This is a genomic window from Serratia sp. JUb9 (assembly GCF_014298095.1).
GTDB classification, from domain to species: Bacteria; Pseudomonadota; Gammaproteobacteria; order Enterobacterales; family Enterobacteriaceae; genus Serratia_B; species Serratia_B rhizosphaerae.
The window spans coordinates 288,358-516,139 of the sequence record NZ_CP060416.1 but is presented as its reverse complement, the minus strand read 5'-3'; the positions used below and the strand labels follow the sequence as shown (position 1 = coordinate 516,139).

The 227,782-nt window shown below is 57.7% G+C and carries 233 protein-coding genes, 2 tRNA genes, 4 rRNA genes, 1 pseudogene and 1 riboswitch (2 of these 241 running past the window's edge); of the genes and pseudogenes, 87 read left to right on the top strand and 153 right to left on the bottom strand.

Translation table 11 applies throughout. The features are described 5' to 3' along the window. Positions 1-203, bottom strand: the start of a protein-coding gene (zapE, locus tag HF675_RS02485) for a cell division protein ZapE (RefSeq protein ID WP_187043985.1). It extends 928 nt beyond the left edge of the window; the window shows 203 of its 1,131 coding nt (coding positions 1-203); it begins with the start codon at positions 201-203; its stop codon lies off the left edge, out of view. A gap of 265 nt (positions 204-468) precedes the next feature. Here zapE and zapG point away from each other — a divergent pair, with 265 nt between their 5' ends. The 4 genes from zapG (at position 469) to HF675_RS02465 (ending at position 4,199) form a co-directional block, all read left to right on the top strand. Further along, the gene (gene zapG / locus HF675_RS02480) at positions 469-867 is read left to right on the top strand and encodes a Z-ring associated protein ZapG (RefSeq protein ID WP_015961991.1); all 399 of its coding nucleotides are present in this window, start codon (positions 469-471) and stop codon (positions 865-867) included. 190 nt (positions 868-1,057) lie between these two features. Beyond that, complete coding sequence (gene degQ / locus HF675_RS02475; protein WP_105232746.1) at positions 1,058-2,425, top strand: serine endoprotease DegQ; 1,368 nt, start codon at positions 1,058-1,060, stop codon at positions 2,423-2,425. Between the two features lie 89 nt (positions 2,426-2,514). Continuing rightward, complete coding sequence (gene degS, locus HF675_RS02470; RefSeq protein ID WP_105232747.1) at positions 2,515-3,573, top strand: outer membrane-stress sensor serine endopeptidase DegS; 1,059 nt, start codon at positions 2,515-2,517, stop codon at positions 3,571-3,573. Positions 3,574-3,926: 353 nt separating this feature from the next. Further along, positions 3,927-4,199 carry a bacteriocin gene (locus HF675_RS02465; RefSeq protein WP_105232748.1) on the top strand — a complete coding sequence of 91 codons (273 nt, stop codon included), beginning with the start codon at positions 3,927-3,929 and terminating at the stop codon, positions 4,197-4,199. A gap of 110 nt (positions 4,200-4,309) precedes the next feature. Here the strand turns inward: HF675_RS02465 and murA are convergent, their stop codons facing one another. The 7 genes from murA to mlaF form a co-directional block, all read right to left on the bottom strand. Then, a complete protein-coding gene (gene murA / locus HF675_RS02460) occupies positions 4,310-5,569 on the bottom strand; it encodes a UDP-N-acetylglucosamine 1-carboxyvinyltransferase (RefSeq protein WP_105232749.1) in 1,260 nt (419 codons plus the stop codon). 145 nt (positions 5,570-5,714) lie between these two features. Next, positions 5,715-5,969, bottom strand: a complete 255-nt coding sequence (ibaG, locus tag HF675_RS02455) for a BolA family iron metabolism protein IbaG (RefSeq protein WP_015961996.1) — start codon at positions 5,967-5,969, stop codon at positions 5,715-5,717. A 138-nt stretch (positions 5,970-6,107) separates the two neighbouring features. Next, positions 6,108-6,410 carry a lipid asymmetry maintenance protein MlaB gene (gene mlaB / locus HF675_RS02450; RefSeq protein WP_105232750.1) on the bottom strand — a complete coding sequence of 101 codons (303 nt, stop codon included), beginning with the start codon at positions 6,408-6,410 and terminating at the stop codon, positions 6,108-6,110. Continuing rightward, the gene (mlaC, locus tag HF675_RS02445) at positions 6,410-7,039 is read right to left on the bottom strand and encodes a phospholipid-binding protein MlaC (RefSeq protein ID WP_111736306.1); all 630 of its coding nucleotides are present in this window, start codon (positions 7,037-7,039) and stop codon (positions 6,410-6,412) included. The genes mlaB and mlaC overlap by 1 nt, the downstream gene beginning before the upstream one ends. 14 nt (positions 7,040-7,053) lie before the next feature. Next, positions 7,054-7,581 carry an outer membrane lipid asymmetry maintenance protein MlaD gene (gene mlaD, locus HF675_RS02440; RefSeq protein ID WP_187043984.1) on the bottom strand — a complete coding sequence of 176 codons (528 nt, stop codon included), beginning with the start codon at positions 7,579-7,581 and terminating at the stop codon, positions 7,054-7,056. Positions 7,582-7,585: 4 nt separating this feature from the next. Then, positions 7,586-8,368: a lipid asymmetry maintenance ABC transporter permease subunit MlaE gene (mlaE, locus tag HF675_RS02435; protein ID WP_105232753.1), complete on the bottom strand. Its 783-nt coding sequence runs from the start codon at positions 8,366-8,368 to the stop codon at positions 7,586-7,588. 16 nt (positions 8,369-8,384) lie between these two features. Beyond that, positions 8,385-9,188, bottom strand: a complete 804-nt coding sequence (mlaF, locus tag HF675_RS02430; RefSeq protein WP_105232754.1) for a phospholipid ABC transporter ATP-binding protein MlaF — start codon at positions 9,186-9,188, stop codon at positions 8,385-8,387. Positions 9,189-9,562: 374 nt separating this feature from the next. Between mlaF and HF675_RS02425 the strand changes: the two genes are divergently transcribed. The 11 genes from HF675_RS02425 (at position 9,563) to npr (ending at position 17,696) form a co-directional block, all read left to right on the top strand. Continuing rightward, positions 9,563-10,540, top strand: a complete 978-nt coding sequence (locus HF675_RS02425) for a calcium/sodium antiporter (protein ID WP_111736304.1) — start codon at positions 9,563-9,565, stop codon at positions 10,538-10,540. Positions 10,541-10,556: 16 nt separating this feature from the next. Continuing rightward, entirely contained in the window at positions 10,557-11,543 is a 987-nt protein-coding gene (kdsD, locus tag HF675_RS02420; protein WP_105232757.1) for an arabinose-5-phosphate isomerase KdsD, read from the top strand. 61 nt (positions 11,544-11,604) lie between these two features. Further along, the gene (kdsC, locus tag HF675_RS02415; protein ID WP_054307545.1) at positions 11,605-12,159 is read left to right on the top strand and encodes a 3-deoxy-manno-octulosonate-8-phosphatase KdsC; all 555 of its coding nucleotides are present in this window, start codon (positions 11,605-11,607) and stop codon (positions 12,157-12,159) included. Continuing rightward, positions 12,156-12,734: an LPS export ABC transporter periplasmic protein LptC gene (gene lptC / locus HF675_RS02410; RefSeq protein ID WP_105232758.1), complete on the top strand. Its 579-nt coding sequence runs from the start codon at positions 12,156-12,158 to the stop codon at positions 12,732-12,734. The genes kdsC and lptC overlap by 4 nt, the downstream gene beginning before the upstream one ends. Next, the gene (lptA, locus tag HF675_RS02405; RefSeq protein ID WP_105232759.1) at positions 12,703-13,239 is read left to right on the top strand and encodes a lipopolysaccharide ABC transporter substrate-binding protein LptA; all 537 of its coding nucleotides are present in this window, start codon (positions 12,703-12,705) and stop codon (positions 13,237-13,239) included. Before lptC ends, lptA begins: the two co-directional genes overlap by 32 nt. Positions 13,240-13,245: 6 nt before the next feature. After that, entirely contained in the window at positions 13,246-13,971 is a 726-nt protein-coding gene (gene lptB / locus HF675_RS02400) for an LPS export ABC transporter ATP-binding protein (protein WP_105232760.1), read from the top strand. Between the two features lie 51 nt (positions 13,972-14,022). After that, positions 14,023-15,456: an RNA polymerase factor sigma-54 gene (gene rpoN, locus HF675_RS02395; RefSeq protein WP_105232761.1), complete on the top strand. Its 1,434-nt coding sequence runs from the start codon at positions 14,023-14,025 to the stop codon at positions 15,454-15,456. Positions 15,457-15,479: 23 nt separating this feature from the next. Then, a complete protein-coding gene (hpf, locus tag HF675_RS02390; protein ID WP_015962009.1) occupies positions 15,480-15,767 on the top strand; it encodes a ribosome hibernation promoting factor in 288 nt (95 codons plus the stop codon). Between the two features lie 216 nt (positions 15,768-15,983). Beyond that, the gene (ptsN, locus tag HF675_RS02385) at positions 15,984-16,445 is read left to right on the top strand and encodes a PTS IIA-like nitrogen regulatory protein PtsN (protein WP_105232762.1); all 462 of its coding nucleotides are present in this window, start codon (positions 15,984-15,986) and stop codon (positions 16,443-16,445) included. Between the two features lie 127 nt (positions 16,446-16,572). After that, the gene (gene rapZ, locus HF675_RS02380; protein ID WP_015962011.1) at positions 16,573-17,427 is read left to right on the top strand and encodes an RNase adapter RapZ; all 855 of its coding nucleotides are present in this window, start codon (positions 16,573-16,575) and stop codon (positions 17,425-17,427) included. Continuing rightward, positions 17,424-17,696 (top strand): PTS phosphocarrier protein NPr, encoded by a 273-nt coding sequence (gene npr, locus HF675_RS02375; RefSeq protein WP_015962012.1) that lies wholly within the window; start codon positions 17,424-17,426, stop codon positions 17,694-17,696. The genes rapZ and npr overlap by 4 nt, the downstream gene beginning before the upstream one ends. Before the next feature lie 32 nt (positions 17,697-17,728). Here npr and HF675_RS02370 read toward each other — a convergent pair whose 3' ends face one another. The 12 genes from HF675_RS02370 to HF675_RS02315 form a co-directional block, all read right to left on the bottom strand. Continuing rightward, positions 17,729-18,169 carry a hypothetical protein gene (locus HF675_RS02370; protein ID WP_105232763.1) on the bottom strand — a complete coding sequence of 147 codons (441 nt, stop codon included), beginning with the start codon at positions 18,167-18,169 and terminating at the stop codon, positions 17,729-17,731. A 16-nt stretch (positions 18,170-18,185) separates the two neighbouring features. Continuing rightward, positions 18,186-19,223, bottom strand: a complete 1,038-nt coding sequence (locus HF675_RS02365) for a hypothetical protein (protein WP_105232764.1) — start codon at positions 19,221-19,223, stop codon at positions 18,186-18,188. Between the two features lie 108 nt (positions 19,224-19,331). Further along, on the bottom strand, positions 19,332-21,248 hold the full coding sequence (locus HF675_RS02360; protein WP_187043983.1) for a transcription antiterminator: 1,917 nt from the start codon (positions 21,246-21,248) through the stop codon (positions 19,332-19,334). A 63-nt stretch (positions 21,249-21,311) separates the two neighbouring features. Next, entirely contained in the window at positions 21,312-22,535 is a 1,224-nt protein-coding gene (locus HF675_RS02355; protein ID WP_187043982.1) for a lactonase family protein, read from the bottom strand. Between the two features lie 89 nt (positions 22,536-22,624). Further along, positions 22,625-23,365 carry a KDGP aldolase family protein gene (locus tag HF675_RS02350; protein ID WP_105232767.1) on the bottom strand — a complete coding sequence of 247 codons (741 nt, stop codon included), beginning with the start codon at positions 23,363-23,365 and terminating at the stop codon, positions 22,625-22,627. Then, on the bottom strand, positions 23,362-24,477 hold the full coding sequence (locus HF675_RS02345; RefSeq protein WP_111736300.1) for a DgaE family pyridoxal phosphate-dependent ammonia lyase: 1,116 nt from the start codon (positions 24,475-24,477) through the stop codon (positions 23,362-23,364). The genes HF675_RS02350 and HF675_RS02345 overlap by 4 nt, the downstream gene beginning before the upstream one ends. Continuing rightward, a complete protein-coding gene (locus HF675_RS02340; protein ID WP_111736299.1) occupies positions 24,461-25,600 on the bottom strand; it encodes an amidohydrolase/deacetylase family metallohydrolase in 1,140 nt (379 codons plus the stop codon). Before HF675_RS02340 ends, HF675_RS02345 begins: the two co-directional genes overlap by 17 nt. Before the next feature lie 97 nt (positions 25,601-25,697). Further along, positions 25,698-26,351, bottom strand: a complete 654-nt coding sequence (locus HF675_RS02335) for a DUF4310 family protein (RefSeq protein ID WP_187044682.1) — start codon at positions 26,349-26,351, stop codon at positions 25,698-25,700. A gap of 11 nt (positions 26,352-26,362) precedes the next feature. Further along, entirely contained in the window at positions 26,363-27,139 is a 777-nt protein-coding gene (locus tag HF675_RS02330) for a DUF4311 domain-containing protein (RefSeq protein ID WP_105232771.1), read from the bottom strand. An 88-nt stretch (positions 27,140-27,227) separates the two neighbouring features. Continuing rightward, the gene (locus tag HF675_RS02325; protein ID WP_105232772.1) at positions 27,228-27,524 is read right to left on the bottom strand and encodes a DUF4312 family protein; all 297 of its coding nucleotides are present in this window, start codon (positions 27,522-27,524) and stop codon (positions 27,228-27,230) included. Next, positions 27,524-27,889, bottom strand: a complete 366-nt coding sequence (locus tag HF675_RS02320) for an SFCGS family glycine-rich protein (RefSeq protein WP_105232773.1) — start codon at positions 27,887-27,889, stop codon at positions 27,524-27,526. The genes HF675_RS02325 and HF675_RS02320 overlap by 1 nt, the downstream gene beginning before the upstream one ends. A gap of 36 nt (positions 27,890-27,925) precedes the next feature. Further along, the gene (locus HF675_RS02315; RefSeq protein WP_370569837.1) at positions 27,926-28,228 is read right to left on the bottom strand and encodes a glycine dehydrogenase; all 303 of its coding nucleotides are present in this window, start codon (positions 28,226-28,228) and stop codon (positions 27,926-27,928) included. A 495-nt stretch (positions 28,229-28,723) separates the two neighbouring features. Here HF675_RS02315 and rnk point away from each other — a divergent pair, with 495 nt between their 5' ends. Then, positions 28,724-29,134, top strand: a complete 411-nt coding sequence (gene rnk, locus HF675_RS02310) for a nucleoside diphosphate kinase regulator (protein WP_105232775.1) — start codon at positions 28,724-28,726, stop codon at positions 29,132-29,134. A 35-nt stretch (positions 29,135-29,169) separates the two neighbouring features. On the opposite strand, the gene HF675_RS02305 is transcribed toward rnk, so the two are convergent. Continuing rightward, complete coding sequence (locus HF675_RS02305) at positions 29,170-29,952, bottom strand: sulfite exporter TauE/SafE family protein (RefSeq protein ID WP_105232776.1); 783 nt, start codon at positions 29,950-29,952, stop codon at positions 29,170-29,172. A 114-nt stretch (positions 29,953-30,066) separates the two neighbouring features. On the opposite strand from HF675_RS02305, the gene HF675_RS02300 reads away from it, so the two are divergent. Continuing rightward, positions 30,067-30,852: a helix-turn-helix domain-containing protein gene (locus HF675_RS02300; protein ID WP_187043981.1), complete on the top strand. Its 786-nt coding sequence runs from the start codon at positions 30,067-30,069 to the stop codon at positions 30,850-30,852. Between the two features lie 27 nt (positions 30,853-30,879). Here HF675_RS02300 and cybC read toward each other — a convergent pair whose 3' ends face one another. Beyond that, positions 30,880-31,266 (bottom strand): cytochrome b562, encoded by a 387-nt coding sequence (gene cybC / locus HF675_RS02295; protein WP_111736296.1) that lies wholly within the window; start codon positions 31,264-31,266, stop codon positions 30,880-30,882. 143 nt (positions 31,267-31,409) lie between these two features. Further along, positions 31,410-32,750 carry a metalloprotease PmbA gene (gene pmbA / locus HF675_RS02290; protein ID WP_105232779.1) on the bottom strand — a complete coding sequence of 447 codons (1,341 nt, stop codon included), beginning with the start codon at positions 32,748-32,750 and terminating at the stop codon, positions 31,410-31,412. A gap of 177 nt (positions 32,751-32,927) precedes the next feature. Between pmbA and yjgA the strand changes: the two genes are divergently transcribed. Beyond that, positions 32,928-33,476, top strand: a complete 549-nt coding sequence (yjgA, locus tag HF675_RS02285) for a ribosome biogenesis factor YjgA (protein WP_105232780.1) — start codon at positions 32,928-32,930, stop codon at positions 33,474-33,476. A 41-nt stretch (positions 33,477-33,517) separates the two neighbouring features. On the opposite strand, the gene HF675_RS02280 is transcribed toward yjgA, so the two are convergent. The 5 genes from HF675_RS02280 to aaeX form a co-directional block, all read right to left on the bottom strand. Further along, positions 33,518-33,820, bottom strand: coding sequence for a barstar family protein (locus tag HF675_RS02280; protein WP_105232781.1), 303 nt, complete (start codon positions 33,818-33,820; stop codon positions 33,518-33,520). A 5-nt stretch (positions 33,821-33,825) separates the two neighbouring features. Further along, complete coding sequence (locus HF675_RS02275) at positions 33,826-34,284, bottom strand: ribonuclease domain-containing protein (RefSeq protein WP_105232782.1); 459 nt, start codon at positions 34,282-34,284, stop codon at positions 33,826-33,828. A 317-nt stretch (positions 34,285-34,601) separates the two neighbouring features. Next, complete coding sequence (gene aaeB / locus HF675_RS02270; RefSeq protein ID WP_105232783.1) at positions 34,602-36,569, bottom strand: p-hydroxybenzoic acid efflux pump subunit AaeB; 1,968 nt, start codon at positions 36,567-36,569, stop codon at positions 34,602-34,604. Next, positions 36,569-37,504, bottom strand: a complete 936-nt coding sequence (gene aaeA, locus HF675_RS02265) for a p-hydroxybenzoic acid efflux pump subunit AaeA (protein WP_105232784.1) — start codon at positions 37,502-37,504, stop codon at positions 36,569-36,571. The genes aaeB and aaeA overlap by 1 nt, the downstream gene beginning before the upstream one ends. Positions 37,505-37,511: 7 nt before the next feature. Beyond that, positions 37,512-37,715, bottom strand: coding sequence for a p-hydroxybenzoic acid efflux pump operon protein AaeX (gene aaeX / locus HF675_RS02260; RefSeq protein WP_004958078.1), 204 nt, complete (start codon positions 37,713-37,715; stop codon positions 37,512-37,514). Positions 37,716-38,046: 331 nt separating this feature from the next. Here aaeX and aaeR point away from each other — a divergent pair, with 331 nt between their 5' ends. Beyond that, positions 38,047-38,958, top strand: a complete 912-nt coding sequence (aaeR, locus tag HF675_RS02255; protein ID WP_105232785.1) for an HTH-type transcriptional activator AaeR — start codon at positions 38,047-38,049, stop codon at positions 38,956-38,958. Between the two features lie 83 nt (positions 38,959-39,041). Here aaeR and tldD read toward each other — a convergent pair whose 3' ends face one another. The 9 genes from tldD to csrD all read right to left on the bottom strand — a co-directional run bounded on the left by tldD (position 39,042) and on the right by csrD (position 52,243). Continuing rightward, positions 39,042-40,487, bottom strand: coding sequence for a metalloprotease TldD (tldD, locus tag HF675_RS02250; RefSeq protein ID WP_111736294.1), 1,446 nt, complete (start codon positions 40,485-40,487; stop codon positions 39,042-39,044). 7 nt (positions 40,488-40,494) lie between these two features. Continuing rightward, a complete protein-coding gene (nit1, locus tag HF675_RS02245) occupies positions 40,495-41,355 on the bottom strand; it encodes a deaminated glutathione amidase (RefSeq protein WP_105232787.1) in 861 nt (286 codons plus the stop codon). After that, positions 41,352-45,164 (bottom strand): AsmA2 domain-containing protein YhdP, encoded by a 3,813-nt coding sequence (gene yhdP, locus HF675_RS02240; protein ID WP_187043980.1) that lies wholly within the window; start codon positions 45,162-45,164, stop codon positions 41,352-41,354. The genes nit1 and yhdP overlap by 4 nt, the downstream gene beginning before the upstream one ends. A gap of 76 nt (positions 45,165-45,240) precedes the next feature. Next, complete coding sequence (gene rng, locus HF675_RS02235; RefSeq protein ID WP_105232789.1) at positions 45,241-46,710, bottom strand: ribonuclease G; 1,470 nt, start codon at positions 46,708-46,710, stop codon at positions 45,241-45,243. A 41-nt stretch (positions 46,711-46,751) separates the two neighbouring features. Continuing rightward, a complete protein-coding gene (locus HF675_RS02230) occupies positions 46,752-47,336 on the bottom strand; it encodes a nucleoside triphosphate pyrophosphatase (protein ID WP_105232790.1) in 585 nt (194 codons plus the stop codon). Positions 47,337-47,357: 21 nt separating this feature from the next. Continuing rightward, complete coding sequence (gene mreD / locus HF675_RS02225; RefSeq protein ID WP_105232791.1) at positions 47,358-47,846, bottom strand: rod shape-determining protein MreD; 489 nt, start codon at positions 47,844-47,846, stop codon at positions 47,358-47,360. After that, positions 47,846-48,859, bottom strand: a complete 1,014-nt coding sequence (gene mreC, locus HF675_RS02220) for a rod shape-determining protein MreC (RefSeq protein ID WP_105232792.1) — start codon at positions 48,857-48,859, stop codon at positions 47,846-47,848. The genes mreD and mreC overlap by 1 nt, the downstream gene beginning before the upstream one ends. Before the next feature lie 83 nt (positions 48,860-48,942). After that, entirely contained in the window at positions 48,943-49,986 is a 1,044-nt protein-coding gene (mreB, locus tag HF675_RS02215; RefSeq protein WP_003855260.1) for a rod shape-determining protein MreB, read from the bottom strand. A 322-nt stretch (positions 49,987-50,308) separates the two neighbouring features. Next, on the bottom strand, positions 50,309-52,243 hold the full coding sequence (gene csrD, locus HF675_RS02210) for an RNase E specificity factor CsrD (protein ID WP_105232793.1): 1,935 nt from the start codon (positions 52,241-52,243) through the stop codon (positions 50,309-50,311). Between the two features lie 362 nt (positions 52,244-52,605). Between csrD and HF675_RS02205 the strand changes: the two genes are divergently transcribed. The 11 genes from HF675_RS02205 to fis all read left to right on the top strand — a co-directional run bounded on the left by HF675_RS02205 (position 52,606) and on the right by fis (position 62,406). After that, positions 52,606-53,583, top strand: coding sequence for an MDR family oxidoreductase (locus HF675_RS02205; RefSeq protein ID WP_187043979.1), 978 nt, complete (start codon positions 52,606-52,608; stop codon positions 53,581-53,583). A gap of 127 nt (positions 53,584-53,710) precedes the next feature. Next, positions 53,711-54,712, top strand: a complete 1,002-nt coding sequence (gene msrP, locus HF675_RS02200; protein WP_187043978.1) for a protein-methionine-sulfoxide reductase catalytic subunit MsrP — start codon at positions 53,711-53,713, stop codon at positions 54,710-54,712. After that, a complete protein-coding gene (gene msrQ / locus HF675_RS02195) occupies positions 54,713-55,312 on the top strand; it encodes a protein-methionine-sulfoxide reductase heme-binding subunit MsrQ (protein ID WP_105232796.1) in 600 nt (199 codons plus the stop codon). It begins immediately after the preceding gene. Positions 55,313-55,545: 233 nt separating this feature from the next. Next, on the top strand, positions 55,546-55,998 hold the full coding sequence (aroQ, locus tag HF675_RS02190; protein ID WP_105233533.1) for a type II 3-dehydroquinate dehydratase: 453 nt from the start codon (positions 55,546-55,548) through the stop codon (positions 55,996-55,998). A 32-nt stretch (positions 55,999-56,030) separates the two neighbouring features. Continuing rightward, complete coding sequence (gene accB / locus HF675_RS02185; RefSeq protein WP_015962048.1) at positions 56,031-56,495, top strand: acetyl-CoA carboxylase biotin carboxyl carrier protein; 465 nt, start codon at positions 56,031-56,033, stop codon at positions 56,493-56,495. Between the two features lie 11 nt (positions 56,496-56,506). Then, positions 56,507-57,850 (top strand): acetyl-CoA carboxylase biotin carboxylase subunit, encoded by a 1,344-nt coding sequence (accC, locus tag HF675_RS02180; protein WP_105232797.1) that lies wholly within the window; start codon positions 56,507-56,509, stop codon positions 57,848-57,850. 200 nt (positions 57,851-58,050) lie between these two features. Beyond that, positions 58,051-58,293 carry a YhdT family protein gene (locus HF675_RS02175; protein ID WP_105232798.1) on the top strand — a complete coding sequence of 81 codons (243 nt, stop codon included), beginning with the start codon at positions 58,051-58,053 and terminating at the stop codon, positions 58,291-58,293. Further along, positions 58,283-59,728, top strand: a complete 1,446-nt coding sequence (gene panF / locus HF675_RS02170; protein WP_105232799.1) for a sodium/pantothenate symporter — start codon at positions 58,283-58,285, stop codon at positions 59,726-59,728. The genes HF675_RS02175 and panF overlap by 11 nt, the downstream gene beginning before the upstream one ends. Positions 59,729-59,739: 11 nt before the next feature. Beyond that, the gene (gene prmA / locus HF675_RS02165) at positions 59,740-60,621 is read left to right on the top strand and encodes a 50S ribosomal protein L11 methyltransferase (protein WP_187043977.1); all 882 of its coding nucleotides are present in this window, start codon (positions 59,740-59,742) and stop codon (positions 60,619-60,621) included. Between the two features lie 503 nt (positions 60,622-61,124). Then, a complete protein-coding gene (dusB, locus tag HF675_RS02160; protein WP_099050014.1) occupies positions 61,125-62,090 on the top strand; it encodes a tRNA dihydrouridine synthase DusB in 966 nt (321 codons plus the stop codon). Positions 62,091-62,109: 19 nt separating this feature from the next. Further along, positions 62,110-62,406 carry a DNA-binding transcriptional regulator Fis gene (fis, locus tag HF675_RS02155; protein WP_000462905.1) on the top strand — a complete coding sequence of 99 codons (297 nt, stop codon included), beginning with the start codon at positions 62,110-62,112 and terminating at the stop codon, positions 62,404-62,406. A 38-nt stretch (positions 62,407-62,444) separates the two neighbouring features. On the opposite strand, the gene HF675_RS23730 is transcribed toward fis, so the two are convergent. Then, the gene (locus HF675_RS23730; RefSeq protein ID WP_232251597.1) at positions 62,445-62,642 is read right to left on the bottom strand and encodes a hypothetical protein; all 198 of its coding nucleotides are present in this window, start codon (positions 62,640-62,642) and stop codon (positions 62,445-62,447) included. A 409-nt stretch (positions 62,643-63,051) separates the two neighbouring features. Here HF675_RS23730 and lpxP point away from each other — a divergent pair, with 409 nt between their 5' ends. Both lpxP and HF675_RS02140 read left to right on the top strand, forming a co-directional pair. Further along, positions 63,052-63,972 carry a kdo(2)-lipid IV(A) palmitoleoyltransferase gene (gene lpxP / locus HF675_RS02145; protein WP_105232801.1) on the top strand — a complete coding sequence of 307 codons (921 nt, stop codon included), beginning with the start codon at positions 63,052-63,054 and terminating at the stop codon, positions 63,970-63,972. Between the two features lie 117 nt (positions 63,973-64,089). After that, a complete protein-coding gene (locus HF675_RS02140; RefSeq protein ID WP_105232802.1) occupies positions 64,090-64,782 on the top strand; it encodes a CTP synthase in 693 nt (230 codons plus the stop codon). Between the two features lie 41 nt (positions 64,783-64,823). Here HF675_RS02140 and HF675_RS02135 read toward each other — a convergent pair whose 3' ends face one another. Then, a complete protein-coding gene (locus tag HF675_RS02135) occupies positions 64,824-65,513 on the bottom strand; it encodes an LrgB family protein (protein WP_187043976.1) in 690 nt (229 codons plus the stop codon). Next, positions 65,506-65,925, bottom strand: a complete 420-nt coding sequence (locus HF675_RS02130) for a CidA/LrgA family protein (RefSeq protein ID WP_105232804.1) — start codon at positions 65,923-65,925, stop codon at positions 65,506-65,508. The genes HF675_RS02135 and HF675_RS02130 overlap by 8 nt, the downstream gene beginning before the upstream one ends. A gap of 138 nt (positions 65,926-66,063) precedes the next feature. Between HF675_RS02130 and HF675_RS02125 the strand changes: the two genes are divergently transcribed. Next, positions 66,064-66,951, top strand: coding sequence for a LysR family transcriptional regulator (locus HF675_RS02125; RefSeq protein ID WP_105232805.1), 888 nt, complete (start codon positions 66,064-66,066; stop codon positions 66,949-66,951). A gap of 208 nt (positions 66,952-67,159) precedes the next feature. Here HF675_RS02125 and HF675_RS02120 read toward each other — a convergent pair whose 3' ends face one another. The 5 genes from HF675_RS02120 to HF675_RS02100 form a co-directional block, all read right to left on the bottom strand. Beyond that, positions 67,160-68,809 (bottom strand): Na+/H+ antiporter, encoded by a 1,650-nt coding sequence (locus tag HF675_RS02120; protein WP_015962058.1) that lies wholly within the window; start codon positions 68,807-68,809, stop codon positions 67,160-67,162. A gap of 174 nt (positions 68,810-68,983) precedes the next feature. Then, positions 68,984-70,345: an NCS2 family permease gene (locus HF675_RS02115; RefSeq protein ID WP_105232806.1), complete on the bottom strand. Its 1,362-nt coding sequence runs from the start codon at positions 70,343-70,345 to the stop codon at positions 68,984-68,986. A gap of 332 nt (positions 70,346-70,677) precedes the next feature. Beyond that, the gene (locus HF675_RS02110; RefSeq protein ID WP_105232807.1) at positions 70,678-71,082 is read right to left on the bottom strand and encodes a VOC family protein; all 405 of its coding nucleotides are present in this window, start codon (positions 71,080-71,082) and stop codon (positions 70,678-70,680) included. Positions 71,083-71,128: 46 nt separating this feature from the next. Next, positions 71,129-71,797, bottom strand: coding sequence for a glutathione S-transferase family protein (locus HF675_RS02105; protein ID WP_105232808.1), 669 nt, complete (start codon positions 71,795-71,797; stop codon positions 71,129-71,131). Then, positions 71,794-72,237, bottom strand: a complete 444-nt coding sequence (locus tag HF675_RS02100; protein WP_105232809.1) for a lipocalin-like domain-containing protein — start codon at positions 72,235-72,237, stop codon at positions 71,794-71,796. The genes HF675_RS02105 and HF675_RS02100 overlap by 4 nt, the downstream gene beginning before the upstream one ends. A gap of 201 nt (positions 72,238-72,438) precedes the next feature. Between HF675_RS02100 and HF675_RS02095 the strand changes: the two genes are divergently transcribed. The 3 genes from HF675_RS02095 (at position 72,439) to HF675_RS02085 (ending at position 75,976) form a co-directional block, all read left to right on the top strand. After that, entirely contained in the window at positions 72,439-72,699 is a 261-nt protein-coding gene (locus tag HF675_RS02095; RefSeq protein WP_105232810.1) for a YdgH/BhsA/McbA-like domain containing protein, read from the top strand. 725 nt (positions 72,700-73,424) lie between these two features. After that, positions 73,425-74,528 (top strand): hypothetical protein, encoded by a 1,104-nt coding sequence (locus tag HF675_RS02090; protein ID WP_187043975.1) that lies wholly within the window; start codon positions 73,425-73,427, stop codon positions 74,526-74,528. 71 nt (positions 74,529-74,599) lie between these two features. Next, positions 74,600-75,976 carry an MFS transporter gene (locus HF675_RS02085; RefSeq protein ID WP_187043974.1) on the top strand — a complete coding sequence of 459 codons (1,377 nt, stop codon included), beginning with the start codon at positions 74,600-74,602 and terminating at the stop codon, positions 75,974-75,976. Between the two features lie 223 nt (positions 75,977-76,199). Here the strand turns inward: HF675_RS02085 and HF675_RS02080 are convergent, their stop codons facing one another. After that, entirely contained in the window at positions 76,200-76,826 is a 627-nt protein-coding gene (locus tag HF675_RS02080) for a TetR/AcrR family transcriptional regulator (RefSeq protein ID WP_187043973.1), read from the bottom strand. Continuing rightward, entirely contained in the window at positions 76,823-77,218 is a 396-nt protein-coding gene (locus HF675_RS02075; protein ID WP_111738007.1) for a DoxX family protein, read from the bottom strand. The genes HF675_RS02080 and HF675_RS02075 overlap by 4 nt, the downstream gene beginning before the upstream one ends. A gap of 525 nt (positions 77,219-77,743) precedes the next feature. Between HF675_RS02075 and HF675_RS23725 the strand changes: the two genes are divergently transcribed. Together HF675_RS23725 and HF675_RS02065 are read left to right on the top strand one after the other, a co-directional pair. Beyond that, a complete protein-coding gene (locus tag HF675_RS23725; RefSeq protein WP_238404485.1) occupies positions 77,744-78,895 on the top strand; it encodes an HNH endonuclease signature motif containing protein in 1,152 nt (383 codons plus the stop codon). A gap of 9 nt (positions 78,896-78,904) precedes the next feature. Further along, positions 78,905-79,369: a YrhA family protein gene (locus HF675_RS02065; RefSeq protein WP_187043972.1), complete on the top strand. Its 465-nt coding sequence runs from the start codon at positions 78,905-78,907 to the stop codon at positions 79,367-79,369. A 54-nt stretch (positions 79,370-79,423) separates the two neighbouring features. On the opposite strand, the pseudogene HF675_RS02060 reads toward HF675_RS02065, so the two are convergent. Together HF675_RS02060 and ssb1 are read right to left on the bottom strand one after the other, a co-directional pair. After that, positions 79,424-79,726: pseudogene (locus HF675_RS02060) on the bottom strand (Presumed portal vertex protein); the annotation flags it as partial. Between the two features lie 172 nt (positions 79,727-79,898). Next, positions 79,899-80,438 carry a single-stranded DNA-binding protein SSB1 gene (gene ssb1, locus HF675_RS02055; protein WP_015962066.1) on the bottom strand — a complete coding sequence of 180 codons (540 nt, stop codon included), beginning with the start codon at positions 80,436-80,438 and terminating at the stop codon, positions 79,899-79,901. Positions 80,439-80,706: 268 nt separating this feature from the next. On the opposite strand from ssb1, the gene uvrA reads away from it, so the two are divergent. Both uvrA and HF675_RS02045 read left to right on the top strand, forming a co-directional pair. Then, positions 80,707-83,535 carry an excinuclease ABC subunit UvrA gene (uvrA, locus tag HF675_RS02050; RefSeq protein WP_105232817.1) on the top strand — a complete coding sequence of 943 codons (2,829 nt, stop codon included), beginning with the start codon at positions 80,707-80,709 and terminating at the stop codon, positions 83,533-83,535. Positions 83,536-83,753: 218 nt separating this feature from the next. Further along, positions 83,754-84,806, top strand: coding sequence for an NAD(P)-dependent alcohol dehydrogenase (locus HF675_RS02045; RefSeq protein ID WP_105232818.1), 1,053 nt, complete (start codon positions 83,754-83,756; stop codon positions 84,804-84,806). Positions 84,807-84,840: 34 nt separating this feature from the next. Here HF675_RS02045 and maa read toward each other — a convergent pair whose 3' ends face one another. From maa to HF675_RS02025, 4 genes are all read right to left on the bottom strand, one after another. Then, positions 84,841-85,398: a maltose O-acetyltransferase gene (gene maa, locus HF675_RS02040; RefSeq protein ID WP_105232819.1), complete on the bottom strand. Its 558-nt coding sequence runs from the start codon at positions 85,396-85,398 to the stop codon at positions 84,841-84,843. Positions 85,399-85,545: 147 nt separating this feature from the next. Next, positions 85,546-85,899 carry an MmcQ/YjbR family DNA-binding protein gene (locus HF675_RS02035; protein WP_015962070.1) on the bottom strand — a complete coding sequence of 118 codons (354 nt, stop codon included), beginning with the start codon at positions 85,897-85,899 and terminating at the stop codon, positions 85,546-85,548. Between the two features lie 154 nt (positions 85,900-86,053). Further along, positions 86,054-87,073, bottom strand: coding sequence for a LacI family DNA-binding transcriptional regulator (locus tag HF675_RS02030; protein ID WP_105232820.1), 1,020 nt, complete (start codon positions 87,071-87,073; stop codon positions 86,054-86,056). Positions 87,074-87,094: 21 nt separating this feature from the next. Continuing rightward, the gene (locus tag HF675_RS02025; RefSeq protein ID WP_187043971.1) at positions 87,095-88,147 is read right to left on the bottom strand and encodes a Gfo/Idh/MocA family protein; all 1,053 of its coding nucleotides are present in this window, start codon (positions 88,145-88,147) and stop codon (positions 87,095-87,097) included. A 290-nt stretch (positions 88,148-88,437) separates the two neighbouring features. Between HF675_RS02025 and HF675_RS02020 the strand changes: the two genes are divergently transcribed. The 3 genes from HF675_RS02020 to HF675_RS02010 are packed head-to-tail and all read left to right on the top strand — an operon-like array spanning position 88,438 to position 92,291. Beyond that, a complete protein-coding gene (locus tag HF675_RS02020) occupies positions 88,438-89,154 on the top strand; it encodes a gluconate 2-dehydrogenase subunit 3 family protein (RefSeq protein WP_105232822.1) in 717 nt (238 codons plus the stop codon). Between the two features lie 40 nt (positions 89,155-89,194). Continuing rightward, positions 89,195-90,967 carry a GMC family oxidoreductase gene (locus HF675_RS02015; RefSeq protein WP_187043970.1) on the top strand — a complete coding sequence of 591 codons (1,773 nt, stop codon included), beginning with the start codon at positions 89,195-89,197 and terminating at the stop codon, positions 90,965-90,967. A gap of 1 nt (position 90,968) precedes the next feature. Beyond that, on the top strand, positions 90,969-92,291 hold the full coding sequence (locus HF675_RS02010; RefSeq protein ID WP_187043969.1) for a c-type cytochrome: 1,323 nt from the start codon (positions 90,969-90,971) through the stop codon (positions 92,289-92,291). Positions 92,292-92,347: 56 nt separating this feature from the next. Here HF675_RS02010 and HF675_RS02005 read toward each other — a convergent pair whose 3' ends face one another. Then, entirely contained in the window at positions 92,348-93,541 is a 1,194-nt protein-coding gene (locus tag HF675_RS02005; protein ID WP_187043968.1) for an amino acid aminotransferase, read from the bottom strand. 173 nt (positions 93,542-93,714) lie between these two features. Next, the gene (locus HF675_RS02000) at positions 93,715-94,182 is read right to left on the bottom strand and encodes an Lrp/AsnC family transcriptional regulator (protein WP_015962077.1); all 468 of its coding nucleotides are present in this window, start codon (positions 94,180-94,182) and stop codon (positions 93,715-93,717) included. A gap of 215 nt (positions 94,183-94,397) precedes the next feature. On the opposite strand from HF675_RS02000, the gene HF675_RS01995 reads away from it, so the two are divergent. Beyond that, positions 94,398-95,165 carry a transporter substrate-binding domain-containing protein gene (locus HF675_RS01995; RefSeq protein ID WP_105233535.1) on the top strand — a complete coding sequence of 256 codons (768 nt, stop codon included), beginning with the start codon at positions 94,398-94,400 and terminating at the stop codon, positions 95,163-95,165. A gap of 31 nt (positions 95,166-95,196) precedes the next feature. On the opposite strand, the gene HF675_RS01990 is transcribed toward HF675_RS01995, so the two are convergent. Together HF675_RS01990 and HF675_RS01985 are read right to left on the bottom strand one after the other, a co-directional pair. Continuing rightward, positions 95,197-96,813 (bottom strand): FGGY-family carbohydrate kinase, encoded by a 1,617-nt coding sequence (locus tag HF675_RS01990; RefSeq protein WP_187043967.1) that lies wholly within the window; start codon positions 96,811-96,813, stop codon positions 95,197-95,199. A 28-nt stretch (positions 96,814-96,841) separates the two neighbouring features. After that, entirely contained in the window at positions 96,842-97,591 is a 750-nt protein-coding gene (locus HF675_RS01985) for an SDR family oxidoreductase (protein WP_172606245.1), read from the bottom strand. Between the two features lie 246 nt (positions 97,592-97,837). Between HF675_RS01985 and HF675_RS01980 the strand changes: the two genes are divergently transcribed. Continuing rightward, positions 97,838-98,842: a substrate-binding domain-containing protein gene (locus tag HF675_RS01980; protein ID WP_187043966.1), complete on the top strand. Its 1,005-nt coding sequence runs from the start codon at positions 97,838-97,840 to the stop codon at positions 98,840-98,842. 44 nt (positions 98,843-98,886) lie between these two features. Here the strand turns inward: HF675_RS01980 and alr are convergent, their stop codons facing one another. Together alr and dnaB are read right to left on the bottom strand one after the other, a co-directional pair. Then, positions 98,887-99,966, bottom strand: a complete 1,080-nt coding sequence (gene alr, locus HF675_RS01975) for an alanine racemase (protein ID WP_105232829.1) — start codon at positions 99,964-99,966, stop codon at positions 98,887-98,889. A 24-nt stretch (positions 99,967-99,990) separates the two neighbouring features. Then, complete coding sequence (dnaB, locus tag HF675_RS01970) at positions 99,991-101,406, bottom strand: replicative DNA helicase (protein ID WP_105232830.1); 1,416 nt, start codon at positions 101,404-101,406, stop codon at positions 99,991-99,993. 237 nt (positions 101,407-101,643) lie between these two features. Between dnaB and HF675_RS01965 the strand changes: the two genes are divergently transcribed. Then, a complete protein-coding gene (locus HF675_RS01965; RefSeq protein ID WP_187043965.1) occupies positions 101,644-102,630 on the top strand; it encodes a quinone oxidoreductase in 987 nt (328 codons plus the stop codon). A 300-nt stretch (positions 102,631-102,930) separates the two neighbouring features. Here HF675_RS01965 and pspG read toward each other — a convergent pair whose 3' ends face one another. After that, positions 102,931-103,149: an envelope stress response protein PspG gene (gene pspG, locus HF675_RS01960; RefSeq protein WP_111736270.1), complete on the bottom strand. Its 219-nt coding sequence runs from the start codon at positions 103,147-103,149 to the stop codon at positions 102,931-102,933. Positions 103,150-103,311: 162 nt separating this feature from the next. Next, positions 103,312-104,358 carry a tRNA dihydrouridine(20/20a) synthase DusA gene (gene dusA, locus HF675_RS01955; RefSeq protein ID WP_187043964.1) on the bottom strand — a complete coding sequence of 349 codons (1,047 nt, stop codon included), beginning with the start codon at positions 104,356-104,358 and terminating at the stop codon, positions 103,312-103,314. A gap of 209 nt (positions 104,359-104,567) precedes the next feature. On the opposite strand from dusA, the gene zur reads away from it, so the two are divergent. Further along, positions 104,568-105,077, top strand: coding sequence for a zinc uptake transcriptional repressor Zur (gene zur, locus HF675_RS01950; RefSeq protein WP_105232834.1), 510 nt, complete (start codon positions 104,568-104,570; stop codon positions 105,075-105,077). Between the two features lie 28 nt (positions 105,078-105,105). Here the strand turns inward: zur and dinF are convergent, their stop codons facing one another. The 3 genes from dinF to HF675_RS01935 form a co-directional block, all read right to left on the bottom strand. Further along, positions 105,106-106,452, bottom strand: a complete 1,347-nt coding sequence (gene dinF / locus HF675_RS01945; protein ID WP_187043963.1) for an MATE family efflux transporter DinF — start codon at positions 106,450-106,452, stop codon at positions 105,106-105,108. Positions 106,453-106,545: 93 nt separating this feature from the next. Then, the gene (lexA, locus tag HF675_RS01940; RefSeq protein WP_105232836.1) at positions 106,546-107,154 is read right to left on the bottom strand and encodes a transcriptional repressor LexA; all 609 of its coding nucleotides are present in this window, start codon (positions 107,152-107,154) and stop codon (positions 106,546-106,548) included. 108 nt (positions 107,155-107,262) lie between these two features. After that, entirely contained in the window at positions 107,263-107,631 is a 369-nt protein-coding gene (locus HF675_RS01935; RefSeq protein WP_105232837.1) for a diacylglycerol kinase, read from the bottom strand. 128 nt (positions 107,632-107,759) lie between these two features. Between HF675_RS01935 and plsB the strand changes: the two genes are divergently transcribed. Continuing rightward, positions 107,760-110,222 (top strand): glycerol-3-phosphate 1-O-acyltransferase PlsB, encoded by a 2,463-nt coding sequence (gene plsB / locus HF675_RS01930; RefSeq protein WP_187043962.1) that lies wholly within the window; start codon positions 107,760-107,762, stop codon positions 110,220-110,222. A gap of 74 nt (positions 110,223-110,296) precedes the next feature. Here the strand turns inward: plsB and ubiA are convergent, their stop codons facing one another. The 5 genes from ubiA to malK form a co-directional block, all read right to left on the bottom strand. Further along, positions 110,297-111,163, bottom strand: a complete 867-nt coding sequence (ubiA, locus tag HF675_RS01925) for a 4-hydroxybenzoate octaprenyltransferase (protein ID WP_105232839.1) — start codon at positions 111,161-111,163, stop codon at positions 110,297-110,299. A 14-nt stretch (positions 111,164-111,177) separates the two neighbouring features. After that, the gene (ubiC, locus tag HF675_RS01920; protein ID WP_111736267.1) at positions 111,178-111,702 is read right to left on the bottom strand and encodes a chorismate lyase; all 525 of its coding nucleotides are present in this window, start codon (positions 111,700-111,702) and stop codon (positions 111,178-111,180) included. A 205-nt stretch (positions 111,703-111,907) separates the two neighbouring features. After that, the gene (malM, locus tag HF675_RS01915) at positions 111,908-112,801 is read right to left on the bottom strand and encodes a maltose operon protein MalM (RefSeq protein WP_187043961.1); all 894 of its coding nucleotides are present in this window, start codon (positions 112,799-112,801) and stop codon (positions 111,908-111,910) included. 99 nt (positions 112,802-112,900) lie between these two features. Continuing rightward, a complete protein-coding gene (locus HF675_RS01910) occupies positions 112,901-114,193 on the bottom strand; it encodes a maltoporin (protein ID WP_105232842.1) in 1,293 nt (430 codons plus the stop codon). An 82-nt stretch (positions 114,194-114,275) separates the two neighbouring features. Next, complete coding sequence (gene malK, locus HF675_RS01905) at positions 114,276-115,385, bottom strand: maltose/maltodextrin ABC transporter ATP-binding protein MalK (RefSeq protein WP_187043960.1); 1,110 nt, start codon at positions 115,383-115,385, stop codon at positions 114,276-114,278. Positions 115,386-115,790: 405 nt separating this feature from the next. Between malK and malE the strand changes: the two genes are divergently transcribed. From malE to malG, 3 genes are all read left to right on the top strand, one after another. Then, the gene (gene malE / locus HF675_RS01900; protein ID WP_187043959.1) at positions 115,791-116,987 is read left to right on the top strand and encodes a maltose/maltodextrin ABC transporter substrate-binding protein MalE; all 1,197 of its coding nucleotides are present in this window, start codon (positions 115,791-115,793) and stop codon (positions 116,985-116,987) included. Positions 116,988-117,051: 64 nt separating this feature from the next. Beyond that, complete coding sequence (malF, locus tag HF675_RS01895; RefSeq protein WP_187043958.1) at positions 117,052-118,632, top strand: maltose ABC transporter permease MalF; 1,581 nt, start codon at positions 117,052-117,054, stop codon at positions 118,630-118,632. A gap of 11 nt (positions 118,633-118,643) precedes the next feature. Next, positions 118,644-119,534 (top strand): maltose ABC transporter permease MalG, encoded by an 891-nt coding sequence (gene malG, locus HF675_RS01890; protein ID WP_111736264.1) that lies wholly within the window; start codon positions 118,644-118,646, stop codon positions 119,532-119,534. Positions 119,535-119,609: 75 nt separating this feature from the next. Here malG and psiE read toward each other — a convergent pair whose 3' ends face one another. Further along, the gene (gene psiE / locus HF675_RS01885) at positions 119,610-120,017 is read right to left on the bottom strand and encodes a phosphate-starvation-inducible protein PsiE (RefSeq protein ID WP_105232847.1); all 408 of its coding nucleotides are present in this window, start codon (positions 120,015-120,017) and stop codon (positions 119,610-119,612) included. A 225-nt stretch (positions 120,018-120,242) separates the two neighbouring features. On the opposite strand from psiE, the gene HF675_RS01880 reads away from it, so the two are divergent. Both HF675_RS01880 and adhP read left to right on the top strand, forming a co-directional pair. Then, on the top strand, positions 120,243-121,679 hold the full coding sequence (locus tag HF675_RS01880; protein WP_187043957.1) for a capsule assembly Wzi family protein: 1,437 nt from the start codon (positions 120,243-120,245) through the stop codon (positions 121,677-121,679). Positions 121,680-121,823: 144 nt separating this feature from the next. Next, on the top strand, positions 121,824-122,837 hold the full coding sequence (gene adhP, locus HF675_RS01875; RefSeq protein WP_187043956.1) for an alcohol dehydrogenase AdhP: 1,014 nt from the start codon (positions 121,824-121,826) through the stop codon (positions 122,835-122,837). 74 nt (positions 122,838-122,911) lie between these two features. Here adhP and pgi read toward each other — a convergent pair whose 3' ends face one another. Then, the gene (gene pgi, locus HF675_RS01870; protein WP_105232850.1) at positions 122,912-124,558 is read right to left on the bottom strand and encodes a glucose-6-phosphate isomerase; all 1,647 of its coding nucleotides are present in this window, start codon (positions 124,556-124,558) and stop codon (positions 122,912-122,914) included. A 227-nt stretch (positions 124,559-124,785) separates the two neighbouring features. Between pgi and HF675_RS01865 the strand changes: the two genes are divergently transcribed. From HF675_RS01865 to panS, 3 genes are all read left to right on the top strand, one after another. Next, on the top strand, positions 124,786-126,594 hold the full coding sequence (locus tag HF675_RS01865; protein ID WP_105232851.1) for a sodium:proton antiporter: 1,809 nt from the start codon (positions 124,786-124,788) through the stop codon (positions 126,592-126,594). Between the two features lie 51 nt (positions 126,595-126,645). Then, a riboswitch (Lysine riboswitch) is annotated at positions 126,646-126,841 on the top strand. Positions 126,842-126,949: 108 nt separating this feature from the next. Beyond that, complete coding sequence (lysC, locus tag HF675_RS01860) at positions 126,950-128,317, top strand: lysine-sensitive aspartokinase 3 (RefSeq protein WP_105232852.1); 1,368 nt, start codon at positions 126,950-126,952, stop codon at positions 128,315-128,317. A 169-nt stretch (positions 128,318-128,486) separates the two neighbouring features. Then, positions 128,487-129,410, top strand: coding sequence for a ketopantoate/pantoate/pantothenate transporter PanS (gene panS / locus HF675_RS01855; protein ID WP_105232853.1), 924 nt, complete (start codon positions 128,487-128,489; stop codon positions 129,408-129,410). 68 nt (positions 129,411-129,478) lie between these two features. Here panS and HF675_RS01850 read toward each other — a convergent pair whose 3' ends face one another. Continuing rightward, entirely contained in the window at positions 129,479-131,128 is a 1,650-nt protein-coding gene (locus tag HF675_RS01850) for a Na/Pi cotransporter family protein (protein ID WP_105232854.1), read from the bottom strand. A gap of 300 nt (positions 131,129-131,428) precedes the next feature. Between HF675_RS01850 and HF675_RS01845 the strand changes: the two genes are divergently transcribed. Next, a complete protein-coding gene (locus HF675_RS01845) occupies positions 131,429-132,175 on the top strand; it encodes an SDR family oxidoreductase (protein ID WP_187043955.1) in 747 nt (248 codons plus the stop codon). 10 nt (positions 132,176-132,185) lie between these two features. On the opposite strand, the gene metH is transcribed toward HF675_RS01845, so the two are convergent. After that, entirely contained in the window at positions 132,186-135,866 is a 3,681-nt protein-coding gene (gene metH, locus HF675_RS01840) for a methionine synthase (protein ID WP_187043954.1), read from the bottom strand. Positions 135,867-136,120: 254 nt separating this feature from the next. On the opposite strand from metH, the gene iclR reads away from it, so the two are divergent. The 5 genes from iclR to HF675_RS01815 all read left to right on the top strand — a co-directional run bounded on the left by iclR (position 136,121) and on the right by HF675_RS01815 (position 141,740). After that, the gene (iclR, locus tag HF675_RS01835; RefSeq protein ID WP_105232857.1) at positions 136,121-136,951 is read left to right on the top strand and encodes a glyoxylate bypass operon transcriptional repressor IclR; all 831 of its coding nucleotides are present in this window, start codon (positions 136,121-136,123) and stop codon (positions 136,949-136,951) included. A gap of 261 nt (positions 136,952-137,212) precedes the next feature. After that, positions 137,213-137,752 carry a gluconokinase gene (gntK, locus tag HF675_RS01830; RefSeq protein ID WP_105232858.1) on the top strand — a complete coding sequence of 180 codons (540 nt, stop codon included), beginning with the start codon at positions 137,213-137,215 and terminating at the stop codon, positions 137,750-137,752. Then, positions 137,749-139,086 (top strand): gluconate transporter, encoded by a 1,338-nt coding sequence (gene gntU, locus HF675_RS01825; protein ID WP_105232859.1) that lies wholly within the window; start codon positions 137,749-137,751, stop codon positions 139,084-139,086. Before gntK ends, gntU begins: the two co-directional genes overlap by 4 nt. Before the next feature lie 120 nt (positions 139,087-139,206). Continuing rightward, positions 139,207-141,021, top strand: a complete 1,815-nt coding sequence (gene edd, locus HF675_RS01820; protein WP_187043953.1) for a phosphogluconate dehydratase — start codon at positions 139,207-139,209, stop codon at positions 141,019-141,021. 77 nt (positions 141,022-141,098) lie between these two features. Further along, positions 141,099-141,740 carry a bifunctional 4-hydroxy-2-oxoglutarate aldolase/2-dehydro-3-deoxy-phosphogluconate aldolase gene (locus tag HF675_RS01815; RefSeq protein ID WP_105232861.1) on the top strand — a complete coding sequence of 214 codons (642 nt, stop codon included), beginning with the start codon at positions 141,099-141,101 and terminating at the stop codon, positions 141,738-141,740. 27 nt (positions 141,741-141,767) lie between these two features. Here HF675_RS01815 and aceK read toward each other — a convergent pair whose 3' ends face one another. From aceK to HF675_RS01760, 11 genes are all read right to left on the bottom strand, one after another. Further along, positions 141,768-143,513, bottom strand: coding sequence for a bifunctional isocitrate dehydrogenase kinase/phosphatase (gene aceK, locus HF675_RS01810; protein ID WP_105232862.1), 1,746 nt, complete (start codon positions 143,511-143,513; stop codon positions 141,768-141,770). Positions 143,514-143,582: 69 nt separating this feature from the next. Next, positions 143,583-144,890 (bottom strand): isocitrate lyase, encoded by a 1,308-nt coding sequence (gene aceA / locus HF675_RS01805; protein ID WP_105232863.1) that lies wholly within the window; start codon positions 144,888-144,890, stop codon positions 143,583-143,585. A gap of 35 nt (positions 144,891-144,925) precedes the next feature. After that, a complete protein-coding gene (gene aceB / locus HF675_RS01800) occupies positions 144,926-146,524 on the bottom strand; it encodes a malate synthase A (protein ID WP_105232864.1) in 1,599 nt (532 codons plus the stop codon). A gap of 386 nt (positions 146,525-146,910) precedes the next feature. After that, positions 146,911-147,840: a homoserine O-succinyltransferase gene (metA, locus tag HF675_RS01795; protein ID WP_105232865.1), complete on the bottom strand. Its 930-nt coding sequence runs from the start codon at positions 147,838-147,840 to the stop codon at positions 146,911-146,913. 134 nt (positions 147,841-147,974) lie between these two features. Beyond that, positions 147,975-148,643, bottom strand: coding sequence for a hypothetical protein (locus HF675_RS01790; RefSeq protein WP_187043952.1), 669 nt, complete (start codon positions 148,641-148,643; stop codon positions 147,975-147,977). A 157-nt stretch (positions 148,644-148,800) separates the two neighbouring features. Further along, positions 148,801-148,916, bottom strand: a 5S ribosomal RNA gene (gene rrf / locus HF675_RS01785). Positions 148,917-148,960: 44 nt separating this feature from the next. Further along, positions 148,961-149,036, bottom strand: a tRNA-Thr gene (locus HF675_RS01780). Between the two features lie 13 nt (positions 149,037-149,049). Continuing rightward, a 5S ribosomal RNA gene (rrf, locus tag HF675_RS01775) occupies positions 149,050-149,165 on the bottom strand. Positions 149,166-149,344: 179 nt separating this feature from the next. Next, a 23S ribosomal RNA gene (locus HF675_RS01770) occupies positions 149,345-152,252 on the bottom strand. A 221-nt stretch (positions 152,253-152,473) separates the two neighbouring features. After that, positions 152,474-152,549: transfer RNA gene (locus HF675_RS01765), tRNA-Glu, on the bottom strand. A gap of 173 nt (positions 152,550-152,722) precedes the next feature. Further along, positions 152,723-154,263 (bottom strand): 16S ribosomal RNA (locus HF675_RS01760). The 16S, 23S and 5S rRNA genes sit together here with 2 tRNA genes alongside, the layout of an rRNA operon. Positions 154,264-154,766: 503 nt before the next feature. Here HF675_RS01760 and HF675_RS01755 point away from each other — a divergent pair. Continuing rightward, entirely contained in the window at positions 154,767-155,309 is a 543-nt protein-coding gene (locus HF675_RS01755) for a gamma carbonic anhydrase family protein (RefSeq protein WP_105232867.1), read from the top strand. Between the two features lie 36 nt (positions 155,310-155,345). Here the strand turns inward: HF675_RS01755 and aroE are convergent, their stop codons facing one another. The 5 genes from aroE to dprA form a co-directional block, all read right to left on the bottom strand. After that, positions 155,346-156,164 (bottom strand): shikimate dehydrogenase, encoded by an 819-nt coding sequence (aroE, locus tag HF675_RS01750; protein ID WP_105232868.1) that lies wholly within the window; start codon positions 156,162-156,164, stop codon positions 155,346-155,348. A gap of 9 nt (positions 156,165-156,173) precedes the next feature. Next, entirely contained in the window at positions 156,174-156,731 is a 558-nt protein-coding gene (gene tsaC / locus HF675_RS01745; protein WP_105232869.1) for an L-threonylcarbamoyladenylate synthase type 1 TsaC, read from the bottom strand. Between the two features lie 7 nt (positions 156,732-156,738). Beyond that, the gene (locus HF675_RS01740; protein WP_105232870.1) at positions 156,739-157,284 is read right to left on the bottom strand and encodes a type I DNA topoisomerase; all 546 of its coding nucleotides are present in this window, start codon (positions 157,282-157,284) and stop codon (positions 156,739-156,741) included. Between the two features lie 141 nt (positions 157,285-157,425). Beyond that, a complete protein-coding gene (gene smg / locus HF675_RS01735) occupies positions 157,426-157,899 on the bottom strand; it encodes a DUF494 family protein Smg (protein WP_015962123.1) in 474 nt (157 codons plus the stop codon). After that, positions 157,871-158,992: a DNA-protecting protein DprA gene (gene dprA, locus HF675_RS01730; protein WP_187043951.1), complete on the bottom strand. Its 1,122-nt coding sequence runs from the start codon at positions 158,990-158,992 to the stop codon at positions 157,871-157,873. Before dprA ends, smg begins: the two co-directional genes overlap by 29 nt. Before the next feature lie 133 nt (positions 158,993-159,125). On the opposite strand from dprA, the gene def reads away from it, so the two are divergent. The 5 genes from def (at position 159,126) to mscL (ending at position 163,912) form a co-directional block, all read left to right on the top strand. Beyond that, positions 159,126-159,644, top strand: coding sequence for a peptide deformylase (gene def / locus HF675_RS01725; protein WP_105232872.1), 519 nt, complete (start codon positions 159,126-159,128; stop codon positions 159,642-159,644). Between the two features lie 17 nt (positions 159,645-159,661). Next, positions 159,662-160,606, top strand: coding sequence for a methionyl-tRNA formyltransferase (gene fmt, locus HF675_RS01720; RefSeq protein ID WP_105232873.1), 945 nt, complete (start codon positions 159,662-159,664; stop codon positions 160,604-160,606). Between the two features lie 72 nt (positions 160,607-160,678). Then, a complete protein-coding gene (gene rsmB / locus HF675_RS01715) occupies positions 160,679-161,950 on the top strand; it encodes a 16S rRNA (cytosine(967)-C(5))-methyltransferase RsmB (protein ID WP_111737885.1) in 1,272 nt (423 codons plus the stop codon). A 54-nt stretch (positions 161,951-162,004) separates the two neighbouring features. Beyond that, positions 162,005-163,381, top strand: a complete 1,377-nt coding sequence (gene trkA, locus HF675_RS01710; protein WP_105232875.1) for a Trk system potassium transporter TrkA — start codon at positions 162,005-162,007, stop codon at positions 163,379-163,381. 117 nt (positions 163,382-163,498) lie between these two features. Continuing rightward, positions 163,499-163,912, top strand: a complete 414-nt coding sequence (mscL, locus tag HF675_RS01705) for a large-conductance mechanosensitive channel protein MscL (RefSeq protein WP_105232876.1) — start codon at positions 163,499-163,501, stop codon at positions 163,910-163,912. A gap of 54 nt (positions 163,913-163,966) precedes the next feature. Here mscL and HF675_RS01700 read toward each other — a convergent pair whose 3' ends face one another. From HF675_RS01700 to fkpA, 42 genes are all read right to left on the bottom strand, one after another. Further along, on the bottom strand, positions 163,967-164,173 hold the full coding sequence (locus HF675_RS01700; protein WP_111737886.1) for an alternative ribosome-rescue factor A: 207 nt from the start codon (positions 164,171-164,173) through the stop codon (positions 163,967-163,969). A 74-nt stretch (positions 164,174-164,247) separates the two neighbouring features. Then, positions 164,248-164,688 (bottom strand): Zn(2+)-responsive transcriptional regulator, encoded by a 441-nt coding sequence (gene zntR / locus HF675_RS01695; protein ID WP_111737887.1) that lies wholly within the window; start codon positions 164,686-164,688, stop codon positions 164,248-164,250. After that, positions 164,688-165,062 (bottom strand): DUF1992 domain-containing protein, encoded by a 375-nt coding sequence (locus tag HF675_RS01690; RefSeq protein ID WP_111737888.1) that lies wholly within the window; start codon positions 165,060-165,062, stop codon positions 164,688-164,690. The genes zntR and HF675_RS01690 overlap by 1 nt, the downstream gene beginning before the upstream one ends. Before the next feature lie 145 nt (positions 165,063-165,207). Continuing rightward, positions 165,208-165,597, bottom strand: coding sequence for a 50S ribosomal protein L17 (gene rplQ / locus HF675_RS01685; RefSeq protein ID WP_015962133.1), 390 nt, complete (start codon positions 165,595-165,597; stop codon positions 165,208-165,210). Between the two features lie 40 nt (positions 165,598-165,637). Then, positions 165,638-166,627, bottom strand: a complete 990-nt coding sequence (gene rpoA, locus HF675_RS01680) for a DNA-directed RNA polymerase subunit alpha (RefSeq protein ID WP_002919219.1) — start codon at positions 166,625-166,627, stop codon at positions 165,638-165,640. Between the two features lie 25 nt (positions 166,628-166,652). Further along, positions 166,653-167,273 (bottom strand): 30S ribosomal protein S4, encoded by a 621-nt coding sequence (gene rpsD / locus HF675_RS01675; protein WP_015962134.1) that lies wholly within the window; start codon positions 167,271-167,273, stop codon positions 166,653-166,655. Positions 167,274-167,303: 30 nt separating this feature from the next. Beyond that, positions 167,304-167,693 (bottom strand): 30S ribosomal protein S11, encoded by a 390-nt coding sequence (gene rpsK / locus HF675_RS01670; RefSeq protein ID WP_004929731.1) that lies wholly within the window; start codon positions 167,691-167,693, stop codon positions 167,304-167,306. A gap of 16 nt (positions 167,694-167,709) precedes the next feature. After that, positions 167,710-168,066 carry a 30S ribosomal protein S13 gene (gene rpsM, locus HF675_RS01665; protein ID WP_105232880.1) on the bottom strand — a complete coding sequence of 119 codons (357 nt, stop codon included), beginning with the start codon at positions 168,064-168,066 and terminating at the stop codon, positions 167,710-167,712. Between the two features lie 146 nt (positions 168,067-168,212). Then, positions 168,213-168,329 carry a 50S ribosomal protein L36 gene (gene rpmJ / locus HF675_RS01660; protein WP_002227352.1) on the bottom strand — a complete coding sequence of 39 codons (117 nt, stop codon included), beginning with the start codon at positions 168,327-168,329 and terminating at the stop codon, positions 168,213-168,215. Between the two features lie 34 nt (positions 168,330-168,363). Next, complete coding sequence (secY, locus tag HF675_RS01655) at positions 168,364-169,695, bottom strand: preprotein translocase subunit SecY (RefSeq protein ID WP_015962137.1); 1,332 nt, start codon at positions 169,693-169,695, stop codon at positions 168,364-168,366. 8 nt (positions 169,696-169,703) lie between these two features. Continuing rightward, complete coding sequence (gene rplO, locus HF675_RS01650) at positions 169,704-170,138, bottom strand: 50S ribosomal protein L15 (protein WP_015962138.1); 435 nt, start codon at positions 170,136-170,138, stop codon at positions 169,704-169,706. A gap of 3 nt (positions 170,139-170,141) precedes the next feature. Continuing rightward, positions 170,142-170,321: a 50S ribosomal protein L30 gene (gene rpmD, locus HF675_RS01645; protein ID WP_105232881.1), complete on the bottom strand. Its 180-nt coding sequence runs from the start codon at positions 170,319-170,321 to the stop codon at positions 170,142-170,144. 6 nt (positions 170,322-170,327) lie between these two features. Next, complete coding sequence (gene rpsE, locus HF675_RS01640) at positions 170,328-170,828, bottom strand: 30S ribosomal protein S5 (RefSeq protein ID WP_015962139.1); 501 nt, start codon at positions 170,826-170,828, stop codon at positions 170,328-170,330. A 14-nt stretch (positions 170,829-170,842) separates the two neighbouring features. Beyond that, on the bottom strand, positions 170,843-171,196 hold the full coding sequence (gene rplR / locus HF675_RS01635) for a 50S ribosomal protein L18 (RefSeq protein WP_095846806.1): 354 nt from the start codon (positions 171,194-171,196) through the stop codon (positions 170,843-170,845). A gap of 9 nt (positions 171,197-171,205) precedes the next feature. Further along, on the bottom strand, positions 171,206-171,739 hold the full coding sequence (gene rplF, locus HF675_RS01630; protein ID WP_105232882.1) for a 50S ribosomal protein L6: 534 nt from the start codon (positions 171,737-171,739) through the stop codon (positions 171,206-171,208). 14 nt (positions 171,740-171,753) lie between these two features. Beyond that, complete coding sequence (gene rpsH / locus HF675_RS01625) at positions 171,754-172,146, bottom strand: 30S ribosomal protein S8 (protein WP_004929753.1); 393 nt, start codon at positions 172,144-172,146, stop codon at positions 171,754-171,756. A gap of 33 nt (positions 172,147-172,179) precedes the next feature. After that, positions 172,180-172,485 carry a 30S ribosomal protein S14 gene (gene rpsN, locus HF675_RS01620; RefSeq protein ID WP_004956173.1) on the bottom strand — a complete coding sequence of 102 codons (306 nt, stop codon included), beginning with the start codon at positions 172,483-172,485 and terminating at the stop codon, positions 172,180-172,182. Between the two features lie 14 nt (positions 172,486-172,499). Beyond that, positions 172,500-173,039: a 50S ribosomal protein L5 gene (rplE, locus tag HF675_RS01615; protein WP_105232883.1), complete on the bottom strand. Its 540-nt coding sequence runs from the start codon at positions 173,037-173,039 to the stop codon at positions 172,500-172,502. Positions 173,040-173,053: 14 nt separating this feature from the next. Then, a complete protein-coding gene (rplX, locus tag HF675_RS01610) occupies positions 173,054-173,368 on the bottom strand; it encodes a 50S ribosomal protein L24 (protein ID WP_015962142.1) in 315 nt (104 codons plus the stop codon). 10 nt (positions 173,369-173,378) lie between these two features. Next, positions 173,379-173,750 carry a 50S ribosomal protein L14 gene (gene rplN / locus HF675_RS01605; protein ID WP_000613954.1) on the bottom strand — a complete coding sequence of 124 codons (372 nt, stop codon included), beginning with the start codon at positions 173,748-173,750 and terminating at the stop codon, positions 173,379-173,381. A 170-nt stretch (positions 173,751-173,920) separates the two neighbouring features. After that, complete coding sequence (gene rpsQ / locus HF675_RS01600; protein ID WP_015962143.1) at positions 173,921-174,175, bottom strand: 30S ribosomal protein S17; 255 nt, start codon at positions 174,173-174,175, stop codon at positions 173,921-173,923. Further along, the gene (rpmC, locus tag HF675_RS01595; protein ID WP_015962144.1) at positions 174,175-174,366 is read right to left on the bottom strand and encodes a 50S ribosomal protein L29; all 192 of its coding nucleotides are present in this window, start codon (positions 174,364-174,366) and stop codon (positions 174,175-174,177) included. The genes rpsQ and rpmC overlap by 1 nt, the downstream gene beginning before the upstream one ends. Further along, complete coding sequence (gene rplP / locus HF675_RS01590; protein WP_002438716.1) at positions 174,366-174,776, bottom strand: 50S ribosomal protein L16; 411 nt, start codon at positions 174,774-174,776, stop codon at positions 174,366-174,368. The genes rpmC and rplP overlap by 1 nt, the downstream gene beginning before the upstream one ends. A gap of 12 nt (positions 174,777-174,788) precedes the next feature. Beyond that, positions 174,789-175,487 (bottom strand): 30S ribosomal protein S3, encoded by a 699-nt coding sequence (rpsC, locus tag HF675_RS01585; RefSeq protein ID WP_004956187.1) that lies wholly within the window; start codon positions 175,485-175,487, stop codon positions 174,789-174,791. A gap of 17 nt (positions 175,488-175,504) precedes the next feature. Beyond that, entirely contained in the window at positions 175,505-175,837 is a 333-nt protein-coding gene (rplV, locus tag HF675_RS01580) for a 50S ribosomal protein L22 (RefSeq protein WP_002223844.1), read from the bottom strand. Positions 175,838-175,851: 14 nt separating this feature from the next. After that, the gene (gene rpsS / locus HF675_RS01575; RefSeq protein WP_004929772.1) at positions 175,852-176,130 is read right to left on the bottom strand and encodes a 30S ribosomal protein S19; all 279 of its coding nucleotides are present in this window, start codon (positions 176,128-176,130) and stop codon (positions 175,852-175,854) included. Between the two features lie 14 nt (positions 176,131-176,144). Continuing rightward, the gene (gene rplB / locus HF675_RS01570) at positions 176,145-176,969 is read right to left on the bottom strand and encodes a 50S ribosomal protein L2 (RefSeq protein ID WP_015962147.1); all 825 of its coding nucleotides are present in this window, start codon (positions 176,967-176,969) and stop codon (positions 176,145-176,147) included. 18 nt (positions 176,970-176,987) lie between these two features. Beyond that, positions 176,988-177,290, bottom strand: coding sequence for a 50S ribosomal protein L23 (gene rplW, locus HF675_RS01565; RefSeq protein WP_015962148.1), 303 nt, complete (start codon positions 177,288-177,290; stop codon positions 176,988-176,990). Further along, complete coding sequence (gene rplD, locus HF675_RS01560; protein WP_004956192.1) at positions 177,287-177,892, bottom strand: 50S ribosomal protein L4; 606 nt, start codon at positions 177,890-177,892, stop codon at positions 177,287-177,289. The genes rplW and rplD overlap by 4 nt, the downstream gene beginning before the upstream one ends. A 10-nt stretch (positions 177,893-177,902) precedes the next feature. Then, entirely contained in the window at positions 177,903-178,532 is a 630-nt protein-coding gene (rplC, locus tag HF675_RS01555; protein ID WP_015962149.1) for a 50S ribosomal protein L3, read from the bottom strand. Between the two features lie 32 nt (positions 178,533-178,564). Further along, entirely contained in the window at positions 178,565-178,876 is a 312-nt protein-coding gene (gene rpsJ, locus HF675_RS01550; RefSeq protein ID WP_001181005.1) for a 30S ribosomal protein S10, read from the bottom strand. 355 nt (positions 178,877-179,231) lie between these two features. Continuing rightward, positions 179,232-179,711, bottom strand: coding sequence for a bacterioferritin (bfr, locus tag HF675_RS01545; RefSeq protein ID WP_105232884.1), 480 nt, complete (start codon positions 179,709-179,711; stop codon positions 179,232-179,234). Positions 179,712-179,785: 74 nt separating this feature from the next. After that, positions 179,786-179,980 carry a bacterioferritin-associated ferredoxin gene (bfd, locus tag HF675_RS01540; RefSeq protein ID WP_015962151.1) on the bottom strand — a complete coding sequence of 65 codons (195 nt, stop codon included), beginning with the start codon at positions 179,978-179,980 and terminating at the stop codon, positions 179,786-179,788. Between the two features lie 131 nt (positions 179,981-180,111). Further along, complete coding sequence (gene tuf / locus HF675_RS01535) at positions 180,112-181,296, bottom strand: elongation factor Tu (RefSeq protein ID WP_105229426.1); 1,185 nt, start codon at positions 181,294-181,296, stop codon at positions 180,112-180,114. A 71-nt stretch (positions 181,297-181,367) separates the two neighbouring features. After that, a complete protein-coding gene (fusA, locus tag HF675_RS01530) occupies positions 181,368-183,482 on the bottom strand; it encodes an elongation factor G (protein WP_105232885.1) in 2,115 nt (704 codons plus the stop codon). 97 nt (positions 183,483-183,579) lie between these two features. After that, complete coding sequence (gene rpsG / locus HF675_RS01525) at positions 183,580-184,050, bottom strand: 30S ribosomal protein S7 (protein ID WP_004956203.1); 471 nt, start codon at positions 184,048-184,050, stop codon at positions 183,580-183,582. A gap of 96 nt (positions 184,051-184,146) precedes the next feature. After that, positions 184,147-184,521, bottom strand: coding sequence for a 30S ribosomal protein S12 (rpsL, locus tag HF675_RS01520; RefSeq protein WP_004930426.1), 375 nt, complete (start codon positions 184,519-184,521; stop codon positions 184,147-184,149). 143 nt (positions 184,522-184,664) lie between these two features. Next, positions 184,665-184,949, bottom strand: coding sequence for a sulfurtransferase complex subunit TusB (tusB, locus tag HF675_RS01515; protein ID WP_105232886.1), 285 nt, complete (start codon positions 184,947-184,949; stop codon positions 184,665-184,667). A 10-nt stretch (positions 184,950-184,959) separates the two neighbouring features. Next, positions 184,960-185,325 carry a sulfurtransferase complex subunit TusC gene (tusC, locus tag HF675_RS01510; RefSeq protein ID WP_172606321.1) on the bottom strand — a complete coding sequence of 122 codons (366 nt, stop codon included), beginning with the start codon at positions 185,323-185,325 and terminating at the stop codon, positions 184,960-184,962. A gap of 3 nt (positions 185,326-185,328) precedes the next feature. Then, positions 185,329-185,718, bottom strand: coding sequence for a sulfurtransferase complex subunit TusD (gene tusD / locus HF675_RS01505; RefSeq protein WP_105232888.1), 390 nt, complete (start codon positions 185,716-185,718; stop codon positions 185,329-185,331). Beyond that, a complete protein-coding gene (locus HF675_RS01500; RefSeq protein ID WP_172606322.1) occupies positions 185,718-186,440 on the bottom strand; it encodes a transcriptional regulator in 723 nt (240 codons plus the stop codon). Before HF675_RS01500 ends, tusD begins: the two co-directional genes overlap by 1 nt. Before the next feature lie 313 nt (positions 186,441-186,753). Continuing rightward, positions 186,754-187,575: an FKBP-type peptidyl-prolyl cis-trans isomerase gene (gene fkpA, locus HF675_RS01495; protein WP_015962157.1), complete on the bottom strand. Its 822-nt coding sequence runs from the start codon at positions 187,573-187,575 to the stop codon at positions 186,754-186,756. Positions 187,576-187,901: 326 nt separating this feature from the next. Between fkpA and HF675_RS01490 the strand changes: the two genes are divergently transcribed. Then, positions 187,902-188,129 (top strand): SlyX family protein, encoded by a 228-nt coding sequence (locus HF675_RS01490; RefSeq protein WP_015962158.1) that lies wholly within the window; start codon positions 187,902-187,904, stop codon positions 188,127-188,129. Between the two features lie 64 nt (positions 188,130-188,193). Here HF675_RS01490 and slyD read toward each other — a convergent pair whose 3' ends face one another. From slyD to kefG, 4 genes are all read right to left on the bottom strand, one after another. Continuing rightward, on the bottom strand, positions 188,194-188,778 hold the full coding sequence (gene slyD / locus HF675_RS01485) for a peptidylprolyl isomerase (RefSeq protein WP_160029634.1): 585 nt from the start codon (positions 188,776-188,778) through the stop codon (positions 188,194-188,196). 125 nt (positions 188,779-188,903) lie between these two features. Continuing rightward, complete coding sequence (locus tag HF675_RS01480; RefSeq protein ID WP_105232890.1) at positions 188,904-189,107, bottom strand: YheV family putative zinc ribbon protein; 204 nt, start codon at positions 189,105-189,107, stop codon at positions 188,904-188,906. Positions 189,108-189,122: 15 nt separating this feature from the next. Continuing rightward, positions 189,123-190,928 carry a glutathione-regulated potassium-efflux system protein KefB gene (gene kefB, locus HF675_RS01475; protein ID WP_105232891.1) on the bottom strand — a complete coding sequence of 602 codons (1,806 nt, stop codon included), beginning with the start codon at positions 190,926-190,928 and terminating at the stop codon, positions 189,123-189,125. Between the two features lie 2 nt (positions 190,929-190,930). Next, positions 190,931-191,482, bottom strand: coding sequence for a glutathione-regulated potassium-efflux system ancillary protein KefG (gene kefG, locus HF675_RS01470; protein ID WP_187043950.1), 552 nt, complete (start codon positions 191,480-191,482; stop codon positions 190,931-190,933). Between the two features lie 184 nt (positions 191,483-191,666). Between kefG and HF675_RS01465 the strand changes: the two genes are divergently transcribed. After that, on the top strand, positions 191,667-193,586 hold the full coding sequence (locus tag HF675_RS01465; RefSeq protein ID WP_105232893.1) for an ABC transporter ATP-binding protein: 1,920 nt from the start codon (positions 191,667-191,669) through the stop codon (positions 193,584-193,586). Between the two features lie 34 nt (positions 193,587-193,620). Here HF675_RS01465 and HF675_RS01460 read toward each other — a convergent pair whose 3' ends face one another. Together HF675_RS01460 and prs are read right to left on the bottom strand one after the other, a co-directional pair. After that, positions 193,621-195,117 carry a nicotinate phosphoribosyltransferase gene (locus HF675_RS01460; RefSeq protein ID WP_187043949.1) on the bottom strand — a complete coding sequence of 499 codons (1,497 nt, stop codon included), beginning with the start codon at positions 195,115-195,117 and terminating at the stop codon, positions 193,621-193,623. Between the two features lie 10 nt (positions 195,118-195,127). Continuing rightward, a complete protein-coding gene (gene prs / locus HF675_RS01455) occupies positions 195,128-195,988 on the bottom strand; it encodes a ribose-phosphate diphosphokinase (protein WP_187043948.1) in 861 nt (286 codons plus the stop codon). Positions 195,989-196,194: 206 nt separating this feature from the next. Here prs and HF675_RS01450 point away from each other — a divergent pair, with 206 nt between their 5' ends. Continuing rightward, positions 196,195-196,914 (top strand): NUDIX domain-containing protein, encoded by a 720-nt coding sequence (locus tag HF675_RS01450; protein ID WP_105232896.1) that lies wholly within the window; start codon positions 196,195-196,197, stop codon positions 196,912-196,914. A 3-nt stretch (positions 196,915-196,917) separates the two neighbouring features. Here HF675_RS01450 and tauD read toward each other — a convergent pair whose 3' ends face one another. The 6 genes from tauD to HF675_RS01420 all read right to left on the bottom strand — a co-directional run bounded on the left by tauD (position 196,918) and on the right by HF675_RS01420 (position 201,874). Continuing rightward, positions 196,918-197,766 (bottom strand): taurine dioxygenase, encoded by an 849-nt coding sequence (tauD, locus tag HF675_RS01445; RefSeq protein ID WP_105232897.1) that lies wholly within the window; start codon positions 197,764-197,766, stop codon positions 196,918-196,920. After that, entirely contained in the window at positions 197,763-198,593 is an 831-nt protein-coding gene (tauC, locus tag HF675_RS01440; RefSeq protein WP_111737894.1) for a taurine ABC transporter permease TauC, read from the bottom strand. The genes tauD and tauC overlap by 4 nt, the downstream gene beginning before the upstream one ends. Next, positions 198,590-199,357, bottom strand: a complete 768-nt coding sequence (gene tauB / locus HF675_RS01435; protein WP_105232899.1) for a taurine ABC transporter ATP-binding subunit — start codon at positions 199,355-199,357, stop codon at positions 198,590-198,592. Before tauB ends, tauC begins: the two co-directional genes overlap by 4 nt. A 9-nt stretch (positions 199,358-199,366) precedes the next feature. Beyond that, positions 199,367-200,362, bottom strand: a complete 996-nt coding sequence (gene tauA / locus HF675_RS01430) for a taurine ABC transporter substrate-binding protein (protein ID WP_105232900.1) — start codon at positions 200,360-200,362, stop codon at positions 199,367-199,369. Positions 200,363-200,478: 116 nt separating this feature from the next. Then, positions 200,479-201,261 (bottom strand): PhzF family phenazine biosynthesis protein, encoded by a 783-nt coding sequence (locus HF675_RS01425; protein WP_105232901.1) that lies wholly within the window; start codon positions 201,259-201,261, stop codon positions 200,479-200,481. Between the two features lie 10 nt (positions 201,262-201,271). Further along, positions 201,272-201,874 carry a LysE family translocator gene (locus HF675_RS01420; RefSeq protein WP_105232902.1) on the bottom strand — a complete coding sequence of 201 codons (603 nt, stop codon included), beginning with the start codon at positions 201,872-201,874 and terminating at the stop codon, positions 201,272-201,274. 119 nt (positions 201,875-201,993) lie between these two features. Here HF675_RS01420 and HF675_RS01415 point away from each other — a divergent pair, with 119 nt between their 5' ends. The 3 genes from HF675_RS01415 to HF675_RS01405 all read left to right on the top strand — a co-directional run bounded on the left by HF675_RS01415 (position 201,994) and on the right by HF675_RS01405 (position 204,225). Beyond that, complete coding sequence (locus tag HF675_RS01415; protein WP_105232903.1) at positions 201,994-202,968, top strand: hydrolase; 975 nt, start codon at positions 201,994-201,996, stop codon at positions 202,966-202,968. Position 202,969: 1 nt separating this feature from the next. Then, positions 202,970-203,203: a YheU family protein gene (locus HF675_RS01410; protein WP_105232904.1), complete on the top strand. Its 234-nt coding sequence runs from the start codon at positions 202,970-202,972 to the stop codon at positions 203,201-203,203. Positions 203,204-203,355: 152 nt separating this feature from the next. After that, entirely contained in the window at positions 203,356-204,225 is an 870-nt protein-coding gene (locus HF675_RS01405) for a phosphoribulokinase (protein WP_105232905.1), read from the top strand. 6 nt (positions 204,226-204,231) lie between these two features. On the opposite strand, the gene HF675_RS01400 is transcribed toward HF675_RS01405, so the two are convergent. Together HF675_RS01400 and HF675_RS01395 are read right to left on the bottom strand one after the other, a co-directional pair. Then, positions 204,232-205,404, bottom strand: coding sequence for an amidohydrolase (locus HF675_RS01400; RefSeq protein ID WP_187044680.1), 1,173 nt, complete (start codon positions 205,402-205,404; stop codon positions 204,232-204,234). Further along, on the bottom strand, positions 205,404-206,588 hold the full coding sequence (locus HF675_RS01395; protein ID WP_255427322.1) for an MFS transporter: 1,185 nt from the start codon (positions 206,586-206,588) through the stop codon (positions 205,404-205,406). The genes HF675_RS01400 and HF675_RS01395 overlap by 1 nt, the downstream gene beginning before the upstream one ends. 200 nt (positions 206,589-206,788) lie before the next feature. Between HF675_RS01395 and HF675_RS01390 the strand changes: the two genes are divergently transcribed. After that, on the top strand, positions 206,789-207,697 hold the full coding sequence (locus HF675_RS01390; protein WP_160029623.1) for a LysR substrate-binding domain-containing protein: 909 nt from the start codon (positions 206,789-206,791) through the stop codon (positions 207,695-207,697). A gap of 2 nt (positions 207,698-207,699) precedes the next feature. On the opposite strand, the gene HF675_RS01385 is transcribed toward HF675_RS01390, so the two are convergent. Then, positions 207,700-208,107, bottom strand: a complete 408-nt coding sequence (locus HF675_RS01385) for an OsmC family protein (RefSeq protein WP_105232906.1) — start codon at positions 208,105-208,107, stop codon at positions 207,700-207,702. Positions 208,108-208,484: 377 nt separating this feature from the next. On the opposite strand from HF675_RS01385, the gene crp reads away from it, so the two are divergent. From crp to HF675_RS01370, 3 genes are all read left to right on the top strand, one after another. Beyond that, positions 208,485-209,117, top strand: coding sequence for a cAMP-activated global transcriptional regulator CRP (gene crp / locus HF675_RS01380; RefSeq protein ID WP_004090925.1), 633 nt, complete (start codon positions 208,485-208,487; stop codon positions 209,115-209,117). A gap of 179 nt (positions 209,118-209,296) precedes the next feature. Then, positions 209,297-209,722: a type IV secretion protein Rhs gene (locus tag HF675_RS01375; RefSeq protein WP_232251595.1), complete on the top strand. Its 426-nt coding sequence runs from the start codon at positions 209,297-209,299 to the stop codon at positions 209,720-209,722. Positions 209,723-209,856: 134 nt separating this feature from the next. Continuing rightward, complete coding sequence (locus tag HF675_RS01370; protein ID WP_187043947.1) at positions 209,857-210,264, top strand: putative T6SS immunity periplasmic lipoprotein; 408 nt, start codon at positions 209,857-209,859, stop codon at positions 210,262-210,264. Between the two features lie 108 nt (positions 210,265-210,372). Here the strand turns inward: HF675_RS01370 and HF675_RS01365 are convergent, their stop codons facing one another. The 6 genes from HF675_RS01365 to ppiA form a co-directional block, all read right to left on the bottom strand. Continuing rightward, a complete protein-coding gene (locus HF675_RS01365) occupies positions 210,373-211,593 on the bottom strand; it encodes an aspartate aminotransferase family protein (protein WP_187043946.1) in 1,221 nt (406 codons plus the stop codon). Positions 211,594-211,725: 132 nt separating this feature from the next. Next, positions 211,726-212,301 (bottom strand): aminodeoxychorismate synthase component II, encoded by a 576-nt coding sequence (locus HF675_RS01360; protein ID WP_105232909.1) that lies wholly within the window; start codon positions 212,299-212,301, stop codon positions 211,726-211,728. Between the two features lie 132 nt (positions 212,302-212,433). Further along, positions 212,434-213,963, bottom strand: coding sequence for a helicase HerA-like domain-containing protein (locus HF675_RS01355; protein WP_105232910.1), 1,530 nt, complete (start codon positions 213,961-213,963; stop codon positions 212,434-212,436). An 86-nt stretch (positions 213,964-214,049) separates the two neighbouring features. Continuing rightward, on the bottom strand, positions 214,050-214,775 hold the full coding sequence (gene btsR / locus HF675_RS01350; RefSeq protein WP_105232911.1) for a two-component system response regulator BtsR: 726 nt from the start codon (positions 214,773-214,775) through the stop codon (positions 214,050-214,052). After that, positions 214,775-216,460 carry a sensor histidine kinase gene (locus tag HF675_RS01345; protein WP_187043945.1) on the bottom strand — a complete coding sequence of 562 codons (1,686 nt, stop codon included), beginning with the start codon at positions 216,458-216,460 and terminating at the stop codon, positions 214,775-214,777. Before HF675_RS01345 ends, btsR begins: the two co-directional genes overlap by 1 nt. A gap of 162 nt (positions 216,461-216,622) precedes the next feature. Beyond that, positions 216,623-217,192, bottom strand: coding sequence for a peptidylprolyl isomerase A (ppiA, locus tag HF675_RS01340; protein ID WP_187043944.1), 570 nt, complete (start codon positions 217,190-217,192; stop codon positions 216,623-216,625). Between the two features lie 63 nt (positions 217,193-217,255). On the opposite strand from ppiA, the gene HF675_RS01335 reads away from it, so the two are divergent. The 7 genes from HF675_RS01335 (at position 217,256) to tsgA (ending at position 223,307) form a co-directional block, all read left to right on the top strand. Beyond that, on the top strand, positions 217,256-217,489 hold the full coding sequence (locus tag HF675_RS01335; protein WP_187043943.1) for a hypothetical protein: 234 nt from the start codon (positions 217,256-217,258) through the stop codon (positions 217,487-217,489). A gap of 128 nt (positions 217,490-217,617) precedes the next feature. Further along, positions 217,618-217,923, top strand: a complete 306-nt coding sequence (locus HF675_RS01330; protein WP_105232914.1) for a PTS sugar transporter subunit IIB — start codon at positions 217,618-217,620, stop codon at positions 217,921-217,923. 16 nt (positions 217,924-217,939) lie between these two features. Continuing rightward, entirely contained in the window at positions 217,940-219,262 is a 1,323-nt protein-coding gene (locus tag HF675_RS01325; protein WP_187043942.1) for a PTS sugar transporter subunit IIC, read from the top strand. 50 nt (positions 219,263-219,312) lie between these two features. Further along, complete coding sequence (locus HF675_RS01320) at positions 219,313-219,615, top strand: PTS lactose/cellobiose transporter subunit IIA (RefSeq protein WP_187044679.1); 303 nt, start codon at positions 219,313-219,315, stop codon at positions 219,613-219,615. Then, positions 219,612-220,922 carry a 6-phospho-beta-glucosidase gene (locus HF675_RS01315; RefSeq protein ID WP_111737898.1) on the top strand — a complete coding sequence of 437 codons (1,311 nt, stop codon included), beginning with the start codon at positions 219,612-219,614 and terminating at the stop codon, positions 220,920-220,922. Before HF675_RS01320 ends, HF675_RS01315 begins: the two co-directional genes overlap by 4 nt. A 38-nt stretch (positions 220,923-220,960) precedes the next feature. Beyond that, on the top strand, positions 220,961-221,947 hold the full coding sequence (locus tag HF675_RS01310) for a LacI family DNA-binding transcriptional regulator (protein ID WP_187044678.1): 987 nt from the start codon (positions 220,961-220,963) through the stop codon (positions 221,945-221,947). Between the two features lie 175 nt (positions 221,948-222,122). Further along, a complete protein-coding gene (tsgA, locus tag HF675_RS01305; RefSeq protein WP_187043941.1) occupies positions 222,123-223,307 on the top strand; it encodes an MFS transporter TsgA in 1,185 nt (394 codons plus the stop codon). Between the two features lie 68 nt (positions 223,308-223,375). On the opposite strand, the gene HF675_RS01300 is transcribed toward tsgA, so the two are convergent. Beyond that, the gene (locus tag HF675_RS01300; protein ID WP_370569836.1) at positions 223,376-224,644 is read right to left on the bottom strand and encodes a cytosine deaminase; all 1,269 of its coding nucleotides are present in this window, start codon (positions 224,642-224,644) and stop codon (positions 223,376-223,378) included. 302 nt (positions 224,645-224,946) lie between these two features. Between HF675_RS01300 and nirB the strand changes: the two genes are divergently transcribed. Continuing rightward, on the top strand, positions 224,947-227,496 hold the full coding sequence (gene nirB / locus HF675_RS01295) for a nitrite reductase large subunit NirB (protein WP_187043939.1): 2,550 nt from the start codon (positions 224,947-224,949) through the stop codon (positions 227,494-227,496). After that, a protein-coding gene (gene nirD, locus HF675_RS01290; RefSeq protein ID WP_105232920.1) for a nitrite reductase small subunit NirD crosses the window boundary here: on the top strand, positions 227,493-227,782 show its 5' portion. 40 nt of this gene lie beyond the right edge of the window; only the first 290 of its 330 coding nucleotides appear in the window; it begins with the start codon at positions 227,493-227,495; its stop codon lies beyond the right edge, outside the window. The genes nirB and nirD overlap by 4 nt, the downstream gene beginning before the upstream one ends.

Sequence of the window (227,782 nt, the reverse complement as noted above, 5' to 3'; positions counted from 1 at the left end):
GCCGGACGGCCGCCTTTTCCCAGCCAGCGGCTGAGCTTGCCGCGCAGACCGCCGGCCTCTGCCGGCGCGTCGGGCGTTTGTTGTATCAACTGCTGATAAATGGAATCTAACTGGCTGACCGCCCGGCGCTGCACCTCATCGGCCTGATAGTCGCCGGCGTCCAGCGCCTGCTGGTAGCGTGTTAACGGTGATGGTGAATACATGTTGCCTAATGTTCCCTGCAATCGCTCCGCCCGCGCCCGCTGGCGCACAGCGCGGATAAAGAATTTATTTAGCCCATTTTAGCCGCGCGTTACCGGTCATATTTCCGGTTATCGCCACATTTCCCCGCATTGCGGCCCACTCAAAAACCCGGAAAAGCCAAGGTAACAGCGCTTCAGGATTCCACTCGGACAAGGTTAACGGTTATAGTGGATATTATTAAGTGAAAAATCCCTGCGGAACAACGAAGTCACAATAGGAGTCATCATGACCTGGGAGTATGCGCTGATTGGTTTGGTGGTCGGTATCGTCATCGGTGCGGTAGCGATGCGCTTTGGTAACCGTAAACTACGTCAACAACAGGTTTTGCAAAACGAACTGGATAAAAGCAAAACCGAGCTGGAAGAGTACCGTCAGGAACTGGTCGGCCATTTTGCCCGCAGTGCGGAACTGCTGGACAACATGGCGCGCGACTATCGCCAGCTCTATCAACATATGGCGAAAAGCTCCAATAACCTGCTGCCGGACCTGCCGATGCAGGAAAACCCGTTCCGTTATCGCCTGAGCGAATCCGAAGCGGATAACGATCAGGCGCCGGTTGAAATGCCGCGCGACTACTCCGAAGGCGCTTCCGGCCTGCTGCGTGGTGCGCCGCGTCGCGACTGACCGCCGTTTTCAGCCCGCGTAAATTTTGCGCGGGCTTTTGTACTTTCCCCCTCCCCCCGATGCGATTCCTGCGCTATCCTAAAGCCTTAAATGGATGTTGGCGGTGAACTTATGACGCAAATTCACGGTCTTAACCTTACCTTTAGTGGTTAATTAATTTCACCGGCAGGTAATGAGAGAGTTATTATCAATGAAAAAAAAGTCGTTAATTCTTAGTGCATTAGCAATGAGTATTGGCCTGACGCTTACCTCCGTACCGGTGGCCAATGCGGCCTTGCCACTCGCCGTCCAGGGGCAGCAGTTGCCAAGCCTGGCGCCGATGCTGGAAAAAGTCTTACCCGCCGTGGTCAGTGTGCATATTGAAGGGACTCAGGTGCAGCGCCAACGTTTGCCGGAAGAGTTCAAATATTTCTTCGGCCCTAATTTCCCTACACAGAAGCAAAGTTCTCGTCCGTTTGAAGGCCTCGGTTCAGGCGTGATTATTGACGCAGCCAAAGGCTATATTCTTACCAACAACCACGTCATCGCCAACGCTGACAAAATCAAAGTGCAGCTGAATGACGGCCGCGAGTTCGACGCCAAGCTGCTTGGCCGCGACGAACAGACCGACATCGCGCTGCTGCAGATCACCGCCAAGAACCTGACCGCGGTGAAAATGGCCGATTCCGATAAACTGCGCGTCGGTGACTTTGCCGTCGCCGTCGGCAACCCGTTCGGCCTGGGGCAAACCGCCACCTCCGGCATTATCTCCGCGCTGGGGCGCAGCGGCCTCAACCTGGAGGGCCTGGAGAACTTTATCCAGACCGATGCCTCAATTAACCGCGGCAACTCCGGCGGCGCGCTGGTGAATCTGAACGGCGAACTGATCGGTATCAACACCGCTATTCTGGCGCCGGGCGGCGGCAATATCGGCATCGGCTTCGCCATCCCCAGCAATATGGCGCAGAACCTGAGCCAGCAGCTGATCGAGTTCGGCGAAGTGAAACGCGGCCTGCTGGGCATCAAAGGCAGCGAGATGACCGCCGATATCGCCAAGGCCTTTAATACCGACGCGCAGCGTGGCGCCTTTGTCAGCGAAGTGCTGCCAAAATCCGCTGCGGCCAAGGCCGGTATCAAAGCCGGCGATATTCTGGTTTCCGTCGACGGCAAGCCAATCGGCAGCTTCGCTGAACTGCGCGCCAAGGTCGGCACCACCGCGCCGGGCAAAACCATCAAGATCGGCCTGTTGCGCGACGGTAAGCAGCAAGAGGTCTCCGTCACGCTGGATAACAGCGAAACCGCTTCCACCAGCGCGGAAACCCTGTCCCCGGCCTTGCAGGGCGCTTCGCTGAGCAACGGCGCGCTGCCGGGCGGCGAGAAAGGCGTGAAGATCGACAACGTCGGCAAAGGTACGCCGGCGGCGCAGATGGGCCTGCAAAAAGGCGATGTGATTATCGGCATCAACCGTCAGCGCGTTGAAAGCATCACCACGCTGCGCAAAGTCCTGGCGGCGAAACCGCCAGTGATGGCGCTGAATATCGTCCGTGGCGGCGAAACCATTTACCTGTTAATGCGTTAATTTGTACAAAAACCGGGTGCGGTAGCATACTGCACCCGGTTAACTCGTGTTATTCTCCGTTCATCCTTTATTTTATCTGTTAAAACTCCATGTTTGCTAAGCTCTTGCGTTCCACTGTTATTGGTTTAATCGTTGCCGGCCTGCTATTGGCAGCGCTTCCCGTGCTGCGTTATTCCAATCAACTGTTTGCAGAGAAAATGGAGAGTACCGCCGACGAAACCCCGGCCGGTTATAACAAAGCGGTGCGCCGCGCCGCGCCCGCAGTGGTAAATATCTACAACCGCAACATGAGCGGCGCCCCCAACGTGCTGTCGCTCGGTTCCGGCGTCATCATGAACGATCACGGCTATATCCTGACCAACCGCCACGTCATCAAGGATGCGCAGCAGATTACCGTGGTGCTGCAGGACGGCCGCCGCTACGAAGCGCTGCTGGTCGGTTCCGACAGCCTGACCGATCTGGCGGTGCTCAAGATCGATCCGGGCAATCTGCCGGTTATTCCCATCAATACCAAACGTATGGCACATATCGGCGACGTGGTTCTGGCGATCGGCAACCCCTATAACCTTGGTCAGACCGTTACCCAGGGGATTATCAGCGCCACCGGACGCATCAGTCTGAGCACCACCGGCCGCCAAACCTTCCTGCAGACCGATGCGTCAATCAACCGCGGCAACTCCGGCGGCGCGCTGGTGAACTCGCTGGGCGAGCTGATGGGGATCAATACGCTGACTTATGACAAAGTCACCAACGGCGAAACCCCGGAGGGGCTGGGCTTTGCCATTCCTACCGAGCTGGCCAGCAAGATTATGGAAAAGCTGATTCGTGATGGTCGCGTTATTCGCGGCTACTTCGGCATCCAGGGCAAAGAGATTATCCCGCTGCGCACCTCCAACAGCGGCATCGATCGCCTGCAGGGGATTATCGTGACCGAAATTACGCCGAACGGCCCGGCGGCTAACGCCAATTTCCATATCAACGATATTATCATCAACGTCAACCATAAACCGGCGATCTCCGTACTGGAAACCATGGACCAAGTTGCGGAAATCCGCCCTGGCACCACAATTCCGGTGATAGTACTGCGCGACGGCAAACGCATCACGCTGCAAATGACGGTGGGTGAGTTCCCGGAAGATAACAACTAGCGTCATACGAGACGTATCGGCGAAGGCATCTCCGTATGCGTTTGTTGATACGTCAGCCACCCCCCTCTTTTCTTCGCCCCATATTCTACCGACAAGCCACGCCAAAATAATAATCATGCATTAAACATATAATTAAATTTAATAAATAAAATAGATATTAAAATATACACCCATTCATTTAGTTTGTAGTTATAAAAAATAAATCATCATTTCCATATTAAACTGTTTATTTAATTCTTAATCTCTTGTACTTTTAACCACGCGATTTCCAGAGCAATATTATTTTATTTCTCTTGAAAATCTGCATTCATATAAAAAATATATTTATTTTAATTTATATATAAGGACATTACATGCGTGAATTAAACAATAAAGAACTGACCACCGTTAGCGGCGGTACTTTCGATGGTATGCTTTGGGGTATCATGGATGGCATCGCCAGCGGCGCCGGCATGGCGAAATTCGCTACCGGCGGCAGCATCATGTTTGGTGCCTTTGCCCAGCTGGTTGGCGTCGTCATTGCTCCAATCATCGGCGGTTTCGTCGGTGGTGTTATTGGCCTGATGACCGATCGCGATACCGTCGCCGAATATGCTCAGCGCTATCGCGAAACGATGGGTAAATAATTCAGTTATCCATGCTGATGAATAAAAAATGCACCTAATCAGATGCATTTTTACAGAGTGATTCAATAACTATGCATTACGTCCTGCGGGGGACGTAATGCATTTTTTATTTACTCGCCTTTTACGCGCTCGATATTCGCGCCCAACGCACGCAGCTTATCTTCGATACGCTCATAGCCGCGATCGATATGATAAATACGGTCAACGATGGTCACGCCATCGGCGATACAGCCGGCCAGCACCAGGCTGGCGGAAGCGCGCAGATCGGTCGCCATCACCTGCGCACCGGACAGTTGCTCAACGCCATGGCAGATTACCGTGTTGCTTTCGATTTCCGCATGTGCGCCCATGCGGATCAGCTCCGGTACGTGCATGAAGCGGTTTTCGAAGATGGTTTCGGTGATAACGCCGGTACCTTCAGCCACCAGGTTCAACAGGCTGAACTGCGCCTGCATATCGGTCGGGAAGCCCGGGTGCGGCGCGGTGCGAATGGTAATGGCCTTTGGCCGCTGACCGTGCATATCCAGACTGATCCAGTCCTCACCGACTTCAATATCCGCACCGGCTTCACGCAGCTTGGCCAGCACCGCATCCAACGTGTCAGGACGAGTATCACGACACAGCACCTTGCCGCCGGAGATCGCCGCCGCCACCAGGAAGGTGCCGGTTTCAATACGGTCAGGCAGAACACGGTACACGCCGCCGCCCAGACGCTCAACGCCTTCAATGGTGATCTTGTCGCTGCCGGCGCCGCTGATTTTTGCACCCAGCGTATTCAGGAATTCGGCGGTATCGACAATTTCCGGCTCGCGTGCGGCGTTTTCAATCACGGTGGTGCCCGTCGCCAGCGTCGCGGCGCTCATAATGGTGACGGTAGCGCCCACGCTCACTTTGTCCATCACGATATGCGCGCCCTTCAGACGGCCATCGACGGATGCCTTCACATAGCCTTCTTCCAGTTTGATCTCGGCACCCAGCTGTTCCAGACCGGTGATATGCAGATCGACCGGACGCGCGCCGATGGCGCAGCCGCCCGGCAGAGAAACCTGGCCATAGCCGAAACGGGCGACCAGCGGACCCAGCGCCCAGATGGAAGCGCGCATGGTTTTCACCAGATCGTAAGGCGCGCAGAGTTCGTTCACACCGCTGGCGTCCATAAACACCGAACCATTACGTTCAACTTTCGCACCCAGCTGGCTCAACAGCTTGATGGTGGTATCGATGTCTTTCAGTTTGGGAACATTCTGTAACTCGACCGGCTCTTCTGCCAACAACGCGGCAAACAGAATCGGCAGGGCGGCGTTTTTCGCCCCGGAAATAGCCACTTCCCCGCTCAGGCGGGTACGGCCCTGCACTCGAAATTTATCCATCTAATGACTCTCTGTTGTCTCGTCCACAATACCCGCCAACCCACGCCGCCGCACACTGGCCGCCCGCAAGCGCGCCGCTGTGCTCCCTTGCCTGCGCCGTCGGTCAACCGGGTATCAACGCTGCCGGCCCGAAAGGCCCGCAGCCTTAAAATCCGTTGAGTTTGCGATCCCGCTTCCACTCTTCAGGGGTGTATGCCTTGATCGACAGGGCATGAATGCGGTTGTCGGCAATGTATTCCATCAGCGGCGCATAGATCGCCTGCTGCTGTTTGACGCGGCTCATGGCGCCAAACAGTTCACCGACCGCAATCACCTGAAAGTGGCTGCCGTCGCCCGTCACCTGCACTTCTTCCAGCGCCAATGCGTTCATCAGCACGTCTTTAATTTCGCTATTTTCCATGGTATCCCGTTCTGCTACAAAGGATCATAATCAGCCTGATATCTTAGAGGAATACGGCGCTTTCTTAAACTAAAGAAAAAGCCCCTGCATAACAGGGGCTTTCGAGCATGTACTTACCGCCGCGCCGATAAACCGCGCCTAACTCCGTGTCTCGACAGGCATTATCTCCTGCAGATTGTACAAAGCGATCAGCGTTCTCAAACGGTCGGTGGCGCCGGAAATTTTCAATTCCACGCCGTTGCGCAGCTGTTCGGCACGCAGATGCACCAGCAGCGCCAAACCGGAAGAGTCCACGCGGCGCAGCTGCGCCACGTCAATCGCCGTTTTGCCTTTCAGCAGCTCGGCGCGCTGCCGCCACAGCGGCAGCAGCGTTTCCCGGTCCAGGTCGCCGTGCAGCACCAGCGTCTGCTGCTGGTCATCGAAACGCAGAGACTCAGCCATTACTTTTTCTGGTCCAGCGTGATCGGCTGCTTGGCCGCCGCCTGCAGTTGCTGAGTCAGGCCGTCGATACCTTTGGTACGCAGCGTTGACGCCCACTCATTCTGCTTGGTGGTGATCATGCTGACGCCTTCGGCGATCATGTCATATGCCTGCCAGTGGCCGGTCTTGCTGTTTTTACGCCATTGGAAATCAAGACGCACCGGCGGACGGCCGTTGGTGTCGATAATGGTGACGCGAATCGCCACGATATTGGCGTCCCCCAGCGGCTGCTGCGGCGCAATCTGATAGGTCTGGCCGTGATACAGCGCCAGCGCCTGGCCGTATGCCTGCTCCAGATAGGCCTGGAACGCGGTGAAGTACGCTTCACGCTGCGCCGGCGTTGCTTCTTTGTAATAACGGCCCAGCACCAGCGCGCCGGCGTATTTCACCTGAACGTACGGCATCAGCTCTTCATGCACGATGGTACGCAGCGAGTTCGGATCCTGCTTGATTTTCGGCTGCTCGGTTTTGAGGCGGGTAAAGGTCTTCTCCGCCGCTTCTTGCATCATGCTGTATGGGTTGGTTTGGTCCGCCGCGCTTGCCAGCGGTGCAACCACCAACAGGGCAACCATCAATAAACGTTTAAACATGCAGGTTTCCTCTTTTAATGACTCGGGGCGGCTGCCGGCGCTGCACCCGCAGCATCCGGCTTGGCTTCATCCTGACCGCCGCTTTTATACAGGAACTGGCCGATCAAATCTTCCAGCACCATTGCTGATTTCGTGTCCTGAATGGTGCCGCCATCCTTGAGAATAGCAGTCCCCATTTCCGGGTCTTCAAAGCCGACGTTCAGGGCAAGAAACTGTTCCCCCAGCAGGCCCGACGTGCGGATTGCCAGGGAACTGGTATCCGGGATCTGGTTGTACTTATCCTGAATATCCAGCGCAACGCGCGGCGAATACGTTTTCGGATCCAGTTCAATATCCGCCACGCGGCCGATCACCACCCCGCCAATCTTCACCGGCGAACGCGCTTTCAGGCCACCAATGTTATCGAAGGTGGCATAGATACGGTAGGTCGGTTCGTTGCCGATGGATTTCACATTGGCAACCTGCAGGCAGATAAAGATGATGGCGACCAGCGCGATCAGCATAAATACCCCAACCCAGATTTCACTCTTCTTCGTTTGCATCGACTCAATTCCCAAACATCAGTGCTGTCAGCACAAAATCCAATCCCAACACCGCCAGAGACGAATGTACCACCGTTCTGGTCGTTGCCCGGCTAATCCCTTCAGAGGTCGGCACCGCATCATAACCGTTAAAGATAGCAATCCAGGTCACGGTTATCGCGAATACCACGCTCTTGATCACGCAGTTCAGCAGATCCTGACGCCATTCGACGGCGCCCTGCATCGCCGACCAGAAGAAGCCGCTGTCGATGCCTTTCCAATCCACGCCTACTATCGAGCCGCCCCAGATACCCACGGCAACGAAGATCAGGGTCAGCAACGGCATGCTGATCATCCCGGCCCAGAAACGCGGCGCTACGATGCGCCGCAGCGGATCGACCGCCATCATCTCCAGGCTGGAAATCTGTTCGGTGGCTTTCATCAGGCCGATTTCTGCGGTCAGTGCGGAGCCTGCACGGCCGGCAAACAGCAGCGCGGTCACCACCGGCCCCAGTTCGCGCAGCAGCGACAGCGCCACCATCATGCCCAGACTCGCCTCGGCGCTGTAGGTGGTCAGCACCAGATACCCCTGCAGCCCCAGCACCATGCCGATAAACAGCCCGGAAACCATAATAATCAACAGCGACTGTACGCCGACGCTGTGCAGCTGCTTGATCAGCAGCGGCCATTGCCTGCGCGGTTCAGGCCGCCCGATCAGCGCGCCCCACAGCATCAGACCGGCGCGCCCGAAGGCGGTGCTGATATTGATGCCACGGCGTCCAAGAGACGCTAACGCCTGTAATAACATGAGGATATCTACTCCCTTACCCTAACAATTCGGCCTGATAATCACCGGCCGGATAACGGAACGGCACCGGCCCGTCGGCAATACCATCCAGGAACTGGCGCACGCGTGCATCAGGATTGTTCTGTAACTGCTGTGCGGTTCCTTCGGCTATCACATGGTGTTCCGCTACGATATAAGCGTAGTCGGCAATGCTCAGCACTTCCGGCACGTCGTGTGACACCACGATACAGGTAATCCCCAGCGCATGGTTCAGTTCATCAATCAATTTAACCAGTACGCCCATGGTGATCGGATCCTGACCGACAAACGGCTCATCAAACATGATCAGCTGCGGATCAAGCGCAATGGCCCGCGCCAGCGCCGCACGCCGCGCCATGCCGCCGGACAGCTCGTTCGGCATCAGATCCGCCGCGCCGCGCAGCCCCACCGCCTCAAGCTTCATCAGCACCGTGGTGCGAATCAGCGCCTCCGGCAGTTGGCTGTGTTCGCGCAGCGGGAAAGCCACGTTCTCAAATACGGTTAAATCGGTGAACAGCGCCCCTGACTGGAACAGCATGCTCATCTTTTTGCGCGCGTCGTACAGTTTATGCCGCGACAGCGCGGGAATATTGTCCCCGTCGAACCAGATTTCACCGCTATCCGGCGCCAGTTGCCCGCCGATCAGGCGCAGCAAGGTGGTCTTGCCGATGCCGGACGGCCCCATAATCGCCGTCACTTTACCACGGGGAACCGTCAGGTTGATGTCTTCAAATATCAGCCGATCGCCGCGGGAGAACGTCATACCGCGCACTTCGACCAGATTATCTGCCTGCTGGTACATGTTTTTGGATCCTTGTACGGCTTCAGTTGGCTATATCACCCGCTGATAATAATCTACCGGGCGCAATACGGCGCATTTTTACAAAAACTTACCGCCATTTCGCTACCAATGATGCCATTAGTTTTACTTTTACGCTGCGCAGGGTCAAAATTAGTCACATCACGAAAAATAACGACACAGATGGCGATGGCGCCCATCCCCCGGCGCAAGCCGGTAATGGTAGGCAGAAAATAGCCGCCGGGCTATGTTTGACCAACGAATCGGGTTCCCTGTCGGTTTCACGTCATCGCCATACGCCCCGCGCGCCCAACAGCGCCGAAGGCCGGCGATCGGCAGTGGCAAATCCCAGGGAATAATGCCCGCAAAGGACACGCATGTTTCTCGCAATAGCATTATTTATCGTTGGCTTGTTTTTACTGGTATATGGCGCCGACCGCCTGGTTTATGGCGCGGCGGTGATTTCCCGTTCGCTGGGCATGCCGCCGCTGATCATTGGCATGACGATCGTCAGCATCGGCACCTCGCTGCCGGAGCTGTTCGTGTCCGTCACCGCAGCGCTGAACGGCCAGAGCGATATGGCGGTCGGCAACGTTCTCGGCTCCAATATTACCAATATCCTGTTGATTTTAGGCGTTGCCGCGGTGATTCACCCGCTGGCGGTCCGCTCAGAGATACTGCGGCGCGAACTGCCGCTGATGTTGGCGGTCACAGTATTATGCGGCCTGGTGTTGATGAACAGCCAGCTCAGCCGGCTGGACGGTGCGCTGCTGTTGGTCGCCGCAGCTGGCTTTATCACTCTGATGCTGAAGATCGCGCGGCTGGCCCAGCGCGAAGGCAATGACAGCCTGACCAGGGAGCAGATGGCCGAGCTGCCGCAAAGCGGCAGCGCCACCGTCGCCACGCTGTGGCTGGTGCTGGCGTTTATTATCCTGCCGCTCGCTTCGCGGATGGTGGTCGATAACGCCACGGTTATCGCTCACTATTTCGGCATGAGCGAGCTGGCGGTCGGTCTGACGATGATCGCCGTCGGCACCAGCCTGCCCGAGCTCGCCACGTCGATAGCCGGCGCGCTGAAAGGCGAAGGCGATATGGCGATCGGCAATATTATCGGCTCGAATATTTTCAATATGGCGATCGTACTCGGCGTGCCCGCCCTGCTGTCGCCCAGCCGGCTCGACCCGGCCGCCTTCCAGCGCGACTACTGGGTGATGCTGGCGGCCATCATCGCGCTCAGCGCGCTGTGCATCGGGCGTAAACATCGCATCGGCCATCTGGCGGGCGCTCTGTTATTATGTGGTTTTATTGCGTATCTTGCGCTGCTGTTTTTCAACCCATTCGTTACCTTTGGCTAAGAATACGAGAAAAAGCATGTCGAATATTGAGTTGCAACCTGGCTTCGATTTTCAGCAGGCCGGTAAAGAAGTGCTCCAGATCGAACGCGACGGGCTGGCGCAGCTCGACAGTTACATCAATGACGACTTTACCCGCGCCTGCGAAAAAATCGCCGCCTGCAGCGGTAAAGTGGTGGTGATGGGGATGGGTAAATCCGGCCATATCGGCTGTAAGATTGCTGCCACCTTCGCCAGCACCGGCACCCCTTCATTCTTCGTGCATCCGGCAGAGGCCAGCCATGGCGATCTTGGCATGGTCACGCCGCAGGACATTGTGCTTGCCATTTCCAACTCCGGCGAATCCAGTGAAATTCAGGCGCTGATTCCGGTGCTGAAACGTCAGCAAATCCCGATGATCTGCATGACCAATAACCCGGAAAGCTCAATGGGCAAGGCGGCGGATATCCACCTGTGTATTAAAGTGCCGCAGGAAGCCTGTCCGCTGGGCCTGGCGCCGACCACCAGCACCACGGCAACATTGGTGATGGGCGACGCGCTGGCGGTGGCGCTGCTGAAGGCGCGCGGTTTTACGCCGGAAGATTTCGCGCTGTCCCACCCCGGCGGCGCACTGGGGCGCCGCCTGCTGCTGCGCGTCAGCGACATCATGCACGGCGGCGACGAGATTCCGCACGTCGGCACCGACGCCACGCTGCGCGACGCGCTGCTGGAGATCACCCGCAAAAACCTGGGGATGACGGTCATCTGCGACGACCAGATGAACATTGCCGGCATTTTCACCGATGGCGACCTACGCCGCATCTTCGATCTGGGCATCGACCTGAACAGCGCCAAAATTGCCGATGTCATGACGCGCGGCGGCGTACGCGTGCGGCCGCACACGCTGGCGGTGGACGCGCTGAACCTGATGCAGCAGCGCCATATTACCGCGCTGCTGGTTGCCGATGGCGACCGGCTGCTGGGTGTGGTACATATGCATGACATGCTGCGCGCCGGCGTTGTTTAAGTTTTTACAGGCGACGGGGCGCCTAAACGCGGCCCCATTGATAGAATAACTAGGAAAATCAATGAGTATGGTTGAAACCTGCTACGGGCCGGTAACGCAAGACGTGATGGCGCGAGCCGGGAAAATCCGTCTGCTGATCTGCGATGTCGACGGCGTCCTGTCGGACGGCCTGATTTATATGGGCAACAACGGTGAAGAACTGAAGGCGTTCAACGTGCGCGACGGTTACGGCATCCGATGTCTGAAAACCTCAGACATCGAAGTCGGCATCATCACCGGGCGTTCTGCCAAGCTCCTGGAAGACCGGGCAAAAACGCTGGGCATCAGCTATCTGTACCAGGGGCAGTCCGATAAGCTTTTGGCCTTCCGGGAACTGTTGGATACACTGTCGCTGTCGGCGGATCAGGTAGCCTATATCGGCGACGATCTGATCGACTGGCCGGTGATGGCGCAGGTAGGCCTGGCCGTGGCGGTGGCAGACGCCCACCCGCTGCTGACGCCGCGCGCCCACTACGTCACCCGCATCGCCGGCGGACGCGGCGCGGTGCGTGAACTGTGCGACATTATTCTTTTGGCTCAGAACAAGCTGGAGGACGCCAAAGGGCTGTCGATATGAGCAAAACCAAACGCTGGATCACCATTATACTGGCGCTGATCGTTCTGGCCCTGATCGGCTGGAATATGGCGGATTACGATGACGAACCCACGGCCGGGCCGGTAAACTCGGAAGATCCGACCTACCAGAGCCAGCAAACGGTCACCGTCGTCTACAACCCGGCCGGTAAATTAAATTATAAGCTGGTGGCGGAGAGCGCCAAGTACTATACCGCCGAAGAGCTGAGCTGGTTCACCCAGCCGGTGATGACGCTGTTTGACGAAAACGCCGTCGCCACCTGGTCGGTACGCGCCGACCGCGCCAAACTGACCAAAGACCGTATGCTGTACTTGTACGGCCATGTCGAGGTAAACAGCCTGACCACCACCTCGCAGCTGGAAAAAATTAAAACGGACAATGCTCAGGTAAATCTGGTGACCCAGGATGTGTCCTCCGATGACGAAGTTACGCTTTACGGCGCGAATTTTAATTCCAATGGCATGAAAATGCGCGGAAATCTGCGGGACAAAACCGCTGAGCTGATTGATAAGGTTAAGACCAACTATGAAATTCAAACTCAAAAAACCACTCCGTAGTCTGTTGATCGGCAGCTTAGTTTTGGCCGCCAGCGCCCCTGCTCTGGCGCTGAAGTCCGACGCCAACCAGCCGGTGAGCATTGACTCGCTGAACCAGTCTCTGGATATGCAGAGCAACGTCAGCACCTTTACCGGCAACGTGGTGATCAAGCAGGGCACCATTGAGATTAAGGCCGATAAAGTGGTGGTCACCCGTCCGGGCGGCGATCAGAACAAAACCTATATCGAAGCCTTCGGCAAGCCGGTAACCTTCTACCAGATGCAGGACAACGGCAAACCGGTGAAAGGACACTCGCTGAAAGTGCGCTACGACGTGGCGCCGCAGCTGGTGACCCTGACCGGCAATGCCTATCTGGAGCAGCTCGACAGCAACGTGAAGGGCGAGCGCATCACCTATCTGGTGCAGCAGCAGCAAATGCAGGCATACGGCGACAAGGGCAAACGCGTGAAGACCGTGCTGGTGCCGTCGCAGTTGCAGGATAAAAACGGTCAGAAGAGTAACTAATCACTTATGGCAACACTCATCGCAGAAAATCTGGCGAAAGCCTACAAGGGCCGCAAAGTCGTTGAAGACGTCAGCCTGAAAGTGAACTCCGGCGAAATCGTCGGGTTGCTGGGGCCGAACGGCGCGGGTAAAACCACCACCTTTTACATGGTGGTCGGCATCGTACAGCGCGACGCCGGACGCATCATCATTGATGATGAAGACATCAGCATCCTGCCGCTGCACGCCCGTGCGCGTCGCGGCATCGGCTATCTGCCGCAGGAAGCCTCGATCTTCCGCCGCCTGAGCGTCTATGACAACCTGATGGCGGTGCTGGAAATCCGTGACGATCTGAGCAGCGAGCAGCGCGCCGATCGGGCCAACGAGCTGATGGAGGAGTTTCATATCACCCATCTGCGCGACAGCCTGGGGCAGGCGCTGTCCGGCGGTGAACGCCGCCGTGTCGAAATCGCCCGCGCGCTGGCCGCCAACCCGAAATTCATCCTGCTGGACGAACCGTTTGCCGGGGTAGACCCGATTTCCGTTATCGATATTAAAAAAATCATCGAACACCTGCGCGACAGCGGGCTGGGCGTGCTGATCACCGACCATAACGTGCGTGAGACGCTGGACGTCTGCGAACGCGCCTATATCGTCAGCCAGGGCCAGCTGATCGCCCACGGCACGCCGGAAGCGATTCTGAGCGATGAGCAGGTGAAACGCGTTTATCTGGGCGAAGAATTCCGCCTGTAATGCCTTGCGTCAGCGATACGCGACGGTTAACGGAAAAATAGAAAGAACATTATGAAGCAAGGTTTGCAACTCAGGCTCAGCCAACAATTGGCGATGACTCCCCAGCTGCAACAGGCCATTCGTCTGCTGCAGCTGTCTACGCTTGAGCTCCAGCAAGAGATCCAACTGGCGTTAGAGAGCAACCCGCTGCTTGAGCAAACCGACCCGCACGATGAGATCGACGCGGAAGAGGGCAACGACACCGAAGGTCTGGATACCCGCGAGGCGCTGGAGCAAAAGGAGATGCCGGACGAGCTGCCGCTGGACGCCACCTGGGACGAAATCTATACCGCCGGCACGCCATCGGGCACCGGCACCGATTACCGCGACGATGAGCTGCCGGTCTATCAGGGGGAAACCACCCAGACGCTGCAGGACTACCTGATGTGGCAGGTGGATCTGACCCCGTTCTCCGATACCGACGCCGCTATCGCCACCTCGATCGTCGACGCCGTCGACGATACCGGCTATCTCACCGTCTCGCTGGAAGAGATTCTGGAAAGCGTCGGCGCGGAAGACGTCACGCTTGATGAGGTGGAAGCGGTGCTCAAACGGGTGCAGCGTTTCGACCCGATCGGCGTCGCGGCGCGCGACCTGCGCGACTGTCTGCTGGTTCAGCTTTCTCAATACGCCAAAGAGACGCCTTTCCTCACCGAAGCCCGGCTGATCATCAGCGAACACCTGGATCTGCTGGCCAATCACGACTTTCGCAGCCTGATGCGATCAACCCGGCTAAAAGAAGATACACTGAAAGAAGCGATGCTGCTGATTCAGTCGCTCGACCCGCGCCCGGGGCAATCGATCAATACCGGCGAGTCGGAATATGTCATTCCCGACGTGCTGGTACGCAAGGTGCACAACCGCTGGACGGTCGAGCTGAATGCCGACAGCATTCCGCGTCTGAAGATCAACCAACACTACGCCGCACTGGGCAACAGCTCGCGTAATGAAGCCGATGGCCAGTTTATCCGCAGTAACCTGCAGGAAGCGAAATGGCTGATCAAAAGCCTGGAAAGCCGTAACGATACGCTGCTGAAGGTGACGCGCTGTATCGTCGAGCAGCAGGAGGCGTTCTTTGAACAAGGCGAGGAGTTTATGAAGCCCATGGTGCTGGCGGATATCGCCCAGGCCGTGGAGATGCATGAATCGACGATTTCACGCGTGACCACGCAGAAGTTCCTGCACAGCCCGCGCGGAATCTTCGAACTGAAATATTTCTTCTCCAGCCACGTCAACACCGACAGCGGCGGCGAGGCATCCTCCACGGCGATCCGCGCGCTGGTGAAGAAATTGATCGCGGCGGAAAACCCCGCCAAACCGCTTAGCGACAGTAAACTGGCCACCCTGCTTGCCGATCAGGGCATCATGGTGGCGCGGCGCACCGTCGCCAAGTACCGAGAGTCTTTGTCCATCCCGCCGTCGAACCAACGTAAACAGTTGGTTTGACCTCAATAGAGAAGGAAGACATTATGCAGCTCAACATTACCGGACACCACATCGACATCACCGAGCCGTTACGCGAGTTCGTGAATACCAAGTTCGCCAAGCTCGAACAGTATTTCGACCGCATTAATCAGGTTTATGTCGTGCTCACCGTGGAAAAAGTGCAGCAGATTGCGGAAGCAACGGTGCACGTGAATGGAGGCGAGTTGCACGCCACCTCGGAAAAAGAAGATATGTATGCTGCAATTGACTGCCTGATTGATAAACTGGCGCGGCAATTGAACAAACATAAAGACAAATTGAAGCAACACTGACAATCTGGGCCGCTACCGTCCGCGGCAGCGGCCTGAACGTAGCCTTCGTGCTACCGGGCTGCCATCGGCGCGTTATTCAGCAGAATAACGCGCCGATAAGCCATCAGGGTTTAACAGACGAAAAATCGCCTCGTTAAGCAACGACGTCGCAGAGCGTTTGGCACCGCCAAACCAGCGCTAAGCAAGCTTAAGCGTGTGATTTTAAGTGAAGATGAGATGAACGACGAAATAATGCAATTAAGCTCGGTGCTCAACATCGAGTGCACCAGAAGCTCGGTACACTGCAACAGCAAGAAACGCGCTCTGGAAATTATCAGCGAACTGGCAGCCAAACAGCTCAACCTGTCGCCACAGGTGGTGTTTGACGCGGTTCTCACCCGTGAACGCATGGGAAGTACCGGTATCGGCAATGGTATCGCTATCCCTCATGGCAAGCTGGAAGAGGACACACTGCGGGCCGTTGGCGTGTTTATCCGTCTCGACCAACCTATCGCCTTCGACGCCATCGACAACCAGCCGGTCGATCTGCTGTTCGCCCTGCTGGTGCCGGCCGATCAGTGCAAGACCCATTTGCATACGCTGTCGCTGGTCGCCAAGCGTCTGGCCGATAAAACCGTCTGCCGCCGCCTGCGCGCCGCGCAGAGCGACGAAGAGCTTTATCAGATCATTACGGAATAACCGGTTGCCGGCGTGACTTCCGCCGGCGATAACGATACTGTTTGTCTGTCACGGATCCCGGCCGTCGCCGGGCTCATATTTCCAACGGCGGCAGAAGCGCCGCCGAGATGCCAGGGGGAGTTGCCACATGGTGCTGATGATTGTCAGCGGCCGTTCCGGTTCAGGGAAATCCGTCGCCTTGCGGGCGCTGGAAGATATGGGTTTTTACTGCGTTGATAACCTGCCCGTGGTGCTGCTGCCGGAGCTGGCCAAAACGCTGGCGGAACGCAACAGCTCCGCTGCGGTCAGCATCGACGTGCGTAATATGCCGGAGTCACCGGAAGTGTTCGAATATGCGATGACGCAACTGCCGGACAGCTTCTCCCCGCAACTGCTGTTCCTGGACGCCGACCGCAATACGCTGATCCGTCGTTACAGCGACACCCGCCGCCTGCATCCGCTGTCGAGCAAAAACCTGTCGCTGGAAAGCGCCATCGATGAAGAGAGCGATCTGCTGGAGCCGCTGCGCTCGCGCGCCGATCTGATCATCGACACCTCTGAAATGTCAGTGCATGAACTGGCGGAGATGCTGCGCACCCGCCTGCTGGGCAAACGCGAACGCGAACTGACCATGGTGTTCGAGTCCTTCGGCTTCAAACACGGCATCCCCATCGATGCCGACTACGTGTTTGACGTCCGCTTCCTGCCGAACCCGCACTGGGATCCTAAGCTGCGGCCGATGACCGGCCTGGACAAGCCGGTGGCGTCGTTCCTCGACCGCCATACCGAAGTGCATAACTTTATCTACCAGACGCGCAGCTACCTGGAACAATGGCTGCCGATGCTGGAAACCAACAACCGCAGCTATCTGACGGTCGCCATCGGCTGTACCGGCGGTAAACACCGTTCGGTGTACGTGGCCGAACAGCTGGCGGATTACTTCCGCTCGCGCGGCAAGAACGTGCAATCGCGCCACCGTACGCTGGAAAAACGCAAGCAATGACCATCAAACAAACGGTCGAAATCAAGAACCGGCTGGGCATGCATGCCCGCCCGGCGATGAAGCTGTTTGAACTGGTGCAGAGTTTTGATGCCGAGGTGATTCTGCGTAACGACAGCGGTACCGAAGCCGAAGCCAGCAGCGTGATTGCGCTGCTGATGCTGGATTCCGCCCAAGGCCGGCATATTGAGGTCGAGGCCAGCGGCCCGCAGGCGCAGCAAGCACTGGACGCGGTGATAGCGCTGTTTAATTCCGGCTTCGATGAAGATTAAGCGCCGGACGCGCCTTTTGGAGTATGGCGTATTTACCCTGAATATGCGGCATATCCGGGTACAACGGCCCCTAACAGGCGGTCTAACAAAATGAAGATAGCTCCGGGAATGATGATCGATAACTCTATGATATGCAGCATGTAATATCTCTTTATCCAGGCAATCAACTCATTCGGCAGCGTGTTGAAATAATCATATGACTCGGCGGATAGTTGGTAGTGCCTCTTACCCGTCCCAACCTTTTTCCCCCGTAATGCCTTTCTCATAAATCTCACCAGTAAAAAGCTGGTGAAAAAACCACCATGATAAAAAACGGTATAAACGTCTGGCATAGGTAAACCGCGAGACAAGTAGCCCGATACAATTCTTTCGTATTTCTTTTTCGTTACGCCAAAGTACAGCATGATAAATATAAAAAAACCCACGCCCAGAAATATCAGCACCGAGCCAGCCAGCATCAAATAAAAACTCATCACGCCCTACCCTCTGCTACTTTAAAAGCACATCTGCAACAAATGCCCCGCCTTGCCCACCGATATATTCTCCTGCGACACCACCTGCCAAGCCGCCTGCCGTACCGCCGATAATTGCACAGGCCAGCCCTGCCGTTCCTCCTGCTGGTGCGCTGATAATACCCAATGCAGTACAAACTCCAACACCGGCCAAGCTTCCCATGGTTCCGCCATATATTCCTCCGACGGTACCCGCACCAAAAGCACCATACCCTTTTAACGCCACCCGCGTACATTCCTTCTCTCGGCCAAGGGTGCAGGCATGATAAATATCATTGGTCGCGCTGGCCCCGGCGGTCGCAATACCAATCCAGCCCGCGCCTTTCATAAACTTCACCGCCTTGCCGGCGCCCTCCAGGTAGCTCGCATAGCCCTTTATCGCCCCGACGCCCGCCGTTGACCACTCATGCACAATGGAACGGCTGGAGAGGTTCAACGCTCGTTTGATGCTCTCATAAGGGTGCAGGTTAAGGATGTTGCGCGTGAGCCGGCTAAAAATCGGTTTATCCAGCAGGATTTTCAACTCATTAAATAACCGCTGCCTTTCAACAAAAAACTGCTGGCCAATCAGCGTCCCCTGAGTCCGGAACTGATTTTGGTAGCTGGCCTCAATCTGCTTAAGAATCGTGTCAATGCGCATAAAGTACTGCTTGCCGGCATCGCTGGCCATCCCCAGCCCTCGGCTGGTGCCGTTAAGTATGGTCGCAATAGTGGCATAGTGGCGCTGGAGGAAGTTCGCCTGCTCAACGTTAACCGGCTCCATAGCCCGGTTAACCGTCCGCTTCGCCTGGTATAACTGCCGTAGCAACGCATCCTGACGTGAATGTTCGGGATCGGCAACAATCACTATCTGCCCGGGCTTCAGCCACGGCGTATCCGCATTGATCTGCATAAAATAGCGGGCCGCAGTACTGCGTGGATTGGCGAACAGCGTACTTCCTTGAAAGGCTAAAGAACCCGGCGTTTCAACAACGCAGTAGCCGGGTTCTACGGGTCGGCGGGGAAACGTGGCCATCTTGTGACTCCTGTCAGCAAAGAGAGCCTTTGATTTTTAAGACCATAGGGCCGCCGGTCAATGTGCAAACGGCACGTTCGTGAAGCCGGACACTCAGAAATAACCGATTTATATCCGGCTCAGGCAATCCAGCGCCACCGCTTTAAAACTGGCAAAATCATTGCTGCCCAGCAGCCGGCTCATCGAGCGTTCACGGACAAAGGTCACAAACAGTTCGTAAATTGCCATCGCCTCTTCATAGTCGCTTTTACTGATCGCCAACAGGAAGATTACGTGCGCCATTTCGCCGTCGCCCCAGTCGATGCCCTGCGGAGCCAGCAGCGTCACCACCACGGTTTTCTTCGCCAGCAGCCCCAGCGAGTGCGGCAAGGCGATGCCTTCCCCGAGCAGGGTGGAAACGATGGCTTCGCGCTCCACCACCGAAGGATAAAAATCCTCGCCGACATAGCCTTCCTGCTCCAGCTGCGCACACACCTTGCGGAATAGCTGCTCCTGGGTCAGCGGCTCATTGACCACCATAAAGTGGTTGGCGTCGAAGAACTTTTCCAGCATATACGGCTTGGTGCGGTCCACCAGCACCAGCTTACCCAACTGCTCCAGCTGATATTCGGTCGGGAACGGTGACATCACCACCACCGGCTTGTTCTTCTCGCTGACGCGGGCGTTGGAAATCACAAAGTCTTCGTCGATATGCGTCAGCACTTCGTAATCACGCAGTGAAACGGTGCGCGTCATCACCAGCTGCGGATATTTGCGGGCGATTTGCGCCTGGATCATGCGCACCGTCGAGTTGCCGGTGTCGCATACCAGCATCACCTGCGGATGGCGCTCATAGCCGATGTTGTAATGTCGCTCCAGCCCGACGCCGATATGCAGCACCAGATAGCCGATTTCGTTCTCGCTCAGCGTGTAAGGGGTATATTTGCCCCAGCTGGAAACCGCCGCCAGCGTAACGTCATAGGCCATCGGGTAGTGCTGTTTGATATTGGTCAGCAGCGGGTTGGGAATATTGATCTGGTATTTCACCCGGGTAATCATGGTTTTGATGTGGGTGAGCAGGTCGGCGCGCAGCTGCTTGTCGCCCTGCAGATTGTAGTTATAGTGGGTATTGATATAGGAAAGGATGTAATCCACCAGCGCTTCTTCATCGTCGGCGTTGATTTCGGTCGGACGCACCTCCTGCACCCGCCGTGCGGCGATATTCACCCGCAGATAGGCCTCTTCGGCCGCCGATACCTCTTTGCCGGCGGCTTTGCTCAGCTCACCCGCCAGCCAGGTCGACGCCTTGCGCACCGCCTCGTCGCCGTCTTCCACATCAAATTCCGGCAGCGGGTAGCCGTCGCTGATGCGCTTGAGCGCCACGGCGCAGTAAAAGATCAGATACTGCTCGCCTTCATCGGTCAGACGAATATTGTATTGCGACAGTAGCGGATGCAGCAGGCCGGCAAACGTCGCCACCTGCGGCTGCAGCAGGATATCGTTATTCAGCAGCGGATTTTCCGCATTCGCCAGGTGCAGCTGGAACAGTAAATCGGTCAGGCAGGCGCGAATCGCCATTTCGGCGCCGAACAGCTTCATGCCGTAACGCGGTTTGGTTTCAATGGTCAGCTGGTAGCCCGCCAGCCGCTCCCTCACCTCAGCCATATCGTTCTGCAAGGTCCCGCGGCTGACAAACCATTCATCGGCCAGATCTTCCAGCTTCAGAGAAAACGCTGAGGTCAGAAAACGCACCAGTAAGGCGTGCACGCGCTCCTGCGCGCTGCGCGGCGTGGCATGCTTTCTGCGTTCCTGCAGCTGCAGCGCATTGAACAACTTGGCGTCATCCACCTGCAGCCGATAGCCTGCGCCACGGCTATGAACAAAACGCGCCCCGTATTTTTCCAAAATATCATTCAGTGCGGTGATATCCGCACGCACTGTACGGGTGGAAACCGCCAGGCGTTTCGCCAGTTCATCCTGTGGCAGGGTTTCCGATTGCAACGCATCAAACAGATAAGCTAAACGAGGATAAGGAAATCTCACCATTGTCATTCCAATGTTAAGCGCCCGCCTCAGCGCGAGGCGGGCTGCGCTAAACCGACCAGAGAGTTACTGCCTCGCCGGCGCAAAGACCATCTGCGATGGGCTGCCCACCGGCGTATATCCTGCAATAAAACTGAGCTTGCCGCTGTGTGGATCCACGGCGAAACGCGTCACGTTGTCGCTGCGCTGATTGAGCGCATACAGATAGCGCCCGCTGGGATCCAGAGTGATAGTGCGCGGGTAATCACCCCGCGTCCAGGTTTCCGCCACCGGCGTCAGCTCACCCGCCTTGCCGACGCTAAATTGTGCGATGCTGTTGTGCAACCGATTGGCGACGTACAGGTTGTTACCATCCCGGCTCAGCGCCAGCCCGGCAGCGAAGCTGGTGCCCTGATAGTCCGCCGGCAGCGTCGATGCCGCGTGCAGCTGGCTCAGCGTGCCCCGCTGCGTGTCAAAACGGTAGCTGGTGAGCGTGGACGCCTCTTCATTCACCAGCAGCAGCGTTTTACCGTCAGGATGGAAGACGAAATGACGCGGCCCCGCACCCGCCGAAGACGCGGCGATCCACGGCGGATCGTTCGGCGTCAGCTGGCCGCTGGCATCGTCAAAACGCCACTGATAGATCCGATCCAGTCCCAGATCGGTCGAGAACACGAACTTACCGCTCGGATCGCTGGCGATCATATGCGCATGCGGTCCGTTATGATCGCTGACGGCAAAGCTGCCGGCTACCGCCGCCGCCGGCCTTGCCGCGCCGGCCGGGCCTTGCTGCTGCTGCACCGAGCTGGCCGCCGCCAGTTTGCCTTCCGCATCCACCGGGAAGACAGCCACGCTGCCGCTCTGGTAGTTGGCTACCAGCAGATGGCGGCCGTTCGGCGTCAGCGAAAGATATACCGGGCCTGCGCCCTGTGAATCCACCTGATTGAGCGGCGTCAGGCTGCCGTCCTCGCCATTGATACGCAGCGCGGCAATCGTGCCGTGCTTACCGTCATCCGCCGTACCGACTTCGCTGGCGACGTACAGCGTTCTGCCGCGGGCATCGACCGTCAGTTGGGCGGGATTGGCCAGCGTGCTGACCAGCGTTTTATCGCTCAGCGCGCCGCTGGCGGCGTCAACGCGTAATCGGTACACGCCTTCGCCGTTGGGATTGTAGGTGCCGATGTAGGCAAAACGGGATGAGGTGGTCGTCATGGCGTCCTCAGCTTGCAGCGCCGGGCTGGCCATCGCCAGCAGCGCCAGGGATACTGCGCCCAATAACGGAGCGCTTCGCAGGGTAACCCAGTTTCGCATATTTATCCTTGATAGAGGTAGGGGCACAACCGACCACGCCCATTAAAACGGGGCGCCGCACTGCGCGGCGCCGTCTTTTACGCCGGGGTTCAGCCCACCAGCTTTTTGGTCATTGCCAGCAGCGTTTTCACATCCTGCGGACGGGTATTGCCGGTGGCGGAGTCAATGATCGAACTGTAAATGTGCGGGATCACCTGCTTCACGCCGGCGCGCAGCGCAATCTCGACGATCTCTTCGAAGTTCTGCAGATCGATACCGCCGGTCGGCTCCAGCATGAAGTCATGCTCGGCACAGGCCTGCGCTACATACTGATACTCGTCCTTGCACTTCAGGCCGCCCATCGGGAAATACTTGATGGAGCTGCCGCCCATGTCTTTCAGCAGCGCAATGGCGGTCTCCACCGGCACGATGCCGTCCGGTGCGTCGGCGCTCAACGGCCCGGTAGAGATCTTCACCTGGCCGACGCGGCCGGTCGGCGACACCAGGCCGTTCACCACGCTGTCATTTTGCCCCAGCAGCGCCCGGCTGGCGCCGACGCCGGTAAACACCTGGTTGACGTGCTGCGGCTGCACCTGCTGCGCAATCAGGCTGACCATCGCCGACTGTTTAGGATCGCCCGCCCCCAGCCCCACCGACAGCGCATTGTCGATCAGGCGCGCATAGCGCTGCATATCCGCCACCGCGCTGGCGACGTCCGGATAGTTCTTGGAGAGCACGCCGACCAGCACGTGACCTTCCGCCGCGTCGTAAATCTCCTGCGCGTTGTCTTTCGACCCCGCCAATACGTTGAGACAAACGCGGTCACGGTAATAGTTTGGCTTCAGCTTCATGCTTGTTTCTCCAATAAATGTTTAATACAGGTAAATACGGTCATCAGCTGCGCTTCATCAACGCTGCGCACGTCCACTTCAATCTTGCCTTCGTTGGCCTTGTAACCGCGGAAATAAATGGCGATTTCGCCGTTCTTCAGCGCCTGCACCAGTTCCGAGGTCGAGATGCCGATCGCGGCTTCGTCAAAGGTAATTTCCGCACGGGCGATATCCCGCCCAGCGCTGTCCCAGACGGTCTGCGCGCTGACGCCGTGCAGCGTATTCAGATTGGCGATAAACGCCGACATACGCTCGACCATCTGCGCACCGCTGGTTTTTTCCTGCGTCAGGTAGCTTTCAATCGCCTGCGTCAGGCCCAGGATGCCCTCTTTGCCGACCTTCATCGCGCGACCGATACCGCCGGACTGCTGTTTCACCCAGGAAACGTACTGTTTCTTGCCAAGCACCAGCCCGCTGGTCGGCCCTTCGATCGCCTTCGCGCCGCTGTAGATCACCAGGTCCGCGCCCATCTGGTAGTAACTCGTCAGATCTTCTTCGGCGGCGGCGTCGACGATCAGCGGCAGATTATGCTGACGCGCCACCTCGGCGGCCTGCTCGACCGACAGCATGCTTTTCTGCACGCAGTGGTGTGATTTGACGTACAGGATTGCCGCCGTCTGCGGCGTAATGCAGGCCGCAAGCTGCTGCGGCGAGCACTCATTGGCGTAACCGGCTTCCACCACCTTGCCGCCGCCCAGGGCGACCATGGTGTCGACCGGTGCGCCGAAATTAACGTTGTGGCCGCGCGGCAGAACGATCTCACGCGGTTCATTGACCGGCGCCGAATGCAGGTTCACCAGCAGGTTGGCGTTGTCGCGCACGATCACCGCCGCCACCGACTGGGCAATGCCCGCCGAAGCGCAGGACACCACCACCGCGTCTTCCGCATTCAGCAGCCTGGCGATGTACGCGCCGGTTTTATCCACCAGATCTTTGATTTCAAAGTAATGGTTCAGGCCGTAATCCACCGCATCAATCACCGTCTGGCTCGGCGTGGAAACGCCGAGAATCGTCATGCGGCCGGAGGTGTTAATCACCTGTTTTAAATTATATTTTTCATAGATCGAAGACATGATCGGCCTTCCCTTCATCGGTTAATAAGACTTCCCCGGCCACCACTGCGGCCAGCGGAACCAGCAGTTGCTCGCCCGTGGCGGACTGCCCTTCGGAATCGGCAAACACCTGCGGCCCCTGACGCACCTCAAACAGGGTTAAATCGGCATCGAAACCCGGCTTGAGTTGCCCCTTGCTCGGCAGACGCAGCGCCGAGGCGGCGTTTTCCGTCACGCAATTAATCACCTGCGGCAGCGTCATGCCCAGAGTGAAGAATTTGGACATCACCGTCGCCAGGCTGTGTACCGGGCCGGAGATGCGGTTGCGGCAATAGATATCCGAACTGATGGTATGCGGCAGCACGCCCAGCGCGATCGCCTGGCGCGCCACCTCAAAGCTGAAGCTGGCGGTGCCGTGGCCGACATCCAGCAGCACGCCGCGCTTCAGCGCACGCTGAACCGACTCACGCAGCGTGCCCGCAGGCGTCAGAATGCGGTTCGGCTTGCCGTTATAACAGTGGGTAATGATGTCGCCGCGCGTCAGCAAATCAGCAATCTCATCCAGATCCGGCGGGTTGTTGCCAACGTGCACCATCAACGGCAGCTGCTGATTTTCCTGCTGAATCTCTTTCGCCAGCACCAACGGCTTAATGCCGTTTGGCCCTACCACGCTGCTGCTCATCCGCGCCTTAATGCCGATCACAAAGCCGCTGTGACGCTCGATGGCGCTCTTCACCCCTTGCTTGTTGATATCGCTCAGATCGGCCAGTTCGTTCTGCCGCAGCAGACCGATGCGCGAAATATTCAGGAAGGCGAAAACGTTGGTTTTGGTGTTACGCGTCAGCGTATAGAACTCATCAATGTCGTCGCTGCCGGTGCTGCCGGCGTCCACCACCGAGGTGACGCCGCTATGGATGCCGACGCGATCCGGTTCATCGTGATAAATAGGCGAAGAGGGGTAGCAGTGCACATGGGCGTCGATCCAGCCGGCGCTCAGACGATAGTTGCCCGCCAAATCCCACTGGCGCCTGGCGGACATTTCCGCCGACAGCTGGCCGACCGCGGCGATTTTACCGTCGGCGATCGCCACGTCCGTCAGGGTATCGTCCGCCAGTCGGGCGCGGCGGATTATCAAGTCATACATACTTCATTACTCCTTATACCCCGCCGGCTTCACGCCGCTGTACGCAGCGTGAAGCCTGGGTATACATTAGTTGTCTTGCTGCGGGAACAGCCGGACGTCAAGCAATGGCGACCGGGAAAATCGCCCCCAGCACCATGGCGCCCAGGATCGCGCCGCCGGTGATTGGTTTACCCCAGATGTAGAACAGTAAAGCGCCAAGCAGAGAACCGATGCCGATAGGAATCGACGCGGTCATGGCGGACAGAATAATCAACGGCCCGAGGAAACGGCCGGAGGAGTTGCCCGCCCCCATCATCACGTCAGCGCCGTAGGTGGAGTTGCTCTGATTGATGGTGAATTTACGCGCCAGAATGATCAGATAACCAATCGCCAGGCCAATCACCAGGCCGGTCGCCAGCGATGCGGCGAAGTTGGCCACCGGGAAGACGAACCCGGCCCCCAACAGCAGCGCCGGCACGCCCAGCCCTACCCCGGTCTGAATGGCGCCGCCGATATCGAGGATCCCCACCAGAGAGCCTTCGATCATGCGCGCAAACAGGAAGCTGGCGCCGAACGCCGCCACCGCGCCATAGACGCCGGTATCCATGCCGGCGCGCAGCATTGAGACAAACGCCACTTCGTTAAACGCGCCGATGCCGTACAGGTAATACATATGCGTCCCGGCAAACACGCCGGCGGACAGCAGGCCGACAAAAATCGGGAACGACCAGTCGGCATACCAGAAGCCTTTTTGTTGGACTTGTTCTTCCATCATCGCTCTCCTTATTTACCGCTCAGGCCGTTGTGAATCGCATCCAGCCAGCCGGGTACGCCCAGGCTGAAAGATTTGAGCAGTTCCATATCGAAACCGCGGAAGAAGCCGCTCAGCACGAACAGCAGCACGATGGTCGCCATCATGATTTTGGTGACTTTGTTCCAGCCGCTCTCTTCCACGCCCTTGCCGATCAGGATCCCCAGCACCAGGCCCGGTACGGCGTTGCCCATGATCAGCTGCGCCAAGCCGCCGAAAATGGTGCCCCAGAAGCCGGAACGTTTACCCGCGTCGATCGCCGCCAGCCAGAAGATCACCGGCATCACGGTGTTGACCAGCAGGTTGGCCGCCGGCACCAGCACCTTGATCGCCGTCACCTGCAGTGCCGCCGGCACCGCAGAGGCGGTAGAGTTAAGGAAGGCCACCACGATCATGCCGATGATGCCGCAGGCGATCGCCATTTTCTTCGGATCGTGCAGCGTTTGCGCCACGTTGCGGTTTTTGATCATCAGCGCCGCAGCGCCCCAGTTGGGAATAATGCGGTGGTCGACATCCTGCGTGAAGGCGCCGGCCGCTACGGAGGAAGCCCAGGCGTTAAAGAAGAAGCCCAGACCAAATGAGAAGTGCGAAGCCGGGTCGCCCTCGCAAGAGTTCAGCTCGCCTAACGTACGGAAAGCCCCCATTCCCTGAGTCGTCGGGGCATGGAACATACGCGCGGCGCCAGCACCGACGCCAACGCCTACCAGCCCGCCGATAATAATCGACTTAAATAAGATTATGAGAAACATCTGTTTATCTCTCCACGTATACCCGATTAATTGCAAATTAAAGCCAACAACGCCGTAACATGAATAATTCCGGGTATCTGTCAGTTTTTTATCTTGTAGTGAAGACCACCTTTTCAGTGTTGATGACCGTCACATTTATGGTTACTTCCAATGAAACTGCATAGCTTTTTCTTTCCCGCGGCAGGAAGAAAAAGAGAAACCTTTCTTTTGTTATTTTTTCTTCCGCACTTAATACGCTGACGTCCTGCGGTTCGATACGCAGCAGAATATTACTGGTGGACTTTAATACCGCGCCCTGTACGCTTGCCAATGCGGAGGCAAAGGCTTTGGCCTTCGTATCGCCTTTGCCCGCAACGGTGACTGAGGTGGTATATTGTTCCTTCATTATGCCGCGCCGTGTTTTTTGATATAGGCTTCCACCAATTTCTGACCCAGTTCTTCTTTATCCATAAAGCCGAAGCCTAATACGTTGCAGCCTTCATTAATCGCCGTAACGCCTTCGTCAATGGAACGCATGCCGTATTTCGCTTTATAACCATGCTTGGTCTGCGCCGTAATTGCACCGGCGCCGCCGCTGCCGCAAAACGAGATGCCCAGCTGTGCATTTTCCGCCTTCATCACATCGCCAAGCTTCATATCCGCCGCCACGCCGGGGATGACCACTGCTTTTCCGCCGGCATTTTCAACGCCCTGGCCCACTTTCTGCCCTTTTCCCAGACGATCGCCGATAACTACGGTAATTTGACTCATGAAATATTCTCCTGATTTATAATAATTGATAATTAATTATTGGTTATTATCTTTTGCCACTTCGAAATGCACAGAAAGCAAATAGGCTTCCTCGATGGGCAAGGTTTTTAATTGATCGACCACCCGCTGCGCCAGCTGCATCGAGTGCTGCGAAATTTCATCAAACAGAGATTTATCCACTTCCGGCAGCGGTTCGCCGGTAATAGAGCGTAATACCATCGCGCGTACGTGTGATTCCAGCATTTGCTGTTGCACCTCGTTGGTATAAATATTCTCTGCGTTTAACATTTCAGTAATATCCGCCAGCAGCTGGGTGGTTATTTCCGCCGCCTGCGCAATATCAGCCTGTTCAGTTTTTACCGAAGTTGCTCCTGCATTCACTTTTCAGTCACCCCATGGATACAGACGTTAATTATTGAGTGACAAAGCGGCGCTGAATAAACCGCTTTATCTGATGGCTTTACCCTAACCCCGACGACATGGCTTGTGTAGCGCGTTTTTTTCCAGTTCAAAGTGGAAATTAGGTGACGGATGGGGATCGGTTTCTCAAAATGCATTATTTAGCGATAAGTTAATGTAAATACAATGGGATAACGCACCGCTCGCACACGCCTGGGCGAAAATGCGGAAGAAAAGTTCGTGATCGAGATCTCTTTCTTTTCTGCGGCCAAGCGCCTACTATCGGCAAGACACATCGACATTGCCAACACCCCGCACCTTCAGGCGCGGGGTGTTGCTTTATGCCGCCTTTTTACTATTTGGAAAAAACGCCCCCACGGCGTGTTTTGATGTAGCTCCGGCGCTTGCAGGCACCGGGGACAACGGGAGAGTGGAATGACCAAACCAATCATTACGATTAATGAGCTGGATGCGGAACGCCTGGATGCGTTATTGGAACAGCCGGCTTTCGCCCATACCGACATTGCCGCCGCACTCAACGATGAGCTGGATCGCGCCGAGATCTTGCCGCCGGCGCAAATCCCGGCCAATGTGGTGACGATGAACAGCATCGTTCGTTTTCGCGATCTGCACACCAACGAGGAGCACGTGCGCACCCTGGTGTACCCCGCCTCGCTCAAGGACAGCAACGAACAGCTGTCCGTGATGGCGCCGCTGGGTGCGGCACTGCTGGGTATGCACGTCGGCAAGCAGATTACCTGGACGCTGCCGAACGGCGAGCAGGCGGATATTGAAGTGTTGGAACTGCTGTACCAACCGGAAGCCGCTGGCGAATATCACCGCTAAGCGGCACGACGGGCGGCCCTCCGCCGCCCGTACAGTTACAACAGCATCGATACCAGCACCAGAACCAGCAGCCATACATATACCCGCGCATGCAGCCCATCGTGCATTTTCGGCAGCGCATAACGGGCAAATACCATCCCCAGCATGCCGGACAGCGCCAGCCAGGCCAACATCCCCAGATTGACATAGCCCAGATAGCCCACGCCGGCGACCTTGCCGTATCCCAGCCAGCCGTACATGCCGGCGCCCATCACCGCGATGGCGATAGACAGCGGATTGGCCGCGCTGACGCAGTATTTCATCTCATAACCATGCCGCCGCAGCAGCGGTACCGTCATCACGCTGCCGCCAACGCCGAGCATGGCGGCAATCACGCCGATAGCCGGCCCGCCCAGCCATAACGTCGCGGCGGACAACGGACGTCGCGCGGTTTTCTGCAGGAAACCTTTACGCCATACGCAATCGATGATGGTCACCAGCATATAAAGGATAAACAGCAGGCGGATCAGGCCGTCCGTCAGCCGCGTGGCGATCAACGCGCCGATCAGCGCACCGCCCGCCAGCGCGTAAAACAGCGGTATTACCGTTTCCCGCCGTAAAGCCCCGCGACGCCATTGGCTATAGCTGGCGTAGCCGGCGTTGAGAATCATCAGCGTGGTCGAAGTCGCGACGGCGATATGCATCGCCAGTGCGTGCTGCTCGCCGGCGATCAGATGGTAGACCAGCGGTACCACCACAAATCCACCGCCGAAGCCAAACAAAATGGTGCTGATGCCGGTCAGAAAACCGGCGGCCAGCAGAATAACAGCGTCCGTCATAACCCATGTCCTGCCCAGAAAAGAATGCGACAGGATAAAAGCGATCGTCTCTGGCTTGCATACGCCGTTATGCCATCTATCATTGCATTTCGGTCAACTTTCCCGGCAACTCCGATGCACAATGTCCCGATCGACGAAGTCGATCACCTGGCGCGTCCGGTTATCGCCCTCGCCAGAAATTATCCGTCCGGCTATCTGCTGCCGATGCACAGCCACCGCCGCGCCCAGCTGCTGTACGGCGCCACCGGCGTCATGCACGTCACGACGCGGCAGGGCAACTGGCTGGTGCCGCCGCAGCGGGCGGTATGGCTGCCGCCGGGCATGCCGCATCAGGTGACGATGATCGGCGTGACGACCCACAGTCTGTATCTCGAGCCGGCAGCCCTGCCGGAGACGGTGCGTGCGGCGCCCTGTCGGGTGGTCAGCATCTCACCGCTGATGCGCCAGTTGCTGATGGCCGCCGTGGAGATGCCGCTTGAATACGCGCAGCACGGTCGCGACGGCGCGCTGATCGTCCTGCTGCTGCATGAAATCGCGCTCATGCCGGCATTGCCGCTGCACATTCCGCTACCGGCCGATGCGCGGCTGCGTGCGCTGTGCCACGCGTTTTTACAACGGCCGGATATTCATCTGCCGCCGCAGCAGTGGGCCGAACGGCTATATATGAGCCTGCGCAGCTTCAGCCGTTTCTTTCAGCGGCAAACCGGCATGTCATTTTCACAATGGCGGCAGCGGGCGGCGGTGGTGCTGGCACTGGCGCGGCTGGCCGCCGGCGACAGCGTGACGCAGATAGCGCTGGATCTGGGTTATGAGAATAGCGCGGCGTTTTCCGCCATGTTCCGCCGGGTGCTGGGGCAGACGCCCTCCAGCTTTCTGCAGGGCGGCACGGCGGAGCGATAAGCGGCGGGAAGACCGCCGCCACGGCGCTTAGCGATATTTTTGATGATAGGTGTCGCGGGTGGTTTTAAAGGCTTCCGCCTGCTTTTTCGCCTCGGCCAATTTGCCCTGATTCGCCAGCGCCAGCGAGGCGTCAATCTGGCCGATCAGCGTATCCAGACCGTGACGGAAGCCCTTCATTTCCGGGCTGTCCGGCGCTTTATCCTCCAGCTTGGGCGGCGTGCCCTGCTTGGCGTCCTGCGCGGCCGCGCGCATATTTTGCAGGCTTTGTTTGAAACTGTCGGCGGAATCGGTTTTTAACGCGGTTTTATAGTTGCCGGCGATGATATCCATATTTTCATCAAGATCGGCCGCCGTTGCCAGAGAACTGACGCCCAGCAGTGCCAACGCCGCCAGCGCTTTCAGTGTATTGTTCATGCTCACCTTCCGTTATTGTTTTAATTAACCGCTGGTTAACATAGGCGGCATACGGAAAAAGCGAAACCAGAGATTTGTAAGGAAGGTTAAAGGCTGGGGAGAGAGTAATTCTGGCCGGCGCAGCGCCGGCCATCGCGCCGTGATTACTGACCGGCGATTTTCATTTCCGGCAGCAGCACCGAGCCGCACTGGATATTGCTGCGGGTTTCGATATCACTGCCGACGCTGACGATATTACGCAGCATATCTTTCAGGTTGCCGGCAATGGTGATCTCGCTGACCGGATACTGGATTTCGCCGTTCTCCACCCAGAAGCCCGCCGCGCCGCGCGAATAGTCGCCGGTCACGCCGCTGACGCCCTGGCCCATCAGTTCGGTTACCACCAGGCCGGTGCCCAGTTGCTTGAGCATGCCGGCAAAGTCATTACCCTGGCCGGCAATACGCCAGTTATGGATGCCGCCCGCGTGGCCGGTGCTGTGCAGACCCAGCTTGCGCGCCGCGTAGCTGGTCAGCAGCCAGGTTTGCAGCACGCCATCCTTCACGATATCGCGACGCTGGGTGCGCACGCCTTCGCTGTCGAACGGCGTCGAGGCCAGCCCCTTCAGCAGATGCGGATGCTCTTCAATGGTCAGCCACTCCGGCAGAATTTGCGTGCCGAGCGCGTCCAGCAGGAAGGTGGATTTACGGTAGACGCTGCTGCCGCTGATGGCGCCGACCAGATGGCCGAACAGCCCGGTCGCCACTTCCGAGGCAAACAGCACCGGCGCCTTCATGGTTGCCAGCTTGCGCGGCGCCAGACGCGACAGGGTGCGGCGTGCGCACTCCTCGCCCACCCACTCCGGGCTGGCCAGATCGTTCAGATCGCGGCCGATGGTATAAGCGTAATCCCGCTCCATATCGCCCTGATGCTCGGCGATCACGCAGCTGGACAGCGAATGGCGGCTGGAACAGTAGCTTTGCAGCATGCCGTGGCTGTTGCCGAACACCTTAATGCCGTAGTGGCTGTTAAAGCTGCCGCCTTCGGTATTGGTGATGCGCGAATCGGCACCAAGCGACGCCTGTTCGGCACGCGCCGCCAGTTCAATGCCGCGTTCCGCATCCAGTTCCGCCGGGTGGAAGAGATCGAGATCCGGCGCTTCAAACGCCAGCAGATCCTTTTCCGCCGGGCCGGCATAAGGATCTGGTGAGGTGTAGCGGGCAATATCCAGCGCTGCCTGTACGGTGCGCGCAATAGCGTCCGGGCTGAGATCCGTCGACGACGCGCTGCCTTTGCGCTGCTGATAATAGACGGTAATACCCAGCGCGCCGTCGCTGTTGAACTCGACGTTTTCAACCTCGCCAAAGCGGGTGCTGACGCTGATGCCGGTGGTTTTCGTCACGGCGACCTCTGCCGCATCGCAACCGACCGCCGCCAGATCCAGCGCCTGGGAAACCGCGTTTTCCAGCGTCTTGCGCTGCTGTGCAACCTGAGTGACTACTTTCATCAATCTGCCATAATTTAGAAATCCATAGCCTTGAGTCTAACAGGAAGCGCGTAGAATTTCGCATCTCCGGCGGCAGTATTTCGCACGCTAATCTGCGCGCGATCGCCGCCATGCCAATTATTTTGGGGTTCGCCGCGGCAACCTGTTAGGATTAGCCTCTTTTTAACGGAGCCTACCATGAAAAAACAACCTGAAGACTGGCTCGACGATGTCCCGGACAATGAAAACGAGGACGATGACGAGATTATCTGGGTCAGCAAAAGTGAAATTAAACGTGACGCCGAAGCGTTAAAAGACCTGGGCAGCGAGCTGGTTGATTTAGGGAAAAACGCGCTGGAACGCATCCCGCTGGATGACGATCTGCGCGCCGCCGTCGAACTGGCGCAGAAGATCAAGAAAGAAGGCCGCCGCCGCCAGATCCAGCTGATCGGCAAACTGCTGCGCGCCCGTGACGTCGAGCCGATTCAGACCGCGCTGGACAAGCTGAAAAACCGCCATAACCAGCAGGTTTCACTGTTCCATAAGCTGGAGTCGCTGCGCGATCGTCTGGTAGAGGAAGGGGATGAGGCGATCCCGGCGGTGCTGGAGCTGTATCCGCAAGCCGATCGCCAGCAGCTGCGCTCGCTGGTGCGCAACGCGCAGAAAGAGAAAGCCGCCAACAAAACGCCCAAGGCTGCCCGTCAGATCTTTCAGTATCTGCGCGACCTGGCTGAAGCCGCCGAGTAATGCATTACGGCGTCGCCGGCATCATGGGATGAATCACACGTTCATCCCCGATGATGCGCGGCGGCGACGCCGTCGGCTTCACGCATATTGAAATACAGACTGCCTTCCAGCTCTTCTTCCGCCTCCTCAAACAGCAGAATGATCGCGCCAAAACGACGTTTGCGACGGTTATCAAGATTGGTGAACTCAATCTCGACCGGCAGACCGATCTCCCCGGTCACCACGTCCCACAACGCATCCAGATTGGCGCCGAAACCGTCCCCCAGCGCAAACTTATCGGCAAAATCGCGATAAAACGCCGGCAGGTCAGGGATCTGGCTGAAATCAAACTCTACTTTCCCCATCAAACTCACTCCACCCGAATGAAGTTTTTGTAGTGATCGCGCGTAACGAATATCAGGCCGTCGCTGGAATACAACAGCCGATCGGCGCCGCGGCGACCGCAGCGGTAATTGATATCCGCTTCACGCCATACCCGTTTGTGGGCGCTCGGCAGCCGTCCTTCCCGGTTCGAGAAGCGATCGCCGCCAATCGCCTTGCCCGGCAGCACGCTGCACAGATTGCCGCTGCGTGCGTCCCAGCCCTGCTCCCGCGCCTGTCTCTTGCTGATGTAATAGTCCGGCAAACGCTGATGCCGCTGCAAATAACTGACTACCCGCTGCTGCTGCGTCAGCTGGTCGATACTTGCCGACGCCTTCTCGGCCACCGCCGGTACGTTGGAAATCGCCCGATCGCCGGTATCGCGCAGCATGTTAAACCCGGCCACCGCCACGGCGATCGCTATCGCCACGAGAATCCGCTTGTTCATGACTTTCCCTGACATCCGGGCCTGTACGCCCCTGTGTTATATAAATGAATATTATGAATGAAAGATGAACGTCGCGTAACCTTTCCCATCGGGAGTCATTACGCGCCGAACCGGCGCCTGATGCAGCACAACCACCGCGCCGCAACGCCCGACGCCGCCTGTTATCATGCCATTTTACGGCGTCGCTGACACGCGTAACCGCCCCGCCAGCGGCAGCCACGACAGAAAAACGCATCTTTTTTCAGTATAGTCTTAGAGGAACGGCAAGACAGCACGCCCCGGCCCGATTACCGCCGGCGGCGTGCTAAAGCGCAGGATTAATCAATTAACGCGTGGCGATAACGATGCAGCATATCCGCCAGACGACGTACCGGACCGGTAACGCTGAGCGGCGCATGGTTATCCACCAGCTTCTGCTGATATTCATTCATTTCGCTGAGCAGACGATCGTAGTAATACGCCCGCTTCACCTCGTTTTTGGCGCTCACCACGCGGTCGGCGGTGCGGCGAATCTGGCGGTGGAACACCGACAGCTCTTCGCTGGCGGGGATCTCGGCGCGCTGCATCCGCTGGTGCGCAATAATCAGGTTCAGCGCCAGACGGTATTTGGCAATATCGTTGGGGAACATCATCAACAGCTGGTTCAGCTGCTGATACAGCGCCGGCAGGTGGTTCTCCCGCCGCTTGGCCGCCTTGGTGGTCAGGGCCGATACCGCGCTGCTGACGAAGCTGTTCAGCAACGTACGGCCGGTGCGCTCACGCGAGTTATCGCGAATCAGCAGCAGCACCATCAAACCGACGCAGCTGCCGAGGAACTGGCCGATAGAGGCATCAAGGAACTGCGTAACGTTGAACTCCATCGGGTTGCTGAGCACCAGAATATTGATGGTGCCGGCCAGCGTCCCCAGAGAGCCAAGCCGCCGCTTCTGTACCTCAATGCCGATAATAAACGCCAGTAATCCCAGGCTGAGACAGAGCAGCAGAATGCTTTGCTGCGTCGCCGGGATGATCACCATAAAGTACAGCGCCCCCAGCGGTATCGCCACCAGCATGCCCAGTACAAAGTCCATCGCCACCATGCGCGGGTTCGGCGTGCGCATCGCCAGCGAGGTGATAACGGCGATAATCACCATAAAGCCGCTGCCGGAGGTCCAGCCGGTCCACAGCCACAGCAGGCAGCCCAGCGCGGTGGCGGTAAAGGTGCGCAGGCCGTTAATCATCGCGTGGTGTCCCTCTGCTGAAGCCGGTTTGATTTCGACTTCTGCGCTGAGGATATCCTCCTCCACACCGCTGATGCTGCTGTTGGTGTGCACGCCTTTTGCCAACAGCAGGTAACGGGTCGCCGCGCCGACCCAGCTGGATACCGTCAACAGCGTGTCATCGGTGCGATGCACCGTCAGCACCTGACGCATCACTTTCATGCGGCGGTGAATATCCTGCGGCGTCTCCGCCGGCTCCATCAGCAGTTCGCGCAGATTTTCGCTCAGCGCGTCCGGATGGTTGAGCAGAATCAGGTAGGTTTCGCAGGCCTGGGTAATCAGCGTCAGCGACAGCGTATGCAACGCACGCGCGCGGCGGTTGACCTTCTGCCAGTGCGAGGACTCCATCATCAGGTTGGCGCGCATGCCGTTCAGCGCGGTGGTGCCTTTCACCAGGTTGCCCCAGGCGCGGTCGATCTCTTCCTTGTCCGCATTACTGATACACATCTGCAGCAGTTTATACTGCTGCACCAGCAGGTTATCCACCGCCCGGTCGATATCCTGTTTGATCGAGCGCGGGGAGAACAAGAGATCCGCCAGCACCGCGCTGACGATCCCCAGCACGATCTCGCTGCAGCGCTCCACGGCGAACTGCGGCGCCTCCAGCAGGTGCGACTCGCTGGTGGCCACCGTCACGATAATGATCAGCGCGGTATAGCCTGCCAGCCCCCAGGCGTAAGAGTTTTCCACCTTGATCAGCGATGAGATCCAGGTGCAGACGCCGGCCCAGATGCAGCACAGCAGCAGCATCACCACCGGCGCACGCGCGGTGGTGACGATAATCAACAGGCCGACAAAGCAGCCGATAAACGTACCGATAATACGCAGCCAGCCGCGGTAGCGGATAGCGCCGGAAAACGGCTCGCCGCCGGCGGCAAAGGCCGGTCCGGCGGCGACGATGGCGGCGGTCATTGCCGACCAGCGCGGCGTTTCCAGGTTGAGATGAAAGCCGACAAACAGTGCGAAGACGATCGCAAAACTCAGTTTGAACGCAAATCTCAAGCGGATAAAGGTTGGGTTATTCATTAACCGAACTCACGCAGCCGGTGCATCAGCTTGACGAACGGCGACTCGCGGTCGCTATCGCGGTCGTTCTGGCCGGTGATCACCACGGTGGCCGTCGTGCCGGCAGGGTATGGATGCTGCTGGTCTTTCGCATCCAGCATGATTTTTACCGGCACGCGCTGCGCCAGACGCACCCACTCCAGGTTGCTGTCGATGGCAGCCAGGCCTTTGCTGTCATTGCTGCTGCTGCTGTTGTTCACCGCCGCCGCCACGCTGTCCACCGTACCGTGCATAATACGGTTGCTGCCGAGCGGAGTAATCTCTGCGCGATCGCCGCGGTTCAGGCCGTGCAGCTTGGTCTCTTCCATATAGGCCAGAATATAGAAGGTGTTCTTTTTCACCAGCGCCACCGCGGTGGAACCGCGGGTGATAAAATCGCCGGCGTGCACGGTCAGGTTGGTTATCCAACCGTCCGCCGGCGCACGCACCGTGGTACGCTCCAGATCGAGCTTGGCCTGATCGCGCACCGCGATCGCCTTCGCCAGCTGGTGCTGTACGGTTTCCAGCGCGTTGCTGGCCTGTTCAATCTCTTCGCGCGACATGGCGTCAACGCCCAGACGCACGCGGCGGCTCGCCTCACGCTTTTTCTCTGCGGCCAGCGCCTGGTAATACGCCACGTCGGCGCCGGCTTCCGCCAACGCCTGCTGATAGCGCGGCTGATCGACCACAAACAGCACCTGGCCCTTTTTCACCAGTTGGTTATCTGTCACCAACACATCGCTCAGCAGACCGCTGACGTCCGGCGCGATCGCCACCACATCGGCGGTAAATTTGGCGTCACGCGTCCACGGCGATTCGGTATAAAACACCCAGGCCTTGAAGACGGCGATAATCCCCAGCAGGACAAGGATCAGAGTGATCGCGATTCTGGCTATTTTTATTGAAAATGTTTTCACAGCGACCTCAAACAAAAAGACACGAAATCAGATAAAACAGGCAGCAATACAGCGCAGTATTGAACAGCGCCGGATGCCAGACAAAATCATAAATACCGGTCGGCTGTAGCAGTCGACGCAGCACAAAAAACAGCGCCAGCGACACGATCAGCTCGAAAAATACCGGGGGAAACGACAGTCCGAAGATAACCATCACCGGAAGCAAACTCATCATTTTTTCCTTATTGTTTACTACGCCGGGGAAGACACGTCTTACTCATATTAATTCACATTATATTTACATTTTAGCGAATGCGCGCCACACCCTATGCCCAGACAGGTTGTCCAGGCTATAAACCTGAAAAAAGGTTAAACTCAAGGCATACATCCGCGATAAGAAAGTGCGAGGGCAACCGGGTCGCGCTGCAACGGGCACATCGCGCAGCATCTGAATACCGCGCTTCTGCGCACAAGTTTTACACCCGGCACTGGTTATATTAGCCTGCTTACTATCAAGTCATCAACAATCTGTGATCTAAATCACTTTTAAGCCAGAGTGAATAATGGAAAGACTAAAACGGATGTCGGTATACGCCAAAGTGGTTGAGTGCGGTTCATTTACCGCCGCCGCGCGCCAGTTAGGCATGAGCGTATCCTCCATCAGCCAGACCGTGTCCAAACTGGAAAATGATTTGCAGGTCAAGCTGCTCAACCGCAGCACGCGCAGCATCGGCCTGACAGAAGCGGGTAAAATCTATTATCAGGGCTGCCGCCGCATGCTGCTGGAAGCCAACGAAGTCCACGAGCAGCTGTACGCCTTTAATAATACCCCGACCGGCAACTTACGCATCGGCAGCTCTTCAACCATGGCGCAAAACGTACTGGCCACCATGACCGCCGATATGCTGAAAGAGTATCCCGGCCTGAAGGTGAATCTGGTCACCGGCATTCCGGCGCCCGATCTGATCGCCGACGGGCTGGACGTGGTGATCCGCGTCGGCGCGCTGCAGGATTCCAGCCTGTTCTCCAAGCGGCTGGGCTCGATGCCGATGGTGGTATGCGCCGCCAAAAGTTACCTGGCCGCGCACGGCACGCCGCGCACTCCCAGCGATATGGTGAATTTTTCCTGGCTGGAGTACAGCGTGCGGCCGGACAGCGAGTTTGAACTGATTGCCCCGGAGGGCATCAGCACGCGCATTTCGCCGCAGGGGCGCTTTGTCACCAACGATTCACAAACCATGATCCGCTGGCTGAAAGCCGGCGCCGGCATCGCCTATGCGCCGTTGATGTGGGTGATCGACGAAATCAAACGCGGCGAAGTGGAGATTCTGTTCAAACGCTACCATTCCGATCCGCGCCCGGTGTATGCGCTGTATACCGAAAAGGACAAACTGCCGCTGAAAGTGCAGGTCTGTATCAACTACCTGACCGAATACTTCCAAAAGGTCGGCGAGCTTTATCAGGGCTACCGCTGACACGCCGGTAATAAAAGACAAAAAAATACCGGTCGGGGTGAGCCGACCGGCATATCTGACGGACCAAACGGCGGTCTGAGCGCTTACGCCGTGCCGCCCACCGTCAGGTTATCCAGCTTCAGCGTCGGCTGGCCGACGCCCACCGGCACGCTCTGCCCCTCTTTACCGCAGACGCCGACGCCTTTATCCAGCGCCAGATCGTTGCCAACCATCGAGATCTGCTGCATCGCCTCAATGCCGGAGCCGATCAGCGTCGCGCCTTTCACCGGTTTGGTGATGCGCCCTTTCTCGATCAGGTAGGCCTCGGAGGTGGAGAAGACGAACTTGCCGGAGGTGATGTCCACCTGTCCGCCGCCAAAGTTCGGCGCATACAGGCCGTACTCTACGCTGGCGATAATCTCTTCCGGCGTCGACTGGCCCGCCAGCATGTAGGTGTTGGTCATGCGCGGCATCGGCAGGTGCGCATAAGATTCGCGGCGGCCGTTGCCGGTCGGCGCTACGCCCATCAGGCGCGCATTCAGTTTGTCCTGCATATAGCCCTTCAGCACGCCGTTTTCGATCAGCACGTTATACTGGCCGGGCACGCCTTCGTCATCGATAGCCAGCGAACCGCGACGTCCCTGCATGGTGCCGTCATCCACCACGGTGCAAAGCTCCGACGCCACCAACTGCCCCATCTGTCCGCTGAAGACCGACGAGCCGCGGCGGTTGAAGTCCCCCTCCAGGCCGTGGCCGACCGCTTCATGCAGCAGCACGCCCGGCCAGCCTGCGCCCAGCACCACCGGCATACCGCCCGCCGGCGCGGCAACCGCCGACAGGTTAACCAGCGCCATGCGCACCGCCTCTTTGGCGAAGGCGTCGGCGCGCACTTCACCGTCCACCGCTTCCAGGAAATAGTCATAGCCGAAACGGCCGCCACCGCCGCTGGAACCCCGCTCACGCTTGCCGTCTTCTTCCACCAGCACGCTGACGGAAAGACGCACCAGCGGACGCACATCCGCCGCCAGCGTGCCGTCGGTAGCCGCCACCAGTACCTGCTCATAAACGCCGGTCACGCTGGCCGTCACTTCCTGCACGCGCTTATCGGCGGCGCGGGCAACCTTGTCCACCCGGTGCAGCAGGGCGATTTTCTCTTCACGCGGCAGGCTTTGCAGCGGATCGAGCAGCGGATACAGTGCCTGGTGACGAATTTCGCCCAGCGTATGCGCCTTGCCGTCTCCCTGTTCGCGCACGATGCTGCGCGCGGCCTGGGCGCTCTGGTTCAGCGCGTTAAGGGTAATCTGGTCGGCATAGGCGAAACCGGTTTTCTCGCCGCTGACGGCGCGCACGCCGACGCCCTGATCGATATTGTAAGAGCCGTCTTTAATGATGCCGTCTTCAATCACCCAGGCTTCGTGGTAGCTGGACTGGAAATAGAGATCGGCATAGTCGAGTCGGCGTTCGGACAGTTGCCCCAATACCGAATGCAGGTCTTGATGACTCAGCTTATTGGCAGTAAGTAACTGCTCACTGACAAGCGTCAGGCTCATAATTTTTTCACTCTTGATTGGAGGATTTATGTTCAGACGGCGCCTGCAGCGACGTCTGGAATCTGTTGTGCTGCCGCACCGGCATCTGGGCGCGCATGGTCTTCAGCACCTCGGTGTCGACGCGCACTTTAATGGCGGACACGGCGTCGGGGTTCTCTTTCATAATATTCCCCCAGCCGTCCACCGCCATGGTATGTCCCCAGGTACGGCGCGTCTGGCCATGGCGGCCAACCTGCGCGGGCGCCAGGATCACGCACTGGTTCTCAATCGCCCGGGCACGCAGCAGAATCTCCCAGTGCGCCTCGCCGGTAACGCGGGTAAAGGCGGAAGGTACGGAAATCAGCTCTGCCCCCTGATCGCGCAGCGCCTGATACAGCCCGGGAAAACGCAGATCATAACAGATAGTCATCCCGAGGCGGCCGACCGGCGTATCCACCACCGTCAGTTGCCGGCCATGCTGATAGGTATCTGATTCGCGATAGTGCGCATGTACGTCGTTGATATCGACATCGAACATATGCAGCTTATCGTAACGCCCGCGCAGCTCGCCCTGTTCGTCGAACAGCAGGCTGCTGGTAGTGATGCGCTGCGGATCTTCACGGCTGATTAACGGCATCGAGCCGATCAGCAGCCAGACGCCGTAGCGGCGCGCCAGATCGCGCACCGCCTGCTGCAGCGGACCGTCGCCTTCCTGCTCGGCATGCTGACGATACGCCTCGGCGTCGGCGAACAGCAAGGCATTTTCCGGCGTCATCACCAGTTTCACACCGGTATTGAGCTGCTTGATCTGCTGCTCAATCTGCGCCAGGTTATCCCGGACGCGATCGCCGCTGCACAGTTGTAACAACGCAATATTGGCATTTTTCATGACGCCTTATCCTCTTTTGGCTTACGCAACACCTCATTGATGGTCGGCTGATCCAGGCTGCCGCCGATATGGTAGCGAATCAGCGAAATCTTGTTCCACAGCGGCCCCAGCGCCTTCGACGCGGCGAATACCGCGGCGCCGACGATTGGGTTGATGACAAACGCTGTCGCCACCCCGACCGTCGCTGAAATCTCCGGCGCCACCACCGCCTGCATATCAAGCCGGCGCTGCACCAGATCGACCTGGCCGCTCATGGCGATATCCGCCGCCAGCCCGTCAACCAGCAGGTTGTCGGTATGCATTATGCCATCTTTCATCCAGATGGTGCTGCGGATGGAATCAAAGTAGAACCCGTTGCCGAACGTGTCGCTGAAATCAAACTGTAGCTTACGCAGCAGCGCATCGAAACTTACCAGGCGCAATAGCTGCCCGGCCCGGCCGCCGCCGATGCTGTCGATCTCCCCCTTGCCCATCGCCAGCTTCATGGTGCCGTTGAAGGTGTTCAGCTTCGGCTTCCACGGCTGCCCGCGCCAGTGCAGGTCGAAGTCCACATCATAGGGCGCGTCTTTCAGCGGCGTGGTGATGCCGAGGAAACTGGCGGTATCGTCAATTTTGCGCCCCAGCAGTTTCCCCTTCAGCGCGGTGCGCTCTTCCTGCGCATTCTGCTTCCACAGGCCGGTGGCGCTGACCCGTCCCTTACCGGTATCGATCAGCCCGTGCTCCAGCGTCAGCGTATCGCCGGCGTTTTTCACATCGGCCTCGACCTTGCCCAGCTTCTGTCCGAGGAGCCAACAGCTCTGGCAGCGCAGCATCACGGACGGCCAGCCGCGGAAGGAGACGCGCTGCGCCGGCGCTGACGGCTGCGCCGCGAGCGGTGCCGGCTTGTCGTCGGCAAACTGCGGGTTGTAATACAGGTAATTGATATCGGCGCGCCACGGGCCTTTATCGGCGATCAATACGCTGCCGTCGATCTCCTTACCTTTGGCACTGACGCTGACGCCGCCAAACTGCTGGCGCGCCGCCAGCTCCAGCTGATGCCAGGCCTGGCCGCCCAGCAGCAGCTGCGGGGTGCTCAACGCCACCGTGGTCGGGAAGCGGAAGCTGCCGACCTTGCCCTGAGCGCCGCCGGACTGCTTCAGCGCAGGCGACAGCAGCGCCAGCCATTTTTCACCGTCCAGTGGCGGCAGGTTAAGCGTCAGCGACGGGCTTTGCGGCAGCGGCGGCACGCCGCCGCCGGTGCGCCACGCGGCGCGGTCCAGCGAAACCTGCTGCCGGCCGAAGGACCAGGCGCTGTTGAAGTAGTTTTGTTTACCGGCGCTGCCGTTCAGTTTGAAACCGTTAAGGCCGCCCTGTACCTTGACGTTCACCGGCAACGGTTCACCCGCCGGTTTATCTAGCGGTGGAGGTAAGTGACTGCTCACACTCTTCAGGTCAGCGTTAAGACCGATATCGTAACTGGCCGCCCCGCCGTGCGGCAGGGTAATCGCCACCTTGCCGTTCCACGGCGCGCTGCCGGACAGCGCTTTCGCCACCTCCGGCGGCACCTCCGGGATCTTGCCCGGCTGCCAGTCGCCCTTCAGGCCGACATTGACCTTATAATCCTTTGCCCCTTCTTCGGTGGTGAAGTTCACCGCCATCGGCTGACCAAACCAGTTCGCCGTCAGGGTGTTACTGGCCAGGTTGCCGTTATCGAAGGTAAATTTGCCGCTGACCTTTTCCAACGTGCTGTCCAGCGGTTTCACCAACAGCGAGTTATTGTTCAGCGTGACCTCACCTTTAGCCGCCACCAGCTTGCCGTTCAACGGGATATCAAGATGTAAGCGCCCACTGACATCCCCACCGACCTGCAGCTGTTCCAGCGCGCCGCCGATGGAATCATGCAGCGGCGTTTGCATAAAGTAGTCCCGCACATCCGGCCCGGCGCCCGCCACGTCGGCGTCAATCAGCAGACGCTGTTTACTGTAGTCCGGGATGACCGCGCGGACGTTTTTGCCGTCCACCTTGCCCAGCCTGGTGGCCGGCGCCTGCATCCACAGGCCGTCGTTGCGGAAATCCAGATCGATGGCCAGATCTTTCAGCGCCGGCCAGCCCGGCTGGAACTGGAAGGTTGAGTGGCGCAGCGGCACATACACCTCAAAGTGCCCCTCATTATGCTTATAGGGGAACTGATGCGGGTTGCCGGCATAGATCAGCGAGGCGTTATCCACCTGCCCGCCCTGAATGGCGCCGCTCAGGTAATCGACCAGGTGAGTGCCCATCAGCGGCTCCGGGAAGTAGCGCCAGGCGTCGGCGCCGTCGGACAGACGAATGCCCGCCAGAATACTCAGCCAAGGCTCGCCCTTGGCCGGCTGCCGATAGCGGAAGTCACCATTCGCCCACAGCGATTTGGCTTTCACATCCAGGTTCTGGCTGGAAAGCTCCCAGCCCTGCGCGCCATAGCGCCAGTTCAGCGCCCCGCTGGCGCTGCTGATTTCCAGCGGCGCCCGGAACATATCGCCATACGGCAACGTGCTGTTTTTCAGGTCGAGATCCAGCCTGCCGTTTTCCACCCCGCCGCTGAGCGCGCCGCTGAAGTGGTTTACCCCCGGCAACAGCTGCCAGTGCTGCCAGCTCAGGTCGCGCCAGCGCGCCTGAAACCGGCTTCTCTCCGGCTGTTTCAGCGGAATATCCAGCGCCAGCGCGTCCACCCGCCCCTGCGGCCGGATATCTTGCCAGCGCTCCAGCATATCCGGGCTGAGGAACGAGAACGTCGGCAGCAGCGACGACAGCCGCTCCAGCTGGATGTCGGTAGCGCGGATACGCAGCTCTTCCTGCTGTTCCGGCCCGATAAACCGGCTGTTTTCCGGTAGCCACAGCCCGGACAACATCCCCTGCGGCCAGGCCTGACCGTCGGTTTTAATATTCAGCTGCGGCACATCCAGCTGCCAGCCGCCGCCCTGACGTTTTACCGCCAGCGCTAAATTATCGACCTCCAGCCGGTGCGCGTCGCCGCCGACCGTCCAGCGGGCTGCGCCCTGTTTCAGCAAAGCGTTGCCGCCATAAATTTCACCCTGCTGCACCTGCAGCCAGGCGGCCAGGCTGAAGTCAGCGCTTTCCAGACCGGTATTGGACTTGAGCCAGCGGCTGAACCACGGCTTCATATCGATATCATCGGCCTGCAGGTACACCGTGCCGGTATTCAGCAGCCCTTTGTTATCATGCAGATCCATCCGCACCTGCACCGCGCCGTGCTGGCCGTTAAACGTCGACAGGCTGATTTGCCCCTCGGCACGGTGACGCTGATCGCTGTTCAGCCAGGTCAGCTGCGGAATGGCAACCTCGGCGCGCGGGCCGGACGGCGTCAGGAAAGAGACGCGGCTGTCGCGCAGGTCGAAGTGGTCAAACTGATACAGCAGCAGATCGCTGACGGTGCCGGGCTGAACGGTGCTGCCCTTGTTTTTATCGCCACCCAGCGTGGTATTGATATCCAGCTGCAGCTGATAAAAGGTGAGATCGCGGAATTGCCAGCGCCAGTGTAATAGCGACTGCCAGACGTCGAGCGCCAGCGTAACCCGATCGATATGCAGGTCACTTTTGGTCATCGCGGCGCGCAGATTGCGCACCTCCAGCCGCGGGCCGAAGCTCTCCCAACTGCCCTGAATAAAATCGGCCTGCACCGGCACGCCGGAGAGCGCCGAAACTTTCGCCAGCAACTGTGGGCGATAGCTGTTCAGTTCCGGCAGCGCCAGGCGCAGCCCACTGACCAGCAACGCCACGGCGACAATTAACGTGGCGCCTGTTGCCAACAAAATCCCAGGCAGTCGCTTCACTCTATCTCCTTGCTTCCGCTGCCCGGCAACGGGAATGAATGGGTTCCGCATGCGGACCCTGCCAATCACAGCTGACTTACATCATAACGACGTCAAACTGCTCCTGGCTGTATAACGGTTCAATCTGTACTTTAACCTGCTTGCCGACGAAGATTTCCACCTCCGCCAGCGCGTGCGACTCCTCGCTTTTCAGCGCTTCGCCTACCGCGGCCGAGGCGTAAACCAGAAAACGGTCGGTATCATAAGCATGGTGCACGCGGACGATTTCGCGCAAGATTTCATAGCATACCGTCTCAACCGTCTTGACCGTGCCGCGCCCGTTACAGGTAGGACAGTCGTTGCACAGCACATGTTCAATACTTTCACGCGTGCGTTTACGCGTCATTTCCACCAGCCCAAGCTGTGAAAAACCGTTGATGGTGGTTTTGACCCGATCCTTGCTCAGCGCCTGCTCCAGCGAGTGCAGCACCCGCCGGCGGTGTTCATCATTATTCATATCAATAAAATCGATGATAATAATGCCGCCAAGATTACGCAGCCGCAGCTGGCGGGCGATAGCCTGCGTCGCTTCAATATTGGTATTGAAAATGGTTTCGTCGAGGTTACGGTGGCCAACAAAGGCGCCGGTGTTGATATCGATGGTGGTCATCGCCTCGGTCTGATCGATGATCAGATAACCGCCGGACTTCAGCTCCACCTTACGCTCCAGCGCACGCTGGATTTCGTTCTCCACGTCGTACAGATCGAAGATCGGCTGGCTGCCGGTATATAACTCCAGCTTGCCGCTGATGTCCGGGATATATTCGCCGGTGAACTCCACCAGCAAATCGTGCGTCAGGCGCGAGTCCACGCGGATGCGATCGAGCGCCGCGCCGGCGAAATCACGCAGGATACGCTGCGCCAGCGCCAGTTCGCCGTACAGCATATATTTGGTCTGGTTGCGTTTTTTACGCTCCATTACCTTGGTCCACAGGCGCTTGAGGAACGCGGCGTCCTGCGCCAGTTCCTCATCACCAATGCCTTCTGCCGCGGTGCGGATGATAAAGCCGCCCAGCTCGTCGCAGTAATCGGCGACGATTTTTTTCAGCCGTTCGCGCTCGGCCTCGCTTTCAATACGCTGCGAAACGCCGACGTGCGCCGCGCCAGGCATAAATACCAGGTAGCGGGAAGGCAGCGTGATGTCGGTGGTCAGGCGCGCACCTTTGGTGCCCAGCGGATCTTTCACCACCTGCACCACCAGATCCTGCCCCTGGCGCACCAGTTCGGCGATATCGCGCACGTGGAAGTTTTTCCGTTCGTCGCCCGCCACGCACTCGGTGTGCGGCATAATATCGGAGGCGTGCAGAAACGCCGCCTTCTCCAGGCCGATATCGACAAAGGCCGCCTGCATGCCCGGCAGCACCCGGCTCACCCGGCCTTTGTAGATATTGCCGACGATGCCGCGCTTGGATTCGCGTTCGATGTGGATCTCTTGCAGGATGCCGCCGTCAATATAGGCAACCCGCGTTTCAGACGGTGTGATATTTACCAGTAGCTCAGCTGTCATGTCTTCTCCTCAGAGCCGGTCGCGAGCGCATGCCGCCGCCCTCAACCGGTTCTTACATCTCGTAATGCGACAAAATTACTGAGCAGCTCATGTGTTTCGACCAACGGTAATCCCATCACGGCGTGATAACTGCCGGTGAGGGTTCTGACGAAACAACCACCCTTTCCCTGAATCCCATAGGCGCCCGCTTTATCCATCGGTTCGCCCGTTGCAATATAATCGGCGATATCCTGCTGCGACAGCGTGCGGAAGGTCACATCGGTGACCACCTGCTGACACAGCAGGTCCTGACGGTCGGCAATCGCCACCGCGGTGATCACCTGATGCTGTTTACCGGACAGCAGGCTCAGCATCTCTGCGGCATGCGCCGCGTCGCGCGGCTTTTCCAGCACTCTTCCGTTCAGCACCACGATGGTGTCGGCGCCGAGCACCGGCCGATCTTCCTCAGCCAATGCCACGCCCGCCCGCGCTTTATCCTGCGCCAGCCGGCGTACATAGGCCTCCGCGCTTTCCCCCGGCTGCCGCAGTTCTTCGGTATGGGTCAGAATAATGTCGAACTGTACGCCAAGCAGCGTCAGCAATTCACGCCGACGGGGGGAACCTGAAGCCAAATAGAGCGAAGTCATTAAACTCCCCTTGTTACGTCGTTATTGTACGGCGAACTGACGGCGAATCTTACGCATCAGCAGGAATAGCCACGGCCATAAAATACCGTTAACCACACTACTCCAGAACACTTCCGGGCGGAAAGAGACGTTGATCACTAAAAACTCCACCCAGAACACCACCACATCCATCGCCAGCGACAGCAGCATCACGATCAACGCCTGCTGCCACAGCGCCATATTACGGAACAGCTGGAATTTGAACGCCACCAGATAGGCGATAATCCCCAACGCCAGCGCGCGCACGCCCAGGGTCGAGCCCAGGATCAGATCCACGATCAACCCCAGCACAAAGCCGGTGCCGACGTTGACCCGATGCGGCAGCGCCATCACCCAATAGATCAGAATCAGCGCGACCCACGAAGGGCGGAACATATAAATCTGCTCCGGCCACGGCATAATCTGCAGCACCAGCGCAATCAGGAAAGAGAGCCAAATGATCCAGCGTCCGTGGCTACGGTAACGGTTCATCAGCGCGCTCCTGCCGCGGCGGGCGGCGTCGCGGCGGCCGACGGCTGCGTCACGGCGCCGGTAGCGGGCGCAGGCAACGGCGCCGGCGGCCCCATCGAGTCAGCCGACGGCAACACCTGCGGCATCATCTGCATCAGACGTTCGTTGGCAACGCGGTGCACTTCCTCCGGCTGACGCGGCATATCGCCGTTGCGGTCAGCACCCCACAGCAACAGCAGGTAACGCAGACGCTGCAGGCCGGCGGTCGGACGCGCCTGAATCACCGTATAGGCGCGCTGATTATCCACTTTCACCGAGGAGACCACCGCCACCGGATAGCCTTCCGGGAAACGCCCGCCCAGGCCCGAGGTCACCAGCACGTCGCCCACGCGGATATCGGTGTTGCCCGGCAGATGCTCCAGCTGCAGATCGTCGGCGCAGCCGCTGCCGGCGGCGATCACGCGAATATCGTTGCGCAGTACCTGAATCGGCAGCGCGTGGGAGGCATCGCAAATCAGCAGCACGCGGCTGGTGTATTTGGCCACCGCCACCACCTGACCGACCACCCCTTTATCGCTGATCACCGGCTGGCCCTCGTAGACGCCGTTATCGGAGCCTTTGTCGATCACCACCTGATCGCTGTACGGATCGGAGCCGGCCGAGATCACCTGCGTGACCATTTTTTGTTCGTCTTGGCGCAGCGGCGAGCCGAGCAGTTCACGCAAGCGGGCATTTTCCTGCTTGAATTGGCCGAGAAGAAGGGTATCGCTGCCTTTCAGCAGCAGTTCCTGCCGCAAAGCGCGATTTTCGAGTTCCAACTGTTGGCGAGTAGCCAGCGTATCCGAGACGCTGTCCAAAACCTTACGCGGCCCGTTGGCCAAAAAGTAGAAAGGGCTGACTGCGGTATCCATGTAGTTTCGTATTTTTACGAACGTACCGAGCCGGCTGTCGGCAACGATCAGGCCAATCGCCACGATCACCGCCAAAAAAAGTCGCAGTTGCAGGGAAGGTCCCCTGCTAAAAATCGGCTTCATAAATTATGCGAGTTCCTCGACAACAGAAGGAGGCAACGTACAAGATGCATTGATCTTAGACGATACCTCCTTCTTGGGGCTGACTATTCTTCGCTGAACAAATCGCCGCCGTGCATGTCGATCATTTCCAACGCTTTGCCGCCGCCACGCGCCACGCAGGTCAGCGGATCTTCAGCCACAACGACCGGAATCCCGGTTTCTTCCATCAGCAGGCGGTCCAGATTGCGCAGCAACGCACCGCCGCCGGTCAGCACCATGCCGCGTTCCGAAATATCGGAAGCCAGCTCCGGCGGACACTGCTCCAGCGCCACCATCACCGCGCTGACGATGCCGGTCAGAGGCTCTTGCAGGGCTTCGAGGATTTCATTGGAGTTCAGGGTAAAGCCGCGCGGTACGCCTTCGGCCAGGTTACGGCCACGTACTTCGATCTCACGCACTTCATCACCCGGATAGGCCGAGCCGATCTCATGCTTGATGCGTTCTGCGGTAGCTTCACCGATCAGCGAGCCGTAGTTGCGGCGCACGTAGTTAATGATCGCTTCATCGAAGCGGTCGCCGCCGATGCGTACCGACGAGGAGTACACCACGCCGTTCAGTGAGATCACCGCCACTTCCGTGGTGCCGCCGCCGATATCCACCACCATGGAACCGGTTGCTTCGGAAACCGGCAGGCCGGCGCCGATGGCGGCCGCCATCGGCTCTTCAATCAGGAACACTTCACGCGCGCCGGCGCCCTGCGCCGATTCGCGGATGGCGCGACGTTCAACCTGCGTGGCGCCGACCGGCACACACACCAGCACGCGCGGGCTTGGGCGCATAAAGCTGTTGCTGTGCACCTGCTTGATAAAGTGTTGCAGCATTTTCTCGGTCACGAAGAAGTCGGCGATAACGCCGTCTTTCATCGGACGAATGGCTGCGATATTGCCGGGAGTACGTCCCAGCATCTGTTTAGCGTCATGGCCCACAGCCGCTACGCTCTTGGGTGAGCCGGCACGATCCTGGCGAATGGCAACCACCGACGGTTCATTCAGTACAATGCCTTGCCCTTTAACATAAATAAGGGTATTGGCGGTACCCAAATCGATGGACAAGTCATTGGAAAACATGCCACGAAATTTCTTAAACATAACTAAAGGATAATCCTGCAAGCTGGGGGCGAAAAATAAAATCCGCCTACTTTACCAACCACACGAAGCAGCGACAAGGCGCAAAAACGTTCTACTTCGGTGAAAATAATCTGCATTATTACTGCTCGAATGCACGGAAATTGGATGAGGCCTGAATTCCCTGAACCAAGGTTCAGTTTACCACCCCTGTCAACGCGCAAATCGGCGTAACACAGCTCATAAAAACTAACATTTTCCCTGATTATCACTGGTGGTAAGCACCTACCAACGTCCGACGGGAAAAGACGGGTTATTCTACGTGAAAAATGCGCAAATATTCAGGTTAAACGCGATAACGATGCGAATATTTTTTGCGCCCGACGTCAATAGGCTCCGGCGGGGCAAAAAAGTCGCCCTGCCCGCCGTGGATCCCACGCTCTTTTAACGTCTGCCATTCGCCGCGCGTGCGTACGCTGGCAGCAAACAGCTGCGCGCTGGTGCCTTCGCACGCGCTGGACAGGCTCTGAACAAACAGCTGATTCTCGTCGCGTTTATCAATACTGCGCACCAAACCGGGATGCAGTTTAACGATCTCCACCTGCAGCGATTTGATATACGCGGTACTGACCACGGTTAACCCCGCCTGCGACACCGCCAGGCGGCAGCCCAGCCCGGCAATCAGACGCAGCACCGGACGTAAACGGTCGATATGTTGACACACATCCGCCTCTGCAAGTTCAATCAGAATACGTCGCCGGTGACTTTTTTCACACTGTAATAACGTATCGCGCAGCCAGTATTGAAACGAGCGCTGTAATAATGAGTCAACGCACAGCGGAAACGCCAGCGTCTCCTCCGGCCACAGCGCCAGCAGCGGTATGATTCGGCTCACCTGCAGACGATCGTAGCGCTCCGCCAGCCCGAACTGTTTTACCAGCGGAATATATTCAGCTGGAAGCAGCTCTTGAGAGCCATCATAAACACGACTCATTATTTCCCGATGGTGTACCTCGCCTTTCACCGTCACCGCCGGCTTCTGATACAGCCGCGGGCCGCCGCGCTCCAGCATTTGTTCCAGCAAGGTACGCCATTTCACGCTGCCGCGCCCCTTCTCCGGTACCTGACTGTCGTACACATACCAGCCGTTTTCGCCCTGCAGCGTGGCGTGACGCGTCGCCTGTTCGGCACGATCGATCACCTGCTCGGTCGTCTGGCCGCTGCGGTAGGCGACAATGCCGATATGCAAAAAGGCTTCCCGTTCAATCATCGGCGTCGCAGGCAACGCATCGATAGCATTCACTAACTGCGCGGCGATGCCGTCCGCCTCTTTCAGCGTGCGGTGCGGCAGCAGCACGGTAAAATCGCTGTGGAAATAGCGCGCCAGCAGCGCCGAAGGATAGCGCAGCACAAAAGTAGACAGCAGATTGACCAGCGAATACATCAGCTCCTGCACCATCGCGGCGCCATGGGTTTCGCGCAGCGTTTCAAAATCCGGCAGGCGCACCATCATCACAATGCCGTGCGACCCTTCTTCTTCCAGTTGCGTGGTCAGTTGGTTGTCGAAAAACAGGCGGTTATTCAGCCCGGTTTTCGCATCCTGAGCGGCAAAAGCGCGGATCAGCGTATCCACCCGCGTCCGCTCCTCACGCGCCTCGGCCAGATCCGCCAGCAGGCGATCCAGCGCGCTGCTGACGCTCGGCGGCCACTCCCGCATATCACCCTGCATCACCTCTTCACGCTCGCCGTTTAGAATGCGTCGCGCCCGCCAGGCCAGACGATCCTCGCCGGCGGCCTGCTCACGCAGCCAGCGCAGGCTGAACAGCAGCACCACCAGCATGACGACAATCGCCAGCGTGACGGCCAGGGTCGAACGCAGCGAATAGCCATCGCTGGCGAATGGATCGAGATAGGTGATATTCAGCGTACTGCCGGGGTGTTGCATCAGCGGCAAAGAGGTATAGCGATGGCTGCTGGGCGCGGCTCTTGGCTCGCCCGTTAACACGGGCAGTTCATAGTTGAACAGAATGCCGCTGGCGCTTTCAACGCGCAGTTCCACAATGCCGAGCGGCCTCATCACCAGCGGCAGCCACTGCGTCTGCGCCTGCAGCGAGCTATGCAGCATCGACTGGTCAAGCGAAGTGACCAGCGCATCGAAGCGGCGCTCCATGCGCTCCTGAGTGACATAAAAAAAACTGTATGAGCACCCCATCAGCATAAAAAACATGGCCAGCGCAACGAGCAGGGTGATTAGTGCAGAGAGTTTGGTGGTAAATCGCATCCCTGTGCCTTGTCCGCTATGGTTAAGTGAGTATGCACCCATTGAAATAAAAAGGTGCCAGCCAACTGATAAAGGTGCAACAGCATAACCCGACTTTATGGTTAACTGTCTGTTTTTTCAGAATACCGCCAGGAACATTACGGCCGGGTTAAAGCGCATCCAAGCTAACAAGCCTCGCCGCGGAAAGGAACCTTTAAACGGTAATTTTTTGTTCTTTATCAGAGCATCACTTACCTATTATGCATATAGTCAAATGAGTTGGATTAAAGCATCATTTTAATGAATTATTCTCGCGATCTTTATGACTGAGGTCATGACTCGGCAACATGCCAGCAAACCGAGATAAACAAGAGGACAGTGACATGCGCGCATTATTACTGGAACAACACGGCGAGCAAATCATCAGCCAGGTGCAGGATATCGACGACGACCGTTTGCCGGAAGGCGACGTAACGGTCGATGTGAACTGGTCCAGCCTCAACTATAAAGATGCGCTGGCCATCACCGGCAAAGGCAAAATCGTCCGCCACTTTCCTATGGTGCCGGGGATTGATTTCGCCGGTACGGTACGCAGCAGCAAAGATCCGCGCTTTAGCGAGGGAGACAGCGTGGTGCTGACCGGTTGGGGCGTCGGGGAAAACCATTGGGGCGGCCTGGCAGAGCAGGCCCGCGTCGCCGGCGAATGGCTGGTGCCCCTGCCGAAAGGGCTGGATGAACGCCAGGCGATGATTATCGGCACCGCCGGCCTGACCGCCATGCTGTGCGTGATGGCGCTGGAGGACGGCGGCGTGCGCCCGGATGACGGCGAGGTGCTGGTGACCGGCGCCAGCGGCGGCGTCGGCAGCACCGCCATCGCCGTGCTGTCGGCGCTCGGTTACCGGGTGACCGCCATCAGCGGCCGCGACAGCAATACCGACTACCTGAAGGCGCTGGGCGCCAAAGAGGTGCTGCCGCGCAGCGACTACATCGAAACACCGCGTCCGCTGGAGAAACAGCGCTGGGCCGGCGCCGTCGATACCGTCGGCGATAAATTGCTGGCCGGCGTGCTGGCGCAGATGAACTATAACGGCACCGTCGCCGCCTGCGGGCTGGCCGGCGGTTACCAGCTGCCGACCACCGTAATGCCGTTTATCCTGCGCAACGTACGCCTGCAGGGGATAGACTCCGTACATACGCCGCTGCATCAGCGCCAGACCGCCTGGGAACGCCTGGCCGGCATCCTGCCGGACAGCTTTTACCAGCAGGCCACGCAGGAGATCGCCCTGGAGCAGGCGCCCGCCGCCGCCCGCGACCTGCTCGACAATAAAGTCACCGGGCGCACGCTGGTAAAAATCCGCTGATGCCGTCTGCGGGTGCGGGCTGACGTCCCCGCACCCTGCTTCTACGAAATTTCATATTTTCCCGCCGCATCTCGCCTCCGGCCCGCTTTCGCGCCATGCTTAAGGCATCACCGTGGAGGACGGGCTAATGAAAAAGGTACATCAATTAACCGAGGCTGACGTCACGCCGGAAAGCGTGTTCCATCAGCGCAGAAAAGTGCTGCAGGCATTGGGGATCGGCGCCGCGTCGCTGACGCTGCCGCTCAGCGCCCAGGCCGATCTGCTGTCCTGGTTTAAAGGTAACGATCGCCCCAAAGCGCCGCCGGGCAAAACGCTGGCGTTCAGCCGGCCGCCGCAATGGCAGGACAAGCTGGCAATGACGCCGGAAGATAAAGTCACCGGTTACAACAATTTCTACGAGTTCGGGCTGGATAAAGCCGACCCGGCCGCCAACGCCGGCGGCTTGAAGACCGAAGGCTGGAAAGTGCGTATCGACGGCGAGGTGGCCAAACCGCTGACGCTCGATATCGACGATCTGATGAAACGCTTCCCGCTGGAGCAACGGATCTACCGGATGCGCTGTGTGGAAGCCTGGTCGATGGTGGTGCCGTGGATCGGCTTTGAGCTGGGCAAACTGCTGAAGCTGGCCGAGCCGAACAGCAACGCGCGCTTCGTCGCCTTTCAGACGCTCTACGATCCGGAGCAGATGCCGGGGCAGAAAGACCGCTTTATCGGCGGCGGCCTGCAGTATCCGTACGTGGAAGGCCTGCGGCTGGACGAAGCCATGCACCCGCTGGCGCTGCTGACGGTGGGCGTGTACGGCAAAACGCTGCCGCCGCAGAACGGCGCGCCGCTGCGGCTGATTACCCCCTGGAAATACGGCTTCAAGGGCATCAAGTCCATCGTGCATATCCGTCTGACCCGCGACCAGCCACCGACCACCTGGAACCTGTCGGCGCCGAATGAGTACGGTTTTTACGCCAACGTCAATCCTCAGGTCAGTCACCCGCGCTGGTCGCAGGCCAGCGAGCGCTTTATCGGCGCTGGCGGCATTCTGGATGTGAAACGTCAGCCTACGCTGCTGTTTAACGGCTATGGCGATCGGGTCGCTTCGCTGTATCGCGGCATGAACCTGCGGGAGAATTTTTGAGTGCGTTTAAAACCTGTGCATATCAAATGGCTGAAAGCCGCGATTCATCTGGCCGCCTTCCTGCCGCTGGCGTGGCTGGTGCTGGCGGTCGATCAGGGCTGGCTGAGCGCCGATCCGGCCAAGGACATCCAGCATTTTACCGGGCGTATGGCGCTGAAACTGCTGCTGGTCACCCTGCTGGTCGCCCCGCTGGCGCGCTACAGCCGCCAGGCGATGCTGATGCGCTGCCGCCGGCTGCTGGGGCTGTGGTGTTTTGCCTGGGCGACGCTGCACCTGTTAAGCTACGCCACGCTGGAACTGGGGCTGAATAATATTGCGCTGCTCGGACAGGAGCTGATAGAACGCCCCTACCTGACGCTCGGCATCGTCAGCTGGCTGCTGTTGCTGGCGCTGGCGGCGACCTCGACCCAACGGGCGATGCGCAGCCTGGGCAAAAACTGGCAGCGGCTGCACAATTTCGTCTATCTGGTGGCGATTCTGACGCCGATACACTACCTTTGGTCGGTAAAAATCATTTCCCCTCAGCCGCTGATCTACGCGCTGCTGGCATTGCTGTTGTTAGCGTGGCGTTACCCGAAATTCCGCGCCTGGTGGCGTTAGAAAGCGTCATCTTCCACGACGCGCGATCTCACATAACCGGGTAACCCCGGCCAATTAGGGGTTGAATATCTTCGCTGATAAGACCAGTATTTAGCTGCGAATTGCTACGATATCGTTATAATGCCCGACCTTGTCCAGAAGGACAGCGTGATTTTTCCCCGAAAAAGGTGACAAATCGGTAACATCGGGTTATGTTGAACGATGATGGTTTTATTGCCGGAGATACCAGCACAATGGCGGACAAGTCTCACATTTTGCTTCTGAATGGCCCTAATCTGAACCTGCTGGGCACCCGTGAGCCGGAAAAGTACGGCAGCACGACGCTGGCAGAGATCGTTAACGGATTAGAGAATCAGGCCTCCGCACTGGGCGTTGCCCTAAGCCATCTGCAGTCCAATGCCGAACACGCGCTGATCGACCGCATTCATCAGGCGCGCGGCAATACAGATTTCATTCTGATTAACCCGGCGGCGTTCACCCACACCAGCGTGGCGCTGCGCGATGCGCTGTTGGCGGTGCAAATCCCGTTTATTGAGATCCACCTGTCCAACGTGCATGCCCGCGAGCCTTTCCGCCATCACTCCTACCTGTCTGATATAGCCGTGGGCGTGATTTGCGGGCTCGGCGCGGAAGGTTACACATTTGCTTTACAGGCAGCGGTTAACCGTCTGTCAAAAACCCACTAATTGCTCCACAAAAAGAGTACGGAATCACACTCATGGATATTCGTAAAATCAAGAAACTGATCGAACTGGTTGAAGAATCAGGTATTTCTGAACTGGAAATCGCTGAGGGCGAAGAGTCAGTTCGCATCAGTCGCGCCGCGCCGGCGCAGGCTTACCCAGTCATGCAGCAGGCCTATGCCGCACCGGCACAGCCGGCTCCAGCGCTGGCCACCGCCGTCGCTGCCGCCGAAGCCGAAGCGCCTGCCGCTGCCGCAGCCGTGAGTGGCCATGTCGTTCGTTCCCCAATGGTAGGCACCTTCTACCGCACCCCAAGCCCGGACGCGAAAGCCTTCGTGGAAGTGGGCCAGAAAGTCAACGCCGGCGACACGCTGTGCATCGTTGAAGCGATGAAAATGATGAACCAGATCGAAGCCGACAAATCTGGCGTGGTGAAAGCCATTCTGGTGGAAAACGGTCAACCGGTTGAATATGACGAGCCACTGGTCGTCATCGAATAACGAGGCGCACCATGCTTGATAAAATTGTTATCGCCAACCGCGGCGAGATCGCGCTTCGTATCCTGCGTGCCTGTAAAGAGCTGGGCATCAAGACCGTCGCCGTACACTCGGCGGCGGATCGCGATCTGAAACACGTACTGCTGGCCGACGAGACCGTGTGCATCGGTCCTGCGCCATCAGTCAAAAGCTACCTGAACATCCCGGCGATCGTCTCTGCGGCGGAAATCACCGGCGCGGTAGCCATCCACCCTGGTTACGGCTTCCTGTCGGAAAACGCCGACTTCGCCGAGCAGGTTGAGCGCTCCGGCTTTATCTTCATCGGCCCGAAAGCAGACACCATTCGCCTGATGGGCGACAAAGTCTCCGCCATCAACGCCATGAAGAAAGCCGGCGTACCTTGCGTACCCGGCTCTGACGGCCCGCTGACCGACGATATGGATAAGAACCGCGCCTTTGCCAAACGCATCGGCTACCCGGTTATTATCAAGGCGTCCGGCGGCGGCGGCGGTCGCGGCATGCGCGTTGTGCGCAGCGACAAAGAGCTCGAACAGTCCATCAACATGACGAAAGCGGAAGCCAAAGCGGCTTTCAACAACGACATGGTGTACATGGAAAAATACCTGGAAAATCCACGCCATATCGAGATCCAGGTATTGGCCGACGGCCAGGGCAATGCCATCTATCTGGCGGAACGCGACTGCTCCATGCAGCGCCGTCACCAGAAAGTAGTGGAAGAAGCGCCAGCACCGGGCATCACGCCGGAACTGCGTCGCTATATCGGCGAACGCTGCTCCAAAGCCTGTGTGGATATCGGCTACCGCGGCGCAGGTACGTTCGAGTTCCTGTTCGAAAACGGCGAGTTCTATTTCATTGAAATGAACACCCGTATTCAGGTGGAACACCCGGTTACCGAAATGATCACCGGTGTGGATCTGATCAAAGAGCAGCTGCGCATCGCTGCCGGTCAGCCGCTGTCGATCAAACAGGAAGAGGTGAAGGTCCAGGGCCACGCGGTGGAATGCCGTATCAACGCCGAAGATCCAAACACCTTCCTGCCAAGCCCGGGCAAGATCACCCGTTTCCACGCGCCGGGCGGTTTCGGCGTACGTTGGGAGTCACACATTTACGCCGGCTATACCGTGCCACCGTACTATGACTCCATGATTGGCAAACTGATCACCTACGGTGAAAACCGTGACGTGGCGATTGCCCGCATGAAAAATGCGCTGGCTGAACTGATCATCGACGGGATTAAAACCAACGTTGAACTGCAGCAAAAAATCATGAATGACGAAAACTTCCAGCACGGTGGCACCAACATCCACTATCTGGAGAAGAAGCTCGGCCTGCAGTAACGCACGCTGTAGCCTCTTGCGTCACCTGACCAGGGCCGGTGTTCCACCGGCCCTTTTCTTTACGACTGAAGCGCTTGGCAAACGCCGTGCTTGTCGTACAATCCCCTTCCTCTGGTAAATCCATAGCCATAAGCCTCTGCCCGATGCATTTCACGCCGGCGTTACACGCTGCAATTCATGGGTAAGAGGGGGAGAAACGGATGGAAAAACGCTTTATTCAGGCTCACCGCGAAGCGCGCTGGGCGCTGGGTCTGACCCTCTTCTACGTGCTGGCCTGGGCGCTGGCCGCCTATCTGCCGGACAGCCAAATCGGCGTCACCGGCCTGCCGCACTGGTTCGAAATGGCCTGTCTGCTGGTTCCGCTGCTGTTCATTATCCTGTGCTGGCTGATGGTGCGCGTCATCTTCCGCGATATTCCGCTGGAGGACCGCGATGAAAACTGAAGTGATCGTGCCGCTGGTCGCCTACCTGCTGCTGGTATTCGGCCTGTCGATATACGCCTATCGCCGCCGGCAGAGCGGTAACTTCCTCAGCGAATATTTTCTCGGCAACCGTTCGATGGGCGGCTTTGTGCTGGCGATGACCCTGACCGCCACCTACATCAGCGCCAGCTCGTTTATCGGCGGCCCCGGCGCCGCCTACAAATACGGCCTCGGCTGGGTGCTGCTGGCGATGATCCAGCTGCCGGCGGTATGGCTGTCGCTCGGCGTGCTCGGTAAAAAATTCGCCATTCTGGCACGGCGCTACAACGCCATCACCCTCAACGATATGCTGTTCGCCCGCTACCAAAGCCGCCTGCTGGTGTGGCTGGCCAGCCTGAGCCTGCTGGTCGCCTTCCTCGGCGCCATGACGGTACAGTTTATCGGCGGCGCCCGCCTGCTGGAAACCGCGGCGGGCATTCCGTACGACAGCGGACTGCTGATCTTCGGCGTCAGCATCGCGCTGTATACCGCCTTCGGCGGTTTCCGCGCCAGCGTGCTGAATGACGCCATGCAAGGGCTGGTGATGCTGCTGGGCACCGCGCTGCTGCTGGTCGGCGTGATCCATGCCGCCGGTGGCCTGCACGGCGCCGTCGATACGCTGCAGCGAATCGATCCGGCACTGGTATCGCCGCAGGGCGGCGAGCAGATCCTCAGCCTGCCCTTTATGGCCTCGTTCTGGATCCTGGTCTGCTTCGGCGTCATCGGCCTGCCGCACACCGCCGTGCGCTGCATCTCCTATAAGGACAGCAAAGCGGTGCACCGCGGCATCGTGCTCGGCACCATCGTCGTGGCGCTGCTGATGTTCGGCATGCACCTGGCCGGTGCGCTGGGGCGCGCCGTGCTGCCGGATCTCCAGGTGCCCGATCAGGTGATCCCGACGCTGATGGTTACCGTCTTGCCGCCGTACGCCGCCGGCATCTTCCTGGCCGCGCCGATGGCGGCCATTATGTCGACCATCAACGCGCAGCTGTTGCAGTCGTCCGCCACCATCATCAAGGACCTGTATCTTGGCGTCCGCCCGCAACAGCAGCAGAACGAGAAGCTGATCAAGCGCTTCTCCAGCCTGACCACGCTGGTGCTTGGGCTGCTGGTGCTGCTGGCCGCCTGGCGGCCGCCGGAAATGATCATCTGGCTGAACCTGCTGGCCTTTGGCGGTCTGGAGGCGGTATTCCTGTGGCCGCTGGTGCTGGGCCTCTACTGGCAGCGCGCTAATGCGCAGGGCGCCCTTAGCTCAATGGCGGCAGGTGCGGTATGCTATACGCTATTAGCCAGCTTCAATCTGCAGCTCGCGGGGCTGCATCCTATCGTGCCCGCGCTGCTGGTCAGCCTGCTGGCGTTTTACATCGGTAACCTGGTCGGCGAAAAACGCCGCCCGGCGTCATCTTTATCTTCTTAAAGAGAATTGTTATGCCTTGGATCCAACTAAAACTGAACACCACCGGCAACCAGGCGGAAGCGCTGAGCGATGCGCTGGTTGAAAGCGGTGCGGTCTCGGTGACCTTTCAGGACACCCACGACAACCCGGTGTTCGAGCCGCTGCCCGGTGAAACCCTGCTGTGGGGCGATACCGACGTTATCGGCCTGTACGATGCGGAAACCGATATGGCCGAGGTAGTGGCCATGCTGGAACAGCATCCGCTGCTGGGCGCCGGTTTTCATCACAAAATCGAACAGTTGGAAGATAAAGACTGGGAACGCGAATGGATGGATAACTTCCACCCGATGCGTTTCGGCGAACGCCTGTGGATCTGCCCGAGCTGGCGCGACGTGCCCGACCCGGACGCGGTCAACGTGATGCTGGACCCGGGCCTGGCCTTCGGTACCGGCACGCACCCGACCACTTCACTGTGTCTGCAATGGCTCGACGGCCTCGATCTGGCCGGCAAAACCGTGATTGATTTCGGCTGCGGCTCCGGCATTCTGGCGATTGCCGCATTAAAACTCGGCGCGGCGCGCGCCATCGGCATCGATATCGACCCGCAGGCGATCCAGGCCAGCCGCGACAACGCGGAGCGCAACGGCGTCTCTGAGCGTCTGGAACTGTATCTGCCGCAGGACCAGCCGGCCGGGCTGCAGGCCGACGTGGTGGTCGCCAATATTCTGGCCGGCCCGCTGCGCGAACTGGCGCCGTTGATTAGCTGCCTGCCGAAATCCGGCGGTGACCTCGGCCTGTCCGGCGTGCTGGCTACCCAGGCGGAGAGCGTGGCGGAAGCCTATCAGGAGCTCTTCGTGCTGGATCCGGTCGCCGAACGGGAAGAGTGGTGCCGCATTACCGGCCGCCGCCGCTAGCCCTCTCTGAAAGCCCGCCGGCCACCGGCGGGTTTTTTATTGCCACCGGGCATCGGCACGACGCTGTCGCTATCAGCGCCTCACACCGCCGTCAGCGAGCGCTAAAGCGTTTGGGCAGCATCCCCTTAACATTCTCCTTATCGGCGCAAAATAAGCCGCGCAGGCGCGTTATACACGCCCGTGCATCCTATTGGTCTGCTGATGATTTTTCAGCCGAAAATCGCGATAATGCGCGTACAGGGCGCGGTAACGCCAGCCGATCGCGGTAAAAATACGTCTCATTTAGAGATAATATCCTGTCACCCGCTGATTATTTGCCTGAACACAAAAGCAGCACAATCAGTCAAGTTATTGTTAATTATATATAATATTTTCATCCGTCGTCGGGGTGCGCATTTTCAGCTATCGATTGCCGCAAATTGGTCAAAGTTTGGCCTTTCATCTCGGCGAAAAAATGCGTAATATACGCGCCCTTGCGGACACAGTACGGTCATTCTTTGTCTATGCGCATTGGACACCACCAGTTAACAAATTGCCTGATTGCGGCCCCGATGGCCGGCATTACAGATCGCCCATTCAGAACCTTGTGTCATGCAATGGGGGCTGGGATGGCTGTATCCGAAATGCTTTCCTCCAATCCGGAGGTGTGGCGGACGGATAAGTCGCGTCTGCGCATGGTTCATAGCGATGAACCTGGGATTCGCTCCGTGCAAATCGCCGGCAGCGTTCCGGATGATATGGCTGCCGCCGCGCAGATTAACGTCGCCGGCGGTGCACAGATCATCGACATCAATATGGGTTGCCCGGCTAAAAAGGTGAACCGGAAACTTGCAGGGTCTGCCTTGTTGCAGCACCCGGATCTGGTGAAACAGATCCTCCTGGCGGTGGTTAACGCCGTGGATGTGCCGGTAACGCTGAAAATCCGTACCGGCTGGGCGCCGGAACACCGTAACTGTGTAGAGATTGCCCAATTGGCCGAAGACTGTGGTATTCAGGCCCTGACGATTCATGGCCGAACCCGCGCCTGCCTGTTTAACGGCGACGCGGAATACGACAGCATTCGGGCAGTTAAGCAGAACGTTTCCATTCCGATTATTGCGAATGGGGATATTACTGACCCGCATAAAGCCAGAGCAGTGCTTGACTACACCGGGGCCGACGCCCTGATGATAGGCCGCGCTGCTCAGGGGAGACCCTGGATCTTCCGGGAAATCCAGCATTATCTGGACACAGGGGAGCTGCTGCCGCCGTTGCCGCTTGGCGAGGTGAAGCGCTTGTTGATCGGGCATATTCGGGAATTGCACGGCTTTTACGGCCAAGGCAAGGGATTCCGGATTGCTCGTAAGCACGTATCCTGGTATCTCCAGGAGCATGCCCCGAATGACCAGTTTCGGCGCACATTCAACGCCATAGAGGATGCCAGCGAACAGCTGGAGGCGTTGGAGGCATATTTCGAAAATCTAGCGTAAAAAAAGAGCTGACAGAACTATGTTCGAACAACGCGTAAATTCTGACGTACTGACCGTTTCTACCGTAAACTCACAGGATCAAGTGACTCAAAAGCCTCTGCGTGACTCGGTTAAACAAGCACTGAAGAACTATTTTGCTCAACTGAACGGTCAAGATGTGAATGACCTGTATGAGCTGGTACTGGCTGAAGTTGAACAGCCACTGTTGGACATGGTGATGCAATACACCCGTGGCAACCAGACCCGCGCAGCCCTGATGATGGGCATCAACCGCGGTACGCTGCGCAAGAAACTGAAAAAATACGGCATGAACTGATACTAGTCAGTTAACGTGTTGAAAAAAGGCGCTTTATCTCATTTGATAAGCGCCTTTTTCTTTTCTGGCGATACGCGGATCAATGATTCGACCTCCTGCCTCAGATGGTTTGTCGCTAATAGCCCGGTCTGCGCCAAAAAATCCTTTGTTGGCGTTCCCCATTCTTCCAACGTAATGTCATCCCCCCGACGAGCGCCAAATTCCGCATTGAGCGTATCCGGATAATCCGCTTCCAACTCAACGATATCTGCGGTCGGGTTATCTATCTGCGATCAAGGGTTGTCTGGAAAGTTGCCCCTCATTTTCATGGTTCCGCCTCTAAAATGCGGGTGGCTAGCGGGGATATAATCTCGGTCAAGATGCGCACGCAGAACGCCGGCTAAATAAGATTTTTCGCATCCTCCTTCTCTGTTTACTGTCGTAGGGTATGGTACAATAAACGTTCCTAGAGCCCCTCAGATTGCCGCGGTCGCGCCTTTCCCGACCGATGCGCAGCGCGATTTGCCCTTCGAATGTAAAGTTTTAGTCAATTTCACGATCCGACTAAACGATAACCACGACCCAGTGTCTGAGTCATTGTATCGCTATTGAGTGGCTTCTTTATGCGTTACAGGTTTTTTACCCTTAATGCATAAATGAGTGACTATGAAACGTCCGCAAGAATTCCAACGTGCCCTGCTGCACCCCCGCTACTGGCTGACCTGGTTTGGCCTGGCAGTGCTGTTTCTGCTGGTACAGCTGCCCTACCCGCTGCTGCATAAGCTCGGCGTGTGGATGGGCCGCACCTCGATGCGCTTTTTGAAGCGCCGCGTCACCATCACCCGCCGCAACCTGGAACTGTGCTTCCCGGATATGGATGCCGCCCAACGCGAGCGCAAGGTGGTCAGCAATTTTGAATCCCTCGGTATGGGGCTGCTGGAAACCGGCATCGCCTGGTTCTGGTCGGATAAACGCGTCAAGCGCTGGTTTAACGTCTCCGGCATCAATCACCTGAAGATGGCGCAGCAGAACGGCCGCGGCGTGCTGGTGATTGGCGTGCACTTTATGTCGCTGGAACTGGGCGGCCGGGCGATGGGCCTGTGCCAGCCGATGATGGCGATGTACCGCCCGCACAACAACAAGGCGATGGAGTGGGCGCAGACCAAAGGCCGTATGCGCTCCAATAAGGCGATGCTCGACCGTAAGAACCTGCGCGGTATGGTGCAGGCGCTGAAAGGCGGCGAAGCGGTGTGGTTCGCGCCCGATCAGGATTACGGCCCGCGCGGCAGCGTGTTTGCGCCGCTGTTCGCCGTCGATCAGGCGGCAACCACCAGCGGCACCTTTATGCTGGCGCGTATGGCACAGCCGGCGTTGGTGCCGGTGGTGCTGATTCGCCGTGAAAACGGCGCCGGTTACGATCTGCTGATCCAGCCGGCGCTGGAAAACTACCCGCTTACCGACGAAATGGCCGCTGCCGCCTATATGAACAAGGTGGTGGAAAAAGAGATTATGCGCGCGCCGGAGCAGTATATGTGGCTGCACCGCCGCTTTAAGACCCGCCCGGCCGGCGCGCCTTCGCTGTACTAACATGCTGTATCAGGGGGCAAATGCCCCCGCCGGCAAAACGTGCGCATCTCCTTTAACGCAGCAGACGAATTGTTAACTTTGCTCTAACATCTCTTTTTACCCACGCAGGAGAAAGTGATGAAATCTCAGGTTCGCATTGCACTGGTCGGCGACTATCGCCCCGAAGCCGTCGCCCACCAGGCGATTCCCACCGCGCTCACGCTTGCCGCTTCCCACCTTGATATTGACGTTCAGTCCCGCTGGATCCCCACCGAGACCATTACCGACAGCGCCGTGTTGCAAGACTATGATGCGATCTGGGTGGTGCCCGGCAGCCCGTACCGTCATGATGCCGGAGCGTTTACCGCCATCCGCTACGCCCGTGAGCATGATGTTCCTTTCCTCGGCTCCTGCGGCGGTTTTCAGTACGCGGTGGTGGAGTATGCCCGCAACGTTATGGGCTGGCATGATGCGACCCACGCAGAGACCGACAGCACGGGGCGGTTGGTTATCACCCCGCTGAGCTGCTCACTGGTGGAAAAAACCGGCACCGTGCTGCTGCAGCCGAACACCCGCATTGCGCAAGCGTACGGCGCTCTTGAGACCCATGAAGGCTATCACTGCAACTTCGGCGTCAACCCGGACTTTGTCGGCCAGCTGCAACAGTTCCCGCTGATCGTCAGCGCACACGACAGCGAAGGCGACGTGCGCGCCATCGAGCTGCCGACGCACCGCTTTTACGTTGCCACGCTGTTCCAGTCTGAACGCGCTGCCCTGCGTGGTGCGCACTCGCCGTTGGTGGTCGAGCTGATCGATACAGCCCGCCGCTAAACGTTCAACGCCGGATTATCCCGGCGTTTATCTGATGCGTATTACCACATCCACAGGCCAATCAGCGGCGCGGCCAGCACGGTGATAATGCCGGCCAGCATCATCACCAGACTGGACACCACGCCCTCTTCCTGCCCCATTTCATAGGCGCGCGCGGTGCCAGCGCCGTGCGACGACGCCCCCAGGCCGGCCCCCTTCGCCAGACGGCTGCGCACCGACAGCCGCAAAAACAGAATATCCCCCACCGTCATGCCGAACACCCCGGTGATCACCACAAACAGCGCCACCAGATCCGGCTGGCCGCCCATCTGCTTCGCCGCCTCCAGCGCGAATGGCGTGGTGATTGAACGCACCGCCAGGCTGCGCTGCACCTCTTCAGGCAGCGTCAGCAGCCGCGCCAGCCAGACCGAGCTGTACACCGCCACACATACTGCAGTGGCCACTCCGGCGCTGAGCGACAGCCAGTGACGGCGGATAATATGCAGGTTCTCATACACCGGCACCGCAAAGGCAATGGTTGCTGGCCCGAGCAGCCACAGCAGCCAGTGGGTCTCCCCCATATAGTCCCGATAGGAGATATGCGTCACCACCAGCAACAGCACCAGAATCATCGGTGTCAGCACCAGCGGCATCAGCAGCAGACTGCGGCGACGACGATAGAGCCGCTTATTGGCAAAATAGAGCGCCAGCGTAGCGGCCAGACAGAGCAGGCTGAGGATAAAATCATTCATGACGTTTGCGCCGCTGCAGCCAGAGTTCGAAGCGATAGACGCGGTCCACCACCAGCCCGGTGGCCCCCAGCGTCAGCATAGTGCTGACGGCGATCACCAGAAAAATCTTCCAGCCTTCCACCATCAGCAGTTGCGCGTAGTTAACCACTGCCACCACCGCCGGGACGAAAAACAGCAGCATCTCCGCCAGCAGCCAGCGCGCGCCGGCCTGTACCCAACGCAGCGGCAGCACGCGCAGCACGATCAACGCCAGCAGCATCAGCATGCCGACAATATTGGCAGGCAACGGTAGATGGAAATGCGCCACCAACTGCTCGGCAAGCAAAAACAGCAGCGCATACAAAACAACCTGAACGGGAACCTGCAGGCGAGCCAGCAGGGATGGCGCAGCACGACGTAACGCCAGGGACATGGAGAGCGGCCTCAAGCAAAAAAATGACGGATTACAGTATACGCAGCCGGGAAACCCGTACTGAAATGAATTAAAATTATCCACTTCATGCCTTAAGGGAATAGTTTCCCGCCGGTATTGCCCATCGGAGAACGAATTGTGGATGTTCGTACCCTACGCTACTTTGTCGAAGTCGTGCGTCAGCAAAGCTTTACCCGCGCGGCGGAAAAACTGTTCGTCACCCAGCCGACCATCAGCAAGATGCTGCGCCATCTGGAGGATGAACTGGAGTGCACCCTGCTGATCCGCGAGGGGCGCAAGCTGCACCTGACGGACAGCGGCCAGGCGGTCTATCAGCGCGGCGTGGCGATCCTCGACGAATTCCGCCAGTTGGAGGCCGAGCTGGAAGACATCAGCGCGGTAAGAAAAGGCGTGCTGCGGCTGGGCATCCCGCCGATGGTCGGCCGGCAAATCGCCGATCTCATCCGCCACTTTCGCCACGCCTATCCCGGCATTGAACTGCGCATCTCCGAGCTGGGCGGCCTGTCCGGTGAACAGCGGGTGCTGGCGGGCGAACTGGACTTGGCAATGACGGTCTACTCGCCCGATACCGACCGGCAGTTGACCTTTCTGCCGCTGCTGACCCACCCGATGTCCGTTGTGGTGCCGCGCAATACGCACTGGCAACAGCGGAGCCACATCAGCATTCATGAGCTGGCCGAATGGCCGATACTGATTTATAACGAAGATTTTGCGCTGTATAAGATGCTGATGGCGGCCTTTCGTCGCGCCGAACTGGAGCCGCGCATCGCGGTGCGCAGCGGCCAGTGGGATTTTCTGGCCTCAATGGTGCAGGCCGGCGTCGGTATCGCCGCCCTGCCGGAGCCGGTCTGTCAGTGGCTGGATGAGGAAAGCCTGATCTGGCTGCCGCTGGAACCGCTGATGGAGTGGAAGGTCGGGCTGATCTGGCGTCAGGACAGTTACCTGTCCCACAGCGCTCAGGCCTGGATCGCCTGCTGCCGCGACCACCTGTCGATGATGAAATAAAAAAGGGCTGAATATCTTCAGCCCCTTGAGGTTGATGACAAAGTCGTCTGATGGCCCGAGATACCCGGGCCTAGCGTAACGAGGGGCGCTCCGGCGGCTTACGCCGCTACGACCCCATCGCCACGCTCTCCCTAATAACTAACTTTGTCAGCACTCTGAAGGGGCTGAATCTCTTCAGCCCCTTCTGCTTAGTCCGGCACGCGCCGGTTTACCCCTCGCGCTCCACCAGCAGCGCCTCCAGCAGGTCGAGATCGTGCAGCAGCTTTTGCAGCGTCTCATTGCTGATTTTCTGCGTCGCGCGCAGATGGTACAGCTCACCGCGTTCGGCGCGCAGCGCGGTCAGGCGGAAGCGTCGCTCCAGGTTTTCCAGCTCCAGCGCGTTTTCAATATCGTCTTTGCTGGCAACCCGGCGGCGCAGCATGCCGACCACGCGCGAGCTGACCTCTTTCAGCACCTGCGGATCGATATTTTCCTCGGTATCCGCCGTCAGCCGCTCTTCCATTTTGTTGATGCTCTCGATCGCCACTTCCGCCGCCATCGCAATCGCCATCCGCTCTTCGCCCTTACTGACGCTCGGGTCCGCCACCTGTACGCCGCGCAGCAACAGCGGCAGGGCAATAACGCCGACAATCAACGACAACAGGATCACCCCGGCGGCGATAAACACCAACTGATAACGCGCCGGGAAGGCGCTGCCGTCGCTGAGCAGCAGCGGAATCGACAGCACACCGGCCAGCGTAATTGCCCCGCGCACCCCGGCGAACGACGCCACCCACAGCTCACGCGTGGTGTAGTTGCCAAACTGCAGCGGACGCTTTTTCAGCAGCCGTTTGCTGGCGCCCTTCATCAGCCACAGCCAGGTAAAGCGCAGCAGCAGCAGCGCGGCATAGATAATCGCCACGTCGGCGAACAGGTACCAGGTCTGAATCGTCGGATCCAGCTCCGCCTGTAGAATCGAGGTTTCCAGAATTCCCGGCAGTTGCAGACCCAACATGATAAACACCATGCCGTTAAACACGAATTCCAACATCGCCCAGACGCTGTTGGCGCGCAGACGCATCGCCAGCGGCGCATTGCGGATCACGCCGGACTGGCTGATGGTCATCCCCGCGGCGACCGCCGCCAGAATCCCCGATACGCCGATATGTTCGGCAATCAGATAGGAGGCGAACGGCAGCAGCAGTAAAAAGACGATTTGCGTCGCCGGGTCGTCGCCGCTCCAGCGGCTCATCACGCGCAGCGACTTACTGTAGGTCCAGGTGACCGCCACGCCGGCCAGCAGGCCGCCGATCGCCACTTTGAGGAACTCCAGCGTCGCGCCGCCCACGGTGAACACCATGGTGCCCATCGCCACCGCGATGGCAAACTTAAGCGACACCAGGCCTGAGGCGTCGTTCATCAGCGCCTCGCCCTCCAGCACGCCCATAATCGGTTTAGGGATGCGCCCTTTGCCGACGATGCCGGACAGCGCCACGGCATCGGTCGGCGATAGCACCGCCGCCAGCGCGAACGCCGCCACCAGCGGAATACCCGGCACCATCAGGTAGATCAGATAGCCGACGCCGACCACGGTGATCAGCACCAGCACCAGCGCCAGCCCGAGCACCTCGCGGCCGTGGTGAATAAACTCGCGCATCGGCGTTTTCCAGCCGTCGGCAAACAGCAGCGGCGGGATAAACAACACTAAAAACAGTTCCGGATCGAAGTCCACGTGCAGCCCGAAATGCGGCCAGGCCAACAGCGCACCGATGGCGATTTGCATTAAGGGGAGCGGCACCTGGAACGGCAACATACGCGTCACCACCCCGGACAGGGAGACCACCAGGATCAAAATGAGGATTGTAAAAAAGATTTCCATGCTTTCCTTAGACTCTACGGTTTCGACCTCAAAGGCGTATTGCCAGAGTATGTGCCAAATAGTAGATCACTTTTTTTACGTCGGTGAAAGCTTGTTGTGCCTTTCAAAACGGCGAAATAGATTAAGGAGAGTAATCTGAAACCGGGGCGCGCCAACCGCGCCCCGGCTGAGGATTTAGATGGCCCAGCCACCGGCGTAAAACACCACCAGCGCTACGGCAATGACGACGGTGCCGATATTCAGCTTACGCCATTCACCGGAGAAAACGCGGCCGATAACCAGCGCGCTGAAACCCAGCATAATGCCGGTCACGATGTTGCAGGTCAGCACGATAAACACCGCGCACAGCAGGCCGGACATCGCGTCGACAAAGTCGTCAAAATCCAGCTTGGTGACGTTGCTGAGCATCAGCAGGCCGACGTACATCAGCGCCGGCGCCGTCGCATACACCGGCACCAGATAGGAGAGCGGCGACAGGAACAGAATCAGCAGGAACAGCAGGCCCACCACGGTAGCGGTCAGGCCGGTTTTACCGCCGGCTGCGGTGCCCGCCGCCGATTCGATATACACCGCCGCCGGCGCCGCGCCCACCAGCGCCGAGAAAATGCTGCTGACCGAGTCAGAGGTCAGCGCCTTGCCGCCATTGACGATCTGGCCGTCTTTATCCAGCAGGTTCGCCTGCCCGGCCACCGCGCGGATGGTGCCGGTAGCGTCAAATACCGCGGTCATTACCAACGCCAACACGCTCGGCAGCACCACCGGCTGCAGCGCCCCCATGATATCCAGGCTGAAAATCAGCGAGTTGCCCTGATCGTCGGCCAGACTCGGCATGGCGAACAGCCCCTGATACTTCACCGCCGGGTCGAAAATCAGGCCGATAACGGAGATGGCGATAATCACCAGCAGAATGCCGCCCGGCACCCGCAACTTCTCCAGACCGAAAATCACCGCCAGCCCGAGCAGCGTCATTACCACCGGGAAGGAGGTAAAGGCACCCAGCGCCACCGGCAGCCCGTCCAGCGGATTTTTCACCACCAGGCCGACGCCGTTGGCGGCGATCAGCAGCAGGAACAGGCCGATACCGATGCCGGTGCCGTGCGCCACGCCCATCGGCAGGTTACGCAGGATCCAGGAGCGGATGCCGGTCACCGAGATCACGGTAAACAGCAGCCCCATCAGGCATACCGCTCCCAACGCCACCGGAATGCTGATCTGCTGGCCCAGCACCAGGCTGAAGGCGGTAAACGCCGTCAAAGAGATAGCGCAGCCGATCGCCATCGGCAGGTTCGCCCACAGCCCCATCAGCAGCGACCCGAAGCCGGCAACCAGACAGGTGGCGACGAACACCGCGGTCGGCGGGAAACCGGCCTTGCCCAGCATGCTCGGCACCACAATCACCGAATAGACCATCGCCAAAAAGGTGGTCAGGCCCGCCACCACTTCCTGCCGCACGCTGCTGCCGCGCTGCGAAATTTTAAAATAACCATCAAGCCCGCCTTTTGCTGTTGCGGCGTTATTCGCTTGAGAATTCGACATGTTGCTGTCCCCTGTAATCACTGCTCGTCTGTTGCAGAAGGTGTTTTTAACGTCCGCAGCCGACAGGACGGAATCGTTTCCGTCACGTTTGCTCCCAATTCCTTGCACCGCGCGGCAGATAGCGGCCGCGCACAAGGCAAACGATTAACTCTCGGCATGAGGTACGGGTGAATTTATAGTGTTTTTACTGAAGCAAACGATTATCCAGCCTTCTATACCGTCCGATCAACTAAAGATCGCGACAAGCAAAGCAGAAAGTCGTCGATCCGGCGATTTTAACGTCTGGCGCAGAGCGCGGCGGACTCGGCCGCCGCATGATGAGACTCCCGTGTTCAGGACGGCATGGCCTGCGGATCCATAAACATCAGCTCCCAAATATGGCCGTCCAGATCCTGAAAGCCGTGGCCGTACATAAAACCATGGTCCTGCGGCTGGTTATAGGTGTTGCCGCCGGCGGCGATTGCCTTGCGAACCAGATCGTCCACCGCCGCACGGCTGGGCCGCGACAGACAAAGCAGCACCTCCGTGGCCCGTTTGGCATCGCCGATCGGGTTGGGGGTAAACATTTTGAATTTATCGTGGGTTAACAGCATCACATAAATGGTGTCGCTCACCACCATGCAGGCGGCGCTGTCGTCGGTGAACTGCTGATTGAATGCAAAACCCAGCTGACCAAAGAAATCCATCGAGGCGGGCAAATCGCTGACCGGCAAATTCACAAAGATTTGAGTCGTCATGGGCCATCTCCGAGAAGCAGTGACCTATCGAGTATAGTCCAGACGGTTAAAGCAGCAGATGATAAGGGCCGCCCTGCTCCAGCGCCCGCTGATAAGCCGGGCGCTGATGAATGCGCCGCAGAAAATCACGCAGCTGCGGGCAGCCGTCCAACCCGCCGCGCGCGGCCATTGCCTCCAGCGGAAAACTCATTTTGATATCAGCGGCGCTGAAGTCATGGCCGGCAAACCAGGTGTTAGCGCGCAGGTGCCGTTCCAGATAGTCGCGGTGCACGGCGATCTGCCTATCGAGATAGTTGCGCTGCACCCCTTTACCGATGGCACCGGCCAACTTGCGCAGCAGCAGCGGCACCGGCGGCTGACCGAGGCGGCCAAACACCAGTTTCATCACCAGCAGCGGCATCAGCGACCCTTCCGCATAGTGCAGCCAATAGCGGTACTGCTGACGCGCATGAAAGTCGGTGGGCATAAACTGCCCCTGCGCATCGTAGGCTTCCTGCAGATATTCGATGATTGCGCCGGACTCGGCCAGCGTCAGATCGCCGTCGACAATCACCGGCGACTTACCCAGCGGATGGATTTTCTTTAACGCCGGCGGCGCCAGCAGGCTTCCCGCCTCACGCTGGTAGCGCTGCACCTGATAGGGCTGCGCCAGCTCTTCTAAAAACCACAAAATAGGCTGCGAGCGTGAGTTATTCAGGTGGTGAACGGTAATCATCCGGCGTCCCCGATGCGTTGCCAGACCAGCTCGCCAATCTGCACGCCATTACCGATCTGCAGCGGCGCGGTGCGCAGCGTCAGCTTATCACCGGCAAAGGTATAAAAGCGCACCTGACGGCTGCCCACCCAGTTGGGAAACGAACAACCTTCGACCTGGTGGATCACCCGCTGATCCGGCTCATCAATCTGGTAGCGGCCAAAGTAGCAAATCATATTGATAAACGCCGCCCGCAGCTCCTGGTCGCTGCCCTGCGCCAGATCTTCCGAGGCAAAACGCGGACGCACCGCGCTATACAGCTGCGCCGCCATGGCGCCGTTGGCTTCGTAGTTGATGCGGCCCACCACCTGCGCGCCGAGCGGATAGCTTAGCGTGCCTGCTTCACTCTTAAATACCGAAGACACCAGTGACCAACTGCCAACAAATGCATTTGTCGTCATCACTCACCCTCCACCAACCCACTTTATTTAAAGGTAGTGGTGAATGATTTGCTCCGCCAGCCAGCCTCCTCGTATAGAAATCAATTTTTTTGACAGAGATACTCAAAACTCTCTGATTTTAACTTCGCCACCACCTGGTTAATATTTAACACATCGAGACGCAACGGCGACTCACATAAAAAATACTCTGAGGATTGCATCATGAAAAACATCAAAAAATTTGCTACTGCTTTACTGCTGACCGGCGCAGCCTTTACCGCAACGGCTGCCGAACAACCTGCTGCACAGCCTGCCGCTAACGCGCAGAAAATGGGCGTGATTTCCGTCAGCGGCGCCGCCAGCCTGAGCGCGCTGGAAGACGCACTGGCCAGTAAAGCCGCCGCGGCAGGCGCCAGCAGCTATCGCATCACCTCCGCCGGCGGTCAGAATAAATTGCACGGCACCGCAGAGATCTTTAACTAAGCCGTCTGCACAGCGACAAGAAGCCAGAAGCCCCTGCCGGGGCTTTTGTGATTTTAGAGGCTATGCAACGTGTGGCGATAACAATTCTTTTAGAACATTAATATGCACGCCTAAAACTTCCTATTGAGGATTCAGTACACCACCAGACAGAACAATCAACATAACATACTAAAAAATATAAATATTAATTAAAAAACTGCCCACCGAAACCTATATCAAAACGTTTCAAAAATTGTGAAAGTGCGAACCAAAAGACATCAATACAATAGTTTTTTACTGCTATAGAGATATGACGAGTAAAAAATCAGAATAAAAAAGAATTTTCCGACAGAACCACGGCCATACCTGCATTTTGATTTTTCTCAGAATAAAATAAGCAAAAAAAAATAGGCTATCCATCCGTAACCGTAATAATATTTTACTAAAAGCCTATAAAACAATATGGCAGTATAAAGCCCTCAATACGTCATCATTATCAACCGTTCATCCTAGATAAGCAGCCATCATTGATTGAAACATCTAATAGATATTTCAACCTGTGATTATTAATCATATATCCATCCAGGCACAAACATGAGATTAATTCAAGTTCGCAATGAATTAATGTCAATGCTCGACCATAAATAAACAAAAATTTATTTACACATTGGAAGGGCGGAAAAATAAAAACACAACTAAAAAATATGTGCCGTTCTCAAATCACATAAATATAAGGGATGTATGTTATGAGTAATATTGAATATGAGATTTTAAAGCCGACCTTCACCCGCCGTGTCATTACTCAATCCAGCGTGGTGATTTCCCCTTCAATACTCTCGCAGGCCGTTGATGTAAGTTCGCATGTCGATAAAAATGCACAAAAACCAGCAAAAGGCCTCCCGGGATATTTCACGTATGGCTGGAAGAGAGCAGCAGAGGAAATTATAAAAACACATGCTATGGGGGTGAAAAACATTTCACTTCGCTTTGTCTCTAACGCATCAAAACATGATAGTATTAATGCCGGGTTATCGGAGTTCGAAACGCTGATTTCTCTTATTCTACGCGAACTGGTGGGGTTGGACATAAACCTGATCGTTGATCCTTTTGGTCTTGCGTTAACGCAGGACGGCCAATGGGGCGTTCAAAATTCACAGGGAGAGTTTGATAAAGAGAGAACGTATGAGCTTCTGGAAAAAATCGGATACATCCTTTCCATCAATAAGATTCATGGTGTCGTTACACTTGGACGGATTCCTGAAGAAGTCAAGATGACAAAAAAAGGAATTATTTCAGGAGGCGGAAACACGAAAATTTACTCATTCTCACAAAATAGTGAGACGAGTACAGCCTATGTATACCTTGATAGCGTCGGTCATAATACGGGACAAAAGATTCTACCTGGAAACATCATCGAAATGGACTTATGGGCCCTGATGGATATATGGCATGGTGCTGATGTTTCGGTCATAAAACCCATGGAGAGCTATCACTTGATGAGTTCATTAAAGCACTTCATCAGTGATGAAACGGCACGCTCACTTTTCCTTAATTCTGAACAAGTTAGCGCCATCGCATCTCGCCATCGGTTCATTCAAGAAACGATAAAAGAAATGACAGCCAACCCTGCCATATTATCTGAAAAATGTGAACGATTGCAGCTTGCCGGATACACAGTTTCAGGAACAACATATATGCTGTCATTACTGGCACATGAAAAAGGCCCTGATATGGCAAGAGCCAGACTGGAGGAGATGTGGTTGACGGCATTAGGCGTAATGGGGGATCGTTGCGCCTGTCTGATTGACAGAAATGTCTCTCGCTTCCTTGATGGCAGTATTCTTTGCTGATTACCGGCTAAACGCCATGAGCAAAGAGAGCCTCTTTGCTCTTTATTGTTATGCATAATAAAGAAGGTCGCATGTTACGAAAAAAGGAAGATCTATTTTTTTTATCCGTCATGATTGTGACATTCATGATCGGTTTCGATACCACCGGTTTAGGCGTCGCCATTCCTGATATTGCCGTCAGATTAGGTTTTGGCATAAAGGAAGGCACCTGGTTAAGCATTTCATACACGGCAGGTTTTGCCGCCTTTCTATTGCCAGCAGGAATTATTACCGATAAAACTGGCTACCGTTTAACCTTGTTATCTTCATTATCTGTTTTTGTGCTTTCATCCGTTTATTCAACGTATTGTGAAACCCTCACGGAATTCACCACCATAAGATTGATTCAAGGAATTTCTGCAGCATTCCTGAATACTTCAGCAATGGCACTACTTAACGTACTGTATCCCGTTGGCGGCCCCCGTAACCGGGCAGGTGCATTTAAAAAATGGTCAATGTTTCTTGGCTTAAGTTTTGCTCTTGGGCCTATTTTAGGCAGCCTGATTGTCTCCTACCTTTCATGGGGATGGATTATGCTTATCAACATCCCGCTGAGCTTGGTAGTACTGTTCCCATTTGTTGGCAGTACTGCCATGGAGACGTTAAAAAAAGGGGCTCTTGGTCAGGTATCGTTAACGAGCACGCTTCCTGCGACAATTATCCTTCTGTTCATCACCATGAATCCGTATTTCAATCAGACATTCTCCGGCCTTGGCCGGCATCTTTTTTACACTATAATCATAGCTTGCCTTATTGCACTTGGATCATTACATCTATTTTCTTCAAAGAGTTTTACTCGACTACCTGAACTGAAGAACGGAAATTTCCTTATTTCTTTATTGCTCCCTATTTTCTTTTCTATCTCTTACTGGAGTCTTTTCGTGACTCTCCCCGGATACATCATGGTGAAATTTAATTATTCCCCGATGATAGTCATGACGTCTATGCTATGTCTTTCCATTCCTTTAACACTCATCCCTGTTTTTACACTGCAAGATAAACTAAAACTAAATGCCATGAGTGGATTTGTTTTCATCGCTCTCGGTTTGCTGGCATTGGCATACCTTTTCAATACCAATGTGAAACACCAGGGGTTACTATTGGATATCACTCTTTTCATTATGGGGTGTGGGGCAGCCATATTGAATCCGATTATGGCACGAGTAGTGATGGATAATGTCGCGCCAGAGAACTCAGGCCTTGCTGCCGCGATAACAAGTACATTACGCCAAATGGGTTTTGCTGTCGGGGTGGCATTTTATTCTTTAATGACCGATTCTAGTATTTCGAACGGCCTGAACATTAGCGAATCGCATGCATTTATTGCATCATCCATCCTACCTCTGATTGCTCTTTCTATCTGTATTTACTTAAACAAACGCAGTCAATTATTATCAAAAGCACATTGAGAACCACCCCAAATCGATAGTGCAACACATAAAAAACCCTGCCGAAGCAGGGTTTCACTTTCTTCACCATCTAAAAAGTGATGTAATTAGCATGCTTCAGACCACCTGCCAGCGCTCATACGGCATACAAACCTTTTAACTTAGTCAGCTCGAAAGAATTGGATACTTTTCGTAATCAAGCATGGCTATTCGCCGGCTTTCAGCACATAGCCGCTCGTAAGCGCTATTTGACTGAATAAAAGCGCATAAAAACACCGAGCGCATGCGACACCCGACGCTTAATCTCCTCATCAGACAGTGTCTTTCTCGCGCCGAGCTTTATCTCCAGACTCGTCATGCCCAACCATAATCCGGCTAAATCATCAGCGGCTTCGCGCGGGTTACATGATATCAGCACGCCTTCGTCAACGGCTTCAGCAATAATAGATTCCAACATCTGCTGCGCCCTGCCGGGGCCTGCGACGTAAAATCGCCGTGGTAAATCCGGATGGCGAATGGCAGCAGAGGCAATCAGCCGATCCCATCCAGTCAGCTCACGCTGATTTATAAAACGGACGAATCGGTTTCCAAATGCAGTCAGCGTATCCGTCAGTGAATGGTTATGCCGTTTTGAAAAATCTTCATCACTGATTGTTAAATCTGATTCCTGCCGTAATACCGCTTCAATGAGGATGTCTTTGTCGGCAAAGTTTGCGTACAGGGTGGCCTTTGCCACGCCAGCGACACGGGCAATTTCCTCCGTGGTGACGTCCAGTCCTTTTTCCAGAAATAATTTTCGCGCAGCCTGAAGTATCGCGCGTTCTTTGAGCGGATCTTTAGGGCGACCTTTTTGGCGGTTTTTTTCGTTCATCGTTTATGGCCTGAAAGGAGGGCGCTCATGATTAACCCCCCGATAACGGTAATGTGTTCAAGAGCAATATGGAACTCCTGCGTACGTTCTGGCTCACTGAATGCCCAGAATGGATGTCCCACCGGGATAGTCAGCAGTGTAAACACAATCAGCATTACCGATCCAATCCAGCCATAGCCTGCACTATTAAAAATTATCAGTGCGGAACCACAGAGCTGGCACAGGATGGTAGCAACCGCGAAGAGAACCGGCCAGGGAAGACCCACCGTCGCCATTTCCTGGACGATCACCCCAAAATTGAATACGCCAAAAACACCGGCCATCCAGAAGAAAAAAGTCAATAAAACACGGGATAAGCAGAGCGTTAGCAAAAAGGACTTCGAGTTAGTCATCAGGGTTTCCACAACAGCCATTAAGTAGACTGATGAGTCTACTAATATTTATCAGACTTTCAAGTCTACTAATTAAGGGTGACCAAACTTCATGCTGTCTATGAGGCTAAAACGCGCCTTGCCCTCCGCTTCTGGCACAAAACCGCCATAAGCGGCTGAACTGCAGGTCTGACGGCTAAACCGGCCACGACTTTTTACCTTCTCCGACGTAACCGATAACCCAAAAGTACTGACCCTACCCCAACTACTCCATTCAGAAACAGAATTCCGGCATGATAAACACGCCCCTGCAGGAGGAGCATTAATCCAACTCAAAGCAGAGCTGAAGCTTGCAGGAGCGGAATTGCCGCTGATATTTTATCCATGCTTCAAAAAGAGGCGGGAATAGCATTGCGATTTGTTTGGTTAAAACGCCGTGACGGGCGTCTAAGGCGCTTAGGGTTGCTGGTCGTAGATTGAAACTGCTATAAGGGTTAGCTATGTCACGGAAATGACGTTTTTTACCGCAAGGGAGTTGCTCATATCATGAAGAAATTACCCGGCAATCTGTATCACCTGTTTTATGACGAGTTACCGCCCGAACGCTATGACAGGATCATCACCCCCCGTGAAGCATGGCGCGAGGTATGCCGACATTATGTGTTGGATTCTGGCAGCTCCGGCGGGTTTAACATGTTCGGGGATGACATACAGCCCCGCTCCCCGTGGGACACCCAGACAGTGATTGAAACCGGTAGATACGCCAATAAGTTAAAGGGCGATATAGAGTGCGGCAATATTGTTTACATTGATGATAAAGAAATGTGGAGCAGCACCCGTTTTGCTTTTTATATCAATGATAATGGTCGTTTGGTAGGTTGTGGTGGGGCTAATTCATTCATGTTGGGCGGTGGTAACCGCATCACTGACTACTACGAACAGGCGATAAGGCACAGGGGAGAACGCTCGCGACCTTTGCCAACGGTAAAGCCTGCGGAATATTACACGCCCCTCCAGTACGCTCAAGCAGCAAAAAAGCAGCTTAGCACGTTGAACAGTAAAGCCGTTGGGCGGTTGCTGGCTGCCGGGGGGATATACAATCAGAACGTGGAAGGTTTCGCACAGACGGCTAAGCAGCTTGGCGGCGATGCGGCCGAAGGTTTTACCCAGGTGGCTAACCCTCAGTCAATAGGTTCGCTGGTTGCACTATCTTCAATAGCTGCTGTTACTCGTATGCCCGGCGGCAACATTGCTAACATGAAGTCGTTAGAAGAACTTCAGCATTTTCTAGGGACTTACAAGGGCGATAAAAAATTACTCAACAATATTGATGTTATTAAAATGGATTATATTCAGAGGCCGAGAGGTGAGTTAGTGGCGTTACGCTCTGAATTTGATAATAAAGTAAGAGGTAAATTTATAAAGAGCATTGCCGACAGTCCTGATGTTATTTCTAGGTTCGATAATGATTTTAGATCTAATATGCTAAAAGGCATTGTTCCAAAAGGCTATCAGGTTCATCATAAACTACCGTTGGATGATAGTGGGACAAATAACTTTGATAATCTTGTGTTGATTAATAGGGCGCATGAACATGCGGTGTTTACGACTGCGCAAATAAGAGTAACAAAGGCTCTTGGTACATCAGAAAGCAAATCGATTTTATGGCCTGTTCCAAAGGGTATAGTCTATCCTTAAGGGGGACGTATGACAGAAATTAATAAAGCAGTAAATTTATTTAATGGGGTTTGCCAGCAACTAGGAGGGGAGCCTAACCCGCCTTACCAAGGCGAAGTTAATAATTATCACTTTAGCCGGGGTATTGAAGACGAACAGCCGGAGTTTTGGAAGCAATACGGCGATTTTGTCCGTATCAGTGATGGGATTGATTTTGATGGGATAATCTTTCACCCTTTGAGCAAAGAAGACGAGAATAATATTTTCTTGAATAATGATATTTTGTCTGAGGAAAAAGGTTTTTATAATGAAGCCCTGGACGGATTTATTGTTATTGGCTCAAATGATACTGATACTTTCGTTTTTAATACTGAAAATAAAAAATGGGAAGCTCGAGACCGTATAGCGGTCGATTATGTTTATGATTCCTGTGATACGTTAAGTGATTTGATTATAGTTCAAATGGAAAGGTTAAAAAAACGTCATGGCTTGTAGTTGAGCCTGAAAAATATTGCATATGAAAATAAAGCCGCCGAGAGGCGGCTCCTGTTATTCAGAGGGAAATTCATAATCTTTGAAGCGGATCACCTCTTCCCCTAACCAGTCGTTCACCTCTTTGATGCGTTCCTGCAGTGGGATTAACTCGTTACGAAAAAATACCTGAGCGGCTTTCTTGACGTCGCCAAAACCGCCGGTATTGCTGGGGATAATCCTCATCATTTGCGGCGGCACGCGGTGTGCGCTCAATAGGTCATCGCGGCTGACGTTTTTGATGTTGAAAAAATCGTCCTTGGTGGCGACCTCGGACAGCGGCACGATCTTGATACCGTCCAGTTTACCATTCAGCGCGTACAATCGGCTGAACTGCAGGTCTGACGGCTAAACCGGTCACGGTTTTTTACCTTCTCCGACCTAACCGATAACCCAAAAGCACCCAGTCAAATTCTTCCTTTGCAGACATAAAAAAAGCCCCGTGTATCGGGGCTTCTGGCGCGGACATTGGCAGAAATGTCTGAGGTATTTTTTAGAACGGGATATCGTCGTCAAAATCCATTGGCGGTTCGTTGCTGCTGGCCGCCGGCGCGCTGCTTGGCGCTGGGCGCGACTGCTGTTGCTGGCCGCCGCTGAACTGGTTGCCGCCCTGCGGCTGCTGAGGCTGACCCCAACCGCCCTGGCCGCCCTGACCACCGCCTGCCGGTGCACCGCCGCCGCCCTGACGGCCGCCCAGCATCTGCATGGAACCGCCGACGTTTACCACCACTTCGGTGGTGTAACGGTCCTGACCGCTCTGATCGGTCCATTTGCGGGTCTGCAGGGAACCTTCGATATACACCTGCGAGCCTTTACGCAGATATTCGCCGGCCACTTCCGCCAGCTTGCCGAACAGCACAACGCGGTGCCACTCGGTCTTTTCTTTCTGCTCGCCGGTCGCTTTATCGCGCCAGCTTTCGGAGGTAGCCAGGGTCATGTTGGCGACCGCGCCACCATTCGGCATGTAACGGACTTCGGGGTCTTGGCCCAGATTCCCGACCAGAATTACTTTGTTTACGCCTCTGCTGGCCATGAACTCTCTCCTGAAGAATGATTTTTACACAGTATAAACGAGTCAGTTTACCACGCGAAAGCTGAAACCACACCCGCCTTGATAACTGCGCATTGTATTCCACAATTGTCATCGCGATCGACAACGTTTCATACGAACACTGGATATTCATTCAGGCTTTTTTGTGTCATAATTATGCGTTTCGTACTGGCTGTGGCGTTTTTTTGCGCACCTGGTCACAAAACCAACCGTAAAGCCGCACGGCGTATCACCAAGACGGGAAGTGTAAATGGACAATATCGAAGTTCGTGGTGCTCGAACCCATAATCTCAAAAACATCAACCTGATCATCCCGCGCGACAAACTGATTGTGGTCACCGGGCTGTCCGGCTCCGGCAAGTCCTCGCTGGCCTTTGATACGCTGTATGCCGAGGGGCAGCGCCGCTACGTCGAATCGCTCTCCGCCTATGCCCGCCAGTTCCTGTCGCTGATGGAAAAACCGGACGTCGACCATATTGAAGGGCTGTCGCCGGCGATCTCCATCGAACAGAAATCGACCTCGCACAACCCGCGTTCCACCGTCGGCACCATCACCGAAATTCATGACTATCTGCGCCTGCTGTTCGCCCGCGTCGGCGAGCCGCGCTGCCCGGACCACCACGTGCCGCTGGCGGCGCAGACCGTCAGCCAGATGGTCGACAACGTGCTCACCCAGCCGGAAGGCAAACGCCTGATGCTGCTGGCGCCGATCGTCAAAGATCGCAAAGGCGAACACACCAAAACGCTGGAGAACCTGGCGACGCAGGGCTATATCCGCGCGCGCATCGACGGCGAAGTGTGCGATCTGTCCGATCCGCCGAAGCTGGAGCTGCAGAAGAAGCACACCATCGAGGTGGTGGTCGACCGCTTTAAAGTACGCGAAGACCTGGCGCAGCGGCTGGCGGAGTCGTTTGAAACCGCGCTGGAACTGTCCGGCGGCACCGCGGTGGTGGCCGATATGGACGATGACAAAGCGGAAGAGCTGCTGTTCTCCGCCAACTTCGCCTGTCCGATCTGTGGTTACAGCATGCGCGAGCTGGAGCCGCGCCTGTTCTCGTTCAACAACCCGGCCGGCGCCTGCCCGACCTGCGACGGCCTGGGCGTGCAGCAGTTCTTCGACCCGGATCGCGTAGTGCAGAACCCGGAGCTGTCGCTGGCCGGCGGCGCCATCCGCGGCTGGGATCGCCGTAATTTCTACTATTTCCAGATGCTGCGCTCGCTGGCGGAGCATTATCAGTTCGACGTCGAAGCGCCGTTCAACAGCCTGAGCGCCAGCGTGCAAAAAGCGGTGCTGAACGGTTCCGGCAAAGAGTCAATCGAGTTTAAATACATCAACGATCGCGGCGACACCACCGTGCGCCGCCATCCGTTTGAAGGCGTGCTGCACAATATGGAGCGCCGCTATAAAGAGACCGAATCCAGTGCGGTGCGCGAGGATCTGGCCAAATTTATCAGCAACCGTCCGTGCACCTCCTGCCACGGCACCCGCCTGCGCGAAGAAGCGCGCAACGTGTTTGTCGAAGACACCACGCTGCCGGAGATTTCGGATCTCAGCATCGGCCACGCGATGACCTTCTTCCAGAACATCAAGCTGAGTGGCCAACGCGCCAAAATCGCCGAGAAAGTGCTGAAAGAGATCGGCGACCGCCTGAAGTTTCTGGTTAACGTCGGCCTTAACTACCTGTCGCTGTCGCGCTCGGCGGAAACCCTGTCCGGCGGCGAGGCCCAGCGCATCCGTCTGGCGAGCCAGATCGGCGCCGGTCTGGTGGGCGTGATGTACGTGCTGGACGAGCCGTCCATCGGCCTGCACCAGCGCGACAACGAACGCCTGCTGGAAACGCTGATTCACCTGCGCAACCTGGGCAACACGGTGATCGTGGTGGAGCATGACGAAGACGCCATCCGCGCCGCCGACCACGTGATCGATATCGGCCCCGGCGCCGGCGTACACGGCGGCCAGATCGTCGCCGAAGGCAGCGTGGAAGACATCATGGCCAAGCCGGACTCGCTGACCGGCCAGTTCCTCAGCGGCAAGCGCGAAATCGCCATTCCGCAGGAGCGCGTGGCGGCAGACCCGAACAAAGTGCTGAAACTGAGCGGCGCGCGCGGCAACAACCTGAAGGACGTGACGCTGACGCTGCCGGTGGGGCTGTTCACCTGCATCACCGGGGTGTCCGGCTCCGGCAAATCGACGCTGATCAACGATACGCTGTTCCCGATCGCCCAGCGCCAGCTGAACGGCGCCACCCTCGCCGAACCGGCGCCGTTCCGCGAGGTTGCCGGCCTTGAACACTTCGACAAGGTGATCGACATCGATCAAAGCCCGATCGGCCGTACGCCGCGTTCCAACCCGGCTACCTACACCGGCATTTTCACCCCGGTGCGCGAACTGTTCGCCGGCGTGCCGGAATCACGCAGCCGCGGTTATACCCCAGGCCGCTTCAGCTTTAACGTGAAAGGCGGCCGCTGCGAAGCCTGCCAGGGCGACGGCGTAATCAAGGTGGAAATGCACTTCCTGCCGGACATTTATGTGCCCTGCGACCAGTGCAAAGGCAAACGCTACAACCGTGAAACGCTGGAGATCAAATACAAGGGCAAAAGCATTCACGAAGTGCTGGAGATGACCATCGAAGAAGCCCGCGGGTTCTTCGACGCGGTGCCGGCGCTGGCGCGCAAGCTACAAACCCTGATGGATGTCGGCCTGTCCTATATCCGTCTTGGCCAGTCGGCGACCACGCTGTCCGGCGGTGAAGCGCAGCGCGTCAAACTGGCGCGCGAGCTGTCCAAGCGCGGCACCGGCCAGACGCTGTATATCCTGGATGAGCCGACCACCGGCCTGCACTTTGCCGACATCCAGCAGTTGCTGGCGGTGCTGCATCAACTGCGCGATCAGGGCAATACCATCGTGGTGATTGAGCACAATCTCGACGTGATCAAAACCGCCGACTGGATTGTCGATCTGGGGCCGGAAGGCGGCAGCGGCGGCGGCGAGATCCTGGTGTCCGGCACGCCGGAAACCGTGGCGGAATGCCGGGAATCACACACCGCGCGCTTCCTCAAGCCGCTGCTGAAACGCTGACGCCTGATGCGCACGGCGGGTGGTCACGCAGACCGCCCGCCGTACGAACATTGAACAGAAACAGGCAAGATTCCAACACTATCAGGCATTTCCCTCCCCCGGCGCAGCACTTATTATCAACCTTCCCTCAGCGGCCGCCTCATCACTCAGGCCGCACCTCACCGGCATTCTGCTGCCGGAAAAAACACCTTTTGCACTGATTGATAACTGGAGTAACCATGAATATTACGCATGCCTATGCCGCGCATGACGCGCAGTCTGCGCTCGTGCCTTTCGATTACTCACCGCGCACGCTGCGCGAACACGATGTCCAAATCAAGGTGCTGTTTTGCGGCGTCTGCCATTCCGATCTGCACCAGGCGCGCAACGAATGGAATAACACCCTCTATCCGGTGGTGCCGGGCCATGAGGTCGTCGGCCGCGTCAGCGCCGTCGGCAGCGGCGTGACCACCTATCAGGTCGGCGATCTGGTCGGCGTCGGCTGCATGGTCGACTCCTGCCGCAGCTGTCCAAGCTGCGAGGAAGGGCTGGAGCAGTATTGCGAAAACGGTTTTACCGGCACCTATAACGGCCAGGATCGCCAGACCGGCGCCGTCACCTACGGCGGCTACTCCACCGATATGGTGGTGGATCAGGACTTTGTGCTGCGGGTGCCGGACAACCTCGATCCGGCCGGCGTCGCGCCGCTGCTGTGCGCCGGTATCACCACCTATTCGCCGCTGCGCCAGTGGGGCGTCGGCCCGGGTAAAAAGGTCGGCATCGTCGGTCTCGGCGGGCTGGGGCATATGGGGGTGAAACTGGCGCGGGCCATGGGCGCGCATGTGGTGCTGTTCACCACCTCGCCGTCGAAAATCGAAGACGCCAAACGCCTGGGCGCTCATGAAGTGGTGATTTCCCGCAACCCGGAGGAGATGGCGCAGCATACCAACAGCTTCGACTTTATCCTCAATACGGTGGCGGCTCAGCACGACCTGAACCCGTTCCTCGACCTGCTGCGTCGCGACGGCACGCTGACGCTGGTCGGCGCGCCGGAACACGATCATCCGTCACCGCAGGTGTTTAACCTGATTCTGAAGCGCCGCCGCATCGCCGGCTCGCTGATCGGCGGCATTGCGGAAACTCAGGAGATGCTGGATTTCTGCGGTCAGCACGGCATCACCTCGGATATCGAGCTGATTCCGATGCAGCAGATCAACCAAGCCTATGAGCGCATGCTGAAAAGCGATGTGAAATACCGCTTTGTGGTGGACATCGACTCGCTGCGCGCCTAAGCGCACCACGGGCGCCCGCTGCGGCGCCCGACTTTTACAGCCGCTTCAGGATACGCGCCGGATTACCGCCCACCACGCAGTTGGCCGGCACGTCTTTGGTCACCACCGCGCCTGAGGCAATCACCGCATTATCGCCGATGGCCACACCGGGGTTGATCACCGCCCGTCCGCCGATCCACACGTTATCACCGATGGTCACCGGTTTGCCGTACTCGGCACCGCCGACGCGGCTTGCCGCATCCAGCGGGTGCGTCGCGGTATAGATGTGCACGCCCGGCGCCAACATGCAGTTATCGCCGATGCGCACCTCGCAGACGTCCAGCATCACGCAGTCGAAGTTGGCGTAAAAATTTTTTCCCAGATAGATGTTGTAACCATAGTCGCAGCGGAAGCTGGGTTCGATGGTGCCGCCCTGATACTGCCCCAGCAGCTGCGTCAGCCACTGCCTGCGCTGCTCGCCCTCCTGCGGTGCGCAATGGTTGTACTGATGCAGCAGTTGGCGCGCCCGCAGGCGTTCACTGCGCAGCAGCTCATCGCCGGCGTCATACAGTTCACCGGCGATCATCTTGCATTTTTCTTCACTTGTAGCCATCAGACGCTCCCTTTTGCGATTCGCTCTACGGCCATCAGCCTAGACGCTTGCGTCGATGATGAGAAAGGGAACGTTCCCAATGTGTGTTAACGATCACACCTTCGCCTGAAGGCCGTTGAAGAGGCGTACATGGGAAAATGGCCGTAGTCAGGCCTGCAGCCCCTGGCGCACCTGCTCTGGCAGCCCCGACAGCACCAGCTGGTACGAACCGTCAATCAGGGTATAAAACTGCGAGTCCGGCAGGCCGCCGTCCAGATAGACCGCATTCCAGTGCGCCTTGTTCAGATGCTCGCAGGGGACAATTTCCGGATGCAGCTCACGCAGATTTTCCGCCTGCTCCGGGCTGGATTTCACCGCCAGCGCCGGGCGGCCCTCAATCTCCCACACCATGGCGAACATCACCTCGCCGACCTTCACCTGGCTGGCCTGCCACTGATTCTGGTCGCTCTGCTGCGCGCCCGGTTTCGCCATGCAATATTGCAATAATGCTGAAGAATTCATGGAGTTAGTCCCTCGATAAATGTCCGTCGTCCGGCGTGCTGCGCCGCGCGTCCGTGGCGAAGCGGCGCAGCCGCCGTCAAGAATACTGGCTACATTTTGTAGCATAGAAGGAATTGAGGGAGATACCACGCTTTTCACGCCGGGGACATACGCCCTACTCGCAATTTTCTGCGGTGAAGATTTTAAAATCTACCTTCCCGCTCTGGTACATGTCGACGGCGTCGCCGCCTCCCAGCTGGCCCAGCATCAGGTCGATCGCCAGCTGCGCATGCTGGCGGGCATCCTGGTCGATCACATAAGACAGGCTGTCGTTATCCAACAGCCGGCGCGTCAGGCTGTACAGCTCATGGGTGATATAGACGCACTCTCCCAGCAGCCGGTGCTTCGCCAGCTCGGCGCTGATTTCAGTGTTGCCGGAACCGGTGTTATACAGCCCGACGATATGGCCGTTTTTGTTCAGCGTTTCCGCCAGCAGACGCCGGATGGTATGGCGTTCGTCACGCCCCACCAGCACCTCTTTCAGGTCAATCTGCGGGAAGCGCTGGCGCAGCACCGCCCGGAAGCCCTCAATGCGCTGGCGGTGCGCGCTGTAGTCGCTGCGGCCGCTGACCATCACCACCTCGCCCGGCGCCTTCAGGGTGCGCCCCATCAGCAAACCGGCGGTGCGGCCCGCCTGCAGCTGATTGACGCCGACGTGGCACAGGCGCTCGGCATGCGGCAGATCGGTCACGATGGTGATCACCGGAATATCCCGCGCCCGGCAGTCGGCCAGCGCCGCATAGACCGCAGGGTGGTCGTGCGCAAACACGATAATGCCGTCCCGTTGACGGCTGCACGCCATGATATGCTCGGCCAGCCTGACCGGGTGGGATTCAGAGATAAACGTCCGGTGCAGCGTCACCCGGCGGTAGCCGAGCGCGCCGGCCAGTTCGCTGAAACTGTTATCGAGCTTTTTGAAAAAAAATGAGCCGTTGCCGCTCAGAATCACCTCGATGCGCCAGGGGTGCTGGTACGCCTCGGGCAATACCCGGTTAAAACCGTGCTCGCGCGCGGCCAGCAATACCTTGCGCGCCGTCTCCGGCGCTACGCCGCCGCGTTCATTCAGCACCCGATCCACCGTCGCCACGCCGACGCCGGCCAGCTGCGCCAGCCTGCCGATGGTTAACTTCTTCATCTCTGCTCCCCGCGCGGCGGGCTAAGCCAGCCGTGCCGCCGCGCGCTCTTCGTTAAAGACGATACCCAGCTGGCGGCGCACTTCATCCATCGTGCGCAGCGTCATCAGCGAGGTATCCAGCGGGCGCACCGGCGACTCCGTCAGCCCCTGTCCGATGCACCACGCCACATGCTCAATTTCATAACTCAATTGTACATAGCGTCCGCCCCGGTCCTGCCAATGCAGCCGTCGGTTGCCCTGGCTGGACTGCAGCGTGAAGTCGCCGGGTGCGTAAAACTGCCCGTCCAGATACAGCGTGGCGTCGCGCCCGGCGATCGTCGCCGCACCGGAGGTATGGCTGAACAGCGTGGTATTCAGCACCGCCTGCATGCCGTTGCCGTAGTTAAACAGCATCGACGCTTGGCCGTTTACCCCGCCCGGCGCGGGCTGCCCGTACGCGACGATCGCCTCCGGCACATCGCCGGCAATGCCGATGCTGAATGATATCAGGTAACTGCCCAGATCCAGCATCGGACCACCGGCCAGGTCGGCATTAAAAATACGGTGTTCCGGGGTGAAGAACTCGCCGTGATCGGCAATCAGGGTGTGCAGATCCCCCAGATCGCCGTTGGCCAGCAGCTGGCGCAGCACATCATATTTCGGCGTAAAGTCGCACCACATCCCCTCCAGACAGAAAAGGCCACGCGCCCGCGCTTCATCCCGCAGCGCCCGCCCCTCACGGGCGTTAAGCGCCAGCGGCTTTTCAATCAGCGCGTGTTTACCGGCCTGCAGCACCCGCATGGCGTCAGGAAAGTGATGGTTGTGCGGCGTGGCGACGTAAACCACATCCAGCTGGTTCAGCGCCAGCATCTCGCCAAGGCTCTGACAGGTCTGGGGAATATCCCAGCGCGCGGCGAACGCCGCCGTTTTCTCGGCGCTGCGTCCCGCCACGGCCACCAGCTGCTGCCGGGTCTGGCCGCGCAGCGCCGCAGCGAAATGGTCGGCAATCCAGCCGGGGCCGATAATCCCCCAGCGCAGAACGGGAATGCTTTCAGGCGCTAGCCGCGTCGGCTGAGGTAAGGCGGTGGGAAACATAAGGCTCTCCTCGTGTGTTTGATGAGCGGGACGGCGTACTGTCAGGACAACGTGAACTCACTATAGGAAGCCAAAAGCGGGAAGGAAACCGGGCCGATGATGGAAAACCATCAACGAAAACCTTCCCTGCCGACACGGAAGAAATTATTCTCGCCGCGTTGTTAACACTTTATTAATTTCTTTATTCGCATGTAAAAAACAGCGCTGGGCGCGTCCCCCGTTCATGGCGCGGACGTGAAACGTGAAAAAATAAAAAAATAGTTTTTGAGCAATTAATCGGCAGGGAATTTATGAAACGCAGAGAATTTCTCACCTCAGTGGTCGCGCTGGGGGTGGCTTCGTCGTTGCCTACGGCACAGGCCGACGTCATCAACGGCGGGCAACCCTGGAACCCCGGCGACATCAACACGCCACCAGCGCCGCCGCGCCAAGGCGGCCTGCAGTACTTCACGCAGCATGAATTCGATACCGTCGCCATCATCGCCGAGCGCTTTATTCCGGCCGATGAACTGAGCCTCGGCGGCAAAGAGGCCGGCTGCGCCACCTTTATCGACCGTCAGCTGGCGGGCGACTACGGCAACGCCGTCGCTCTCTACCGGCTGGGACGTTTTGTCAAAGGCACCCCGCAGCAGGGGCCGCAGTCGCCGCTGACGCCGGCGCAGCGTTACCGCCAGGGCCTGGCGGCGCTGGATAGCGCCACCAGGGCGCAGTTCGGTAAGGACTTTATCGCCCTCGACCAACAGCAGCAGGAGCGCATCCTGCACGCCATGGAGACCGACCGCTACGATCTCGGCCCGCAGGTGGAAACCAAGGTGCTGTTTGAGCTGCTGCTGCAAAACGTACGCGAAGGCTTCCTGGCCGATCCGATTTACGGCGGCAATAAAGACATGACCAGCTGGAAAATGATTGGTTTCCCGGGCGCGCGCTATGACTTCCGCGATCTGCTCGGTAAGAAAGGGCAAAAGCTGAACATCATCCCCACCAGTTTAATCGATAACACGCTTTGATCCCGCGCCGCTGTCGCGCCGAGCAATTGTGAGTCCAACTATGAAAAATGTACGTCCAAAAGCCGATGTGGTTATCGTCGGCCTGGGATGGTGCGGTTCTTTGATCGCCGAAGAGCTGACCCGCGCCGGATTAAACGTCGTCGCCATCGAACGCGGCCCCTGGTTTGAAACCGCCACCGATTTTCCACCCTCCATCGATACCGATGAACTGCGTTGGGATACCCGCCGCAGCATGCTGCTGCCGCCTGCGGTGGAAACCACCACCTTCCGCAACCACCGCAGCGAAAAAGCGCTGCCGACCCGCGACTGGAACCTGAACGAGCTGGGGTATAACGTGGGCGGTTCAGGCACCCACTGGGCGGGCATGGCCTGGCGCTTTACGCCGTTCGACCTGCAGCCGTACACCCAGACCGTCGAGCGCTACGGCAAACAGCAGATCGCCGACGGTCTGATTCTGCAGGACTGGGGCGTTACCTATGACGAGCTGGAGCCATTCTACGACCGCTTCGAGAAGATCGCCGGCGTCTCCGGCAAGGCCGGCAAGCTGAACGGCGAAATTATCCCGGGCGGCAACCCGTTTGAAGGCAACCGCAGCAGCGAATACCCGCTGCCGCCGCTGGAAGGACTGCGCCTGACCGACCTGTTCCGCGATGCGGCCACGTCGCTGGGGCTGAACCCGTTTATGGTGCCGGCGGGCCAGACCTCCCGCGCCTACGTCAACCCGCTGGGGGTACGCATGGGTCCCTGCACCTACTGCGGCTACTGCCTGTACTACGGCTGCGGCAACTTCTCCAAATCCAGCCCCAACGCCTGCGTGGTGCCGGCCCTGATGCAGCGCGAGAACTTTACCGTGCTCACCGACTCGGCGGTGGTGCGGGTCAACAAGGCCGCTGACGGCAAAACCGCCACCGGCGTCACCTATCTGGACCGCAATAAAAAAGAGTGGGAACAACCAGCCGATATCGTAGTGCTGTCGGCGTTCCAGATGCAGAACGTGCGCCTGCTGCTGCTGTCGAAAATCGGCCAGCCTTACGATCCCGTCAGTAAAACCGGCGTGGTCGGCCGCGCCTACAGCTTCCAGACGGTGGCCGGCGCCAATTTGTTCTTCGAAGACGAAAACCTTAACCCGTTTATCGGCGCCGGCGCGCTGTCGCAGCAGGTGGATGACTATAACGGCGATAATTTCGACCACAGCGGACTGGGCTTTATCGGCGGCGCCGGCCTGTTGGTGGTCGCCCGCGGCGCACGCCCGATCGGCAATGCCGACGCGCTGCCGCCCGGCACGCCACGCTGGGGCAAGGCATGGAAAAAAGCTTACACCCACGCCTTCCAGAACGGCTCCTTTATCTTCGGCCAGGGCACCAGCTACTCGCACGAAGATTACTACCTCGATCTGGATCCGGAATACACGGACGATAACGGCAACCCGCTGCTGCGCGTCACCTTTGACTACAACGAAAACGACCGCCGCACCGCCCGCTTTATCGAAGAGAAAAGCGTGGAGCTGGGCAAGGCGATGGGCGCCAAGATCGTCATCGGCACCAACTCTGCCTCCGGCCGTTACTCGCCGTACAACCTCGCCAGCGATCACACCATCGGCGGCGCGGTAATGGGAAGCGATCCGAAAACCAGCGTGCTGAACCGCTATCAGCAGTGCTGGGACATGCATAACCTGTTCGTGCTGGGCGCCTCCTCCTTCCCTAACAACGCCGGTTACAACCCGACGGGCACCATCGGCGCGCTGAGCCTGTGGACGGCGAAAGCGATTATCGAACAGTACGTCAAAAACCCCGGCCCGCTGGTAAAGGTGTGAGATGAAAAAAATCAAAATTGCAGGCGGGATCGCCGTGGTCGCCGCCGCCGTGGTGGTTGGGCTACTGTGGAAAAACGGCGATGCCAGCGCCGATAACGTGGCGGACGACCGGACGCTGACCAGCCAGCCGCCGTCCGCGGCGGATGCGCAGGCGGTGATACGCGGCAAATACGTGGCAATTGCCGGCGACTGCGTGGCCTGCCATACCGCGCCGGGCAGCAAGCAGCCGTTCTCCGGCGGCTATCGGATCGACACGCCTTTCGGCGGTATTTACGCCAGCAACATCACCCCGGACGTTGAAGACGGTATCGGCAGTTGGAGCGAACGCGACTTTTTCCGCGCGGTGCGCCACGGCAAGGGCAAACAGGGGGAAAACCTCTACCCGGCGATGCCGTACAACGCCTATATCAAAGTCAGCGACGCCGATATGCACGACCTGTGGCTGTATATGCGTTCGGTCAAGCCGGTGAAAAACAAGGTGCCGGAAACCCGGCTGCCGTTCCCGTACAACATTCGTCTGGCGATGATGGGCTGGAACCTGTTGTTCTTCGACAACAGCGGCTTTACGCCGGATGCCGGCCAGTCGGCACAGTGGAACCGCGGCGCCTATCTGGTGCAGGGACTGGAGCACTGCGCGGCCTGCCACACGCCGAAGAACCTCATCGGCGGGGATACCTCCGCCTATCTGCAGGGCGGCAATCTGGGCGAGTGGTACGCGCCGGAAATCACCGGCAACCGCTACACCGGCATCGGCGAGTGGACGGAAGATCAGGTGGTGGACTACCTCAGGCTGGGCAGCAACCACGTCGCCGTCGCCTCCGGCCCAATGGCGGAGGCGGTCAGCAACTCTACCCAGCACCTGACGGAGCAGGACCTGCGCGCCATCGCCGTGTATCTTAAATCCCAGCCGGGATCGGAACGGCAAAAACCGGCACCGCTGGCCGCAGACAGCGCACAGATGAAGATGGGCGCCAACGTCTATGCCGCTAACTGTACCGCCTGCCATAACAGCGACGGCAAAGGCATCCCGAACCTGGCCACCAGCCTGGCCGGCAACCCGGCGATTATGGCGCCGGACGCCGCATCGCTGGTGACCACCGTTCTGCAGGGCGGCCGTGGCGCGGTGACCGTGGGCAATCCCACCAGCGGCGCGATGCCGAGCTTTGCCTGGAAGCTGTCGGACGAACAGGTGGCGGCGGTGACGACTTACATCCGCAATAGCTGGGGCAATGCGGCGCCGGCCATAACGAAGGATGAGGTCGCGGAGAAACGCAGCCTGCTGCAGCTGCCGCCGCAGATGGCGCAAGGCAGCGCCGACAAATAGCGGCGCGGCTGACGGGACGGGGCGATAGCGATATCGCCCCCGTTCTATTTTATGACTTACTGCACGGCGGCGATTGCTTCCGCCACCTGATGCACGTTGCGGTGGTTCAGACCGGCGACGCACATGCGGCCGCTGTGGATCAGGTACACGCCGAACTCTTCACGCAGGCGGTCGACCTGCTGCGCGTTTAAGCCGGTGTAGCTGAACATGCCGCGCTGTTGCAGCAGGTAATCGAAATTACGCTGCGGCAGCGCGCTCTTCAGCGCATTCACCAGCGTCTGGCGCATCTCCAGAATGCGGGCGCGCATGCTTTCTACTTCATCCAGCCACTGCTGCTTCAGCTGCGCGTCGTTCAGCACCTTGGCCACCACCTGCGCGCCGAAGTTCGGCGGGCTGGAGTAGTTGCGACGTACGGTCGCCTTCAGCTGGCCCAGCACGCGGCCGGCGGCTTCGCTGCTCTCACACACCACGGACAGCCCGCCCACGCGCTCGCCGTACAGCGAGAAGATTTTCGAGAACGAGTTGCTCACCAGGCACGGCAGCCCCGCGGTGGCAATGGCGCGGATGGCGTAGGCGTCCTGCTCCATGCCGGCGCCGAAGCCCTGATAGGCGATGTCGAGGAATGGGATCAGCTCGCGCTCGGCCAGCACCTTCACCACCTCGTCCCACTGCGCCGGCGTCAGATCGGAGCCGGTCGGGTTATGGCAGCACGGGTGCAGCAGCACGATGCCCTGCGCCGGCAGCGTTTTCAGCGTGCTCAGCATAGCGTCGAAACGTACGCCCAGGCTTTCGCTGTCGAAGTACGGGTAAGTATTCACCTTGAAGCCGGCGCCGCTGAAAATCGCCACGTGGTTTTCCCAGGTCGGATCGCTGACCCACACCTGCGAATTCGGGAAATAGTAATGCAGGAAATCGGCCCCCACCTTCAGCGCGCCGGAGCCGCCGACGGTCTGCACCGTTGCAATGCGCTCCTGCTGCAGCATCGGGTGATCGGCGCCGAACAGCAGCTGCTGGATAGCGCTGCGGTAAGGCTGCAGGCCTTCCATCGGCAGATACAGCGAGGCGCCGTGATCGGCGCTGCTCAGCTGCGCCTCGGCGGCGGCGACCGCCTGCAACTGCGGGATAATCGCCTGCTCGTTGTAATACAGGCCGATGCTCAGGTTTACCTTATGCTCGCGCGGATCCTGTTTGAACTTCTCCATCAGCGACAGTATCGGGTCGCCGGCATAGGCATCAACGTTCTGGAACACGGTGTTGTTCTCCTTGCTTTAGTTATTTTTAAGGTACAGAGACCGGCGCGCCGACAGCATACGCACACGCCAATGCACCTAATATAGACGCTATCCGCGGGGAAATATCCACCATAAAAAGTGTGGTTAGCTTGCCAGGCCACCGCGGTAAAAAATGCTCAGCAACAGGGGGCTTAACGCGCCACCGGCAGCAGGCCGTTTTCTTTAATGCGGTTCAGCACCACCGCCGTCTTGACGTGCGCCACGCTGTGGTGGGTCAGCAGCGTCTGGCTGATAAACTCGCTCAGCGCGGCCAGATCGGCGACGGCCACTTTCAGCAGATAGTCGGCGTCGCCGGTGGTCTTATAGGCGTCGAGCACCGCTTCCGTATGCTCCAGCATGTAATGAAAACTGTCCACCTGTTCCGGTCCGTGGTTGGTCAGGCTCACCTCAATCAGCCCGACCATGCCCAACCCCACCGCCTCGGGGGCCAGCCGCGCATGGTAGCCGCGGATCAGCTGCGCCTGCTCCAGGCTGATGCGCCGCCGGGAACACTGCGACGCGGACAGCCCCACCAGCTCACTCAGTTCCTGGTTGGTCAGTCGGCCGTTGGCTTGTAGCAGCGTCAGGATTTTCATATCAAAATCGTCAATGTTGTACATAGCCACCTGTAAACTGTGTTAAGAAATATTGACGTTCAGACTATCAGTTTTTTTCGTGTTGTTATCGTTCCGCGTCAGAGAATGCGCGTTGCGTAGCAGCAAATCAGACTGACGCCGTTTATCGGCGGCATAAAAAACGGATAATTCACGCAAACCAACCACAACCCACGGCTAACCGACGCATAAATCCACGAATGTATAAGAAAGGGAAAATGATGAAAAAATTAGCGCCTCTCGCCTTACTACTCGCCGCCGGCGGCGCCAGCGCCCAGTCGCACCTGGATAAGGTGACACAGCAAAAGCAGCTGGAAGTGTGCACCACCGGCGATTACAAGCCCTACACCTTTCTGCCGGAAAAAGGCGGCTATGAAGGCATCGATATCGAGATGGCCCAGTCGCTGGCCAAAAGCCTCGGTGCCGAGGTGAAGTGGGTCAAAACCAGTTGGAAAACCCTGATGCAGGACTTTAACGCCGGCAAGTGCGATATCGCGATGGGTGGTATCTCCGTTACGCTGGAACGGCAAAAACAGGCCTTCTTCGCGGAAAAACTGGATACCGACGGCAAGATCCCGCTGGTGCGCTGCAGCGACGTGAAGAAATACCGCACCATCGCCCAGATCAACAAACCGTCGGTGCGGGTGATCGAGCCGGCCGGCGGCACCAATGAGGCCTTCGCCCGCGCGCACCTGCCGAAAGCGAAGCTGACGCTGTCGCACGACAATATGGGGATCTTCCAGCAGCTGGTCGATCGCAAGGCCGACGTGATGATCACCGACGCCTCCGAAGCGCTGTATCAGCAAAAGCGCTACCCGAAGCTGTGCGCCGTTAACCCGAAAAAGCCCATGCAGTACGGCGAGAAGGCCTACATGCTGCCGCGTGACGACTTAAGCTGGAAGCTGTACGTCGACCAGTGGCTGCACCTGACCAAAGCCAGCGGCGAGTACCAGAAAATTATTGATAAGTGGCTGGCGGTGAAGAAATAACGTCCCCACCGCCCATGTGCAAGACGGCGTATTAGTAGCGATCTTCGCGGATATTTTTCGCCGTCTGCTGCAGCAGCTGGAACGCCTGATAGCGGCGGCGATGCAGCGCCGCATACGCCGCGTTGGGTGAATATTCGCACTCGCGGGCGGTCATCGCCTGCATGGCGTCGCTCACCGAGGCACGCAGCCCGCCGGCAACCGCGGCCAGAATGGCGGAGCCCAGCAGCACCGGCTCCTCCGATTTGGTCGCCAGCACCGAGCAGCCGCAGGCGTCGGCAATCAGCTGACGCACCAGCGGATGCTGGCCGGCGCCGCCGCTGATAACGATATCACGCGTTGCAATGCCGTTCTCACGCTGTGCATCGATGATCTGCCGCAGCCCGTAGCCCAGGCTGCACACGCCGGCGATATACAGCGCAATCAAACTGTCCAGATCGCGATCCATATCCAGGCCGTAGATCAGCGCGCGAGCATAAGGATCCGCCAGCGGCGCCCGGTTGCCGGCAAACTCCGGCACCACGTGCATCTCACGGGCGCACTGCACCGCGTCGGACAGCGCATCGAACCTGTTCATCGCCAGATCCGCCAGATAAACCGGCAGCGGCAGCCCTTCCGCCTCGGCCTGCGCCTTCACCTGCGCCGACGCCGGATGCAGCTCCAGCAGGCGATCAATCGCCGCGCCCGCCGCGCTCTGCCCGCCCTCGCTCAGCCAGAAGCCCGGCACCATCGCCGCATAATACGGCCCCCAGACGCCCGGCACGAAGGCCGGCGTGCGGGTGGAGGTCATGGTGCAGGAGGAGGTGCCGAACACATAGGCCAGCTTCTCTTCCGGCGAGCCGTCCACCCCCAGCGTGCCGATGCCGCCGGCGTGCGCGTCGATCATACCGGCCGCCACCGGCGTATGTTGCGGCAGCCCCATATCCTCGGCCGCCTGGGCCGACAGCCCCTGCCCGCACGGCGTTCCCGGCTCCACGATGAGCTGGCCGATGCGGCCGAACGACGCCTCCGCCAGTTCGGGCAGGCCGACGGTATGGAAATAGTCGGCATCCCAGCGGTTTTCATGAGCCAGATAGTTCCACTTGCAGGTGACCGTACACTGCGAACGCGCCAGATCGCCGGTAGAGCGCCAGGTCAGATAGTCCGTCAGATCGAAGAACTGCCAGGCCTGCGTGAAGGTTTCCGGGTGATGCTGCTTCAGCCACAGCAGCTTGGGTATTTCCATTTCCGGCGAGATGCGCCCGCCGACGTATTTCAGCACCGGATGCGCCGTAGCGTTGATGGCGTCCGCCTGTTGTGCGGCGCGGTGATCCATCCAGACGATGATATTGCGCTCCGCCTCACCGCCCGGGCTGACCGCCAGCGGCGCGCCCTCCTCACCGACCACCACCAGCGAACAGGTGGCGTCAAAGCCGATGCCCGCCACCGCGGCCGGCTCAATGCCGGACTGCGTCACCGCGCGCCTGACACAGTGGCACACCGCGCGCCAGATATCATTGCCGGACTGTTCAACCCGGTGGCCGCTGGCGTGAAAGGTGGCAATGTTCTTTTTGGCGGAGGCGAGCAGATTACCGTCTGCATCAAACACTCCCGCCCGCGCGCTGGCGGAACCGACGTCAACGCCAATCAGGTATCTGGCTTTACTGCTCATATCTGGTTACCTTTCGCTAAATAGTGGCTCAGAGATCGACGCTGTTCGGCAGAATGACCAGGTCGCGCACCGTCACGTTCGGCGAGCGCGTCACCATAAACAGCACCGACTCGGCGACCTCAATCGGCTGCATCAGGCTGCCGTTCGCCAGCGCTTCTTCCATTTTCTCTTTGGGCCAGTCATCCAGCAGCGAGGTCACCACCGGGCCGGGCAGCACCGCGCCGACGCGCACGCCGTGCTGCGCCACCTGCCGGCGGGTCGAGTGGACGAACGCCTGCACGGCGAATTTAGAAGCAGTATAGATGGGTTCCCACACCACCGGCACCACGCCGGCGATGGAACTGGTAAAAATAATGTCGCCGGACTTCTGCGCGATCAGGTGCGGCAGCACGGCTCGCACGCTGCGAAACGCCGCGCTGGTGTTGAGCTTCAGCACCCGCTCCCACACGTCCGGGTCGCCTTCTTCCACCGCGCCGCCGATATAGGCGCCGGCGTTGGCGTGGAAAATGTCCAGCCGGCCGGCCAGTTTGAGGATCTGCGCCAGAATGCCGTCCACCTGGGCTCCGTCCATCAGGTCAACCTGCAGCGGCAGCGCCTGCTCGCCCAGCTCGCCGACCACCTCGTGCAGTTTGTCCGCATCGCGATCGATCAGCACCACTTTGGCGCCGGCCTGCAGCATGATTTTGGCGCACTCCAGCCCGATACCGGACGCAGCGCCTGTGACGGCGGCGACTTTGCCCGCCAGGGAAGTATTCATAGAGAAGACAGAAGCGTTCATCTTATAATCCTTATACCGTTGTCAGGTCGCAGAGCGCGCGACATCTGCGCGCAGGACGTATTTAACACAGTGAAAATATTGATGTTTACTGTTGAGCCGGTAACGATTTACCCTGATGTGCCGCCGCAATACCACCGTGGCGGACTATCTGGCGCACGATGCGCAACACATTGCTCAATCGATGAAGCTTAATTATCATCATCGGCGGCAATCAGCAAAAGAAATGTGATTAGAGGATTGGGATCTGTGAGCGAGATCGGCAAAAACAAGAAAACCACCATCTACGATCTGGCTGCGCTCAGCGGCGTATCCGCCAGCGCGGTCAGCGCGATCCTGAACGGCAGCTGGAAAAAACGCCGTATCAGCGCCAGCCTGGCGGAAAAGGTGACGCGGATTGCCGAGGAGCAAGGCTATGCGGTCAACCGACAGGCCAGCCTGCTGCGCAGCGCGCGTTCCAAAACCATCGGCATGATCGTACCGAAGTACGATAACCGCTATTTCGGCTCGATTGTCGAGAAATTCGAGGAGATGGCGCGCGAACGCGGCCTGTTCCCGGTGATTACCTGCACCCGGCGCGATCCGGTGCTGGAGGCGGAAGCCGCCAAAACCATGCTCTCCTGGCAGGTTGACTGCATGATCGTCACCGGCGCCACCGATCCGGACAGAATCGCCGAGATCTGCGCCAATGCCGGCGTGCCCACGCTGAATCTGGATCTGCCCGGCAGCCGCGCGCCGTCGGTGATTTCCGCCAACTTCGACGGTGCCCGCGCGCTGACCCGCCGGCTGCTGCAACACAGTCCGGCAAATGCCCCGCTGCTGTTTATCGGCGGCCGTGGCGGCGATCACAATACCCGGGAACGCCTGCGAGGCTTTCTGGCCGCGCATCAGGAAGCCGGCCTGACGGTGCCCGAGACGCATATTTTGCTGTGCGGCTATCGGGCGGAAAAAGCGGAAGCGGCGCTGGAGAACTATTTTCACGGCCACCGCGACGCCCAGAGCGGGTTTTTCGTTAACTCCACCATTTCGCTGGAAGGCGTGGTTCGCTTTCTCAGCGGCCAGGGCATGCTGCGCGGCGAGCCGCGGCGGGCAATGGGCTGTTTTGACTGGGATCCGTTCGTCGCCATGCTGGGGGACGATATCATGATGGTGAAACAGGACGTCGGCGCGATGATGACGGAAGTGTTCCGTCAGGTGGAAAGCGGCATCAGCGGCACGTCGCTGACAGAGATCCCGGTGGAGCTGATGGTATGACCCCATCCCGCTCAGTTCCCCTGAGCGGGACGGCATAGGCAGGCTCAGTCGCCGATATACTCCATCGCCACGCGCTGGGTCAGTTTAGTGATCAGCTCATAGGCGCTGATGCCGGTCGCGGCGGCGACGCGCTCCACCGGCAGTGCGGCGCCCCACAGTATCGCCTCATCACCTACTTTATCCCCGGCGTTAGGCCCCAGATCGACGGAGATCATATCCATCGACACCCGGCCGACGATCGGCACTTCGCGGCCGTTCAGCCAGATCGGCGTGCCGCTCGGCGCGCTGCGCGGGTAGCCGTCGCCGTACCCTATCGCCACCACGCCCAGGCGGGTATCGCGCTCGCTGACCCAACTGCCGCCGTAGCCGACCGGCTCGCCGGCCCGATGCTCGCGCACTGCGATCAGGCTGGATTTCAGCGTCATTGCCGGCTGCAGGTCGAAGGCGCTGCCGTCGCCGCTTTCCAGCGGCGAGACGCCGTACAAAATAATTCCCGGCCGCACCCATTCGTTATGTGCATCCGGCCACAGCAGCGTGCCGCCGGAGGCGGCGATGGAGCGCTGCCCCGGCTTGCCGCGGGCAAACTGTTCAAAACAGGCGATTTGCCGCAGCGTCGCGTCAGATTCCGGCTCATCCGCCCGGCTGAAATGGCTCATGATATTCACCGGCTGCGCCACGTTACGGCAGGCGCACAGGCGCTGATAAAACGCTTCCGCCTGCTCCGGGCGCACGCCCAGCCGGTGCATGCCGGTATCCAGCTTCATCCATACCGTCACCGGGTGCGGCAGGGTTGCCTGCTCCAGCGCCTCAAGCTGTTCGATGCTGTGTACCGCGGTTTCGATATGATTTGCCGCCAGAACGGGCAAATCGTCCGCGCAGAAGAAGCCTTCCAGCAGCAGGATCGGTTTGACGATACCGCCGGAGCGCAGCATCAGCGCTTCGCCGATGCGCGCGACGCCGTAGCTGTCAGCGTCTTGCAGGGTGTGGGCCGTTTCCAGCAGGCCATGTCCATAAGCGTTTGCTTTCACAACCGCGATCAGGCGGCTGTTCGGCGCCTGACGGCGTACCTGTTGCAGGTTGTGTCGCAGAGCGCGGCGGTCGATTACAGCGGTTGCCGCTTTCATTTCCGTTCCTTAGCTGAGGATTAATTATTCATCGTCATATTGCGGGCCGGCATAGTTGTCAAAGCGCGACCACTGGCCGTTAAAGGTCAGACGTACGGTGCCAATCGGGCCGTTACGCTGCTTACCAATAATGATTTCGGCGATCCCTTTCAGATCGCTGTTCTCGTGATACACCTCATCACGGTAGATGAACATGATAAGGTCGGCATCCTGCTCGATGGAGCCGGATTCACGCAGGTCGGAGTTGACCGGGCGTTTGTCGGCGCGCTGCTCCAGGGAGCGGTTCAGCTGCGACAGCGCCACCACCGGCACCTGCAGCTCCTTCGCCAGCGCCTTCAGCGAGCGCGAGATTTCGGCGATTTCCAGCGTTCGGTTGTCCGACAGCGACGGTACGCGCATCAGCTGCAGGTAGTCGATCATGATCAGGCTCAGGCCGTCGTTTTCACGGAAAATACGGCGGGCGCGCGAGCGCACCTCGGTCGGCGTCAGGCCGGAGGAGTCGTCGATATACATATTGCGCTTCTCCAGCAGGATGCCCATGGTGCTGGAAATGCGCGCCCAGTCCTCATCGTCCAACTGGCCGGTACGGATACGGGTCTGATCGACGCGCGACAGCGAGGCCAGCATACGCATCATGATCTGCTCGCCGGGCATCTCCAGGCTGAAGATCAGCACCGGCTTGTCCTGCAGCATTGCGGCGTTTTCGCACAGGTTCATCGCAAAGGTGGTTTTACCCATCGACGGACGCGCCGCCACGATGATCAGATCCGAACGCTGCAGGCCGGCGGTTTTCTTATTCAGATCCTGATAGCCGGTATCCACCCCGGTGACGCCGTCATGCGGCGTCTGGTACAGCGATTCGATACGGGAAACGGTGGCTTCCAGGATCTGATCGACGCTTTTCGGCCCTTCGTCCTTACTGGCGCGGTTTTCCGCAATCTGGAATACCCGCGATTCAGCCAGATCGAGTAGATCTTCGCTGGTGCGCCCCTGCGGATCGTAGCCGGCGTCGGCGATCTCATTGGCCACCGCGATCATCTCGCGCACCACCGCGCGCTCGCGCACGATATCGGCATAGGCGCCGATGTTGGCGGCGCTCGGGGTGTTTTTCGCCAGCTCGGCCAGATAGGCGAAGCCGCCGACGGAATCCAGATCGCCCCGCTGTTCCAGCGATTCGGACAGGGTGATAAGGTCAATCGGCTTGCTCATTTCAAGCAGGCGCTGCATCTCGGTAAAGATCAGGCGGTGCGGACGGCTGAAGAAGTCGTTGGCGACCACGCGTTCCGCCACGTTGTCCCAGCGTTCGTTATCCAGCATTAAACCGCCCAACACGGACTGTTCCGCCTCCAGCGAATGCGGCGGCATCTTCAGCCCTTCCATTTGGCGATCGCGCGGTGCCTGAGCCTCGTTAGATTTGTTGGTGGGTTTCTTTCCTGCCATAGTGGGGACGCATTACCTGTTATGAAGTGACAACGCGGCAGTATATACCCTAAATAATTCCAGTTACAGGCAAGCGGCAAGGGAAGCAATCCCGATGCGCTGACTCAGATCGGTGATTCGGGGACTGAGCGCAGCCGACACCGCTGTAACTTGCAGTATGACGGGTATACATTAATGACCCATCGCTATGTCCTAACATTAGGATCTAACGGCGACAGCGCACACTGAGGAGGAGCCATGGCCAAGCGCATTCAGTTTTCCGCCACCGGCGGACCGGAAGTCTTGCAATACGTTGATTTTACACCGCTCGATCCGGCCACCGGCGAGGTACAGATTGAAAACCGGGCCATAGGTATCAACTACATCGATACCTATGTGCGCAGCGGTTTATACGCGCCGCCATCGCTGCCGAGCGGTCTGGGCACCGAAGCGGCCGGCGTGGTGACCAAAGTGGGCGCCGGCGTCAGCGCGCTGAAGCCGGGTGACCGTGTGGTGTATGCGCAGGCGGCGCTGGGCGCCTACAGCGACGTGCACAACGTGCCGGAAGAAAAAGTGGCGCTGCTGCCCGACAACATCAGTTTTGCACAGGGGGCGGCCTCCTTCCTCAAGGGCCTGACCGTGCACTATCTGCTGCGGCAGACCTATAACCTGCAACCGGGGGAAACTTTCCTGTTCCACGCGGCCGCCGGCGGCGTCGGGCTGATCGCCTGTCAGTGGGCGAAGGCGCTGGGTGCCAGGCTGATCGGCAGCGTCGGTTCGGCGGAAAAAGCGGCGCTGGCGCAGCAGGCCGGCGCCTGGGCTACCATCAACTATCAGCAGGAAGATATTGCCGAACGCGTGGCGGCGCTGACCAACGGAGAAAAAGTCGGCGTAGTGTATGATTCGGTCGGCAAAAGCACCTGGCAGGCTTCGCTCAACAGCCTGAAGCGCCGTGGCCTGATGGTCAGCTTCGGCAACGCCTCCGGGCCGGTAACCGGCGTCGATCTGGCGCTGCTGAATCAGAAAGGCTCACTGTACGTCACCCGTCCTTCCCTTAACGGTTACATCACCAACCGTGCGGAACTGGAATATGCCAGCAATGAGCTGTTTGCGCTGATTGGCAGCGGCGCCATCAAGGTTGAAGTGAACGACGAGCAAAAATTCGCATTGGGCGACGCGCAGCGCGCGCACCAGCTGTTGGAAAGCCGTCAGACCAGCGGCTCCAGCCTGCTGATTCCAGGCTGATAACAGAAAAGGGCTCCCTCAGGAGCCCTTTCTGATACTGCGTTTTGTAGGGTAGAGCAGAGTCCGCATGAGACAGAGGTTGCTGTTGCAACACGATTATTATTAGGGCTGCCTCGCACGGTGATGAAATTGTCAGCATCACTTCACTGCTATGGCGCACATCCTAACAGCCGCTAAACGCAAAAAGAACGTTAAACGCATCACAACGGCGTTTTATCCCTTAAGGTGTGATCTCTGCCGCATTCCCTCTCTGACTTATTACGTTGTTTTCATCATGACTGACTGATAAATCAGCAAAAATCAATAGCGCCGTATTTGCGGCTTTTGCAACGAGCGATAAATCCACACGCCAACCACCGCCAGAATCAGCCACGGCAACAGCTTAACCACCATCGCAAACAGGCCGCCCAACAGCATAAAGGCCGAGGCCACCAGCAGCGCGGCCAACACACCCAGCAGCGAAACGCCGGTGACCAGCAGCATCAGCACGAAGCCGATAAAAAAGAAAATTTCTAGCATGATAAGGAAGCTCCTTGGCAAAACTGGCATCTGCCAACGTTATTACAAGAAGCGTGCCAACCCTGATGCTATCGACAACCCGTTGAAATGCAATGAAAGCTGCGCCGCAGGACGCGACGCAGCTGGTGAAAATAACCAACAGTTAGCGTAATAAGCGGCGAATTACGCCACCTCACTGCGCGGCTGACGCACCAGACTGAGCGCCTGCTCCACCACGCGCACGTCGGCCCCCGCCTTATGGGCATTCTCACTCAGGTGGCGCCGCCACTGGCGCGCCCCCGGGATCCCCTGGAACAGACCCAGAATATGGCGGGTGATATGGCCCAGATAGGTGCCGTTCGCTAGTTCGTGCTCGATGTACGGATACAGCGCCTCCACCACCTCTACGCTGTCGCGCACCGCCGCCTGCGAGCCAAACAGTTCGCGATCCACCTGCGCCAGAATGCCCGGGTTCTGGTAGGCTTCGCGCCCCATCATCACGCCATCGACGTGCTGCAGGTGCTGCTGCGCCTCGGCCAGCGACTTGACGCCGCCGTTAATGGCGATGGTCAGCGCCGGGAAGTCGCGCTTGAGCTGATAAACGCGCGGATAGTCCAGCGGCGGCACTTCGCGGTTCTCTTTCGGGCTCAGGCCCGACAACCAGGCTTTACGCGCATGGATGATAAACGTCTCGCACTCGCCGCGGCCGGAGACGGTGTCGATAAAATCGCACAGGAAGGCGTAGCTATCCTGATCGTCAATGCCGATACGGGTTTTCACCGTTACCGGAATCGACACCACGTCGCGCATCGCTTTAACGCAGTCCGCCACCAGCGCGGCCTGCCCCATCAGGCAGGCGCCGAACATACCGTTCTGCACCCGGTCGGACGGGCAGCCGACGTTCAGGTTGATCTCATCATAGCCGCGCTGTTCCGCCAGTCTGGCGCAGTGCGCCAGCGCCGCCGGATCGCTGCCGCCCAATTGCAGCGCCAGCGGGTGTTCCTCGTCGCTGTACGCCAGATAATCCCCTTTGCCGTGAATGATCGCGCCGGTGGTCACCATTTCGGTATACAGCAGCGTCTCTTTGCTCAGCAGGCGGTGGAAATAACGGCAATGACGGTCGGTCCAATCGAGCATAGGCGCGATGGAAAAGCGGCTCGCGCTAAACGGCCGTTCAGTGCCGTTTGAGTCGGCAAGCGGAGAGTGTTCTGGTGTTAACGAATCGGTCATTACGGTATCTATTCAGCATCAGGCGGACAAAAAAGTAATCGCTGATTATAACGTAAACCACCGCTGAGGCGAAACCGGCGCGGCGCGCGGCATTATCCTGCTGAAAATTGGTTATTTTTGTGGTCGAAGCGACAAGAAAAACCACCGGCTATCGGTGATTTGCCGCAGGCATGGTAAAATCACATTTTTAACGTACCGGGATATTCGCCATGACCCCAACCAACCAGGAAAAGCTGCTCGCGCAGGCAGAACGACTCTGCCAGCAACGCAATGTGCGCCTGACGCCACAACGGCTGGAAGTGTTACGCCTGATGGCGCAGCAGCCCGGTGCGATCAGCGCCTACGATCTGCTCGACCTGCTGCGCGTCGTGGAACCGCAGGCCAAGCCGCCGACGGTATACCGCGCGCTGGATTTTCTGCTGGAACAGGGATTTATCCACCGCGTCGAGTCGGCCAACAGCTACGTGCTGTGCCACCACTTCGAAGAACCGATGCATACCTCGGCGCTGTTTATCTGCGACCGCTGCGGCCAGGTCACCGAGCGCCCGACGGAGGGCGTGGAAGAGACGCTGCAAAAGCTGGCGCAGGAATCCGGCTTTGTGCTGCGTCACAGCGTGGTGGAAGCTCACGGCCTGTGCGCCGGCTGCGTTGAGGTGGAAGCCTGCGACAGCCAGCATGACTGCGATCACGACCACAGCATCGTGGTGAAGAAGAAGTAACCCGCCAAGCGGCTTACTGCGCATAACGCTAAGCCGCCTTCCCCTGCGCAAACCAGGTGCCGTTGACGCGGTGCCGGTGCCAAATCCAACCGAGCGCCGCGCCGCGCAGCCCCAGAAAGACGCACAGTGCCAGCCACAGCCCGTGGTTGCCCAACAGCGGCAAACTCAGCAGCGTCAGGCCATAGCCCGCCGCCGCCACCGCCATGCTGTTGCGCATCTCTGCGCCGCGCGTCGCGCCGATAAACATGCCGTCCAACAGATAACACCATACCCCAATCAGCGGCAGCACCATCTGCCACGGCAGATAGTGGGCCGCCAGTGCGCGCAGCTCCGGCAGCGACGTCAGCATATTGACGATATGCTGCCCCGCGCAGGCGTACACCAGCGCAAAGCCCAGCGCCACCAGGCAGGACTGACGACAGGCGGCGCGCCAGACCAGACGCAGCTGGCTGTCGTCACGCGCGCCGTAGGCGTGCCCGGAGTGCGCCTCAACCGCATAGGCGAAGCCGTCCAACGCGTAGGCGGTAAAGGTCAGCAGGTTCATCAGCACCGCGTTGACCGCCACCACCTCGCTGCCCAGGCGGGCGGCGAAAATGGTCAGCGAAGCGAAGCACAGCTGCAGCAGCAGGGAACGCAGCATGATATCGCGGTTGAGCGCCAGCAAACGGCGCACGTTGCCGCGCCAGGCGTGCCGCAGCATCGACGGCGAAATGCCGCGCATGCGCATCACGCGCCAGCTGAGCCACAGCCCGAGCAGCAGGGTGGCGTATTCAGATACCGCGGTGGCCGTGGCCGCACCCTGCACATTCCAGCCCAGCCCCATCACCAGCCACAGGTCCAGCACGATATTCAGCAGGTTGCCGACAATCAGCAGGATCACCGGCGCGCGCACGTACTGGACGCCCAGCAGCCAGCCCAGCAGCACCATGTTCGCCAGCGCCGCCGGCGCGCTGAGCCAGCGGATCTCCAGGAACGCGCGCGCCTGCGTCAGCACCTCGCCGTCACCGCCGACGATCTGCAGTGCGAGATCGATCAGCGGGTGGCGCAGCAGCACAATCGCCAGCCCGGCCAGCAGCGCCAGCAGCAGCGGCTGCATAAAAGCGCGCGCCAGCGCCTGCGGGTTTTGCGCCCCCAGCGCCTGCGCCGTCAGTCCAGTGGTACTCATGCGCAAAAACAGCAGCAGCATAAACAGGAAGCTGGTGACCATCGCCCCCACCGCCACGCCGCCCAGATAGACCGGGCTGTCGAGGTGGCCGATCACCGCGGTATCCACCAGCCCCAGCAGCGGCACGGTAATGTTGGAGAAGATCATCGGCAGCGCCAAACGCCACAGGGCTTTGTCCGTGTCGCTGGTCAAGGAGGCAAGCAGGCGCATAGTCACATGTTCCCGTAGCAGAAAGGATGGGTCAGATAAGAAATAACATCGCCCCGGACGTGGCCGGGGCGATTAAACGCGGGGGGATGCGCTTTAGATCCAGTCACCGTTGCGGATGACGCCGACGGCCAGACCTTCGATGGTGAAATTCTGTTCGCGCAGGTCAACCTTGATCGGCGTGAATTCGCTGTTTTCCGGCAGCAGCTCGACCAGATTGCCGCTGCGTTTTAAGCGCTTCACCGTCACTTCGTCTTCGATGCGCGCCACCACCACCTGGCCGTTGCGTACGTCCTGCGTTTTATGCACCGCCAGCAGGTCGCCGTCCAGAATGCCGATATCACGCATCGACATGCCGTTAACCCGCAGCAGGAAATCCGCGTTCGGCTTGAACAGCGACGGATCCACCTTGTAGTGCCCTTCGATATGCTGTTGCGCCAGCAGCGGTTCGCCGGCGGCGACACGGCCGATCAGCGGCAGGCCGTCTTCATCTTCCATCAGCAGGCGGATGCCGCGCGAGGCGCCGGAAACGATCTCGATCACGCCCTTGCGGGCCAGCGCCTTCAGGTGCTCTTCGGCGGCATTAGGCGAGCGGAACCCCAGACGCAGCGCGATCTCGGCACGCGTTGGCGGCATGCCGGTTTGCGAGATATGCTCGCGAATCAGATCGTAGACCTCTTGCTGCCTGGTAGTTAGTGCTTTCATTCCGCCCCCTGTTTGTTTATACAGTCTTGCTGTGAGTATATACAGGTGAACGCGGATTGGGAACCGGAGAATGAATAAAAATCAGGGATTAGCGCACTGCTTCGCAAATCAGGCGAAATGCCGCCACAGCAGCGTTACCCAGACGAACAGCGCCAGGATAATACTCAGCGACACCGCCGCCGATCCCATATCCTTGGCGCGGCCGGACAGCTCATGGTAGTCGGTGCCGACGCGGTCGACGATCGCCTCAATAGCGCTGTTGAGCACCTCTACGATCAGCACCAGCAGCACCGAGCCGATCAGCAGAATACGCGCCACGGCGTCGATATCCAGCCACAGCGCCACAATCACGGCGATAACCACCGCCACCGCCTCCTGGCGAAACGCCGCCTCATTGCGCCAGGCCGCCGTTAATCCTTGATACGAGTAACCCGCTGCTTTAATGATACGGGTCAAGCCGGTTGTTTGATTTGCCATTTTGCTGTGTGCCTTTTACAAGAGGTCAGTCATAATTTTAACGGTTCGGGGTTCTTTAACACCACAGATCTGTTACCCGCTTTCTGGTATGCTTGCGGCGCATTGCTAACAAGAGGCTTCACATAGTTATGTCAGGTTGGCGTAAAATTTATTATAAATTATTGAATCTACCACTCAAACTGCTGGTAAGAAGCAAAGTTATCCCTGCGGATCCGGTCACGGAGCTGGGGCTCGATCCCTCACGACCGATTCTGTACGTTTTACCTTACCACTCCAAGGCTGATCTGCTGACGCTGCGCGCCCAGTGCCTGGCGCAGGATCTGCCCGATCCGCTCGAACCGCTGGAGATCGACGGCGCGGTGCTGCCCAGCTACGTGTTTATCCACGACGGCCCGCGCGTCTTCCGCTACTACACGCCGAAGGAAGAGTCGGTAAAACTGTTCCACGACTATCTGGACCTGCACCGCAACAACCCGGGGCTGGATATTCAGATGCTGCCGGCATCGGTGATGTTCGGCCGCTCTCCGGGGCGCGAAGGCCAGGGCACCCCGCATCTGCGCCTGCTGAACGGCGTGCAGAAATTCTTCGCCATTTTATGGCTGGGCCGCGACAGCTTCGTGCGCTTCTCCAATACCGTGTCACTGCGCAAGATGGCGACCGAACACGGCACCGATAAAATTATCGCGCAGAAGCTGGCGCGCGTCGCGCGTATGCACTTCTCACGTCAGCGTCTGGCGGCGGTAGGGCCGAGCCTGCCGGCGCGGCAGGATCTGTTCAACAAGCTGCTGGCCTCCAAGGCGATTGAAAAAGCGGTGGAAGACGAAGCGCGCAGCAAAAAGATCTCCCACGAGAAGGCACAGCAAAACGCCATCGCGCTGATGGAGGAGATCGCCGCCGACTTCTCCTATGAAACCGTACGTCTGTCGGACCGCGTGCTGAGCTGGACCTGGAACCGGCTGTATCAGGGCATCAACGTCACCAACGCCGAGCGCGTGCGTCAGCTGGCGCAGGACGGCCACGAAATCGTCTACGTGCCCTGCCACCGCAGCCATATGGACTATCTGCTGCTGTCCTACGTGCTGTATCACCAGGGGCTGGTGCCGCCGCATATCGCCGCCGGCATCAACCTGAACTTCTGGCCGGCCGGGCCGATTTTCCGCCGGCTGGGGGCGTTCTTTATCCGCCGCACCTTCAAAGGCAACAAGCTCTATTCGACGGTGTTCCGCGAATACCTCGGCGAGCTGTTTACCCGCGGCTACTCGGTGGAATACTTCGTCGAAGGCGGCCGTTCCCGCACCGGCCGTCTGCTGGAGCCGAAGACCGGCACCCTGTCGATGACCATTCAGGCGATGCTGCGCGGCGGCACCCGGCCGATCACCCTGGTGCCGATCTACATCGGCTACGAGCACGTGATGGAAGTGGGCACCTACGCCAAGGAGCTGCGCGGCGCAACCAAAGAGAAAGAGAGCCTGCTGCAGATGCTGCGCGGCCTGCGTAAGCTGCGCAATCTGGGCCAGGGCTACGTCAACTTCGGCGAACCGCTGCCGCTGACCCCCTACCTGAACCAGAACGTGCCGCAGTGGCGCGACTCCATCGACCCGATCGAAGCGCAGCGCCCGAGCTGGCTGACGCCGACGGTGAACGATCTGGCGGCGAAAATCATGGTGCGTATCAACAACGCCGCCGCCGCCAACGCCATGAACCTGTGTTCGACCGCGCTGCTGGCCTCGCGCCAGCGTTCACTGACCCGTGAACAGCTGATCGAGCAGTTGGACTGCTATCTGCAGCTGATGCGCAATGCGCCGTACGCCGACGACGTGACGGTGCCGGACCATTCGCCGGCCGAGCTGCTGGACCACGCGCTCAACATGAACAAGTTCGAGGTGGAGCAGGACAATATCGGCGATATCATCATCCTGCCGCGTGAGCAGGCGGTGTTGATGACCTATTACCGTAATAATATTCACCACCTGCTGGTGCTGCCGTCGCTGATCGCCAGCATTGTGATGCATCACCGCCACGTCTCGCGCGCCGAACTGCTGCGCCAGATCGGCCTGATTTATCCGATGCTGAAGGCCGAACTGTTCCTGCATTACGATAAGGAACAGCTGCCGGAAGTGCTGCAAACGCTGACCGACGAAATGGCGCGTCAGTCGCTGATTTGCGTCAACGGCGACGAGCTGTCGCTCAACGCCGCGCGCATCCGTCCACTGCAGCTGCTGGCGGCCGGCGTGCGTGAAACGCTGCAGCGCTACGCCATCACCATGTCGATCCTCAGCGCTAACCCGAGCATCAACCGCGGCGCGCTGGAAAAAGAGAGCCGCATTATGGCTCAGCGTCTGTCGGTGCTGCACGGCATCAACGCGCCGGAGTTCTTCGATAAGGCGGTGTTCTCCACCCTGGTGGCGACGCTGCGCGAAGAAGGCTACATCAACGATATCGGCGATGCGATCCGTGAGCACACCATGGAGGTTTACACCATGCTGAGCGACCTGATCACCCCGGAGATCAAACTGACGATTGAAAGCGTCAGCACGCCGCCGGAACCTGAAGCGCTGCCGGCCGAAACGGACGCCAAAAGCGCCGAATAAACCGACGCGGCCATAACGAAAAAGGCACCCATCAATCGGGTGCCTTTTTTTATCAGCGCATGGCGTCAGTATCGTCAGATAAAGCTCAGCACCACGCCGATAAACACCACCAGCCCGACGTAGTTGTTGTGCAGGAAAGCGCGGAAACAGGCGTCACGGTCGCGGCCGGCGATCTGCTGTTGCTGATGAATAAACAGCGCGCCCGCCAGCAGCAGCGACCAGTAAAACGCTCCGCCCAGCTGCGACAGGTAACCAATCCACAACAGCAGCAGCAGCGTGGCGAACTGCAGCAGGCCGACAATCAGTTTGTCGAAACGGCCGAACAGCACCGCGGTGGATTTCACGCCGATCTTCAGATCGTCGTCGCGGTCCACCATCGCGTACAGCGTATCGTAAGCCACCGTCCAGCAGATATTCGCCAGCAGCAACAGCCAGCAGCTCAGCGGCAGCGATTCGCTCACCGCAGCATAGGCCATCGGGATGCCCCAGCCGAAGGCTGCACCCAGCACCAGCTGCGGCAGATTGGTCACCCGCTTCATAAACGGATAGATCCACGCCAGCGCCAACCCGGCCAGCGACAGGGCGATAGTCATGGTATTGAGCGTCAGCACCAGCGCGAAGGAGATCAGCACCAGCACCACAAACAAAATTTTCGCTTCTTTCTCCGTAACCCGGCCGCTGGGCAGCGGACGGTTGGCGGTGCGTTTCACGTGTCCGTCAAAGGCGCGATCGGCAAAATCATTCACCACGCAGCCCGCCGCGCGCATTAAAAATACGCCCAGTACAAATACCAGCAAAATGGGGAACGACGGTACGCCCTCGCCCGCCAGCCACAGCGCCCACAGCGTCGGCCACAGCAGCAGCAGCGTGCCGATCGGTTTATCAATGCGCATCAGGTGGCAATAGGCCCGCCATTTACTTTGGCTAATGCTTCCTTCCAAGATCTCGTTCCCCCTTAGGCCGGTTCGCTGCCGTCCGCTTCATATAGCGGTGCGTCAGGTAAAAACAGTTCGGTCAGCAACAGCGGTTTGCCCGCCAGCCGCAGGCGGGAACGCCGCGCCCACAGCCGATCCTGCCTGCCGACCAAAATATAGTCGCGGGTCAGCGCATCGCTGCTGAACAGGTAACGCCCCAGCGGCACGGTGCCCAAATCAACCAGCGCCTGATCGGGGCCGGTCAGCGTTTCCAGCGGGATCACCGTTCTGCCAAGCAGCCAGGGCCGGTCGTCACCCAGCAGGACGATTTCGCGCAGCCAGTAACGCGGGCTGTCCGGCAGATGTTCCGCCTCTTCTCCCAGCTCCTCGCGGCTGACAAAGCCCTCTCGCTGCGGCTCAACCCGCACGCAGCGACAGTGTTTCTCGAAGCGCTGCGTCATCGATCCCAGCTCCATCAGCCAGTCATTGATCGCGGCGGGCACGGGAGAATGCTGCTCGGTGAGCCATTCCAGCGGGGGCAAAATGGATTCGCTATTGCCTGGCATTGTTCTACTCCAACGGTCGGCAACATACGTCAACAACGTACATCATCGACACTACAAACGGTTAACAGGCGGCCATTGTAACGCAGAAAATTAAAAGCGGCAGAATGATTCGTGGTATCCCGCCGGCAGGAAAAGCACGGCCGCCAAACGAAAAAAGGTGCGCCATAGCGCACCAATCATCGAGCCAGCATCGGCAGCGTGGGGATTACCCCTTGCCTTTCACACTGCTGATAAAGGTGTTACGCGCAGTGGTGGAACCCAATTTTTCCGCTTCATTCATCAGCTTCAGCGCTTTGTCGATATCTCCCGCCTTCACCGCCTGTCTGATGCCGTTATTGAAGTAGCTTTCGGTGTCGTTCAGCATCGGTTCCGCCGGTGCGGACGCCGTCGCCCTGGCCGGCTGCGCCGTGGCACCGACCGTGACCGGCGGCGTGCTCGACGCCGCAGGCAGCATGCCGATCATGATATTGCCGCTGCCCTGCTCGGCGCTGACCTTCAGCTTCAGCAGACCGCCGCCGGCGTGGCGGGCAATGGGATCGGGAATATCCGGCACCGCGTTGCCGACGCCGCGCGCATAGGCTTTCGCCGGATTGGTCAGCCGTGTGGTGTTAGCCAGATCCTGCCGCGTGGTGTACACCAGCAGGTAAATCTGCTTTTGCCCCAGCGCCGGCGTCAGCTTCATGGTGCCCTCCAGCCGGTCTGCCGACATCACGCCCGGCGGCTGGTACGGAAAATAGCTGCTGGGATAGTAGGCCGCCGGGCGCCGCTGCTCATCCAGCACCAGTACGCTCGGCGCATACAGCGCATTATCCCTGGCGATGCTGCTCAGGGTGATCTCCAGTGAGCCACGGTCGGCCGGCAGCGTATACGCCGCTACCGCGCCCTGAATATCGCCCTGACGAATCTGCGGGCTGGCGTCGTTCAGCGTCACGTCCTGTTTCACCGGCGGCACCAGCGGCTGCCAGGGCAGGTTTTGCAGCGCGGCGGCGCTGATGGCCGGCGCAACGGCGACATCGGCTGGCGTCGCGGCATTGGTGGCCGGCGACAGGCTGACGGCCAGCGCAGCGGACAGATAAAACGACAACAGAGTTTTGTTCATTGTTATATCCCCATACCTTCCGGCGGTCGGCAGGCAAGCGCCGCGCCGCCGGTAATCAGAGAGGGAAAGAGGCACCGGCCCCTTCCCTGCGTGCGGTCGTTACCACCAGATTTCCATCTGCGCGCCGAAGGTGACTTCATCATCGTCGCCACGGCTGAAGGTGTGCGCGCTGCTGTCGCGATAGGCGGTGCCGGAAGCGTAGGCCGAGCCGGAATCGTCGGTGGCGTAGCCCCATTTTTCATCCCACTTGGCGTAGGTGGCGAACAGACGGATCGCCGGACGCGACCAGATGCTGTCGCCTGCCTGCCACTGCTGCGCCAGGGTGATTTTGTACTGGCTGTTGCGGTCACCGGTGCGCTGGGATTTCACGTTGTCGTAGCCCGCTTCCAGCAGGGTGCTCATAATCGGCGTCCATTTGTACATCGGGCGTACGCCCACGGTGTACCAGGTGCTGCCGTTGTCATTATCGCGGTCGACATCCTGATACATCGCCACATACATCAGCGCCCACTTGTCATTAAAGTCGATGGCGCCGTGATCCAGCACGCGGAACATATTGCCGTTATTGTTGACCGAGGAGCCTTCGTTGCGGCCGTTGTTCTGCGAGCTCATGGCGTCCGACGCGTACTGCATGACGAACTTGTTGTAGCCGTTCAGGATGCTCTGGGTATGCTCGGCGGTAAACATCCAGCCGTCCTTCGACGCGCCGTCCGCCAGGTGGTAACCGTCCTGCACGTTGGCGCGGCCGTAGTCCACCCCTAACTCCAGCGTACCGCCGGGGTTGGTTTCCAGCCCGGCCAGCCGCACGTCAAACACATCGTTGACCGTCGGACGCTCGTCCCACTCGTTGTACAGATAGCCGTAAGAGCCGCCGGATTCGCCGTTGCGGGTCACCGCCATCGACAGTTTGCCAAAGCCCAGATCGACATTTTCCAGACCGGCGCCCGGGCCGGAGATATCCCAGTAGTAGAAGTCGATCATATGAACATCGTGACGCTGATAGAAACGCTTACCGGCCCACAGGGTGGAGCCAGGCAGCCATTCGATCAGGTTTTTACCCTGCACGTTTACTTCACGAAAGCCCGGCGTGGTGTCTTCCCAGTCGCTGCGCTGCGATACCGAGTAGGCCAGATTGGTGTCGAAGTAGAAGCTTTTATCACCGTCTTTCCACACTTCCTGGCCCAGCTTCAGCTCGGCGTAGGTTTCACACTCGTTGCCGAGACGGTATTTACTGCCGGCGCCGGTGGCCTGGAAGCATTGCTGCTCCCCGCCGCTGCCGCTCCAGCCGATGCCGGAACGGGCATAGCCTTTAAAATCGACCGCCATCGCCTGCGTGGTCAGCACGCCGGCGGCGACTGCCAACGCCAGAGGAAGTTTGCGCAGAGTAGTCATCATTATTCTCCTGTTATACAGACCGTTCCCCACGGCGCGCCCGCAGCGACCACGCGCGGAACAGGCCGGGGTGCGTGGCGCTTTAAACGCCCGGCTCGCGATAGCGGCGCTGGCAGGCGGTTCCGTCTTCACGGAACAGGTGGCAGCGCTGTAACGGCAAGCCGATGGCGAATGTGGCGCCTTCTTCTACCAGCACCACGTCGTTCTGGCGGTAAACCAGGTTCTGACGAATTGCCGGGATTTGGATATGAATCTGCGTTTCGTGGCCAAGCTGCTCCACCACCTGTACCTCGCCGCTGAGCTGCACATCGCTCTCGCCGCTCGGCAGCAGGTGTTCCGGGCGAATGCCGAGCGACATATTGGCGCCGACCTCCACCCGCTCGCCGTCCACCGGCAGCCAGACCCACTGCCGGTTGGGCAGTTCAACCTGCACCTGCTGCGGCTCTACCGCCGTTACCTTCACCGGCAGAAAATTCATCTTCGGCGAACCGATAAAACCGGCGACGAAGCGGTTGGCCGGGTAGTGATATAGCTCCAGCGGCCTGCCGACCTGCGCCACGCGCCCGGCATCCAGCACCACGATTTTGTCCGCCAGCGTCATCGCCTCGACCTGATCGTGGGTGACGTAAATCATGGTGCGCCGCAGGCGCTTGTGCAGACGGGAGATCTCAATGCGCATCTGCACCCGCAGCGCGGCGTCGAGGTTGGACAGCGGCTCATCAAGCAGGAATACCTCCGGCTCCGCCACCAGCGTGCGGCCAATCGCCACCCGCTGACGCTGCCCCCCGGACAGCGCCTTCGGCCGCCGGTCCAGCAGATGCGCCAGCTGCAGCACTTCTGATACCTGGTTTACCCGCTGGCCAATCTGCGCTTTGCTGGCGCCGGACAGCTTCAGGCCGAACGACATGTTGTCGGCCACCGACAGGTGGGGATACAGCGCGTAAGACTGAAACACCATGCCGATGCCGCGCTCCGACGGCGGCACCTCGTTCATCCGCCGCTCGCCGATCAGCAGCTCGCCGGAGGTAATGTCCTCCAGCCCGGCAATCATGCGCAGCAGCGTCGATTTACCGCAGCCCGACGGCCCGACAAACACCACAAATTCGCCGTCGTCGATGGTCAGGTTGACGTCCCTGGAAATCACGGCCTCGCCAAAGGCCTTATAAACGCTGCGCAGTGTGACGCTAGCCATGCGTAACTCCCCTGCTTTCGCAGTTACAGTGCCGGGTGAAAGGGACGAAGCGCGCTCCGTCCCCCCCGCGCTCTGCGGGATGCTCCCGGGTAATCAAAGTCATGGGCCGATGGTGGGCGAATCGCCGCCGCGGGTAATCATCCGCAGCCGGATTTTTCATGGGGGAGGAGACGGGAGGATGAGGAAAGCAGCGCGGGGAGGAGCGGCGACGCACGTCAGACAAATCTGTGATCCGTTTGGCAAAAACGGCCGGCATTTTTTGTGCCGAAGGCCACAGAATGGAACGGAGTGTTAACTGGATCACATAACTCAGCGATGGGGCGTAGAGCACAGGAGGATGAGCGGCACGCCGGTTGTGGCCCACTATTTGCCAACTTACCGCAGTGCCCACAGAAGGATTGGACTATGACTCGTACTATGACTACCGCCGCCCGCACGCTGGTGCTGTCGGCGCTGACGACGTTGGCGCTTTCATCCTCGGCCTTTGCCAAAATCGAAGAAGGCAAGCTGGTCATCTGGATCAACGGCGATAAAGGCTATAACGGCCTGGCCGAGGTCGGCAAAAAATTTGAGCAGGACACCGGCATCAAGGTGACCGTCGAGCACCCCGATAAACTGGAAGAGAAATATCCGCAGGTAGCCGCAACCGGCGACGGCCCGGACATTATCTTCTGGGCGCACGACCGCTTCGGCGGCTACGCGCAGTCCGGCCTGCTGGCGGAGATCCACCCGTCCAAAGCGCTGCAGGACAAGATTTTCCCGTTCACCTGGGATGCGGTGCGCTACGACGGCAAACTGATCGGCTACCCGATTGCCGTAGAGGCGCTGTCGCTGATTTATAACAAGGATCTGATCAAACAGCCGCCGAAAACCTGGGAAGAGATCCCGGCGCTGGATAAGCAGCTGCGCGCCAAAGGCAAAAGCGCCATCATGTGGAACCTGCAGGAGCCCTACTTCACCTGGCCAATCATCGCCGCCGACGGCGGCTACGCCTTTAAGCAGGCCAACGGCAGCTACGACGTGAAAGACGTCGGCGTCGATAACGCCGGTTCACGCGCCGGCCTGCAGTTTATCGTCGATCTGGTGAAAAATAAGCATATCAACGCCGACACCGATTATTCGATCGCCGAAGCCGCCTTTAACAAAGGGCAGACCGCGATGACCATCAACGGGCCATGGGCCTGGGGCAATATCGACCAGAGCAAAATCAACTACGGCGTCGCAGTGCTGCCAACCTTCAAAGGCAAGCCGTCGAAAGCGTTCGTCGGCGTACTGACCGCCGGTATTAACGCCGCCAGCCCGAATAAAGAACTGGCGACCGAGTTCCTGGAAAACTACCTGCTGACCGACCAAGGGCTGGCGGATGTCAACAAAGACAAGCCGCTGGGCGCGGTAGCGCTGAAGTCCTTCCAGCAGCAGCTGGCGCAGGATGAAAAGATCGCTGCCACTATGCAGAACTCGCAACACGGCGAAATCATGCCGAATATTCCGCAGATGAGCGCGTTCTGGTATGCGATGCGCAGCGCCGTACTCAACACCATCAACGGCCGCCAGACGGTGGACGCCGCGCTGAAAGACGCCCAGACCCGCATCAATAAATAAGCCCGGCCCTCCCCCTTCCCGCACGGGAGGGGGGAGCGGGTTACGTAGACAGAGGGAACACCCTATGCAATTCGCCCACGCCGGCTTGCCGACGCGCCAAAAATCGAAGTGGTGGCAGCATGACGGACTGAAATGGCTGACGATTGGCCTGTTCAGTCTGGTTACCTGTTATCTGATTGTGTTGATGTATGCACGGGGGGAATATCTTTTCGCCATCATGACGCTGATCCTGGTCAGCGCCGGCCTGTATATTTTCGCCAACCGCCGCGCTTATGCCTGGCGCTACGTCTACCCCGGCGTGGCCGGCATGGGGCTGTTCGTCCTGTTCCCGCTGATTTGCACCATCGCCATCGCCTTTACCAACTACAGCAGCAGCAACCAGCTCACCTTCGAGCGTGCGCAGTCGGTGCTGATGCAGCGTCAGTTGCAAACCGGCAAGACCTTTACCTTCGGCCTCTACCCGACGGCCGATCGGCAGTGGCAGCTGCTGCTGACGCACCCCGACAGCGGTGAATCGCTGCTTTCCACACCGTTCAGCCTGAATAACGCCAATGCGCCGCAGCAGGTGACGCTGACCGTCTCCGACGCCGCGCCCGCCGGCGAACGCGCCACCTTGCGCGTGATTACCCAGCACCGTCAGGCGTTGGGTCAGCTGTCTGCCCAACTGCCGGACGGCGGCGTGCTGCGGATGAGCTCGCTGCGCCAGTTCTCCGGCACCGGCCCGCTGTACACGCTGGCCGACGACGGCAAAACGCTGACCAATAACCAGACTCAGGCGCAGTACCGGCCAAACGACGACACCGGCTTCTACCAGGCGGTGAATGCCGACGGGCAGTGGGGACAGGAAACCCTCAGCCCTGGCTATACCGTCGTCAGCGGCTGGAAGAACTTCCTGCGGGTGGCGCAGGATGAGGGCATCAAGCAGCCGTTTATTTCGATCTTTATCTGGACGCTGGTGTTTTCACTGCTGTCGGTGGTGCTGACCGTAGCGGTAGGCATGGTGCTGGCCTGCGTGGTGCAGTGGGAAGCGCTGAAGGGCAAAGCCGCCTACCGCGTGCTGCTGATCCTGCCCTACGCCGTGCCGTCGTTTATTTCCATCCTGATCTTCAAAGGGCTGTTCAACCAAAGCTTCGGCGAAATCAACATGATGCTCAGCACGCTGTTCGGCATTAAGCCGGCCTGGTTCAGCGATCCGCTGACCGCCAAGAGCATGATCCTGATCGTCAATACCTGGCTGGGCTACCCCTACATGATGATCCTGTGCATGGGCCTGCTCAAAGCGATCCCGGAGGATCTGTATGAAGCCTCGGCCCTCGACGGCGCCGGGCCCCTGCAGAACTTCTTCCGCATCACTTTCCCGCTGCTGATCAAGCCGCTGACGCCGCTGATGATCGCCAGTTTTGCCTTTAACTTTAATAACTTCGTGCTGATCCAACTGCTGACCAACGGCGGTCCGGACATGATCGGCACCACCACGCCGGCCGGCTATACCGATCTGCTGGTCAGCTACACCTACCGCATCGCCTTTGAGGGCGGCGGCGGACAGGACTTCGGGCTGGCGGCCGCCATCGCCACGCTGATTTTCCTGCTGGTCGGCGCGCTGGCGATTCTGAATCTGAAAGCCAGCAAAATGAACTTTGATTAGGGAGAACACCCATGGCTATGGTCCAACCAAAATCCCAGCGCCTGCGTCTGTGGCTGACCCATCTGGCAATGCTGAGCTTTATCGCCCTGATCATGTTTCCGCTGCTGATGGTGGTGGCGATTTCGCTGCGCGCCGGCAACTTCGCCACCGGCAGTCTGATCCCGGATCAGGTCTCCTTCGACCACTGGCGGCTGGCGCTGGGCCTGAGCGTTACCCACGCCGACGGCAGCGTAACGCCGCCGCCCTTCCCGGTGCTGCTGTGGCTGTGGAATTCGGTGAAGGTAGCGGCGATCACCGCCATCGGCATCGTCACGCTGTCGACCACCTGCGCCTATGCCTTTGCGCGCCTGCGCTTTCGCGGTAAAAGCGCCCTGCTGAAAAGCATGCTGATTTTTCAGATGTTCCCGGCGGTGCTGTCGCTGGTCGCCCTGTACGCGCTGTTTGATCGTCTGGGCCAATACCTGCCGTTTATCGGCCTCAATACCCACGGCGGGGTGATTTTCGCCTATATGGGCGGCATTGCCCTGCACGTCTGGACCATCAAGGGCTACTTCGAAACCATCGACAATTCGCTGGAGGAAGCGGCGGCGCTGGACGGCGCCACGCCGTGGCAGGCCTTCCGCCTGGTGCTGCTGCCGCTGTCGGTGCCGATCCTGGCGGTGGTATTTATTCTGTCGTTTATCGCCGCCATCACCGAGGTGCCGGTCGCCTCACTGTTGTTACGCGACGTGAACAGTTACACGCTGGCGGTGGGGATGCAGCAATACCTGAATCCGCAGAACTATCTGTGGGGAGACTTCGCCGCTGCGGCGGTGCTGTCGGCCATTCCGATCACCGCCGTCTTCCTGCTGGCGCAGCGCTGGCTGGTGGGCGGCCTGACCGCCGGCGGGGTTAAAGGGTAATGTAAGAAAATCACGAGGGGTTTCACACTGTGCCTGTGTCTTTGGCGTCCCGGGCGGGACGCCTTTTTTAGGCCGTTATTCGCGCTTGAGCCGATCGGTATTGGCCAGATACAGCGTCGCCACCAGCAGCATGATCGCCCCGGCGTAAATCAGCGTATCAAAGGGATTCTTATGATCGACGATGATCAGCCGGATAATCGCGGTAATGCCGATATAGATAAAGTAGCGCAGCGGGAAGTGGTAACCCGACTCAAAGTACTTAACAATCAAAGCAATAAACTCAAAGTACAGGAAGTAGATCACGATGCCTTCAATCAGCAGATACGATGAAGACTCCTCGTTATTGATAAATAACACCTTCGCCAGATGGATGGTTTCCTTCACCAGGAATACCACCAGGATCGCCGCCAGCAGCAGCAGTCCGACGTTCAGTACCCGCTGTAAGCCTTTAGCAATTGCTATCGACCGCGACGTCTTTGCCATATTTCTCTCCAATCCGAACCTCAAAAGAATGAACCGCATCTAACTATAGGTATTATCTTAAAAATTACGTCAACGCTACCACACAATATAATCACCATAATAACAATAACTTATAGAAAGCATTCATCATTGGATATATTTGTAGCAAATTGAAATGTCATCTATTATGGGGCACAGAACTTTACATAAAATCTACAATTCCCTGACTCAGGAAAGGAAATTTTTATGCGCGCTAAACTCAATGGACTGGTCGCCGCAGGCTTGTTTACCTGTGCCTTGACCAGCCACGCCAGCGGTCTGGTCACTCCTGATAACGATCTGCGCAACGATCTGGCCTGGCTGTCCGATCGCGGCGTGATCAACGTCAGTCTGTCCACCTGGCCACTCAGCCAGGAAGAGATCAACTCCGTACTGTCGCAGGCCAAACCGGTCACTAATACCGAAAAGAACGTGATTGACCGCGTTCAGCGCCGCGTCGGCGAACTGAAATCCAATATCCGCATCAGCGGCTACGCCTCCACCGATAAACCCGGCACTCCGCAAGGCTTCGGCCAGAGTGAGTATGCTGACGATCGCCTGACCGTCGGCGTCGGCGGCAGCGGCGAATATTGGGATGTGCGCCTGCAAGGTTCAGTGGAAGGCGACCAGCGCGTCAGCGACGGTTCCAAGTTTAATATGCAAGGTTCCTACGGCGCGCTAAAAGTCTGGAACCAGTGGATCTCCTTCGGTGAAGTGTCCCAGTGGTGGGGCCCGGGCTATGACGGCAGCCTGATCCGCTCTGACGCCGCGCGTCCGGTTACCGGCTTTATGATGCAGCGTGCCGACCAGTCGCCGTTTGAAACCCCATGGCTCTCCTGGATCGGCCGCTGGCAGTACCAGATCACCGCCGGCCAGCTCTCACAATACTCCGCCATCCCACACACCAAGCTGATTGGCGGCCGTTTCACCATGATGCCGACCGACTTTATCGAGTTGGGTGCATCCCGCATGATGCAGTGGGGCGGCCAGGGGCGACCACAGTCCTGGAGTTCATTCTGGGACGGTTTCATCGGCAAAGATAACGATGACTCCGGCCAGGGTAACGATCCGGGCAACCAGTTGGCGGGCTTTGATTTCAAACTGAAGATGCAACCGCTGATCGGCCTGCCGGTCAGCCTGTACGGTCAATTAGTGGGTGAAGATGAGGCCGGCCTGCTGCCTTCACAGAATACCTACCTGCTGGGTCTGGAAGGCCACCCTGAGTGGGGCCCGAATACCATTAACTGGTATATCGAAGGCGCCGATACCCGTGCCAACATGTCCCGGAAAAATTATGTGTATAACCACTACACATACAAAGGCGGTTATTACCAGCAAGGTTACCCGCTGGGCCACGCGATGGGCGGCGACGGTCAGATGTTGTCCGGCCGAGTTGAACTGGTGCTGGACGACGGTCAGCGTTGGAGCACCCGCGTGGTATATGCCAAAGTTAACCCGAAGAATCAGTCAATTAACCAGGCCTTCCCGCGCTCGGATACGCTGAAAGGCATTCAGCTGGGTTGGGGCTACGACTTCGATTCGCAGGTGAAATTCGATACCAGCCTGTGGTACACCAACAATGACCACAGCACCGCAGACGACGTTGGTGCCGGCATCAGCCTGGAAGTGCCAATCAATCTGTAATCGCTGATCCTATCCTCGTTATCATGCCGGCCGGTGCCTCACCGACCGGCATTTTTCTTTGCCCCGCTTTCTTTTTCCCAGCCCCCCATCACCACGCCGATTCTGCGCTATCTTTTAAGTTTGCGATCGTTCAGGAGACTCATAATGAAAGCTGCAGTTGTTAATCAGGATCACTCGGTCGGCATCGTGGATAAACAGCTGCGCCCGCTGGAACACGGCGAAGCGCTGCTCAGTATGGAGTGCTGCGGCGTCTGCCATACCGATCTGCACGTCAAAAACGGTGATTTCGGTGATAAGACCGGCGTCATCCTCGGCCATGAAGGCATCGGCGTGGTGAAGGCGATCGGCCCCGGCGTCAGCTCGCTGAAAGTTGGCGACCGCGCCAGCGTCGCCTGGTTCTACCAGGGCTGCGGACACTGCGAATACTGTAACAGCGGCAACGAAACCCTGTGCCGCGAGGTGAAGAACGCCGGCTACAGCGTGGACGGCGGGATGGCGGAAGAGTGCATCGTGGTGGCCGACTACGCGGTAAAAGTGCCGGACGGGCTGGATTCGGCGGCCGCCAGCAGCATCACCTGCGCCGGCGTCACCACCTACAAGGCGGTGAAAATATCGGGCATTGCCCCCGGCCAGTGGATTGCCATTTACGGCCTGGGCGGCCTCGGCAACCTGGCGCTGCAGTATGCGAAAAACGTCTTTAACGCCAAGGTGATCGCCATCGACGTCAATGACGCACAGCTGAAATTCGCCAGCGAAATGGGCGCCGATTTGTTGATTAACTCCCGTACGGAAGACGCGGCACAGATCATCCAGGATAAAGTCCAGGGCGCGCACGCCGCGGTAGTGACTGCGGTAGCCAAGGCGGCATTCAACTCGGCGGTGGACGCCATGCGTGCCGGCGGCCGCATCGTTGCCGTCGGCCTGCCGCCGGAGTCGATGAGCCTGAATATCCCGCGGCTGGTGCTGGACGGCATTCAGGTGGTCGGTTCGCTGGTCGGCACCCGTGAAGATTTAAAAGAGGCGTTTCAGTTCGCCGCCGAAGGCAAGGTGGTGCCCACCGTTACCAAACGTCCGGTGGAGGATATCAACGCCATTTTCCAGGAAATGGAACAGGGCAAGATCAAAGGCCGCATGGTGATCGACTTCCTGTCCCGCTGAACTCCGGCAGCCAACCGGCAATAAAAAAACCCGCCGCGGCGGGTTTTTTGTTATTCACGGACGCGGTTCAAGCCTTAGCGCCACGCTTTAAAGCGGTTGATCAGGCCGTTGGTGGAGCTGTCGTGGCTGCCGATCTGCTCACCGCCCGCCAGTTCCGGCAGGATGCGGTTAGCCAGCTGTTTGCCCAGCTCCACGCCCCACTGGTCGAAGGTGAAGATATTCAGGATCGCGCCCTGGGTGAAGATTTTGTGCTCATACAGCGCAATCAGGCTGCCCAGGCTGAACGGTGTGATCTCACGCAGCAGGATGGAGTTGGTCGGACGGTTGCCCTCGAACACTTTGAACGGCGCCACATGCTGCACCTCTTCCGGCTTTTTGCCCTGCGCGGCAAATTCCGCCTCAACGGTCTCCAGCGATTTGCCGAACGCCAGCGCTTCGGTCTGGGCGAAGAAGTTGGACAGCAGCTTGGCGTGATGGTCGCTCAGCGGGTTATGGCTGACCGCCGGCGCGATAAAGTCGCAAGGAACCAGTTTGGTGCCCTGGTGAATCAGCTGGTAGAACGCATGCTGACCGTTGGTGCCCGGCTCGCCCCAGATGATTGGGCCGGTCTGGTAGTCCACCGGGTTGCCGTTGCGATCGACATACTTGCCGTTGGATTCCATATTGCCCTGCTGGAAGTACGCGGCAAAACGGTGCATATACTGGTCATACGGCAGAATGGCTTCGGTTTCAGCGCCGAAGAAGTTGTTGTACCAGATGCCGATCAGCGCCAGCAGTACCGGCAGGTTCTGCTCCGCCGGCGTCTGCGCGAAGTGTTTATCCATTGCATGCGCGCCGCTCAGCAGCTGTTCGAAGTTGTCAAAGCCGATGGACAGCGCAATCGACAGGCCGATGGCGGACCACAGGGAATAACGGCCGCCGACCCAGTCCCAGAATTCGAACATGTTGTCGGTGTCGATGCCGAACTCACCGACCGCTTTGGCGTTGGTCGACAGCGCGGCGAAGTGTTTGGCCACGTGCTGCCGATCGCCCGCCGTCTGCAGGAACCAATCGCGCGCGCTGTGGGCGTTGGTCATGGTTTCCTGAGTGGTGAAGGTTTTGGAGGCCACCAGGAACAGGGTCGTTTCCGGGTTCAGCGGCTTCAGCGTTTCGGCGATATGGGTGCCGTCAACGTTGGAGACAAAGTGCATGTTCAGGTGGTTTTTATACGGGCGCAGCGCCTCGGTCACCATGTAAGGGCCCAGGTCGGAGCCGCCGATGCCGATGTTGACCACGTCGGTGATCGCTTTACCGGTATAGCCGGTCCACGCGCCGCCGATCACGCGTTCGCAGAACTGCTTCATCTTCGCCAGCACCGCGTTCACTTCCGGCATCACGTCTTTGCCGTCAACGATAATCGGCGTGTTGCTGCGGTTGCGCAGCGCCACGTGCAGCACCGCGCGGTCTTCGGTGCGGTTGATTTTTTCGCCGGAGAACATGGCTTTGATCGCGCCCTGCAAATCCGTCTCTTGCGCCAGCGCCTGCAGCTTGGTCAGCGTCTCCGCGGTAATGCGGTTTTTGGAGTAATCCACCAGCATCTGGTCGTCGAAGGTGGCGGAGAACTTGGAGAAACGCTCGCTATCCTGGGCAAACAGATCGCCGATCTGTACGTCTTTCATTTGTTCAAAATGTTGCTGCAGGGCTTGCCAAGCAGCGGTTTGACTAGGATTGATATTTTTCATAGCAACGCTCTTATGCTTGAGAATGAATATGACGTGATTGTCCGATTGTAGCCTGTTAGAGCGTGATTATGATCTCTTTTCTTGCGATAGGCGCTAACTGTCAATGCGTAGCCGCATCGTTTCAGCTTTTTCCCTATAATTGAGCTAACGGCCTGTTATCAGGCCGATCTGGTTGTCATCAAATTGTGTCATTGTTGACCATATCGTTGTTGAAAGGGATCGCTCTCATGGAACTCTCCGCCCCGTTGATGTTGGTGGTTATCGGCTTAAGCTCGCTGCTGGCGCAGTGGCTCGCCTGGTTATTACGCCTGCCGGCAATACTGCCGCTGTTGCTGTTCGGCATTATTTTAGGCCCGGTGGTGCATCTGGTGCAGCCGGACGGGCTATTCGGCGATCTGCTGTTTCCGCTGGTGTCGCTGTCGGTGGCGATCATCCTGTTTGAAGGCGCGCTGACGCTGCGGGTGGAGGAGATCCGCGGGCTGGGCGGCGTGGTGCGCAATCTGGTCACCGTCGGCATGCTGGCGACCTTTATGACCATCGGCGTCGCCTGCTGGTGGCTGCTGGACTTTCCGCCGGAACTGGCAGCGCTGATCGGCGCGGTGACGGTGGTTACCGGCCCGACGGTGATCGCCCCGCTGATGCGCGTGGTGCGGCCGAACGCCAGGATTAACCAGGTGCTGCGCTGGGAAGGGATTGTGATCGATCCGGTCGGCGCCATCTTCACCCTGCTGGTGTTTGAATTTATCGTGCTGCAGCAGAACGCCGAATCCTATACCCATCTGTTCTGGACGCTCGGCGTCACCGCCGCCGTCGGGCTGATTGCCGGCGCGCTGTTCGGCTACCTGCTGGGCATTGCGCTGCGCCGCGTCTGGCTGCCGCGCTATCTGCAGAACCTGGCGGTGCTGGCGATTATGCTCACCGCCTTTGGCCTGTCCAACGCGCTGGCTGACGAATCCGGCCTGCTGACCGTGACGGTGATGGGCATTTGGCTGGCCAATATGCGCGACGTGGACACCAGCGATATTCTGGCCTTTAAGGAGGAGCTGTCGGCGATTCTGATTTCGGCGCTGTTTATTATTCTGGCCGCCCGGCTGGATATCAACGCGCTGTGGCAGATGGGCTGGCCGCTGTTGGTTTTGCTGCTGGTGGTGCAGTTTATCGCCCGCCCGCTGTGCATTGCGCTGTCAACCTGGCGCTCCAGCCTGCACTGGCGCGACCGCCTGCTGCTGTGCTGGATCGCGCCGCGCGGCATCGTGGCGGCGGCGGTCAGTTCGCTGTTTGCCCTGACCCTGCAGCGCAACGGTTATGCAGGCGCAGACCGGCTGGTGACGGTGGTGTTCGCCATTATTATCGGCACCGTGGTGCTGCAAAGCCTGACCAGCGGCATTATCGCCCGCTGGCTACGGGTACAGCAGCAGAAACCGCGCGGCGTGCTGATCGTCGGCGCCAACGGCGTGGCGCGCACGCTGGCGCAGGCGCTGATGAAAATGAACGTGCCGGTGATGGTCACCGACAGTAGCTGGGAGTATTACCGCCAGGCGCGGATGGAGGGCATTCCCGCCTATTACGGCCATGCCTACTCGGAACACGCCGACAACACCCTCGATCTGAGCGACACCGCCCAGGTGCTGGCGTTGTCGCCCAACCGCCACCAAAACGCGCTGGCGGTGTACCACTTCGGCCATATTTTCGGCGACGATCACGTGTTCGCCATCCGCTCCGGCGCGCCGCTGAAGGGACGCGCCAACAGCACGGAAAGTTCCCGCTTCCGCCGCCATGAGATCCTGTTCAATCACGAGGCGACCTACGCCCGCCTGAGCAGCCTGATCGCCAAAGGCGCCGTCATCAAGGTGACCCGCCTCAACGACAACTTTGGCTGGCCGGAATATCTGGAGAAAAACCGCGGCGTCATCCCGCTTTTTTATCAGCGAGAAGACGGCAGTTTGCAACCGATCGGCGCGGGTTCAACGCCAACTATGCCCTGCACGCTGATTGCGCTGGTGCAAGATGAAAAACCCTCAACGCCCGGCCGTTGACAGCAGCGGTTAAACCGGCTATTCCTATCAGCCTACTTGCGCACCCGTGCGCAAGCCAGAAGAGGCGCGTCGCCCAGGTACAGTGTCGGAGGAGCCGTTATCCCATGACGGCACTGGAGGGGGAGCGACGCCGAGGTACGCCGCCCATTCGGCTAAGCGGCGTGTCGGCTACAGGGGCTGAATCCCCTGGGTTGTCACCAGGACTGTCCATGGCGGACAGTCGGCAAGGTGGGGCGCTTCTGGGTGTATCGTAGCAACCCCTACGTCTGCTCCCTGTTTACCGCTCTCCCCCGTGCCAAGGCTTATTAGCGATAGAGTCGTCAGATACGATATCCCTGACACGAGGTTTTTTTACATGAATCAAGCAGCACCCCAATCTTCCCCCGTGGTGGCCAAGTTCGGCGGCACCAGCGTCGCCGATTTTGAGGCCATGAACCGCAGCGCCGACGTGGTTCTGGGTAATCCTGACGTACGCCTGGTGGTGCTTTCCGCCTCCGCGGGCGTCACCAATCTGCTGGTGGCGCTGGCCGCCGGCAGCGAAAGCGAGCAGCGCAGCTATCAGCTCGACGAAATCCGCCGTATCCAATACGCCATTCTCGATCGCCTGGACAACCCCGCCGTCGTCCGCGAGGAGATCGACCGCATGCTGGAAAATATCGCCATGCTGTCGGACGCGGCCGCGCTGGCCACCTCCAGCGCACTGACCGATGAGCTGGTCAGCCACGGCGAGCTGATGTCCACCCTGCTGTTTGTAGAGATTCTGCGCCAGCGCCAGGCGCAGGCCGAATGGTTCGACGTGCGCAAGGTGATGCATACCGATGACCACTTCGGCCGGGCGACGCCGGACGGCGCGGTGCTGAAAGAGCTGGCGCAGACGCTGCTGCAGCCGCGCCTGCAAACGTCGCTGGTGGTCACCCAGGGCTTTATCGGCAGCGAAGCGAAAGGCCGCACCACCACGCTGGGCCGCGGCGGCAGCGACTATACCGCCGCGCTGCTGGGCGAAGCGCTGAACCTCAGCCGGGTGGATATCTGGACCGACGTACCCGGCATTTACACCACCGACCCGCGCGTGGTGCCGGCCGCCAAACGTATCGATAAAATCGCCTTTGAAGAGGCGGCGGAGATGGCCACCTTCGGCGCCAAAGTGCTGCATCCGGCCACCCTGCTGCCGGCGGTGCGCAGCGATATTCCGGTATTTGTCGGCTCCAGCAAGGATCCGGCCGCCGGCGGTACGCTGGTGTGCAACACCACCGAAAACCCGCCGCTGTTCCGCGCGCTGGCGCTGCGCCGCAAACAAACGCTGCTGACGCTGCACAGCCTGAATATGCTGCACGCCCGCGGCTTCCTGGCGGAAGTGTTCAGCATTCTGGCACGCCACAATATCTCGGTGGATCTGATCACCACCTCTGAAGTCAGCATCGCGCTGACCATGGACACCACCGGCTCCACCTCCAGCGGCAGCAGCCTGCTGACCACCGCGCTGCTGACCGAACTCTCCTCGCTGTGCCGGGTGGAAGTGGAAGAAGACCTGGCTCTGATCGCGCTGATCGGCAATAAGCTGTCGCGCGCCTGCGGCGTCGGCAAAGAGGTGTTCGGCGTGATGGATCCGTTCAATATCCGCATGATTTGCTACGGCGCCAGCAACTACAACCTGTGCTTCCTGGTGCCGGGCAGCGATGCCGAGCAGGTGGTACGCACCCTGCACCATAATCTGTTCGAATAAGCCATACTGACAGGCGGTGGGCACGGCAGGCTGCGCCCACCGCCTGATAACCCTGCCTGCCGCATTCTGACTAAAAAAAACACAACACAACACAACACAACACAACACAACACAACACAACACAACACAACAACCATCCGCGTTATTTGGCCCAAGGAAAACCCGAATCATGTTGGCAACCTTCACCCGATTATTCCCGCTGTGGGCGGTGCTGCTCTCCGTCGCCGCCTACTACACGCCCGCCACCTTTACCGGCATCAGTCCTTACGTCAGCCCGCTGCTGATGCTGATTATGTTCGCCATGGGCGTCACGCTGCGGCTGGACGATTTTAAACGCGTGCTGGCGCGCCCCGGCCCGGTGGCGGCCGGCATCTTTCTGCACTATCTGATTATGCCGCTGGCGGCCTGGCTGTTGGCGATGCTGTTTCATATGCCGCCGGACCTGTCCGCCGGGATGGTGCTGGTCGGCAGCGTCGCCAGCGGCACCGCCTCCAACGTGATGATCTATCTGGCCAAGGGGGACGTGGCGCTGTCGGTAACCATCTCCGCCGTTTCCACCCTGGTTGGCGTGTTCGCCACGCCGCTGCTGACGCGCCTGTACGTCGACGCCGACATCAGCGTCGATATCGTCGGCATGCTGCTGAGCATTCTGCAGATCGTGGTGATCCCGATCGGCCTCGGCCTGATTGTCCATCATCTGTTCGGCAAAGCGGTCAAACGGCTTGAGCCGCTGCTGCCGCCGCTGTCGATGGTGTGTATTCTGGCGATCATCAGCGCCGTGGTGGCCGGCAGCCAAAGCCATATCGCCTCCGTCGGTCTGGTGGTGATTATCGCGGTGATTCTGCATAACGCCATCGGCCTGCTGAGCGGCTACTGGGGCGGCAAGCTGTTCGGCTTTGACGAGTCCACCTGCCGCACGCTGGCGATTGAGGTCGGCATGCAGAACTCAGGGCTGGCGGCGACGCTGGGCAAAATCTACTTTACGCCGCTGGCCGCCCTGCCGGGCGCGCTGTTCTCGGTATGGCACAACCTCTCCGGCTCGCTGCTGGCGGGTTATTGGTCCGGGCGGCCGATTAAGCCGGCGAAAAAATAATGCCGGCGCAAACGCCGGCATCACGTTGATAACAAGCAGGGGCGCCAGTGCGCCCCGTTTTTTTGCCGCTACAGCGTTCTCGGCGTATCTTCCCAGTCGCGCTCATCATCACGCTCATCCTGATCCAGCACGTTGTACGCCACCGCGCAGAACAGCGAGTTCAGACGCTTCATATCCCCCAGCAACCCCAGATGCAGCGAACTGGTCTCGATACTCTGCACGTTCTGTTGGTGCAGACGATCGACGTGCGCGTGAGCATAACGCCGGTCCAGAATGCGGAAGCGGTGTTTGGAACGGCGCAGGCGTTTGGCGCTGGTGAGATCCGCCGACAGGAACACCGACAGGCTCAGGCGCAGGTTGGCCACCAGCCGCTCATGCAGCGCGTCCAGCTCCGCCAGCCCCTCCGGCGAGAACCCACGCCGCGCCGCGTGGGACTTGGCCGCGACATCGCCCGTCATCCGTTCGATGATGTCCCCGGCCTGCTCCAGGTTCAGCGCCATCTCGATAATCTCCGCCCAGCGGCGCGAGTCTTCCTCGCCCAGATCCTCTTTCTGAATTTGCGCCAGGTAGAGTTTTATCGCGGTGTACAGCACGTCGACATCGTCATCCAGCCGGCGCACCTCTTTGTCCTGCCCCAGTTTGCCATGCAGCACTTCGTGCTGCAGGATCAGCATATGCTCCACCACGTCGCCCATGCGCAGCGTTTCGCGCGCCGCATTGGCCAGCGCCAGCGACGGCGTATCCAGCGCGCTGCTGTCGAGGTGGCGCGGACGCAGGCGCGGGTCTTCTTCCGGCGCATCGGCGATCAACATGCGGCACAGCCGCGCCATCGGGTCGGCCAGCGGAATAAACAGCAAGCAGCGGATCAGGTTGTAGAACACGTGGAAATAGATCACCAGCTCTTCGCCCTGCACCGGCAGCCTGGCCATCCAGTCCGCGAGATAGGAGACAAACGGCAGCAACAGCGCGCTGCCCAGCAGCTTGAACAGCAGACTGCCCAGCGCCACGCGCCGTCCGGCCGCGTTCTGCCCGCTGCTGTTGATGCTCGCCAGCAGGCCGCTGCCGAGGTTGGCGCCGATCACCAGACACAGCGCCACCTTCAGCGAAATCACGCCGGAGGCGGTCAGCGTCGCAGTCAGCAGCACCGCCGCCAGGCTCGAATAGCTGATGATGGCAAACAGCGCGCCGGTCAGCGCGTCCAGCATCACATCGCCGGTCAGGGAGGAAAACAGCACTTTGACGCCGGCCGCCTGGGTGATCGGCGTCGCCGCCGCCACAATCAGCTCCAGCGCCAGCACGATCAGGCCAAGGCCGATAAATACCCGCCCCACCTGCCCCACGCGCGTCTGTTTGCGGCTGAGGAATAAAATGACGCCGACGAAAATCAGCAGCGGCGACAGCCAGGAGAGATCGAAGGTCAGCACCCGCGCCATCAGTGCGGTGCCGACGTCGGCGCCCAGCATGATCACCAGCGCAGGCGCCAGCCCCACCAGCCCCTGGGCGACAAAGGAAGTGACCAGCAGCGCGGTGGCGTTGCTGCTCTGTACCAGCGCGGTGACGCCGATGCCGGAAGCGAACGCCAGCGGTTTTTTCTCCACGCTGTCGCTCAAGATGCGGCGCAGATTGGCGCCGTAAACCCGCATAATTCCGGTGCGCACGATGTGGGTGCCCCACACCAGCAGCGCCACGGCGGAAAGCAGGTGAAGAAGGGTCAACACGGAAGGAACGCTCCCTTAACGTCCGGCAAGCTGGGCCATCCTGCCTGCCGGGCGTGAAAAAGGCAGGACAGCAAAACGGCGACGGGCCACATCCGCCAGGCGCTCAGCGCCGGCTTCCCTGGCCCGGAAAAAATGCTGCAACTTACCGTAATGTAACAGATTCGACGTGCAGATCAATTAACCGCCCTTCAACGGCAGGCGGCACGATTGCGCTGGCGCAGCCGGCGGCAAGCCCTTACTATCGGGCAGGATAAAGACGCGCTCATGAAGAGCAACGGCTACGAAAAACAAGGATGAAAGATGAGCAGACTGGAGAATAAAACCGCGCTGATCACCGGCGGCGCATCGGGCATCGGCCTGGCTATCGCCCAACGCTTTCTGGAAGAGCAGGCGCAGGTGATCATCACCGATATCGCCCCGCGTCGCGGGCAGCAGGCGCTGACGCAGCTTGCCGCCTACGGCGGGAAAATCCGCTATCTGCCCCACGACGTCACCAGCGAGAAGGAGTGGCAGACGGTATTCGAACAGCTGCGCCACTGGGCGCCGCGCCTGGATATTCTGGTCAATAACGCCGGCATCAGCCTGTACAAAAATATCGAGCAGACCTCCTACCGGGAGTGGAAAAAGATGCTGGCGGTCAATCTGGACGGCGTGTTCCTCGGCACCCGACAGGGCATTATGGCGATGAAGGCGCACGGCGGCAGCATTATCAATATCAGCTCGATTGAGGGACTGGTGGGCGACCCGAACCTGCCGGCCTACAACGCCGCCAAAGGCGGCGTGCGCCTGCTGACCAAGTCCGCTGCGCTGCATGCCGCCCGCAGCCGCTACGGCATCCGCATTAACAGCATTCACCCCGGTTATATTCATACGCCGATGATCGGCAATGACCCGGAAATGCTGCGGCAGTTAACGGCGCTGCACCCGATCGGCCATCTGGGCGAGGCGCGGGATATCGCCAACGCGGCGTTGTTTCTGGCCAGCGACGAATCGGCATTCGCCACCGGCACAGAGCTGGTGGTTGACGGCGGCTACACCGCGCAATAGCCCGGCACGCTTAGTCAGCGTCGTACCCCAGGTTCGGCGCCAGCCAGCGCTCTACCTCGCTGATGCTCATGCCTTTACGCGCCGCGTAGTCTTCCACCTGATCGCGCTGGATTTGCGCCACCGCGAAATACTTGCTCTGCGGATGGCTGAAGTACCAGCCGGAGACCGATGCCCCCGGCCACATGGCGAACGATTCGGTCAGTTGCATGCCGGTATGGCGCTCCACATCCAGCAACTGCCAGATCTGCGCTTTCTCGGTATGTTCCGGGCAGGCCGGGTAGCCCGGCGCCGGGCGAATCCCCTGATAGTTCTCGCGAATCAGCTCTTCGTTGCTCAGGCTTTCATCCGCAGCGTAGCCCCAGTGCAGCTTGCGCACCTGTTCGTGCAGATATTCGGCGAACGCCTCCGCCAGGCGGTCCGACAGCGCCTTCACCATGATTTTATTGTAATCATCGTGCTGTGCGTCGTAGGCCGCCGCCAGCGCGTCCTCCTCCAGCCCGCCGGTGACGGCAAACGCGCCGAAGTAGTCCGCCTTGCCGCTGCTTTTCGGCGCGATAAAGTCCGCCAGGCAATAGTTGGCAAAGTCGCTTTTCTCGGTCTGCTGACGCAGATGACGGCTGACCGCCAGCAGCGTATCACGCTGCTCGTCGCGGTAGATTTCGATGTCGTCACCGATGCGGTTGGCCGGGAACAGGCCGTACACGCCGCGCGGATTGAGACTGCCGGAAGCCGCCAGCACGTCGAGCATCTGGTTGGCGTCATGGAACAGTCGTTTGGCCTCGTCCCCCACCACCTCATCTTGCAGAATACGCGGGTATTTGCCCGCCAGCGACCAGGTCATAAAGAACGGCGTCCAGTCGATATAAGGGCGTAGGGCGGCGATATCCGCCTGCACCGGGAAAACGCCCAGTTGCTGCGGCACCGGCGGCGTGTAGCTTTCCCACTCCAGCCGGGTAGCGTTGTCGCGTGCCTGCTGCAGGCTGACCGGCGGCGTGCGCGGTTTTTTACGCGCGTGCTGAATACGCACGGTTTCATACTCTTTGCGCGTGCGGGCGACGAATTCGTCGCGCTGCGTCGCCGACAGCAGCGCCGCCACCACCCCGACGGTACGCGAGGCGTTCTGCACATAGGTGGTCGGCCCGCTGTAGTTCTGCTCAATCTTCACCGCGGTATGCGCTTTGGAGGTGGTGGCGCCGCCGATCAGCAGCGGCAGGGTAAAGCCCTGGCGCTCCATCTCTTTAGCCACGTTGACCATCTCATCCAGCGACGGGGTGATCAGGCCGGAGAGACCAATAATATCGACGTTCTCTTCGCGCGCGGTTTTCAGGATCTTGTCGGTCGGCACCATCACGCCGAGGTCGATAATCTCGTAGTTGTTGCACTGCAGCACCACGCCGACGATATTTTTGCCGATGTCATGCACATCGCCCTTCACCGTCGCCAGCAGCACTTTGCCCGCAGTGGTGCCCTGCTGCTTGCTGGCCTGAATATAAGGTTCAAGATAGGCGACCGCCTGTTTCATCACGCGCGCCGACTTCACCACCTGCGGCAGGAACATTTTGCCCTCGCCAAACAGATCGCCCACCACGTTCATACCGGCCATCAGCGGCCCTTCAATCACTTCGATTGGCCGCTCCGCCTGTTGGCGCGCCTCTTCGGTATCCTGCTCGATAAATTCGGTAATGCCCTTCACCAGCGCATATTCCAGCCGCTTCACCACCGGCCAATCGCGCCACTCCGCCTGCTGAATATCGGCCTCTTTATCTTTGCTGCCGCGGTATTTTTCCGCCAGCGCCAGCAGCCGCTCAGTGCCGTCGTCGCGCCGGTTGAGGATCACATCCTCAACCGCCTCGCGCAGTTCGTCGGAGAGATCGTCATAAATCGCCAGCTGTCCGGCGTTGACGATGCCCATATCCATGCCGTTGCGGATCGCATGGTAGAGAAACACCGCGTGGATCGCTTCGCGCACCGGATCGTTGCCGCGGAAGGAGAATGAAACGTTGGAAACGCCACCGGAGATCATCGCGTGCGGCAGATGGGTTTTGATGTCGCCGCAGGCTTCGATAAAGTCGACGGCATAGTTGTTATGCTCGTCGATGCCGGTCGCCACAGCGAAGATATTCGGGTCGAAAATGATGTCTTCCGGCGGGAAACCGACCTTTTCGGTCAGGATCTGGTAGGCACGGCGGCAGATGTCAAATTTGCGCTCGCGGGTGTCCGCCTGGCCGACTTCGTCGAATGCCATCACCACCACCGCCGCGCCGTAACGGCGCACCAGTTTGGCGTGGTGAATAAAGGCCTCTTCCCCTTCTTTCATCGAGATTGAGTTAACGATGCCCTTGCCCTGGATACACTGCAGCCCTTTCTCGATCACCTCCCATTTCGAGGAGTCGATCATGATCGGCACGCGGGCGATATCCGGTTCGCCGGCGATCAGGTTAAGGAAGCGCACCATCGCCGCTTCCGCGTCGAGCATCCCCTCATCCATATTGATATCGATAATCTGCGCGCCGCTTTCCACCTGCTGCAGCGCCACCTCCAGCGCCTCGGCGTATTTATCCTCTTTGATCAGCCGCTTGAAACGGGCCGAACCGGTGACGTTGGTGCGCTCGCCCACGTTGACGAACAGCGTGTCGGCGTCGATATTCAGCGGCTCCAGACCAGACAGGCGGCAGGCCACCGGCAGCTGCGGCAGCTGACGCGGCGGCACGCCCTCAACCGCTTTGGCCATCGCGGCAATATGTTCCGGCGTGGTGCCGCAGCAGCCGCCGATAATGTTCAGAAAACCAGACTGCGCCCACTCGCCCACCTGGCTCGCCATCTCTTGCGCGTCGAGATCGTATTCGCCGAAGGCGTTGGGCAGGCCGGCGTTCGGGTGTGCGGTGACGTAGCCTTCACAGATGCGCGACAGCTCCGCCACATACTGGCGCAGCTCATCCGGCCCCAGCGCGCAGTTAAGGCCGAAGGTCAGCGGCCTGACGTGACGCAGCGAGTTGTAAAACGCTTCGGTGGTCTGCCCGGACAGGGTGCGGCCGGAGGCATCGGTAATGGTGCCGGAGATCATGATCGGCAGCGTGACGCCCAGCGCCTCAAACTCGCTTTCCACCGCAAACGCGGCGGCTTTGGCGTTCAGCGTATCGAAGATGGTTTCGATCATAATCAGATCGACGCCTCCCTCCACCAGCGCGCGGGTCGATTCGCGGTACGCTTCCACCAGCTGGTTGAAGGAGATATTGCGGAACGCCGGGTCGTTAACATCCGGCGAGATCGAGGCGGTGCGGTTGGTCGGGCCGAGTACGCCGGCCACGTAGCGCGGCTTGTCCGGCGTGCGCGCCGTCCATTCATCGGCGCAGCGGCGTGCCAGACGGGCGGCCTCACGGTTGATCTCGGCCGACAGCGATTCCATATGGTAGTCGGCCATCGCGATGGGGGTGGCGTTAAAGGTGTTGGTTTCGAGGATATCCGCACCCGCTTCCAGGTAGCCGTGGTGGATCGCGCTGATAATTTCCGGCTGGGTCAGCACCAGCAGATCGTTATTGCCTTTCAGATCGCTCTGCCAGTCGGCAAAGCGCGCGCCGCGGTAATCCTGTTCTTCCAGCTTATAGCTCTGGATCATGGTGCCCATACCGCCGTCCAACACCAAAATACGCTGTTCAAGCTGCCGGCGCAGTTGTTCCACTCGATTCGTCACTGTAACCCCTTAATTCCCCGACCTTCTCCGGCGACAAACAGCAGCCTGCCGGCAGGTGTCGGGCAGATATTGCCATCACCCAATCGCTCGAAAATCGATTCATCCTAGCACAGTAAACCACCACAGAGCGCCGGGCGCTGGTTGAGAGTTTTTCAGGTTGCGCGCTAACACATCCGATGAGCGCAAACGCCGCTTGCAATCCATACTTAAAAAACGAAAATAAATTCCATGATACGGAAAAAGGAAGCGTAACCATGGCGACACCCGTTCCCGCCAAACGCGGCAAGAAGCCCCGCAGCGCCGCACCCGCCACCGGCAGCACCACCGGCCAGGTGCAGTCGCTGACCCGCGGCCTGAAACTGCTGGAATATATTGCCGAAGCACAAGGCAATGTCGCGCTGACCGATCTGGCGCAGCAGGCCGGCCTGCCCAATTCCACCACTCACCGTTTACTGACCACCATGCAGCAGCAGGGCTTTGTCCGTCAGGTCGGCGATCTCGGCCTGTGGACCATCGGTTCCCACGCCTTTGTGGTCGGCAGCAGTTTTCTGCAAAGCCGCAACCTGCTGGCCATGGTGCATCCGACACTGCGCCGGCTGATGGAAGAGTCCGGCGAAACCGTCAATCTGGCGGTGATGGACAAGGCCGAATATCAGGCGATTATTATCGATCAGGTGCAGTGCAACGCGCTGATGCGCATGTCGGCGCCAATCGGCGGCAAGCTGCCGATGCACGCATCCGGCGCCGGCAAAGCATTTCTGGCCGCGCTGGCCGATGAGCAGGTCACCAAATTGCTGCATCAGAAGGGTATGCATACTTACACGCCGCGCACCCTGACGCCGCATAACCTGAAGGAAGGGCTGGCGCAGATCCGCAAACAGGGCTTTTCTTTTGATGATGAAGAGCACGCGCTGGGGCTGCGCTGCGTTGCGGCCTGTATTTTCGACGAGCACCGCGAAGCCTTTGCCGCCATCTCCATTTCCGGCCCGGTGTCGCGCATTACCGACGACCGGGTGATCGAACTGGGCGCGCTGGTGATCCATGCCGCAAAAGAGATCAGCCTGGCTTACGGCGGCGTCCGCTGATTCCCCCAACCCTCTCTGCCGGGAGAGGGTTTCCGCGCTTTTCTGCTGATTCCCCGTCTGGGCGTACACATGTTAACCATGTGTAAAATTAAGCTGCCAAATTGTTTCCCTGCTAAGTAAAAGCTTGAAGCCGATCACAGTTAACGATCGTCAAAGGTAAAGCCGTTTGCCTCCTATACAGCTTGCCTCGAAAATGTTACCGATAACATGTTACCGGTAACAGAAGGCGGTAACGCCAATTTCAGGTTTGGGAGCTACACCATGACCAATAATCAAAACCGTATTTACGTCATCATGGGCGTTTCCGGCAGCGGGAAATCCGCCGTTGCCGCCGCGGCAGCCCGCCAATTGTCTGCCGGTTTCCTCGACGGGGATTTCCTGCATCCCCGCAGCAACATTACGAAAATGGCCGAAGGCGTTGCGCTGAATGATGACGACCGCGCCCCCTGGCTGGCCGCGCTCAACGACGCCGCCTTCGCCATGCAGCGCACCAACAACGTCTCCATCATCGTCTGTTCGGCGCTGAAAAAGCATTATCGTGACCGCCTGCGCGCCGGCAACGCCAACCTGTCGTTTATCTATCTGCATGGCGATTTCCCGGTGATCGAAGCGCGCATGGCCGCGCGTAAAGGCCACTTCTTCAAGCCGCAGATGCTGGTCTCACAGTTTGACGCGCTGGAGCAACCCGGCGCCGACGAAAGCGACGTGATGGCCGTGGACATCAACCAGCCGCTTGAGGCGGTGATCGCCGATACGCTGCAGCATATCCGCAGCTTTATGCCGCAGGAGGCGTGCGCGTGAGTACCCTGACATTAGTGGGTACCGCCGTCGGCTCGGTTCTGTTGCTGCTGTTTCTGGTGATGAAGGCGCGCATGCACGCCTTCGTCGCCCTGATGTTGGTTTCCATTGCCGCCGGTATTTTCTCCGGCATGCCGCTGACCACCATCGCCGATACCATGCAAAAAGGCATGGGCGATACGCTGGGCTTTCTGGCGATCGTTGTGGCGCTGGGGGCGATGTTCGGCAAAATCCTGCATGAGGTCGGGGCGCTGGATCAGATTGCCTCCTACCTGCTGAAACGCTTTGGTGAAAACAAGGCGCATTATGCGCTGGGCATCGCCGGTCTGGTGTGTGCGTTGCCGCTGTTCTTCGACGTCGCCATCGTGCTGCTGATCGGCATTGTGTTCGCCGTGGCGCGCCGCACCGACGGCAATATCGTCAAACTGGCTATCCCGCTGTTTGCCGGCGTGGCCGCCGCCGCATCCTTCCTGCTGCCGGGGCCGGTGCCGATGCTGCTGGCCGCCCAGATGAAAGCCGACTTCGGCTGGATGATCGCCATCGGTCTGGTGGCGGCGGTGCTCGGTATGCTGATCGCCGGGCCGCTGTACGGCAGCTTTATCAGCCGCTTTGTGAACTGGCAGATGCCGGCTGACGAAGCCGAACCGGTCAAACTGAAAGGCACCATGCCCTCCTTCGGCTTCAGCCTGGCGCTGGTGCTGTGCCCGCTGGTGCTGGTCGGGATGAAAACCATCGGCGCCCGTCTGGTGACGCCGGGCACGCCGCTGCACGACTGGCTGGAGTTTATCGGCCACCCGTTCACCGCCATCCTGATCGCCTGCCTGATCGTGATTTACGGCCTGGCGAAACCGCGCGGCATGACCAATGAACAGACGCTGGCCATCTGCTCCGCCGCGGTACAGCCGGCCGGGATTATTTTGCTGATGACCGGCGCCGGCGGCGTCTTCAAGCAGATTCTGGTGGATTCCGGCGTAGGCCCGGCGCTGGGCGACGCCATGATCGGCGCGGGCCTGCCCATTGCCGTCGCCTGCTTCGCCCTTTCCGCGCTGGTGCGCGTGCTGCAGGGTTCGGCAACGGTCGCCTGTCTGACCACCGTCGGCCTGGTGCTGCCAATCACCAGCCAGTTGGGACTCGGCGGCGGCCAGCTGGCGGCACTGGCCATCTGTATCGCCGGCGGCTCTATCGTGTTGAGCCACGTTAATGACGCCGGTTTCTGGCTGTTCGGCAAGTTTACCGGCGCCAACGAGATGCAAACGCTGAAAACCTGGACGGTAATGGAAACCATCCTCGGCACCACCGGCGGGGTGGTCGGCATGATCGCCTTCACCCTGTTCTGATTTGACACACCGATAACAACACCAGTAACGGCCCTCGGCATGCCGCCCCCTCTGGGACACCAGCCGCATCCGAGGGCCCCGCCATCCGGCGGGCCTATAACGAAAAAATGTGAGGAAGGTATGATTAACTCAACCCTATCCCGTGTAACGCAACGCATTATTGAACGCTCCAAACCGACCCGCACCGCCTATCTGGCGCGCATTGAGGCAGCCCGCTGTAAAACTGTGCACCGCTCCCAACTGGCCTGCGGCAACCTGGCGCACGGCTTCGCCGCCTGTCAGCCGGATGATAAAACCTCGTTGAAGAACATGGTGCGCAGCGATATCGCCATTATCACCGCCTACAACGATATGCTGTCCGCCCACCAGCCCTATGAAGACTACCCGCAGCGACTGAAAAAGGCGCTGAACGCCGTGGGCGCGGTCGGTCAGGTGGCCGGCGGCGTACCCGCAATGTGCGACGGCGTTACCCAGGGCCAGGACGGTATGGAGCTGTCGCTGATGAGCCGCGATGTGATTGCCATGTCCGCAGCGGTCGGCCTGTCGCATAACATGTTCGACGGCGCGCTGTTCCTCGGCATCTGCGACAAGATCGTGCCGGGGCTGGTGATGTCGGCCCTCTCTTTCGGCCATCTGCCGGCGCTGTTCGTCCCCGCCGGGCCGATGACCAGCGGACTGCCGAATAAAGAAAAAGTGCGCGTGCGCCAGCTGTATGCCGAAGGCAAGGCCGATCGTCAGGCGCTGCTGGAAGCCGAAGCGGCCTCTTATCACAGCATCGGCACCTGCACCTTTTACGGCACCGCCAACACCAACCAGATGATCATGGAAGTGATGGGCCTGCACCTGCCGGGCGCTTCTTTCGTGCATCCGAACACCCCGCTGCGCGACGCGCTGAACGATGCGGCGGCGCGTCAGGTGACGCGTCTGACCGAAACCGCCGGCAACTATCTGCCCATCGGGCGCCTGGTGGATGAGAAGGTGGTGGTTAACGGCATCGTCTCGCTGCTGGCGACCGGCGGCTCCACCAACCTGACCATGCATATGGTGGCAATGGCCCGTGCGGCAGGCATTATCATCAACTGGGATGACTTCTCCGAACTGTCGGAAGCGGTACCGCTGCTGTGCCGGATTTACCCGAACGGCCCGGCGGACATCAACCAGTTCCAGGCCGCCGGCGGCGTACAGCTGGTGGTACGGGAACTGCTGCAGCATGGCCTGCTGCATCAGGATGTGCATACCGTCGCCGGCTTCGGCCTGGAGCGCTATACCCAAGAGCCGTGGCTGGACAACGGCCAGTTGGCCTGGCGCGACGGCGCAGACAGCTCGCTCGACGCCGGCGTGATTGCCAGCATCGCCCAGCCGTTTGAACACCACGGCGGTACCAAGGTGATGTCCGGCAACCTTGGCCGTGCGGTGATGAAAACCTCCGCCGTACCGGCGGACAACCAGATTATCGAGGCGCCGGCGGTGGTGTTTGAAAGCCAGCACGATATCGTACCGGCGTTTGAAGCCGGCCAGCTGGACAAAGATTGCGTGGTCGTGGTGCGCTTCCAGGGACCACAGGCCAACGGCATGCCGGAACTGCACAAACTGATGCCGCCGCTGGGCGTGCTGATGGACCGCGGCTTCAAGGTAGCGCTGGTTACCGACGGCCGCCTGTCCGGCGCCTCCGGCAAGGTGCCTTCCGCCATCCACGTGACGCCGGAAGCGTACGCCGGCGGCGCGCTGGCGAAAGTGCGCAACGGCGATATGATCCGCGTTAACGGCCGCAGCGGCGAGCTGACGCTGCTGGTCGATGAGGCCGAACTGGCGGCGCGCGAGGCTTATCAACCCGATCTGAGCGCAGAACACGTCGGCTGCGGCCGCGAGCTGTTCGGCGCATTACGCAGCCAGCTGTCCGGTGCCGAACAGGGCGCCTGCTGCATTACATTTTAACCGCAAGCGGCGTGCGGCTGGGGGCGTCAACCATCAGCCGCCTGCCGCCTGAGGTCTATTCTGGAGAGGAACCGTCTATGAATAACTGGAAAACAAGCGCTGAGCAGATCCTGACGTCCGGCCCGGTCGTCCCGGTCATCGTCATCAATAAACTGGAGCATGCGGTGCCGCTGGCAAAAGCATTGGTTGCCGGCGGCGTGCGCGTGCTGGAAGTGACGCTGCGCACCGACTGCGCGCTGGACGCCATCCGCGCCATCGCCAATGAGGTGCCTGAAGCCATTATCGGCGCGGGCACCGTGATTAACGCCCAGCAGTTGCAGGCAGTCACCGACGCCGGCGCGCAGTTCGCCATCAGCCCCGGCCTGACCGACTCCCTGCTGCAGGCCGCTACCGCCGGCAGCATTCCGCTGATTCCGGGCATCAGCAGCGTCTCAGAACTGATGCTGGGTATGGATTACGGCCTGCGCGAGTTTAAATTCTTCCCGGCCGAAGCCAACGGCGGCGTGAAGGCCCTGCAGGCGATCGGCGGCCCGTTCCCGCAGGTGCGTTTCTGCCCGACCGGCGGCATTTCGCCGAACAACTATCGCGACTATCTGGCGCTGAAAAGCGTGCTGTGCATCGGCGGCTCCTGGCTGGTGCCAGCGGACGCGCTGGAAAGCGGCGACTACGGGCGCATTACCGAGCTGGCGCGTGCGGCCGTGGCCGGCGCCAACGCATAATCGTAGCGGGCGCAGCCAGACTGCGCCCTACGCCGTGGCCGACAGCGGCGCTGCGCCGCGCTGGCTAAAGCGCCGCCTTTTGCGGTAGGCGAAGACGTCTTCTACATGCCCCTGGCGGATACGCTGCTGCAGGCCCCGCCAATACTCCGCCTCAAACAGATCGCCGTGCAACGCCTCGAAAACCTGGCGGATACGCGGATCGCTGCACAGAAAATGGCGAAACTCCTCGGGGAACACGTCGTTGGGCGCGATGCTGTACCACGGCTCGCTGGCCAATTCGTCTTCCGGATAGCGCGGCGGCGGAATATCGCGGAAGTTCACCTCGGTCATATAGCAGATTTCATCGTAATCGTAGAACACCACCCGCCCGTGGCGCGTCACGCCAAAGTTTTTAAACAGCATATCCCCCGGGAAAATATTCGCCGCCGCCAGCTGTTTGATGGCGTTGCCGTACTCTTCAATCGCGTCATGCGTCTGCTGCTCGTCGGCCTGCTCCAGGTACAGATTCAGTGGCGTCATGCGACGCTCCATATACAGGTGGCGGATAATGATGCGGTCGCCCAGATCCTCCAGCTTTTCCGGCACCTCACGCTGCAATTCCGCCAGCAGTTCCGGGCTGATGCGCGCCTTGTCGATGACAAAGTTCTCATACTCCTGAGTATCGGCCATCCGCCCGACCCGGTCATGCTCCTTTACCAGTTGGTAGCAGGCCATCACCTGCGCCGGCGTCACCTCTTTCTGCGGCGCAAAACGGTCCTTAATCACTTTGAAGACCCGATCGAACGACGGCAGGGTAAACACCAGCATCACCATGCCCTTCACCCCCGGCGCAATAATAAATTGCTCCTGCGAGCGGGCCATAAACGTCAGGTATTCGCGATAGCATTCGGTTTTACCGTGCTTCTGGCAGCCAATCGCCATATACAATTCGGCGGTGGTTTTACCCGGTAAGATTTCCCGCAGCCATTCGACCATCGCCGCCGGCAGCGGTGCATACACCATAAAATAAGAGCGGGCGAAGCCAAAGACGATGCTGGCCTCTTCTTTGCTGGTCAGGCAGGTATCGATAAACAGCGCGCCGGATTCGCTGTGGTGAATCGGCAGCAGAAAAGGGAATACGCCACCCGTGGTGCGCAGCTTGCCTACCAGCCAGGCGGCCTTATTGCGATAAAACAGTTCGTTGGCGATTTGAAAGGTGCCGTCGGCCAGCTGCGCCGGCGCAAATGCCTGCCGCAGCGCCGCCGTGACATAGCGGATATCACGCGCCAGATCCTCCCAGGGCAGGCGCAGCGGCAAATCGGTCAGCAGGGTGTGCAGCATGGCGGACAGATCGCCGTTTGGCACCACGTCGCGCGCCAGCGGACGGGGAATGTCGCGAAAGCGCCGTTCCGGCTGCGAGCTGAAGACAAACAGCTTTTCCGGCGTTAAATCACGGTGCTTAAACAGCCGGCAGTAGACCGAGTTAAAAAAACTCTCGGCGATCTCAAAGCGCGGATACTCCGGCAGCAGTTCGGTGTATACCGCTTTGACCCGACAGGGAAAGTCCGCATCAAAATCTTGCTTGCCGGTAATACATTTCAGCTGTTCCACCACCAGACCAACGTGGTGATCATACAGGTGGATACGCTTTTTCATCGCCTGCTGCACCGCAGGCCAGTCCGCACGTTCAAAACGCTGCTGCGCCCCGGCGGTGACCTCCAGAAAGCGCCCGTACTGCGCATCAAAGCCCTGCAGGATAGTCTGCGCGATCAACAACTCCATTTTTGCTGCCATCGAGATCCTCCCACCATGCCTGTCGGGCCGGGCTGACGCCCGGCCCTGCGCAAGCCAACGTCGAAACGGCTAGAACTGCTGCTCTTCGGTGGAGCCGGTCAGCGCGGTTACCGAGGAGGCGCCGCCCTGAATCACCGTGGTTACCCGATCGAAATAGCCGGTTCCCACCTCCTGCTGGTGCGACGCGAAGGTATAGCCGCGGCTGCTGGCGTCAAACTCCGGCTGCTGCACTTTTTCCACATAGTGTTTCATGCCCTCGCCCTGCGCGTACGCATGGGCCAGGTCGAACATGTTGAACCACATGCTGTGGATGCCGGCCAGGGTAATAAACTGGTATTTGTAGCCCATCGCCGACAGTTCCTCCTGGAAGCGGGCAATGGTCTGGTCGTCGAGGTTCTTTTTCCAGTTGAACGACGGCGAGCAGTTATAGGCCAGCAGCTTGCCGGGGAACTTAGCGTGGATCGCTTCGGCAAAGCGTCTGGCGGCCGCCAGATCCGGCGTAGAGGTTTCACACCACACCAGGTCGGCATAAGGCGCATAGGCCAGCCCGCGGCTGATCGCCTGTTCAATCCCAGCCTGAGTGCGGAAGAAACCTTCCACGGTGCGATCGCCGGTCACGAACTCGCGGTCGTAAGGGTCACAGTCTGAAGTCAGCAGGTCGGCCGCATCGGCATCGGTGCGGGCAATCAGCAGCGTCGGCACGCCCAGCACGTCAGCCGCCAACCGCGCCGCTACCAGCTTCTGAATCGCTTCCTGCGTCGGCACCAGCACTTTCCCCCCCATATGACCGCACTTCTTCACCGCCGCCAGCTGGTCTTCAAAGTGCACGCCGGCGGCGCCGGCCTCTATCATCGCCTTCATCAGCTCAAAGGCGTTCAGCACCCCGCCAAAGCCCGCTTCCGCATCGGCGACGATCGGCAGGAAGTAATCGACATAGCCCTGGCTGCCCGGCTCAATGTTATTCGCCCACTGGATCTGATCGGCGCGTCGGAACGTATTGTTAATCCGTTCCACTACCGCCGGCACGGAATCAACCGGGTACAGCGACTGGTCCGGATACATGGCGGAGGCGGTGTTGGCATCCGCCGCCACCTGCCAGCCCGACAGATATACGGCTTCCACGCCGGCTTTGGCCTGCTGCAGCGCCTGCCCGCCGGTCAGCGCCCCCAGACAGTTGACATAGCCTTTACGCGCGCCGCCGTGCAGCAGCTCCCACAGTTTGGCGGCGCCGTTTTGCGCCAGCGTGCAGACCGGGTTGACCGAACCGCGCAGGTTGATCACATCTTCCGCGCTGTACGGGCGGGTGATGCCTTCCCAACGTGCGGATTTCCATTCCTGTTCCAGCTGTTGGATCTGTTGGCTACGAGAAGTCGTCATAATTGTTATCCTTGCGTTGTAGGGTGAGGAATGGTTCAGGCCAAGAGCTCATAACCCGGCAGGGTCAGAAAATCGATCAGTTCATCTTGCGTGGTGATGCGTTCCATCAGGCGCGCCGCCTCGTCGAACCGGCCGGCGTTAAAGCGCGCTTCTCCCACTTCCTGACGAATGACCAACATCTCTTCGTTCAGCATTTGACGAAACAGCGCCTTGGTGACCAGTTGTCCGTCGCTGAGAGATTTTTCATGATGGATCCACTGCCAGATGGAAGTACGTGAGATTTCCGCCGTGGCGGCATCTTCCATCAGTCCGTAGATCGGTACGCAGCCGTTGCCCGAAATCCACGCTTCGATGTACTGCACCGCCACCCGGATGTTGGCGCGCATACCGGCTTCGGTACGTTCGCCCTCGCATGGCTCCAGCAGTTGCTCGGCAGTAATCGGCGCATCCTGTTCCCGCATCACCTCCAACTGGTTACGACGCTCGCCCAGCACCTGGTCAAACACCGCCATCACGGTATCGGCCAGCCCCGGATGCGCCACCCAGGTGCCATCATGGCCGTTGTCCGCCTCCAACTGTTTGTCTGCCCGCACCTTGTCCAGCACCCAGGCATTTTTTTCCGCATCTTTACTCGGTATAAACGCCGCCATGCCGCCCATGGCAAAGGCACCGCGCCGGTGACAGGTTTTAATCAGCAGGCGGGAGTAGGCGCTCAGGAAGGGTTTATCCATGGTGACCGACTGGCGATCCGGCAATACGCGATCGGCGTGATTCTTCAGCGTTTTGATATAGCTGAAAATATAATCCCAGCGGCCGCAGTTCAGGCCGACGATATGGTCGCGCAGGTGATACAGGATCTCATCCATCTGGAACACCGCCGGCAACGTTTCAATCAGCAGGGTCGCTTTGATGGTGCCCCGCGGCAGGTCGAAACGATCTTCGGTAAAGCTGAACACCTCGCCCCACCAGGCCGCCTCCTGCCACGACTGAGTTTTCGGCAGATAGAAATAGGGGCCGCTGCCATTTTCCAGCAGTTGGCGGTAGTTATGGAAAAAATACAACGCAAAATCGAACAGGCCGCCCGGAATAGCTTCGCCCCGCCACTGCACATGTTTTTCCGGCAGGTGCAGGCCACGCACGCGGGCAATCAATACCGCCGGATCCGGCTTCAACTGGTAAATTTTACCGGCTTCGTTGGTATGGGAGATGGTGCCGTTCACCGCATCGCGCAGGTTGATTTGGCCGTCGATCACCTTGTCCCAGCTGGGCGCCAGCGAGTCTTCAAAGTCCGCCATAAATACTTTCACATTGGCGTTCAGCGCATTGATCACCATCTTGCGTTCAACCGGCCCGGTGATCTCCACGCGGCGATCGCGCAGGTCCTCAGGGATACCGCGTATTTTCCAGTCACTTTCACGAATGGAAGCCGTTTCCGAAATAAAACCAGGCAGCCCACCGCGATCGATCGCTGCCTGTACGTCAACGCGCGCAGCCAGCAATTCATTACGCTGCGGTGTGAACTTGCTGACCAGTTCGGCCAGAAACTCGACCGCACCATCGGTCAGTATCAGTCGGTCTGCCGCACTCAATCCCTGAGTAAACGTTAACTCCGTCCCTACTGTCTGTTGCGTCATTGTCATGCTCCTTCCCATCTTGCCCGCCCATGGCCGCTAGCCGGGGCGCTCTGCTCATCAAATATTGCGCGGGTTCAGGAGGGATAAAACGACCGTAAACTGGTCAGATCTCACCCTGCATGCTTTAAGAATAACCAACAAATAATAAAAATCAAAAACCATTTCCATTTTTAATTTAATTTATATTTTAATCTTTTGTTATCAGTTAATTACGGAAATTTAACAAACAATAGCTACAGGAAAGTAATTCCAATAATTAAAAAACGGAAGGATAACTGACTGTAAATAAAGGAGTTACAGGGCGTTGCATAGAAAGAAAGGAGAAATAAAAAGAGAGAGGGGATGACGGCGGCCTCGATTCAGCCGCCAGGAAAAAATGAAAATGACTATTCGAGAGTAGGATTCATGTGGCGCAGATCAAACGGTGTGATCTGGTAGACGTAATAGTTCAGCCAATTGGAGAACAGCAGGTGTCCATGACTGCGCCAGGAGGCTTTAGGGGGTAAATCTGGGTTGTCATCGGGGAAGTAATTGAGCGGTACGGTGGGGTTGAGGCCGGCATCGTAATCACGACAATACTCTCCCGCTAACGTCAGCGCATCGTACTCCGGGTGACCCGTAACAAAGGCCAAACGCTTGTCCTTGCTGGCAAACAGGTAGGCGCCTGCCTGCTCAGATTCAGCCAGGATATCAAGGTCAGTATACCGACGGATTATCTCCGTCGGGAAATCCGCATAGCGTGAATGCGGTGCCAGAAAGGTTTCATCAAAGCCGCGGGTCAGCAACGCATGCTGCTGCAGCGTCTGGTGTTGATAAACCCCTGACAGCTTCTCTTCAAGCGTCATCTTCGGGATGCCATACAGGATATTCAACGCCGCCTGCACCGCCCAGCAGACAAATAGCGTGGAGGTTACGTGCTCCTTAGCCCAATCGATAACGCGTTCGATCTGCGGCCAATAAGCAACATCACAAAAGTCGACTAATCCCAGCGGGGCACCGGTGACGATCAGACCATCGTAATTGTCATGCTGAATATCTTCAAAGTTACAGTAGAAGTTATTCAGGTGTTCGGCCGGCGTGTTCTTAGATTCACGGCTGTCGATACGCAGCAGTTGAATATCAATCTGCAGCGGTGAGTTGGACAGTAAACGCAGGAACTGATTTTCCGTCTCTATTTTTTTTGGCATCAGGTTAAGGATCAGCACCTTTAACGGCCTGATTTCCTGCGTTTTTGCCCGTGAGGATGTCATCACGAAGACATTCTCATTACGCAAGAAACAGACCGCAGGTAACTCATCAGGAACACGAATCGGCATTACTTAATCCTCACACATCCGTTTATACGTTTAGACTTCTAGATGCCCGACGATAGCGTTTTTTAAATCCAATGTCGAGCATTCAGCCGGAAGGTGAAAATGTTTCATTTCTGGCCGCGTTCCTGCGGTAACAATCAGCGTTTACGCAGTACGCCATCCGGGTTGGCGTTCATCAGACCGCAGCTCTCGCCATTAGTGATGATTAAGTATTCTCCTAAACGATGCAGCTTCAGTTCACAGGGCGCATCTGTCGGCTGCGGCGCAATCAACTGCGCATCTTGTTGATTCACCGGCATGGTAAACGGGAACACCGTGCTGATACGGCCAGGATCGCTGCCGCCTCCAATAAACTGATACACCGCCTGCCGACTTGTTATCTTCAGTTGGCGGTGGCTGTCACTGCTCACCCAGACGCCGCGCCAATCGGCCGGGGTGACATCGGGCAGTACCCGCAGCGTATCCGCTTTTAACCAGTTAGCTGTTTGGGTACCTTTGCCATTAATGTAATAACTGCAACGGTAACCTCTCTGTTCCGGCCCAACCACCAGGCGATCGCCGGCAATCAGATAGCTACGCCCTTGCTGCAGATGGCCGTTTTCCAGTTTTGGATTCTCGTTCCAGTCATCCGGATAGCGGTAGTCGAAGAAATAACTCTTGGCAGTAATTTCAGCCAGCTGCGCACGATCTTGCGGCTGCTCATCTTGCATGCCGTGGCAAAACAGCCCGGACTCAGCGGCAGCGGACGGCACGTAAATCGTGGCAGAGAGAAGCATGCAGATAGTGAAGAGAGGACGTATTTTCATGGGTTCACTCCTGTGAACATAGGCAGATTGGCTAATTTTAATTAACCATCATCCTTTTAGGAACGCAAAGAGGTAGATTTGACAGGAAACGTACTTTGAGTAATGGGCAAAACAAAAAGCCCTGTGCTGATGCACAGGGCTTTTTGTTTTATTTGATGCTTGGCAGTGTCCTACTCTCGCATGGGGAGACCCCACACTACCATCGGCGCTACGGCGTTTCACTTCTGAGTTCGGCATGGGGTCAGGTGGGACCACCGCGCTATTGCCGCCAAGCAAATTCTTTTTCTGCCGAACTTCTCAACCCACTTTGAATAAAGTGGTGCTGATACCCAGAGTCGAACTGGGGACCTCACCCTTACCAAGGGTGCGCTCTACCAACTGAGCCATATCAGCACACAAATTTGATGCCTGGCAGTGTCCTACTCTCGCATGGGGAGACCCCACACTACCATCGGCGCTACGGCGTTTCACTTCTGAGTTCGGCATGGGGTCAGGTGGGACCACCGCGCTATTGCCGCCAGGCAAATTCTGTTTCAATCAACCCGCAACGCTTCCACGTCGCCAGTCAATCCAATCTCGGAACTTCGCTGAAAATTATTCGTATCATCCTGATACTCACCCCTTCGGGGCCAACGCTCCGCGTTGTTCAAAATCGTTCCCGACGATTTTGTCATCCGTCTCTAAAACACCTTCGGTGTTGTAAGGTTAAGCCTCACGGTTCATTAGTACTGGTTAGCTCAATGCATCGCTGCACTTACACACCCAGCCTATCAACGTCTTAGTCTTAAACGTTCCTTCAGGGGCCTTAAAGGCCCAGGGAAGACTCATCTTGAGGCAAGTTTCGCGCTTAGATGCTTTCAGCGCTTATCTTTTCCGCACTTAGCTACCGGGCAATGCCATTGGCATGACAACCCGAACACCAGTGGTGCGTTCACTCCGGTCCTCTCGTACTAGGAGCAACCCCTCTCAATCTTCCAACGCCCACGGCAGATAGGGACCGAACTGTCTCACGACGTTCTAAACCCAGCTCGCGTACCACTTTAAATGGCGAACAGCCATACCCTTGGGACCTACTTCAGCCCCAGGATGTGATGAGCCGACATCGAGGTGCCAAACACCGCCGTCGATATGAACTCTTGGGCGGTATCAGCCTGTTATCCCCGGAGTACCTTTTATCCGTTGAGCGATGGCCCTTCCATTCAGAACCACCGGATCACTAAGACCTGCTTTCGCACCTGCTCGAGCCGTCACTCTCGCAGTCAAGCTAGCTTATGCCTTTGCACTAACCTCACGATGTCCGACCGTGATTAGCTAACCTTCGTGCTCCTCCGTTACTCTTTGGGAGGAGACCGCCCCAGTCAAACTACCCACCAGACACTGTCCTCACCCCCGATTAGGGGGCCGAGTTAGAACATCAAACATTAAAGGGTGGTATTTCAAGGTTGGCTCCATGCAGACTGGCGTCCACACTTCAAAGCCTCCCACCTATCCTACACATCAAGGCTCAATGTTCAGTGTCAAGCTATAGTAAAGGTTCACGGGGTCTTTCCGTCTTGCCGCGGGTACACTGCATCTTCACAGCGAGTTCAATTTCACTGAGTCTCGGGTGGAGACAGCCTGGCCATCATTACGCCATTCGTGCAGGTCGGAACTTACCCGACAAGGAATTTCGCTACCTTAGGACCGTTATAGTTACGGCCGCCGTTTACCGGGGCTTCGATCAAGAGCTTCTGGTTACCCATAACCCCATCAATTAACCTTCCGGCACCGGGCAGGCGTCACACCGTATACGTCCACTTTCGTGTTTGCACAGTGCTGTGTTTTTATTAAACAGTTGCAGCCAGCTGGTATCTGCGACTGGCTTCAGCTCCATCCGCAAGGGACTTCACCTACGCGCCAGCGTGCCTTCTCCCGAAGTTACGGCACCATTTTGCCTAGTTCCTTCACCCGAGTTCTCTCAAGCGCCTGGGTATTCTCTACCTGACCACCTGTGTCGGTTTGGGGTACGATTTCGTGTTACCTGGAGCTTAGAGGCTTTTCCTGGAAGCTTGGCATCAACTACTTCTGCACCGTAGTGCATCGTCATCACGCCTCAGGGTTAACAAGTAACCGGATTTACCAGGTCACTCCCCCTACACGCTTAAACCGAGACAACCGTCGCTCGGCTAGCCTAGCCTTCTCCGTCCCCCCTTCGCAGTAACACCAAGTACAGGAATATTAACCTGTTTCCCATCGACTACGCTTTTCAGCCTCGCCTTAGGGGTCGACTCACCCTGCCCCGATTAACGTTGGACAGGAACCCTTGGTCTTCCGGCGTGCGGGTTTTTCACCCGCATTATCGTTACTTATGTCAGCATTCGCACTTCTGATACCTCCAGCATGCCTCGCAGCACACCTTCAACGGCTTACAGAACGCTCCCCTACCCAACAACGCATAAGCGTCGCTGCCGCAGCTTCGGTGCATGGTTTAGCCCCGTTACATCTTCCGCGCAGGCCGACTCGACCAGTGAGCTATTACGCTTTCTTTAAATGATGGCTGCTTCTAAGCCAACATCCTGGCTGTCTGTGCCTTCCCACATCGTTTCCCACTTAACCATGACTTTGGGACCTTAGCTGGCGGTCTGGGTTGTTTCCCTCTTCACGACGGACGTTAGCACCCGCCGTGTGTCTCCCGTGATAACATTCTTCGGTATTCGGAGTTTGCATCGGTTTGGTAAGCCGGGATGGCCCCCTAGCCGAAACAGTGCTCTACCCCCGAAGATGAGTTCACGAGGCGCTACCTAAATAGCTTTCGGGGAGAACCAGCTATCTCCCGGTTTGATTGGCCTTTCACCCCCAGCCACAAGTCATCCGCTAATTTTTCAACATTAGTCGGTTCGGTCCTCCAGTTAGTGTTACCCAACCTTCAACCTGCCCATGGCTAGATCACCGGGTTTCGGGTCTATACCTTGCAACTAGACGCCCAGTTAAGACTCGGTTTCCCTACGGCTCCCCTATTCGGTTAACCTTGCTACAAAATATAAGTCGCTGACCCATTATACAAAAGGTACGCAGTCACACCACGAAGGTGCTCCCACTGCTTGTACGTACACGGTTTCAGGTTCTATTTCACTCCCCTCGCCGGGGTTCTTTTCGCCTTTCCCTCACGGTACTGGTTCACTATCGGTCAGTCAGGAGTATTTAGCCTTGGAGGATGGTCCCCCCATATTCAGACAGGATAACACGTGTCCCGCCCTACTCATCGAACTCACGACCTGTGCATCTTCGTGTACGGGACTATCACCCTTTACTGTGCGACTTTCCAGACGCTTCCACTGACACACAAGCCGATTCAGGTTCTGGGCTCTTCCCCGTTCGCTCGCCGCTACTGGGGGAATCTCGGTTGATTTCTTTTCCTCGGGGTACTTAGATGTTTCAGTTCCCCCGGTTCGCCTCATGCCACTATGTATTCATGACATGATAGTGTGTCGAAACACACTGGGTTTCCCCATTCGGGTATCGTCGGTTATAACGGTTCATATCACCTTACCGACGCTTTTCGCAGATTAGCACGCCCTTCATCGCCTCTGACTGCCTAGGCATCCACCGTGTACGCTTAGTCACTTAACCTCACAACCCGAAGGTGTCTTTCGACATCGTCGCGTTGCTACATTTGAGAGACTCTATGACAGGTTACTCCTCATCCCGAACGTCTACGGGGGACAAGTTTCAGCTGCCATGTTTCAATTTTCAGCTTGTTCCAGATTGTTAAAGAGCAAATATCTCAAACATGACTCGCAAGCCAGTTTTGAGATATCGTTTGATACCGTCTTTCACCCGATATCAGCAAGTGGCGTCCCCTAGGGGATTCGAACCCCTGTTACCGCCGTGAAAGGGCGGTGTCCTAGGCCTCTAGACGAAGGGGACACGAAATTTGCTTAGCGAATCACTGATTCGCTAATTTCGTGTAAGGGCGAGATTTTCCCAGGAAAATCGAGCGACAGTGTTATTTGTCACCGTACCCCCAACGCATCGACGCTTTGCTCGTTCTTTTCATCAGACAATCTGTGTGGACACTGCACAGTCAGGATATCTTTAGGTAAGGAGGTGATCCAACCGCAGGTTCCCCTACGGTTACCTTGTTACGACTTCACCCCAGTCATGAATCACAAAGTGGTAAGCGCCCTCCCGAAGGTTAAGCTACCTACTTCTTTTGCAACCCACTCCCATGGTGTGACGGGCGGTGTGTACAAGGCCCGGGAACGTATTCACCGTAGCATTCTGATCTACGATTACTAGCGATTCCGACTTCATGGAGTCGAGTTGCAGACTCCAATCCGGACTACGACGTACTTTATGAGGTCCGCTTGCCTTCGCAGGTTCGCTTCTCTTTGTATACGCCATTGTAGCACGTGTGTAGCCCTACTCGTAAGGGCCATGATGACTTGACGTCATCCCCACCTTCCTCCAGTTTATCACTGGCAGTCTCCTTTGAGTTCCCGGCCGAACCGCTGGCAACAAAGGATAAGGGTTGCGCTCGTTGCGGGACTTAACCCAACATTTCACAACACGAGCTGACGACAGCCATGCAGCACCTGTCTCAGAGTTCCCGAAGGCACCAATCCATCTCTGGAAAGTTCTCTGGATGTCAAGAGTAGGTAAGGTTCTTCGCGTTGCATCGAATTAAACCACATGCTCCACCGCTTGTGCGGGCCCCCGTCAATTCATTTGAGTTTTAACCTTGCGGCCGTACTCCCCAGGCGGTCGATTTAACGCGTTAGCTCCGGAAGCCACGCCTCAAGGGCACAACCTCCAAATCGACATCGTTTACGGCGTGGACTACCAGGGTATCTAATCCTGTTTGCTCCCCACGCTTTCGCACCTGAGCGTCAGTCTTCGTCCAGGGGGCCGCCTTCGCCACCGGTATTCCTCCAGATCTCTACGCATTTCACCGCTACACCTGGAATTCTACCCCCCTCTACGAGACTCTAGTCTGCCAGTTTCAAATGCAGTTCCCAAGTTAAGCTCGGGGATTTCACATCTGACTTAACAAACCGCCTGCGTGCGCTTTACGCCCAGTAATTCCGATTAACGCTTGCACCCTCCGTATTACCGCGGCTGCTGGCACGGAGTTAGCCGGTGCTTCTTCTGCGAGTAACGTCAATGTAATGCCGTATTAAGACACTACCCTTCCTCCTCGCTGAAAGTGCTTTACAACCCGAAGGCCTTCTTCACACACGCGGCATGGCTGCATCAGGCTTGCGCCCATTGTGCAATATTCCCCACTGCTGCCTCCCGTAGGAGTCTGGACCGTGTCTCAGTTCCAGTGTGGCTGGTCATCCTCTCAGACCAGCTAGGGATCGTCGCCTAGGTGAGCCATTACCCCACCTACTAGCTAATCCCATCTGGGCACATCCGATGGTGTGAGGCCCGAAGGTCCCCCACTTTGGTCCGAAGACGTTATGCGGTATTAGCCACCGTTTCCAGTGGTTATCCCCTCCATCGGGCAGTTTCCCAGACATTACTCACCCGTCCGCCGCTCGCCGGCAAAGTAGCAAGCTACTTTCCGCTGCCGCTCGACTTGCATGTGTTAGGCCTGCCGCCAGCGTTCAATCTGAGCCATGATCAAACTCTTCAATTAAAAGCTTGATTCGCTAAGTTAATAGCTGTTGCTCAAAGATTTACTGCATGAATTTTACTTCAGTTAGTCACTCTTCAAGACTTGATATTTTTTTGCATCCGAGGATGCTGGATATCGTCTTGTGAGTGCCCACACAGATTGTCTGATAAATTGTTAAAGAGCAGTGAGTTACGCGCTTTCGCTTGCTAACTCGAGGTGGCGTATATTACGCTTTCCTCTTTCAGAGTCAACCCGTTTTTTCAGGATTTTTTCTCTTTCGTCTCGGTCGCTGTGTGAAGTGAATCACTTGCGCCGTGTCGATGGAGGCGCATTATAGGGATCCGAGTTTTTTGCACAACCCCTTTTTTGATCTTTTCTTATCGTTTGCGCACTTTTCCGCCCCTTCGTGTGGATCTTATGCGATCGGGGCCGTTTTTAGCAGGATCGCCGCGTGGGATTGGTTGTAATTCCATCGCCAGCGTCTAGTATTGCCGGTAAATATGATCCCGGCGTGAGGCTTTACCATGTCTGAAGCAGTTCGTTCTTATCTTCATTACACTCCGCAAATCGGTCAACGCGTGATGATCGATCCTTCCAGCGTGGTGATCGGCAATGTTGAACTGGCCGATGATGTCAGTATCTGGCCGCTGGTCGCCATTCGCGGTGATGTGAATGCGGTGAAGATTGGCGCCCGCAGCAATATACAGGATGGCAGTGTGCTGCACGTCACCCATAAATCCGCTCATAACCCCGAAGGCTACCCGCTGCTGATCGGCGAAGACGTTACCGTCGGACATAAGGCGATGTTGCATGGCTGTGCCATCGGCAACCGCGTATTAGTCGGGATGGGTTCGATCCTGCTGGATGGCGCCATTATAGAAGATGACGTGATGATCGGTGCCGGCAGTTTGGTGGCGCCTGGCAAGCGTTTAGCCAGCGGCTACTTATATATGGGCAGCCCGGCTCGCCAGGTACGCCCATTGACGCCCGCTGAATTAGAAGGGTTGCGTTACTCGTCAAATAACTACGTTGACTGGAAAAACGACTATCTGTCGGAAGATATTTGAAATAACCCCCGCTCTCTAACGGGAACGGGGGCTGGATTACAGGGCAGCTTCCTGGCGAAGCTGCTGCAGCACCGGCTCAATCTCCGGCATCACACCATGCCATAGCAAAAACGCATGGGCCGCCTGACCCACCAGCATGCCTAAACCATCGGCATATCGCGTGACGCCTTGTTGGCTCGTCCAGTCGAGGAAAGGCGTCAGACCGCGTTGATAAAACATGTCATAGCAACGGGTTTGCGCTCCAAGCACCTTCACCGGCAGAGCCGGCACTTCACCACCCAGGCCGGAAGCCGTTGCATTGATCACCAGCTCATACTCGGCCCGATCGCATTGATCCAACGACAACGCCGCGATCTCGCCCAAATGCCGGAACGCCTGTGCCAGTTCTTGTGCCCGGCTGAACGTACGGTTGGTAATCACCACCGAGCAGCCAAAAGACAGGAGTGGCAGAATCGCCCCGCGCGCAGCGCCGCCGGCGCCCACCAGCAAAATACGATCGCCGGGTTTGATCAAGCGCTGGCGCTCCAGATCGCTCAGCAGGCCGATACCATCGGTATTGTCGCCCAGCAGCTGACCACCTGACTGAATCTTAAGCGTATTAACCGCCCCGGCCATCTGCGCGCGTTCCGTCAACTCATTAGCCAGCCGGTAAGCCTGCTCTTTAAAAGGAACTGTAACGTTCGCACCTCTGCCGCCTGCATCGATAAATGTCTGCAGACTATCCGCAAAACCATCCAACGGCGCTAAAACGGTACCGTAGGGATGCTCTATGCCGGTTTGTTCCGCAAACAGGGCATGAATGCGTGGTGACTTGCTGTGCGCGATGGGATTACCAAAAACCGCAAACGGCTCCATTGCTTCCCCTTAGCCCTGCCGGATCTGTTCACCGGTCAACGCATCTCTGATTTCCGACGGGTTCTGACGTCCCCCCACGTTACCCGGCAGCACCGGGAAACCTTCGCCAAACTGCTGCAGAACCTCTGCAGCCTGACGGCACGGCGGCTGACCACTGAGATTGGCGCTGGTTGATACCAGCGGTTTACCAAACTCGCGGCATAGCTGCTGCACCAGCGGATGGTCGCTGACGCGCACCGCCAGTGAGTCGAAACGCCCGGTAAGCAGACGCGGCGTAGTCGGTTTGGCCGGGATAACCCACGTTACCGGGCCTGGCCAACTGGCAAACATCGTTTCGCGTTGCGATGGCGTAAGCCGACTGTCGTCGATATAAGGCAACAGCTGCTGGTAATCGGCGGCAATCAGGATCAGTCCCTTTTCCCACGGGCGCTGTTTTAAGTCCAACAGCTTATGCAGCGCCTGTTCGCTATCGGGATCGCAACCTAAGCCAAACACGGCCTCGGTCGGATAGGCGATGACCTGTTGATTGTTCAGTGCATTAATAATGGCGGTGAATTCTGAGCTCATAGTGTTGTTATTCTGTGATTGCGACGGGCTTCCCACACAGTTTGCTGGCACAGCAAAGGAGCGGGCCTTTTGCAGTACGTTTTTCCATCAGTAGCGGATAATGACAGTAGGCGCATTCCCCGGCGACAGGCTTGTTGTTAAGAGCAAACTGGCATTCTGGATAGCGATCGCAAGAGTGAAAAACTTTGCCATAGCGTGATTTACGCTGCAGCAATTTGCCCTGCCCGCATTGTGGACAGGTAATAGAGGTTTCGTCCGGTTTATCGATCACCTCGGTGTGATCGCATTCAGGATAGTGGCTACAGCCAATAAACATGCCGTAGCGCCCCTGTCGTAATACCAGGGTCGCCTGGCACTTCGGGCACTCTTGCCCCTCTAGTACCTTCACGATATGTCCATCAGCCTGCGCCTTCAGCGGACGAATATACTGGCAGTCTGGATATTGGGAACAGCCAAGGAAAGGACCGTGGCGACCGCTGCGGATCACCAGTTCAGCCCCGCATTCCGGACAGGGTTCATTTTGCCTGGCGGCAAAAATCGCTGCTTTTGTCATAACTTCTTTTATGCCCTAAATAATTCACGTTGCAGGAAGACGGCCACAAGCGAATCCCAGGCCACATACGGAGCGTATATGACCAAGGAAAGCCGATAAGCCTGCAGCTTGAAGTATAACGGGCATACGCGTGGCATCGGCTCAGTGCAGATAACCTTCGTTGACTTCAAACAGCAGTTCTTCCATCTGCTGGTAGGCGCTTTCATATCCGGGGATATTAAACAGCACCATCAGCACGACCCATTTCAGATCTTCGAGATCGAATTCCGTATTATCCAAAGCCATAACACGGTCGATAACCATTTCTCGGGTTTCGAGGTTCAATACCTGAATCTGTTCAAGGAAAAGGAGAAAACCACGGCAACCGGCGTCAAGACGCATACTTTCTTCTTCCGTGTAGAACCGCATGGCGAGCGGATCGGCACTCATAAAGTACGGCGCATTTTCACCTTCTTGCAGATCTGCAAGTTTTTCAAGCCAATTCAAAGCGTTGTAGATATCCTCACGATGAAATCCCGCCTCAGCGAGATCGTTCGTCAGTTTATCCTGATCGACGCGCATCTCTGGTTCATTGTGGATATAAGTTTCAAATAAGTACATGAGTACGTCGAACATGGCTTGCCCTCCTTATTCGGACATAGCCGCCGGGTACAGCTGCGATCCATCCTGCTAACTCCAGTTCGAGTAATTGCATTACCACCTCTGGCACAGGTTGGCCGGCACGTTCAGCGACGACGTCAACAGGTGTCACCTCATCTCCTACGTTAGCCAACACATCAGCAAATGGCAATTCAACTTCGACGTCTGATGCAGAAATAGTTGTTTTTTCATCCATGGGCAGCCAGTTCAGCCCGCTTCCCAACAATTGTGCAATCTCCTGCGGCTGTGTCACCAAGTGGGCACCTTGCTGGATCAGCCAGTGTGGGCCAGCGCTCATCGGGTTGCCTAATGCGCCGGGCAAGGCAAAAACGTCACGCCCTTGATCCAACGCCAGGCGTGCGGTAATCAACGAACCGCTGCGTACCGCCGCTTCTACCACCAACACCCCCAGGCTCAGGCCGCTGATGATACGGTTCCGGCGAGGGAAATGCGCCGGCAACGGTATTGCCGTCACCAGGTATTCGGAGATCAGCGCCCCGCCCTGCGCCACGATCTGCGCAGCCAACTTACGGTGGCGGCTCGGGTAGATGTTCGCCAACCCGCTGCCCAGCACCGCCAGCGTTGTACCCTGCGCGACCAACGCGCCGCGATGGCAAATACCATCCACACCCAGGGCCAGTCCGCTGATCACGGCATAGCCCTGCTGAACCAAGCCCACGGCGAATTCATGCCCCCAACGTGCGCCGTAATGGCTGGCGTTCCGGCTGCCGACCATGGCGATCTGTGGCTGTTGTAGCGCCTCAAGACAGCCTTCAACCAGCAGCAGGAATGGCGCATCGACTAATGCATGTAAATGCGGGGGATAATGCGGTGAACCGTAGGTCAGCATATGGCGGCCCGGCGCCTCCAGCCAGGCCAAGGTCGCAGCCAGCGCCGCCGGATCGGCCTGATTGAACTGCCGACGTTGCCTGGCGTTCAGCCCCAAGGAGCGTAAATGGTGAGACGGCTCACCGCCGGCGTCAATCAACTGCTGCTGCAGTTCGCTGGCCAGCGATGCGCCCAGCCCACTCACCCAAGATAATCTCAACCCTATTTCTTCAGGCGTCATCGCGCATTCCCTCGCTGTTCCTGGCGGTATCGCCAATCCGTGCAATTGGTAGACGATGCTGTCAATCGGAGCTGGAAATGTCTAGAATAGAAGCTATACCCCCTTTATTACTCGGATACAGATCTAAAGATATATGTCAGTCTTGCAGGTATTACATTTCCCAGACGAGCGGCTGCGCAAAGTTGCGGCCCCGGTAAAAGAAGTCAATGCAGATATCCAGCGCATCGTGGATGATATGTTTGAAACCATGTACGCAGAGGAAGGCATTGGTCTGGCTGCGACTCAGGTGGACATCCATCAACGTATTATCGTCATTGACGTTTCCGAAACCCGCGATCAGCGCCTGGTGCTGATCAACCCGGAGCTGTTGGAAAAGAGCGGTGAAACCGGTATCGAAGAAGGTTGTCTGTCCATCCCTGAGCAACGCGCTCTGGTGCCGCGTGCCGAGAAGGTGAAAATCCGCGCGTTGGATTACAACGGCAAAGCATTCGAATTGGAAGCCGACGATCTGCTGGCCATCTGCATTCAGCACGAGATGGACCACCTGATCGGCAAACTGTTTGTCGATTATCTGTCGCCGCTGAAGCGTCAGCGTATCCGTCAGAAAGTGGAAAAACTGGATAAGCTGGCCAAACAGCAAGCGCGCGCCTAACCAAGCAGGGAAACATCGTGTCTGATTCTTTACGGATTATCTTTGCCGGCACACCAGACTTCGCAGCGCGTCACCTCGACGCGCTGTTGTCTTCTGGGCATCAGGTCGTCGGCGTCTTCACCCAACCCGATCGACCGGCTGGCCGTGGCAACAAGCTGACGCCAAGCCCGGTGAAAGTGCTGGCGCAGCAGCATCAGCTGCCCGTGTTTCAGCCCAAATCACTGCGTCCGGAAGAGAACCAGCATCTGGTCGCCGATCTTAATGCAGACGTGATGGTCGTGGTGGCTTATGGCCTGATCCTGCCAAAGGCGGTGCTGGATATGCCGCGCCTTGGCTGTATCAACGTACATGGCTCACTGCTGCCGCGCTGGCGTGGCGCCGCTCCAATTCAACGTGCGCTGTGGGCGGGCGATCGGGAAACCGGCGTGACCATCATGCAGATGGATGTCGGTCTGGATACCGGTGATATGATGCACAAAATTGCCTGTCCGATAGAAGCAACGGATACCAGCGCCAGCCTGTATGACAAATTGGCCGAGCTTGGCCCGCAAGGGCTGCTGACCACGCTGCAGCAGCTGGCGGACGGTACGGCGCAATGCGAAGTTCAGGACGAAGCGCTGGTGACCTATGCCGAGAAACTGAGCAAGGAAGAAGCACGTTTGGACTGGCGCCTTTCCGCCGTGCAGCTGGAGCGCTGCGTACGCGCCTTCAACCCGTGGCCGATCAGCTATTTCACCGTTGATGAACAGCCGGTGAAAGTATGGCAAGCCCAGGCGCTGGCTGGTAACAGCGATGCGGAACCCGGTACTATCCTGCAGGCGGACAAGCACGGTATCCAGGTCGCCACCGCCGAAGGTATTTTATGCCTGACGCAGCTGCAGCCTGCGGGCAAGAAACCGATGTCGGCTCAAGATTTGTTAAATTCACGCCGCGAATGGTTTGCGCCAGGTAACCGTCTGTAACCACCTTCACAGCCCGGCAGACAGCGCCGGGCCGTTTATTTTCCTCAAGCCGATGTCATCCAGCTTTAGCCTATGAAAAATAACTACAACCTCCGCAGCATCGCTGCTCAAACCATCGGCCAGGTGTTGGATCAGGGGCAATCGCTCAGCACCCTACTGCCGGCACTGAATAACAAAATTTCCGATAAGGACCGCGCCCTGCTGCAGGAACTGTGCTTCGGCACGCTGCGCGTGCTGCCGCAGCTTGAATGGTGTATCCAACAACTGATGGCAAAACCGATGGTGGGCAAGCAGCGTACGTTGCACTATCTGCTGATGGTCGGCATGTACCAATTGCTGTATACCCGCATCCCGGCCCATGCCGCCCTGGCGGAAACGGTTAATGGCGCAGTCGCGCTAAAGCGCCCGCAGCTTAAAGGATTGGTCAATGGCGTACTGCGTCAGTTCCAGCGCCAACAGGAAGCGTTGATGCAACGCGCGGCGAATCATGACAGCCGCTACCTGCACCCAAGCTGGCTGCTGAAGCGTATCCAACAGGCTTATCCTGAACAGTGGCAGCAGATCGTCGACGCCAATAATCAAAAGCCACCCATGTGGCTGCGGGTTAACCGCCGCCATCACAGCCGTGATGACTATCTGCACCTGCTCACGCAGGCCGGCATTGATGCCGTCGCGCACGAGGAATACCCCGACGCAGTGCGCTTACTCACGCCGTGCGCGGTAAACAACTTACCGGGATTCGCCGACGGCTGGGCCACGGTGCAGGATGCATCCGCACAAGGCTGCGTCGATCTGCTGGATCCGCAAGACGGCGAGCAGATCCTCGATCTGTGCGCCGCTCCCGGCGGCAAAACCACCCATATCCTTGAAGCGGCCCCACAGGCGCATGTTATGGCCGTGGATATTGATGAGCAACGTCTGAGCCGGGTAAAAGAAAACCTGCAACGTTTACATTGCCACGCCGAGGTGAAACAGGGCGATGGCCGTACGCCACAACAGTGGTGCGGTGACAAACAGTTTGACCGAATTCTGCTGGACGCGCCTTGTTCCGCCACCGGCGTGATTCGTCGTCATCCGGATATCAAATGGCTGCGCCGCGATAGCGACATTGCCGAACTGGCCGGCCTGCAGGCGGAAATTCTCGATGCCATCTGGCCACACCTTAAAGCAGGCGGCGTAATGGTTTATGCCACCTGTTCGATTTTACCGCAAGAGAATAGCCAACAGTTGCAAGCCTTCCTATTGCGCCATGGCGACGCCCGGCTGGCCGGCACCGAACGGCAAAACCTTCCTCACCCTGAAGATGGCGATGGCTTCTTTTACGCTAAGCTGATTAAAATGTAACTCTCCGGGCGTAGCATTACGCCCTCAGCCTTGCTGTGTGAAGCAGAGAACACGATGAAAATAATTATTCTTGGCGCAGGCCAGGTTGGCGGGACACTGGCGGAAAACCTGGTCGGTGAAAATAACGATATCACCGTGGTGGATACCGATACGAACCGCCTGCGCCAGCTGCAGGACAAATTCGATCTGCGCGTCGTGCAGGGACACGGTTCCTACCCGCGCGTGCTACGTGAAGCCGGCGCGGAAGACGCAGACATGCTGGTTGCCGTCACCAATTCGGATGAAACCAATATGGTGGCCTGCCAGATCGCCTATTCGCTGTTTAATACGCCGAACCGCATCGCCCGTATCCGCGCTTCGGAATATATCCGTGAGTCGGAGAAGCTCTTCCTGCCGGAAGCGGTACCGATCGATCATTTGATCTCGCCGGAACAGCTGGTTATCGATTATATCTACAAGCTGATTGAGTACCCCGGCGCGCTGCAGGTGGTCAATTTTGCCGAGGGCAAAGTCAGCATTGCTGCGGTAAAAGCCTATTACGGTGGCCCGTTGGTGGGCAATGCGCTGTCCTCCATGCGCGAGCATATGCCGCATATCGATACGCGCGTCGCCGCTATTTTTCGTCAGGACCGCCCTATCCGTCCGCAAGGTTCGACAATTATCGAAGCCGGTGACGAGGTGTTCTTCGTCGCAGCATCGCAGCATATTCGTGCGGTAATGAGTGAGCTACAGCGGCTAGAGAAACCTTACAAGCGTATTATGATCGTCGGCGGCGGCAACGTCGGCGCGGGCCTGGCAGCCAAGTTGGAAAAGGATTACAACGTCAAGCTGATCGAACGTAACCAACAGCGGGCGGCGGAATTGGCAGAGCAACTGCACGATACCATCGTCTTTTATGGCGACGCATCAGACCAAGAACTGCTGGCAGAAGAGCATGTCGATCAGGTCGACGTATTTATCGCCATTACCAACGACGACGAAGCGAATATTATGTCCGCTATGTTGGCCAAGCGTCTGGGGGCCAAAAAGGTCATGGTGCTGATACAGCGTCGCGCCTATGTCGACCTGGTACAAGGCAGCGTGATCGATATTGCCATTTCACCGCAGCAGGCCACCATTTCCGCCTTGCTGGGCCACGTGCGTAAAGCGGATATCGTCAGCGTTTCCTCGCTGCGCCGCGGCGTTGCGGAGGCTATTGAAGCCATTGCACACGGAGATGAAAGCACCTCCAAGGTGGTCGGTCGCAGCGTAGAAGAGATTAAATTGCCGCCGGGAACCACCATTGGCGCCATCGTGCGTGGTGACGATGTCATTATCGCCAGCGGTAATAGTAAAATTGAACAGGGTGACCACGTCATTATGTTTATCACCGATAAGAAATTTGTACCGGACGTCGAGCGTTTATTCCAGCCAAGTCCATTCTTCCTGTAGGCTTTTTTAAGCCGTTTAAGAAACGTAAGAGACAAGATACAAACTTTTCTCTGCGATTTGTGGCAAAGGGAAGTTGCTTTGTTAAACTTGAGTTATTAATTTTGCGAGGGGTGTTCTATGAGTATGTTGAAAGAGTTCCGCGAGTTTGCCATGCGTGGCAATGTTGTTGACCTGGCTGTTGGTGTCATTATTGGTGCGGCGTTCGGTAAGATCGTATCGTCATTCGTTGCCGATATCATCATGCCACCGCTGGGTTTACTGATCGGCGGTGTCGATTTCAAACAGTTCCACTTGGTATTACGTGAAGCGCAGGGTGAAATCCCGGCGGTCATCATGAACTACGGTAACTTTATTCAAACGGTCTTTGACTTTGTGATTGTGGCATTCGCTATTTTCCTGGCAATTAAGCTAATGAACAAAGCGCGCCGTAAACAAGAAGAAAAACCAGCGGCTCCGCCGGCGCCAAGCGCAGAAGAGAAACTGTTGACGGAAATTCGCGATCTGTTAGCTAAAGATCAGCCAAAAGCCTAAGCTCACGTCTGTTATAGATCAAAAAGCCCTCGCTGATGAGGGCTTTTTTACGTCTTAAAACCAGAAGGCCAGTGGTAAATAATCGTTTGATTGCTTACCACTGGCCTCCCAGTTTGCCCCTTTGCCATGTTTTTCTTTACGCCGATAGCTGCCTTTCCCTTTGCTGTTCTTCTCCACCCGCTGACGGAATAAAGGATCGTGCAATAACGCTTCAATAGCGTTGTCTTGTATCTTACCTTTCGTGTGACGGTACTTCGTCATGGTATTTCTCCTGATATTACTATGGATATAAATCGGGCAGATAATAGCGCCGAATCGGGAAAAATAACAGATGCTCAGCAGTGATGATCTGTTTTTTTATCTCTGCCGTCGCTGGCCCCCTGTTCTAATGCCTCAAGAATCGAACAGTAGGTGCTGGTATGCGCACTGCCGCAGCAGGCATCGCTCAAACGCCGTAAGGATTCGCGCATACGCGTCAGCTCCAGCAGTTTTTGTTCCACTTCCTGCAAACGCGCATCAACAATGGATTTTGACTCCTGGCAGGTGTGATGTTCTGGATCGACGCGGATCGACAACAGCTCGGCAATGGTTTCCAGGGTAAAACCCAGTTGCTTGGCATAGCGAATAAAGCGCAGCCGCTGTAAATCCTGCTCGCTATACAGGCGGTAACCCCCTTCGGTCCGCACATTGTGCTCCATCATGCCCTGCTTTTCATAATAACGCACGGTATCCGGCGTTACTCCTGCAAGCTTGGCAAGCTGACCAATTTTAAACATTAGCGCTCCTCCGGCCCTAATTTGCCATTAATCACCTGATGATATTCACCGTGCAGGAAATCGGTACTCATTCCAGCTTGCTGCAGACGGTATTCCAGCAGCGCCATGCGTTTATTTAAAGCGATATAGTCAGGGTGCTCACTGTTAATTTCCTGCAGCAAGGCGGCTATGGTCAACGCTTCTTTACGCGCCTCCAATTCCGGTGGCAGATAGCCGGCATTTTTTAACAGACGGAAGCCTGAGCGCAATTCGGCCGGCACCGCACTGTCGTCATCCAGCTCCAGCGGCTTACCTTGGCCCGGCAAGTTCTCAAACTCACCACTATCCTGTGCGTTACGAATATGGCGTTCGGCCCATTCATCGAGTAACCACATTGTATGATTCCTCAGCATGCAATCTCTGTCGCTAGCATAGCGGATAGGGCGGGGGATCTTAAGGCATATGACAGGGGAAAGCACAATTGGCTGCAGATAGACGTAAAAAAACCGGGCAAGCCCGGTTTTTTTACGCTTCTACAGATTACTCTGCAGTTGCTGCTTCTGCTTGAGACTCAGCACGATCAACCAGCTCGATGTATGCCATCGGCGCGTTGTCGCCTGCGCGGAAGCCACACTTCAGAATGCGAGTGTAACCACCGGCACGGCTCGCGAAACGCGGGCCCAGCTCGTTAAACAGTTTTGCCACGATCTCGTTATCACGAGTACGGGCGAATGCCAGACGACGATTAGCTACGCTGTCGGTCTTGGCAAGAGTAATCAGCGGCTCAACAACGCGACGCAGCTCTTTCGCTTTTGGCAGGGTCGTCTTGATGATCTCATGACGAACCAAAGAGCCGGCCATGTTACGGAACATAGCCTGGCGGTGGCTGCTGTTACGGTTCAGTTGACGACCACTCTTACGATGGCGCATGACCTTATCCTTCTCAGTAAAACCTTAACCTGTGATCCGGTTACTCGTCAGCAATGCTTGCCGGCGGCCAGTTTTCCAGGCGCATGCCCAGAGACAGACCACGTGAGGCCAGCACGTCTTTAATCTCAGTAAGAGATTTTTTACCCAGGTTCGGCGTTTTCAGCAACTCAACCTCGGTACGCTGTACCAGATCACCGATGTAGTGGATAGCTTCTGCCTTGAGGCAGTTAGCAGAGCGGACAGTCAATTCCAGATCGTCAACAGGGCGCAGCAAGATCGGATCGAATTCTGGTTTCTCTTCTTTCACTTCCGGCTGACGTACATCACGTAAGTCAACGAAAGCTTCCAGTTGTTCAGCCAGAATGGTTGCCGCACGGCGGATCGCCTCTTCAGGATCGATCGTGCCATTGGTTTCCATTTCGATGACCAGCTTATCCAAGTCAGTACGCTGTTCTACACGCGCAGCTTCAACATTGTAGGCAATACGCTCTACAGGGCTGTAGCAGGCGTCGACCAACAGACGACCGATTGGGCGCTCATCTTCTTCCGAATGAATTCGGGCAGAAGCCGGCACATAACCACGACCGCGCTGAACTTTGATACGCATGCTGATAGCCGCGTTCTCATCGGTCAGGTGGCAGATAACGTGCTGCGGCTTGACGATTTCGACATCACCATCATGGGTAATGTCGGCAGCGGTCACAGGGCCAATGCCAGATTTATTCAGGGTAAGAATAACTTCATCTTTGCCTTGAACTCTCACCGCCAGCCCTTTCAGGTTGAGCAGGATCTCCAGGATGTCTTCCTGTACGCCTTCTTTGGTGCTGTACTCATGCAGTACACCATCAATCTCAACCTCGGTCACCGCGCAACCCGGCATAGATGAAAGCAGAATACGGCGCAGTGCGTTGCCAAGAGTATGGCCAAAGCCACGCTCTAAAGGCTCAAGGGTCACCTTGGCGTGCGTCGAACTGACTTGCTCGATATCTACCAGGCGCGGTTTTAGAAACTCTGTCACAGAACCCTGCATTGTGTCCTCTCTTTGGTACTAAGCTTTACTTGGAGTAAAGCTCGACGATCAGGTGTTCGTTAATGTCCGCAGACAGATCGGTACGTTCAGGCATACGCTTGAACACGCCTTCCATCTTGGCAGCATCAACTTCCAGCCAAGTCGGCTTTTCACGCTGCTCAGCCAGCTCCAAAGCGGCCTTAACACGAGACTGCTTTTTCGCTTTCTCGCGGATGCTGACTACGTCATTCGGAGATACCTGATAAGAAGCGATGTTAACAACGCGACCATTTACCATGATAGCTTTGTGGCTAACCAGCTGACGTGCTTCTGCACGCGTGGCGCCGAAGCCCATGCGGTAAACGACGTTGTCCAGACGACCTTCCAGCAGTTGCAACAGGTTTTCACCGGTGTTGCCTTTCAGACGTGCTGCTTCTTTGTAATAGTTGCGGAATTGACGCTCCAGAACACCGTAGATACGGCGAACTTTCTGCTTCTCACGCAACTGCACACCGTAATCAGACAGACGCGGTTTACGCGCACCGTGCTGACCAGGCGGTTGTTCAATTTTGCATTTTGAATCGATCGCGCGAACGCCAGACTTAAGGAACAGGTCTGTGCCCTCACGACGGCTCAGCTTGAGCTTAGGACCCAAATATCTTGCCATTTTCTTTCTCCAACAAACCTAAAAGCTGCGTTATACGCGGCGCTTTTTCGGCGGACGACAACCGTTATGAGGGATCGGAGTCACATCAGTAATGTTAGTGATGCGGAAACCAGCCGCGTTCAGAGCGCGGATAGTAGACTCACGACCAGGACCAGGTCCTTTAACCATAACTTCCAGGTTCTTGATACCGTATTCTTTTACTGCGTCTGCACAACGTTCAGCGGCAACCTGTGCTGCGAACGGAGTGGACTTACGAGAACCACGGAAACCGGAACCACCGGCAGTTGCCCAACCCAAAGCATTACCCTGACGATCAGTAATGGTAACGATGGTGTTGTTGAAAGAAGCATGGATATGAGCCACGCCGTCAGAGACTTGCTTTCTTACACGCTTACGTGTACGAACAGGTGCCTTTGCCATTATTCAATCACCCCGATTATTTCTTGATCGGTTTACGCGGACCCTTACGGGTACGTGCGTTGGTCTTAGTACGCTGACCGCGAACTGGCAGACCACGACGATGGCGCAAACCACGATATGTACCAAGATCCATCAGACGCTTGATGCTCAGGGTAACTTCACGGCGCAGATCACCTTCAACAGTGTATTTGGCGACAGCTTCACGCAGCTGTTCAATCTGCTCTTCAGACAGCTCACTGATCTTAACATTTTCAGCAATACCAGTCGCAGCACAGATAGCCTGTGAGCGGGTTTTGCCGATACCGAAGATCGACGTTAAGGCGATTACGGTATGTTTATGATCAGGAATGTTAATGCCTGCTATACGGGCCACTATGCACTCCTACTTATTTTTACGGCAACACCATTCTGAAAAGCCCGTTTTCAGGATACTCAAATAATGTTGCAGTTACATACAAAAGATTGGCTGGCTAATCTAGCCAGCTCAACCCAACTTTGCAAGAAAAATATGCGAGATAATCAGCCTTGACGCTGTTTATGCTTCGGCTCGGCGCTGCAAATCACACGAACGACACCGTTACGCTTAACGATTTTGCAGTTACGACATAATTTCTTGACGGAAGCACGAACTTTCATTTTTACTCTCCGTAACTTCTCAAACAAAACCCGACTAGCGGTTATAGCCTTTCAGGTTTGCTTTCTTCAATGCAGACTCGTACTGACTTGACATCATCAGAGTTTGCACTTGAGCCATAAAGTCCATGATGACGACAACCACGATCAGTAGCGAGGTACCACCAAAGTAGAATGGTACTTTCATTGCATCACGCATGAACTCCGGGATCAGGCAGATGAAAGTAATGTACATCGCGCCCACCAGGGTTAAACGCGTCATTACTTTATCGATGTACTTCGCCGTTTGCTCTCCCGGACGAATTCCTGGTACGAAGGCACCGGACTTCTTCAGGTTATCTGCTGTTTCACGCGGGTTGAAAACCAACGCCGTGTAGAAGAAACAGAAGAAGATGATTGCAGACGCATAGAGTAACACATAAAGCGGCTGTCCAGGCTGCAAATACATCGAAATTGTTGTCAGCCAGTTCCAACCGGTACCACCCCCGAACCAGGATGCAATCGTGGCCGGGAACAGGATAATGCTGGAAGCGAAGATCGCCGGGATAACACCCGCCATGTTCACTTTCAACGGTAAGTGTGTACTCTGTGCTGCATAAACGCGACGACCCTGTTGACGCTTCGCATAGTTAACGACGATACGACGTTGACCACGCTCCATGAAGACGACAAAGAAGGTCACTGCAAACACCAATACTGCAACCAGCAGCAACAGGAGGAAGTGCAGGTCGCCTTGCCGGGCTTGCTCGATAGTATGACCAATTGCCGGCGGTAAGCCCGCTACAATACCCGCGAAGATAATGATCGAGATACCGTTGCCGATACCGCGTTCAGTAATCTGCTCACCCAGCCACATCAGGAACATCGTCCCGGTCACCAGGCTCACAACCGCAGTAAAGTAGAACGCAAAGCCTGGATTAATCACCAGGCCTTGCATACCAGGCATATTCGGTAGACCGGTAGCAATACCGATCGACTGGAATATGGCCAATACCAGCGTGCCGTAGCGGGTATACTGGCTAATCTTGCGACGGCCAGCCTCCCCTTCTTTCTTTATTTCTGCCAACGCCGGATGAACCACCGTCAACAGCTGGATAATGATCGACGCCGAAATATACGGCATGATCCCCAGCGCAAAGATAGAAGCACGGCTGAGGGCACCACCAGAGAACATGTTAAACATTTCAATGATAGTGCCTCTCTGCTGTTCGAGCAATTTGGCAAGCACAGTGGCATCGATACCAGGAATCGGAATGAAAGAGCCGATACGGAAGACAATCAGCGCGCCGATAACAAACAAAAGTCTGCGCTTCAGCTCGCCGAGCCCACCTTTAGCACTTTGAAAATCTAATCCTGGTTGCTTAGCCATCAGCTCACTTATTCCTCAATTTTACCGCCAGCAGCCTCGATAGCAGCACGAGCGCCTTTGGTGACACGCAGACCACGCAGGGTAACCGGACGAGCGATTTCGCCAGAAAGCATAACTTTCACGAATTCGATCTGGGTACCAACAACGTTAGCGGCTTTCAGCGTGTTCAGGTCGATGACATCGCCTTCAATCAGAGCCAGTTCAGACAGACGTACTTCTGCCGTGATCATCGCTTTGCGTGAAGTAAAGCCGAATTTCGGCAAACGACGGTACAGAGGCATCTGACCACCTTCGAAACCACGACGTACGCCACCGCCAGAACGAGACTTCTGACCTTTGTGACCACGGCCGCCGGTTTTACCCAGGCCAGAACCAATACCACGACCTACACGCTTCGGCGCATGCTTGGCACCTTCAGCCGGAGACAGAGTATTTAAACGCATCTGTTACTCCTCAACTTTAACCATGTAGGAAACCAGGTTGATCATACCGCGTACAGCAGGAGTATCCTCGCGCTCTACGGTGTGACCAATACGACGCAGACCCAAGCCCAGCAGAGTAGCTTTATGCTTCGGCAGACGGCCAATGGCGCTGCGAATTTGTGTAACTTTAATAGTCTTAGCCATGGTCAATTACCCCAGAATGTCTGCAACGGATTTACCACGCTTGGCAGCGACCATTTCAGGAGACTTCATATTTGCCAGAGCATCAATAGTTGCACGAACCACGTTGATCGGGTTGGTGGAACCATAAGCTTTAGCCAATACGTTGTGTACCCCTGCGACTTCCAGAACGGCGCGCATTGCACCACCGGCGATGATACCGGTACCTTCTGAAGCCGGCTGCATGAACACACGAGAACCCGTGTGAACACCTTTAACAGGGTGCTGCAGGGTGCCGCTGTTCAGCGCGACATTCATCATGTTGCGACGGGCTTTTTCCATCGCTTTCTGGATCGCTGCCGGAACTTCGCGTGCTTTGCCGTAGCCAAAACCAACGCGACCGTTACCATCACCAACGACAGTCAGTGCGGTAAAGCTGAAAATACGGCCACCTTTTACGGTTTTAGATACGCGGTTTACCGCGATCAGCTTTTCCTGCAGTTCGCCAGCTTGTTTTTCGATGTGAGCCATCTTAAACCTCTTCCTTAGAACTGAAGGCCAGCTTCACGGGCAGCATCTGCCAGTGCCTGGACTCGACCATGATATTGGAAACCGGAACGGTCAAAGGAAACATCTTTGATGCCTTTTTCCAACGCGCGCTCAGCGATAGCTTTACCTACTGCTGCTGCTGCGTCTTTGTTACCGGAATACTTCAGTTGCTCAGTGATAGCTTTTTCTACAGTAGAAGCGGCTACCAGAACTTCAGAACCGTTTGATGCAATGACCTGTGCGTAAATGTGACGCGGGGTACGATGTACCACCAGGCGAGTTGCACCCAGTTCTTTGAGCTTGCGGCGTGCGCGGGTCGCACGACGGATACGAGCAGATTTCTTATCCATAGTGTTACCTTACTTCTTCTTAGCCTCTTTGGTACGCACGACTTCGTCGGCGTAACGGACACCCTTGCCTTTGTAAGGCTCAGGACGACGGTAGGCACGCAGCTCTGCAGCAACCTGGCCAATTACCTGCTTATCAGCGCCTTTCAGCACGATTTCAGTTTGGCTTGGGCATTCAGCAGTAATACCTGCTGGCAGCTGATGGTCAACCGGATGTGAGAAACCTAATGACAGGTTAATAACATTGCCTTTAACCGCTGCGCGATAACCAACACCTACCAGTTGAAGCTTCTTGGTGAAGCCTTCGGTAACACCGATAACCATTGCGTTCAGCAGAGCGCGCGTGGTGCCCGCCTGGGCCCAAGCGTTCGCAAAACCTTCGCGCGGAGCGAAAGTCAGTGCGTTTTCTTCTTGCTTAACGATAACGGCATCGTGGACTGTACGAGTCAGCTCGCCGTTTTTACCCTTAATCGAAATAACCTGACCGTTGAGTTTTACCTCTACGCCGGCAGGAATGACGACGGGTGCTTTTGCAACACGAGACATTCTTTCCTCCCGAATTAAGCTACGTAGCAGATAATCTCGCCACCCAGACCAGCCTGGCGAGCTGCACGATCGGTCATAACACCTTTAGAGGTAGAAACGACAGCGATACCCAAACCGGCCATAACTTTTGGCAGCTCATCTTTTTTCTTATAGATGCGCAGACCTGGACGGCTGATACGCTGAATGCTTTCTACCACAGCTTTGCCCTGGAAGTACTTCAGTACCAGTTCCAGAACAGGCTTGGCGTCGCCTTCGATTTTGAAATCTTCAATAAAACCTTCTTCCTTCAGCACGTTGGCAATTGCCACTTTCAGCTTGGAGGAAGGCATGGTGACCGCAACTTTGTTCGCGGCTTGACCGTTACGGATACGGGTCAGCATATCCGCGATCGGATCTTGCATGCTCATCTGTCTTTACTCCCGTGATTCAATTGGTGACAATTACCAGCTAGCCTTTTTCAAGCCTGGTACTTCACCGCGCATGGCGGCTTCACGCAGCTTAATACGGCTCAACCCGAATTTGCCCACATAACCATGTGGACGGCCAGTTTGGCGGCAGCGGTTACGCTGACGAGACGGGCTGGAATCACGCGGCAGAGTTTGCAGCTTGAGAACAGCGTTCCAACGATCTTCATCGGACGCGTTCACATCAGAGATGATAGCTTTCAGTTCAGCGCGTTTAGCAAAGAACTTGTCAGCTAATTTCACGCGCTTTACTTCGCGTGCTTTCATTGATTGCTTAGCCATAAGTCAACCCTGCCTTACTTGCGGAACGGGAAGTTAAAAGCAGCCAACAGTGCGCGGCCTTCATCATCAGAGTTCGCAGTCGTGGTGATGGTAATATCCAGACCACGTACGCGATCGACTTTATCGTAGTCGATCTCTGGGAAGATGATTTGCTCACGCACACCCATGCTGTAGTTGCCACGGCCATCGAATGACTTGGCGGACAGGCCACGGAAGTCACGGATACGTGGAACAGCAATGGAAATCAGACGCTCAAAGAACTCCCACATGCGTTCGCCACGCAGAGTTACTTTGCAGCCGATTGGATAGCCCTGACGGATTTTGAAGCCTGCAACAGATTTGCGAGCTTTGGTGATCAACGGCTTTTGGCCGGAGATTGCTGTCAGGTCAGCTGCTGCGTTGTCCAGCAGTTTCTTGTCAGCGATCGCTTCACCAACACCCATGTTCAGGGTGATCTTCTCGACCCGAGGGACTTGCATGACAGAATTGTAGTTAAACTGAGACATCAGTTGTTTAACTACCTCGTCTTTGTAGTAATCATGCAGTTTCGCCATCGTATTACTCCAAATTACTTGATAGTTTCGCTGTTAGACTTGAAGAAACGGACTTTTTTGCCGTCTTCGAATCTAAAGCCTACACGGTCAGCCTTACCGGTTGCCGCGTTGAAGATAGCAACGTTAGAAACCTGAATTGCAGCTTCTTTTTCAACGATGCCGCCTGGTTGGTTCAGAGCCGGAACCGGCTTCTGGTGTTTCTTAACCAGGTTGATACCTTCAACAATGACCTTACCAGCAGACAGGACATTTTTTACTTTACCGCGTTTACCTTTGTCTTTCCCGGTAAGCACGATAACTTCGTCATCACGACGGATTTTCGCTGCCATGGTTCGCTCCTTAGAGTACTTCTGGTGCCAGAGAGATAATTTTCATGAACTTCTCATTACGCAGTTCACGAGTTACCGGCCCAAAAATACGCGTACCGATAGGTTGCTCGCTGTTATTGTTCAAAATAACGCATGCATTTCCATCGAAGCGAATGACAGAACCGTCCGGGCGACGTACACCCTTCTTGGTGCGCACCACTACCGCCTTCAGCACATCGCCTTTCTTCACCTTACCACGTGGAATTGCTTCCTTGATGGTAATCTTGATGATATCGCCGACGCCTGCGTAGCGACGGTGCGAGCCACCTAGAACCTTGATACACATTACGCGACGAGCACCGGAGTTATCGGCGACGTTCAGCATAGTCTGTTCTTGGATCATTTTAGTGCTCCGCTAATGTCAACTACTACTTTAAAGACCTAAGAAATTTAGGTCGTTGAAAAGCCCCATAACTGAGGGCGCAGCATTATAACACCGCTTCCTTAGGATGGGTAGAAAAAATAAACGGCTCATTTTCTGAGCCGTTTATCAAGTGAGAGCCAGCTACTCTATTACAGAATCGCTTTCTCTACAACGCGAACCAACGTCCAGGACTTAGTCTTAGACAGTGGGCGGCATTCGCGGATTTCTACCACGTCGCCAGCGCCACATTCGTTGTTCTCGTCATGTACGTGCAATTTAGTCGTACGCTTGATGAATTTCCCGTAGATTGGGTGCTTCACGAAACGTTCGATAGCAACAACGATGGATTTCTCCATTTTATCGCTAACAACACGACCCTGCAGAGTACGGATTTTATCGGTCATTACGCACCCGCCTTCTCAGTCAGTAAAGTCTTAACGCGTGCGACATCACGACGCACTTGTTTCAACAGGTGAGTTTGTTGCAGCTGGCCACTCGCCGCTTGCATGCGCAAGTTGAATTGCTCACGCAGCAGGTTGAGCAGCTCAGTGTTCAGCTCTTCAACGCTTTTTTCACGCAGCTCTTGTGCTTTCATTACATCACCGTCTTGGTTACAAAGGTGGTTTTGATCGGCAGTTTCGCTGCTGCCAGCTTGAATGCCTCACGGGCCAGCTCTTCAGGCACACCGTCCATTTCGTACAGGACTTTACCAGGTTGGATCAGAGCAACCCAGTACTCTACGTTACCCTTACCTTTACCCATACGGACTTCCAGCGGCTTCTCGGTAATTGGTTTGTCCGGGAATACACGGATCCAGATTTTACCTTGACGCTTAACTGCACGAGTCATTGCACGACGTGCTGCTTCGATTTGACGAGCAGTCAGACGGCCACGGCCAACAGCTTTCAGACCGAAAGTGCCGAAGCTAACATCCGTACCTTGCGCCAGACCACGGTTGCGGCCCTTGTGCACCTTACGGAATTTTGTACGCTTTGGTTGTAACATCAGCGACTCTCCTTACTTGCGGCCTTTACGCTGCTGCTTTTTAGGTTGAGCAGCCGGTTCCGGTTGTTCAACTGCAGCCATACCACCCAGGATCTCACCTTTGAAGATCCATACCTTAACGCCAATTACACCGTAAGTGGTGTGCGCTTCGGACGTGTTGTAGTCGATGTCCGCACGCAGAGTGTGCAATGGAACACGACCTTCGCGGTACCATTCGGTACGTGCGATTTCAGCACCGCCAAGACGGCCGCTTACTTCAACTTTGATGCCTTTAGCGCCCAGACGCATTGCGTTCTGTACAGCACGCTTCATAGCACGACGGAACATCACGCGACGTTCCAGCTGAGAAGTGATGCTGTCAGCAACCAATTTAGCGTCCAGTTCCGGTTTACGGACTTCGGCGATGTTGATCTGTGCAGGAACGCCAGCGATGTCCGCTACGACCTTGCGCAGTTTTTCTACGTCTTCACCTTTCTTACCGATAACGATACCCGGGCGAGCAGTGTGAATGGTTACACGAATGCTTTTAGCCGGACGCTCGATAACGATACGAGATACGGACGCTTTAGCCAGTTCCTTAGTCAGGAATTGGCGAACTTTAAAGTCGCTGTCCAGGTTGTCAGCGAATTCTTTGGTATTCGCATACCAGGTAGAGTTCCAAGGTTTGACAATACCCAGGCGAATACCATTAGGATGTACTTTCTGACCCATTGCTAGTCTCCAGAGTCTCAGCGATCGGACACAACCACAGTAATGTGGCTGGTGCGCTTCAGGATGCGATCTGCACGACCTTTCGCACGCGGCATAATGCGCTTCATGCTTGGGCCTTCATCTACGAAGATTTTCGTAACTTTCAGATCATCGATGTCAGCGCCATCGTTGTGTTCTGCGTTAGCAATGGCAGACTCCAGTACTTTTTTAACCAGACCAGCAGCTTTCTTGTTGGTGTAGGTCAAAGTTTCCAGAGCTTGCGACACTTTCTTACCGCGGATCAGGTCAGCAACAAGGCGAACCTTCTGAGCAGAAGAACGAGCGTGGCGATGTTTAGCGATAGTTTCCATCTCTTCCTCCTACCTTAGCGCTTTTTAGCTTTTTTATCAGCCGCATGGCCGCGATAAGTACGAGTCGGCGCGAATTCACCCAGTTTGTGACCGACCATTTCATCGGAAACGAATACTGGTACGTGCTGACGACCATTATGGACAGCGATGGTCAAACCGATCATGTTAGGAAAGATCGTTGAACGACGGGACCAAGTGCGCAAAGGCTTCTTGTCACCGCTTTCCACCGCTTTCTCTACCTTCTTCAGCAAGTGCAGGTCAATAAAAGGACCTTTCTTGAGAGAACGTGGCATGGCTTATCCTCTAATTATTTTTTGCTACGGCGACGTACGATGAACTTATCAGTACGCTTGTTGCTACGGGTCTTCTTACCTTTGGTCTGAACGCCCCACGGAGAAACCGGGTGCTTACCAAAGTTACGACCTTCACCACCACCGTGCGGGTGATCTACCGGGTTCATCGCCGTACCGCGAACGGTAGGACGAACACCACGCCAACGTGCAGCACCTGCTTTACCCAGGACGCGCAGCATGTGTTCTGAGTTACCGACTTCACCCAGGGTGGCGCGGCAATCTGCAGGAACTTTACGCATTTCGCCAGAGCGCAGACGCAGAGTTACGTAGGAACCATCACGAGCAACGATCTGAACGTAGGCACCGGCAGAACGCGCCATCTGGCCGCCTTTACCTGGTTTCATTTCTACGTTGTGAACCGTTGAACCAACTGGGATGTTGCGCATTGGCAGGGCGTTGCCCACTTTGATCGCAGCATCAACACCAGATTGGATCTGGTCACCAGCTTTCAGGCCTTTCGGCGCCAGGATGTAACGGCGTTCGCCGTCTTTGTACAGAACCAGCGCGATGTTCGCGGAACGGTTCGGATCGTACTCCAGACGCTCAACCACTGCAGACACGCCGTCTTTGTTGCGTTTGAAGTCAACCAGACGATAGTGTTGCTTGTGGCCACCACCGATATGACGGGTGGTGATACGGCCATTGTTGTTACGACCACCGCTTTTGCTCAGTTTTTCCAGCAGCGGGGCATAAGGTTTACCCTTGTGCAGCTCAGGGTTAACCACTTTAACAACGTGGCGACGACCCGGAGATGTAGGTTTACATTTAACAATTGCCATTGTTCTTACTCCTCCGACTTACTCTGCGCCGCTGATGAAGTCCAGATTCTGGCCTTCTTTCAGGGTGACGTAAGCTTTTTTCCAGTCGCTACGACGACCGATACGCTGACCGTGACGCTTCACTTTCCCTTTAACTACCAGGGTGCTCACGTCTTTGACTTCGACTTCAAACAGTTTCTGCACTGCAGCTTTGATTTCTGCTTTGGTCGCGTCTTTGGCAACTTTGAGTACGATGGTGTTTGATTTTTCCATCGCTGCAGATGCTTTCTCAGATACGTGCGGTGCACGCAGCACTTTCAGCAAACGTTCTTCACGGATCATGCCAGCATCTCCTCAACTTGCTTCACAGCATCAGCAGTCATAACCACTTTGTCGAAGGCGATCAGGCTAACTGGATCGATACCTGCTACATCGCGCACGTCAACCTTGTACAGGTTACGAGCAGCCAGGAACAGATTTTCATCGACTTCGCCGGTTACAATCAGCACGTCTTCCAGGGCCATATCTTTCAGTTTCTGTGCCAGCAGCTTAGTTTTAGGCGCTTCAACAGAGAACTTTTCGACAACGATCAGACGATCTTGACGTACCAGTTCGGACAGGATGCTTTTCAGCGCGCCGCGGTACATCTTTTTGTTAACTTTCTGACTGTGGTCTTGTGGCTTCGCAGCGAAGGTCACACCACCGGAACGCCAGATCGGGCTCTTAACAGAACCTGAACGCGCACGGCCAGTACCTTTCTGGCGCCACGGTTTCTTACCGGAACCGGTCACTTCAGCACGGGTCTTCTGAGCACGGGTACCTTGACGGGCACCTGCTGCATAAGCAACAACAACCTGGTGTACCAGCGCTTCGTTGAAATCACGACCGAAGGTAGTTTCGGAAACAGTCAGCGCGCTTTGCGCGTCTTTCAATACTAATTCCATTGCTATCCCCTTACGCCTTCACAGCTGGTTTAACGATCAGGTTGCCACCGGTTGCACCCGGAACAGCACCTTTTACCAGCAGCAGGTTGCGCTCAGCGTCAACACGTACTACGTCCAGGCTCTGAACGGTTACGCGTTCGTCACCCAGGTGGCCTGCCATTTTCTTGCCTTTGAACACTTTGCCCGGAGTCTGGTTCTGACCGATAGAACCCGGAACGCGGTGAGACAAGGAGTTGCCGTGGGTAGCGTCTTGGGTACGGAAGTTCCAGCGCTTAACAGTGCCAGCAAAACCTTTACCTTTAGAAGTACCGGTTACGTCAACTTTTTTAACATCAGCGAAGATTTCTACGCTAATTTCCTGACCTGCAGTGTATTCCTGACCTTCTTCCAGGCGGAATTCCCACAGACCACGGCCAGCTTCAACGCCAGCTTTAGCGAAATGGCCAGCTTCAGGCTTGGTCACACGGTTCGCTTTTTTGCTACCGGTGGTGACCTGAATGGCACTGTATCCGTCGTTATCCAGGCTCTTAACCTGAGTTACGCGGTTCGCTTCAATTTCGATTACGGTTACTGGGATGGAAACGCCTTCTTCAGTGAAGATGCGAGTCATGCCCACTTTTTTACCGACTAAACCAATCATTGTTTCAACCTCTCAATCGCTCAATGACCTGATTAACCCAGGCTGATCTGCACGTCTACACCGGCAGCCAGATCCAGACGCATCAGAGCATCAACGGTTTTCTCGGTTGGCTCAACGATGTCAACCAGACGCTTGTGAGTACGGATTTCGTACTGATCGCGCGCATCTTTGTTGACGTGCGGAGAGATCAGAACGGTAAAACGCTCTTTGCGGGTCGGCAGCGGGATCGGACCACGGACTTGCGCACCAGTGCGCTTAGCAGTCTCGACGATTTCCGCGGTTGATTGATCGATCAGACGATGATCAAACGCTTTCAGGCGGATACGGATTCTTTGGTTCTGCATGAGACCAGAGCTCCAATTATTTTATAAACGTAAATAATTACTCCTCACACCCATTTCGATTGATGGGGGAGTGTAATCGTCAACATATAACTCCCATATCGGGAGTATTGTTCGAAAGGCACAAAAGGCTGCCGATCGACTGATTCGCTAAAATCAGGCTACCAAGATTAGGTAAGCCCGCGCATTATACGCAAAATGGGCGCTAAAGCAAGACGCAGATGAAAATATGCGCAGAATATCGGCGCTTTCATATCATGAGGCAGGGATTGATATAAGCGGAAACAACGTGGCGAGGACTCCCCTGCCCTGCCGGCAACCAGGCTGCCGGCGGTTCAGTAAGAAGCGGTGAATCACGTCAGTCTTTACGCTCCAGCACCTGAGCCTGCGCGTAATTCTGAATGCCCAGACGCTGGATAAGGTCCAGCTCGGTTTCCAGCCAGTCGATATGTTCTTCTTCATCCGCCAAAATCTCGATCATCAGATCGCGACTGACGTAGTCATGGATGGAGTCGGCGTAAGCGATACCCTCACGCAAATTCTTGGCGCCATCCAGTTCCAAGGCCAAGTCCGATCGCAGCATCTCCTCAATATCTTCGCCGATATTGAGCTTGCCGAGATCTTGTAAATTCGGGATGCCTTCCAGAAACAGAATACGCTCGATATAGCGATCGGCGTGCTTCATTTCATCGATGGACTCGTGATATTCCTTGTCATTGAGGCGCATTAAACCCCAATTCTTGAACATGCGGGCGTGTAGGAAGTATTGATTGATGGCAACCAACTCGTTGCCGAGCAGTTTATTGAGATGCGCAATGATCTTTTTATCGCCTTTCATAAGGTATTCCTCCTGACCAGTTCTAAAAGTGTAGAACCTGTGCGTCAAGAGTCAAAAAATGACCTTACCTTCTGTTAGGCAACTTCATGCATATGAATAATGGCTGCGCGTTCCTCCACCATAATCTGGCGTGCCTGACGAATGCATTTCCCGCAATCACTACCAATCGGCACAAGGTCTCGCAGCTGCTTCATGGTATGGGGGTTGTGCTGACGTACCGCTTTACGAATCGCTTTGTCAGTCACGGCATTACACAGACATACGTACATAGGAGACTCACTTCTTAACCTTTGAGTAAGTCTAAATAAGAATGCTTTTTATTTCAATTAAGATTTGCACAAATTGTATAAAAAAAGGGCACCGAAGTGCCCTCTTTATTGTGTTGATAAATTATCAGCGATTAAGCGATAACTTTAGCAACAACACCCGCGCCTACGGTACGGCCGCCTTCACGGATTGCGAAACGCAGACCGTCGTCCATCGCGATTGGGTGAATCAGGGTTACTACCATGTTCACGTTGTCGCCTGGCATTACCATCTCTACGCCTTCTGGCAGTTCGATGGTACCGGTCACGTCAGTTGTACGGAAGTAGAACTGTGGACGGTAGCCTTTGAAGAACGGAGTATGACGGCCGCCTTCGTCTTTGGACAGAATGTACACTTCAGATTCGAACTGGGTGTGCGGCTTGATTGAACCTGGCTTCGCCAGTACCTGACCACGTTCGATTTCTTCACGCTTGATACCACGCAGCAGAACACCTACGTTCTCACCAGCACGGCCTTCGTCCAGCAGTTTGCGGAACATTTCTACGCCAGTACAGGTAGACTTAACGGTGTCTTTGATACCAACGATTTCAACTTCTTCACCGACTTTGATGATACCGCGCTCTACACGACCGGTAACAACGGTACCACGACCGGAGATGGAGAAGACGTCTTCGATTGGCAGCAGGAACGGCTTGTCTACAGCACGCTCTGGCTCTGGGATGTAGCTGTCCAGCGCTTCTGCCAGCTCAACAATCTTCGCTTCCCACTCGGCTTCGCCTTCCAGCGCTTTCAGCGCGGAACCACGGATTACCGGCAGGTCGTCGCCAGGGAAATCGTAAGCAGACAGCAGTTCGCGAACTTCCATCTCTACCAGTTCCAGCAGCTCTTCATCATCTACCATGTCGCATTTGTTCATGAATACGATGATGTAAGGTACGCCTACCTGGCGACCCAGCAGGATGTGCTCACGGGTCTGAGGCATTGGGCCGTCAGTCGCTGCTACTACCAGGATTGCGCCGTCCATCTGCGCTGCACCGGTGATCATGTTTTTCACGTAGTCGGCGTGCCCTGGGCAGTCAACGTGCGCGTAGTGACGAGTCGGGGTGTCATACTCAACGTGAGAAGTGTTGATGGTGATACCACGAGCTTTTTCTTCTGGCGCGTTATCGATCTGGTCGAAAGCGCGAGCAGCACCGCCGTAGGTTTTAGACAGTACGGTAGTGATTGCAGCAGTCAGGGTAGTTTTACCGTGGTCAACGTGGCCGATAGTACCAACGTTAACGTGCGGTTTTGTACGTTCAAATTTTTCTTTAGACACGGCTATATTCCTTACTATAGCGCTCTCCCCCATCAGGAGAGAGCACGGGACTTTGGTTTTAACCCTAAGGCTTATTTACCACGGGCTTCAATAACGGCCTGAGCAACGTTGTTCGGCGCATCATCATACTTCAGGAATTCCATGCTGTATGATGCACGACCTTTGGTCAGAGAACGCAGCTGAGTTGCATATCCGAACATTTCGGACAGCGGTACTTCAGCGTGGATCTTAACGCCAGTTGCTTCAGATTCCTGACCGCGCAGCATACCACGACGACGGCTCAGGTCACCGATGACGTCACCAGTGTTCTCTTCAGGCGTTTCCACTTCAACCTTCATGATAGGCTCAAGCAGAACTGGGCTTGCTTTCTTAAAGCCATCTTTAAAGGCAATGGAAGCGGCCAGTTTAAACGCCAGTTCAGAGGAGTCAACGTCGTGGTAAGAACCGAAGTGCAGACGCACGCCGAGATCTACTACTGGGTAACCAGCCAGCGGACCAGCTTTCAGCTGCTCCTGGATGCCTTTATCAACGGCAGGGATGTATTCGGTCGGAATTACACCACCTTTGATGTCGTTGATGAACTCGTAACCTTTCGGGTTAGAGCCCGGCTCCAGCGGGTACATGTCGAACACAACGTGACCGTACTGACCACGACCACCAGACTGCTTGGCGTGCTTACCTTCGATATCGGTAACTTTGGCGCGAATCGCTTCACGATAAGCAACCTGTGGTTTACCGACGTTCGCTTCAACGTTGAACTCACGCTTCATACGGTCAACGATGATGTCGAGGTGCAGCTCGCCCATACCAGCGATGATGGTCTGGTTAGATTCTTCATCAGTCCATACGCGGAATGACGGGTCTTCTTTAGCCAGACGGCCCAGAGCCAGACCCATTTTTTCCTGGTCAGACTTGGTTTTCGGTTCAACGGCGATGGAGATTACCGGCTCAGGGAATTCCATACGCTCCAGAATGATCGGCGCATCTGGATCACACAGGGTATCACCAGTAGTTACGTCTTTCAGACCGATAGCCGCGGCGATGTCGCCCGCGCGAACTTCTTTGATCTCTTCACGTTTGTTGGAGTGCATCTGTACGATACGGCCGAAACGCTCACGTGCAGCTTTCACGGAGTTCAGCACGGTATCGCCGGAGTTAACCACACCGGAGTAAACGCGGAAGAATGTCAGGTTACCCACGAACGGGTCGGTAGCGATTTTGAACGCCAGAGCAGCAAACGGCTCGTTGTCATCAGCGTGACGCTCAGCCGGGGTATCTTTACCGTCGTCCAGCATACCGTTGATCGCAGGAACATCGATTGGAGACGGCAGGTAATCGACCACCGCATCCAGCATCGCCTGAACACCTTTGTTCTTAAATGCAGAACCACAGGTTACCAGGATGATTTCGTTGTTCAGCACGCGCTGACGCAGTGCAGACTTGATCTCTTCCTCGGTCAGCTCGTCGCCGCCCAGGTATTTTTCCATCAGCTCTTCAGATGCTTCAGCTGCGGATTCGATCAGGTTCTGGTGCCATTCGTTAGCCAGTTCGACCATATCGGCAGGGATATCTTCGTATTCGAAGGTTACGCCCGCGTCAGCGTCGCTCCAGTTGATGGCTTTCATTTTCACCAGGTCAACAACGCCGGTGAATGCTTCTTCAGCACCGATAGCCAGCTGCAGTGGAACTGGAGTTGCGCCCAGACGAGTTTTGATCTGGTCAACAACTTTCAGGAAGTTCGCACCCATACGGTCCATTTTGTTAACGAACGCGATACGTGGAACTTTATATTTGTTAGCCTGACGCCATACGGTTTCAGACTGTGGCTGAACACCACCAACAGCACAGTAAACCATCACTGCGCCATCCAACACACGCATGGAACGTTCTACTTCGATGGTGAAGTCAACGTGCCCTGGGGTATCGATGATGTTTACGCGGTGCGGTTCGTACTGCTTGGCCATACCAGACCAGAAAGCAGTGGTCGCTGCAGAAGTGATGGTAATACCACGCTCCTGCTCCTGTTCCATCCAGTCCATGGTGGCAGCGCCGTCATGAACTTCACCGAGTTTATGGTTTACACCGGTGTAGAACAGGATACGTTCGGTAGTGGTGGTTTTACCGGCGTCGATGTGTGCACTGATACCGATGTTGCGGTAGCGTGCAATAGGTGTTGTACGAGCCATTTGATTCCTCTATTGCCTTAGGCGTTCAAGTTCAGTTAACCCAAGCGGGTGAGCCTCTTGAAGCGCCCGCTTGGTTAGCATAACTACAGCGTGGTGATTACCAGCGGTAGTGCGCGAACGCCTTGTTGGCTTCGGCCATGCGGTGAACGTCTTCACGCTTCTTAACAGCAGAACCTTTGTTCTCTGCTGCGTCAGACAGTTCATTCGCCAGGCGCAGAGCCATGGATTTATCACCGCGTTTACGAGCAGCATCAACGATCCAGCGCATTGCCAGAGCATTGCGACGAACCGGACGAACTTCAACTGGTACTTGGTAAGTAGAACCACCAACGCGGCGCGACTTAACTTCGACAGTCGGGCGAACGTTGTCCAGAGCTACTTCAAAAGCTTCCAGGTGATCTTTACCAGAACGCTGAGCCAGGGTCTCCAGCGCGGTATAGACGATTGCTTCTGCGGTAGATTTTTTACCGTCTACCATCAGGATATTTACAAATTTGGCCAGCAGCTCAGATCCGAACTTAGGATCTGGCAGAATTTTACGTTGGCCGATTACGCGACGACGTGGCATGGAAATACTCCGTTGTTAATTCAGGATTGTCCAAAACTCTACGAGTTTATTTTGACATTAAAGTTAAAACGTTTGGCCTTACTTAACGGAGAACCATTAAGCCTTTGGCTTCTTCACGCCGTACTTGGAACGAGCTTGCTTACGGTCTTTAACACCGGAGCAGTCAAGTGCGCCGCGAACGGTGTGGTAACGCACACCTGGCAAGTCTTTAACACGACCGCCACGGATCAGGATCACGGAGTGCTCCTGCAGGTTGTGACCTTCACCACCGATGTAGGAAGTCACTTCGAAACCGTTGGTCAAACGCACACGGCATACTTTACGCAGTGCGGAGTTTGGTTTTTTAGGTGTGGTGGTATATACGCGGGTACATACGCCACGTTTTTGCGGGCAGGCTTCCAGCGCTGGAACGTTGCTTTTAGCAGCCTTCACAGAGCGTGGTTTGCGAACCAGCTGGTTAATTGTTGCCATTAAAAAAGCTCCTGGTTTTTGCTTCGTACTAGCTTCGTAAACATGTGATAAATCCCCTCGTATGCACTATTGGCAAAGTACGAGGACGCAGAATTTTATTGCCGACCCGAAGAGGTGTCAAGAAATATACAGCATCGTCGTCATTACCACGCCATTTGGCTGCGATGCATTGTGGTTAATTCAACGAAGTGATTATAGTCAATGACGGTGACTTTGTGTGAAATATGACCACCCAGCCCCCGCGCCTCCAGGTCATTGCGCAGCGCATAAAGAGAGATGGGGGCGGCAAGCAGTAAATCAAGGTGAGCGCCGGCCAGCGCGGCCAGCACGCCGTCCTGCAGCAGCAGCAGCGCATCGCCGGGCGACGCCTGACGCAGCAGCGTCGGCAGATCGCACTGCGCAGGGGAACGGCTCAGGGTAAACAGCATCGGGACATTCCTAAAAAGTCATCACCACGTCGAAGGCGGCCAGTTTTTGTCGCAGGGCTTCAGGCGCCAGCACTTCGGCCTCCAGCACCCAATTTTCCACCTGTGCCAGACCGCGCGCCTGCAGCGACGCCTCACACAGATAACATTGCTCAACGTCATACAACGGCAAAACGCCGAACGTTGCGATGTAGTTGCGCCCCAGCACCGTTTCCGGCTGCTGGCCCGGCAGCAGCTGCAGCACGCCGTCTCCGATAAAAAACACGCCCAGATCTTCGCTCAGCGCCGACGTGGCGAGCAAGGCATCAAGCCCTTCCCGCCCGGAGGCGCTACCGTGCGGTGCCTGGGTAAAAACAAAGGCCACTCGTTTCATCGTCATCTCTTAAAACTGTACCATGCGGTCGCAGCCAAGCGCGGCTTCCGCCAGCGCGCCCAGCCCGCTGAGCGTAAAGCCAGGCTGCAGATTCGCCGCCGCCAGCCCCTGCTCACGCGCCTCATGTTCGTCGGTAACGCCACGGCGCAACGCCGCCGCCACGCAGACGTTCAGCACGACGTTATGCTGCTGCGCCAGCTCGGCCCAGGCGCGCACCAGATCGAACTCATCACTGGCCGGCGACGTCAGCCGGTTGGCATTCAGCACCCCTTCGCGGTAGAAAAACACGCTGTTCAGCCGGTGTCCGGCCTCAATCAGCGCCAGCGCGAACTGATAGGCGCTGCTGGCCTGTTGCGTACCGTAGGCCGGCCCGGTGACTAACAGGCAGTAATTCAGCATCACCGTTCATTACCCAGCAGGTCGCCGCTTTTAAACTGGCGGATATACAAATACACGGTGTGTTTGGAGATATTCAGCCGGTCAGCCACCTGGTTGATGGCGTCCTTGATATCAAAAATCCCCTTCTCGTACAGGTTCAATACCACCTGCCGGTTTTTGACGTTGTTTGACACGTTGCGGTCGGCGTTCACCTCTTCAATGGTGAACTCCAGCGTCTGCGCCACCAGATCGTCCACCGACGAGGCGAAGTTCACCGACGAGGCGATTTCCTGGGTTTCCGGCGGCATAAAGCTTTGCATCACCTGAGAGAACGGCACGTCAAGGTTCATATTGATGCACAGCAGGCCGATCACGCGCTGCTCGCGATTGCGAATGGCGATGGTGACGGATTTCATCAGCACGCCGCTTTTGGCGCGGGTGAAATAGGCCTTGGACACGCTGCTGTCGTCGCCGGCCATATCGTGCAGCATACGCAGCGCCAAATCAGTAATCGGCGAACCAATCTGCCGGCCGGTATGCTCACCGTTGGCGATACGCACCGCAGAGCATTTCAAATCTTCCAGCGAGTGCAGCACGATCTCGCAGTGCGAGCCGATCAGCATCGCCAGACCATCGACCACCGCCTCATAAGATTTCAGGATTTCATAATCCGTCTGGTTAAACGGACGCTCATTGAGCAAATCAAGCTCGCCGGCTTCGCTGGATAAAAGCGAATTAGACATCGAAGATACCACCCTCATAAATCGTCTGTGCCAGGGGGCGCAGCTAAAACAGCTCGTATTGATCGAAAACAGTTTTAGATACACGCCCTAAGGGGCAGACGCATGACATAATTGTCTGAATCCGATCCCGGTCGGCACGACCGAAACCAAACCCTTTCATTTTCGCGTGGTATTGACGTTAAGCTCATGCCCGGCAGGCGTCAAGTGATCAGGCCGAGGAGGAAGATAAAGTTGTGGCAAGATTGGCAAGGATGGCGGGGAAGTAAACGAAAACCGCCGCGACATCATCGCGGCGGTGGCGCACAGGATTCGCTTATTTAGCTTTCGCTTTAGCGTCCGCAGCGGCAGGTTTTTCTGCTTTGGCGTCAGCTTTCGGCGTGGCTTTCACGTCCAGCAGCTCAACGTCGAACACCAGGGTGGAGTTAGCCGGGATGCCAGGAACGCCGGTTTTACCGTAAGCCAGCGCCGGTGGGATAACCAGCTTGATTTTACCGCCCTTCTTGATGTGCTTCAGACCTTCGGTCCAGCCAGGGATAACGCCGTCCAGACGGAACGACAGCGGCTCGCCGCGGGTGTAAGAGTTATCAAACTCTTTACCGTCGATCAGGGTGCCCTTGTAGTTCACCACCACGGTGTCGCTGTCTTTTGGCGCATTGCCGGTACCTGGTTTCTCTACCTGATACAGCAGGCCGGATTCCGTTTTCTTCACGCCTTTTTCTTTGGCGAAGGTGTCACGGTATTTCGCGCCTTTCTCTTCGTTTTCTTTCGCGTCCTGCTCCATCTTCGCCTGAGCGGAAGACTTCACGCGCGCTTCAAAGCCCTGCAGGGTTTTCTCAATATCTGCGTCATTCAGCTTGCTCTTGTTGGCGAAAGCGTCCTGAACGCCGGCGATCAGCTGGTCTTTATCCAGTTTGATACCCAGTTTCTCTTGCTCTTTGAGAGAGTTGTCCATGTAACGGCCCAGGGACGCGCCCAGCGCGTAAGCCGCTTGTTCGTCATCGTTCTTGAATTTGCCGGTGCTTGGCGCCGCGGCGGCATCAGCAGGTTTTGCCGCATCGGCGGCCATAGCCTGAGTCGCATTCAAAGCAAAAGCCATGGTGGTTGCCAGAAGCGTGACTTTAAACAAAGATTTCATCCATTTCTCCAGTGTCTGAAGCGGTGCCCCAAACAATCATTAAGTAAGATAACCGGGCTACTATAGCGGGCTGCAAGAAAACAAGACAGTCGCACAGGTAACCAATCGAGTCAAAGTGTGACTTCGTATTCAAAGAGAAGTTTCCTCTCATTTTTACCCGCATGATAAATCAGACTTTTCTTGACCCGCTGCGGCGCCATGGCATAAAGCCGCCCCGCCATGTACGCTTTTACCCCCCGCCTCAGGTAAATAGCACAGCGCAAAACGCGCTGCAGCTGTTACCATAACGCCAGCAATCAAGATTTAACAGTGTCAGAGGTCACGCCATGCACAACGCCGGCAATGAAAGCCTGTTACAACGGCTGGAAGAGTTGGAAAGCCGTCAGGCTTTTCAGGAAGTCACCATCGAAGAATTGAACCAGACGGTTGTTCAACAGCAGTTGGAGCTGCTGAAAATGCGTGAGCACCTGCATCTGCTCACCGATAAACTGCGCGCCGCGCAGCCTTCCATGATCGCCTCGCAATCGGAAGAAACGCCGCCTCCCCACTATTAACCGCTGCGCCGCAGGAGCATAAAAAAAGGCCGCCGAAGCGACCTTTTCCTGCAGCGTGCTGCGCTTAGTGGCAGCCGCAACCGCCGTTGCCACAGCCGCCTTTTTTCTCTTCAGCGTGATCGTGACCATGGTCGTGGTCGTGACCGCCGCAGCAGCCGTCGCCGTGCTCGTGGTGATGATCGTGCTCACCGTGAACGTGGCCGTGAGCCAGTTCTTCCGGCGTTGCTTCACGGATAGCCACCACTTCAACGTTGAAGTTCAGGTTCTGGCCCGCCAGCATGTGGTTGCCGTCAACCACCACGTGGTCGCCGTCCACTTCGGTAATTTCAACCGGAACCGGGCCCTGATCGGTATCAGCCAGGAAACGCATGCCAACCTGCAGTTCGTCAACGCCCATGAAAACGTCTTTTGGTACGCGCTGCACCAGGTTTTCATCATAGTTGCCGTAGGCTTCGTTAGCGCCAACGTGAACGTCGAAACGATCGCCCACCGCATGGCCTTCGAGCGCTTTTTCCAGACCTGCAATCAGAGAACCATGCCCGTGCAGATAGTCCAGCGGTGCACTCACCGGAGACTCATCAACCAAAACACCGTCTTCTGTACGTACTTGGTAAGCCAGGCTGACTACCGAGTCTTTTGCTACTTTCATGATATCTCCTACCGTTGGATACTTTCAGCTGCGCCAGCCTGGGCCGACAGCAACTCTAACGGGTAGATTGTAACGGAAATCTACTCCGCTGTACCCTCCAGCATAAAAAATCGCGGCAAACAACGCTATTCCGGATGGAAAATACCGATCACCTGCTCCTGCGGACGCACGTGTTTTTCCACCTGTTGTTCCGTCTGACGCTGATGATGGCCGCACTTCACGCACTCCACCACCTCAACCTGATCTTCGCGCCAGACGGCCAGCGTATCCATCGCATTACAGCTCGGGCAAACCGCACCGGCGATAAAACGCTTACGTGTTACAGACATGCTTATTGCTCCCACTTATTCATATTCATCCCAGCCGTCAAACTGGCGGCTCTCTTTTTGCATCTCGCGGTGGAACAGCTCTTCCAGCTCGCGCCGCGCCTCTTTCATGCGGGAAATCTGCGTCACATCCCCCTGATGCGGCGGCATCAATTCGCGCAGCATACGCATATCCAGCCGGCGGAAGTGCTGCTGGGCGCGAAACGCCTGATGCGGGTGCATCCCCAGCGTCATCAGCGTTTTTCGCCCCAGTTCCAGGGCGCTGGAGAAGGTCTCGCGGCTGAAATACTGCACGCCGGCCTGCAGCAGCTCATGCGCCTCCACGCGGCCACGGGCGCGTGCCAGTATCGACAGGTTAGGAAAGTGCTGCTGGCAAAGGTGCACAATCGCCAAGGTATCTTCCGGATCGCTGCAGGCGATGACGATCGATTTCGCCTTCTCCGCGCCGGCGGCGCGCAGCAGCTCCAGCTCGGTGGCGTCACCGAAATACACTTTGTAGCCATAGCGGCGCAGCATGCTAACGGCGCTGACATCACGCTCCAGCACGGTAATCCGCATTTTATTGGCCATCAGCAAGCGGCCGATTACCTGCCCAAAGCGTCCGAATCCGGCGATAATCACCTGCGGTTCATCATCTTCGACGTACGGCGTCTCCTCAACGTCGTCACGGGCGTTATAGCGGCGGGCCAAAATGCGGTCGATAGCCTGCATCAGCAGCGGCGTAGTCATCATCGACAGCGTGACGATTACCAGCAGCAGCGCCAGCTGGTCGCTCTGCAGCACCTTTTGCGTCGCCGCCGCCGAAAACAGCACGAACGCAAATTCGCCGCCCTGGCTCAGCACGCCGGAAAATTGCAGCCGCACCGAACGGCGCAGGCCAAAGATGCGCGCCAGCGCGTACAGCACGCCGTATTTCACCGCCACCAGCAGCAGCACGCCGACAATCACCTCAACCAGATGGGTATAGAGTACGCCGATATTCAACGCCATGCCGACGGAAATAAAGAACAGCCCCAGCAGCAGCCCTTTAAACGGCTCGATGGCGATCTCCAGCTCATGGCGATATTCACTTTCCGCCAGCAGCACGCCGGCGATAAAGGTGCCGAGCGCCATCGACAGCCCCAGCGCATCCATGAACAGCGCCGCCCCCAACACCACCAGCAGGGCGGCGGCGGTAAAGATTTCCCGCACGCCGGAGGCCGCAATATAGCGGAACAGCGGCCGCAGCAGGTAACGACCGCCCAGCAGCATCCCGCCGAACGCCGCCACCTTGATAGCGATTCTGGCCCAGTCGTCGCTGCCGCTGCCGCCTGCCAGAATAGGGATCAGCGCCAGCGCCGGGATCACCGCCATATCCTGGAACAGCAGCACCGAAAACCCCAGCTGGCCGCCTTCATGGCGATTCATGCCCTTTTCACGCATCAGCTGCAGCGCCATCGCCGTTGAAGACATCGCCAGGCCGATGCCGCCGATCACCGCCGCCTGCCAGGCGAAGTGGCTGAAGTACAGCAGCGCTCCCAAAATGGCGGCGCTGATCGCCACCTGGCCGGCGCCCACGCCGAAAATCGAGCGCCGCAGCGCCCACAGTTTGGACGGGTTCAGTTCCAGACCGATGATAAACATCAGGAATACCACGCCCAGCTCAGAGAAGTGCAGAATCTCGTCGACGTCGCGGATAAAGCCCAGCCCCCAGGGGCCGATGGCGATACCGGCAATCAGATAGCCCAGCACCGCGCCAATCCCCAGACGGCGGGCGATCGGCACCGTTACCACCGCGGCGAACAGAAACAGCAGCCCGGCAGTCAGTAATGCGGAACCTTCCATGATCAGAGCCTCCGTTGCGGCAAAGGGTTACGCAGCCACTCACCGTAGGCGGCAGCATGGCTGGCCAGCACCTCCGGCTTTTGCCGGCGCGCCCAGTAAACGACGATCGGCGTCAGCCAGTGCATATGACACATCGCAGCGGTCAGCTCGAAGGGACGTAAAATATCTTCGATCGGGTAACGGTTGTAGCCGCCCAGACGATACGCCCCTTCCGGTTCACCGGTGGTGATCACCGAGCGCCAGTACTTACCCGCCAGCGCGTTGCCTCCCACGCCGCTGGCGAAACCGCGCGACAGCACCCGATCCAGCCACTCCTTCAGCAACGCCGGGCAACTGTAGGTGTATAAAGGGTGTTGGAAAACAATGATCTGGTGTTCACGCAGCAGCTGCTGCTCATGATGAATATCAATAAAGAAGTCGGGGTAGTGCGCGTACAAATCATGTACGGTGACGTTATCCATCTGCTGCGCCGGCCTGAGCAAAACCCGGTTTGCCACCGAGTCATGAGATTCCGGATGGGCATACAGCAGCAAAACCTTGGCCGGCTGCAACATCGTTCCCCTCCAATAGCGTCGTCAGAGCAACGGTTTTCCGTTACCATGCTGCGCATAGTTTAAAACAGCACGCTCGCTGCGGTCTGTTACCCTGATGATAATTTAACATATCTCCTACATTATTCGAGTCGCATCGACGCGGCAATCATTCGAAGTAAAGGGACTACACAGAGAACGGCGCTTTATGATTGTATTCTCATCGTTACAAATCCGACGCGGCACCCGCGTCTTGCTGGACAACGCGACGGCAACGGTTAACCCCGGGCAGAAAGTGGGCCTGGTGGGCAAAAACGGCTGCGGCAAGTCCACCCTGTTGTCGCTGCTGAAGGGCGAACTCTCCGCCGACGGCGGCAGCTACACTTTCCCCGGCAGTTGGGCGCTGGCCTGGGTGAACCAGGAAACGCCGGCGCTGGATACGCCGGCGCTGGAGTATGTGATCGACGGCGACCGCGAATTCCGCCAGTTGGAAGCAGACTTGCAGCTGGCCAACGAGCGTAACGACGGCAACGCCATCGCCACGCTGCACGGCAAGCTGGACGCCATCGACGCCTGGACCATCCGCGCCCGCGCCGCCAGCCTGCTGCACGGCCTCGGCTTTTCCAACGAGCAACTGCAAAGCCCGGTGCGCGCTTTCTCCGGCGGCTGGCGCATGCGCCTCAACCTGGCGCAGGCGCTGCTGTGCCGTTCCGACCTGCTGCTGCTCGATGAACCAACCAACCACCTGGATCTGGACGCGGTCATCTGGCTGGAGCGCTGGCTGAAAAGCTACCCCGGCACGCTGGTGCTGATTTCTCACGACCGTGACTTCCTCGATCCGATCGTCGATAAAATCCTGCACATCGAACAGCAGACCATCAACGAATACACCGGCAACTACTCCTCGTTCGAACGTCAGCGCGCCACCAAGCTGGCGCAGCAGCAGTCGCTGTACCAGACGCAGCAGGAAAAGGTGGCGCATCTGCAGAGCTATATCGAACGGTTCCGCGCCAAGGCCACCAAAGCCAAGCAGGCGCAGAGCCGTATCAAGATGCTCGAACGCATGGAGCTGATCGCGCCGGCGCACGTCGACAACCCGTTCAGCTTCAGCTTCCGCCAGCCGGAAAGCCTGCCCAACCCGCTGCTGCGGATGGAAAAAGTCAGCGCCGGCTATGGCGATAAGGTGATCCTGCAGTCGATCAAACTCAATCTGGTGCCCGGTTCGCGCATCGGCCTGCTGGGGCGCAACGGCGCCGGGAAATCCACCCTGATTAAACTGCTGGCCGACGAACTGGCGCCGCTCAGCGGCGAAATCGGCCTGGCGAAAGGCATCAAGCTGGGCTACTTCGCCCAGCATCAGCTGGAGTTTCTGCGTGCCGACGAGTCGCCGCTGCAGCACCTGAGCCGCATTGCGCCACGCGTACTGGAACAGCAGCTGCGCGACTACCTCGGCGGCTTCGGCTTCCAGGGCGACAAGGTGAGCGAGGCAACCGGCCGCTTCTCCGGCGGGGAGAAAGCCCGCCTGGTACTGGCGCTGATTGTCTGGCAGCGCCCTAACCTGCTGCTGCTCGATGAACCGACCAACCACCTGGATCTGGATATGCGCCAGGCGCTGACCGAAGCGCTGATCGACTTCGAAGGCGCATTGGTGGTGGTATCGCACGACCGTCACCTGCTGCGCTCAACCACCGACGATCTGTATCTGGTGCACGACGGCCAGGTTGAACCGTTCGCCGGCGATCTGGAGGATTACCAGCAGTGGCTCAGCGACCTGCAAAAACAGCAGGCGCAGCAGGACGCCGCACCGAAGCAGGACAGCGGCAACAGCGCGCAGGCGCGTAAGGATCAGAAGCGCCGCGCCGCCGAATTCCGCACGCAAACCCAGCCGCTGCGCAAGCAGATCGCCAAACTGGAACAGCTGATGGAAACGCTGGGCGCCGAGCTGGCGCAGGTGGAAGAACAACTGGCGGATTCCGCGCTGTATGACATCAGCCGCAAGGCCGAACTGACCGACTGCCTGCAACGGCAAAGCCAGGCCAAATCCGCGTTGGAAGAGACGGAGATGACCTGGCTGGAGGCGCAGGAACAGCTGGAGCAGCTGACCCAGGCGTTCGACACCGAAAGTTAAGCGCTGCCCCGCCCGGGCGGGGAGCGCCGTGATATCACTCCGCCAGCGTCGCACTCAGCCGCTGGCGGATCTGCTCCAACGACTCCTGGTGGAACAGCTTACCGTCCAGGAAACGGGTTTTCAGTTCCCCCTGCTGCTCCTGCTGCCAGCTTTGGTTATCCCGCAGTTGGTAGTCGCCATGCTCATCCCTGATCACCCGCAGCAGGCCGCGCGCCGACTGCTTCAAACCGCCGTCGGTTTTCGGCTGCTTGAAAATCGGCCGACCGACGCCCTGCACCTCGCCATAGGTCGCCTTCATCGCAAAGCCGAAGGTGTCGCGGGTATGGTATTGATAGGTAAAAGAACCCACGCCAAACACCACGTTGGAACTGGCGAACCCTTTCGCCTCCAGACGACGCAGAATTTCTTGCGCGCGATCCAGCGTAATGGAGTCGCCGTAAATCAGCCCGACGTGAGGATCCAGCACCTTGTAACCCTTACTGTTTACCGTACCGCCAAAAATCTCCCACAGCACTTCCACCGAGCCTTTTTCTTCCGCGCTGCGCGTCGGGCGGCGATCGTCATCCGCACCGCTGCCGCACAGGATGGCGACCGGGTCGCCGCTGTCCGGACGAAACACCACCCGGCCGTCGCGCGCCATGATTTTTGCTTTCAGCTCGCGGGTGAATTCGGTCAGCACCCGCCAGTAATCCCAGGTATCCGACACGATGGACACCAGCCCTTGCGGGTACAGTTCTTCAATCAGGCGGCGGAAGGTTTCAATTTCCGCATCCTGCTCCCCCATGCACATCACGCTGTGCTCGGTCGCCGGGATGCTACCGGCCACAAAGTAGTCGGCAGCGGTCGGATAGTAGCGCTGCGCGTACAGAATGGACGGGATATTATCGGTGCCTTTAAAACTGAGCAGATGGCCGGCGCCGGCCTGCGCCACATCATGCATGCCCGACATACCGCGGAATGAGAAGTCGTGGCACTGGAAATCCAGGTGCGCCGTATCGTCACAGGTGCGCGCCGCCCACATCTGGCAAATTTTGCGGTAGTGATGGGCGATGGTGGCGTTGGTGGAGGACTTCCACAGCTCTGCGGAAATGACCGTCTCCAGGTAGTTCACCAGCCAGAAGAACTCATCCCGCGTGTTGGTGATGGTCAGCACCGGCACCTTCATATTGACCTTGCTGCCTTCATCTAGCCCTTTGATATGCAGCGGCAGATAGCCCAACCGATGCAGCGCACGGATATGCTCGACGGACACCCGATCCTGGCCGATGTAACTGTCCATCAGCGCTTTATATTCCCCGATCACCTGCTCTTCCGGCTGGGCGAAAAACTGCTGGTTGAACAAATCCACCATAAACCACTGCAGGAATCCCTGCAGGCCAAAGAATACCAGTTGCCCGTCAGGCAGCGGCGAACTGAAGAAGCGATCGCTGCGCGGCGTAAAGTTGGAATAGACCCGCGTCGTCCCCTGCGGGTACTGCTCACGGTGGGAGACTTTATACCCGTCAATCGCCAGAATAGGGTTAGTCAGCATGATGCTCTCCTTAATGGGCGTAGATACGCGCAATATCAATCAGTTCAACGCGGGCTCCGGCGATATCCGCCGGCGCATATGAGGTGGTGGTATAAATGTTGTCGATGCCCTGAGCCAGCAGATGCTCAACGCCTTTGGAAAAGATGCCGTGCGTGACGTACAGGCTGACGCTGCGCGCGCCGTGCTGGCGCAGCACCTGCGCCGCGCCGATGAAGGTGCCGCCGGCATCGCACAAATCGTCCACGATCAGCACGTCTCTGCCGCGCACGTCACCGGCCAGCAGCGCAAACCCGGTCAGTTGGCCGCTCTGCACGTCACGGTGTTTGGTCATGATGCCGTACTCGTTAAGCGCAAAATGTTCTGCAACGGCGTGGATTTTTTTCAGCGCCCCGGCGTCCGGCGCGATAGGCAGTAAAACCTGCTGCGACAGCAGCTGCGTCAGCCTGGCGCTGTGCTGCATACAGTGCTGCTGAGCAACCGCGTGGAAACGGTCAATCGCCGCCGCCGCCACGTCGCTGTGCGGGTCCAGCACCGTCACCCGATCAAACTTCAGCGTATTCAGCAGTTGGCCGAACACCTTCAGCGCAAAGCTGTCGCCGGCGCCCATATGGAGATCCTGACGGGCGAACGGCAGATAAGGCAGCTCAAGCAGGCTCTCGCGGATGGGGTAGTGGTGACGCACCGCATCCACCAACTGCGCCAGCGCCATAAAATCATCCATGCTGCGCATCGCGGCGGCCCGGATACGCATTTGCGCGACGCCCGCCGCCGCCGGCACAGCGAAGCGGGCATACACGGCGCCATCAGGAAACTGACCGCTGATGACCTGAACTTCCTCTCCATCCAGAAATAACTGCAGTGTTGTATGCATGCCCGCCTCCCGTGATTCAATAATTAGTGTCTGTAAGACATTTATATAATTGTCTAAGGGACACTAATTGGCAAGTAAAAAATCCGCCTACGCAGAGATAAAAATATAACCAACTGATAATAAAAAGAAATGAAACAACCCCGCTTGCTGAACACCGGCGCGCTCGCTATAGTGTCCCAAAGACCCTTTCAGCGAGACCCCGCGCAATGTCCACGGAAACCGACTATCTGCAACACTACGACGCCAGCCGTTTCCCCTCCCCGATTGTTACAGTGGACAGCGTGCTGTTTACCGTTCATCAGGGAGAGCTGTGCGTCCTGATGGTCAAACGCGCCAACCACCCGTATCAGGGATTATGGGGATTGCCGGGCGGTTTTATCGATCTGCAGCGCGATGCTTCCACCGGCGCCACCGCCCAGCGCAAACTGATGGAGAAAACCGGCGTCGCCCCGCCGTATCTGGCGCAGTTGGAGAGCTTTTCCGGCCCAGGGCGCGACCCGCGCGGCTGGAGCCTGACCACGGTCTATTTTGCCCTGATCGCCCACGCCGACTGCCAGGCCCATATTGCCGACGTGGATGACGCCGCCTGGCTGCCGCTGACAACGCTGCGTAAACAGACGCTGGCGTTCGACCATCTGGCGATTATCGATGCGGCGCTGCAGCGCCTGCGCCAGAAAACCGCCTACTCCATGCTGCCGGTCTACTGCCTGCCGGCGGAGTTTACGCTGTCGCAATTACAGGAAGTGATGGAAATCATTTTGGCGCAGCCGGTACAGCGCAAGAGCCTGATGCGGCGCTTTGACGCCGCGGAGATGTTTGAGGATACCGGCAAGATGATGGCGACAGGCGCGCGCAAGGCGCGCCTGTATCGTAAAAAGGCGGGGGTCGATATGCACAATTTTTCCCGCAATCTGATGGTGGATTAACCGTCAGGCGCGGTAAAACGGCTTATCACCCAACATCGTCGCCCGGTGCATAATACGGCGCTGCGGCAAATAATCCGCGTTGGCGTAATGCTGCGTCACGCGGTTGTCCCAGATGGCAATATCATTTTCCTGCCAGCGCCAGCGCACCTGGAACTCCGGTTTGGTGATATGAGCAAACAGGAAGCCCAGCAGCGCCTCGCTCTCTTTCGGCGACACATCGACAATCCGCGTGGTAAAGCCTTCATTGACGAACAGCGCCTGCCGGCCGCTTACCGGGTGGGTACGGATCACCGGATGCAGCAGCGGCGGATTTTTCTGCACCGCCTGTCGCCAGCGCTGGTGTTCCTCCTCGCTGCCGCGATGTTTATATTCCGGGAATGACTTGGTGAAGTCGTGCTCCGCCTGCAGACCGCTCAGCAGTTGCTTGAACGGTGCCGACAGCGCCTCATAGGCGGCAATGCCGCTGGCCCACAGGGTATCGCCGCCGGTGGCCGGCAGCGTTTTCGCCGCCAGGATCGCCCCCAGCGGCGGATTTTCGATAAAGGTGACATCGGTGTGCCAGTTATCGTTGTCCGGCGGATTATTATCGTGGGTATCCAGCACGATAATTTCCTCCACGTCGCTGGCGTGCGGATACACCGGGTGAATATGCAGGTCGCCGAAGCGTCCCGCCAGATCGCGCTGCTGCAGCGGCGTAATAGGCTGATTGCGGAAAAACAGCACCTGATGTTTCAGCAGCGCGTGATACAGCTGCTCAAACTGTCCGTCACCCAGCGGCCGCGCCAGCTGCACATTTTCCACCAGCGCGCCGATATACGGCCCTAACGGGGTAATCACCAGACGTTCGTTCATTGTTGTACTCCATGCCACGGGGTCAGACGGCGCTGCAGGGCACGCAGTCCCAGCTCTAAGCCGAATGCAATTATCGCAATCACGCCGATGCCGGCCAGCACCACATCGGTCGCCAGAAATTCACCGGCGGATTGCACCATAAAACCTAAACCGCGCGTTGCGGCGATCAGCTCCGCCGCCACCAGCGTCGACCAGCCTACGCCCAGCCCGATGCGGATGCCGGTCAGAATTTCCGGCAACGCGCTCGGCAGCACCACAAAACGCAGCACCTGCCAACGGTTGGCGCCCAGTGCGCGAGCCGCCCGCACCCGCACCTGCGCCACGCTGCGCACGCCGGCCACGGTCGATAGCGCGACCGGGGCGAAAATCGCCAGGTAAATCAGCAGGATTTTCGACGTTTCGCCAATGCCGAACCAAATCACCATCAGCGGCAAATAGGCCAGCGGCGGCACCGGGCGGTAGATTTCAATCAACGGGTCGAGAATACCGCGCACCGTATCGTTCAGCCCCATCGCAATACCGACCGGAACACCGATCAGCACCGCCGCCAACAGCGCCAGCAGAATGCGCCCCAGACTGGCGGCCAGATGCTGCCACAGCGTGGCGTCCATAAACCCTTGCGGGCTGGCGATGGTGATCAACTGGCGCAGCACCTGCTGCGGCGCCGGCAGAAACAGCGGGCTGATAAGCCCCAGCGCCGTCACCGCCCACCACAGCGCCAGTAGTGCCAGCAGCGTTGAAGCGCTGAGCCAGACGCGGCGCGGCAGTGTAAAACGGCGCGGCGATGCCGACGTCGCGGTGGCTTTTAAGGTGGAGTGCAGGCTCATAGCAATGCCTCGCGCTGTTGGAAGACCTTGCCGAGCACATATTCGCGCCGGGCGATAAACGCCGGGTCCGATTTGATCGAACGGCACGCCTCGCCGGCGGCATAGCGGCGGCCGAAATCCAGCGACAGGCGTTCAACCACCTGTCCCGGCCCCGGCGACAGCAGCAACAGCTCGCTGGCTAAAAAAACCGCCTCTTCAATATCGTGCGTAATCAGCAACACCTGTTTGCCGGTATCGCGCCAGATGGTCAGCAGCAGTTCCTGCATCTGTTCGCGGGTAAAGGCATCCAGCGCGCCGAACGGCTCATCCAGCAGCAGCAGGCGCGGGTCCGCCGCCAGGGCGCGGGCGATGCCTACACGCTGACGCATCCCGCCGGACAACTGCCAGATAAAATGTTGCTCATAGCCGGCCAGACCGACGCGCCGCAGCATATCTTGCGCCACCGCCCGGCGCTGCGCCTTGCCGACGCCCGCCAGTTGCAGACCAAACTCGACGTTATCCGCCACGTTGCGCCACGGCAGCAGGCCCTCATGCTGGAACACCACGCCGCGCTCGGCGCCGGGGCCGCGGACCGGCTGCCCGTCCAGCGTAATGCTGCCCGCCGCCGGCGTCATAAAGCCGGCAATCAGATTCAGTAAGGTCGTTTTGCCGCAGCCCGACGGGCCCAGCACCACCACCAGCTCGCCGCTGTCGATCTGGAACGACACATCGCGCAGCGCCGGGCGCCCCTGATACTCCGCCGACAAATGGCTGACGTTTAACATGTCTCCCCCTTACGGCTGTGGCGCAGCCTGCAGCTGCTTGACGAAACGGTCGGTGACATAGGCGCTGTAATCCGCATCAACCTGCGGAATTTTGCCCTGCTGTTTCAGGAACTCCGCGGTATCGTGAATCGCCTTGCTGACCGGCTGGCCCAGTTGGCTCACCTGCTCCGCCGCCGGCAGATAGCGGTTGCCCTGCACCAATGCCGGCACCTGCGCTTCCGGCACCCCGCTCAGCCGCGCCAGCGTAGCGAGGTGATTGTTATCTCCCAGCCAGGCGGCAGGATCGTTCAGGTAGGCCTTTTGCGCCGCCAGCGAACTGGCGGCAAACGCGGTCACCACCTCCGGATGCTGCTGGGCGAAATCCTTACGCACCACCCAGACGTCCAGCGTCGGCGCGCCCCACTCGCCCACCTGCGCCGAATCGGCCAGCACCTTGCCTTCTTTCGCCAGCTCGTTCACCACCGGCGCCCAGACGTATGCGCCGTCGATATCACCGCGCTGCCAGGCGGCGGCAATGGCCGGCGGCTGCAGATTGAGGATTTTTACCTGTTCGGGCTTGATGCCCCAGTGCTTCAGCGAGGCCAGCAGGCTGTAATGGGTGGTTGAGATAAACGGCACCGCAATGCGTTTGCCGATCAGATCTTTAGGCGACGTGATGGTGTTCTTCACCACCAGCGCTTCCGAGCTGCCCAGCTGCGAGGCGATCAGAAACACCTCAATCGGCAGTTTTTGGCTGGCGGCCACCGCCAGCGGGCTGGAGCCGATATTACCGATTTGCACATCGCCGGAGGCCAGCGCGCGCAGCACGCCGGAACCGCTGTCAAACTTACGCCAGTCGACCTTGGCGCCGGACTGTTTGGCAAAACTGTTTTCCGCCTGCGCTATTTTGGCGGGCTCCGCTGAGGTTTGGTAGGCGACGGTCACGTCGACCGCCTGTGCGCTGGCCGCCGTCAGCGACAACGCCAGCAACGCCGCGCCGCGTAGAGAAAAGAGTTTGCCCGCCATGATCTGCTCCGTTGATAACCATCTGTTCAGTTACCAACAGTTTTATCCGAGCACTGGCGAGCAATGAAAGAATAAAAAAAACTTCTTTATTACTTATGGCGATATAAGGTGCATAATCAGCCGGTAATTTCCCCGCGTAAAAAAATCCGGGCGTAGCCGCCGAGCAGGGTGCGTTCACCCTGCTGCCGGCAAAACAGCTCGCCGCCGCGGGCGGAAATCTGCCGGGCCTGCAGCGTATGACGGCCCAGACGCGCGACCCAATACGGCATCAGCGTACAGTGGGCGGAGCCGGTCACCGGGTCTTCTCCGCCATCCAGCGTGAAGTAACGGGAAACAAAATCCACCTCCTCACCCGGCGCGGTGACGATCACCGCCCGGCCGGCGGCGGCAATCAGCGCCGGGATATCCGGCTGCAACGCCCTCACCTGCGCCTCATTCTCCAGCACCATCAGCAGCGCCGTAGCCTGCCAGCTCTCCTGTGGCGTAACGCCCAGCAACTGCGCCACCGCTTCCACCGGCGCAATGCGCTGCGGCGCCCGGCTGGGAAAATCCAGAATCAGTCGTTCGCCGTCTTCACTGTCGCGTCTGACGTACAGTTCACCGCTGGCGGAGCGGAAACGCACATCGTTCAGCCCCGGATTCACCACGTTAAACATCACGTGCGCCGCCGCCAGCGTGCCGTGACCGCACAAGTCCACCTCGCGCTGCGGCGTAAACCAGCGGATGCTCAGCACATCGCCGTCGTCCCAGACAAAGCTGGTCTCCGGCAGATTCAGCTCATTGGCGATCGCCTGCAGCTGCGCCGTCTCCAATGGCTGTTTCAACAGATACACCCCCGCCGGGTTACCGCGCAGCCCGGCGCCGGTAAAGGCGTCAACGTGAAAATAGTTTTCGCTCATCGCTTATTCCTTAATGCCAGATCAGCAGCGCACAGGCCGCCGTCAGTAACCCCATGGAAACGTTGAAGATCACCCAGGCTTTCTTACTGCGCAGCAGGCGACCGATAACGGTGCCGAATCCGAGCCAGATGACGCCGGCAATGATATTCACCACAAAAATACCCACCGCAATGGCCAGAATCGACGCGTTATAGCGCTCCCCTTCCAGGCTGAAGCTGGCCACCGCGCCCAGCGCCATCAGCCAGGCTTTAGGGTTGAGAAACTGCAGCAGCCAGCCCTGGTACAGCCGCACCGGCTTGGGCGGCGCGATATCGGTCTCCAGCTTTTCATAAGCGGCGGTCGCCACTTTCCACGCCAGCCACAGCAGGTAGACGGTGCCGAGTATTTTCAGGATAAGGTGTAATGAAGGGTAGACCAGGATCAGGCTGCCGACGCCGAACGCCACCAGCAGCAAAATGCTCTGCATGCCGAGCATGATGCCAATCATCAGCCACAGCGAGCGCATAAAGCCAAAATTGGCGCCGGAGGTGGTGAGCAGCATGTTATTCGGGCCAGGGGTGATCGCGGCCACCCACAGGAAACCCAGCAGCGAAAGAAACAAACTTAATTCCATGAAACGGGCGCTCCTCACCCATGCGCGATTTTTGCAGTATGATGGTTAACAGATGACATTGAAGCTAACAGTGCGCTATTGATCACACAATAGTCGCCAACAAGATTTTTATTCACCTTATGCATGAAACCTTTCGTCCCCTGAGCGGTGCCGGCAACCCGCATCTGCAAACCTTATTGCCGCGGCTGGTGCGCCGCCGCGTACTGCTGCAACCGCACTGGCAGCGGCTGGAACTGCCCGACGGCGATTTCGTCGATCTGGCCTGGAGCGAAGACCCCGCTAGCGCAGGCGATAAGCCCCGGGTGGTGCTGTTCCACGGCCTGGAAGGCAGCTTCTACAGCCCCTACGCCCATGGCCTGCTGCACGCCTGGCGGGAAAAAGGCTGGCTGGGCGTGGTGATGCACTTTCGCGGCTGCAGCGGCGTACCCAACCGCAAACAGCGCATTTATCACTCCGGTGAAACGGAAGACGCGCGCTTTTTCCTGCGCTGGCTGCGGGATACCCATGGCGCAGCGCCTACCGCTGCGGTCGGCATTTCCCTCGGCGGCAATATGCTGGCCTGCTATCTGGCGCAGCAGCGGCGGGAGAGCCTGCTGGACGCCGCCGTGGTGGTCAGCGCGCCGCTGATGCTGGAGCCTTGCTCGTTACGCATGGAACAGGGGTTCTCGCGCGTTTATCAGCATTACCTGCTCGGCCAGCTCAAGCAGAACGCCACCCGCAAGCTGCTGCGCGACCCGGCGTCACTGCCGCTGAAGCTGCCGCAGCTCAAAGGGCTGCGCCGCATGCGCGACTTTGACGACGCCATTACCGCACGCATTCACGGCTTCCGCGACGCCACCGACTACTATCGGCGCTGCAGCGCGCTGCCGCTGCTGCCCGAGATTCAAACGCCGCTGCTGATCATCCACGCCAAAGACGATCCGTTTATGACCGACGCGGTGATCCCCGATCTGAGCGCTCTGCCGCCCAACATCGAGTATCAGCTGACCGAGCGCGGCGGCCACGTCGGCTTTGTCGGCGGCACGCTGCACAAACCGCAAATGTGGCTGGAACAGCGGATTCCCGCCTGGCTTACCCCTTATCTGGATAAATAACGTGATTATTCCCTGGAAAGAACTGGATGGCGACACGCTGAATAACCTGATTGAAGCCTTCGTACTGCGCGAAGGCACCGACTACGGCGAACATGAACGTTCGCTGGAGCAGAAAGTGGCCGACGTGCGCCGCCAGCTGCAAAGCGGCGAGGTGGTGCTGGTGTGGTCTGAGCTGCACGAGACCGTCAATATCATGCCGCGCGGGCAGCTGCGTGCCGGTTATCAGGAGAGGTAATCGCGTCTGCGCCCTATGACTGACGGCAAAAATCAGGTAACAATGGACATCTTGCAAACCAACTCGCGCAGCTTGCCGCTGGCAAAAACGTATCAACCACACTAAAAATTATTCTCTGATACGCGCGCTTTTTACTACGGAGTAACCCAAGTATGTCCGCCAAACATCCCGTTATCGCGGTGACCGGCTCCAGCGGCGCCGGCACCACCACCACCAGCGTGGCGTTCCGCAAAATATTCCAGCAGCTGGATATCCGCGCCGCGCAGCTGGAAGGCGACAGCTTCCACCGCTACACCCGGCCGGAAATGGACGCCGCTATCCGCAAAGCGCGCGATCTCGGCCGCCATATCAGCTACTTCGGTCCGGAGGCCAACGACTTCGGCCTGTTGGAACAAAGCTTTACCGAATACGGTAAAAACGGCAGCGGCCGCTCGCGCAAATACCTGCATACCTATGACGAAGCGGTGCCCTACAATCAGGTGCCCGGCACCTTCACCCCGTGGGAACCGCTGCCGTCGCCGACCGACGTGCTGTTCTATGAAGGCCTGCACGGCGGCGTAGTGACCGATCAGCATGACGTGGCGCGTCATGTCGACCTGCTGGTCGGGGTGGTGCCCATCGTTAACCTGGAGTGGATCCAAAAATTAATCCGCGATACCGGCGAGCGCGGCCATTCGCGCGAAGCGGTGATGGATTCGGTGGTGCGCTCGATGGAAGACTATATCAACTACATCACGCCGCAGTTTTCCCGCACCCATATCAACTTCCAACGGGTACCGACGGTCGACACCTCCAACCCGTTCGCCGCCAAAGCTATTCCTTCGCTGGATGAAAGTTTTGTAGTCATTCATTTCCGTGGGTTGGATCAGATCGACTTCCCCTATCTGCTGGCGATGCTGCAAGGTTCATTTATCTCGCATATCAATACGTTGGTGGTACCAGGCGGCAAAATGGGGCTGGCGATGGAGCTGATTATGGCGCCGCTGGTGCAGCGCCTGCTGGAAGGGAAAAAGATCGAATAACGGCGCCTATGCCATCAGCAAGCGCCGGATAAAGCCGACATGCAGCTTCACACCGATCTGCAATACTTCCTCATCCAGTTTAAAGCGCGGGTTATGCACCCCATAGGTCGCGCCGATCTTGTCGTTGCCGCTGCCGATAAACAGGAAACAGCCCGGCACCTGCCGCTGGTAGGAAGAAAAATCCTCACTGCCGAACATCGGCGCGCTCATTTCGTGCAGCGCATCGGTGCCCAGCGTGTCGCCAATCACCTCACGGGCAATTTCACAGGCCTGCGGATGATTGTCGCCAATGGTGTAACCGCGCGTCCACCGCATCTGATAACTCGCCCCGCTGGCCTGCGTAATGCCGGCCACCGTTTGCTCCACCAGCTGTGGCACCCGTTCACGTACCGCATGATCGTGAGTACGCAGCGTACCGGCCAGCCGTACGCTGTCCGGAATAACGTTATAACCCCCTTCCGCCTGAAAGGTGGCAACGGTCAGTACCGGCGCATGCAGCGGGTCAAGCCGGCGAGCGATAATTTGCTGTAGCGCGGTCACCACCTGGGCGCCAATCGTGACCGGATCGATACACAGCTGCGGCATCGAACCATGTCCGCCCTTACCTTGCAGCATGATATCGAAGTTGTCGCTGGAGGCGCTGAATACCCCTTCCTTCAGCGCAACGCTGCCGGTAGGGAAATTCGGCATTACGTGCAGGCCGAAAATCATCTTCACGCCGTCCAGTACGCCCAAATCCACCAGCTCCTGCGCCCCGCCCGGCGGCACCTCCTCGGCATGCTGGAAAATAAAACGCACCGTTCCGCTCAGCTGAGACTGCAATTGACACAGTACGCTGGCGGCGCCGAGCAGCATGGCGCTGTGCGCGTCGTGACCACAGGCGTGCATCACCCCCGGCCGGGTGGAACAGAACGCTTCATCGCTCTCTTCCTGAATCGGCAAGGCATCAATATCCGCCCGCAGGGCGTAGCAAGGACCGGGGCGCCCGCCCGCCAGTTCGGCCACCACGCTGTTCGGCGTCGGTCTCTGCAGGCTCAACGGCCCCAGCGCCGCCAGTTGCTCGGCAATGTAGTCCGCCGAAGCCGCCTCCTGAAACGACAATTCCGGGTTGGCGTGCAGATAACGCCGCCAGCGCAGCACATCCGCCGCCACATCGTCGATCAGCTTATCGATATTCATCACAATTCACCTCCGTTTAACAGGGATTGGCGCGGCTTCACCGCTAACGGCAGCATCACCAGACCGGAAACCACCATCGCCAGCGCCAGAAAGATAAAGGTCGATGCATACCCCTGGCTCAGGGTGATCAGATACCCCATCACAATCGGCGCAACAAAACCGCCGAGCGTGCCGCCGGTATTGATCAGCCCCATGGCGGCGCCCATCACCTCCGGCGCCAGGCGCTTCATCGGCAGCGTAAACACCGTGACAAAGGACGCCATCAGGAAGACATACCCCAAAAACAGCAACACGCTGGCGCCCCATGCCGACGTGGAGGTATAAACCAGCCAGATACACAGCGCACTCAGCAGCGAGCAGCAGAAAATCACCAGCGGCTCACGCCCCTGCATATAGCGCCCCACCAGCCAGCCGGTGCCCAGCGAAGAGATCCAGATCCCCAGGCCGCCTGCGGCCACCACCAGGCTGGACATGCCAAGCGCCATACCACGCTGCTGAACCAGAAATTTAGGCAACCAGGCCATCAAGCCGTAAGACGGAATGTTGATACAGAAAATCGCCACAAACAGCAGCAGCACAATCGGCGTTTTCAGCAAGGTGCGGTAGGTATTGCCGGCGCCGTCCGCCGAACGCTGCGCCGCCCGCGGCGGATTCGGCACCAGCCACAGCACGCAGGCGGCAACCGCAAAAGCCAGTAGGCCAAGCGCCGAGAAAGAGCCGCGCCAGCCGATATGCTCCAGGCAGTACACCGCCACCAACGGCCCGGCGGTCATCGCCAGGCCGGCGGAAGAGAGCAAAATCGACTGTGCGAAAGTGCGCTGCTCCAGCGGAAAGTTGGCGACCACCGCTTTGGCGCATGAGCAGGGATAGCCGGAATGCCCCATCCCCGACAGAAAGCGGAACGTCACCAGCAGCCCCAGGCCAAAGCCCAGTAGGCCGAAGCACAAGGCGAAACCACCCAGCAGCAATAAAGAAGCACACAGCACCTTCTTAAAACCGAAGCGGTCGTTAAGCCAGCCGGCCGGAATTTGAAACAATGAATACGCCAGGAAGAATACGCCGGTGACATAGCCCAGCTGTTCCGCCGGCAGATTAAATTCACGCTCAATCGGCAACAGGGCAAACCCCATCACAGTTTTATCTATATAAACAATCACATAACCGACAAAAAGCAAAAAAATCATTAAAGCTCGCGGCTTCATGGCTGGACTCCCCTGTATTGCACGTCGGCAGACGGGCTGCATCAACGAAATTGTGATCCTTATCACTTATAGTTTTAATAACAGCGACTTAAGTCACCACTAATGACGTTAGCGTCTTTACCTTGGCGGCATAAGATGCAATTTTGTTCAGGGTGATAGTTTTTACTGATAGGGAGATGAACGTGCGCTACCTGCCAAAATTGCAGCAGCTTCGGGTTTTTCAGCAGGTGATTCGCAGCGGCAGCATTCGCGGCGCGGCGCGCGCGCTGCAGCAATCCCAGCCGGCGGTCAGCCGCAGCCTGCGTGAACTGGAACAGGCGTTGGACACGCAGCTGATTATTCGCAGCAATCAGGGCATGACCCTGACCGAAAGCGGTCGCATTTTCGCGGTGCGGATGCAGTTTATTCTGGAAGAGCTGCAGCGTGCGGCGGATGAGATTCAGCAGATCAGCCAACACTCACAGGGGACAGTGGCGATGGGGCTTTCTTCACTGCTGGCGCTGACGGTGCTGCCGATGCTGGCCGACGCGTTCCGAAAACAGTTCCCGCAGGTAAATCTGGTGCTGCAGGAAGCCCAGCTCTCCACCCTGCTGCCCGCGCTGCGCGAAGGCCGGCTGGATTTCGCCGTCGGTTCCATCAGTCCGGAACTGCCTTTAGAAGATCTGGTGCGCGAGCCGCTGTTCAATGCGTCATTTTGCATCGTCGCCCGCCGCGGTCATCCGCTGGCCAACGCTCGCTCGCTGGATGCGCTGCGCCAGGCCAAATGGCTGCTGCCGGAAACCGATATGGGCTATTACCAGCATCTGCAATCCGTGCTGGGTGATTTTTATCAACAGCTGGAAACGCCGCCGGTGCGCTCGGACTCTGTCATCTGCGGCCTGAATATGGTGCTGGCGTCTGACTACCTGACCATTGTGGCGCGCGCGATGGCGCGTCCGCTGCATTTGCAGGAACAGGTGGTCACGCTGCCGATTGATACCCTGCCGCAGGCGCAGTATTGCGTGCTCTATTCGCAGAGATCGCCGCTAACCGTAACGGCGCGGCGTTTGCTGGATTTGCTGCACGGCCAGTGTCAGCGCTACGCCTGGTAAACTTATTCCACCGCGCGGATTTCGAAACTGTGGGTCACCGTTGCCGCCTGGCTCAGCATCAGCGATACCGAGCAGTACTTTTCAGCGGACAGGTTGACCGCACGCTCCACCACCTTGTCACTCAGCCCTTTACCGCTGACGATAAAGTGCAGATTGATCGCGGTAAAAGTGCGCGGCGGCTCATCCCGCCGCTGCGAGCTGAGTTTCACCTCACAGTCGCGCACGTCATTGCGGCCCTTTTGCAGAATCGACACCACATCGATCGCGCTGCAACCGCCCACCGACATCAACACCATCTCCATCGGACTCGGCGCCTTTTCTCCGGCGCTACCGTCCATTAACACCTGATGGCCTGACGCGGACTCACCGAGGAAGGTCAATCCTTCCACCCATTTCACTCTTGCCTGCATACTGCTCACTCCGGTTAATTTCTTAAAATCAGACTACGCTTTCGCGCTGAAACTGGCAACGGAACCTGATGCCGGTCATGCTGAAGCGAGACAACAGAAGACACTCGCCTCACTCTATGCTACAAACAAACCGCAATAATTCTTTTTGGACACCGACTTTCAGGGATCTGCCCAAGGAAAGCATCTTAAATGAGATGTTAACAGAATGTAGCTTGCAGCACTGACGGCAAGTTAATATGCTAGGGCAATAGCGTATTTTACGGCACGCCTCAAAACCTGTTTATAGCCCGCATGCATTACCGGTTATCAACGCGTTTAACAGGGAGCTCCGATCCCTGTGTTACAAAGGCAGCGATTACAACAGAGGATAATAGCGAATGGTTCTCGGCAAACCGCAAACAGACCCGACTCTCGAATGGTTCCTGTCTCATTGCCATATCCACAAATATCCATCCAAAAGTACGCTGATTCACCAAGGTGAAAAGGCTGAAACGCTCTACTACATCGTGAAAGGCTCCGTTGCGGTGCTGATTAAAGATGAAGAAGGCAAAGAGATGATCCTGTCCTATCTCAACCAGGGGGATTTCATCGGCGAGCTTGGATTATTTGAAGAAGGCCAGGAGCGCAGCGCCTGGGTGAGAGCGAAAACCGCCTGTGAAGTAGCTGAAATTTCCTATAAGAAATTCCGTCAGCTGATCCAGGTCAACCCGGATATTCTGATGCGCCTTTCCGCGCAAATGGCCAGCCGCCTGCAGGTCACCTCAGAGAAAGTGGGGAACCTCGCCTTCCTTGACGTTACCGGCCGCATTGCGCAAACCCTGCTGAACCTGGCGAAACAGCCGGACGCCATGACCCACCCTGACGGTATGCAAATTAAAATCACGCGTCAGGAAATTGGTCAAATCGTCGGTTGTTCACGCGAAACGGTCGGCCGTATCCTGAAAATGCTGGAAGATCAAAACCTGATCTCCGCGCACGGCAAAACCATTGTTGTTTATGGCACGCGTTAATTAACCAGAAAACGGCGCATTCGCGCCGTTTTTTATGCCCTATTCCCTACATGCCACCGTTCTTATCACTCCAATAACCATCCCTGCTTCCCGTTACCGCCCCCTCGGTCGAACAATAATTGACCGCAAAGAAAAAAAGTGCTTATTTATCCCTTGGTTGGATAAAAAGGACGCATCCTATGAAAGGACTTCAGGAAGTCAGAGAGAAACGAGAAGGTACGCTCCGTCTGCTGACCCAAGGGGAGATTACCCTCGCTCATGAAATGTTCGGCGGAGCTATCGCTTATAACAGGGTATGGGTTCATTGCGATAGCTACCTCCCCTTCGGTTTACAGGCGCAAAATTACGGTATGGCCCCTAACGGTGAACTGTATTTTAGAAAAAATCTTTATGAAGAAGACTTCTCAGAAATCGCCGTGCCAACAGAATCAAAACATCTCTATATCCATGAAATGGTTCATGTCTGGCAGCATCAACGGGGGATGTGGGTCAAAACAAGAGGGTTATTTAGCTGGGCCAGCGACTACACATACACTCTGCACGCCAATAAGAAACTCAAAGATTATGCAATGGAACAACAGGCCTGCATCATTGCGGACTATTGACTTTGGCGTAAGGCTATACCAGCGTCAGGCTGTACCGGGCCGTATCGTGAACTATCGTGGTAAGGACAACAGCAGAAATATTTTCCTTGTATATCAAAAGATGGTTTCTCGTGCGCTTGCCGGAAGGGGATAATATGAAATATCGATTTTTGCTCGCTCCAGCCATGCTGCTGACGGGATGTACGCTCGGCGATCCGGGGCCTAAAATTTCACCGATGGCGGAAATAAAGGTTGTGAATAACAACATTTGTTTACTCGCTCCGGTGGCAGATGGCGAATCCATGTCAGCGTTAGAAATTCGCACCGTGGAGCCCGAAAAAAACCTGCGCAAACACTTCACGCCCCCGATATTCCTCTCATCAACCGCATGTACCCCCCTGTTTGGATATCGCTTTCAGGCAGGGCACAATTATGGCATCTTCGTGAACACAGAGCGGCAGAATGCTCAGGGAAAAGTCGTCGATGCGCGCATAATCAGAGCATCTTTCCGTCTCGGGCAAGATAAAAACGGCAAGCTGCAAGTCACAACATCAACCGAATGATGGGCAACTTCACGCATATCCCCTTCCGGTTATCAGCCCCGGTCATCGACCGGGGCCATACGTAGTTCCCACAACAGGTAATACAACGCCTACTGAGCAATAGCCCGCTTATACCGCATTCACCACATCCTGCACCGCACGTTCAAAACGCGCCATACCCTCTTCAATATCCTGCAGCTCTACCACCAATGACGGCGCAAAGCGGATAACGTTAGGCCCGGCGTTCAGAATCATCACGCCATGCGCGGCGGCGGCGGCCAGGAAATCCCGCGCCTTATTCTGGTAAGCCGCACTCAGCTCAGCGCCGATCAACAGCCCCATACCGCGAATATCGCTGAAAATACCGTACTTGTCGGCCAGTTGCTGCAATTTCGCCACGTAGAGCGCATGACGCTGCGCGATACCGTCCAGCACCTGCGGCGTGTTGATCACGTCCAGCGCCGCCTCGGCCACCGCGCAGGCCAGCGGGTTGCCGCCGTAGGTGGTGCCGTGCGTGCCGACCTGCATGGCAGAGGCAATCTCCTCGCTGGTTAGCATCGCGCTGACCGGGAAGCCGCCGCCCAGCGCTTTAGCGGTGGTCAGAATATCCGGCGTCACGCCGTAATGCATATAGGCGAACAGCTTGCCGGTACGCCCCATGCCGCTCTGCACCTCATCAAACACCAGCAGCGCCTGGTGCTTATCGCACAGCGCGCGCACGCCCTGTAGGAACTCGGCGTCCACCGGCGTAATGCCGCCCTCGCCCTGAATCGGCTCCATCACTACCGCGCAAGTGCTGTCATCCATCACCGCCTTGACCGCCGCCAGATCGTTGTACGGCACATGCACGATATCGGCCGGTTTTGGCCCGAAGCCGTCAGAATACTTTGCCTGCCCGCCGACCGAGACGGTAAACAGCGTCCGGCCGTGGAAGGCGTTATAGAAGGCGATAATTTTGGTTTTGTACGGGCTGTGACGGGTAATGGCATAGTGGCGCGCCAGTTTGAAGGCCGCTTCGTTGGCCTCCGCGCCGGAATTGGCGAAAAAGACCCGATCGGCAAAGGTGGCGTCAATCAGTTTGCTGGCCAGACGCAGCGCCGGCTCATTGGTGAACACATTGCTGGTATGCCACAGGGTTTCACTCTGCTGCTGCAGCGCCGCCACCAACGCCGGGTGGCAGTGGCCCAACGCGGTCACGGCGATGCCGCCGGAGAAGTCGATATACTCCTTCCCTTCGCTGTCCCACACGCGGCAGCCCAATCCTTTGACCGGTACAAACTGCGCCGGTGCATAAACCGGCAAAATCACCTTATCGAACGTGCTGCGGTTCACCGCGTATTTTTCCGTCATTATTGGGTTCCACCTCAAGAGATTGGTTTTTTAATAGCGCCAGCAAAGTGACAATATAATCACAAAATATGCATAAAAAACCAATTTAGGGCAAACCAAAATCGCCAATCATGACGAAAAATTTATAACCGATTAACTTTTAAGGAAATTACTCAGCAGCACGTGCCCCTGTTCGCTAAGGATGCTCTCCGGATGGAACTGCACCCCTTCCAGCGCCAGCGTGCGGTGGCGAATCCCCATAATCTCATCGCGTACGCCGTCACGCTCGCTCCAGGCGGTAACCTCAAAACAGTCCGGCAGCGTTGCTGCGTCCAGCACCAGCGAATGGTAGCGCGTTACCGTCAGCGGATTATTCAGCCCGCGAAAAACGCCGCGGTCCGTATGGCGAATTGCCGAGGTTTTGCCGTGCATCACTTCGCGCGCGCGCACCACATCGGCGCCGAATGCCTGCCCCAATGCCTGATGCCCCAGACAGACGCCGAGAATCGGCAGCTTACCGGCAAAATGCGTAATGGCCGCCAGCGAAATACCGGCCTCGTTCGGCGTGCAGGGGCCGGGGGAGATCACCAGATGCTGCGGCGCCAGCCTGTCAATATCGGCCAGTTGCAGTTCATCATTGCGCTTTACCAGCACCTCGGCGCCAAGCTCGCAAAAGTATTGATAAAGGTTGTAGGTAAAAGAGTCGTAGTTATCGATCAGCAGCAGCATGGCGGTTCAACGGCCTATGATTTGGGGAGTAATTTCCTGGTACAACAAGACGGCAACCGCCTCAGCCCGGGAGCTTACCGCAGTAAGCCGCCGGGGTGAAGGCGGTTGCCGATGCATTACGCGAAGAAAAGATTACTTTTTACGGCCGCCCATAATCGAACCCAGCACGCCGCGCAGGATCTGCTTGCTCAAATCACGTGCCATGCTCTTGGCGGCGGTTTGTACAATGCCGTCGCGCTTGCCGCCGCGCGGGCCGGTGGAACCGAACAGCAGCTCATTCAGGCTGCCCATCAGGCCGCCGCCGCTTTGTTGCTGGCCGGCCTGCGGCGTGGCTTTATCCACCGCTTGCGCATCCTCGCCCACGGTGGCGAAGCCTTCGGACGACAGCTTCTCATAGGCCGATTCGCGGTCTACCATCTCTTCATAGCGGCCGTACAGCGGCGATTTATTGATGGCGCTGTTCAGCCCTTCCGCCCCCAGCATGCCCATTTTGGACTCCGGCGCGATCACCATCGCACGCTCCACCACGTTGGGCCGTCCTTTCTCATCGAGGAACGACACCAGCGCCTCCCCGACGCCCAGCTCGCCAATCACCGTTTCCGCATCAAAATCCGGGTTGGCGCGCATGGTCTGCGCCGCAGCCTTCACCGCCTTCTGGTCGCGCGGCGTAAAGGCGCGCAGCGCATGCTGAACGCGGTTGCCCAGCTGGCCAAGCACGCTGTCCGGAATATCCAGCGGGTTTTGCGTCACAAAATAGACGCCGACGCCTTTGGAACGGATCAGGCGCACCACCTGCTCAATTTTGGTCAGCAGCGCCGGCGGCGCATCGTTGAACAACAGGTGCGCCTCGTCAAAGAAGAACACCAGTTTCGGCTGTTCCGGGTCGCCCACTTCCGGCAGTTGCTCAAACAGCTCCGCCAACAGCCACAGCAGAAATACCGAATAGAGTTTCGGCTGGTTAATCAGCTTATCGGCCGCCAGCAGATTGATCATGCCATGGCCGTTGGCATCGGTCTTCATCAGATCGTTGATGTCGAGCATCGGCTCGCCGAAGAACAGGTTGGCGCCCTGCTCCTCCAGCGTCAGCAGGCCGCGCTGGATGGCGCCGACCGACGCACTGGAGATATTGCCGTACTGGGTTTTGAACTGTTTGGCGTTGTCGCCGACGTACTGCACCATCGCGCGCAGATCTTTCATATCCAGCAGCAGCAGCGCATTGTCGTCAGCAATTTTAAACACCAGCTGCAGCACGCCGCTTTGCACCTCGTTCAGATCCAGCAGGCGCGCCAGCAGCAGCGGGCCGAGATCGGACACCGTGGCGCGGATCGGATGCCCCTTCTCGCCGTAAATATCCCACGGGATAATGGTGCTGGCCTGCGGCTGCCAGTCGGTCACGCCAATCGCCGTCAGCCGTGCCTGCAGTTTTTCATTCGGCACCGCCTCGGTGCCAATCCCCGACAGGTCGCCCTTCACGTCCGATAAAAACACCGGCACGCCGATGCGTGAGAACTGTTCGGCCATTTTTTGCAACGTCACGGTCTTACCGGTACCGGTCGCACCGGTAATCAGGCCGTGGCGGTTGGCCAGGGCAGGCAGAATCGCCAGATCCTGAACGGGTTTACCGTCTTTCATCGCCTTGGCGATAATCCGTGCTTCACTCATTTGCTGTTCCTTTGATGACGCTAACGCGGCGCAGATGCGCCTGTGATGCCATAAAGCTATAAGCGCGACGGAAGCCCGTCAAGCGCTTAGCCGCGCAGCCCCAGCTGTTCTTTCAGCGATTTCAGGTAGCGGCGGCTGACCGGCACCGCATCGCCGACCGGCATAATCATCTCCGCGGCACCGCCTTCTTCAAAACGAATTTCCCGCACCTGCTCCAGATTCACCAGATACTGGCGGTGGCAGCGCACCAACGGCGTGCGGCTCTCCAGCGTGCGCAGCGTCAGTTCGGTAAAGCACTCCATGCCGTCGTTACGCACCACATACACGCCGCTGGCGCGCGAGCGGATGGCGATCACCTCGTCAAAACGCAGCAGATAAATCCGGCTGTGGCCGGCGCAGGGGATATATTTCAAATAGCCGGCGCTTTCCGGCAGCGCGGCAACATCCTGCGCCGTATGACGCTGCTGCAGACGCTGCAGGGTCTTCTGCAGCCGCTGCGGCTCCGCTGGCTTCAGCAGGTAGTCAAAGGCGTGCTCCTCAAACGCCTGCAGCGCATACTCATCGTACGCGGTGAGGAATACAATATGCGGCATCCGGTTGGGATCGAGCATGCCGACCATCTCCAGGCCGCTGATGCGCGGCATCTGGATATCCAAAAACACCACGTCCGGCTGCAGCCGATGGATCTGGCTGATGGCCTCAATCGCATTTGCACATTCGCCGATAATGCACACCTCCGGCTCGGCGGCCAGCAGATGACGCAGGTTGTCGCGTGCCGACGGCTCATCATCAACAATTAATATATTCAGCATCAGGCGGCGCCCTCCAGTGGAACATGCAGTGTAATGCGGGTGAACACCTCCGGTTCACAGCTGACCCGCACGCCATACTCTTCTCCGTAGCGCACGCGGATACGCCGGTCCACCAGGCTCATGCCCAGCCCGTCGCCCGGCGTTTTTTCCTGATACAGGCCGGCATTGTCCGTGACCTGCAGCAACAGGCGCCCGCCCTCGCTACGGGCGTCAATGGTGATGCGCCCGGTACCCAGCAGCTGCGAGGTGCCGTGCTTGATGGCGTTTTCCACAATCGGCTGCAGGGAAAACGCCGGCAGACGCACCGCCAGCAGGCTGTCCGGCAACGACACCACGATCTCCAGCCGATCGGCAAAGCGCGCCTGTTCAATTTGCAGATAGGCGTTAACGTGTTCGATCTCGTCCGCCAGGCTGACTTCGTCATCCGAACGCTTGAGATTCTTACGGAAGAAGGTCGACAGATACTGCACCAGTTCGCAGGCGCGCTCACCGTCGCGGCGAATCACCGCCACCAGCGTATTTAGCGCGTTAAACAGGAAATGCGGGTTTACCTGCGCATGCAGCAGCTTGATTTCCGACTGTGCCAGCAGTTGTTTGTGCCGTTCATACTGGCCGGCCATAATCTGCGCCGACAGCAGGCTGGCGATGCCTTCGCCCAGGGTGCGGTTGATGGTGCTGAACAGCTTGCTTTTCGGCTCATACAGCTTGATGGTGCCGATCACCCGCTGATTTTCGCCACGCAGCGGAATGACCAGCGTCGACCCCAGCTTGCAGTTGCCGCTGATCGAACAGCTGTAGGAGAGTTCATTGCCGTCGGCATACACCACTTCGTTATTATCGATGGCGCAGCGGGTATGGGCCGACGAGATCGGCGTGCCCGGCAGATGATGATCGTCGCCGATGCCGATAAACGCCAGCAGTTTGTCGCGATCGGTGATCGCCACCGCGCCGATACCCAGCTCCTGATAAATCACCCGCGCCGCCTTCATGCTGTTTTCCCGGTCGAACCCCTGACGCAAAATGCCTTCGGTGCGCTCGGCCAGCTTCAGGGCTTTGGAGGAAAACGCGCTGGTGTACTTTTCAAACATCGCCCGCCGGTCGCGCAGGATCTGCATAAACATCGCCGCGCCCACGGTGTTGGCAACCAGCATCGGCAACACGATATAGCCCACCAGACGCAGCGCCTCGTCAAACGGACGGGCGATGGCGAGAATAATGCCCATCTGCAGGATTTCGGCAACCAGAGTGACGCCGGCGACAAACAGCGGATTAAACAGCAGGTCGAGACGGCCGCGCCGCAGCGCCAGGCTGTGCACCAGCCCGCCGACCAGGCCTTCTGCCACGGTGGACACCGCGCAGGCCACGTCGGTCATGCCGCCGAGGGTATAGCGATGCATCCCCCCGGTCAGCCCGACCAGAAACCCGACCGATGGCCCGCCCAGCAGGCCGCCCAGCACCGCGCCGATAGCGCGTGTGTTGGCGATCGAGTCCTGAATATGCAGGCCGAAATAGGTGCCCATAATGCAGAATACCGAAAAAATCACGTAACACAGTAGCTTGTGCGGCAAGCGGATGGTGACCTGCATCAGCGGAATAAACAGCGGGGTTTTACTCAACAGATAGGCGATCACCAGATAGACGCACATCTGCTGCAACAGCAACAGCACCTGATCAAATTCGTACATCACAACAACGCACCCTGAACGAGAGGAACATCAAAACGCCGGCTATCCGGTCTGATTATCTGCGTTGATTACACCATGAGCAGGGCAGGAAAACAGTGATGCAGGCGAGGCTTCAGAGGGCGACAAACAGAAACCGGCCCCGTGCGGGGCCGGCCGGGGCGATTAAGGCATCACCTTCGCCGACAGAATCACAATCGGCTTGCTTGGTACATTTTGATAAGGACCGACGTTGCCGGTCGGTACCTGAGAAATCTTGTCGACCACTTCCATGCCCTTCACCACTTTACCGAACACCGCATAGCCAAAGTCGCGCTGGCCGTGGTCCAGGAAGGCGTTGTCCGCTACGTTCAGGAAGAACTGGCTGGTGGCGCTGTCCTTATCGGCAGTACGCGCCATGGAAATGGTGCCCCGCAGGTTGCGCAGGCCGTTATCCGCCTCATTCTTGATCGGCGCTTTGGTGCTCTTTTGCTGCATATCCGCCGTGAAGCCGCCGCCCTGAACCATAAAGCCGGGGATCACGCGGTGGAACACGGTGTTGTTATAGAAACCGCTGTTCACGTAGTCAACAAAGTTTTTCGTTGATACCGGCGCTTTTTGGCCATCCAGCGCCAGCTCGATATTCCCGGCGGAGGTGGTCAGCATGACGTGGGTTTCGCCTGCGGCCAGTGCGGCCGGCGCCATTGCCGTCAGGGAACACAGGGCGACAAGGGTGGTTAAGGTACGTTTGAACATGAGCGGGTCCTTTCTCTGGGAGACAAACAACGGAAAGCGCCTTGATTCTAAAGAGCCATTCTGGTGAGCGCCAGCCATTTACTTATATTTACGCTATTGCGGGAAAGTTCTCAAAACAACGCCGCCTCATCCGGGCAACCCCCGTTTTTTGCAGACGAACTCCCGAATTTTCCTGACAAGAGTATGATCGCCATGCAGATTTTTGCAAAGCCGATCACGCATTATTTGTACCAATCGGCCATTTGGCATTTTTTGCGACCTGCCTCCCGTTTTGTTTCTGTGCTCCCGTTAGGCTAACAAATGAGAGCGCTCTCATTTGAGCGTTAAGAAAAAAAAACCGACGGCAATCCCACGCTGCACCCCGGAAAACCACCGGCCGGCAGCGACGCGGCGCGCCAGATACGGGAAACCACAGGAGAGCAATGATGAAAAAGATCGTACTGTGCTGCGCCGCCGGCATGTCCACCAGCATGCTGGTCAAACGGATGCAGGCTGAAACGGAAAAACGGGCGCTGACGCTGGAGATTGTCGCCGTACCCGCCGCTGAATTTGAAAGCGCGCTGGCCGATGCCGACGTCGTGCTGCTGGGGCCGCAGGTGAAATATGAACTGGCGCGCTTTAGCCGCATCGCCGCGCCGCTCGGCAAGCCCGTCGCGGTCATCGACATGATGGATTACGGCACGCTGCGCGGCGATAAGGTGCTGGATCACGCCCTCGCCCTGATGGCCTGAACCGGCGGAGATACCCATGAGCCTGTACGCTTCTCTGATGCGCGTCGTGGAAAACCACATCGCGCCGCTGGCCGGTCGTATCGGCAGCCAACGCCACATTATTGCCATCCGCGACGGCTTTATCTGCGCCATGCCGTTTTTAATCGTCGGCAGTATCATGCTGATCGTCGCCAATCCGCCGTTCGATGCCGACACCACCTCCGGCTTTGGCCGCGCCTGGCTGAGCTTCGCCAAAACGCACTGGAACACCATCACCATGCCGTTCTTTATGACCATGGGGCTGATGAGCGTGTTCGTGGCTATCGGCACCGCCTACAGCCTGGCCAAGCACTATGGTCTGGACGCGCTGACCGCCGGACTGCTGTCGCTGATGGCATTTCTGCTGGCGGCCGCGCCGCAGGCCGATAACAAAATGTCGCTCGATTTTCTCGGGGGTCAGGGGGTGTTCACCGCGCTGATCTGCGCCATCTGGTCGGTGGAGCTGATCCGCCTGCTGAAAAAGTACAACATCACGCTGCGTCTGCCCGAGCAGGTGCCGCCCGCCATCGCCCGCTCATTTGAGCTGCTGTATCCGGTCATCGGCATTTTACTGACGGTCTATCCGCTCAGCATTCTGCTGCAGAGCGAGTTTCACCTGCTGCTGCCGGCCGCCATTATGCACCTGTTCCAGCCGCTGATCGGCGTCGGCGATACCCTGCCCGCCATTCTGCTGATGGTGCTGATCGCCAACCTGCTGTGGTTTGCCGGTATTCACGGCGACAATATCGTTACCGGCCTGCTCAACCCGATTTTTATGACCAATCTGGCGGCCAACGCCGCGCTGGTGGCGCAGGGCGCGGCCACGACCCAGACGCTGACCGCGCCGTTCTGGTCGTTCTATGTCTGCATCGGCGGCTCCGGCTCCACGCTGGTGCTGGCGCTGTTATACCTGCGCAGCCGCTCGGTCCATCTGCGCACCATCGGCAGGCTGAGCGTGGTGCCCTCGGTGTTCAACATCAACGAACCGCTGCTGTTCGGCTCGCCGGTGGTGATGAACCCGACGCTGTTTATTCCGCTGCTGCTGGTGCCGATGGTCAATGCCGTACTGGCCTATTTCGCCCTGCACTGGGATTTTGTGGAAAAGATGGTCGCCATGGCGCCCTGGACCGCACCGGCCCCGCTCGGCGCGCTGCTCTCCGCTTCCTGGGATATTCGCGCCGCGGTACTGGTCTTGCTGCTGATGGCGCTTGATTTCGCCATCTGGCTGCCGTTCTTCAAAGTGTATGAAAAACAATTAATCACGCAGGAAATGCAGCAGGCCGACGCCGAACGCGCTGCATCTGCGGCGACAGGAGCGTAACCGTGAGTGAATTAGCTACTGACGTCAGTCAGGATTTCGAAAGCACCATTATGGAACTGCTGGTGTTCGCCGGCAGCGCCCGCAGCAGCGCGCTGATGGCGTTGCAGCAGGCGCGGACGGGCGACTTTGACGCCTCCGCCGCCCATATGGCCGAATCAAAGCAGGCCGTGACGCAGGCGCACCAGATTCAAACCCGGCTGATCGGCCTGGACGAAGGCTGCGGCAAGCTGGCCATCAACCTGATCACTGTCCACGCCCAGGACCACCTGATGAACGCGATGGTGATTCAGGATCTGGCAGACGACATGATTGAACTTTATCGCCGGCAGGCACAAACGGAGGCGCGCGGATGAATACCCTGAAAATCGCCATTATCGGCGGCGGCAGCAGCTATACGCCGGAACTGGTCGAAGGCCTGATTGAACGCATTGAGGAGCTGCCGGTCAGCGAACTGGCATTGGTCGACGTCGAGGCCGGCCGCGAGAAAGTCGAGATTATCGCCGCGCTGACCCAACGTATGTTGGCGCGACACGGGCTGGAACGGGTCACGGTCAGCGTGCATTTTGCACTGGACGACGCCATCCGCGGCGCACAGTTTGTCCTGACGCAGCTGCGGGTCGGGCAACTGCCGGCCCGCGCCGCCGACGAACGTCTGGGGCTGAAGTATCGCCTGATTGGCCAGGAGACCACCGGCGTCGGCGGTTTTGCCAAGGCGCTGCGCACCATTCCGGTGATGCTGGATATCGCGCGCAAGGTCGAACGGCTGGCGCCGGACGCCTGGATCATCAACTTCACCAACCCGGCCGGCATCGTGACCGAAGCGATCTCCCGCTACACCAAGGCGAAAATTATCGGCCTGTGCAATGTGCCGATCAGCATGCACCATATGATCGCCAACATGCTGGAAGCGCCGTTTGACGCTGTCCGGCTGCGCTTCGCCGGGCTCAACCATATGGTCTGGGTGCACCAGGTGCTGCACAGCGGCCGGGACGTCACCGCCGAGGTGATCGACAGGCTGTGCGACGGCGCGACGCTGACCATGAACAATATCAAGGAAGAGCCGTGGCCGCCGGCGTTCCTGCGCGCCGTCGGCGCCATCCCCTGCCCTTATCACCGTTACTTCTACCAGACGCAGGAGATGCTGGCGGAAGAGATGGCCGCCGCCGCCGAACGCGGCACCCGCGCCGAACAGGTGATGCAGGTGGAAAAAGAGCTGTTCGAGCTGTATGCCGACCCGCATCTGGACAGCAAACCGCAGCAGCTCAGCTTCCGCGGCGGCTCGTTCTATTCGCAGGTGGCGCTGGAGCTGATCCGGGCAATTCACAACGATCTCGGCACGCAATTAGTGGTAAACACCGCAAACCGCGGCGCTATTCATGGCCTCGCCGACGATGCTGTGATAGAAACCAACTGTATCGTCGATGCGCAGGGCGCCCATCCGCTGGCTTTCGGCCGGTTGCCGGAATCCATGCATGCGCTGACCCAACAGGTGAAGGCCTATGAGCGCCTGACCATCGAGGCCGCCGTACACGGCGATCGCCGCAGCGCGCTGCTGGCGCTGGTTACCAACCCGCTGGTCGCCAGCGCGAAAATTGCCGGGCCGCTGCTGGAAGACGTACTGCAGGCCAATAGCGCATACTTACCGCAGTTTACGCTCTGATAATCACGAAACGGCAATGAGGCAGGTCGAAGGACATGATGGTGACACTGGAAGATGTAGCCGCTGAAGCGGGCGTATCGCGCGCCACGGTGTCGCGCGTGGTGAACGGCGACAGCAATGTCAAAGCGCCCACCCGCGAGAAAGTGGAGCGGGCCATCGCCCTGCTGGGCTATACCCCCAATCCGGCGGCGCGCGCGCTGGCCTCCAGCCAAAGCAACACGCTGGGCCTGGTGACCACCTCATACCGCGGCGGTTTTTTCGGCGCGTTGATGGATTTTGTGCAGACCGAGGCGGAGTCGCACGGCAAACAGCTGCTGGTCACCCAGGGGCGTAACAGCGCCGACAATGAACTGGCGGCGATCCAGCGGCTGTTCAACCTGCGCTGCGACGGGGTGATCCTGCACGTCCGCTACCTGAGCGACGATCGGCTGCGTCAACTGGCGGCGGAACAGCGCCGCTTTGTGCTGCTCGATCGTCTGGTGCCGGGGCTGGAGGATCGCTGTGTCACCTTCGATCATCCGCAGGCCAGCCGCCTGGCAACCCAGCAGTTGATCGACGCCGGCCACCGCCGCATCGCCTGCATCAGCGGGCCGCGCCAGCGCGCCTCCAGCCGGCTGCGCATCCGGGGCTTTGAGGACGCCATGCGTGCAGCGCGTCTGGAACCGTTGGGCTGCCTGGAAGGGGCTTACGACCTGGAAAGCGGCTATCAGTGTGCCGAACGCCTGCTGCAGCGCCCTGTGCTGCCCAGCGCCATCTATTGTTGCAACGAAGAGATGGCGATCGGCGCTCTGCTGGCGATCAACGAACGCCGCCTGCGCGTCCCGCAGGATATTTCGCTGGTCTGTTACGACAGCGGCGAACGCGCGCCGTTTGTCCGTCCGGCGCTGACCAGCGTGCACTTCCCGATCGTGGAGATGGCCCAGCAGGCCGCACGCCTGCTGATCGATCCTGCAACGCCGCCCGTGACCTTCGCGCCGCAGATCATCAGGCGCGATTCGATCGCCAAACTAGACACGGATCACTAATTGATTAATTAGTTTTCATTGATTGCATCAAAAATTAGTCAGCAATCATAAAATATCCCGATAGCTATGCTAGGATCCGCCCCCAGGTGGTCAGCGGACCGTTTTCTTTTTTGGCAAGCGACGTCAGATCCCGCCACCGGCATCTCAAATCCAACAGACCAATCGGGCTTATTCAATGAATAACAACAACCGCATCCGGCTTACATGGATCAGCTTCTTTTCCTATGCGCTGACCGGTGCCTTAGTGATCGTCACAGGGATGGTGATGGGAAACATTGCAGAGTACTTTAATCTGCCGGTTTCCAGCATGAGCAACACCTTTACCTTCCTGAATGCCGGCATTCTGATTTCGATCTTCCTCAATGCCTGGCTGATGGAAATTATCCCGCTGAAACGCCAACTGGTGTTCGGTTTTCTGCTGATGGTGCTGGCGGTGGTTGGCCTGATGGTCGGCAAAACCCTGACGCTGTTCTCCATCTGCATGTTTATCCTCGGGATAGTAAGCGGCATTACCATGTCGATCGGCACTTTCCTGATCACCCATATGTATTCCGGTCGCCAGCGCGGTTCACGCCTGCTGTTTACCGATTCGTTCTTCAGCATGGCCGGGATGATCTTCCCGATCGTCGCCGCCACGCTGCTGGCGCGCCATATCGGTTGGTACTGGGTTTACGCCTGCATCGGCGTACTGTATCTGGCGATTTTCGTGCTGGCCCTGTGTTCCGAGTTCCCGGTACTGGGCAATAAAGGCAATGCCGACGGCGAAACGGTCGCCAAAGAAAAATGGGGTATCGGCGTGCTGTTCCTGTCGATCGCCGCGCTGTGCTACATCCTCGGCCAGTTGGGCTTCATCCAGTGGGTGCCGGAGTACGCCACCAAATCTCTGGGGATGAACATCAGCCAGGCCGGTAAACTGGTCAGCGATTTCTGGACATCCTACATGGTGGGGATGTGGGTATTCAGCTTTGTGCTGCGCTTCTTCGACCTGCAGCGCATCGTCACCGTGCTGGCGGCGCTGGCGACCGGCGCGATGTATATGTTCGTCAGCAGCGACGAGCCGCAGCTGCTGGGCTACTACATTATGGCCCTGGGCTTTGTTTCCAGCGCCATCTACACCACGCTGATTACCCTCGGTTCGCTGCAGACCAAGGTCTCTTCGCCGAAGCTAGTGAACTTCATCCTGACCTGCGGCACCATCGGCACCATGCTGACCTTCGTGGTCACCGGCCCGATTGTCGCCAAAGGCGGCGCGCACGCGGCGCTGACCACCGCCAACGGCCTGTACCTGGCGGTATTCGTGATGTGTCTGCTGCTGGGCTTTGTCACCAAGCACCGCAGCCACGGCCACGTGACCCACTAACCGTCGCTGCCTCCCATAAAAAAAGCACCGTTCGCCACCGGCGACGGTGCTTTTTTTATCCCTGCATCCTAGCGGCGAAAATCGACCAGCTCCTCATCATCCAGGTAAATCGTCGTTTCCGCCGGCCGGGTGGCGGCGATCACGTCTCCCTGACGAATGGAGTAGCGCACCGGCGTCTGGCGCCGCACCGCGTCAAAGCCGTTTTCCGCCGGCAGAATCACCAGGTTGGCGCTGTTGCCTGCCGCCAGCCCGTAATCCTGCAGCTGCAGCGTGCGGGCGCTGCGCGTGGTGATCAGTTCCAGGCCGTCGTTAATCTGGCCGTAGCCCATCAGCTGACAGACGTGCAGACCCATATGCAATACCTGCAGCATATTGGCGGTGCCGAGCGGATACCACGGGTCGAAGACGTCGTCGTGGCCGAAACAGACGTTGAGATCCGCCGCCAGCATCTCTTTCACCCGCGTGATGCCGCGCCGCTTCGGATAGTCGTCAAAGCGCCCTTGCAGATGAATATTCACCAGCGGGTTGGCGACAAAGTTGATGCCGGACAGTTTCAACAGGCGGAACAGCCGCGAGGTATAAGCGCCGTTGTAGGAATGCATCGCCGTAGTATGGCTGGCGGTCACCCGCGCGCCCATCTCCAGCTTGAGCGCCAGCGCTGCGACGGTTTCGACAAAGCGCGACTGCTCGTCATCAATCTCATCGCAGTGCACATCCACCAGCCGGTCATATTTTTGCGCCAGCGTGAAAGCCTTGTGCAGCGACTCTACGCCGTACTCGCGGGTAAATTCAAAGTGCGGAATTGCACCCACCACATCGGCCCCCAGGCGCAGCGCCTCCTCCAGCAGGGCTTCACCATTGGGATAAGAGAGGATGCCCTCCTGCGGAAATGCAACGATCTGCAGCGTCACCCAGGGCGCCGCCTCCTGCTTCACCTCCAGCATGGCGCGCAGCGCGGTCAGCGACGGATCCGACACGTCCACATGGGTACGCACGTACTGAATGCCATTGGCGATCTGCCACTTCAGCGTTTGCCAGGCGCGCTGCTTCACATCCTCGTGGCTCAGCAGCGCCTTACGCTCCGCCCAGCGTTCAATCCCCTCAAACAGCGTGCCGGACTCGTTCCAGGCCGGCTGACCGGCGGTCTGGGTGGTATCCAGATGAATATGCGGCTCGACAAACGCCGGCAGCGCCAGGCCGCCCTCGGCATCCAGCGCGTCGCTACGCCACGCCTGGCCGGCCGGCTGCGGGATCAGATGGGCTATACGCCCCTGTTCGATGCTCAACTGCCACAGTCCTTCATGCCCGCTGAGACGCAGATTGTCGATAAACTTCAACCTTTGCTTTGCCACACTTCCCCTCCCGTTGACCGGCTGATTTTTTCATCATACTGGCACGCGCGCAGGCTGACAAAAACAGTCATCAGCCAAAATGGCGTAAATGGCGAAAAATAGTGCGACAACCATCAAACTGGCTCGATTCAGCTAAAGTTGAATGAAAACCGCAACTTATCAAATAACGATAAAAATCAGGAATATAACACCTTAGAGGTATATGGGAGTAGACTTGATTTACATCAATAAGCCGTACGGCGGGAGGAATAAGGTAAGCGCAGGAAACCAGAATTTTTGAGGCAATCATGAGCAGAGTCAAACTCGCTGTCATCGGTAACGGCATGGTCGGCCACCGCTTTATCGAAGATCTGCTGGAAAAGGCAGACCCCGACCAGTTCGACATCACCGTTTTTTGCGAAGAACCGCGTATCGCTTACGACCGCGTACACCTTTCTTCCTACTTTTCCCACCATACCGCCGAAGAGCTGTCGCTGGTACGCGAAGGTTTTTACGAGAAATCCGGCGTCAAGGTGCTGGTCGGCGAACGCGCCATTACCATCAACCGCAGCGAGAAGGTGATTCACTCCAACACCGGCCGCACGGTGTTTTACGACAAACTGATCATGGCCACCGGCTCCTACCCGTGGATCCCCCCCATCAAGGGCGCGGAAAGCCAGGATTGCTTCGTTTACCGCACCATCGAAGACCTCAACGCGATTGAAGCCTGCGCCCGCCGCAGCAAGCGCGGCGCGGTAGTCGGCGGCGGTCTGCTGGGGCTGGAAGCCGCCGGCGCGCTGAAAAGCCTGGGCATCGAAACCCATGTGATCGAATTCGCGCCGGTGCTGATGGCCGAACAGCTCGATCCGATGGGCGGCGATCAACTGCGCCGCAAGATCGAACGCATGGGTGTACAGGTGCACACCGGCAAAAACACCCGCGAGATCGTCAACGGCGGTCAGCAGGCGCGTAAAACCATGCAGTTTGCCGACGGCAGCGAGCTGGAAGTCGACTTTATCGTCTTCTCCACCGGCATCCGCGCACAGGACAAGCTGGCGCACCAGTGCGGGCTGGCTACCGCGCGCCGCGGCGGCATCGTGATCAACGATCAATGCCAGACGTCCGACCCGGATGTCTACGCCATCGGCGAATGCGCCTCCTGGCAGGAGCGCACCTTTGGCCTGGTGGCGCCGGGCTACAAAATGGCACAGGTAACCGCCGACCATCTGCTGGGGCGCGACAACACCTTCCTCGGCGCGGATATGAGCGCCAAGCTGAAACTGCTGGGGGTGGACGTGGGCGGCATCGGCGATGCACACGCCCGCACAGAAGGCGCCCGCAGCTACGTATATCTGGACGAAAGCAAAGAGGTGTATAAACGCCTGGTGGTCAGCGCCGATAATAAAACCCTGCTGGGCGCAGTACTGGTCGGCGACACCAGCGATTACGGCAATCTGCTGCAGCTGGCGCTGAACGGCATCGAACTGCCGGAGAACCCGGACAGCCTGATCCTGCCGGCGCACGCCGGCAGCAAACCGGCCATCGGCGTGGACGCCCTGCCGGAAAGCGCACAAATCTGCTCCTGCTTTGACGTCAGCAAAGGCGATATCATCAAAGCAGTAAGCATGGGATGCCATACCGTCGCCGCCATCAAGGCGGAAACCAAGGCCGGCACCGGCTGCGGCGGCTGTATTCCGCTGATTACCCAGGTGCTGAACGCCGAGCTCAGCAAACAGGGCATCGAGGTTAACCACCACCTGTGCGAACACTTCGCCTACTCGCGCCAGGAGCTGTACCACCTGATCCGCGTTGAAGGCATCAAATCCTTTGATGAGCTGCTGGCGAAATACGGCAAAGGCTACGGCTGCGAAGTGTGCAAGCCGACCGTCGGTTCGCTACTGGCCTCCTGCTGGAATGAGTACGTCCTCAAACCGCAACACACCCCGCTGCAGGATACCAACGACAACTTCCTCGGCAACATCCAGAAAGACGGCACCTACTCGGTGATCCCGCGCTCCGCCGGTGGCGAGATTACGCCGGAAGGCCTGCGGGCCATCGGTGAGATCGCCGGCGAGTACAACCTCTACACCAAGATCACCGGTTCGCAGCGTATCGGCATGTTCGGCGCGCAGAAAAACGATCTGCCGGCCATCTGGGAGAAACTGATCGCCGCCGGCTTCGAAACCGGTCACGCCTACGCCAAGGCGCTACGCATGGCGAAAACCTGCGTCGGCAGCACCTGGTGCCGCTACGGCGTCGGCGACAGCGTCGGCTTCGGCGTCGAGCTGGAAAACCGCTACAAAGGCATCCGCACGCCGCACAAAATGAAGTTCGGCGTCTCCGGCTGTACCCGCGAATGCGCCGAAGCGCAGGGTAAGGACGTCGGCATTATCGCCACCGAAAACGGCTGGAACCTGTATGTCTGCGGCAACGGCGGCATGAAGCCGCGCCACGCCGACCTGCTGGCGGCCGACCTCGACCGCGATACGCTGGTGCGCTATCTGGACCGCTTTATGATGTTCTACATCCGCACCGCCGACAAACTGCAGCGTACCTCGCTGTGGCTGGAAAGCCTGGAAGGCGGCATCGACTACCTGCGCCAGGTGATTATCGACGACAAACTGGGCATCAACGCGCAGCTGGAAGCGGAAATTCTGCGCCTGCGCGACGCGGTGGTCTGCGAATGGAGCGAAACCGTTGCGCATCCGGAGCTGCAGGTGCGCTTCGCCCACTTTATCAACAGCAGCCTGCGCGACCCGAACGTTCAGATGGTCGCCGAACGTGACCAGCACCGCCCGGCCCGTCCGGACGAGCGCATCCCCGTCACCGTACTGGAAACCGAGGAGAACAACGCATGAGCCCGTGGATCACCGTCTGTCCCGTCGCCGATATCCTGCCCGGCACCGGCGTCTGCGCCCTGATTGGCGAACAGCAGGTGGCGGTCTTCCGCCCCTACGCCGATGAACAGGTGTTCGCCATCAGCAATATCGACCCCTTCGCCCAGGCCAGCGTGCTGTCGCGCGGCCTGATCGCCGAACATCAGGGCGAGCTGTGGGTCGCCAGTCCGCTGAAAAAACAGCGTTTCCGCCTGCACGACGGCCGCTGTATGGAGGATGAGGCACATTCAGTGGCGCACTTCGCCAG

Coding starts and splice junctions, on each gene's coding strand:
- zapG (WP_015961991.1), top strand. CDS start 469: ATGACCTGGGAGTATGCGCTGATTGGTTTGGTGGTCGGTATCGTCATC.
- degQ (WP_105232746.1), top strand. CDS start 1,058: ATGAAAAAAAAGTCGTTAATTCTTAGTGCATTAGCAATGAGTATTGGC.
- degS (WP_105232747.1), top strand. CDS start 2,515: ATGTTTGCTAAGCTCTTGCGTTCCACTGTTATTGGTTTAATCGTTGCC.
- HF675_RS02465 (WP_105232748.1), top strand. CDS start 3,927: ATGCGTGAATTAAACAATAAAGAACTGACCACCGTTAGCGGCGGTACT.
- murA (WP_105232749.1), bottom strand. CDS start 5,569: ATGGATAAATTTCGAGTGCAGGGCCGTACCCGCCTGAGCGGGGAAGTG.
- ibaG (WP_015961996.1), bottom strand. CDS start 5,969: ATGGAAAATAGCGAAATTAAAGACGTGCTGATGAACGCATTGGCGCTG.
- mlaB (WP_105232750.1), bottom strand. CDS start 6,410: ATGGCTGAGTCTCTGCGTTTCGATGACCAGCAGCAGACGCTGGTGCTG.
- mlaC (WP_111736306.1), bottom strand. CDS start 7,039: ATGTTTAAACGTTTATTGATGGTTGCCCTGTTGGTGGTTGCACCGCTG.
- mlaD (WP_187043984.1), bottom strand. CDS start 7,581: ATGCAAACGAAGAAGAGTGAAATCTGGGTTGGGGTATTTATGCTGATC.
- mlaE (WP_105232753.1), bottom strand. CDS start 8,368: ATGTTATTACAGGCGTTAGCGTCTCTTGGACGCCGTGGCATCAATATC.
- mlaF (WP_105232754.1), bottom strand. CDS start 9,188: ATGTACCAGCAGGCAGATAATCTGGTCGAAGTGCGCGGTATGACGTTC.
- HF675_RS02425 (WP_111736304.1), top strand. CDS start 9,563: ATGTTTCTCGCAATAGCATTATTTATCGTTGGCTTGTTTTTACTGGTA.
- kdsD (WP_105232757.1), top strand. CDS start 10,557: ATGTCGAATATTGAGTTGCAACCTGGCTTCGATTTTCAGCAGGCCGGT.
- kdsC (WP_054307545.1), top strand. CDS start 11,605: ATGAGTATGGTTGAAACCTGCTACGGGCCGGTAACGCAAGACGTGATG.
- lptC (WP_105232758.1), top strand. CDS start 12,156: ATGAGCAAAACCAAACGCTGGATCACCATTATACTGGCGCTGATCGTT.
- lptA (WP_105232759.1), top strand. CDS start 12,703: ATGAAATTCAAACTCAAAAAACCACTCCGTAGTCTGTTGATCGGCAGC.
- lptB (WP_105232760.1), top strand. CDS start 13,246: ATGGCAACACTCATCGCAGAAAATCTGGCGAAAGCCTACAAGGGCCGC.
- rpoN (WP_105232761.1), top strand. CDS start 14,023: ATGAAGCAAGGTTTGCAACTCAGGCTCAGCCAACAATTGGCGATGACT.
- hpf (WP_015962009.1), top strand. CDS start 15,480: ATGCAGCTCAACATTACCGGACACCACATCGACATCACCGAGCCGTTA.
- ptsN (WP_105232762.1), top strand. CDS start 15,984: ATGAACGACGAAATAATGCAATTAAGCTCGGTGCTCAACATCGAGTGC.
- rapZ (WP_015962011.1), top strand. CDS start 16,573: ATGGTGCTGATGATTGTCAGCGGCCGTTCCGGTTCAGGGAAATCCGTC.
- npr (WP_015962012.1), top strand. CDS start 17,424: ATGACCATCAAACAAACGGTCGAAATCAAGAACCGGCTGGGCATGCAT.
- HF675_RS02370 (WP_105232763.1), bottom strand. CDS start 18,169: ATGAGTTTTTATTTGATGCTGGCTGGCTCGGTGCTGATATTTCTGGGC.
- HF675_RS02365 (WP_105232764.1), bottom strand. CDS start 19,223: ATGGCCACGTTTCCCCGCCGACCCGTAGAACCCGGCTACTGCGTTGTT.
- HF675_RS02360 (WP_187043983.1), bottom strand. CDS start 21,248: ATGGTGAGATTTCCTTATCCTCGTTTAGCTTATCTGTTTGATGCGTTG.
- HF675_RS02355 (WP_187043982.1), bottom strand. CDS start 22,535: ATGCGAAACTGGGTTACCCTGCGAAGCGCTCCGTTATTGGGCGCAGTA.
- HF675_RS02350 (WP_105232767.1), bottom strand. CDS start 23,365: ATGAAGCTGAAGCCAAACTATTACCGTGACCGCGTTTGTCTCAACGTA.
- HF675_RS02345 (WP_111736300.1), bottom strand. CDS start 24,477: ATGTCTTCGATCTATGAAAAATATAATTTAAAACAGGTGATTAACACC.
- HF675_RS02340 (WP_111736299.1), bottom strand. CDS start 25,600: ATGTATGACTTGATAATCCGCCGCGCCCGACTGGCGGACGATACCCTG.
- HF675_RS02335 (WP_187044682.1), bottom strand. CDS start 26,351: ATGGAAGAACAAGTCCAACAAAAAGGCTTCTGGTATGCCGACTGGTCG.
- HF675_RS02330 (WP_105232771.1), bottom strand. CDS start 27,139: ATGTTTCTCATAATCTTATTTAAGTCGATTATTATCGGCGGGCTGGTA.
- HF675_RS02325 (WP_105232772.1), bottom strand. CDS start 27,524: ATGAAGGAACAATATACCACCTCAGTCACCGTTGCGGGCAAAGGCGAT.
- HF675_RS02320 (WP_105232773.1), bottom strand. CDS start 27,889: ATGAGTCAAATTACCGTAGTTATCGGCGATCGTCTGGGAAAAGGGCAG.
- rnk (WP_105232775.1), top strand. CDS start 28,724: ATGACCAAACCAATCATTACGATTAATGAGCTGGATGCGGAACGCCTG.
- HF675_RS02305 (WP_105232776.1), bottom strand. CDS start 29,952: ATGACGGACGCTGTTATTCTGCTGGCCGCCGGTTTTCTGACCGGCATC.
- HF675_RS02300 (WP_187043981.1), top strand. CDS start 30,067: ATGCACAATGTCCCGATCGACGAAGTCGATCACCTGGCGCGTCCGGTT.
- cybC (WP_111736296.1), bottom strand. CDS start 31,266: ATGAACAATACACTGAAAGCGCTGGCGGCGTTGGCACTGCTGGGCGTC.
- pmbA (WP_105232779.1), bottom strand. CDS start 32,750: ATGAAAGTAGTCACTCAGGTTGCACAGCAGCGCAAGACGCTGGAAAAC.
- yjgA (WP_105232780.1), top strand. CDS start 32,928: ATGAAAAAACAACCTGAAGACTGGCTCGACGATGTCCCGGACAATGAA.
- HF675_RS02280 (WP_105232781.1), bottom strand. CDS start 33,820: ATGGGGAAAGTAGAGTTTGATTTCAGCCAGATCCCTGACCTGCCGGCG.
- HF675_RS02275 (WP_105232782.1), bottom strand. CDS start 34,284: ATGAACAAGCGGATTCTCGTGGCGATAGCGATCGCCGTGGCGGTGGCC.
- aaeB (WP_105232783.1), bottom strand. CDS start 36,569: ATGAATAACCCAACCTTTATCCGCTTGAGATTTGCGTTCAAACTGAGT.
- aaeX (WP_004958078.1), bottom strand. CDS start 37,715: ATGAGTTTGCTTCCGGTGATGGTTATCTTCGGACTGTCGTTTCCCCCG.
- aaeR (WP_105232785.1), top strand. CDS start 38,047: ATGGAAAGACTAAAACGGATGTCGGTATACGCCAAAGTGGTTGAGTGC.
- tldD (WP_111736294.1), bottom strand. CDS start 40,487: ATGAGCCTGACGCTTGTCAGTGAGCAGTTACTTACTGCCAATAAGCTG.
- nit1 (WP_105232787.1), bottom strand. CDS start 41,355: ATGAAAAATGCCAATATTGCGTTGTTACAACTGTGCAGCGGCGATCGC.
- rng (WP_105232789.1), bottom strand. CDS start 46,710: ATGACAGCTGAGCTACTGGTAAATATCACACCGTCTGAAACGCGGGTT.
- HF675_RS02230 (WP_105232790.1), bottom strand. CDS start 47,336: ATGACTTCGCTCTATTTGGCTTCAGGTTCCCCCCGTCGGCGTGAATTG.
- mreD (WP_105232791.1), bottom strand. CDS start 47,846: ATGAACCGTTACCGTAGCCACGGACGCTGGATCATTTGGCTCTCTTTC.
- mreC (WP_105232792.1), bottom strand. CDS start 48,859: ATGAAGCCGATTTTTAGCAGGGGACCTTCCCTGCAACTGCGACTTTTT.
- mreB (WP_003855260.1), bottom strand. CDS start 49,986: ATGTTTAAGAAATTTCGTGGCATGTTTTCCAATGACTTGTCCATCGAT.
- csrD (WP_105232793.1), bottom strand. CDS start 52,243: ATGCGATTTACCACCAAACTCTCTGCACTAATCACCCTGCTCGTTGCG.
- HF675_RS02205 (WP_187043979.1), top strand. CDS start 52,606: ATGCGCGCATTATTACTGGAACAACACGGCGAGCAAATCATCAGCCAG.
- msrP (WP_187043978.1), top strand. CDS start 53,711: ATGAAAAAGGTACATCAATTAACCGAGGCTGACGTCACGCCGGAAAGC.
- aroQ (WP_105233533.1), top strand. CDS start 55,546: ATGGCGGACAAGTCTCACATTTTGCTTCTGAATGGCCCTAATCTGAAC.
- accB (WP_015962048.1), top strand. CDS start 56,031: ATGGATATTCGTAAAATCAAGAAACTGATCGAACTGGTTGAAGAATCA.
- accC (WP_105232797.1), top strand. CDS start 56,507: ATGCTTGATAAAATTGTTATCGCCAACCGCGGCGAGATCGCGCTTCGT.
- HF675_RS02175 (WP_105232798.1), top strand. CDS start 58,051: ATGGAAAAACGCTTTATTCAGGCTCACCGCGAAGCGCGCTGGGCGCTG.
- panF (WP_105232799.1), top strand. CDS start 58,283: ATGAAAACTGAAGTGATCGTGCCGCTGGTCGCCTACCTGCTGCTGGTA.
- prmA (WP_187043977.1), top strand. CDS start 59,740: ATGCCTTGGATCCAACTAAAACTGAACACCACCGGCAACCAGGCGGAA.
- dusB (WP_099050014.1), top strand. CDS start 61,125: ATGCGCATTGGACACCACCAGTTAACAAATTGCCTGATTGCGGCCCCG.
- fis (WP_000462905.1), top strand. CDS start 62,110: ATGTTCGAACAACGCGTAAATTCTGACGTACTGACCGTTTCTACCGTA.
- lpxP (WP_105232801.1), top strand. CDS start 63,052: ATGAAACGTCCGCAAGAATTCCAACGTGCCCTGCTGCACCCCCGCTAC.
- HF675_RS02140 (WP_105232802.1), top strand. CDS start 64,090: ATGAAATCTCAGGTTCGCATTGCACTGGTCGGCGACTATCGCCCCGAA.
- HF675_RS02135 (WP_187043976.1), bottom strand. CDS start 65,513: ATGAATGATTTTATCCTCAGCCTGCTCTGTCTGGCCGCTACGCTGGCG.
- HF675_RS02130 (WP_105232804.1), bottom strand. CDS start 65,925: ATGTCCCTGGCGTTACGTCGTGCTGCGCCATCCCTGCTGGCTCGCCTG.
- HF675_RS02120 (WP_015962058.1), bottom strand. CDS start 68,809: ATGGAAATCTTTTTTACAATCCTCATTTTGATCCTGGTGGTCTCCCTG.
- HF675_RS02115 (WP_105232806.1), bottom strand. CDS start 70,345: ATGTCGAATTCTCAAGCGAATAACGCCGCAACAGCAAAAGGCGGGCTT.
- HF675_RS02110 (WP_105232807.1), bottom strand. CDS start 71,082: ATGACGACTCAAATCTTTGTGAATTTGCCGGTCAGCGATTTGCCCGCC.
- HF675_RS02105 (WP_105232808.1), bottom strand. CDS start 71,797: ATGATTACCGTTCACCACCTGAATAACTCACGCTCGCAGCCTATTTTG.
- HF675_RS02100 (WP_105232809.1), bottom strand. CDS start 72,237: ATGACGACAAATGCATTTGTTGGCAGTTGGTCACTGGTGTCTTCGGTA.
- HF675_RS02095 (WP_105232810.1), top strand. CDS start 72,439: ATGAAAAACATCAAAAAATTTGCTACTGCTTTACTGCTGACCGGCGCA.
- HF675_RS02090 (WP_187043975.1), top strand. CDS start 73,425: ATGAGTAATATTGAATATGAGATTTTAAAGCCGACCTTCACCCGCCGT.
- HF675_RS02085 (WP_187043974.1), top strand. CDS start 74,600: ATGTTACGAAAAAAGGAAGATCTATTTTTTTTATCCGTCATGATTGTG.
- HF675_RS02080 (WP_187043973.1), bottom strand. CDS start 76,826: ATGAACGAAAAAAACCGCCAAAAAGGTCGCCCTAAAGATCCGCTCAAA.
- HF675_RS02075 (WP_111738007.1), bottom strand. CDS start 77,218: ATGACTAACTCGAAGTCCTTTTTGCTAACGCTCTGCTTATCCCGTGTT.
- HF675_RS23725 (WP_238404485.1), top strand. CDS start 77,744: ATGAAGAAATTACCCGGCAATCTGTATCACCTGTTTTATGACGAGTTA.
- HF675_RS02065 (WP_187043972.1), top strand. CDS start 78,905: ATGACAGAAATTAATAAAGCAGTAAATTTATTTAATGGGGTTTGCCAG.
- ssb1 (WP_015962066.1), bottom strand. CDS start 80,438: ATGGCCAGCAGAGGCGTAAACAAAGTAATTCTGGTCGGGAATCTGGGC.
- uvrA (WP_105232817.1), top strand. CDS start 80,707: ATGGACAATATCGAAGTTCGTGGTGCTCGAACCCATAATCTCAAAAAC.
- HF675_RS02045 (WP_105232818.1), top strand. CDS start 83,754: ATGAATATTACGCATGCCTATGCCGCGCATGACGCGCAGTCTGCGCTC.
- maa (WP_105232819.1), bottom strand. CDS start 85,398: ATGGCTACAAGTGAAGAAAAATGCAAGATGATCGCCGGTGAACTGTAT.
- HF675_RS02035 (WP_015962070.1), bottom strand. CDS start 85,899: ATGAATTCTTCAGCATTATTGCAATATTGCATGGCGAAACCGGGCGCG.
- HF675_RS02030 (WP_105232820.1), bottom strand. CDS start 87,073: ATGAAGAAGTTAACCATCGGCAGGCTGGCGCAGCTGGCCGGCGTCGGC.
- HF675_RS02025 (WP_187043971.1), bottom strand. CDS start 88,147: ATGTTTCCCACCGCCTTACCTCAGCCGACGCGGCTAGCGCCTGAAAGC.
- HF675_RS02020 (WP_105232822.1), top strand. CDS start 88,438: ATGAAACGCAGAGAATTTCTCACCTCAGTGGTCGCGCTGGGGGTGGCT.
- HF675_RS02015 (WP_187043970.1), top strand. CDS start 89,195: ATGAAAAATGTACGTCCAAAAGCCGATGTGGTTATCGTCGGCCTGGGA.
- HF675_RS02010 (WP_187043969.1), top strand. CDS start 90,969: ATGAAAAAAATCAAAATTGCAGGCGGGATCGCCGTGGTCGCCGCCGCC.
- HF675_RS02000 (WP_015962077.1), bottom strand. CDS start 94,182: ATGTACAACATTGACGATTTTGATATGAAAATCCTGACGCTGCTACAA.
- HF675_RS01995 (WP_105233535.1), top strand. CDS start 94,398: ATGAAAAAATTAGCGCCTCTCGCCTTACTACTCGCCGCCGGCGGCGCC.
- HF675_RS01990 (WP_187043967.1), bottom strand. CDS start 96,813: ATGAGCAGTAAAGCCAGATACCTGATTGGCGTTGACGTCGGTTCCGCC.
- HF675_RS01985 (WP_172606245.1), bottom strand. CDS start 97,591: ATGAACGCTTCTGTCTTCTCTATGAATACTTCCCTGGCGGGCAAAGTC.
- alr (WP_105232829.1), bottom strand. CDS start 99,966: ATGAAAGCGGCAACCGCTGTAATCGACCGCCGCGCTCTGCGACACAAC.
- dnaB (WP_105232830.1), bottom strand. CDS start 101,406: ATGGCAGGAAAGAAACCCACCAACAAATCTAACGAGGCTCAGGCACCG.
- HF675_RS01965 (WP_187043965.1), top strand. CDS start 101,644: ATGGCCAAGCGCATTCAGTTTTCCGCCACCGGCGGACCGGAAGTCTTG.
- pspG (WP_111736270.1), bottom strand. CDS start 103,149: ATGCTAGAAATTTTCTTTTTTATCGGCTTCGTGCTGATGCTGCTGGTC.
- dusA (WP_187043964.1), bottom strand. CDS start 104,358: ATGACCGATTCGTTAACACCAGAACACTCTCCGCTTGCCGACTCAAAC.
- zur (WP_105232834.1), top strand. CDS start 104,568: ATGACCCCAACCAACCAGGAAAAGCTGCTCGCGCAGGCAGAACGACTC.
- dinF (WP_187043963.1), bottom strand. CDS start 106,452: ATGCGCCTGCTTGCCTCCTTGACCAGCGACACGGACAAAGCCCTGTGG.
- lexA (WP_105232836.1), bottom strand. CDS start 107,154: ATGAAAGCACTAACTACCAGGCAGCAAGAGGTCTACGATCTGATTCGC.
- HF675_RS01935 (WP_105232837.1), bottom strand. CDS start 107,631: ATGGCAAATCAAACAACCGGCTTGACCCGTATCATTAAAGCAGCGGGT.
- plsB (WP_187043962.1), top strand. CDS start 107,760: ATGTCAGGTTGGCGTAAAATTTATTATAAATTATTGAATCTACCACTC.
- ubiC (WP_111736267.1), bottom strand. CDS start 111,702: ATGCCAGGCAATAGCGAATCCATTTTGCCCCCGCTGGAATGGCTCACC.
- malM (WP_187043961.1), bottom strand. CDS start 112,801: ATGAACAAAACTCTGTTGTCGTTTTATCTGTCCGCTGCGCTGGCCGTC.
- HF675_RS01910 (WP_105232842.1), bottom strand. CDS start 114,193: ATGACTACTCTGCGCAAACTTCCTCTGGCGTTGGCAGTCGCCGCCGGC.
- malK (WP_187043960.1), bottom strand. CDS start 115,385: ATGGCTAGCGTCACACTGCGCAGCGTTTATAAGGCCTTTGGCGAGGCC.
- malE (WP_187043959.1), top strand. CDS start 115,791: ATGACTCGTACTATGACTACCGCCGCCCGCACGCTGGTGCTGTCGGCG.
- malF (WP_187043958.1), top strand. CDS start 117,052: ATGCAATTCGCCCACGCCGGCTTGCCGACGCGCCAAAAATCGAAGTGG.
- malG (WP_111736264.1), top strand. CDS start 118,644: ATGGCTATGGTCCAACCAAAATCCCAGCGCCTGCGTCTGTGGCTGACC.
- psiE (WP_105232847.1), bottom strand. CDS start 120,017: ATGGCAAAGACGTCGCGGTCGATAGCAATTGCTAAAGGCTTACAGCGG.
- HF675_RS01880 (WP_187043957.1), top strand. CDS start 120,243: ATGCGCGCTAAACTCAATGGACTGGTCGCCGCAGGCTTGTTTACCTGT.
- adhP (WP_187043956.1), top strand. CDS start 121,824: ATGAAAGCTGCAGTTGTTAATCAGGATCACTCGGTCGGCATCGTGGAT.
- pgi (WP_105232850.1), bottom strand. CDS start 124,558: ATGAAAAATATCAATCCTAGTCAAACCGCTGCTTGGCAAGCCCTGCAG.
- HF675_RS01865 (WP_105232851.1), top strand. CDS start 124,786: ATGGAACTCTCCGCCCCGTTGATGTTGGTGGTTATCGGCTTAAGCTCG.
- lysC (WP_105232852.1), top strand. CDS start 126,950: ATGAATCAAGCAGCACCCCAATCTTCCCCCGTGGTGGCCAAGTTCGGC.
- panS (WP_105232853.1), top strand. CDS start 128,487: ATGTTGGCAACCTTCACCCGATTATTCCCGCTGTGGGCGGTGCTGCTC.
- HF675_RS01845 (WP_187043955.1), top strand. CDS start 131,429: ATGAGCAGACTGGAGAATAAAACCGCGCTGATCACCGGCGGCGCATCG.
- iclR (WP_105232857.1), top strand. CDS start 136,121: ATGGCGACACCCGTTCCCGCCAAACGCGGCAAGAAGCCCCGCAGCGCC.
- gntK (WP_105232858.1), top strand. CDS start 137,213: ATGACCAATAATCAAAACCGTATTTACGTCATCATGGGCGTTTCCGGC.
- edd (WP_187043953.1), top strand. CDS start 139,207: ATGATTAACTCAACCCTATCCCGTGTAACGCAACGCATTATTGAACGC.
- HF675_RS01815 (WP_105232861.1), top strand. CDS start 141,099: ATGAATAACTGGAAAACAAGCGCTGAGCAGATCCTGACGTCCGGCCCG.
- aceK (WP_105232862.1), bottom strand. CDS start 143,513: ATGGCAGCAAAAATGGAGTTGTTGATCGCGCAGACTATCCTGCAGGGC.
- aceA (WP_105232863.1), bottom strand. CDS start 144,890: ATGACGACTTCTCGTAGCCAACAGATCCAACAGCTGGAACAGGAATGG.
- aceB (WP_105232864.1), bottom strand. CDS start 146,524: ATGACGCAACAGACAGTAGGGACGGAGTTAACGTTTACTCAGGGATTG.
- metA (WP_105232865.1), bottom strand. CDS start 147,840: ATGCCGATTCGTGTTCCTGATGAGTTACCTGCGGTCTGTTTCTTGCGT.
- HF675_RS01790 (WP_187043952.1), bottom strand. CDS start 148,643: ATGAAAATACGTCCTCTCTTCACTATCTGCATGCTTCTCTCTGCCACG.
- HF675_RS01755 (WP_105232867.1), top strand. CDS start 154,767: ATGTCTGAAGCAGTTCGTTCTTATCTTCATTACACTCCGCAAATCGGT.
- aroE (WP_105232868.1), bottom strand. CDS start 156,164: ATGGAGCCGTTTGCGGTTTTTGGTAATCCCATCGCGCACAGCAAGTCA.
- tsaC (WP_105232869.1), bottom strand. CDS start 156,731: ATGAGCTCAGAATTCACCGCCATTATTAATGCACTGAACAATCAACAG.
- HF675_RS01740 (WP_105232870.1), bottom strand. CDS start 157,284: ATGACAAAAGCAGCGATTTTTGCCGCCAGGCAAAATGAACCCTGTCCG.
- smg (WP_015962123.1), bottom strand. CDS start 157,899: ATGTTCGACGTACTCATGTACTTATTTGAAACTTATATCCACAATGAA.
- dprA (WP_187043951.1), bottom strand. CDS start 158,992: ATGACGCCTGAAGAAATAGGGTTGAGATTATCTTGGGTGAGTGGGCTG.
- def (WP_105232872.1), top strand. CDS start 159,126: ATGTCAGTCTTGCAGGTATTACATTTCCCAGACGAGCGGCTGCGCAAA.
- rsmB (WP_111737885.1), top strand. CDS start 160,679: ATGAAAAATAACTACAACCTCCGCAGCATCGCTGCTCAAACCATCGGC.
- trkA (WP_105232875.1), top strand. CDS start 162,005: ATGAAAATAATTATTCTTGGCGCAGGCCAGGTTGGCGGGACACTGGCG.
- mscL (WP_105232876.1), top strand. CDS start 163,499: ATGAGTATGTTGAAAGAGTTCCGCGAGTTTGCCATGCGTGGCAATGTT.
- HF675_RS01700 (WP_111737886.1), bottom strand. CDS start 164,173: ATGACGAAGTACCGTCACACGAAAGGTAAGATACAAGACAACGCTATT.
- zntR (WP_111737887.1), bottom strand. CDS start 164,688: ATGTTTAAAATTGGTCAGCTTGCCAAGCTTGCAGGAGTAACGCCGGAT.
- HF675_RS01690 (WP_111737888.1), bottom strand. CDS start 165,062: ATGTGGTTACTCGATGAATGGGCCGAACGCCATATTCGTAACGCACAG.
- rplQ (WP_015962133.1), bottom strand. CDS start 165,597: ATGCGCCATCGTAAGAGTGGTCGTCAACTGAACCGTAACAGCAGCCAC.
- rpoA (WP_002919219.1), bottom strand. CDS start 166,627: ATGCAGGGTTCTGTGACAGAGTTTCTAAAACCGCGCCTGGTAGATATC.
- rpsD (WP_015962134.1), bottom strand. CDS start 167,273: ATGGCAAGATATTTGGGTCCTAAGCTCAAGCTGAGCCGTCGTGAGGGC.
- rpsK (WP_004929731.1), bottom strand. CDS start 167,693: ATGGCAAAGGCACCTGTTCGTACACGTAAGCGTGTAAGAAAGCAAGTC.
- rpmJ (WP_002227352.1), bottom strand. CDS start 168,329: ATGAAAGTTCGTGCTTCCGTCAAGAAATTATGTCGTAACTGCAAAATC.
- secY (WP_015962137.1), bottom strand. CDS start 169,695: ATGGCTAAGCAACCAGGATTAGATTTTCAAAGTGCTAAAGGTGGGCTC.
- rplO (WP_015962138.1), bottom strand. CDS start 170,138: ATGCGTTTAAATACTCTGTCTCCGGCTGAAGGTGCCAAGCATGCGCCG.
- rpmD (WP_105232881.1), bottom strand. CDS start 170,321: ATGGCTAAGACTATTAAAGTTACACAAATTCGCAGCGCCATTGGCCGT.
- rpsE (WP_015962139.1), bottom strand. CDS start 170,828: ATGGCTCACATCGAAAAACAAGCTGGCGAACTGCAGGAAAAGCTGATC.
- rplR (WP_095846806.1), bottom strand. CDS start 171,196: ATGGATAAGAAATCTGCTCGTATCCGTCGTGCGACCCGCGCACGCCGC.
- rplF (WP_105232882.1), bottom strand. CDS start 171,739: ATGTCTCGTGTTGCAAAAGCACCCGTCGTCATTCCTGCCGGCGTAGAG.
- rpsH (WP_004929753.1), bottom strand. CDS start 172,146: ATGAGCATGCAAGATCCGATCGCGGATATGCTGACCCGTATCCGTAAC.
- rpsN (WP_004956173.1), bottom strand. CDS start 172,485: ATGGCTAAGCAATCAATGAAAGCACGCGAAGTAAAGCGCGTGAAATTA.
- rplE (WP_105232883.1), bottom strand. CDS start 173,039: ATGGCGAAACTGCATGATTACTACAAAGACGAGGTAGTTAAACAACTG.
- rplX (WP_015962142.1), bottom strand. CDS start 173,368: ATGGCAGCGAAAATCCGTCGTGATGACGAAGTTATCGTGCTTACCGGG.
- rplN (WP_000613954.1), bottom strand. CDS start 173,750: ATGATCCAAGAACAGACTATGCTGAACGTCGCCGATAACTCCGGTGCT.
- rpsQ (WP_015962143.1), bottom strand. CDS start 174,175: ATGACCGATAAAATCCGTACTCTGCAGGGTCGTGTTGTTAGCGATAAA.
- rpmC (WP_015962144.1), bottom strand. CDS start 174,366: ATGAAAGCACAAGAGCTGCGTGAAAAAAGCGTTGAAGAGCTGAACACT.
- rplP (WP_002438716.1), bottom strand. CDS start 174,776: ATGTTACAACCAAAGCGTACAAAATTCCGTAAGGTGCACAAGGGCCGC.
- rpsC (WP_004956187.1), bottom strand. CDS start 175,487: ATGGGTCAGAAAGTACATCCTAATGGTATTCGCCTGGGTATTGTCAAA.
- rplV (WP_002223844.1), bottom strand. CDS start 175,837: ATGGAAACTATCGCTAAACATCGCCACGCTCGTTCTTCTGCTCAGAAG.
- rpsS (WP_004929772.1), bottom strand. CDS start 176,130: ATGCCACGTTCTCTCAAGAAAGGTCCTTTTATTGACCTGCACTTGCTG.
- rplB (WP_015962147.1), bottom strand. CDS start 176,969: ATGGCAATTGTTAAATGTAAACCTACATCTCCGGGTCGTCGCCACGTT.
- rplW (WP_015962148.1), bottom strand. CDS start 177,290: ATGATCCGTGAAGAACGTTTGCTGAAAGTGCTGCGTGCACCGCACGTA.
- rplD (WP_004956192.1), bottom strand. CDS start 177,892: ATGGAATTAGTATTGAAAGACGCGCAAAGCGCGCTGACTGTTTCCGAA.
- rplC (WP_015962149.1), bottom strand. CDS start 178,532: ATGATTGGTTTAGTCGGTAAAAAAGTGGGCATGACTCGCATCTTCACT.
- rpsJ (WP_001181005.1), bottom strand. CDS start 178,876: ATGCAGAACCAAAGAATCCGTATCCGCCTGAAAGCGTTTGATCATCGT.
- bfr (WP_105232884.1), bottom strand. CDS start 179,711: ATGAAAGGCGATAAAAAGATCATTGCGCATCTCAATAAACTGCTCGGC.
- bfd (WP_015962151.1), bottom strand. CDS start 179,980: ATGTACGTATGTCTGTGTAATGCCGTGACTGACAAAGCGATTCGTAAA.
- fusA (WP_105232885.1), bottom strand. CDS start 183,482: ATGGCTCGTACAACACCTATTGCACGCTACCGCAACATCGGTATCAGT.
- rpsG (WP_004956203.1), bottom strand. CDS start 184,050: ATGCCACGTCGTCGCGTAATCGGCCAACGTAAAATTCTGCCAGATCCT.
- rpsL (WP_004930426.1), bottom strand. CDS start 184,521: ATGGCAACAATTAACCAGCTGGTTCGCAAACCACGCTCTGTGAAGGCT.
- tusB (WP_105232886.1), bottom strand. CDS start 184,949: ATGCTGTTTACCCTGAGCCGTTCCCCTGCGCAGTGCGATCTGCCGACG.
- tusC (WP_172606321.1), bottom strand. CDS start 185,325: ATGACGATGAAACGAGTGGCCTTTGTTTTTACCCAGGCACCGCACGGT.
- tusD (WP_105232888.1), bottom strand. CDS start 185,718: ATGCTGAATTACTGCCTGTTAGTCACCGGGCCGGCCTACGGTACGCAA.
- HF675_RS01500 (WP_172606322.1), bottom strand. CDS start 186,440: ATGTCTAATTCGCTTTTATCCAGCGAAGCCGGCGAGCTTGATTTGCTC.
- fkpA (WP_015962157.1), bottom strand. CDS start 187,575: ATGAAATCTTTGTTTAAAGTCACGCTTCTGGCAACCACCATGGCTTTT.
- HF675_RS01490 (WP_015962158.1), top strand. CDS start 187,902: ATGCACAACGCCGGCAATGAAAGCCTGTTACAACGGCTGGAAGAGTTG.
- slyD (WP_160029634.1), bottom strand. CDS start 188,778: ATGAAAGTAGCAAAAGACTCGGTAGTCAGCCTGGCTTACCAAGTACGT.
- HF675_RS01480 (WP_105232890.1), bottom strand. CDS start 189,107: ATGTCTGTAACACGTAAGCGTTTTATCGCCGGTGCGGTTTGCCCGAGC.
- kefB (WP_105232891.1), bottom strand. CDS start 190,928: ATGGAAGGTTCCGCATTACTGACTGCCGGGCTGCTGTTTCTGTTCGCC.
- kefG (WP_187043950.1), bottom strand. CDS start 191,482: ATGTTGCAGCCGGCCAAGGTTTTGCTGCTGTATGCCCATCCGGAATCT.
- HF675_RS01465 (WP_105232893.1), top strand. CDS start 191,667: ATGATTGTATTCTCATCGTTACAAATCCGACGCGGCACCCGCGTCTTG.
- HF675_RS01460 (WP_187043949.1), bottom strand. CDS start 195,117: ATGCTGACTAACCCTATTCTGGCGATTGACGGGTATAAAGTCTCCCAC.
- prs (WP_187043948.1), bottom strand. CDS start 195,988: ATGCATACAACACTGCAGTTATTTCTGGATGGAGAGGAAGTTCAGGTC.
- HF675_RS01450 (WP_105232896.1), top strand. CDS start 196,195: ATGTCCACGGAAACCGACTATCTGCAACACTACGACGCCAGCCGTTTC.
- tauD (WP_105232897.1), bottom strand. CDS start 197,766: ATGAACGAACGTCTGGTGATTACCCCGTTAGGGCCGTATATCGGCGCG.
- tauC (WP_111737894.1), bottom strand. CDS start 198,593: ATGAGCCTGCACTCCACCTTAAAAGCCACCGCGACGTCGGCATCGCCG.
- tauB (WP_105232899.1), bottom strand. CDS start 199,357: ATGTTAAACGTCAGCCATTTGTCGGCGGAGTATCAGGGGCGCCCGGCG.
- tauA (WP_105232900.1), bottom strand. CDS start 200,362: ATGGCGGGCAAACTCTTTTCTCTACGCGGCGCGGCGTTGCTGGCGTTG.
- HF675_RS01425 (WP_105232901.1), bottom strand. CDS start 201,261: ATGAGCGAAAACTATTTTCACGTTGACGCCTTTACCGGCGCCGGGCTG.
- HF675_RS01420 (WP_105232902.1), bottom strand. CDS start 201,874: ATGGAATTAAGTTTGTTTCTTTCGCTGCTGGGTTTCCTGTGGGTGGCC.
- HF675_RS01415 (WP_105232903.1), top strand. CDS start 201,994: ATGCATGAAACCTTTCGTCCCCTGAGCGGTGCCGGCAACCCGCATCTG.
- HF675_RS01405 (WP_105232905.1), top strand. CDS start 203,356: ATGTCCGCCAAACATCCCGTTATCGCGGTGACCGGCTCCAGCGGCGCC.
- HF675_RS01400 (WP_187044680.1), bottom strand. CDS start 205,404: ATGAATATCGATAAGCTGATCGACGATGTGGCGGCGGATGTGCTGCGC.
- HF675_RS01395 (WP_255427322.1), bottom strand. CDS start 206,588: ATGATTTTTTTGCTTTTTGTCGGTTATGTGATTGTTTATATAGATAAA.
- HF675_RS01385 (WP_105232906.1), bottom strand. CDS start 208,107: ATGCAGGCAAGAGTGAAATGGGTGGAAGGATTGACCTTCCTCGGTGAG.
- crp (WP_004090925.1), top strand. CDS start 208,485: ATGGTTCTCGGCAAACCGCAAACAGACCCGACTCTCGAATGGTTCCTG.
- HF675_RS01375 (WP_232251595.1), top strand. CDS start 209,297: ATGAAAGGACTTCAGGAAGTCAGAGAGAAACGAGAAGGTACGCTCCGT.
- HF675_RS01370 (WP_187043947.1), top strand. CDS start 209,857: ATGAAATATCGATTTTTGCTCGCTCCAGCCATGCTGCTGACGGGATGT.
- HF675_RS01365 (WP_187043946.1), bottom strand. CDS start 211,593: ATGACGGAAAAATACGCGGTGAACCGCAGCACGTTCGATAAGGTGATT.
- HF675_RS01360 (WP_105232909.1), bottom strand. CDS start 212,301: ATGCTGCTGCTGATCGATAACTACGACTCTTTTACCTACAACCTTTAT.
- HF675_RS01355 (WP_105232910.1), bottom strand. CDS start 213,963: ATGAGTGAAGCACGGATTATCGCCAAGGCGATGAAAGACGGTAAACCC.
- btsR (WP_105232911.1), bottom strand. CDS start 214,775: ATGCTGAATATATTAATTGTTGATGATGAGCCGTCGGCACGCGACAAC.
- HF675_RS01345 (WP_187043945.1), bottom strand. CDS start 216,460: ATGTACGAATTTGATCAGGTGCTGTTGCTGTTGCAGCAGATGTGCGTC.
- ppiA (WP_187043944.1), bottom strand. CDS start 217,192: ATGTTCAAACGTACCTTAACCACCCTTGTCGCCCTGTGTTCCCTGACG.
- HF675_RS01330 (WP_105232914.1), top strand. CDS start 217,618: ATGAAAAAGATCGTACTGTGCTGCGCCGCCGGCATGTCCACCAGCATG.
- HF675_RS01325 (WP_187043942.1), top strand. CDS start 217,940: ATGAGCCTGTACGCTTCTCTGATGCGCGTCGTGGAAAACCACATCGCG.
- HF675_RS01320 (WP_187044679.1), top strand. CDS start 219,313: ATGGAACTGCTGGTGTTCGCCGGCAGCGCCCGCAGCAGCGCGCTGATG.
- HF675_RS01315 (WP_111737898.1), top strand. CDS start 219,612: ATGAATACCCTGAAAATCGCCATTATCGGCGGCGGCAGCAGCTATACG.
- HF675_RS01310 (WP_187044678.1), top strand. CDS start 220,961: ATGGTGACACTGGAAGATGTAGCCGCTGAAGCGGGCGTATCGCGCGCC.
- tsgA (WP_187043941.1), top strand. CDS start 222,123: ATGAATAACAACAACCGCATCCGGCTTACATGGATCAGCTTCTTTTCC.
- nirB (WP_187043939.1), top strand. CDS start 224,947: ATGAGCAGAGTCAAACTCGCTGTCATCGGTAACGGCATGGTCGGCCAC.